The 230,686-nt window shown below is 63.8% G+C and carries 220 protein-coding genes, 3 tRNA genes and 1 pseudogene (1 of these 224 cut by a window edge); 98 read left to right on the forward strand and 126 right to left on the reverse strand.

Annotation, left to right across the window (positions count from 1 at the left end; genetic code table 11):
- On the forward strand, positions 1–4,739 hold a 4,739-nt coding region (locus JGU71_RS16280; RefSeq protein WP_199705345.1), incomplete at its 5' end, for a non-ribosomal peptide synthetase.
- Here the strand turns inward: JGU71_RS16280 and JGU71_RS16285 are convergent.
- The 9 genes from JGU71_RS16285 to JGU71_RS16325 form a co-directional block, all read right to left on the reverse strand.
- Positions 4,736–5,965: a GNAT family N-acetyltransferase gene (locus JGU71_RS16285; RefSeq protein ID WP_199705346.1), complete on the reverse strand. Its 1,230-nt coding sequence runs from the start codon at positions 5,963–5,965 to the stop codon at positions 4,736–4,738. The two genes, JGU71_RS16280 and JGU71_RS16285, sit on opposite strands and share 4 nt — an antisense overlap.
- Before the next feature lie 80 nt (positions 5,966–6,045).
- Entirely contained in the window at positions 6,046–7,287 is a 1,242-nt protein-coding gene (locus JGU71_RS16290) for a GNAT family N-acetyltransferase (RefSeq protein ID WP_199705347.1), read from the reverse strand.
- A 76-nt stretch (positions 7,288–7,363) separates the two neighbouring features.
- Positions 7,364–9,256, reverse strand: coding sequence for a carbohydrate-binding domain-containing protein (locus JGU71_RS16295; RefSeq protein WP_199705348.1), 1,893 nt, complete (start codon positions 9,254–9,256; stop codon positions 7,364–7,366).
- Positions 9,257–9,414: 158 nt separating this feature from the next.
- Positions 9,415–10,752, reverse strand: coding sequence for an NAD(P)/FAD-dependent oxidoreductase (locus JGU71_RS16300; protein ID WP_307829683.1), 1,338 nt, complete (start codon positions 10,750–10,752; stop codon positions 9,415–9,417).
- A 131-nt stretch (positions 10,753–10,883) separates the two neighbouring features.
- Positions 10,884–11,828 (reverse strand): Ppx/GppA phosphatase family protein, encoded by a 945-nt coding sequence (locus tag JGU71_RS16305; RefSeq protein ID WP_199705349.1) that lies wholly within the window; start codon positions 11,826–11,828, stop codon positions 10,884–10,886.
- A gap of 64 nt (positions 11,829–11,892) precedes the next feature.
- The gene (locus tag JGU71_RS16310; protein ID WP_199705350.1) at positions 11,893–12,414 is read right to left on the reverse strand and encodes a DUF501 domain-containing protein; all 522 of its coding nucleotides are present in this window, start codon (positions 12,412–12,414) and stop codon (positions 11,893–11,895) included.
- Positions 12,411–13,022 carry an FtsB family cell division protein gene (locus tag JGU71_RS16315; RefSeq protein WP_199705351.1) on the reverse strand — a complete coding sequence of 204 codons (612 nt, stop codon included), beginning with the start codon at positions 13,020–13,022 and terminating at the stop codon, positions 12,411–12,413. The genes JGU71_RS16310 and JGU71_RS16315 overlap by 4 nt, the downstream gene beginning before the upstream one ends.
- Before the next feature lie 38 nt (positions 13,023–13,060).
- Positions 13,061–14,353, reverse strand: coding sequence for a phosphopyruvate hydratase (eno, locus tag JGU71_RS16320; protein WP_199705352.1), 1,293 nt, complete (start codon positions 14,351–14,353; stop codon positions 13,061–13,063).
- 101 nt (positions 14,354–14,454) lie between these two features.
- On the reverse strand, positions 14,455–15,189 hold the full coding sequence (locus JGU71_RS16325) for a lytic transglycosylase domain-containing protein (protein ID WP_372433194.1): 735 nt from the start codon (positions 15,187–15,189) through the stop codon (positions 14,455–14,457).
- 217 nt (positions 15,190–15,406) lie between these two features.
- Here JGU71_RS16325 and JGU71_RS16330 point away from each other — a divergent pair, with 217 nt between their 5' ends.
- From JGU71_RS16330 to JGU71_RS16345, 4 genes are read left to right on the forward strand one after another with little or no spacing between them, the layout of a single operon-like run.
- Positions 15,407–16,657 carry a class I SAM-dependent methyltransferase gene (locus tag JGU71_RS16330; protein ID WP_199705353.1) on the forward strand — a complete coding sequence of 417 codons (1,251 nt, stop codon included), beginning with the start codon at positions 15,407–15,409 and terminating at the stop codon, positions 16,655–16,657.
- Complete coding sequence (locus tag JGU71_RS16335) at positions 16,654–17,457, forward strand: sugar phosphate nucleotidyltransferase (protein WP_199705354.1); 804 nt, start codon at positions 16,654–16,656, stop codon at positions 17,455–17,457. Before JGU71_RS16330 ends, JGU71_RS16335 begins: the two co-directional genes overlap by 4 nt.
- The gene (locus tag JGU71_RS16340) at positions 17,454–18,104 is read left to right on the forward strand and encodes a PIG-L deacetylase family protein (RefSeq protein WP_199705355.1); all 651 of its coding nucleotides are present in this window, start codon (positions 17,454–17,456) and stop codon (positions 18,102–18,104) included. Before JGU71_RS16335 ends, JGU71_RS16340 begins: the two co-directional genes overlap by 4 nt.
- Position 18,105: 1 nt before the next feature.
- Positions 18,106–19,140, forward strand: a complete 1,035-nt coding sequence (locus tag JGU71_RS16345; RefSeq protein ID WP_199705356.1) for an NAD-dependent epimerase/dehydratase family protein — start codon at positions 18,106–18,108, stop codon at positions 19,138–19,140.
- A 1-nt stretch (position 19,141) separates the two neighbouring features.
- Here the strand turns inward: JGU71_RS16345 and rfbC are convergent, their stop codons facing one another.
- Complete coding sequence (gene rfbC, locus JGU71_RS16350; protein ID WP_199705357.1) at positions 19,142–19,693, reverse strand: dTDP-4-dehydrorhamnose 3,5-epimerase; 552 nt, start codon at positions 19,691–19,693, stop codon at positions 19,142–19,144.
- Between the two features lie 14 nt (positions 19,694–19,707).
- Between rfbC and JGU71_RS16355 the strand changes: the two genes are divergently transcribed.
- Positions 19,708–20,811 (forward strand): class I SAM-dependent methyltransferase, encoded by a 1,104-nt coding sequence (locus tag JGU71_RS16355; protein ID WP_199705358.1) that lies wholly within the window; start codon positions 19,708–19,710, stop codon positions 20,809–20,811.
- On the opposite strand, the gene JGU71_RS16360 is transcribed toward JGU71_RS16355, so the two are convergent.
- Positions 20,801–21,292, reverse strand: a complete 492-nt coding sequence (locus tag JGU71_RS16360; RefSeq protein ID WP_199705359.1) for a hypothetical protein — start codon at positions 21,290–21,292, stop codon at positions 20,801–20,803. The two genes, JGU71_RS16355 and JGU71_RS16360, sit on opposite strands and share 11 nt — an antisense overlap.
- A gap of 263 nt (positions 21,293–21,555) precedes the next feature.
- Here JGU71_RS16360 and JGU71_RS16365 point away from each other — a divergent pair.
- Positions 21,556–22,467 (forward strand): annotated as a pseudogene (locus JGU71_RS16365) (glycosyltransferase family 4 protein); the annotation flags it as partial.
- Between the two features lie 52 nt (positions 22,468–22,519).
- On the opposite strand, the gene JGU71_RS16370 reads toward JGU71_RS16365, so the two are convergent.
- The 3 genes from JGU71_RS16370 to JGU71_RS16380 are packed head-to-tail and all read right to left on the reverse strand — an operon-like array spanning position 22,520 to position 26,963.
- Complete coding sequence (locus JGU71_RS16370) at positions 22,520–23,563, reverse strand: glycosyltransferase family 4 protein (protein WP_233529518.1); 1,044 nt, start codon at positions 23,561–23,563, stop codon at positions 22,520–22,522.
- Complete coding sequence (locus JGU71_RS16375) at positions 23,560–25,551, reverse strand: glycosyltransferase (protein WP_199705360.1); 1,992 nt, start codon at positions 25,549–25,551, stop codon at positions 23,560–23,562. Before JGU71_RS16375 ends, JGU71_RS16370 begins: the two co-directional genes overlap by 4 nt.
- Positions 25,548–26,963 (reverse strand): flippase, encoded by a 1,416-nt coding sequence (locus JGU71_RS16380; RefSeq protein ID WP_199705719.1) that lies wholly within the window; start codon positions 26,961–26,963, stop codon positions 25,548–25,550. The genes JGU71_RS16375 and JGU71_RS16380 overlap by 4 nt, the downstream gene beginning before the upstream one ends.
- Before the next feature lie 137 nt (positions 26,964–27,100).
- Here JGU71_RS16380 and JGU71_RS16385 point away from each other — a divergent pair, with 137 nt between their 5' ends.
- Positions 27,101–28,162, forward strand: a complete 1,062-nt coding sequence (locus JGU71_RS16385) for a glycosyltransferase family 4 protein (protein ID WP_199705361.1) — start codon at positions 27,101–27,103, stop codon at positions 28,160–28,162.
- Here the strand turns inward: JGU71_RS16385 and JGU71_RS16390 are convergent.
- Together JGU71_RS16390 and JGU71_RS16395 are read right to left on the reverse strand one after the other, a co-directional pair.
- On the reverse strand, positions 28,122–28,949 hold the full coding sequence (locus tag JGU71_RS16390; RefSeq protein ID WP_199705362.1) for a WecB/TagA/CpsF family glycosyltransferase: 828 nt from the start codon (positions 28,947–28,949) through the stop codon (positions 28,122–28,124). The genes JGU71_RS16385 and JGU71_RS16390 overlap by 41 nt on opposite strands.
- The gene (locus JGU71_RS16395) at positions 28,946–29,581 is read right to left on the reverse strand and encodes a GNAT family N-acetyltransferase (protein WP_199705363.1); all 636 of its coding nucleotides are present in this window, start codon (positions 29,579–29,581) and stop codon (positions 28,946–28,948) included. Before JGU71_RS16395 ends, JGU71_RS16390 begins: the two co-directional genes overlap by 4 nt.
- A 234-nt stretch (positions 29,582–29,815) precedes the next feature.
- Between JGU71_RS16395 and JGU71_RS16400 the strand changes: the two genes are divergently transcribed.
- The 4 genes from JGU71_RS16400 to JGU71_RS16415 all read left to right on the forward strand — a co-directional run bounded on the left by JGU71_RS16400 (position 29,816) and on the right by JGU71_RS16415 (position 35,056).
- Positions 29,816–30,526 (forward strand): hypothetical protein, encoded by a 711-nt coding sequence (locus tag JGU71_RS16400; RefSeq protein ID WP_199705364.1) that lies wholly within the window; start codon positions 29,816–29,818, stop codon positions 30,524–30,526.
- Positions 30,527–30,536: 10 nt separating this feature from the next.
- Positions 30,537–31,901 (forward strand): O-antigen ligase family protein, encoded by a 1,365-nt coding sequence (locus tag JGU71_RS30420; protein ID WP_199705365.1) that lies wholly within the window; start codon positions 30,537–30,539, stop codon positions 31,899–31,901.
- A gap of 55 nt (positions 31,902–31,956) precedes the next feature.
- Positions 31,957–33,570, forward strand: coding sequence for a DUF4832 domain-containing protein (locus tag JGU71_RS16410; protein WP_199705366.1), 1,614 nt, complete (start codon positions 31,957–31,959; stop codon positions 33,568–33,570).
- A gap of 127 nt (positions 33,571–33,697) precedes the next feature.
- A complete protein-coding gene (locus tag JGU71_RS16415; RefSeq protein WP_199705367.1) occupies positions 33,698–35,056 on the forward strand; it encodes a glutamate-1-semialdehyde 2,1-aminomutase in 1,359 nt (452 codons plus the stop codon).
- A 57-nt stretch (positions 35,057–35,113) separates the two neighbouring features.
- Here the strand turns inward: JGU71_RS16415 and lhgD are convergent, their stop codons facing one another.
- From lhgD to JGU71_RS16440, 5 genes are all read right to left on the reverse strand, one after another.
- On the reverse strand, positions 35,114–36,361 hold the full coding sequence (gene lhgD / locus JGU71_RS16420) for an L-2-hydroxyglutarate dehydrogenase (RefSeq protein WP_307829684.1): 1,248 nt from the start codon (positions 36,359–36,361) through the stop codon (positions 35,114–35,116).
- On the reverse strand, positions 36,322–37,224 hold the full coding sequence (locus JGU71_RS16425) for a nucleoside triphosphate pyrophosphohydrolase (protein WP_199705368.1): 903 nt from the start codon (positions 37,222–37,224) through the stop codon (positions 36,322–36,324). Before JGU71_RS16425 ends, lhgD begins: the two co-directional genes overlap by 40 nt.
- Positions 37,221–40,853, reverse strand: a complete 3,633-nt coding sequence (gene mfd / locus JGU71_RS16430) for a transcription-repair coupling factor (protein ID WP_199705369.1) — start codon at positions 40,851–40,853, stop codon at positions 37,221–37,223. Before mfd ends, JGU71_RS16425 begins: the two co-directional genes overlap by 4 nt.
- Before the next feature lie 121 nt (positions 40,854–40,974).
- Complete coding sequence (locus JGU71_RS16435) at positions 40,975–41,622, reverse strand: TetR family transcriptional regulator (protein ID WP_199705370.1); 648 nt, start codon at positions 41,620–41,622, stop codon at positions 40,975–40,977.
- A gap of 156 nt (positions 41,623–41,778) precedes the next feature.
- Positions 41,779–42,408: a TetR/AcrR family transcriptional regulator gene (locus JGU71_RS16440; protein ID WP_199705371.1), complete on the reverse strand. Its 630-nt coding sequence runs from the start codon at positions 42,406–42,408 to the stop codon at positions 41,779–41,781.
- A 291-nt stretch (positions 42,409–42,699) separates the two neighbouring features.
- Here JGU71_RS16440 and JGU71_RS16445 point away from each other — a divergent pair.
- The 4 genes from JGU71_RS16445 to JGU71_RS16460 all read left to right on the forward strand — a co-directional run bounded on the left by JGU71_RS16445 (position 42,700) and on the right by JGU71_RS16460 (position 46,043).
- Positions 42,700–42,770 (forward strand) — tRNA-Gln (locus JGU71_RS16445).
- A gap of 80 nt (positions 42,771–42,850) precedes the next feature.
- Entirely contained in the window at positions 42,851–44,362 is a 1,512-nt protein-coding gene (gene glmU / locus JGU71_RS16450; protein ID WP_199705372.1) for a bifunctional UDP-N-acetylglucosamine diphosphorylase/glucosamine-1-phosphate N-acetyltransferase GlmU, read from the forward strand.
- Positions 44,359–45,339 carry a ribose-phosphate diphosphokinase gene (locus tag JGU71_RS16455; protein WP_199705373.1) on the forward strand — a complete coding sequence of 327 codons (981 nt, stop codon included), beginning with the start codon at positions 44,359–44,361 and terminating at the stop codon, positions 45,337–45,339. The genes glmU and JGU71_RS16455 overlap by 4 nt, the downstream gene beginning before the upstream one ends.
- A gap of 77 nt (positions 45,340–45,416) precedes the next feature.
- The gene (locus JGU71_RS16460; protein ID WP_199705374.1) at positions 45,417–46,043 is read left to right on the forward strand and encodes a DUF2461 domain-containing protein; all 627 of its coding nucleotides are present in this window, start codon (positions 45,417–45,419) and stop codon (positions 46,041–46,043) included.
- A 5-nt stretch (positions 46,044–46,048) separates the two neighbouring features.
- Here JGU71_RS16460 and JGU71_RS16465 read toward each other — a convergent pair whose 3' ends face one another.
- The gene (locus JGU71_RS16465) at positions 46,049–46,648 is read right to left on the reverse strand and encodes a TetR/AcrR family transcriptional regulator (RefSeq protein ID WP_199705375.1); all 600 of its coding nucleotides are present in this window, start codon (positions 46,646–46,648) and stop codon (positions 46,049–46,051) included.
- A 75-nt stretch (positions 46,649–46,723) separates the two neighbouring features.
- Here JGU71_RS16465 and JGU71_RS16470 point away from each other — a divergent pair, with 75 nt between their 5' ends.
- On the forward strand, positions 46,724–47,641 hold the full coding sequence (locus JGU71_RS16470; protein ID WP_199705376.1) for an oxidoreductase: 918 nt from the start codon (positions 46,724–46,726) through the stop codon (positions 47,639–47,641).
- Positions 47,642–47,647: 6 nt separating this feature from the next.
- Here the strand turns inward: JGU71_RS16470 and egtD are convergent, their stop codons facing one another.
- The 4 genes from egtD to egtA are packed head-to-tail and all read right to left on the reverse strand — an operon-like array spanning position 47,648 to position 52,045.
- Positions 47,648–48,619, reverse strand: a complete 972-nt coding sequence (gene egtD, locus JGU71_RS16475; RefSeq protein WP_199705377.1) for an L-histidine N(alpha)-methyltransferase — start codon at positions 48,617–48,619, stop codon at positions 47,648–47,650.
- 40 nt (positions 48,620–48,659) lie between these two features.
- A complete protein-coding gene (egtC, locus tag JGU71_RS16480; protein WP_199705378.1) occupies positions 48,660–49,433 on the reverse strand; it encodes an ergothioneine biosynthesis protein EgtC in 774 nt (257 codons plus the stop codon).
- 9 nt (positions 49,434–49,442) lie between these two features.
- Complete coding sequence (egtB, locus tag JGU71_RS16485) at positions 49,443–50,768, reverse strand: ergothioneine biosynthesis protein EgtB (protein WP_199705379.1); 1,326 nt, start codon at positions 50,766–50,768, stop codon at positions 49,443–49,445.
- Complete coding sequence (gene egtA, locus JGU71_RS16490; RefSeq protein WP_199705380.1) at positions 50,765–52,045, reverse strand: ergothioneine biosynthesis glutamate--cysteine ligase EgtA; 1,281 nt, start codon at positions 52,043–52,045, stop codon at positions 50,765–50,767. The genes egtB and egtA overlap by 4 nt, the downstream gene beginning before the upstream one ends.
- 163 nt (positions 52,046–52,208) lie before the next feature.
- Here egtA and JGU71_RS16495 point away from each other — a divergent pair, with 163 nt between their 5' ends.
- From JGU71_RS16495 to JGU71_RS16510, 4 genes are all read left to right on the forward strand, one after another.
- A complete protein-coding gene (locus JGU71_RS16495; RefSeq protein WP_199705381.1) occupies positions 52,209–53,384 on the forward strand; it encodes an aminotransferase class V-fold PLP-dependent enzyme in 1,176 nt (391 codons plus the stop codon).
- A gap of 257 nt (positions 53,385–53,641) precedes the next feature.
- The gene (locus JGU71_RS16500; protein ID WP_199705382.1) at positions 53,642–54,283 is read left to right on the forward strand and encodes a 50S ribosomal protein L25/general stress protein Ctc; all 642 of its coding nucleotides are present in this window, start codon (positions 53,642–53,644) and stop codon (positions 54,281–54,283) included.
- A gap of 12 nt (positions 54,284–54,295) precedes the next feature.
- A complete protein-coding gene (pth, locus tag JGU71_RS16505) occupies positions 54,296–54,877 on the forward strand; it encodes an aminoacyl-tRNA hydrolase (protein ID WP_199705383.1) in 582 nt (193 codons plus the stop codon).
- Between the two features lie 131 nt (positions 54,878–55,008).
- Positions 55,009–56,649 (forward strand): peptide chain release factor 3, encoded by a 1,641-nt coding sequence (locus tag JGU71_RS16510; RefSeq protein WP_372433200.1) that lies wholly within the window; start codon positions 55,009–55,011, stop codon positions 56,647–56,649.
- 71 nt (positions 56,650–56,720) lie between these two features.
- Here JGU71_RS16510 and JGU71_RS16515 read toward each other — a convergent pair whose 3' ends face one another.
- Genes JGU71_RS16515 through JGU71_RS16535 form a run of 5 tightly spaced genes read right to left on the reverse strand, consistent with a single transcriptional unit; the run spans position 56,721 to position 60,419 of the window.
- Positions 56,721–57,338: a pyridoxine/pyridoxamine 5'-phosphate oxidase gene (locus JGU71_RS16515; protein ID WP_199705384.1), complete on the reverse strand. Its 618-nt coding sequence runs from the start codon at positions 57,336–57,338 to the stop codon at positions 56,721–56,723.
- 41 nt (positions 57,339–57,379) lie between these two features.
- Positions 57,380–57,796 (reverse strand): VOC family protein, encoded by a 417-nt coding sequence (locus JGU71_RS16520; RefSeq protein WP_199705385.1) that lies wholly within the window; start codon positions 57,794–57,796, stop codon positions 57,380–57,382.
- Positions 57,796–58,269 carry a nuclear transport factor 2 family protein gene (locus JGU71_RS16525; RefSeq protein ID WP_199705386.1) on the reverse strand — a complete coding sequence of 158 codons (474 nt, stop codon included), beginning with the start codon at positions 58,267–58,269 and terminating at the stop codon, positions 57,796–57,798. Before JGU71_RS16525 ends, JGU71_RS16520 begins: the two co-directional genes overlap by 1 nt.
- Before the next feature lie 51 nt (positions 58,270–58,320).
- Entirely contained in the window at positions 58,321–59,139 is an 819-nt protein-coding gene (locus JGU71_RS16530) for an Abi-alpha family protein (RefSeq protein WP_199705387.1), read from the reverse strand.
- A gap of 5 nt (positions 59,140–59,144) precedes the next feature.
- Positions 59,145–60,419, reverse strand: coding sequence for a DUF445 domain-containing protein (locus tag JGU71_RS16535; RefSeq protein WP_199705388.1), 1,275 nt, complete (start codon positions 60,417–60,419; stop codon positions 59,145–59,147).
- Positions 60,420–60,753: 334 nt separating this feature from the next.
- Here JGU71_RS16535 and JGU71_RS16540 point away from each other — a divergent pair, with 334 nt between their 5' ends.
- The 9 genes from JGU71_RS16540 (at position 60,754) to JGU71_RS16580 (ending at position 69,277) form a co-directional block, all read left to right on the forward strand.
- Positions 60,754–61,551, forward strand: a complete 798-nt coding sequence (locus JGU71_RS16540) for a universal stress protein (RefSeq protein ID WP_199705389.1) — start codon at positions 60,754–60,756, stop codon at positions 61,549–61,551.
- A gap of 280 nt (positions 61,552–61,831) precedes the next feature.
- Positions 61,832–62,065: a hypothetical protein gene (locus JGU71_RS16545; RefSeq protein ID WP_199705390.1), complete on the forward strand. Its 234-nt coding sequence runs from the start codon at positions 61,832–61,834 to the stop codon at positions 62,063–62,065.
- Positions 62,066–62,301: 236 nt separating this feature from the next.
- Positions 62,302–62,544 carry a hypothetical protein gene (locus tag JGU71_RS16550; RefSeq protein WP_199705391.1) on the forward strand — a complete coding sequence of 81 codons (243 nt, stop codon included), beginning with the start codon at positions 62,302–62,304 and terminating at the stop codon, positions 62,542–62,544.
- A 98-nt stretch (positions 62,545–62,642) separates the two neighbouring features.
- Entirely contained in the window at positions 62,643–63,251 is a 609-nt protein-coding gene (gene lepB, locus JGU71_RS16555) for a signal peptidase I (protein ID WP_199705392.1), read from the forward strand.
- 100 nt (positions 63,252–63,351) lie between these two features.
- A complete protein-coding gene (locus tag JGU71_RS16560; RefSeq protein WP_307829685.1) occupies positions 63,352–64,638 on the forward strand; it encodes a DUF445 domain-containing protein in 1,287 nt (428 codons plus the stop codon).
- 272 nt (positions 64,639–64,910) lie between these two features.
- On the forward strand, positions 64,911–65,708 hold the full coding sequence (locus JGU71_RS16565) for a universal stress protein (protein WP_199705393.1): 798 nt from the start codon (positions 64,911–64,913) through the stop codon (positions 65,706–65,708).
- 456 nt (positions 65,709–66,164) lie between these two features.
- Positions 66,165–67,289, forward strand: a complete 1,125-nt coding sequence (locus JGU71_RS16570; RefSeq protein WP_307829686.1) for a DUF445 domain-containing protein — start codon at positions 66,165–66,167, stop codon at positions 67,287–67,289.
- A gap of 2 nt (positions 67,290–67,291) precedes the next feature.
- Complete coding sequence (locus tag JGU71_RS16575; RefSeq protein ID WP_199705395.1) at positions 67,292–68,209, forward strand: Abi-alpha family protein; 918 nt, start codon at positions 67,292–67,294, stop codon at positions 68,207–68,209.
- Positions 68,210–68,329: 120 nt separating this feature from the next.
- Positions 68,330–69,277: a UbiA family prenyltransferase gene (locus tag JGU71_RS16580; RefSeq protein WP_199705396.1), complete on the forward strand. Its 948-nt coding sequence runs from the start codon at positions 68,330–68,332 to the stop codon at positions 69,275–69,277.
- An 8-nt stretch (positions 69,278–69,285) separates the two neighbouring features.
- Here the strand turns inward: JGU71_RS16580 and JGU71_RS16585 are convergent, their stop codons facing one another.
- Positions 69,286–70,854 (reverse strand): FMN-binding glutamate synthase family protein, encoded by a 1,569-nt coding sequence (locus tag JGU71_RS16585; RefSeq protein ID WP_199705397.1) that lies wholly within the window; start codon positions 70,852–70,854, stop codon positions 69,286–69,288.
- Positions 70,855–71,050: 196 nt separating this feature from the next.
- On the opposite strand from JGU71_RS16585, the gene JGU71_RS16590 reads away from it, so the two are divergent.
- Positions 71,051–71,386 carry a hypothetical protein gene (locus JGU71_RS16590; protein ID WP_199705398.1) on the forward strand — a complete coding sequence of 112 codons (336 nt, stop codon included), beginning with the start codon at positions 71,051–71,053 and terminating at the stop codon, positions 71,384–71,386.
- 100 nt (positions 71,387–71,486) lie between these two features.
- Here JGU71_RS16590 and JGU71_RS16595 read toward each other — a convergent pair whose 3' ends face one another.
- From JGU71_RS16595 to JGU71_RS16610, 4 genes are all read right to left on the reverse strand, one after another.
- Positions 71,487–73,256 carry an ABC-F family ATP-binding cassette domain-containing protein gene (locus JGU71_RS16595; protein WP_199705399.1) on the reverse strand — a complete coding sequence of 590 codons (1,770 nt, stop codon included), beginning with the start codon at positions 73,254–73,256 and terminating at the stop codon, positions 71,487–71,489.
- The gene (locus JGU71_RS16600) at positions 73,256–74,191 is read right to left on the reverse strand and encodes a 4-(cytidine 5'-diphospho)-2-C-methyl-D-erythritol kinase (protein WP_199705400.1); all 936 of its coding nucleotides are present in this window, start codon (positions 74,189–74,191) and stop codon (positions 73,256–73,258) included. The genes JGU71_RS16595 and JGU71_RS16600 overlap by 1 nt, the downstream gene beginning before the upstream one ends.
- A gap of 83 nt (positions 74,192–74,274) precedes the next feature.
- Positions 74,275–75,018, reverse strand: a complete 744-nt coding sequence (locus JGU71_RS16605) for an ABC transporter permease (protein ID WP_199705401.1) — start codon at positions 75,016–75,018, stop codon at positions 74,275–74,277.
- Positions 75,019–75,052: 34 nt separating this feature from the next.
- Complete coding sequence (locus JGU71_RS16610) at positions 75,053–76,012, reverse strand: ATP-binding cassette domain-containing protein (protein ID WP_199705402.1); 960 nt, start codon at positions 76,010–76,012, stop codon at positions 75,053–75,055.
- 89 nt (positions 76,013–76,101) lie between these two features.
- Here JGU71_RS16610 and JGU71_RS16615 point away from each other — a divergent pair, with 89 nt between their 5' ends.
- From JGU71_RS16615 to JGU71_RS16630, 4 genes are all read left to right on the forward strand, one after another.
- Complete coding sequence (locus tag JGU71_RS16615) at positions 76,102–77,070, forward strand: helix-turn-helix transcriptional regulator (protein WP_199705403.1); 969 nt, start codon at positions 76,102–76,104, stop codon at positions 77,068–77,070.
- Positions 77,071–77,166: 96 nt separating this feature from the next.
- Entirely contained in the window at positions 77,167–77,376 is a 210-nt protein-coding gene (locus tag JGU71_RS16620) for a heavy-metal-associated domain-containing protein (RefSeq protein WP_199705404.1), read from the forward strand.
- Positions 77,376–78,230, forward strand: coding sequence for a DUF8832 domain-containing protein (locus JGU71_RS16625; RefSeq protein ID WP_199705405.1), 855 nt, complete (start codon positions 77,376–77,378; stop codon positions 78,228–78,230). Before JGU71_RS16620 ends, JGU71_RS16625 begins: the two co-directional genes overlap by 1 nt.
- The gene (locus JGU71_RS16630) at positions 78,227–80,446 is read left to right on the forward strand and encodes a heavy metal translocating P-type ATPase (protein ID WP_307829687.1); all 2,220 of its coding nucleotides are present in this window, start codon (positions 78,227–78,229) and stop codon (positions 80,444–80,446) included. Before JGU71_RS16625 ends, JGU71_RS16630 begins: the two co-directional genes overlap by 4 nt.
- A gap of 7 nt (positions 80,447–80,453) precedes the next feature.
- Here JGU71_RS16630 and rsmA read toward each other — a convergent pair whose 3' ends face one another.
- The 3 genes from rsmA to JGU71_RS16645 form a co-directional block, all read right to left on the reverse strand.
- Entirely contained in the window at positions 80,454–81,323 is an 870-nt protein-coding gene (gene rsmA, locus JGU71_RS16635) for a 16S rRNA (adenine(1518)-N(6)/adenine(1519)-N(6))-dimethyltransferase RsmA (RefSeq protein ID WP_199705406.1), read from the reverse strand.
- Between the two features lie 26 nt (positions 81,324–81,349).
- Entirely contained in the window at positions 81,350–82,477 is a 1,128-nt protein-coding gene (locus JGU71_RS16640; RefSeq protein WP_199705407.1) for a resuscitation-promoting factor, read from the reverse strand.
- 149 nt (positions 82,478–82,626) lie between these two features.
- Positions 82,627–83,463, reverse strand: a complete 837-nt coding sequence (locus JGU71_RS16645; RefSeq protein WP_199705408.1) for a TatD family hydrolase — start codon at positions 83,461–83,463, stop codon at positions 82,627–82,629.
- A gap of 22 nt (positions 83,464–83,485) precedes the next feature.
- On the opposite strand from JGU71_RS16645, the gene metG reads away from it, so the two are divergent.
- Both metG and JGU71_RS16655 read left to right on the forward strand, forming a co-directional pair.
- A complete protein-coding gene (gene metG / locus JGU71_RS16650) occupies positions 83,486–85,042 on the forward strand; it encodes a methionine--tRNA ligase (protein ID WP_199705409.1) in 1,557 nt (518 codons plus the stop codon).
- Between the two features lie 104 nt (positions 85,043–85,146).
- Positions 85,147–86,280, forward strand: a complete 1,134-nt coding sequence (locus tag JGU71_RS16655; protein WP_199705410.1) for a DUF2786 domain-containing protein — start codon at positions 85,147–85,149, stop codon at positions 86,278–86,280.
- A gap of 9 nt (positions 86,281–86,289) precedes the next feature.
- Here JGU71_RS16655 and rsmI read toward each other — a convergent pair whose 3' ends face one another.
- Positions 86,290–87,177 (reverse strand): 16S rRNA (cytidine(1402)-2'-O)-methyltransferase, encoded by an 888-nt coding sequence (gene rsmI, locus JGU71_RS16660; protein ID WP_199705411.1) that lies wholly within the window; start codon positions 87,175–87,177, stop codon positions 86,290–86,292.
- 50 nt (positions 87,178–87,227) lie between these two features.
- Between rsmI and JGU71_RS16665 the strand changes: the two genes are divergently transcribed.
- Positions 87,228–88,778: a dolichyl-phosphate-mannose--protein mannosyltransferase gene (locus JGU71_RS16665; protein ID WP_307829688.1), complete on the forward strand. Its 1,551-nt coding sequence runs from the start codon at positions 87,228–87,230 to the stop codon at positions 88,776–88,778.
- 12 nt (positions 88,779–88,790) lie between these two features.
- On the opposite strand, the gene JGU71_RS16670 is transcribed toward JGU71_RS16665, so the two are convergent.
- On the reverse strand, positions 88,791–89,201 hold the full coding sequence (locus JGU71_RS16670; protein ID WP_199705412.1) for a GntR family transcriptional regulator: 411 nt from the start codon (positions 89,199–89,201) through the stop codon (positions 88,791–88,793).
- 67 nt (positions 89,202–89,268) lie between these two features.
- Positions 89,269–89,913: a TetR/AcrR family transcriptional regulator gene (locus tag JGU71_RS16675; protein WP_199705413.1), complete on the reverse strand. Its 645-nt coding sequence runs from the start codon at positions 89,911–89,913 to the stop codon at positions 89,269–89,271.
- Positions 89,914–89,995: 82 nt separating this feature from the next.
- On the opposite strand from JGU71_RS16675, the gene JGU71_RS16680 reads away from it, so the two are divergent.
- Both JGU71_RS16680 and JGU71_RS16685 read left to right on the forward strand, forming a co-directional pair.
- Entirely contained in the window at positions 89,996–92,356 is a 2,361-nt protein-coding gene (locus JGU71_RS16680) for an FAD-dependent monooxygenase (protein ID WP_199705414.1), read from the forward strand.
- A 10-nt stretch (positions 92,357–92,366) separates the two neighbouring features.
- Complete coding sequence (locus JGU71_RS16685; protein ID WP_199705415.1) at positions 92,367–93,326, forward strand: carbon-nitrogen hydrolase family protein; 960 nt, start codon at positions 92,367–92,369, stop codon at positions 93,324–93,326.
- Here JGU71_RS16685 and JGU71_RS16690 read toward each other — a convergent pair.
- A complete protein-coding gene (locus JGU71_RS16690) occupies positions 93,323–93,994 on the reverse strand; it encodes an NAD(P)H-binding protein (RefSeq protein WP_199705416.1) in 672 nt (223 codons plus the stop codon). The genes JGU71_RS16685 and JGU71_RS16690 overlap by 4 nt on opposite strands.
- Before the next feature lie 32 nt (positions 93,995–94,026).
- Here JGU71_RS16690 and arsC point away from each other — a divergent pair, with 32 nt between their 5' ends.
- A complete protein-coding gene (arsC, locus tag JGU71_RS16695; RefSeq protein ID WP_199705417.1) occupies positions 94,027–94,374 on the forward strand; it encodes an arsenate reductase (glutaredoxin) in 348 nt (115 codons plus the stop codon).
- Here the strand turns inward: arsC and arcA are convergent, their stop codons facing one another.
- Positions 94,375–95,589, reverse strand: a complete 1,215-nt coding sequence (gene arcA, locus JGU71_RS16700; protein WP_199705418.1) for an arginine deiminase — start codon at positions 95,587–95,589, stop codon at positions 94,375–94,377.
- A gap of 84 nt (positions 95,590–95,673) precedes the next feature.
- Here arcA and soxR point away from each other — a divergent pair, with 84 nt between their 5' ends.
- A complete protein-coding gene (gene soxR / locus JGU71_RS16705) occupies positions 95,674–96,138 on the forward strand; it encodes a redox-sensitive transcriptional activator SoxR (RefSeq protein WP_199705419.1) in 465 nt (154 codons plus the stop codon).
- A gap of 16 nt (positions 96,139–96,154) precedes the next feature.
- Here soxR and JGU71_RS16710 read toward each other — a convergent pair whose 3' ends face one another.
- The 12 genes from JGU71_RS16710 to JGU71_RS16765 all read right to left on the reverse strand — a co-directional run bounded on the left by JGU71_RS16710 (position 96,155) and on the right by JGU71_RS16765 (position 109,551).
- Complete coding sequence (locus JGU71_RS16710) at positions 96,155–97,015, reverse strand: SDR family oxidoreductase (protein ID WP_199705420.1); 861 nt, start codon at positions 97,013–97,015, stop codon at positions 96,155–96,157.
- A gap of 59 nt (positions 97,016–97,074) precedes the next feature.
- Entirely contained in the window at positions 97,075–98,211 is a 1,137-nt protein-coding gene (locus JGU71_RS16715) for a glycosyltransferase (RefSeq protein ID WP_199705421.1), read from the reverse strand.
- 64 nt (positions 98,212–98,275) lie between these two features.
- On the reverse strand, positions 98,276–99,580 hold the full coding sequence (locus JGU71_RS16720) for an MFS transporter (protein WP_199705725.1): 1,305 nt from the start codon (positions 99,578–99,580) through the stop codon (positions 98,276–98,278).
- 66 nt (positions 99,581–99,646) lie between these two features.
- Positions 99,647–101,482: a putative bifunctional diguanylate cyclase/phosphodiesterase gene (locus JGU71_RS16725; RefSeq protein ID WP_307829689.1), complete on the reverse strand. Its 1,836-nt coding sequence runs from the start codon at positions 101,480–101,482 to the stop codon at positions 99,647–99,649.
- A 1,723-nt stretch (positions 101,483–103,205) separates the two neighbouring features.
- Positions 103,206–103,937, reverse strand: coding sequence for a DUF6875 domain-containing protein (locus JGU71_RS16730; protein ID WP_199705422.1), 732 nt, complete (start codon positions 103,935–103,937; stop codon positions 103,206–103,208).
- Positions 103,938–104,236: 299 nt separating this feature from the next.
- Positions 104,237–104,671, reverse strand: a complete 435-nt coding sequence (locus JGU71_RS16735) for a GyrI-like domain-containing protein (RefSeq protein ID WP_199705423.1) — start codon at positions 104,669–104,671, stop codon at positions 104,237–104,239.
- Complete coding sequence (locus JGU71_RS16740) at positions 104,668–105,135, reverse strand: GyrI-like domain-containing protein (protein WP_199705424.1); 468 nt, start codon at positions 105,133–105,135, stop codon at positions 104,668–104,670. The genes JGU71_RS16735 and JGU71_RS16740 overlap by 4 nt, the downstream gene beginning before the upstream one ends.
- Positions 105,136–105,391: 256 nt before the next feature.
- Positions 105,392–105,467 (reverse strand) — tRNA-Ala (locus JGU71_RS16745).
- An 87-nt stretch (positions 105,468–105,554) separates the two neighbouring features.
- A complete protein-coding gene (gene sepX / locus JGU71_RS16750) occupies positions 105,555–106,451 on the reverse strand; it encodes a divisome protein SepX/GlpR (protein ID WP_199705425.1) in 897 nt (298 codons plus the stop codon).
- A 150-nt stretch (positions 106,452–106,601) separates the two neighbouring features.
- Positions 106,602–107,243: a GNAT family N-acetyltransferase gene (locus tag JGU71_RS16755; protein ID WP_199705426.1), complete on the reverse strand. Its 642-nt coding sequence runs from the start codon at positions 107,241–107,243 to the stop codon at positions 106,602–106,604.
- 27 nt (positions 107,244–107,270) lie between these two features.
- Positions 107,271–108,530, reverse strand: coding sequence for a molybdotransferase-like divisome protein Glp (gene glp / locus JGU71_RS16760; protein ID WP_199705427.1), 1,260 nt, complete (start codon positions 108,528–108,530; stop codon positions 107,271–107,273).
- A gap of 79 nt (positions 108,531–108,609) precedes the next feature.
- Positions 108,610–109,551, reverse strand: coding sequence for a UTP--glucose-1-phosphate uridylyltransferase (locus JGU71_RS16765; protein ID WP_199705428.1), 942 nt, complete (start codon positions 109,549–109,551; stop codon positions 108,610–108,612).
- Between the two features lie 62 nt (positions 109,552–109,613).
- Here JGU71_RS16765 and JGU71_RS16770 point away from each other — a divergent pair, with 62 nt between their 5' ends.
- The 5 genes from JGU71_RS16770 (at position 109,614) to JGU71_RS16790 (ending at position 112,920) form a co-directional block, all read left to right on the forward strand.
- Entirely contained in the window at positions 109,614–110,246 is a 633-nt protein-coding gene (locus JGU71_RS16770) for a 5-formyltetrahydrofolate cyclo-ligase (protein WP_307829690.1), read from the forward strand.
- Between the two features lie 98 nt (positions 110,247–110,344).
- Positions 110,345–110,674 (forward strand): FmdB family zinc ribbon protein, encoded by a 330-nt coding sequence (locus JGU71_RS16775; RefSeq protein ID WP_199705430.1) that lies wholly within the window; start codon positions 110,345–110,347, stop codon positions 110,672–110,674.
- A gap of 87 nt (positions 110,675–110,761) precedes the next feature.
- Positions 110,762–111,436 (forward strand): SAF domain-containing protein, encoded by a 675-nt coding sequence (locus JGU71_RS16780; protein WP_199705431.1) that lies wholly within the window; start codon positions 110,762–110,764, stop codon positions 111,434–111,436.
- 120 nt (positions 111,437–111,556) lie between these two features.
- Positions 111,557–111,985, forward strand: coding sequence for a large conductance mechanosensitive channel protein MscL (gene mscL / locus JGU71_RS16785; RefSeq protein ID WP_199705432.1), 429 nt, complete (start codon positions 111,557–111,559; stop codon positions 111,983–111,985).
- Positions 111,986–112,197: 212 nt separating this feature from the next.
- Complete coding sequence (locus JGU71_RS16790; protein WP_199705433.1) at positions 112,198–112,920, forward strand: hypothetical protein; 723 nt, start codon at positions 112,198–112,200, stop codon at positions 112,918–112,920.
- A gap of 195 nt (positions 112,921–113,115) precedes the next feature.
- Here JGU71_RS16790 and JGU71_RS16795 read toward each other — a convergent pair whose 3' ends face one another.
- From JGU71_RS16795 to mrf, 9 genes are all read right to left on the reverse strand, one after another.
- On the reverse strand, positions 113,116–113,760 hold the full coding sequence (locus JGU71_RS16795; protein ID WP_199705434.1) for an MspA family porin: 645 nt from the start codon (positions 113,758–113,760) through the stop codon (positions 113,116–113,118).
- 689 nt (positions 113,761–114,449) lie between these two features.
- Complete coding sequence (locus tag JGU71_RS16805; RefSeq protein ID WP_199705435.1) at positions 114,450–114,947, reverse strand: MogA/MoaB family molybdenum cofactor biosynthesis protein; 498 nt, start codon at positions 114,945–114,947, stop codon at positions 114,450–114,452.
- An 80-nt stretch (positions 114,948–115,027) separates the two neighbouring features.
- Entirely contained in the window at positions 115,028–116,461 is a 1,434-nt protein-coding gene (locus JGU71_RS16810; RefSeq protein ID WP_199705436.1) for a S1C family serine protease, read from the reverse strand.
- Positions 116,462–116,663: 202 nt separating this feature from the next.
- Positions 116,664–118,061: a HAMP domain-containing sensor histidine kinase gene (locus tag JGU71_RS16815; RefSeq protein ID WP_199705728.1), complete on the reverse strand. Its 1,398-nt coding sequence runs from the start codon at positions 118,059–118,061 to the stop codon at positions 116,664–116,666.
- Positions 118,062–118,185: 124 nt separating this feature from the next.
- Positions 118,186–118,872: a response regulator transcription factor gene (locus JGU71_RS16820; protein ID WP_199705437.1), complete on the reverse strand. Its 687-nt coding sequence runs from the start codon at positions 118,870–118,872 to the stop codon at positions 118,186–118,188.
- 80 nt (positions 118,873–118,952) lie between these two features.
- Complete coding sequence (locus JGU71_RS16825; RefSeq protein WP_199705438.1) at positions 118,953–119,561, reverse strand: trimeric intracellular cation channel family protein; 609 nt, start codon at positions 119,559–119,561, stop codon at positions 118,953–118,955.
- Positions 119,562–119,582: 21 nt separating this feature from the next.
- Entirely contained in the window at positions 119,583–119,759 is a 177-nt protein-coding gene (gene rpmF, locus JGU71_RS16830) for a 50S ribosomal protein L32 (RefSeq protein ID WP_199705439.1), read from the reverse strand.
- On the reverse strand, positions 119,746–120,009 hold the full coding sequence (locus tag JGU71_RS16835; protein ID WP_199705440.1) for a type B 50S ribosomal protein L31: 264 nt from the start codon (positions 120,007–120,009) through the stop codon (positions 119,746–119,748). Before JGU71_RS16835 ends, rpmF begins: the two co-directional genes overlap by 14 nt.
- Positions 120,006–121,259, reverse strand: coding sequence for a ribosome hibernation factor-recruiting GTPase MRF (gene mrf, locus JGU71_RS16840; protein WP_199705441.1), 1,254 nt, complete (start codon positions 121,257–121,259; stop codon positions 120,006–120,008). Before mrf ends, JGU71_RS16835 begins: the two co-directional genes overlap by 4 nt.
- A gap of 130 nt (positions 121,260–121,389) precedes the next feature.
- On the opposite strand from mrf, the gene rpmB reads away from it, so the two are divergent.
- Genes rpmB through rpsR form a run of 4 tightly spaced genes read left to right on the forward strand, consistent with a single transcriptional unit; the run spans position 121,390 to position 122,368 of the window.
- A complete protein-coding gene (rpmB, locus tag JGU71_RS16845; protein WP_199705442.1) occupies positions 121,390–121,626 on the forward strand; it encodes a 50S ribosomal protein L28 in 237 nt (78 codons plus the stop codon).
- Complete coding sequence (gene rpmG / locus JGU71_RS16850) at positions 121,626–121,790, forward strand: 50S ribosomal protein L33 (protein ID WP_199705443.1); 165 nt, start codon at positions 121,626–121,628, stop codon at positions 121,788–121,790. The genes rpmB and rpmG overlap by 1 nt, the downstream gene beginning before the upstream one ends.
- Before the next feature lies 1 nt (position 121,791).
- On the forward strand, positions 121,792–122,097 hold the full coding sequence (gene rpsN, locus JGU71_RS16855) for a 30S ribosomal protein S14 (protein ID WP_199705444.1): 306 nt from the start codon (positions 121,792–121,794) through the stop codon (positions 122,095–122,097).
- Between the two features lie 10 nt (positions 122,098–122,107).
- Complete coding sequence (gene rpsR / locus JGU71_RS16860) at positions 122,108–122,368, forward strand: 30S ribosomal protein S18 (protein WP_199705445.1); 261 nt, start codon at positions 122,108–122,110, stop codon at positions 122,366–122,368.
- A gap of 70 nt (positions 122,369–122,438) precedes the next feature.
- Here rpsR and JGU71_RS16865 read toward each other — a convergent pair whose 3' ends face one another.
- The 3 genes from JGU71_RS16865 to JGU71_RS16875 form a co-directional block, all read right to left on the reverse strand.
- Positions 122,439–122,996 (reverse strand): LysM peptidoglycan-binding domain-containing protein, encoded by a 558-nt coding sequence (locus tag JGU71_RS16865; RefSeq protein ID WP_199705446.1) that lies wholly within the window; start codon positions 122,994–122,996, stop codon positions 122,439–122,441.
- A 256-nt stretch (positions 122,997–123,252) separates the two neighbouring features.
- The gene (locus tag JGU71_RS16870; protein ID WP_199705447.1) at positions 123,253–125,187 is read right to left on the reverse strand and encodes a vWA domain-containing protein; all 1,935 of its coding nucleotides are present in this window, start codon (positions 125,185–125,187) and stop codon (positions 123,253–123,255) included.
- Positions 125,187–126,572 carry an ATP-binding protein gene (locus JGU71_RS16875; RefSeq protein ID WP_199705448.1) on the reverse strand — a complete coding sequence of 462 codons (1,386 nt, stop codon included), beginning with the start codon at positions 126,570–126,572 and terminating at the stop codon, positions 125,187–125,189. Before JGU71_RS16875 ends, JGU71_RS16870 begins: the two co-directional genes overlap by 1 nt.
- 68 nt (positions 126,573–126,640) lie before the next feature.
- Here JGU71_RS16875 and JGU71_RS16880 point away from each other — a divergent pair, with 68 nt between their 5' ends.
- Together JGU71_RS16880 and JGU71_RS16885 are read left to right on the forward strand one after the other, a co-directional pair.
- Positions 126,641–127,216, forward strand: coding sequence for a DUF4126 domain-containing protein (locus tag JGU71_RS16880; RefSeq protein ID WP_199705449.1), 576 nt, complete (start codon positions 126,641–126,643; stop codon positions 127,214–127,216).
- A 137-nt stretch (positions 127,217–127,353) separates the two neighbouring features.
- Positions 127,354–128,223, forward strand: a complete 870-nt coding sequence (locus JGU71_RS16885) for an endonuclease domain-containing protein (protein ID WP_199705450.1) — start codon at positions 127,354–127,356, stop codon at positions 128,221–128,223.
- A gap of 73 nt (positions 128,224–128,296) precedes the next feature.
- Here the strand turns inward: JGU71_RS16885 and purH are convergent, their stop codons facing one another.
- From purH to sucC, 6 genes are all read right to left on the reverse strand, one after another.
- The gene (gene purH / locus JGU71_RS16890) at positions 128,297–129,850 is read right to left on the reverse strand and encodes a bifunctional phosphoribosylaminoimidazolecarboxamide formyltransferase/IMP cyclohydrolase (protein ID WP_199705451.1); all 1,554 of its coding nucleotides are present in this window, start codon (positions 129,848–129,850) and stop codon (positions 128,297–128,299) included.
- Positions 129,843–130,490, reverse strand: a complete 648-nt coding sequence (gene purN, locus JGU71_RS29910; protein ID WP_233529622.1) for a phosphoribosylglycinamide formyltransferase — start codon at positions 130,488–130,490, stop codon at positions 129,843–129,845. Before purN ends, purH begins: the two co-directional genes overlap by 8 nt.
- Positions 130,491–130,549: 59 nt before the next feature.
- The gene (locus tag JGU71_RS29915) at positions 130,550–132,013 is read right to left on the reverse strand and encodes a cell division protein PerM (RefSeq protein WP_233529523.1); all 1,464 of its coding nucleotides are present in this window, start codon (positions 132,011–132,013) and stop codon (positions 130,550–130,552) included.
- A 110-nt stretch (positions 132,014–132,123) separates the two neighbouring features.
- Positions 132,124–133,005 (reverse strand): DUF5336 domain-containing protein, encoded by an 882-nt coding sequence (locus tag JGU71_RS16900; RefSeq protein WP_199705452.1) that lies wholly within the window; start codon positions 133,003–133,005, stop codon positions 132,124–132,126.
- Positions 133,006–133,146: 141 nt separating this feature from the next.
- Positions 133,147–134,061 carry a succinate--CoA ligase subunit alpha gene (gene sucD / locus JGU71_RS16905; RefSeq protein ID WP_199705453.1) on the reverse strand — a complete coding sequence of 305 codons (915 nt, stop codon included), beginning with the start codon at positions 134,059–134,061 and terminating at the stop codon, positions 133,147–133,149.
- Between the two features lie 13 nt (positions 134,062–134,074).
- Positions 134,075–135,241 carry an ADP-forming succinate--CoA ligase subunit beta gene (gene sucC / locus JGU71_RS16910; RefSeq protein WP_199705454.1) on the reverse strand — a complete coding sequence of 389 codons (1,167 nt, stop codon included), beginning with the start codon at positions 135,239–135,241 and terminating at the stop codon, positions 134,075–134,077.
- 496 nt (positions 135,242–135,737) lie between these two features.
- Here sucC and JGU71_RS16915 point away from each other — a divergent pair, with 496 nt between their 5' ends.
- On the forward strand, positions 135,738–136,877 hold the full coding sequence (locus JGU71_RS16915; protein ID WP_307829691.1) for a M23 family metallopeptidase: 1,140 nt from the start codon (positions 135,738–135,740) through the stop codon (positions 136,875–136,877).
- A 97-nt stretch (positions 136,878–136,974) separates the two neighbouring features.
- On the opposite strand, the gene pcrA is transcribed toward JGU71_RS16915, so the two are convergent.
- Positions 136,975–139,461, reverse strand: coding sequence for a DNA helicase PcrA (gene pcrA, locus JGU71_RS16920; RefSeq protein ID WP_199705455.1), 2,487 nt, complete (start codon positions 139,459–139,461; stop codon positions 136,975–136,977).
- Positions 139,462–139,912: 451 nt separating this feature from the next.
- Between pcrA and JGU71_RS16925 the strand changes: the two genes are divergently transcribed.
- Positions 139,913–140,206, forward strand: a complete 294-nt coding sequence (locus JGU71_RS16925; protein ID WP_199705456.1) for a chorismate mutase — start codon at positions 139,913–139,915, stop codon at positions 140,204–140,206.
- 40 nt (positions 140,207–140,246) lie between these two features.
- Here the strand turns inward: JGU71_RS16925 and JGU71_RS16930 are convergent, their stop codons facing one another.
- Positions 140,247–141,701: an NAD-dependent succinate-semialdehyde dehydrogenase gene (locus tag JGU71_RS16930; RefSeq protein ID WP_199705457.1), complete on the reverse strand. Its 1,455-nt coding sequence runs from the start codon at positions 141,699–141,701 to the stop codon at positions 140,247–140,249.
- Positions 141,702–141,792: 91 nt separating this feature from the next.
- Between JGU71_RS16930 and pgi the strand changes: the two genes are divergently transcribed.
- Together pgi and JGU71_RS16940 are read left to right on the forward strand one after the other, a co-directional pair.
- The gene (gene pgi / locus JGU71_RS16935; protein ID WP_199705458.1) at positions 141,793–143,436 is read left to right on the forward strand and encodes a glucose-6-phosphate isomerase; all 1,644 of its coding nucleotides are present in this window, start codon (positions 141,793–141,795) and stop codon (positions 143,434–143,436) included.
- Positions 143,437–143,497: 61 nt separating this feature from the next.
- Positions 143,498–144,751: a hypothetical protein gene (locus tag JGU71_RS16940; RefSeq protein WP_307829692.1), complete on the forward strand. Its 1,254-nt coding sequence runs from the start codon at positions 143,498–143,500 to the stop codon at positions 144,749–144,751.
- On the opposite strand, the gene JGU71_RS16945 is transcribed toward JGU71_RS16940, so the two are convergent.
- Entirely contained in the window at positions 144,732–145,403 is a 672-nt protein-coding gene (locus tag JGU71_RS16945; RefSeq protein WP_199705459.1) for a pyridoxamine 5'-phosphate oxidase family protein, read from the reverse strand. The genes JGU71_RS16940 and JGU71_RS16945 overlap by 20 nt on opposite strands.
- Before the next feature lie 70 nt (positions 145,404–145,473).
- Between JGU71_RS16945 and pdxR the strand changes: the two genes are divergently transcribed.
- The 5 genes from pdxR to JGU71_RS16970 are packed head-to-tail and all read left to right on the forward strand — an operon-like array spanning position 145,474 to position 151,639.
- Positions 145,474–146,868 (forward strand): MocR-like pyridoxine biosynthesis transcription factor PdxR, encoded by a 1,395-nt coding sequence (gene pdxR, locus JGU71_RS16950; protein ID WP_199705460.1) that lies wholly within the window; start codon positions 145,474–145,476, stop codon positions 146,866–146,868.
- Between the two features lie 9 nt (positions 146,869–146,877).
- Positions 146,878–147,123, forward strand: coding sequence for a DUF2630 family protein (locus JGU71_RS16955; protein ID WP_199705461.1), 246 nt, complete (start codon positions 146,878–146,880; stop codon positions 147,121–147,123).
- A 31-nt stretch (positions 147,124–147,154) separates the two neighbouring features.
- Positions 147,155–148,594, forward strand: coding sequence for a dihydrolipoyl dehydrogenase family protein (locus JGU71_RS16960; protein WP_199705462.1), 1,440 nt, complete (start codon positions 147,155–147,157; stop codon positions 148,592–148,594).
- 22 nt (positions 148,595–148,616) lie between these two features.
- On the forward strand, positions 148,617–150,158 hold the full coding sequence (locus JGU71_RS16965; protein WP_199705463.1) for a carboxylesterase/lipase family protein: 1,542 nt from the start codon (positions 148,617–148,619) through the stop codon (positions 150,156–150,158).
- Positions 150,155–151,639, forward strand: a complete 1,485-nt coding sequence (locus JGU71_RS16970; RefSeq protein ID WP_233529525.1) for a carboxylesterase/lipase family protein — start codon at positions 150,155–150,157, stop codon at positions 151,637–151,639. The genes JGU71_RS16965 and JGU71_RS16970 overlap by 4 nt, the downstream gene beginning before the upstream one ends.
- Positions 151,640–151,656: 17 nt before the next feature.
- On the opposite strand, the gene JGU71_RS16975 is transcribed toward JGU71_RS16970, so the two are convergent.
- From JGU71_RS16975 to cobF, 3 genes are all read right to left on the reverse strand, one after another.
- Positions 151,657–152,289: an LppP/LprE family lipoprotein gene (locus JGU71_RS16975; protein ID WP_199705465.1), complete on the reverse strand. Its 633-nt coding sequence runs from the start codon at positions 152,287–152,289 to the stop codon at positions 151,657–151,659.
- Between the two features lie 83 nt (positions 152,290–152,372).
- The gene (locus JGU71_RS16980) at positions 152,373–153,242 is read right to left on the reverse strand and encodes an Fpg/Nei family DNA glycosylase (protein ID WP_199705466.1); all 870 of its coding nucleotides are present in this window, start codon (positions 153,240–153,242) and stop codon (positions 152,373–152,375) included.
- Between the two features lie 25 nt (positions 153,243–153,267).
- Entirely contained in the window at positions 153,268–154,011 is a 744-nt protein-coding gene (gene cobF / locus JGU71_RS16985) for a precorrin-6A synthase (deacetylating) (protein ID WP_199705467.1), read from the reverse strand.
- Positions 154,012–154,053: 42 nt separating this feature from the next.
- Here cobF and JGU71_RS16990 point away from each other — a divergent pair, with 42 nt between their 5' ends.
- The 6 genes from JGU71_RS16990 (at position 154,054) to JGU71_RS17015 (ending at position 157,690) form a co-directional block, all read left to right on the forward strand.
- Positions 154,054–154,848: a thymidylate synthase gene (locus JGU71_RS16990; RefSeq protein ID WP_372433201.1), complete on the forward strand. Its 795-nt coding sequence runs from the start codon at positions 154,054–154,056 to the stop codon at positions 154,846–154,848.
- Positions 154,849–154,852: 4 nt separating this feature from the next.
- Positions 154,853–155,353, forward strand: coding sequence for a dihydrofolate reductase (locus JGU71_RS16995; RefSeq protein WP_199705469.1), 501 nt, complete (start codon positions 154,853–154,855; stop codon positions 155,351–155,353).
- Between the two features lie 76 nt (positions 155,354–155,429).
- Positions 155,430–155,843, forward strand: coding sequence for a hypothetical protein (locus JGU71_RS17000; RefSeq protein ID WP_199705470.1), 414 nt, complete (start codon positions 155,430–155,432; stop codon positions 155,841–155,843).
- Positions 155,844–155,920: 77 nt separating this feature from the next.
- The gene (locus tag JGU71_RS17005) at positions 155,921–156,247 is read left to right on the forward strand and encodes a cupin domain-containing protein (RefSeq protein WP_199705471.1); all 327 of its coding nucleotides are present in this window, start codon (positions 155,921–155,923) and stop codon (positions 156,245–156,247) included.
- Between the two features lie 141 nt (positions 156,248–156,388).
- A complete protein-coding gene (locus JGU71_RS17010) occupies positions 156,389–156,979 on the forward strand; it encodes an ArsR/SmtB family transcription factor (RefSeq protein WP_199705472.1) in 591 nt (196 codons plus the stop codon).
- 3 nt (positions 156,980–156,982) lie between these two features.
- Positions 156,983–157,690 (forward strand): SRPBCC family protein, encoded by a 708-nt coding sequence (locus JGU71_RS17015; RefSeq protein ID WP_199705473.1) that lies wholly within the window; start codon positions 156,983–156,985, stop codon positions 157,688–157,690.
- Here JGU71_RS17015 and JGU71_RS17020 read toward each other — a convergent pair.
- Positions 157,687–158,733, reverse strand: a complete 1,047-nt coding sequence (locus JGU71_RS17020) for an LLM class F420-dependent oxidoreductase (RefSeq protein WP_199705474.1) — start codon at positions 158,731–158,733, stop codon at positions 157,687–157,689. The two genes, JGU71_RS17015 and JGU71_RS17020, sit on opposite strands and share 4 nt — an antisense overlap.
- Before the next feature lie 163 nt (positions 158,734–158,896).
- On the opposite strand from JGU71_RS17020, the gene JGU71_RS17025 reads away from it, so the two are divergent.
- Genes JGU71_RS17025 through JGU71_RS17035 form a run of 3 tightly spaced genes read left to right on the forward strand, consistent with a single transcriptional unit; the run spans position 158,897 to position 161,255 of the window.
- Positions 158,897–159,916, forward strand: a complete 1,020-nt coding sequence (locus JGU71_RS17025; protein WP_199705475.1) for a Dyp-type peroxidase — start codon at positions 158,897–158,899, stop codon at positions 159,914–159,916.
- Positions 159,913–160,716, forward strand: coding sequence for a family 1 encapsulin nanocompartment shell protein (locus JGU71_RS17030; protein WP_199705476.1), 804 nt, complete (start codon positions 159,913–159,915; stop codon positions 160,714–160,716). The genes JGU71_RS17025 and JGU71_RS17030 overlap by 4 nt, the downstream gene beginning before the upstream one ends.
- Before the next feature lie 2 nt (positions 160,717–160,718).
- Positions 160,719–161,255 carry a hypothetical protein gene (locus JGU71_RS17035; protein ID WP_199705477.1) on the forward strand — a complete coding sequence of 179 codons (537 nt, stop codon included), beginning with the start codon at positions 160,719–160,721 and terminating at the stop codon, positions 161,253–161,255.
- A 70-nt stretch (positions 161,256–161,325) separates the two neighbouring features.
- Here the strand turns inward: JGU71_RS17035 and JGU71_RS17040 are convergent, their stop codons facing one another.
- The 5 genes from JGU71_RS17040 to JGU71_RS17060 form a co-directional block, all read right to left on the reverse strand.
- The gene (locus JGU71_RS17040; RefSeq protein ID WP_199705478.1) at positions 161,326–162,084 is read right to left on the reverse strand and encodes an SDR family oxidoreductase; all 759 of its coding nucleotides are present in this window, start codon (positions 162,082–162,084) and stop codon (positions 161,326–161,328) included.
- Positions 162,081–163,307, reverse strand: coding sequence for an acyl-CoA dehydrogenase family protein (locus JGU71_RS17045; RefSeq protein WP_199705479.1), 1,227 nt, complete (start codon positions 163,305–163,307; stop codon positions 162,081–162,083). Before JGU71_RS17045 ends, JGU71_RS17040 begins: the two co-directional genes overlap by 4 nt.
- Before the next feature lie 83 nt (positions 163,308–163,390).
- Positions 163,391–164,128 carry a M23 family metallopeptidase gene (locus JGU71_RS17050; protein WP_199705480.1) on the reverse strand — a complete coding sequence of 246 codons (738 nt, stop codon included), beginning with the start codon at positions 164,126–164,128 and terminating at the stop codon, positions 163,391–163,393.
- 278 nt (positions 164,129–164,406) lie between these two features.
- Positions 164,407–164,835, reverse strand: a complete 429-nt coding sequence (locus JGU71_RS17055; RefSeq protein ID WP_199705481.1) for a nitroreductase family deazaflavin-dependent oxidoreductase — start codon at positions 164,833–164,835, stop codon at positions 164,407–164,409.
- Between the two features lie 21 nt (positions 164,836–164,856).
- Entirely contained in the window at positions 164,857–166,122 is a 1,266-nt protein-coding gene (locus JGU71_RS17060) for an NADH:flavin oxidoreductase/NADH oxidase family protein (protein WP_199705482.1), read from the reverse strand.
- A 120-nt stretch (positions 166,123–166,242) separates the two neighbouring features.
- Here JGU71_RS17060 and JGU71_RS17065 point away from each other — a divergent pair, with 120 nt between their 5' ends.
- The 6 genes from JGU71_RS17065 (at position 166,243) to JGU71_RS17090 (ending at position 170,567) form a co-directional block, all read left to right on the forward strand.
- The gene (locus tag JGU71_RS17065) at positions 166,243–167,034 is read left to right on the forward strand and encodes a crotonase/enoyl-CoA hydratase family protein (RefSeq protein ID WP_199705483.1); all 792 of its coding nucleotides are present in this window, start codon (positions 166,243–166,245) and stop codon (positions 167,032–167,034) included.
- A gap of 132 nt (positions 167,035–167,166) precedes the next feature.
- Positions 167,167–167,242 (forward strand) — tRNA-Arg (locus JGU71_RS17070).
- Between the two features lie 66 nt (positions 167,243–167,308).
- The gene (locus JGU71_RS17075; protein WP_199705484.1) at positions 167,309–169,081 is read left to right on the forward strand and encodes a putative bifunctional diguanylate cyclase/phosphodiesterase; all 1,773 of its coding nucleotides are present in this window, start codon (positions 167,309–167,311) and stop codon (positions 169,079–169,081) included.
- A gap of 87 nt (positions 169,082–169,168) precedes the next feature.
- Positions 169,169–169,519, forward strand: a complete 351-nt coding sequence (locus JGU71_RS17080) for an ArsR/SmtB family transcription factor (protein ID WP_199705485.1) — start codon at positions 169,169–169,171, stop codon at positions 169,517–169,519.
- Positions 169,519–170,010: an SRPBCC family protein gene (locus tag JGU71_RS17085; RefSeq protein WP_199705486.1), complete on the forward strand. Its 492-nt coding sequence runs from the start codon at positions 169,519–169,521 to the stop codon at positions 170,008–170,010. The genes JGU71_RS17080 and JGU71_RS17085 overlap by 1 nt, the downstream gene beginning before the upstream one ends.
- Complete coding sequence (locus JGU71_RS17090; RefSeq protein WP_199705487.1) at positions 170,007–170,567, forward strand: TIGR03086 family metal-binding protein; 561 nt, start codon at positions 170,007–170,009, stop codon at positions 170,565–170,567. Before JGU71_RS17085 ends, JGU71_RS17090 begins: the two co-directional genes overlap by 4 nt.
- Here JGU71_RS17090 and JGU71_RS17095 read toward each other — a convergent pair.
- Positions 170,564–171,079, reverse strand: a complete 516-nt coding sequence (locus JGU71_RS17095; RefSeq protein ID WP_199705488.1) for a TetR/AcrR family transcriptional regulator — start codon at positions 171,077–171,079, stop codon at positions 170,564–170,566. The genes JGU71_RS17090 and JGU71_RS17095 overlap by 4 nt on opposite strands.
- Before the next feature lie 92 nt (positions 171,080–171,171).
- Here JGU71_RS17095 and JGU71_RS17100 point away from each other — a divergent pair, with 92 nt between their 5' ends.
- Positions 171,172–172,701, forward strand: coding sequence for an MFS transporter (locus JGU71_RS17100; protein WP_199705732.1), 1,530 nt, complete (start codon positions 171,172–171,174; stop codon positions 172,699–172,701).
- 38 nt (positions 172,702–172,739) lie between these two features.
- On the opposite strand, the gene JGU71_RS17105 is transcribed toward JGU71_RS17100, so the two are convergent.
- On the reverse strand, positions 172,740–173,345 hold the full coding sequence (locus tag JGU71_RS17105; RefSeq protein WP_199705489.1) for a TIGR03086 family metal-binding protein: 606 nt from the start codon (positions 173,343–173,345) through the stop codon (positions 172,740–172,742).
- Between the two features lie 52 nt (positions 173,346–173,397).
- Between JGU71_RS17105 and JGU71_RS17110 the strand changes: the two genes are divergently transcribed.
- Complete coding sequence (locus JGU71_RS17110; RefSeq protein WP_199705490.1) at positions 173,398–173,844, forward strand: MarR family winged helix-turn-helix transcriptional regulator; 447 nt, start codon at positions 173,398–173,400, stop codon at positions 173,842–173,844.
- Positions 173,845–173,946: 102 nt separating this feature from the next.
- The gene (locus JGU71_RS17115; RefSeq protein ID WP_199705491.1) at positions 173,947–174,753 is read left to right on the forward strand and encodes a metallophosphoesterase; all 807 of its coding nucleotides are present in this window, start codon (positions 173,947–173,949) and stop codon (positions 174,751–174,753) included.
- On the opposite strand, the gene JGU71_RS17120 is transcribed toward JGU71_RS17115, so the two are convergent.
- The gene (locus tag JGU71_RS17120; RefSeq protein WP_199705492.1) at positions 174,732–175,796 is read right to left on the reverse strand and encodes an AraC family transcriptional regulator; all 1,065 of its coding nucleotides are present in this window, start codon (positions 175,794–175,796) and stop codon (positions 174,732–174,734) included. The two genes, JGU71_RS17115 and JGU71_RS17120, sit on opposite strands and share 22 nt — an antisense overlap.
- 101 nt (positions 175,797–175,897) lie before the next feature.
- Positions 175,898–176,812 (reverse strand): cation diffusion facilitator family transporter, encoded by a 915-nt coding sequence (locus JGU71_RS17125; protein WP_372433196.1) that lies wholly within the window; start codon positions 176,810–176,812, stop codon positions 175,898–175,900.
- 153 nt (positions 176,813–176,965) lie between these two features.
- Here JGU71_RS17125 and JGU71_RS17130 point away from each other — a divergent pair, with 153 nt between their 5' ends.
- Positions 176,966–178,924 carry an ABC transporter ATP-binding protein gene (locus JGU71_RS17130; protein ID WP_233529637.1) on the forward strand — a complete coding sequence of 653 codons (1,959 nt, stop codon included), beginning with the start codon at positions 176,966–176,968 and terminating at the stop codon, positions 178,922–178,924.
- The gene (locus tag JGU71_RS17135; RefSeq protein ID WP_199705494.1) at positions 178,921–179,664 is read left to right on the forward strand and encodes an energy-coupling factor transporter transmembrane component T family protein; all 744 of its coding nucleotides are present in this window, start codon (positions 178,921–178,923) and stop codon (positions 179,662–179,664) included. The genes JGU71_RS17130 and JGU71_RS17135 overlap by 4 nt, the downstream gene beginning before the upstream one ends.
- 10 nt (positions 179,665–179,674) lie before the next feature.
- Here JGU71_RS17135 and JGU71_RS17140 read toward each other — a convergent pair whose 3' ends face one another.
- Positions 179,675–180,364, reverse strand: coding sequence for a DM13 domain-containing protein (locus JGU71_RS17140; RefSeq protein ID WP_199705495.1), 690 nt, complete (start codon positions 180,362–180,364; stop codon positions 179,675–179,677).
- Between the two features lie 67 nt (positions 180,365–180,431).
- Entirely contained in the window at positions 180,432–180,884 is a 453-nt protein-coding gene (locus JGU71_RS17145; RefSeq protein WP_199705496.1) for a YciI family protein, read from the reverse strand.
- A 14-nt stretch (positions 180,885–180,898) separates the two neighbouring features.
- Between JGU71_RS17145 and JGU71_RS17150 the strand changes: the two genes are divergently transcribed.
- On the forward strand, positions 180,899–182,149 hold the full coding sequence (locus JGU71_RS17150; RefSeq protein ID WP_199705497.1) for an MFS transporter: 1,251 nt from the start codon (positions 180,899–180,901) through the stop codon (positions 182,147–182,149).
- On the opposite strand, the gene JGU71_RS17155 is transcribed toward JGU71_RS17150, so the two are convergent.
- From JGU71_RS17155 to JGU71_RS17190, 8 genes are all read right to left on the reverse strand, one after another.
- Positions 182,142–182,588 carry a hypothetical protein gene (locus JGU71_RS17155; protein ID WP_199705498.1) on the reverse strand — a complete coding sequence of 149 codons (447 nt, stop codon included), beginning with the start codon at positions 182,586–182,588 and terminating at the stop codon, positions 182,142–182,144. The two genes, JGU71_RS17150 and JGU71_RS17155, sit on opposite strands and share 8 nt — an antisense overlap.
- A 524-nt stretch (positions 182,589–183,112) precedes the next feature.
- A complete protein-coding gene (locus JGU71_RS17160; protein WP_199705499.1) occupies positions 183,113–184,150 on the reverse strand; it encodes an SCO7460 family lipoprotein in 1,038 nt (345 codons plus the stop codon).
- A gap of 181 nt (positions 184,151–184,331) precedes the next feature.
- A complete protein-coding gene (locus JGU71_RS17165) occupies positions 184,332–185,651 on the reverse strand; it encodes an HNH endonuclease signature motif containing protein (protein WP_199705500.1) in 1,320 nt (439 codons plus the stop codon).
- 326 nt (positions 185,652–185,977) lie between these two features.
- Positions 185,978–186,805, reverse strand: coding sequence for a 3-oxoacyl-ACP reductase (locus JGU71_RS17170; RefSeq protein ID WP_199705501.1), 828 nt, complete (start codon positions 186,803–186,805; stop codon positions 185,978–185,980).
- Entirely contained in the window at positions 186,753–188,108 is a 1,356-nt protein-coding gene (locus tag JGU71_RS17175; protein WP_199705502.1) for an aldehyde dehydrogenase family protein, read from the reverse strand. Before JGU71_RS17175 ends, JGU71_RS17170 begins: the two co-directional genes overlap by 53 nt.
- The gene (locus tag JGU71_RS17180; protein ID WP_199705503.1) at positions 188,105–188,836 is read right to left on the reverse strand and encodes a gamma-glutamyl-gamma-aminobutyrate hydrolase family protein; all 732 of its coding nucleotides are present in this window, start codon (positions 188,834–188,836) and stop codon (positions 188,105–188,107) included. Before JGU71_RS17180 ends, JGU71_RS17175 begins: the two co-directional genes overlap by 4 nt.
- On the reverse strand, positions 188,817–190,175 hold the full coding sequence (locus JGU71_RS17185; RefSeq protein ID WP_233529529.1) for a glutamine synthetase family protein: 1,359 nt from the start codon (positions 190,173–190,175) through the stop codon (positions 188,817–188,819). The genes JGU71_RS17180 and JGU71_RS17185 overlap by 20 nt, the downstream gene beginning before the upstream one ends.
- 41 nt (positions 190,176–190,216) lie before the next feature.
- Complete coding sequence (locus JGU71_RS17190) at positions 190,217–192,487, reverse strand: ATP-dependent DNA ligase (RefSeq protein WP_199705504.1); 2,271 nt, start codon at positions 192,485–192,487, stop codon at positions 190,217–190,219.
- 51 nt (positions 192,488–192,538) lie between these two features.
- Here JGU71_RS17190 and JGU71_RS17195 point away from each other — a divergent pair, with 51 nt between their 5' ends.
- The gene (locus tag JGU71_RS17195) at positions 192,539–193,447 is read left to right on the forward strand and encodes an ABC transporter substrate-binding protein (RefSeq protein ID WP_199705735.1); all 909 of its coding nucleotides are present in this window, start codon (positions 192,539–192,541) and stop codon (positions 193,445–193,447) included.
- 3 nt (positions 193,448–193,450) lie between these two features.
- Here the strand turns inward: JGU71_RS17195 and JGU71_RS17200 are convergent, their stop codons facing one another.
- The 8 genes from JGU71_RS17200 to JGU71_RS17235 form a co-directional block, all read right to left on the reverse strand.
- Positions 193,451–195,097, reverse strand: coding sequence for a substrate-binding and VWA domain-containing protein (locus JGU71_RS17200; RefSeq protein ID WP_199705505.1), 1,647 nt, complete (start codon positions 195,095–195,097; stop codon positions 193,451–193,453).
- 111 nt (positions 195,098–195,208) lie between these two features.
- Positions 195,209–195,586: an MmcQ/YjbR family DNA-binding protein gene (locus JGU71_RS17205; protein ID WP_199705506.1), complete on the reverse strand. Its 378-nt coding sequence runs from the start codon at positions 195,584–195,586 to the stop codon at positions 195,209–195,211.
- A 2-nt stretch (positions 195,587–195,588) separates the two neighbouring features.
- On the reverse strand, positions 195,589–196,824 hold the full coding sequence (locus tag JGU71_RS17210) for a lipase family protein (RefSeq protein WP_233529531.1): 1,236 nt from the start codon (positions 196,822–196,824) through the stop codon (positions 195,589–195,591).
- Positions 196,811–197,206, reverse strand: a complete 396-nt coding sequence (locus tag JGU71_RS17215) for a thiol-disulfide oxidoreductase DCC family protein (RefSeq protein WP_199705508.1) — start codon at positions 197,204–197,206, stop codon at positions 196,811–196,813. The genes JGU71_RS17210 and JGU71_RS17215 overlap by 14 nt, the downstream gene beginning before the upstream one ends.
- Positions 197,207–197,232: 26 nt before the next feature.
- Positions 197,233–197,424 (reverse strand): antitoxin, encoded by a 192-nt coding sequence (locus JGU71_RS17220; protein WP_199705509.1) that lies wholly within the window; start codon positions 197,422–197,424, stop codon positions 197,233–197,235.
- 101 nt (positions 197,425–197,525) lie between these two features.
- Positions 197,526–197,705 carry an antitoxin gene (locus JGU71_RS17225; RefSeq protein WP_199705510.1) on the reverse strand — a complete coding sequence of 60 codons (180 nt, stop codon included), beginning with the start codon at positions 197,703–197,705 and terminating at the stop codon, positions 197,526–197,528.
- Positions 197,706–197,828: 123 nt separating this feature from the next.
- On the reverse strand, positions 197,829–198,944 hold the full coding sequence (locus tag JGU71_RS17230) for an MBL fold metallo-hydrolase (RefSeq protein ID WP_307829694.1): 1,116 nt from the start codon (positions 198,942–198,944) through the stop codon (positions 197,829–197,831).
- Positions 198,945–198,985: 41 nt separating this feature from the next.
- The gene (locus JGU71_RS17235; RefSeq protein WP_199705511.1) at positions 198,986–199,714 is read right to left on the reverse strand and encodes an enoyl-CoA hydratase; all 729 of its coding nucleotides are present in this window, start codon (positions 199,712–199,714) and stop codon (positions 198,986–198,988) included.
- Between the two features lie 119 nt (positions 199,715–199,833).
- Here JGU71_RS17235 and JGU71_RS17240 point away from each other — a divergent pair, with 119 nt between their 5' ends.
- Positions 199,834–200,940 (forward strand): FAD-dependent oxidoreductase, encoded by a 1,107-nt coding sequence (locus JGU71_RS17240; protein ID WP_199705512.1) that lies wholly within the window; start codon positions 199,834–199,836, stop codon positions 200,938–200,940.
- Between the two features lie 25 nt (positions 200,941–200,965).
- Here JGU71_RS17240 and JGU71_RS17245 read toward each other — a convergent pair whose 3' ends face one another.
- Positions 200,966–201,811: an aldo/keto reductase gene (locus tag JGU71_RS17245; protein WP_199705513.1), complete on the reverse strand. Its 846-nt coding sequence runs from the start codon at positions 201,809–201,811 to the stop codon at positions 200,966–200,968.
- A 65-nt stretch (positions 201,812–201,876) separates the two neighbouring features.
- On the opposite strand from JGU71_RS17245, the gene JGU71_RS17250 reads away from it, so the two are divergent.
- The 4 genes from JGU71_RS17250 to JGU71_RS17265 are packed head-to-tail and all read left to right on the forward strand — an operon-like array spanning position 201,877 to position 205,114.
- Complete coding sequence (locus tag JGU71_RS17250) at positions 201,877–203,514, forward strand: ABC-F family ATP-binding cassette domain-containing protein (RefSeq protein WP_199705514.1); 1,638 nt, start codon at positions 201,877–201,879, stop codon at positions 203,512–203,514.
- 48 nt (positions 203,515–203,562) lie between these two features.
- Positions 203,563–203,856 (forward strand): helix-turn-helix transcriptional regulator, encoded by a 294-nt coding sequence (locus tag JGU71_RS17255; RefSeq protein ID WP_199705515.1) that lies wholly within the window; start codon positions 203,563–203,565, stop codon positions 203,854–203,856.
- The gene (locus JGU71_RS17260) at positions 203,853–204,398 is read left to right on the forward strand and encodes a hypothetical protein (RefSeq protein WP_199705516.1); all 546 of its coding nucleotides are present in this window, start codon (positions 203,853–203,855) and stop codon (positions 204,396–204,398) included. Before JGU71_RS17255 ends, JGU71_RS17260 begins: the two co-directional genes overlap by 4 nt.
- Before the next feature lie 14 nt (positions 204,399–204,412).
- Positions 204,413–205,114 (forward strand): GOLPH3/VPS74 family protein, encoded by a 702-nt coding sequence (locus JGU71_RS17265; RefSeq protein WP_199705517.1) that lies wholly within the window; start codon positions 204,413–204,415, stop codon positions 205,112–205,114.
- 19 nt (positions 205,115–205,133) lie between these two features.
- Here the strand turns inward: JGU71_RS17265 and JGU71_RS17270 are convergent, their stop codons facing one another.
- Positions 205,134–206,630: an acetyl-coenzyme A carboxylase carboxyl transferase subunits beta/alpha gene (locus JGU71_RS17270; RefSeq protein ID WP_199705518.1), complete on the reverse strand. Its 1,497-nt coding sequence runs from the start codon at positions 206,628–206,630 to the stop codon at positions 205,134–205,136.
- Between the two features lie 84 nt (positions 206,631–206,714).
- Between JGU71_RS17270 and JGU71_RS17275 the strand changes: the two genes are divergently transcribed.
- From JGU71_RS17275 to JGU71_RS17285, 3 genes are read left to right on the forward strand one after another with little or no spacing between them, the layout of a single operon-like run.
- The gene (locus JGU71_RS17275; RefSeq protein WP_233529533.1) at positions 206,715–207,119 is read left to right on the forward strand and encodes a hemophore-related protein; all 405 of its coding nucleotides are present in this window, start codon (positions 206,715–206,717) and stop codon (positions 207,117–207,119) included.
- 50 nt (positions 207,120–207,169) lie between these two features.
- On the forward strand, positions 207,170–207,877 hold the full coding sequence (locus JGU71_RS17280) for a response regulator transcription factor (RefSeq protein WP_307829695.1): 708 nt from the start codon (positions 207,170–207,172) through the stop codon (positions 207,875–207,877).
- A complete protein-coding gene (locus JGU71_RS17285; protein WP_199705520.1) occupies positions 207,874–209,208 on the forward strand; it encodes a sensor histidine kinase in 1,335 nt (444 codons plus the stop codon). The genes JGU71_RS17280 and JGU71_RS17285 overlap by 4 nt, the downstream gene beginning before the upstream one ends.
- On the opposite strand, the gene JGU71_RS17290 is transcribed toward JGU71_RS17285, so the two are convergent.
- Positions 209,180–210,406, reverse strand: a complete 1,227-nt coding sequence (locus JGU71_RS17290) for a hypothetical protein (protein WP_199705521.1) — start codon at positions 210,404–210,406, stop codon at positions 209,180–209,182. The two genes, JGU71_RS17285 and JGU71_RS17290, sit on opposite strands and share 29 nt — an antisense overlap.
- Complete coding sequence (locus tag JGU71_RS17295; RefSeq protein ID WP_199705522.1) at positions 210,403–210,624, reverse strand: hypothetical protein; 222 nt, start codon at positions 210,622–210,624, stop codon at positions 210,403–210,405. Before JGU71_RS17295 ends, JGU71_RS17290 begins: the two co-directional genes overlap by 4 nt.
- Positions 210,625–210,804: 180 nt before the next feature.
- On the opposite strand from JGU71_RS17295, the gene JGU71_RS17300 reads away from it, so the two are divergent.
- The gene (locus JGU71_RS17300) at positions 210,805–212,091 is read left to right on the forward strand and encodes a YhgE/Pip domain-containing protein (protein WP_199705523.1); all 1,287 of its coding nucleotides are present in this window, start codon (positions 210,805–210,807) and stop codon (positions 212,089–212,091) included.
- On the opposite strand, the gene JGU71_RS17305 is transcribed toward JGU71_RS17300, so the two are convergent.
- The 5 genes from JGU71_RS17305 to pdxH form a co-directional block, all read right to left on the reverse strand.
- Positions 212,034–212,393, reverse strand: a complete 360-nt coding sequence (locus JGU71_RS17305; protein WP_199705524.1) for an FKBP-type peptidyl-prolyl cis-trans isomerase — start codon at positions 212,391–212,393, stop codon at positions 212,034–212,036. The two genes, JGU71_RS17300 and JGU71_RS17305, sit on opposite strands and share 58 nt — an antisense overlap.
- Positions 212,390–213,688: a citrate synthase gene (locus JGU71_RS17310; protein ID WP_199705525.1), complete on the reverse strand. Its 1,299-nt coding sequence runs from the start codon at positions 213,686–213,688 to the stop codon at positions 212,390–212,392. Before JGU71_RS17310 ends, JGU71_RS17305 begins: the two co-directional genes overlap by 4 nt.
- A gap of 213 nt (positions 213,689–213,901) precedes the next feature.
- On the reverse strand, positions 213,902–214,882 hold the full coding sequence (locus JGU71_RS17315) for an aldose 1-epimerase family protein (RefSeq protein WP_199705526.1): 981 nt from the start codon (positions 214,880–214,882) through the stop codon (positions 213,902–213,904).
- Positions 214,883–214,938: 56 nt separating this feature from the next.
- Positions 214,939–216,228, reverse strand: coding sequence for an MFS transporter (locus tag JGU71_RS17320; RefSeq protein ID WP_199705527.1), 1,290 nt, complete (start codon positions 216,226–216,228; stop codon positions 214,939–214,941).
- A complete protein-coding gene (pdxH, locus tag JGU71_RS17325) occupies positions 216,225–216,851 on the reverse strand; it encodes a pyridoxamine 5'-phosphate oxidase (RefSeq protein ID WP_199705738.1) in 627 nt (208 codons plus the stop codon). The genes JGU71_RS17320 and pdxH overlap by 4 nt, the downstream gene beginning before the upstream one ends.
- Positions 216,852–217,062: 211 nt before the next feature.
- Here pdxH and JGU71_RS17330 point away from each other — a divergent pair, with 211 nt between their 5' ends.
- From JGU71_RS17330 to JGU71_RS17345, 4 genes are all read left to right on the forward strand, one after another.
- On the forward strand, positions 217,063–218,190 hold the full coding sequence (locus JGU71_RS17330) for a citrate synthase 2 (RefSeq protein ID WP_199705528.1): 1,128 nt from the start codon (positions 217,063–217,065) through the stop codon (positions 218,188–218,190).
- Positions 218,191–218,235: 45 nt separating this feature from the next.
- Entirely contained in the window at positions 218,236–219,360 is a 1,125-nt protein-coding gene (gene serC / locus JGU71_RS17335) for a phosphoserine transaminase (RefSeq protein WP_199705529.1), read from the forward strand.
- A gap of 233 nt (positions 219,361–219,593) precedes the next feature.
- The gene (sepH, locus tag JGU71_RS17340; RefSeq protein ID WP_199705530.1) at positions 219,594–220,412 is read left to right on the forward strand and encodes a septation protein SepH; all 819 of its coding nucleotides are present in this window, start codon (positions 219,594–219,596) and stop codon (positions 220,410–220,412) included.
- Between the two features lie 115 nt (positions 220,413–220,527).
- On the forward strand, positions 220,528–221,292 hold the full coding sequence (locus JGU71_RS17345) for a DUF6928 family protein (protein ID WP_233529541.1): 765 nt from the start codon (positions 220,528–220,530) through the stop codon (positions 221,290–221,292).
- Positions 221,293–221,328: 36 nt separating this feature from the next.
- Here JGU71_RS17345 and JGU71_RS17350 read toward each other — a convergent pair whose 3' ends face one another.
- The 5 genes from JGU71_RS17350 to JGU71_RS17370 form a co-directional block, all read right to left on the reverse strand.
- Complete coding sequence (locus JGU71_RS17350; protein ID WP_199705532.1) at positions 221,329–221,634, reverse strand: DUF2537 domain-containing protein; 306 nt, start codon at positions 221,632–221,634, stop codon at positions 221,329–221,331.
- Positions 221,631–222,437 (reverse strand): TrmH family RNA methyltransferase, encoded by an 807-nt coding sequence (locus JGU71_RS17355; RefSeq protein WP_199705533.1) that lies wholly within the window; start codon positions 222,435–222,437, stop codon positions 221,631–221,633. Before JGU71_RS17355 ends, JGU71_RS17350 begins: the two co-directional genes overlap by 4 nt.
- Before the next feature lie 64 nt (positions 222,438–222,501).
- Positions 222,502–223,824 carry a cytochrome P450 gene (locus JGU71_RS17360; protein ID WP_199705534.1) on the reverse strand — a complete coding sequence of 441 codons (1,323 nt, stop codon included), beginning with the start codon at positions 223,822–223,824 and terminating at the stop codon, positions 222,502–222,504.
- Between the two features lie 33 nt (positions 223,825–223,857).
- Positions 223,858–225,132, reverse strand: coding sequence for an MFS transporter (locus tag JGU71_RS17365; RefSeq protein WP_199705739.1), 1,275 nt, complete (start codon positions 225,130–225,132; stop codon positions 223,858–223,860).
- A 46-nt stretch (positions 225,133–225,178) separates the two neighbouring features.
- Positions 225,179–225,616 carry an Rv0880 family HTH-type transcriptional regulator gene (locus JGU71_RS17370; protein ID WP_199705535.1) on the reverse strand — a complete coding sequence of 146 codons (438 nt, stop codon included), beginning with the start codon at positions 225,614–225,616 and terminating at the stop codon, positions 225,179–225,181.
- Positions 225,617–225,693: 77 nt separating this feature from the next.
- Here JGU71_RS17370 and JGU71_RS17375 point away from each other — a divergent pair, with 77 nt between their 5' ends.
- The gene (locus tag JGU71_RS17375) at positions 225,694–225,942 is read left to right on the forward strand and encodes a DUF2530 domain-containing protein (RefSeq protein WP_199705536.1); all 249 of its coding nucleotides are present in this window, start codon (positions 225,694–225,696) and stop codon (positions 225,940–225,942) included.
- A 16-nt stretch (positions 225,943–225,958) separates the two neighbouring features.
- Here the strand turns inward: JGU71_RS17375 and JGU71_RS17380 are convergent, their stop codons facing one another.
- The 4 genes from JGU71_RS17380 to JGU71_RS17395 all read right to left on the reverse strand — a co-directional run.
- The gene (locus tag JGU71_RS17380) at positions 225,959–226,594 is read right to left on the reverse strand and encodes a TetR/AcrR family transcriptional regulator (RefSeq protein ID WP_199705537.1); all 636 of its coding nucleotides are present in this window, start codon (positions 226,592–226,594) and stop codon (positions 225,959–225,961) included.
- 104 nt (positions 226,595–226,698) lie between these two features.
- Complete coding sequence (locus JGU71_RS17385) at positions 226,699–227,238, reverse strand: phosphatase PAP2 family protein (protein ID WP_199705538.1); 540 nt, start codon at positions 227,236–227,238, stop codon at positions 226,699–226,701.
- A gap of 1 nt (position 227,239) precedes the next feature.
- Entirely contained in the window at positions 227,240–229,969 is a 2,730-nt protein-coding gene (locus JGU71_RS17390) for a sacsin N-terminal ATP-binding-like domain-containing protein (RefSeq protein ID WP_199705539.1), read from the reverse strand.
- Positions 229,970–230,020: 51 nt separating this feature from the next.
- Positions 230,021–230,686 carry the 3' portion of a DUF3027 domain-containing protein gene (locus tag JGU71_RS17395; protein ID WP_199705540.1) on the reverse strand. It continues 150 nt past the right edge of the window, so only the last 666 of its 816 coding nucleotides appear in the window; its start codon lies off the right edge, out of view; it ends in the stop codon at positions 230,021–230,023.

A 230,686-nucleotide genomic window follows, 5' to 3' on the forward strand; every position in this document is an offset into this window, starting at 1 on the left:
AACGCGTCCCCATCGGCGTCCCCGGCGAGCTCTACCTCGCCGGGGTCCAACTCGCCCGCGGCTACCTCAACCGCCCCGACCTCACCGCCGAACGCTTCGTCGCCGACCCCGCCGACATCGGCGCCCGCATGTACCGCACCGGCGACCTCGTCCGCATCACCGAAACCCCCACCGGAACCGCCCAACTCGAGTTTTTGGGCCGCACCGACTTCCAAGTCAAACTCCGCGGCCTGCGCATCGAACTCGGCGAAATCGAAACCGTTCTCGCTGCCCACCCCAGCGTCGCCCGCGCCGTCGTTGCCGTCATCGGAGACGGCGGCCCCGGCGATCAACTCGCCGCCTACGTCGTCGCCGACAACGGCCAGCCCATCGACACCGCCACCCTCACCGCACACGCCGAAACAGCACTGCCGCAATACATGGTCCCCACCCACATCGTCGAACTCGACCACCTACCCCTAGGCGCCAGCGGCAAACTCGACCGCAAAGCACTCCCCCGCATCGACACCCACCACACCACCCCCACCTACCGCGCACCCGCCACCCCCACCGAACAAGCCATCGCCGACATCTTCACCGAACTCCTCGACGCCGAACACGTCGGCGCCGACGACAACTTCTTCGAACTCGGCGGCAACTCCCTCATCGGCATGCGCGTCATCGCCCGCACCAACAACGCACTCGACACGAGGTTCGGCGTGCGCGATCTCTTCGAGTACCCATCGGCGTCGGCACTCGCCGCCCGGGCCGCCGAACAGAGCGGTGGGGCGCAACATCCTCCTCTGGTTCCGCAGGAGCGACCCGAGCGAATTCCGTTGTCGCTTGCGCAGCAACGGATGTGGTTTCTCAACCGTTTCGATCCCGCCTCGGGTGTCAACAACATTCCTGCCGTCATCCGACTCACAGGCAACCTCGATGTCGCGGCTCTTCGCGCCGCGATTGCCGACGTGGTCGAACGGCACGAGTCGCTGCGGACCGTCTACCCCGACCACGACGGCACCGGCTACCAGGTCATCGTGCCTGCGGTACAGGCAGTTCCAGAGCTGACCGTGACGCGGGTCGACGAGGACGAATTGCTCGACGTCGTCACACCTTTGGTCGTCGGCGGCTTCGACACCACCGCCGCGATCCCGTTCCGCGTGGCGTTGCTGCGCCTCGGTGCGGACGAATATGTCTTGGTCGTCGTCGTCCATCACATTGCGGCAGACGGCTTCTCGATCGCCCCACTAACGCGTGATGTGATGCTCGCCTACTCGGCGCGTGCTGCCGGCATCGGACCGGTGTGGACGCCGCTTGCCGTCCAGTACGCGGACTTCGCGATCTGGCAACGCACCGTCCTCGGCGACGAGGACGATCCCGACTCCATCGCCAGCAAGCAACTCACCTACTGGCGCACGCAGCTCGCCGGCCTGCCCGATCAGCTCGACCTTCCGGCCGACCGGCCGCGTCCACAGGTCGCCTCGCAACGCGGTGCCCGGTTGCCGTTCACGATCGACGAGGACGTTCGTGCCGGTTTGGAAGCCATTGCCCGCGCCCGCAACTCGACACTGTTTATGGTCGTGCATGCCGCGCTCGCGACGTTGCTGGCACGTCTCAGCGGTACGACCGACATCGTGATCGGCACCCCGATCGCCGGCCGCGGCGAGCGTGACCTCGACGACGTGATCGGAATGTTCGTCAACACCTTGGTGCTGCGCACCGAGGTCGAACCGAGCTTGCCGTTCGCCGGGTTGGTCGACCGCACGCGCACAAACGATTTGAGTGCCTTCGCGCACGCTGATGTGCCGTTCGAGCGTCTCGTCGACGTGCTCAATCCTGCGCGCTCGACCGCTCGCCACCCCCTCTTCCAAGTGATGCTGACGTTCCAGAACTTTGCCAGCACCTCCCTCGAGCTGCCGGGTCTGAGCATCTCTGCCGTCGACTTCGATGTGCACACAGCGAAATTCGATCTCGGCTTCCTACTCACCGACTACCGCGACGAAGCAGGCGCGCACGCGGGAATGGTCGGATCGATCACCTACGCAACGGATCTCTTCGACGAAACTACGGTCCAGTCGTTTGCGGACCGCTTCGTGTCGCTGCTGACAACGATCAGCGCAGATCCGCAGCAACCGGTCGGCGACATCGACATCCTGCGCCCCGACGAGCGGTTGACGCTGCGGGACAACGGCACCGGCACGGATCTCGACGTAGACCCGGCGGCGACCCTGGTAGCGCTCTTCGACGCCCAGGTTGCCCGCACCCCTGATGCTGTTGCACTGGTATCGGATTCGGAAACGCTCACCTACGCCGAGTTCGACGACCGCGTCAATCGGCTGGCGCGCTGGCTGATTGCCGCGGGTGTCGGACCGGAGTCGACGGTCGGGGTGGCGATCCGGCGCAGCATCGACCTCGTGATCGCCATGTACGCGGTAACGAAGGCCGGCGGCGCCTACGTCCCGATCGATCCCGATCAACCCGCGGAGCGCATCGGTTATGTCGCGTCGATCGCAGACCCGGTCTGCGTACTGACGTCGGGCAACGGCGTCGAGTTCGATGGTTGGTCAGGCCAGATCATCGATACCATGACGCTGGATGTGTCGGGTCTCGGTGCGGCTACGATCACCGACGCCGACCGCATCGCGCCACTGCGGCCGCAGAACACCGCCTACGTACTGTTCACCTCCGGTTCGACCGGTAGGCCCAAAGGTGTTGCGGTTGCTCATGAATCCGTCGCTGCAGGGTTTGCGTGGCGGCAAGATCGGGTACCGCTCGGGTCCGACGATGCGGTGCTGCAGAAGACGCCGTTCACCTTCGATGCATCCGTCCGCGAATTTTGGTGGCCGTTGCTCGTCGGCAGCCGACTCGTCGTTCCGACGCCCGAAGGGCACCGGGATCCGCAGTACCTGGCCTCGATGATCAGCCGACATCGGATCACCTTCATGCATTTCGTGCCGTCGATGCTGGAACTGTTCGTCCCAGCCGTTTCCCGCGACGACGTCGCATCCCTGCGCTGGGTGATCTGCGGCGGCGAGCCCCTCACACCACGATTGGTGTCGGCGCTGAAGTCGGTCAGCGACGCTGAGTTCCGCAACGAGTACGGACCGACCGAAGGCACGGTCAGCATCACACGGAGTCGTCCACTGTCCACCTCGACCGGCCCGACCATACCGATCGGTGGACCCGTCCCCAATTCGCATGTATACGTGCTGGATTCACGCCTGCAGCCGGTTCCGGTCGGTGTGCCCGGCGAGTTGTATCTGGCCGGAAGCCAATTGGCGCGCGGCTACCAGGCGAGGCCCGACCTTACCGCCGCAAGATTCGTACCCGATCCAACCGGCTCAGCCGGCGAACGGATGTATCGCACAGGTGATCTCGTCCGGTGGCGTTCGGATGGCCAGATCGACTTCCTCGGCCGCACCGACTTCCAGGTGAAGTTGCGTGGCCTGCGCATCGAACTCGGCGAGATCGAAGAATTGCTGACCGAGCAGGCCACGATCTCGCAGACCGTTGCCGTCGTCCGCGCCGACGCCCAGGTCGGCGATCAGTTGGTTGCCTACCTCGTCGGTGCCGCTGGCTACGCCGTCGACGTCGAGACCGTTCGCGCAGAACTCGGTCGGCGAGTCCCCTCCTATATGGTGCCGACCGCGTTTGTGGTGCTCGACGCGTTGCCGTTGAATCCCAGCGGCAAGCTCGATCGAAAAGCGTTGCCGGATCCGGTCTTCGAGGCGAAAACCTACCGTGAGCCGACCAGTCCGATCGAGCACACCGTCGCGACGATCTTCGCCGACGTACTCGGCGTCGAGCGAGTCGGCCTCGACGACGACTTCTTCGAACTCGGCGGCAACTCCCTTGTCGCAGTCCGTGCTACGCAGCGATTGAAAGACGCGCTCGGAACCCGGGTCGCACTGCAGTGGTTGTTCACCGATCGCACCGTTGCCGAGTTGGCCTCGCGTTTGGTGAAACCCGCATCGGCTGCAGACGACGACTCTGGCCTCGGAGTACTTATTCCGTTGCGCCCGACCGGAACTGCCGAACCGCTGTTCTGCATCCATCCGCTGTTCGGGCTGGCGTGGGCGTATCTCGGACTCGCGCAGTACATCGATCGCGATCGACCGGTCTACGGTTTGCAGTCGCCCGCGATACTGGAGCCGGTCTTCGAGTACCGGTCGTTCGACGAGCTCGCGGCGCGATACGTTCGCGAGATCCAGACCAAACAACCGGAGGGGCCGTATCACCTCCTCGGTTGGTCACTCGGCGGCGTCATCGCCCACGCCGTTGCTGTGCAGCTACAGCAGGCGGGCCACGAGGTCGAACTGCTCGGATTGATGGACGCGACACCCGAATCCGATTTCGAGGTGTTCGCGCGGGAACTCACCGACCACCTCCGGGCCCTCGGGATCACGCTGCCCGACGATGGCAACCTGTCCGAGATATCGCTCGAACGTGCGCGGGAGATCCTGGCCACCTACCAGGACGTTCCGGACATGATCACACCTGAACACGTCCAGCGCATCTTCGCCGGTGCCGTCGCGATGGTGCGGCTGGAAGAACAGCACGAGTTCGGGGTCTTCGCCGGCGATCTCGCGTTCTTCAGTGCAGCACTGGACAACCCGGAGCCAGAGGACGCCGCACTGAAATGGCAACCCTATGTGTCCGGCCGGGTCGTCAACTACGAGATACCGACGGCGCACGGCACGATGCTCGACCCTGCCTCACTTGATGTGCTCGGCCCGTACCTGAACGAAAACCTGACCTAGGTGGTTCGAGTGTTCGAGTAGCGAGTCTTTGTGATCGCCCACAGCTCATGGTCTTTGCGGATACCGCCGACCGCGCGGTATTGCGTCAAAGTGCCCTCGTGCACCATGCCGAGGTGCTCGACGAGACGCCGCATCCGCTCGTCGCCGACGACGACCAACGCCCAAATGCGTTCGCAGCCAACCTCGAAGGCATAGTCGACCATCAGCTCGGCGCCGGCTTTCTCGATATTCGTCGCCGCCGAGTCGGTGGCAAGGCCGAACTCTGCGCTGAGTCCACTGATCAGTCGCAGCCAGGTCTGTCCGACCAGGTTCCCGTCCACTTCGATTGCCAGCGCTAGTTCGGGGTCGGAGTCCGGTGCAATCGCGCTCAGCACTCCTGAGTCCGACTTGCGAACGTTGCGCAGCGAGACATTGCCTGCCGCAGTCGCTTTCGGACCACGTGCAACCTTCGGACTGCGCTGTATCTTCTGCAATACCGAGTGGGCCAGCAGTTCGTAATTGAACTTGGCGGTGTAGCGTGCCACAGCGAAAGCCGAAGGGCCGCCAGACGAATCGACCTCTACGGCCTCGGTGGGAGCAGCAGGTTTGACGCGGTCGATCGCTCGTTTCGCGAATCCGCCTTCCGGCTTGTCCGCACGGAGCAGGGTCCAAAAGTTGTACGGCTTGCGCTCGCCCCCTGCATCGAAGAACTCGTCCATGGTCGCTTCGTGCTTCATTCCGAGTGCTTCCGACGCACGCGTGGCAGGCAGATTCGCCGTACCCGTTGCAGCCGTGATCACGTCCATTCCGAGCACGTCGAACCCGAAATCGGCCAGCATCGCCGTTGCCAGTTTCGCGACCCCACCACGTGCGACATGAGAGTCGAGCCAAACACTCAGCTCGCCGACAGGGGTCCCGATCTCGGACCAGGTGATCGCGCACTCGCCTGCAAAGATGCCGTCGACCTCGATCGCAAACGGGACGGACCGTCCAGCCTTCTGCCCTTTTCGCAGCGCGAGGCAACGCCTGACCCACTCTTCGGGACTGTGCCGAACTTCCCATTCCAACGGCGAACTCGGGGCATACGGCTCGTTGAACTCGCGGTCGCGCAACCGGATCCGCCGCCATTGCGCAGCGTCCGAGACGCGCAGCAGACGCAGCACGACCGACCGACCGTTGATCACCTGAGGACCTAGTTGGGACGCCTCGGCGATGAGCTTGATCAGCTCCGACTTGCTGGGCGCCATCAGGAGATCGATCCGATGAAGTTTGGGCACTCGTAGGTTCGCACCGGTCGATAATACGTCCGGCGGTGGGCTACCGTTCGTTACAACTGAACGGTCGACCGATTCGAGTAGCGAGTTCTCGTAATGGCCCATAGCTCATGGTCTTTGCGGACGCCATCAACCTCGCGGTACTGCGTCAACGTACCTTCGTGCACCATTCCAAGGTGCTCGACAAGCTGTCGCAATCGCACGTCGCCGACGACGGCCGGCACCCAAATGCGTTCGCAACCAACCTCGAAGGCGTACTCCACCATCAAGTCGGCAGCCGCTTTCTCGACGTCAGGTGCGGCCGATGCGGTGAACAGTCCGAGCTCGGCACTCAATCCATTGATCAGTCGCAGCCACGTCTGACCAACAAGCTTGCCGTCCAACTCGATCGACAAGGGAAGCTCGGGAACAACGTCCACCGGCGCTATCGCGCGCAACGCGCGGGCGTCGGATCTGCGAACATTGCGCAGCTCGACGTTGCCCGCTGCAACCGACTTCGGCCCACGCGCGACCTTTGGACTGTGCTGTAGCCGGCGAAGTATCGCGGACACTGTCGATTCGTAAGTGAACTTGGCGGTGTAGAGCGCAACAGCCAAGGCCGAAGGACCGCCGGCCGAGTCAACCTCGGCGACTTCTGCGGGAGCAGCAGGTCGGACGCTGTCGATTGCTAGCTTGGCAAACCCACCCTGCTGCTTGTCCGCGCGCAGCAGCGTCCAAAAGTTGTATTGCTTACGCTCGCCTCCTGCATCGAAGTATTCCTCCATCGTGGCCTCATGGCGCATGCCAAGTGTCTTGCAGCCGTGCGACGCCGGATAATTCGAGGTGCCAGTCGCCGCTGTGACAACCGCGAGTTGCAACCGATCAAACGCGAAATCGACGATCATCGCCGCCGCTAGTTTACCGACACCGCCCCGTGCCGCTCGAGCGTCGAGCCAGATACTCAACTCCGCGATAGGCGTGCCGATTTCGGTCCAGGTAATCGCGCATTCGCCGGCAAACCTGCCATCCACTTCGACAACGAACGGGACGGTGCGCCCGGCCTTCTGCGCCTTACGTAGCGCCAAACATCGGCGCACCCACTGTTCAGGAACATGCTGCGCTTCCCAACCCAGAGGCGAACTCGGCGCATACGGCTCGTTGAAGTCGCGGTCACGAAGCCTGAGTCGCTGCCAGTCCTGTGCATCCGAGAAGCGCGCCTGACGCAGGACGACGGACCGACCGTTGACTATTCGCGGACCTAATGGCGATGTTTCGCCGATCCGCTTGATCAGCTCCGAAGAACTGGGCAGCGCCACTAGGCAACCGAACCGGGGACGTGACGATCAGGCGCTGGCATCGGTCGATACTACTTTCCATATGGCGAGCTGTCAGCTATTTCGGTTGGGCGCAACCTATATCCGCCGGTCCGTCCAACTGCAGGTCCGTCGAGGCCACGGTCGGCTGGAGAAACCTCAGGTGCCCGATCAGAGCCTCCGGCAAGTCACCGATCGGCTGACTGTAGGTGGACCCATCGGTCATGCTCTGCGCATACAGCGCGAACGCGGACGCTGTATCAGCGTTGAACGCTCCGTAGGTCTGCAAGGCAACGGCAACCATTCGCTGAAACGGCGTCAGATTGAATTGGTTCAGATCGAGGTTCGGGTCGAGTTGAGCGCGTATGCCCTGCGGTATGCCGTTCGCCGTAGTGCCGTCGGATCGCGTCCCTGGATAGAGGTACGACGGCGCACCGATCGGAACCGCGAAGCGCAGCGCATGATCGATCACGCCTGCGCTCACATCCTGCGGGGTGATCAGGCCGCCGAGATAGGACAACTCACCACCCGCGTGCGCCGGTCCACTCACGTGGCCGCCCGATCCTGTGTCTACGCGGTACGTCGCCTGGGCGACGGCTGTCTTCTTCGACGCGTTGAACGTCTGAAACTCGTATTCACACCCGGTCGCCTGGTCGATGATCGCCAGGTGGGAGTCGGAATCCGGACTCGGGCGGTACGACGACAGATACGGAACCTGAATGTTCTTGTTCTTGTTGGTCACGCGAATCGTGACCTTCGGCGTTCCCGGCGGCGCCCGGTAGATCGGCACGGTCCACGCGTCGTCGTTGACACTGATCTGTGAGATGGACGGGTGATTCATCAAGGCGGTGGCCCAACCCGCCGATCGCGAATCGACGACCGCACCTGCGGGCACCGGCGTGTTCCAGAACGAATCGACCGCAAAGAAGTTACCGTTCGTCGAAGCCACACCGTGGCTCGCGCGCGTTACCGAAAACTCCTCCAGTGCAACGCCGCTCGTGTCGAAATAGCGCACTTGAACCGTATGCAGGCCGGCCGGAACGGATTTCAGAACCTGATCATCTCCCCAGTAGGACGATGTCCATTTGTCGAGGACCGACTGCCCATCGAGCCAAACCCGCACTCCTGCATCACCTGTCGACGCGTTGAAGGCGTAGTTGGCCGTCTGAGGGAAATTCAGCTGCCCGGTGTAGTGGACCGAGAAGTTGTCTGCATTCACACCAGCGGTAGGCGAACTGGAAAACCTGCCACCCACGGAAAACTCACAACGGTCGACAACCGGCGTTCCGGTTGCGTTCGTGTTGTTGTAGTAGCGAGCTCGATACTGACCGACCGGACACGGGCTCGTCGGCGGGGGCGTGGTGCTTGTTGTCGTCGGTGGCGGTGTCGTCGTGGTGATGGTCGTTGTCGGCGGTGGTGTTGTGGTGGTCGGCGGTGTCGTCGTCGCGGGCGGTGTCGTCGTGGTGGGCGGCGGCGTTGTCGTAGGCGGTGTTGTTGTCGCTACGGCCGTCGACACGACAGTCACCTTGTCCAACAACAGGTTTCTGTCGCAAGAGGTGCTGAATTTGAACTCGTTCGTGTACTCGACCGATATCGTATGCGAGCCTGCCGAAATGGCCGACGATGCAACATAGTCCGTCCACGCGGTCGACATGACCGTCATCGTCGCGATAACCGTGCCGTCGACTTTGACTTTCATACTCGGAGCGCCAAGGCAGAGCTGCGCCTTCGCGCGCACCACGACTTTGGACGAGGCGGCCAAAGTGAATGTCTTCGACGCAGTCGCGTTGCCCAGCAACGTAAGTGCCGATCCCGCTGAAGCTCCGGTTTGGGCACCGACAACTCCCCCAGCGGTCGGCGTCCAGGTCATCGTTTCAGCCTCGACCGCTGAATCAGCCGACGCGATACCGGGCGCAACGACGAGCAACGTGCACACCAGAACCGCCACAACCGCCACGGGGAAAAGCTTCATCTCGGCTCCGCCCAAGATTGGCGGCCATATAGGTAAGCCGCATCTGGTCGGAACGTAGCAGCACTAACTACATATCAGCTGTAACCGAGCCGTGACATTGCAGAACAAACCTAGAGTCTGATTCCCGAAACACCATTCTTGACGGGGTATTTCGGACTTCAGCTCGCTTTGCGCGCCGACTCGAGCGCGCGTACCGATTCCGCAACCGCCTTCGGGTGGTCGATCTGATCGAGCGCGACGATTTCGCGGCGGAAGAACAATGCCAGCGTCCAGTCGGCGACGATGCGAACCTTGCGAGACAGTGTCGGCATCTTGAGGACGTGGTAGCCGCGATGCATGAACCATGCAGGCAACCCCTTTACCTTGATGCCGTAGACATCGGCGACACCACGGTAGAGGCCAAGCGACGCAACTGATCCCGCGTACTTGTGCTCGTAGTCGCGCATTTTCTTGCCACGGACGAGGGCAACGGTGTTGTCTGCCATCACCTTTGCCTGGCGCACGGCGTGCTGAGCAGACGGGCTGCACGTCGCCGTCGGATCCTCGTCGATCTTGGACAGGTCCGGAACGGCCGAGATATCACCAGCACCAAATGCTTCCGATACACCGACAACCTGAAGCGTCGAGGTGCAACGAAGACGGCTGCGCTGATCGACGGGCAGATCGGTGTGCGCGAGCATCGGGTTTGCCTTCACGCCTGCCGTCCACACGATCGTGTCGGCACCGAACTTGCTGCCGTCGGACAGTTCGACATTGCCGTCGACGAGCGAATCGGCACGAGTGTTCAGGTAGACCTTGATGCCACGCTCGGTGAGACGCTCGATCGTGTAGATGCCCATCTTCGGGCTAACCTCGGGCATGATCCGCCCGGTTGCCTCGACGAGTATCCAGTTCATGTCGTCCGCGGTGATGTTCGGGTAGTACCGAACCGCATACCGCGCCATGTCCTGCAGTTCGGCAAGCGCTTCGATTCCGGCGTAGCCGCCACCGATGACAACGAACGTCAGCAGCCGCTTGCGTAGTTCGACATCCTCCGTCGCAGAGGCATCGTCGAGTCGCGACAGCACGTGATCACGCAGGTAAGCAGCCTCGGTGACCGTCTTGAACATGATGCCCTGCTCCAACAGCCCGGGAACGGGGAGTGTGCGAGCAACGGAACCGGCCGTCATCAGCAGAATGTCGTAGGAGAGGGTCTCGACGTTGCCGCTCGGGTCCGTGATCCACGCGGTACGCGACGCGTGCTCGATCTTCGACACCTTGCCTGTGATCACGGTGCATTTGCGCAGCACGGTGCGTAGCGGGACCACGATGTGGCGTGGGTCGATCGAGCCGGCCGATACCTCCGGCAGAAACGGCAGATAGGTCATGTGCGGCAACGGATCGACGATGGTGATGCGTGCTTCACCTGCACGCAGCTTCTTTTGCAAGCGGATGGCGGCAGACATGCCGACCGTTCCACCACCGACGATCAAGATGTGCTTGGGCTGCTGGGTCACAACGGGTCCTCACACTCGAGTAAACATTCCTGTGTACTCGATGCTAGGACGTCCTACATAGCCCTGACGCGAATGGTGACTGAGTTAACAACCTCTCAACAGCCGCTATCCGCTCGAAACGAACACGTCTCTCAAACGTCGATCGAGAGCGCGATCCCGTCGAGAATGTCGTGCTCGCTGACGATCAGCTGGTCGACGCCGGCGCGTCGGGACAATTCGTCGGCTAGAACAGTCAGAATCACTGCTCCGCCACCGATTACGTCGACGCGACCGGGATGCATCGGACCGAGGGCCGCCCGCTCGACACGCGTCATTCCGACGAGTCGATCGGCAACTGCGTGCACGTCCTCCAACGACAGCCGTGACAGATGCACCCGCTCCGCGTCGTAGCTCGGAAGGTCCTGTGCGACTGCGGCAATCGTCGTCATCGTCCCTGCGACACCGACCCACGTCCGCGCTCGTTCGATCGGCACGTGAGCAAAGGCGTCCGCAAACCGTTCGGCCGCGAACTCCCGCGCCTCGGCAACCTGCTCCGCCGTCGGCGGGTCGCCTGGCAGACACCGTTCGGTGATACGCACACAGCCGATATCTGCGGAATAGGCTGCAGCCACACCGGTTTCGTCACCGAGAACGAGTTCGGTCGATCCCCCGCCGAGATCGACGACGACGAAAGGTCCATCTGCAGCATTCAATTCACCGACCGCACCCGAAAACGACAGTCTCGCTTCCTCGTCGCCGCTGATAACTTCAGCTTCGGCCCCGGGAATCACCGCACCGAGTTCCGTGCGCGTCATCGCAAAGAAGTCTTCACGATTGGACGCGTCACGGGTTGCCGACGTCGCGACCATCCGTACGGCCTCGACACCGTTGTCCCGCATCAGGTTTGCGTAATCATGAAGCGCGACGCGCGTGCGTTCGATCGCCTCGGGCACAAACGAGCCGGTGGCGTCGACCCCCTGCCCGAGTCGGACGATGCGCATCTCGCGCACCACATCGGTCAGGACGCCGGCCGTATTGCGGTCGGCGATGAGCAACCTGATCGAGTTGGTCCCGCAATCGACGGCGGCGACTCTCATTGACGGCGTCCTCTCGAAGTTGACATTACCGACGGCTTACAGCCACAGACCGGTGGCTGAGACGTCAGGATTGCGCTGTGGTCGGTTCGGGCCAGTCCGCGGGAATTGCAGTGCCCCTGAGCTTTCCGTGTGCTGCGAGCGCGACCGACTCGTCGCCGAGGGGATTGACACCCGGCCCTTTCGCGAGCGAATGCGCCATGAGCACGTGCAAGCACTTCACGCGATCAGGCATCCCGCCGCCCGTGAAGTCGGTGTCGAGCGAGGTGATCGCGTTTCGCTCGGCGAGATAACTCTCGTGCGCACGCCGATACCCCTCAGCGAGAACAGGATCGGTGTCGAGACGTTCGGTCATATCGCGCATCACGCCAGCCGATTCCTGCCTGCTCGCTTCGGCGGTCAGACGCGGATCGGTCAAGTAGTACAACGTCGGAAACGGGGTGCCGTCAGGAAGTTTCGGTGCTGTTTTCACAACGCCAGGCTTGCCGTCAGGTGTGCGGTAGGCGATGGCGAGCACGCCTCGTGGAGCCCTCCCGAGTTGGGCTGCAACGGCTTCGAGGTCTTCGGGTGTTGGGATTTCGTCGCTCACCCGGTCGGCCCACCCGGCTGGTTCGGCTCAGCAGCATTCTGCGGCTGCGACACCTGACCGAAGAGGTCGGTGTACCAGGGTCCACCTTCGGGAACAGGCTTCGCGCGCCGCGCCTGCTCCGCCTCGAACGCGCCAGGCAGTTGCACTTGGAACGGCGTCTCCCCTGGCTTGACGAGTCGCAGCCGGTTCCTGGCTTCGGCGGTGATGTACGCGGGGTCGTCCTGCTGCGCCTTCTTGGCACGCAGTGCGTTGACGTCGGCTTGCAGCTGATTGTGATCAGCAGCAACCTGAGCCGCTTCGGCGCGCTGGGTGAAATACGTCCGCAGTGGCACCGCGAGTGTGAGCGCAAGCGCACATACGACAACAGCAAGGATGACCGCGCGGGCCGTGGACAATCCCAGAATCGTCCGTTCCGGCGTCGGCTCGGATTTTTTGCCCTTGACCACGCGAGGCGGACGATCGCGGTCGGATACTTCCGGAGTCGGCTTTCCCTCCGGTGCGCGCCTGGTCCGGTCCGTACGCCGCGAACTTTCCGAGCGTCCGGACCTGCGAGAGTCACGGCCACCGGGACTGCTGCCCGACCTGCGGCTACGCCGATTGTCAGCCATCAGTCCCCGCCACCGTCGACCCCTGCCCGTTCATGAACTCAGCTAGCACCCTCGAAGTTGAACCGCGGGAACGCGACATCGCCTGCATAGCGTGCGGCGTCGCCAAGCGCCTCTTCGATACGAAGCAACTGGTTATACTTCGCGACACGCTCGCTGCGCGCCGGCGCACCCGTCTTGATCTGACCACTGCCGACTGCGACCGCGAGGTCGGCAATGGTGGTGTCCTCGGTCTCGCCGCTGCGATGGCTCATCATCGTCTTGTAGCCGTTGCGATGTGCGAGCTCGACTGCGTCGAGGGTCTCGGTAAGCGTTCCGATCTGATTCACCTTGACCAGCAACGCATTTGCCGCACCCTTGATGATGCCGTCTTCGAGGCGCTCCGGGTTTGTGACGAACAGGTCGTCACCGACGAGCTGCACGCGGTCACCGATGGCGTCCGTCAATGCGACCCAGCCGTCCCAGTCGTCCTCGTCGAGCGGATCTTCGATCGAGACGAGCGGGTAGGAATCGAGCAGCTCTGCGTAGAACTCGCCCATCTGCGCGGCCGTGCGGTCGGCGCCCTCGAACTTGTAGCCGGTGGCGTCGGTGTAGAACTCGGTGGCAGCGACATCAAGCGCGAGCGCGATATCGGAGCCGAGCTTGAGCCCGGTCCGCTCGATCGCGACGCTGATCAGATCGAGCGCCTCACGCGTACCGGCGATGCTGGGAGCGAAGCCGCCCTCGTCACCGAGTCCGGTGGACAGGCCCTTCTCCTTGAGCACGGACTTGAGGGAGTGGTACACCTCGGCGCCCCAGCGCAGCGACTCCTTGAAAGTCGGCGCGCCGATCGGGGCGACCATGAACTCCTGCACGTCCACGCCGGAGTCGGCGTGCGCGCCACCGTTGACGATGTTCATCATCGGAACGGGAAGGATGTGCGCGTTGGGTCCGCCGAGGTAGCGGAAGAGTTCGAGTCCGGACGACTCGGCGGCTGCACGTGCCACGGCGAGCGAAGCGCCGAGCAGCGCGTTCGCGCCGAGGCGGGACTTGTCCGGGGTGCCGTCGAGGTCCAGCAGAGTCTGGTCGACGGTCCGCTGCTCGATCGAATCCAATCCGATCAGTGCGGGGGCGATCTCGTCGAGAACGGCGTTGACAGCTTTCTCCACGCCCTTGCCGCCGTAGCGCTTTCCGCCGTCGCGAAGTTCGACGGCTTCGTGCTCACCGGTCGATGCGCCGGACGGAACCGCGGCGCGCGTCAGCGTGCCGTCGTCGAGTGCGACCTCGACTTCGACCGTCGGGTTACCGCGGGAATCGAGGATCTCGCGAGCGCCGACCTGCTCAATGATGGCCACGGGTGGTTCTCCTTCTCCTACGGACACAATGCGAGTGTGAGCTTAGCCCCAACACTCCGGCGGTGCCTTTAGGCGCTCCGCCCTCTGCGAGCGCACGGCGCCTACAAGCTGTACAGAGCCGCCCGGTCACGGACATCGCGCATGTAGGCACCGGACTGGTTGTAGGCGAGCAACGCTGCCTGCCAGCCCTCTGCCGTCTTCAGATCGCCGCCGCGAGCGCAGAGATAACGCGCCGCCGACAGAGCCGCGTCGTCGATGTTGTCGGGATCGACGCGGCCGTCACCGTTGGCATCCACACCCCAGTGCTTCCACGTTTCGGGGATGAACTGCAGCGGGCCCATCGCCCGATCGTGGACCGAATCCCCATCCTGGACACCGCCGTCGGTGTCCCTGATCTCCGCAACGTTGGGTCCGCCGTCGAGAGGCACGCCACGAATCGGCGGCGAGACCTGACCATCGGGCGCCACCGTCGAGCCCTGGTAGGTGCCGTGTTTGCTCTCCACGCTCGCGATACCCGCGATGGTCGTCCAGCCGATACCGCAATCGGGCTGGGTCTCACTCATGACCGCGGCAGCATAGGCGTAGGCCTCCAGTGCGGTGACCGAGATGGCCAGCGTTTCGGAGCGCTGCGTTGCCCACTGGTTGAGCTGGCTTGCTGTGCGGCCGGGTGCGTTGATGTCGATCGCAGGTAGCGGAGCGCCGACTCCCGGTGGCACGCCGTCAGGGACATCGACACGCGGTTGCCGCAGATCGCCAACGAATCCGACAGCGACGATCGCAGCCGCGATCAACACGAAACCCGCGACAACCGCGGCACCCAAGGCCTTCAACTTCACCTCCACATCATCCACAAGGTTTATGAGGACGGGCTGAGAGAGCCGCCGTTCGAACCAGGGCCAACTCCTGGCAACCTGCCACCATCGCAGATTCGGACCTGTTCGTTTCTCGTTGTTTTGTCTGTTTCGACGTGCATAATTAACGCCGGGTGGACATCCTCGAACACTCGCCGGAGGGATTGATTCCTCTCGCGGTCGAACTAATCAAGGGATTTGCGTGCATTGTCGACTTTGTAATTCGGACCGACTACTCAGCGTTCTCGATCTCGGCGCCACTCCGCCGTGTGAGAAGTTCCTGGAATCCGCAGAACTCGATCTCCCCGAACCCACGTACCCGTTGCACCTGCGACTGTGCGAAGACTGCCTGCTACTACAGATCCCGCCGCTGATCACTCCTGAAGAGACCTTCACCGAATACGCGTACTTCTCGTCTTTCTCCGACAGTTGGGTCCAGCACGCGAAGACCTTCGTCGACAGCGCCATCGAGCGACTGGGATTGGACGAGTCGTCGTTCGTCGTCGAGGTCGCGAGCAACGACGGCTATCTGCTGCAGCACGTCGTCGCTGCCGGTGTTCCCTGCTTGGGAATCGAGCCGTCGGTCAACGTCGGCGCAGCGGCCCGTGAACGTGGTGTGCCGACCGAAACCGCCTTCCTCGACGAGGAACTCGCCGCTGCCGTCACTGCGAAACACGGCAAAGCGAATCTTGTCGCTGCGAACAACGTCTACGCACATATTCCTGATCTGCTCGGCTTCACTCGCTCTCTGCGAGCACTTCTCGCGGACGACGGTTGGTTGAGCATCGAGGTTCACCACGCCCAGAACCTCGTGGAACTCGGTCAGTTCGATACGATCTATCACGAGCATTTCCAGTACTACACAGTGCTTTCCGCTACTCGTGCACTCGCGACAGCCGGGCTGACAGTCGTCGACGTCGAACTGATTCCGACGCACGGCGGCTCGATTCGAGTGTGGGCGCGTCCCGAGGCCGTGGCCGGCGAACCATCGCAGCGGTACCGCGACATCCTGGCGGCGGAGGAAGCGGCGGGCCTGCACGACGTCGACGGCTACCGCGAACTGACGCCGCGTACGCAGAAAGTTCGACAAGATCTGCTGCGTTATCTGCTCGATCGGCGCGCGGAAGGCAAACGCGTCGTCGGTTACGGCGCGCCGGGCAAAGGCAACACGCTGCTCAATTACTGCGGAATTCGGACCGACTTGCTCGAATACACCGTCGACCGCAATCCCTACAAGCACGGTCGGTTCACCCCTGGCACTCGAATTCCGATTCTGCCGATCGAGCAGATCGAGAAAGACAGACCCGATGTGGTTGTCGTGCTGCCGTGGAATCTCGAAAAAGAACTGACCGAACAGCTAAGACATATCTCCGAATGGGGCGGACGGCTCGTCTACCCCCTCCCCCACGTGCACGAAGCCGACCTGAGCAACACCGAGAGGGACGCACGATGAAGGTAGTTCTGTTCTGCGGTGGCTACGGCATGCGGATGCGCAACGATTCCAGCGATGTCATCCCCAAACCGATGCAGATGGTCGGACCGCGCCCACTGATCTGGCACGTCATGCGGTATTACGCGCACTTCGGCCACAAGGACTTCATTCTCTGCCTCGGTTACGGCGCAGAGCACATCAAGAACTACTTCTTGGAGTACGAGGAAGCCGCATCGAACGACTTCGTTCTTCGGGACGGCAAAGTCGAATTACTGCACACCGATATCAGTGATTGGTCCATAACGTTCGCCGACACCGGTGTCGAGTCCGCAATCGGCGAGCGACTTCGCCGGGTCCGCAAGCACCTCGACGGTGACGAGTACTTCCTGGCGAATTACGCCGACGTGCTGACCGACGCGCCGATGGACGAGATCATCGACAAGTTTCATGCCTCCGGTGCTGCGGCCTCGATGTTGATCGTTCCGCCGCAGTCGTCGTTCCACTGCGTCGACGTGACCGAGTCCGGCGTCGTCACCGAAATCGCGCCCGTCAGTCGCATGCCGATCTGGGAGAACGGCGGATTCTTCGTTCTCAGCAACGAGATCTTCGACCTACTGCCTCCTGGCGGTGACCTCGTCGAGGACGTGTGCGGGACGCTGGCCCAGCAGGGTCGCTTGTTCGGCTACAAGCACCTCGGATTCTGGAAGCCGACCGACACCTTCAAAGAGCGTGCCGAACTCGACGCCAACTACCAGCACGGCATCCGTCCGTGGATGGTGTGGGAAGCCGAAGACAAGGAAGACGTCGTAGCTCCCGCATGATCGAACTGGCAACGAGCGGGATTGCCGAGCTTGCTGTACTCGGGGCGCACTGCGACGACATCGCGATCGGTATGGGCGGAACGCTGCTTACGATCGCGCAGGCACGCCCGGAGCTGCGGGTGCATGCCCTCGTCCTGTCCGGCGGCGGGACACCTCGCGAAGCCGAGGAACGCTCGGCGCTTGCGGCGTTCTGTCCGAACACCGACCTGACCGTGACGATCCTGGACATTCCCGACGGTCGCGCACCCGCGCATTGGAATCGGATCAAAGACGAACTCGCTGCCTTTCGCCGTACCTGCAACCCCGACATCGTGTTCGGTCCGCAGCGCGACGACGCTCACCAGGACCATCGGCTGCTTGCCAAGGTCCTGCCGACGGAATTTCGAGATCACCTGATCCTCGGCTACGAGATCCTCAAATGGGAAACGGATACTCCGCGCCCGACGATGTTCCATCCGATCGAGACACGGTCGGCGCAGGAGAAAGTGCGCCTGCTGCACGAGCACTACCCCTCGCAAGTGGTTCACGACTGGTTCGACGATGCGTCGTTCCTCGGCCTGTCGAGGCTGCGGGGCGTGCAATGCCGAAGCGAACATGCCGAGGCGTTCGTAATAGAAAAAGCGACGATTTCATTTGGAGGGCAATGACATGCGGGTTCTCGTAACCGGTCATCAGGGATATCTCGGCACTGTGATGGTGCCGATTCTGCAGGCGGCGGGGCACGATGTCGTCGGCCTCGATTCCGGGCTGTTCGCAGAGTGCATCCTCGGACCGGCACCGGTGGACCCGCCAGGTCTCGCAGTGGATCTGCGCGACGTCACGGTCGATCAGCTGCGCGGCTTCGACGCCGTGATTCACCTTGCGGCGCTGTCGAACGATCCGCTTGGCGCCCTCGCCCCCGAAATCACCTACGACGTCAACCATCACGCGTCGGTCCGGCTCGCAAAGCTTGCGAAGGACGCCGGGGTCGCCCGCTTCCTCTACGCCTCCACCTGTTCCGTATACGGTTCCGCCGGTGAGGAACTCGTCACCGAGAGCGCGCCGCTACGGCCGCTGACGCCATACGCCGAAAGCAAAGTTCGTGTCGAGGACGACGTCGCCGCGATCGCCGATTCGGGCTTCACACCGGTATTTCTGCGCAACGCAACAGCTTTCGGCTTCTCGCCGCGCCTACGCGCGGACATCGTCCTGAACAACCTTGTCGGCCATGCGGTGTTGACCGGTGATGTCCGCGTGCTGTCGGACGGCACACCGTGGCGACCACTCGTACACGCCCAGGACATCGCAGCTGCGTTCGCCACCTGCCTCACCGCTCCCGTCGACAAGATCAACTGCGTCGCATTCAACGTCGGAACAGAGAAGAACAACCTCACCGTCGCACAGATCGCCGAGGCGGTCGTCGACGCTGTCCCCAACTCGAAACTCCTCATAACCGGGGAAAGCGGTGCCGATCCTCGCTCCTACCGCGTTGATTTCTCCGCCATGCGCAACGCACTCGGCTTCGAAGCGCAGTGGACAATTCCCGAAGGTGCGGTCGAGTTGTACAAGGAATACACGTCGGCCGGACTGTCGAGCGACGACTTCTTCAAGCGGTTCACTCGTTTGCCGCACCTCGAAAAGCTCAAGGCGGCAGGAATTCTCGATGACACGATGCGTCGGATCAACACCTCGTCAGGTGAGTGAGTCACACCTTTTCGAGCAGTTCGGCCCAGCTCCCCGCGGCTGCGTCGCGCGGCGACACGACCGTCACTGCCTGCGGCCAGGCGATCTCGAGGTCGGGATCCGCATAGGCGACTCCGAGGTCTTCGGCAGGATCGTGTGGACGGTCGATGCGATAGCAGACGTCGGCGGTCGGGGTGAGCGCCTGGAAGCCGTGCAGAAACCCAGGCGGTACGTACAGATGCCTGAACTCGGTATCGTCCAGCAGAAAAGCTTGCTGCACACCGAATGTCGGCGAATCGCGCCGAATATCGACGAGCACGTCGTGAACGGCACCCTGCGCGCAGCGGACGAGTTTGGCTTCGCCACGGCCCGAGCGGCCGTGCATTCCACGAACCACGCCCTGCACGGATCGGGATTGCGAATCCTGCAGGAACGACGCCGCGGCACCGGTGCGCCCGACCGCGGCGTCGAAGATGTCGGCGTCGAACGTCCTGGTAAAGAATCCGCGGGCATCCTGAAACGGCTCTGGCACGAACACGAGAACATCGGCCAGTTCGGAAGTCTCGACTCGCATGGAACAATCCTGCCATGAGCGCCTGTAGGGGATGCGGAAGCTTCGAACTCCGCCGCGTACTCGACCTCGGATCCGTGCCCGCTGCAGACCACTTTCCCTTGGCTTCGGGGGCGGTGGACGCTGCGGAGTCGAGCCATCCTCTTGCGATGGATTTCTGCGTCATCTGTCGACTTGCCCAACTCGCCGACGACGACACGGTCACCGACGAGCCGCGCGGTGTCGAACCGCAGGCGCTGAAAGACCAGGCGGCCGATGCTGTGGAACGTGTTGCCACATCGGGATTCCTTCGAGGCAACGCCGTGACCGAGTTCGGGAGTCCGCACGGCGGTACCTGGTTGCCGTTGCTCACCGCACGGGGATTCTTTCCTGCACAACCGAACTCCCCTGCCGACGTGGTGCTCGACTGCTTCGGCATCATGCACGAGCCCGACCAGCGCGCAGCATTTCGCCGACGTGCGGAGGCAATGCAACCGGACGGCGTCCTGTTGTTGCAATATCACTCCCTAGCGACGATCGTGTCCGACGGACAGTGGAATGCCCTGCGGCACGGACACTTCGGCTACTACTCGCTGACAGCTCTCGTCCGACTGCTCGACGACGCCGGTCTCCGTGCAGTCACGGCATGGGAATTCGACCTGTACGGGGGGACGGTGCTGATCGCTGCCGTTCGTGACACCGCTCGCGCCGCCGACAGTTCGATCAGGTCGGTGCTCGAACGTGAGCAGGCTGCAGGCATAGATGACGCGGATGGAGTTCGCAGTCTGCAAACAGCGGCTGACACACATTCGAACTCGTTGCGCGACTGGCTGGTCGACCGAGCAGCGGCAGGTGAGCGGGTCTACGCCTACGGCGCCGCATCGCGGGCCGTCGCGCTGTTCAGCCTCGCGAGGCTCGATCACACCCTGCTGACAGCTGTCGCGGACGCGTCACCCTCCAAGCAAGGCCGGCGGATGCCGGGGACCGACATCCCGATCATCTCGCCGGACGAGCTCGTCGCAGCGGACCCAGACGCCGTGCTACTGACCCTGCCCGACCTCATCGGCGAAGTGAGTCGGCGATTTCCAGAGCTCGACGGAAGATGGCTTATCGACGATCCTGCCGGACCGATCAGGGGGTGACGTCGGAGGAGTCGACGAAATACGTCCACATCTCGCGGTGTGCACCTGCCGCGCCGACATCGTCCCAAAGATAGGGCGGTGCCCAACCTTCCGATTCGAAACCTGCAGCGGCCAACCCGTTCGCCGCCACGTCGTCGTCGTCACGGATCGCACAGGAAATCCTGCGCAGCGTGCGAACGCGCTTCGTCAGGATCGGGACAATCTGCTGCGCAACTAATTTCACGGCTACCACACTGTGGTCGGAGGCATAAGAGAGCAGATCGACGTCCGCTGTGGCAGTGCCCTGGTCCAGGCGGGATACAACAAGTCCACCCAACACGTCGTCGAACAACAGCACGAAGGCCATCGGGTAGCGCCCCGGGCGATCGCGATACAAACGCGCGACCGCACGAATTTCCGGGTCCGGAGAATCGCACAGCGTCGCGACTCGGTCCCTGGTCAGCTCGCCGATCGTCAGGATGCGACCGCTGATCGAAGTCACACTTTCTCCTGGCACGGGCCACCTGTTGCCTCGCGCGCGGAGGACGCGCAGGTTTCTCCGTGCCATGCGAAGCGACCAGCGTAGGACGACAGGACCGATCACGCCAAAGGACCGCAATTGCGCTGCGGCGGCAAGAGGCATCCCGCAACAATACTGTCCGCCTAGACTTGCCACTCGTGACCGATCGTATTCGCGTTCTACTCGTTGGCCCCGCTCCTGCCTCTGCGCAGAGCCGAGGTGGCATGGCAACCGTGATGCGTCTGATGCTCGACGACCCCGACCCTCGATTCGACATTCGTGTGGTTCCCACATTCGTCGATGCGTCCACACCGACGCGACTGCGCGTCGGAATGTTGGGCATGATCCAAGCAACGTTCCTTGTCCTGTTTCGCCGCGTCGACATCGTGCATCTGCATCTCTCTCACGGTGGCAGCGTCGCACGAAAATCGCTGCCGTTACTTGCCGCCCGATTGTCGGGTGTACCTGCGATCGTCCACGGACACAGCTTCGACTTCGCAGGCTGGATGGAACGGATTCCCAAGCCTGCCGCGCGTCTCGTCCGCGCTGCGTTGCCTGCCGACCGCTGGCTGGTGCTCGGCAATGGCCTCGCCGAGGAGTATCTAGAAAGCTTGGACCTGCCGCCCGGCATGGTCCGGGTTCTGTACAACCCGGTAAAACTTGCCGACGTCCGTCCTACCGCCGCACCGGAATCCGGCGTTATCGAGATCGTGTCGTTCGGCAGGCTGGGCCACCGAAAGGGCAGCTACGACCTCGTGCGTGCAATCGAACTTCTCTCCCCGGCAATCCGAGCCGGGATGCATGTAGCGCTGGCGGGCGACGGCGAGATCGACGAGGTCCGAGCGGCGATACAGTCAGCCGACCTGGGTTCTACGGTATCCGTGCTCGGCTGGGTCGACAGTGTCGAGCGCGACCGACTACTTAGCGAAGCAAGTGTTTTCGTACTCCCGAGTTACGAAGAAGGCCTGCCTATGGCGATTCTGGAGGCCATGGCGAATGGCGTCGTTCCCGTCACAACGCCTGTCGGCGGCATACCGGAGGCCGTCACCGACCGAGTCGACGGACTTCTGGTCGCACCGGGAAAACCTGACGAATTGGCGGCGGCCCTCGCCGAGATCACGACAGACGAGGACCTGCGGCACACGCTGTCCGAAGGTGCACGCAGGCGTGCCGCAGACTTCGACATCGAAGTCTGGTACAACGCTCTGGCTAGCGAATGGATCGAGCTCGTGACACGACGGCGCGATCGAGTGCGCCCGTCAATGCGGCTGCGGATACGTCGGCTGCAAAATTCTGCCGATAATGCGCCTGCGCCGCCGCACCGCGACGACTCGCGACGTACGGATCGGCCAGCTGGTCGAACGCCCGCGTGAGACCAGCGACGTCGTCGACACCGATCGGGGTCTCGCCAGGCGGCTGAAACTCCGGCAACGCACCCTCCGTCGACACGATCGGAGTGACCCCGACCTGCATAGCCAATACCTGCACGCCGCTCTGTGTTGCGCGCCTGTAGTGCACGACAGACGCCTTGGCCCTGCTGAGCACCGGAAGTACGTCCGCGTACGAATACGCACCTTTGATCCATCGCACTTTCGGCGGAAGGTCGACGTCGGTGTCTCCCCCGCCGATGAGAACGAGATCGTCACCGCGGTACGCAGGTCCTTCGACGTGCGCCCGCCAGGCCGCCATCGTGACCTCGATGTTCTTGTAGCTGTTCAACCGCCCGATCAGCACGACATCACGGCGGCCTTCGGCATCGACGAACGCGGGAACAAGCGCTTCGTCGAGGTCGCTCGTCAGCGGGACGACGTCCGCGCCGCCGATCGCCCCGGCTACATAGTTGCTGAATGCGACGGTGGCCGCCGCCCGCTCGCCCCATCGATCGAACAGGCGCCGCTCCCACCCAGGGCGCTGTTCCCCGGCGTCGTGAGGCCGATCGTCGTGGATCAGTTGCACCCGCGGCGCAAGTCGTCCGAAGGCCAACCAGCGAGGATCGCGAACTAGTTCTGTGACAACCACATCCGGTGCGAACCGCCGAACCTCGGCGAGCGCACGGCCGAACGGCCGCCACGTGTTCGGGGTCTTCGGACGAGGGTCGAGCACCCGCTCGTACGGTCGGGCAGCGTCGGACTCCGGATGTTGATTCGATGTCACCAACATGACCTCGATGCCCGCACCCGCCAGCGCCTCGCAATACACGCGGGCCAAAGGGCGCATCCACGGCGACAACCACAGCACTCGACGGACAGTCATGCGAATACCCCGGCGATTGCCGCCTCGTACGCATCCGCCATCGCCTCGATCGTGTAACGCTCGCGCATCCGGTCGAAACCACGATCGCCGAGCGCCGGCCACGTCTGCGGCTGCTCCAGCAGACCACGCAAGGCTCGGCGCCAGCCATCGACAGTGATGTCCTCGACCAGTGCACCCGCGCGACCCTGATCGAGCATATCCGGCACCGCGCATACCGACGACGCGATCACCGGTATGCGACGCGCCATCGCCTCGAGAATGACGAGCGGGAAGGCTTCGGATCGGCTTGGTACACAAAGCAAGTCGCAGTCCGCGAGAGCGGCCTCCGGTCCCGGCGACCAACCGCGCCAATGCACCCGATCACGAAGATCGCTCGGGGTCAACGCTTCCAGCCGCTCCCGATCGGGACCGTCACCGAAAATCGAGAGATCCCAAGGCAACTCGCGGAGACCGTCGAGCGCCTCGACAAGCAGGTGTGGGTTCTTGTGTTCGACGATTCGCGACAACATGACAAGTTTCGGCACATCGCCGACAGGCGGCCGTGACGCGACCTGCTCGAGAGCAGTTACGGATTCGACGCCGTTGGGCGCAACGAAGTGACGCCTGCCGACACACTGATATTCGTTGGCCTCTTCCCAATGCCGCGGCGAGAGAGCAACAAATCCGTCAGCACGCCGCATCGCGGCAGCAAGTCCGCGCGAGTAGGTGGGGCCGTCGACTTCGGGCGGAATGTGCGATCCGACCAGCCATCGACGCTGCTTGCCACCTCGACGCCACAGTGTTGCGAAACCAGTCTCGGTGTTCGTATCTCCGGTGACGAGTACCGACTTGCCGTCACCGATATCGATCGCCGGCACCCACCACGGCTGCCGGACGACCCGAATGGACGACGGGACCTCGGCAACGAGCGGTCCGAAGCGCTGCATGCAGGCGATCACCACCTCGTAGCCGCGTCGATCCAGCTCGGCGCCCAACAGCACGTGCTGGCGCTCGGCACCCCCGTAGACAAGACGATTGGTCGTGATGATCACGGAGGGCTTGGCGGACCCCTTCCGTCGGCGCGCTGCCCGCTCCTTTCGCGCAGACCGTTGCACACGATCGAGCAACGACGTCCCAGCGAGATAGACATCAGCCTTGTGGACGTTGCCGTTCAACTCGAGATTCAGCGCGATGTTTGCGCGCAGCAAATCACGTGATCGCATGCCAGCGATCGGATCTCCAGCAACCGTGCCGTGCCCGGTGTGTTCGACACCGCGCTCGTCGATGAGCTTCAGTTGCCAGCCCGCCGAACGTGCCCTATGTTGCCAATCCGTCTCTTCACCGTAGAGAAAGAACTCTTCGTCGAACGGTCCGACCGCAGTCCAGGCGGCACGCGAGATCGCGAGACAGGCGCCGGTCAGGTAACCCTCGACAGCCGCTGGCGGCGCGGGATACAGATCGGACAATCCTGTGCGCCTGAGCTTTTCGGCGTACCCAGCTTTCGATACCAGCGCTCGAACGAGGCCACGGTCGCGATGGGCGACATCCCACGGACGGGCCGAGTCGGTGGCGTCCTGCGCATCGATCACCAGCGGCGCCGCGGCAGCAACCCCGTGACTCGCAATCGCCGCACGCGTGCCGTCCAGCGGCCCCAGTAGGACGGCATCCGGATTGAGCAGCAGCAGATCACAATCGGAGGCCTGCGCGGCCAACGCGTTGACAGCGGCTGCGAATCCGATATTCGCCGATCCCAGTGACCAGGCGATATCTGGATGGCGTGCAATCACTTCGGCCATGCCCGGATAGTCCAGGCCCGAGTTGTCCCACACCAACGTTCGCACATCCGTGAGATGAGTCTCGACTGCGCGCAGACATGTCTCGAGCAGGTCGGGGTTCTTGTACGCGACGATAAGAACGGCCAGCTGCCGCGCACCGACTTGTGTCGGCTGCGGTGGTAGCGCCGGCCCGGTATGGCCATGGAGATACGCGCGTTCGAGTTCCCGCGTCATGGTTGAATCCTCCCGGGATTGGTGTCGTCGGCTGCAACTGCGCCGGGTGCGTCCCCGCCACCGGAGAGCATCGACTTGATCGACTTGAACGTTGCCGGTCCAATGACAAGATTGACCGCGAGGTAGGTCGCGGCCGCGAGGGCACCCGTCGCAAGGACCGGCAGTCCTCCCGCAACGAGAACGACACCTGCGCTGGCTGCGACAGGCACACTCAGACGTAGTAGATAGAGCCACGGCGTCGCGTAGGGCGAACGGCGCGACAGCCGCCACGTGACGACGATCAGCCCGGTGGCTTCGGTTACGAGCAAAACAGCGCCTGCGCCCTTCGCACCGAAATGCGGAGCGAGCGCAATGTTCAGCGCGATGTTGACAATGAGGTTCGCAACATTGAGCCGCAGCAGGAAGACTTGGTCGTGCGCCGCGAACAACGCTTGGCTGATCGCCCCTGTCAGGAATGTCAGACCGACCGCGACGAAAAGCAGTGCCAGTGTCGGTCCGCCGTCCTCGACGAATTCGCTCGACCCCATCAGCTCGACCAGCGAATGCGACAGCATCGCACCAACCACGGCAACCGGCAGTCCGACGAGAAGCATCGTCTCGACACTCCGAACGACGAACGTGGCGAACAAGTCTTTGGAAGCGGCGTAGAGCCGCGTCATCGTCGACAGAGTCGATGAAAGGAAGAACGTCGATACAACCGAAGCCGTGAACGCGAGGGTGTAGGCAAGTCCGTACACACCGACTTGATCCGCTGTGCTGAACAGGCTGAGAATGACACCGTCTGCACGCCAGTACAACACGGCAATGATGAGAACTCCGGTCTGCGGCAGACTTTCCCGCAGCAGGTCCCAGCTCTCCGACAGCGCAAAGACCGGACGACAATCGATGATCCGCGATGCCGCGATTCCTTGCACGATCAGTTGCACTGCCGGCGGGATGATCTGAACAACCGCGAACCACACGAGGTCGGCGTGCATCGCGACGAGGACGACGGTCCCACCGAGGGACAGAAGTCTGCTCAACAGATCCGATACAGCGACGGCCGTAAACCTGACCTCCGCGAGGAAAACCGGTTCGAAACACGACGCGAGAGTCGTCAGCGCCAGACTGCCGCACACGATCAGCACCATCGCGACAACCTCACGATCGCTGCGATAGGTCGCGAATCCGGTTACTGCCGCAAGAAATGCGAGAGGTACGCAATACATAACCGACAGACCCGAATTGACGCGCACCAACCTGCCGAGATCGCCTGCGCCGGAAGTGACTCGGCGCACGATCACCGCTCCGACACCGAGCTCGGTGAGGCTGGTCCACAGTCCGACGAACATGATCGCCGTGGTCAGGTGCCCGTAGGACACCGGACCAAGATGTCGGGTCGTGATCGCGACTGTGACGACTGACGCAACCATGCCCAATGCGCGAAAGATCAACTGTTGACCGAAGGCGTGTGCAATCCTTCGATTCGACACGGACCGCTGTCCCCGTGCCGCGCGCACAGTTTGGCTACTATCGTCCGCAACGGTGGCCGATTTCGGATTGGGGGGAAATGAAGGCGTTTGTCCCTCTACCGCACGGCCTTTCGGATCAAGCCTGGCGGGACCGTCATGGTCGGGGCGAAGTTCCCGATCGGTCACCCTACGGTCTCCACCAGCTCGCCGAATTCGGTATCGACATCGAATTCGGTAGTGCTGACCTCGCAAAAGTTTCGGCTCGCCTGGCCGCGTCGGTCCGCTATAGGACAGGTGGCCTGGAGATCATCGAAGCGGTTGCCGAACGTAGGTACAGACTTCTCACCGAGACCGATGTGGTCCTCAGCTACGACGAAAGAACGGGCATACCAGCGAGCCTGCTCGGCGGTCGCTCGAGCGCTCCCACCGTCACCGGTATCGGCTGGCTGACCGATCGCGCAAGCACTCAGCGCGCACAAGCGATGTTCGCAGCGCGGGCTTTGCCCCGCGCCGCCGCTGTGTGGTCGCAGAACGCGCCGATACTGCCGTTCGTCGCTCGCGAGTGGGGTGTGCCCCAATCCAGGCTCGCTTTCGTGCCGTTGGGTATCGACACCGATTTCTACAGCGTCCAGCCGCCGCCAGAGGAACGTAACGTTGTCGTCTCCGCTGGTGAGGACCGCTATCGCGACCACGCCCTTTTGATCGCTGCCGTCGCTCAGGTACGGCAAACCCATGGCGACACCACGCTCGAACTCGCAACCGGACTGCCCGTCGAGTTCCCCTCCGATTTCGGAATACTTCATACGGGCCGCCTCGACGGTCGCATGCGCGACCTCTACCGTCGATCGAGCCTCGTTGCGGTCGCGCTTCATCCGACCGTCACGGGATCCGGGCTGACGGTTGTACTCGAAGCCATGGCAAGCGGTCGGCCGATCGTCGTCACCGACAATCCTGGAGTGTCGGACTACGTCGAAGACGGCGAGACCGGCGTGCTTGTCCGTCCGGGAGACGTCGATGCCTTCGCGAAGGCGATCAAGAATTTGCTTGCCGACGACGACCGCCGAATCGCGATGGGTCATGCCGCGAGCCGTCGAGCGCGTGAACGTTTCACGTCGGGGATCATGGCCGAGGAGCTTGCTCGGCTGTTGAAGTCGGTGTAGTCGGCGGTTCGCTGTCGACCATGACCGCGCGCTTGAGGTGCGCCAGCGCGAAGGGACCCTGGACGAGGTATCGCCGAGCGAGTCGCCTCGGCTCTTGCCAGAGCCGGAAGAGCCATTCGAATCCATTGTTCCGCAACATCTTCGGCGCTCGATCAACTGCGCCAGCAAGGAAATCCGCAGACGCACCGAACGGCAGCAACACCTTCGCGCCTGTCCCAGCCCCGAATTCCTCGATCCACAACTCCTGCCGTGGCTTTCCGAGTCCGACAACCAGCACTTCGACGCCCGTTTGTCGAATCTCGCGAGCCAGCGCCGCCGACTGCTCCGCATCTTCGATCACTGCCCGCTGGGGAGCCCAGAATCCAGCCACCTGCAGCGCCGGGTATCTCTCGGCGAACTCGATAGTCAGATTATCGTGGACGTCGGGAAGGCCACCCAGAAATCCGATTGTGATCTTTTCGCGCTCACACATCGACACGATCTCGGGCAGCAGATCGGCGCCGGTAACGCGCGGCCATGGTTGCTTCGACAGGCTTCCGCCGCGCCAGGCGATCGGCGCGCCATCAGCGACCATCACCCAGTCGAACGGTGCGTCGGTCGCGCCGATCACGTTGCCTCTACGTTCGAAATGGTGCAGGTGATCCAAATTGACGGAGACAACCGAAAGTGCCCGGTTGTCGCCCGAGGCGACTCTGTCGCGGATCATCTCGAGCAAGTCGTGCTCGGTGTATCGGTCGACCGGGGTACCACCGATGAGTATGCGCGGCACTGCGGGATCTCTTGTCATCGCTTCACGACGTTTCGCATCCTCGTTCGGTTTCGTTCGTTGTTGTCGAACACCCACAGTGCGTGATCGGTAGGTTCACCGTTGTACACACGAAGCGCCCGCCGCTGCGCTAGTTCGACGAATCCCATACTCTCAGCCAGACGCGCCGGAGCGCGATTCGAGACGGCTATCGGCCCGATCACACGGGGAATTCGATATGGCGCATCGAACGCTCGTAACACTGTCTCGGCGATCGCCCACTTGGCTACCTCGGCCGTCGCGCGTCGACTTACCCAAATCGACAATTCACCACTCCCGGAGTTCGGATCGATTCCCGCAACAGCCACCTCCCCAACGATCGTCGCAACCTCGGAGATTGTTTCGATCACAACGAAAAAGATTGCCTCACCGCGCTTGGCGGCACTGCGCATACGCATCCACGACTCGACCCAGATCACTGGCGCGTGCGCCTCTTCCCAGGACAGATCAGTACGTCCGAAGGCTGGAAGGAGGCGATCGCGTTCGGCCGACCTCGCTGCGCGCCACAGTCCGGCGTCATCGATTCGCGGAACCCGCAGACTGTAGCTGATTCCATCGAGCGAAACCGGGCCGATGGGCGTGTCCCAGCCATGCGCCGATCGGGCGACCTTCACGAGGCGAAAAAACACGTGACGGCATCGGGCGCAACGGTATCGGCACCGACGGAAGCGCTGTGTCGACTCGATGGTCGGCGCCGCATAGGCTGCATGAACGGAAGACTACCTGCGTTCGGCAACCGATCAGCGTACTGCGGCTACTATCCGAGTGCGCAGTACGAACTACAGAACGATTCATGACTATCACGACATTCATTGACATTCCCGACGCAGCCGACAAGGGAGAAACTGTTGACCGTCGCCGAGTTCCTTTCGAAGCTCGTCCGGCGTCCCCTTGCGGGCGCCGTCCTGATACTCCTTGCCATTGCAGCGGCCGCCTACGGTTGGACGTCGACCACGGCGAAATACGAGTCCACCGCCGCTGTGGTCGTAATCCCGCCAGGCAGTGGAGACGCGGATGCCGGCCTCAACCCATTCATCAATCTGAACAACAACATGGCACAGCTCGCGGTGATCCTCGGCTCGGCGGCGCAGTCGAGTGCGGCACGGCAGTCCGTCGAAGACGCCGGCGCAACGGCGGACTACACGGTAGACACGGTCGCAGGCGACTCGAGTTCGTTCTCCCAGCTTTCACCGCAACTTGTCATCGTCACCCACGGGCCCGATCCCGAGTCTTCCCGCCGCGGCGCAGTTGCACTGATCGATTTCACCCGGGCCCGGCTCGAAAAGATCCAGCTCGACGCCGCTGTTCCCCCGCGCAACAACGCACTGCTGATCACGACGACCGATCCGTTGCAAGGTGAGGTGGTCGCGACAAGTCCGATTCGATCTGCCGGCGCATACTTCGGCGCGGCGCTGATCGCCGGGATCTTGTTCCTGCTCATTCTGGAGGTCACCCTCGAGTGGCTTCGTGACCGCCGCTCGCGAGCCGGCGATGCGTCTGCCGACGAGACCCGCCCTGCGACCAGCACTCGGACCGCAGCCGACAGTCGAGCCGAATAACAATCCTGACGTGCGCAAATTCGGAGCGATCCAGGTAAGGGACCGCCACCTTCCCGATGCGGGAGCTCTCATCCTCGCACTCGCTGGATTTCTGCTGCTCGGCATGCGGCAGGCATTCACGGTGCCGCTGACGTTCGGGCAGAGCATGGCCCAGGCGATCCTCGCAGTCTGTGGCGCCTTCTGGGTACTGACGCGGATCGCAGGAGCACGCTCGCCCTCACATCTCCGCCTGCTGACCGGTGCCATGGCGCTCTATCTGCTCGCCTCGCTCGTTTCCTACGGCGCGGCGATGGCCCGCGGCCTGCCACCGAAAGCAGTCGTCCTCGCGGACCGTTACGTCTTCGCGGACTTGACCCTCGCCAGCGTCGTTTTCTTCATCATCACTGTCGTGCACAGTCGACGAGCCCTCGAGTTGGTCTTGAAAGGGCTTGTGCTCGGCGGCACGATCAGCGGCACGTTCGCACTTGTACAGTTCGGCATCGGGATCGACCTCGCCCCTCAATTTAGGCTCCCCGGCCTGAAGGCAGAAGCGTTCACTCTCGTCACGAATCTGATGCGAGAAGGCCTCAGTCGTCCACAGGGCAGCGCGGGACATCCCTTGGAACTGAGCGCTGTCCTGACGGTACTCGTGCCCCTCGCGCTCGGCGTCACGTTCAGTGCGCGGGCCCGCGGTGCACGTTATATGCCGTGGGCTGCGTGCACGCTGATTCTCACGGCGGGTGCGCTGGTGACGATTTCGCGTTCGGCCGTGATCGGTCTCGGTGCCGCGGTGTTGGTGATGTGCTGGCGGTGGCCGGTGAAACGTATGGCCGCATTGCTCGTCGGAACCGGCACCGTGCTCGGACTCGCTGCGCTGGCACAAACGAAGGTCGTCTCAGCGCTCGTGTCGAGCTTCGCCAACTCGTCGTCGGATTCCTCGATCGCGTCGCGAGCCGTCGGAGCGAGATACGTTTCGGACACCTACCGCGAACATCTGTGGTTCGGCCAAGGCGTCGGGTCGTATCCGGCTCTCGACCAACCTGTCCTCGACAGCCAATATCTTTCGCGCCTGATGGAAACCGGCCTGATCGGATTGGTGTCCTACCTCGTCTTCTTGTTCGTTCCGCTGATCCTCGCCATTCGAGGCGCGCAGGTAGCATCGCGTTCGACTGCTGAACTGTCGAGTGCTATTGCGGGATCGTTGATCGCGACGATTGTCATCGGGCTGATTCTCGATACGGCCGGTTTCGCGCAGATCTGGTACCTGACGTGGCTGCTGATCGCACTGGCCGGCGCAGCGTGGCGGCTATCGAAACTGGAGACGCAGTTGTTGCCGATCGGCAACCAACCGGTGGCTGCGTTGCCTTCTCACGAACGGACCGCACCGCCTGCATGAGCTATCCGTTTACGGAGGGAGGTTCGACGTGTTCGCTCGATGGACGGCGGCCGCTATGACCGCCGTAACCACCGCCACGGTCATCTCCTCGTGTGCGACCTCGTCGGACCTGGTCGACGACCCCGCACCCCGAGGTGTCATCGAGTTCTCGGCACCGGACCTCGTGAACCCACTTCGCGGCCAGTACGAAAACCTCGTGACAGACTTGTTTCCGCAGTCCAATCCTGCTCAAAGTCAGTTTCCGACATGGCCAGGAACCAGCGATACGAGCGCTCGCATAGATTGGCGGCTGCTGCAACCAGAAGACCCTCGCAATATTTCAGCAAATGCCGATGACGAGGATATTTACGACTTCTCCAAGCTCGACGCGATCATCGAGAACGCCGGCAAGACGGGTAGACGCGTCGGATTCCGCATCACCTCGTTCAATTCGTGCTGCCAGGACAGCTACCCGGACAACACGGACATATCCGTACCCGATTGGCTACGAACTATCGAGGGCGCGACCCAGGACTACGACCACAACGGCGTCACCTACGTGATTCCGAACTGGAACGACGAAAGTTACCTGTCGTACTTCGCCGACTTGCTCGGTGCGCTCGGCCGGCGATACAACAAGGACGAGCGGGTAGCGGTCTTCGAGATGTCGGGATACGGGGACTTCAGTGAGAACCACGTTGCTTTCATGCGCGACGAACTCGGCATTCCAGCACCCGAACCCGAACAAAGCGAAGCCGAACTCGGCTACTTCAGCCAATACCGTGACCAATACATCACCAGCGAATCGATCGAGTACCTGGTCGAAGCAAACCTGCGAGCCTTTCCCGACACTCAGATCGTCGCGTCGCTCGGCAATCCACAGATCACCAAGGAGCTGATGCGCGACAGCCCGGCTCTCGCCGACGTCGTGAAACCGGTAGGAAACCGCAGCGACGGCCTCGGTGCCTACCGGCCGATACCGACATGGGCGGAGAACGAGTTCTCCCGCTATGTCCAAACCGGCGATCCAATCGTCGACATTGTGCGAAACCGATTTCGGATCGCTCCGACCATCACCGAATGGCCACCACAATTTCTCAAAGGTGGAACCGAGCGAGAGTATTACGAGACTGGTCTGCGGGACGTCGTCAACGACCACGTCTCGATGACGGCGAGCACTGGCTTTCCCGCTCAGCGCTCAGCCGACCGGATGCCTGACGACCTCTACGACCTCTGGTCGCGCGCGAACAAGTACGCAGGCTATCGCTACGCGGTGTCGAGCTCAGCGATACCGACGCGAGCCGCGCCCCGTGCAGATGTCCCGATGACGTTCGACTGGACCAACTTTGGAACAGCCCCAACCTACGAGGCATGGAAACCGCAATACGACATCCTTGACGCATCCGGCACGGTCGTCCGCACCATCGATTCTCGGATCGACCTGCGTGAGCTCTACGCGGAGCAGAGCTACGACGATCTCGCCGCGTCGCCTGCCAGTCGTACCGAAACGGATCTGGTCATGATCGACGGCGGTTTGGCGCCAGGCGAATACTCGGTCCGCGTTCGTGTGTTGTGGGGCGAAATGAAAACGGACGCAACATATTCGGTGGCGTTTCGGCCTATGGAACTGGCGCAGTACACACGCGATCCTGATGGCGGCTACCTGCTCGGCGAATTCACGGTCGCTTGAGGGATGTCGGCGCGACCCCGCGTTTACTCATCGGCTAACCGACACGATTAGGCAACGAGCCTCTAGCATCACAGTCGGCAGAGCTTCGCGCGACGCGGAGCGACGGCACCGACGACGAGGAGTGGGCATGAGTTCGACACCCGGTGACGATCCGTCACGGCTGCTGCGCCGCTTCGATCGCTCGAACGAACTACAGGACCGCTTGCACGACCTCGTTCCAGGCGGTGCGCACACCTATGCACGCGGAGCCGACCAATACCCGGAGTTCATGGCCCCGATTCTGGCGCGCGGCAGCGGCGCCCGCGTGTGGGATGTCGACGGGAACGAGTACGTGGAGTACGGCATGGGGCTGCGCGCGGTCACCCTCGGGCATGGCTTCGGGCCGGTTGTCGACGCTGTGGCGAAAGTCATCCGCGACGGGGTGAATTTCAGCCGCCCGACCGAGCTCGAGCTTCTTGCCGCTGAAGACTTCCTGCGTCTGGTCCCGGGCGCTGACATGGTGAAGTTTGCGAAGAACGGGTCGGATGCGACGACGGCGGCTATTCGTTTGGCACGGGCCGCGACCGGCCGCGACGCGGTTGCGATGTGCGATCAGCCGTTTTTTTCGGTTGACGACTGGTTTATAGGAACGACCGATATGGACAGCGGAATACCGAAAGAGAGCTCCGCAACGTCGGTCCGGTTCACGTACAACGACCTCGATTCGCTTGCCCGCGTCCTTGCCGCGAGTGACGTCGCCTGCGTCATCATGGAGGCCGCGACCTCGACTGCGGAGCCACAGCCGGGCTTCCTGCAAGGCGTGCGAGACCTTTGCGACCGCTACGGGACCCTACTGATTTTCGACGAGATGATCACCGGCTTCCGGTGGTCGGAACACGGCGCTCAGAACCTATACGGCGTTCGGCCCGATCTCTCGTGCTGGGGCAAAGCGATGGGGAACGGGTTCCCGTTGTCTGCGCTCGCAGGTAAGCGGGAATACATGGAGCTCGGCGGTCTCCGGACCGACAAGGACCGCGTCTTTTTGCTTTCCACGACGCATGGTCCGGAATCCGGATCACTTGCGGCATTCCGTGCCGTAGTCGACGCCTACACAACGGACGACCCGATCGGGCGCATGGAACGAGCAGGTCACATGCTCTCGACCGGGTTCAACGATGCAGCTCGCGAGCTCGGTGTCGACAAGCATCTGGAGGTGATCGGTCGGCCGTCCTGTGCGGTCTTCGTCACCCGCGACCCGGATGGTTCACCTTCGCAAGCTTTTCGGACGCTGTTTTTGCAGGAACTGCTGGACCGAGGTGTGCTCGGGCAGTCGTTCGTCGTATCGGCCGCGCACACTGACGCTGACATCGAGCACACGATCGAAGCGAGTCGGCAGGCGATGGTCGCATACCGCCAGGCGCTCGAAAAGGGCAGCGTAGCTGGCCTTTTGAGAGGTCGACCGGTCGCGCCCGCACTGCGCCGCCTGGCTGCGCCCCGGCAGATCTGACGCAACGGCGCTACGCGCCTCGTGAGTCTTTCCGGAGGGCGGGCGCGCCGAAAAGACTCACGAGCGGCGCGGCTGCCCGAGCTTGTCCGCGATCATCTCGGCGATGGGCAGGGCCGAAGTCGCCGCCGGCGAGGGTGCGTTGAGCACATGGACCGAGCGCGGGGTCCGCTCGATCATGAAGTCGTGGACCAAGGTCCCGTCGCGCAGGACCGCCTGTGCCCTGATTCCGGCTTCGCGCGGCAGCAGGTCGCCGCGCGTCAGTTCGGGACAGTATTTGCGGCAGCGTGCGAGGTAGCCGCGCTTGGAGAGAGAGTCACGCATCTCCCCCATTCCGGTCCGCATGTTGGCGCGGGCGACGGAGTAGAAGCCGCGGAATCTCAGGTACTCCCAGACGTCGCGGCCGTCGAAGCCGAACTTTCTGTACTTCTCGCGAGCAAGCCCGAGGACGGCATTGGGACCGACCGTCAGTTTCCCGTCGGCGGTCGGACTCAGATGCACACCGAGGAACGGCAGATCCGGGTCCGGGATCGGGTAGATGAGATGGTGCACCAGCTTCGATCGGTGCTCCGGAAGTTCGTAGTATTCGCCGCGGAACGGGATGATCTGAAAGTCGACCGCGATGCCTGCGAGGCGAGCCATCCGGTCGGCCTGCAAACCGGCACAGACGACGAGTTGCGTTGCACTCCAAGATTCTTCGAGGCTGTCGATCGCGACTCCGTCGGTCGACTCGGTGATGCCGACGACCTCGACTCCCAGCTTGATCTCGCCACCGGCGGCGCGAACCGAATCAGCTAGGACGTCGGTGATTCGCCGATAGTCGACGATGCCGGTCGTCGGGACGAACAGTGCGCCGGTCCCTGTGACTGCAGGCTCGCGACGGATCAGTTCGGCGCGGTCGATGACTTCGACATCGAGACCGTTGACCTTCGAACGCTCGTACAGCGCAACCATTCTCGCGTGCTCGACCGGATTCGTCGCGACGAGCAACTTGCCACGAACATCGAACAGGATGTTGTGTTCGGCGGCAAATGCTTTCGTCGCTTCCGCACCGCGACGGCTCAACTCGGCCTTCAAACTGCCTGGCTCGTAGTAGATGCCGGAATGGATGACACCACTGTTGTGGCCGGTCTGGTGGAAGCCGAGACTGCCCGCCTTCTCCAGCAGTAGCAGGCTCGCATCGGGGTGCCTGCGCAATATCTCACGCGCAGTTGCGACTCCGACGATGCCGCCGCCGATCACGCAGTAGTCGTACATCGCAGCCTCGCCTAACGGTTCTGTTCTGATGTCGGCCAGAATCTGTGCCACTGCTTGGCGAACAACGCACGCCGCTCGCCCCGTTCGGCCTCTGCAGCATCTTCGGCCGCTCGGATGTCGGCAACGAAGGCGAGAACAGCCTTCCGAAGTTCCTCTTCCGCGCTGCCGTACAGACCGATCTCGACGCGCTTGAGCGTCTCGGGAACGAGGTCGTCGGGCAGACCGGCCTTGGCGCTGCGGGAGCGCACCTTCTCCGCTAGCGCCAGCGCGGGCAGTGCCATCGCGATGCCGTCGACGCACGAGCGACGCGCCTTCTCGCTGGCTTTCTGGTTCTCCCAAGCTTTTTCCTGTGCGGCGACGTCGATCGGGCCGACCATCGTGTCGCCGAGGTGCGGACTGCGATGGGAAAGCTTCGCCACCAGCGTCGCGGCAACGTCGTCGACGACGAAATCGCCTGCGGCCTGAGCGATCCGAGAATGGAACAACACTTGCAGTAGTAGGTCGCCGAGTTCTTCCTTGATCTCGGCCGCATCCGATCGACCGATGGCGTCGAGCAGTTCGTAGGTTTCCTCCAGCAGGTACGGTCGCAGCGAATCGTGGCTCTGCGTCACCTCCCAGCCGCCGAATCCCCACAGCCGATCCATGACGTCGACTGCTTCCAGCAAAGCGTCGCCGGGCAAGGACGGTGCAGCAATCACGTTCTCGCCGTTGCTGATCCGGGCGAGCACTGCCTCGCTGCGCGGGTCCGTGCTGATGAGCACGGCATCGACTGCGTCGGGCGCAAGTGTGCCGGGGATGCGCCAGCGCACCGAGACGGGAACCTCGACCGTGTACTGCACAGGCCCGCCGAGAAACTCGACAGCCTCCAACGGAACCAGCGTCGGTCGCAGCGGGTCGAGCAGAATCACCGTCACACGAGTACTCCGAGTGGAGCTGAAAGATTCACCACACCAGCAGGTTTACCATCCATGGCGAGAAGTAGGTCGGCAATGAACTGCAAAAGTGCCACATCGCGCACGCGCGCCGACCCGACGGAGTCCTCGACCCGAGGCAGGGGCAACGTCACCACATTTGTCGCCGCCCGATAGGTCGCGCTCGGATAGAGGCGCTTGAGTCGGGTCTGCTTGGAATCCGGCAGGATCATCGGCGTCAACTTCAACGACGTTCCAGCGACGGCGACTTCGGTGATGCCGTACTCCCGGCAGAGCAACCGCAGCCGCGCAACCGCGACGAGGCGATCGACCTCGACGGGAAGCGCGCCGTAGCGGTCTATCAACTCAGCAACGACGCCTGCGGTTTCCGAATCGTCGTTCGCAGCAGCAAGTTTGCGGTATGCCTCCAGCCGAAGCCTGTCGCTCGCAACGTAGTCGGGCGGGATGTGCGCGTCGACGGGCAGATCGATGCGCACCTCTTTGACAGCCTCGTCGGTGGTGATCGGCCGACCGTCTGCCGCAGCTCGATACGCCTCGACGGCCTCGCCGACCAACCTGATGTAGAGGTCGAAGCCGACGCCCGCAACATGTCCCGACTGCTCCGCGCCGAGAACGTTACCGGCACCACGGATTTCGAGGTCCTTCATCGCGACGGCCATGCCGGCACCGAGATCGGAGTTCTGCGAGATGGTCGCGAGGCGGTCGTATGCCGTTTCGGTCAACGGCTTTTCGGGTGGATACAGGAAGTACGCATAGCCACGTTCACGGCTGCGGCCTACGCGACCGCGCAACTGGTGCAGCTGCGACAGTCCGAGCGCGTCGGCACGCTCGACGAGCAATGTGTTCGCATTGGAGATGTCGAGTCCGGTCTCGATGATCGTCGTGCACACCAGCACGTCGTACTCGCGCTCCCAGAAGCCCTGCACCGTTCGTTCGAGGGTGTCCTCGTTCATCTGGCCGTGCGCGACGACGATCCGGGCCTCGGGCACCATGTCGCGAATTCGCTTGGCCGCCTTGTCGATCGTGCTCACCCTGTTGTGCACGTAGAACACCTGGCCGTCGCGAAGGAGTTCACGCCGGATCGCGGCCGCTACCTGCTTGTCGTGATAGGCACCGACGTAGGTGAGCACCGGATGCCGCTCCTCCGGCGGAGTCAGGATCGTCGACATCTCACGAATACCTGCGAGGCTCATTTCGAGCGTTCGCGGGATCGGTGTCGCGGACATCGTCAGTACGTCGACCGCGGTCCGCATCGCCTTGATGTGTTCCTTGTGTTCGACACCGAAGCGCTGCTCCTCGTCGACGATGACAAGTCCCAGATCCTTCCACCGCACACCGGTCTGCAGCAGGCGGTGGGTGCCGACGACGATATCGACCGTTCCGTCTGCAAGGCCCGCCAACACCTCTCGTGATTCCTTGGGGTGGGTGAACCGCGACAAACCTTCGACCTTGACGGGGAAGGCGGCCATCCGTTCGGTGAAGGTCTGCAAATGCTGTTGTGCCAGTAGCGTTGTCGGCACCAGGATGGCGACCTGCTTACCGTCCTGCACGGCCTTGAACGCTGCCCGGACAGCGATTTCCGTCTTGCCGTAGCCCACGTCGCCGCAGACGACGCGGTCCATCGGAATCGACTTCTCCATGTCGGCCTTGACCTCGGCGATCGCCGTCATCTGGTCGACGGTTTCGGTGAACGCGAACGCGTCCTCCATCTCTTTCTGCCACGGGGTGTCGGGGCCGAAGGCATGGCCCGGCGCTGCCTGACGGGCCGCGTACAACTGCACGAGCTCACCGGCAATCTCACGAACAGCTTTGCGCGCCTTACGTTTTGTGTTCGACCAATCCGATCCACCCAGTTTGGACAGTGACGGCATCTCACCACCGACGTAACGCGAGAGCTGATCGAGGGAATCCATCGGCACGAACAGTCGGTCGCCCGGATGCCCGCGTTTGCTCGGCGCGTACTCGATGACCAGATATTCGCGCCGCGCTCCGCCGATGGTCCGTTCGATCATCTCGACGAACCGACCGATACCGTGCTGATCGTGCACGACCATGTCGCCTGCGTTGAGCGCGAGCGGATCGACCTGATTTCGCCGTTTGGCCGCCAACCGCTTGCCGTCGCCCGCGGCGGAAATACGGTTGCCTGTGAGGTCCGACTCGGCGACGACGACGATGCCTGCGGCGGGCAGCAACAGGCCCGCACCGAGGGAGGCACACAGCACACCGACCACACCCGGCTCGGGTTCGGCACCGCCTGCCAGCGTCCCCGCGGGGACCTCGGCCTCGGCGAGACGCTCGAGTATGCGCTGCGCGGTGCCGTGACCTGCAACGACGACAACGGCGCGCCCGCCTGTTGCGACATGCCCGCGCAGCATCGCGAACAGGGTCGCGAGTTCGTCTTCGGATCCGCGTGCCGTCGGGGCGTGCTGGACGGCGAGCTCGAGCTGATCGCCACTACCCGAGGCGAGCGGACTGATCGTCCACCACGGGTGCCCGCCCGCTTCTGCAGCCTCGCGCACCTCGCGCAGCGGACGATAGCCGGACGCCGCGAGATCGAGCCCTTGCCCGCGCAGATTCGACGTGTCGATCGGCGCGGCACCACCGATCGACGCCGCGGTCCACGACGCCTCGAGGAACTCGATGCCGGTTCGAACGAGATCTGCTGCGCGCGTGCGAATCTTCTCCGGATCGCACAGCATGACGTGCGCACCGTCCGGGAGTACCTCGGTGAGCAACTGCAATCGACCGGGTATCAGAACAGGAAGCAACGCCTCCATACCTTCGACCGGGATGCCCGCCGCAAGCTTCTCGAGCATCTCGACCAGCGCGGCGTCTGCCGGATTGTCCGTCGCCAACTGCGCGGCACGATCACGGACCTCTTCGGTCAGCAGCAGCTCACGGCACGGCGGAGCGATCACGGCATCGACGGTCTCGTCGACAAGTGAGCGCTGATCCGCAACGGCGAATGCTCGCAACTCGGTGACCTCGTCACCCCAGAACTCGATCCGAACAGGGTGGTCGGCGGTGGGGGAAAAGATGTCGAGAATGCCGCCGCGAACAGCGAATTCGCCACGTTTGCCGACCATGTCGACGCGTGTGTAGCCGAATTCGACAAGCCTCGTGATCAGGTCGTCGAAGCTGTACTCGGTTCCGACCCGAAGGGTGATCGGCACGATGTGGCCGAGGCCGGGGGCCATCGGCTGCATCATCGAACGGATCGTGCTGACGACGACTCGAAGGGGCGGTCCGTAGTCGGAGTCGTCAGGGGCGGCAAGACGTCGCAGCAATTCGAGCCGTTTGCCGACCGTGTCCGCACCTGGCGACAGCCGTTCGTGCGGCAGCGTTTCCCACGACGGGAACTGTGCGACCGCGCCGCCGAGAATTTCCCGCAACTCGGAGGTGAGGTCGTCTGCTTCGCGGCCCGTCGCCGTGACGAGAAGCACGTGCGTCTGCTTGGCGATCACAGCGGTGAGGAACGGCCTGACGGCATTGGGGCCGACGAAATCGAGCGACCGACTTCCGATTCGATCAGCGATACCGGCGAGCGCGTCGTCGGCGCATACTGCGGCAGCCAAACCCGCCATGGGCGGTGAAATGGAAGACAACAGCATGCTCCTGAACGCAGGGGTAATCAGATCGGCCGTCGAACCGAGGACCGATCCACGATTCTATGAGGTTGCACCGACACCCGCCGTTGCGGTGTCACCTCTCGTGCCGTGTCGGAGCCGAGCGCTACGGCTCGTACCGTCGCAATCGTCGCGCGGCGAACTCACGGAAGTAGGACAGTTTTTCCTTCGGCACCAGCGAGGGCAGCAGGAAGTACCAGAGCCGCTCCATCCGCGCCGCCATCTGATCGACGGAGTCGGTCCCGACCGCGACGACGTGAACGCCGGCCGTCAGTTCCTGCCACAGCATCCCGACGACCTCGGGATCGAGATCGGACTCCAGGTCACCCTGCTCGATCGCCCGCTCGGCGAGAATCCGATGCGTCTTCTCCCAGAACGCGGCGATGCTGTCGCCCTGGGTGCCGCGGTAGTCGCCGATCTGATGATTCAGCTTCAACATCGCCGCAACCATCGGATCGTTCTGCGTCAGGTCCGCAATAACGTAGGAGATCCCGATGCAGGCCTCCAACGCGGGAACGCGACTGTCGAAAAAGCCCTTGCAGGCTTCGTTGAGCCGTTCGCTGCCCTGATCGACGACCGCGCGCGCAAGTTCTTCCTTCGAGCCGAAATGGAAGTAGAGAGCGCCCTTGGTCACATTCGACTGCGCAATGATTTCGCTGAGGCTCGCGTTTGCGTAACCTAGACGCAGAAACACATCAGCGGCACCGGCCAGCACGGAGTCGCGAGTGATCTCCGCGCGTGCTTGCCTAGCCATTCTTGCCTCGCCATCCCCGGATCAACCCGACATTACGACCCCAACAGCACACAAAGGTTAGGTGAACCGTACCACCGGGGCGGATTTCACCCAGCGCTTCAGTCATCGGGTCGAGACCTCCTTTTACCGAAAGGTTGCCTGGCGCGTTTCCTATTTCTACTTGCTCGGGTCATCGCCGCCCAAACCGGGATCGGGCTCAGAACGTAACTGCGGGTTCGACTCCAGATTGGTGAGGCCGTTCCAGCAGACGTTCACCAGATGCGCCGCGACGACTTCTTTTGCCGGAATTCGTTCGTCGAGCCACCAGGTCGCCGTCGTCGAAACCATGCCGACCAACGCCTGCGCGTACAGCGGCGCCAAAGCAGGATCGAGACCGCGCCGGGAGAAGTCACCCGCGAGGATGTGGCTGACATGGCCGATCGCCTCGTTGAGCAGACTCGAATACGTCCCGTCGCTCGACGTCGCGCGTTGATCGCGGACGAGGATGCGGAACCCGTCGGTGCGCTCCTCCACATAGGAGAGCAACGCCAACGTGACTCGCTCGATCCGCACGCGCGAGCGATTCTGGGTGAGGGAGGACATGATCATCTCGAGCAGAATCGACATCTCGCGGTCGACGACGACGGCGTAGAGGCCTTCTTTGCCGCCGAAATGTTCGTAGACGACCGGCTTCGACACATTGGCCCGCTGCGCGATCTCCTCGATCGAGGTGGCGTCGTAACCGCGTTCGGCGAAGAGCGACCTGGCAATTTCGACGAGCTGCTCGCGCCGCTGCGTACCGGTCATGCGCGTCCGGGGCGCCCGCTCCGCCGGCTGTACGCCGCCGGTCAACGCAGAACCTCGCCGTCGCCGACCATGTTCTTCCGCCTTTCGAGCGCTGTGTCGAAAAATTGTTGCCCTGGATACGAGCTCTGGCTCAGCGTATCGACACACCTGTTCGAATCGCGCAAGCAGTTCGACGTACGCGTGGTCGGCATGCGAGGATCGTGGTCGCGGTGGCGGGGTTGTGCAACGTCTTCCTCGGTCAGAACCATAGGTTTTGTCGGGTACGGTCGAGCCTTGTCCGCTGGTCAGCAATCCGCCGTGGTGTAATGGCAGCACCTCTGATTTTGGTTCAGATAGTTCAGGTTCGAGTCCTGGCGGCGGAGCACGCTTGCAAGCAATGACGCTTCGCAGCGGCCTACGAACACTGCGCCGCACGAAACCTGTTTGGCACCAGAGGAGCTTTATGCACCAGCAGACCGCCGTCGTCGTCCTCGCCGCTGGCGCAGGCACGCGGATGCGGTCGAAGACTCCCAAAGTGCTGCATCCTCTTGCAGGTCGCAGCATGTTGGCTCATTCGATCCATGCCGCGCAGGACATAAAACCCGACTATCTCATAACTGTTGTCGGCCACGATCGCGAGCAAGTTGTCGCTGCGGTCGGAGCGCTCGCCGACGACATCGGTCGAGAGATCGACATCGCTGTTCAGGAACACCAACTCGGCACCGGTCATGCGGTGCAGTGCGCTCTCGGCGCGCTACCTGCCGACTTCACCGGCGACATTCTCGTCACCGCAGCCGACGTGCCCCTGCTCGACGGCCACACCCTCGGCGCACTCCTCGACGAACACCGCAGCTACTCCGACCGCGCTGCCGTCACCGTGCTGACCTTCGTTCCCGACGACGCAAACGGCTACGGCCGGATCGTCAGGTCGGCCGACGGCGGCGTCACCGAGATCGTCGAACACGCCGACGCCACACCCGAGCAGTCGGCGATCACGGAGGTCAACTCCGGTGTCTACGCGTTCGACGCCGCCGCGCTTCGTGCTGCTATCAGCCAGTTGAGCACCGAAAACGCGCAACACGAGCTCTATTTGACCGACGTTCTCAAGATCGCGCGTGACGAAGGCAAGCCCGTCTACGGTGCGGTGCTTGCCGATCCGGCCAAAGTGACCGGCGTCAACGACCGCGTCCAGCTGTCGGAAGCGACGAGCGCTCTCAATCGCTACATCCTCGAACGGCACATGCGTGCGGGCGTCACGATCATCGATCCAGCGAGCACGTGGGTCGACGCGGGTGTCGTCATCGGCCGCGACGTGATCATTCGCCCCGGCGTCCAGCTGCTCGGACGCACGAACATCGGCGAGGACGCCGTGATCGGTCCCGACAGCACATTGACGGACGTATCGGTCGGTGAAGCCGCAACCGTCGTGCGTAGTCACGCGGAAAAGTCGACCATCGCGTCACGCGCAACGATCGGACCGTTCAGTTACCTGCGCCCCGGCACGGTCGTCGGAGTCTCGGGCAAGCTCGGCGCCTTCGTCGAAACGAAGAACGCCGAAATCGGAGCGCATTCCAAGGTGCCGCATCTGACCTACGTCGGCGATGCCACGATCGGCGAGCACAGCAACATCGGCGCATCGAGCGTCTTCGTCAACTACGACGGTGTGAACAAGCACCACACGACGGTCGGCTCGCACGTTCGCACCGGAAGTGACAACACCTTCGTTGCACCTGTTTCGATCGGCGACGGTGCCTACACCGGCGCTGGCACAGTGGTCCGGCGCAGCATTCCGCCGGGGGCGCTTGCGGTGTCCGGCACGGCGCAGCGCAATATTGAGGGCTGGGTGCAGCGCAAACGACCCGGTACGCCAGCGGCAAGGGCGGCGGTGCAAGCACTGGCCGATCGTGACAAGGCACGCAACGACAGCAGCAGTTCGGATCAGCACACAGAGCCAAAGGACGGCGACAAGCAGTGAGCGCGTTTTCAGTAGACAACCAAAAGAGCCTGATGCTTTTCTCGGGCCGCGCGCATACGGAGCTCGCCGAGCAAGTCGCGAAAGAACTCGACGTCACCGTCACTCCGCAGACTGCACGTGACTTCGCGAACGGCGAGATCTTCGTCCGCTTCGAACAGTCGGTCCGCGGCTCGGACGCCTTCGTGTTGCAGAGCCACCCCTGGCCGCTGAACACGTGGTTGATGGAACAGCTGATCATGATCGACGCGCTCAAGCGTGGATCCGCCAAGCGCATCACCGCGGTGCTCCCCTTCTACCCGTACGCGCGTCAGGACAAGAAGCACCGCGGCCGCGAACCGATCTCGGCGCGGCTCGTCGCAGACCTGCTCAAGACCGCAGGCGCCAACCGCATCATCACGGTCGACCTGCACACCGATCAGATCCAGGGCTTCTTCGACGGTCCCGTCGACCACATGCACGCGCACAACCAGCTCGCGGAGTACATCCGCAACGGCTACAACCTCGACAACATCACGGTCGTCTCCCCCGACTCGGGTCGTGTGCGGGTGGCCGAGAAGTGGGCCGACTCCCTCGGCGGCGCACCGCTGGCGTTCATCCACAAGACACGTGATCCGCTGGTGCCGAACCAGGTCAAGTCGAACCGTGTCGTCGGTGGCGTCGAAGGCCGCACCTGCATCCTGATCGACGACATGATCGACACCGGTGGCACGATCGCCGGCGCGGTCCGGGTGCTGAAGGAAGCAGGTGCAGGCGACGTCGTCATCGCAGCGACCCATGGCGTCCTGTCGAGTCCCGCGGCCGAGCGTCTCGCCTCCTGCGGTGCAAAGGAAGTGATCGTCACCAACACGCTGCCGATCACCGAGGACAAGAAGTTCCCGCAGTTGACGGTGCTGTCCATCGCGCCACTGCTGGCCCGCACCATTCGTGAGGTATTCGAGAACGGCTCTGTCACAAGCTTGTTCAACGGCAACGCGTAAGAGGCGGCTACGCCGCTCGTGAGTCCTTTCGGTGGTCCCGACCTCCGAAAGGACTCACGACGAGCTACGCTGCCTAGGTGTTCACGGGCATACCCATCGAAGCGCTCGACTTCTACGAGGACCTGGCTGCGGACAACAGCAAGACCTTCTGGACGGCGCACAAGGAGATCTACGACACCGCGATTCGCGCCCCCATCACGGCGCTCGTAACGGAACTCGAAGCAGAGTTCGGTACCGCCAAGATCTTCCGACCGCATCGCGACGTTCGATTCGCAAAAGACAAATCTCCGTACAAGACCGCGCAGGGCGCTGTCGTTCACGTCAACGCGGGCAGCGGCTATTACGTCCAGATCGATGCGGCCGGACTCTACGTCGGCGGCGGCTTCTATTCCGGCGAGACCGCGCAGATCGCGAGATTCCGTGCAGCGGTGGATGATTCGTCGCGCGGAGCCGAACTGGTAGAGATTCTAGCCGCCCCCGAAGCGAAGAAGTTCCGCATCGGCGGCGACAAATTGAAGACGGCACCACGGGGGTTCGCATCCGAACACCCGCGAATCGACATACTGCGCCACAAGTCGCTGACGGCAGGCAGAGAGTTCGGCGCGCCCGCATGGCTGTCGACGCCGCGCACCGTGAAAGAGGTCCGCGCATCGTGGAATGCGATCCGGCCACTCGTCGACTGGCTCGGCGACGTCTTCGCTTGAGGAGTTCAGGACCGCGGGCGCAGTCCGTCCAGCATCTGGGTCACGACGTCGGACAGCATCTCCTCGGCAAGTTCCGCCGGGGCAAAGCCGGAGCTGACGAAGGTCGCGAGTCCCTGCATGCTCGCGAACGCTGCGAGGCCGATCCGCTGGATGTCCCCAGCGACGACGTCGCCGTCGGCCTGACCGCGGGCGATCAACGCGACCGGTGTCAGAAAAGCCGCTTCGGCCGCCGCGGGCAGTTCGGTGCCGGCGTTCGGGCTGTGCTTGCGGGCGAACATCAGCTCGAGCAGGGCAGAGTTCTCGATCGCGAACCGTAGGTATCCGCGCGCGATACCTTCGAGTTGTTCGGCAAAGGTGCCTCCGAGGACCGCGGTCGAGAACAACGTGTCCAACCGCTGAAACCCACTGAGTGCCAGCGCATCCAGCAGCGCTTGCTTGTCGCGAAAGTGACGGCTTGGCGCACCGTGGCTCACGCCGATATCGCGCGCGAGTTGACGCAGCGACAGGCCGTCGACACCGGACTCGCGCAACGTCTCCTCGGCGCGAACGAGGAGTTCACCGCGCAAGTCCCCGTGGTGATAGGAGCGGGGGCGAGTGAAAGTCATAGCCACTGCAGAATACCGAACATTCCGCAAAATGTTGGCATTGACTACTTTGTTGTCAGTGCCTACATTGGTGGCATGACAAATTCCAAGTGGACCTCGGCTCAACTCCCATCCTTCGACGGCCGGACCGTCGTCATCACCGGCGCCAACAGCGGTATCGGCCTCGTGACCGCTCGCGAACTCGCTCGGGTCGGCGCGCGCGTCGTCCTTGCGGTCCGCGACCCGAAGCGCGGCGCCGAGGCAGCCGCCTCCATCACAGCGGGCTCGACCAAGGGCAGCGTCGAAGTTCGCCAACTCGACCTCGCCGACCTGTCCTCGATTCGGCGTTTCGCCGACGAGTGGACCGGCGACATCGACGTCCTCGTCAACAACGCAGGCGTGATGATTCCGCCGCACGGCGAAACCAAGGACGGCTTCGAAACCCAGTTCGGCACAAACCATCTCGGCCACTTCGCACTGACGAACCAGCTGCTCCCCCATATCACCGACCGCATCGTCACGGTCGCCTCGCAGGCGCACCGACGCGGCACGATCAACCTCGACGACCTCAACTGGAAGACGCGCAGCTACAACCGCATGGGCGCCTACGGTCAGTCGAAGCTCGCGAACCTGCTGTTCTCCCTCGAACTACAACGTCGACTCGACGACGCAGGCTCACCGCTGCGCGCGCTCAATTCGCATCCGGGCTGGTCCGCGACGAACCTGCAGTCCCACGCCGCCAACCCGATCGCAGACTTCGGGATGAAGATCGGGAACATGGTGCTTGCGCAGGACGCCGACGCAGGCGCATGGCCGAGCCTCTTCGCCGCGAGCCAGGACATCCCCGGCGGCAGCTACGTCGGACCGAAGGGTCTCTACGAGATGCGCGGCAACCCGAAACTGGTCGGCCGCACCAAGGAAGCGGGCGACAAGGAACTGGCCAAGCGCCTGTGGACCGCATCCGAGGACCTCACCGGCGTGAGTTTCCCAGCGGCGCAGCTCACGAGGCGCTGACCTCGCCTACCGCCTCCCTGCGCAGATCAGAGCGAAGCGCTCGTCGGCATCGGTCCAGGTTTGTTCGACGTCGAAGCCGGCGGCGGCAAGCTCGCGACCGATTCCGTCGAGGGTGAACTTCGCGGAGATTTCCGTTCGCAATTGTTCGCCTGTGCCGAATGCGACCGTCAGTCCGAGATCTCCGACGTGGACCGTCATGTCGGCCGTCGCTTCGAGACGCATCTCGATCCACTCGTTGTCCGCATCCCAATAGGCGACGTGGGAGAAACGATCGGGCTCGAAGTTCGCCGACAGTCGATTGTTGAGGACATGCAAGACATTTCGGTTGAACTCCGCGGTCACACCCGCGGCGTCGTCGTAGGCCGGAACGAGTATCGCCGGGTCGATCACCAAACCGACGCCAACGAGCAACTGCTCGCCCGTTTCGAGAACCGCGGCGATGCTTGCCAGAAACTCCGCCCGCTCGGCGGGCACCAAATTACCGAGCGTGCCGCCGAGAAACGCGATCATCCGGCGCCCGCCGGTCGGCAGGTTATGCAGGGTGTCGGTGAAGTCGCTGACCACGCCGTGCACCTGTAGTTCTGGATAGTCGCGACTGAGCGCCTCGATGGCGCTACCCAATGCGGCCGGTGAAACATCCTGCGGCACATACTGTTCGAGGGTGCCGTGCGCGGTCATCGCATCCAGGAGCAGTCTGGTCTTGTCCGACGATCCCGAACCGAGTTCGACGAGGATCTGCGGTGCACTCACCGCGGCGATCTCGGCTGCGCTGGCTCGCAGCAGCTCACGCTCGGTGCGAGTCGGGTAGTACTCGGGCAGTTCGGTGATCTGTTCGAACAGTTCGCTACCCCGTGCATCGTAGAACCACTTGGGCGGCAACCACTTCGGTGACGCCGTCAGACCGACACGCGCATCGGTTCGCAGCGCCTCTGTCATCTGCTCCTCGGAGAGGTGGATCTCCAGGGTCGGTGCTGTCATCGAGCAACTCCTCGGTATCGGTCGTCTGCACAAGACGAGGTCATAGGGATTCGATCGCAACGTGCCCAGGACGGACCGTGACGACCGAGCGGTCGTCGATCGGCTGCCATCGGGGATCGTCGTCGTACGGTTCGGAACTCACAACTGCACTCGTGTCGTCGACGAGGACCGACAGTGAGTGGTAACAGGTTGTCGCCCATAGCTGTTCGCCGTCACCGAGCAGCAGATTCACCCGCGCCTCACTTCGCTCGGCGACGACGCGGCGGACCACTTCGGTCAAGGCCTCCGACGGGTCGGCGCCGCGCTCGAGCAACGCCCGGACCAACAACCACAGCGCGGCCGAATCGGTGGAGGCTTCGAGTTCGAACGGGTCGACGCCACCGACCTCCTTCGACACGGCTGCGCATACCGCTCGCCAGTCGGGCACTACACCGTTGTGGCTGAAGGCCAAGCGACCCGAGGTGAAGGGCGCACACGCAGTACGTTCGACCGGCATGCCGACCGTTGCCGACCGCACCGCGCCGAGCACGGCAGTCGCCTCGATCTGCGACAGCACGTCGTCGACGGCAGGATCGGTCCAGATCGGCGCGGCGTTGCGGTAGCGAGTCGGCTCAACATCCTGGGCATCGAGGGCATCCGTGTCGCCCGGAGCCTGCGCAGGCCACCACGCGACGCCGAACCCATCCGCATTGATCGTCCCGCCACCACGCATCTCGCGTGGGGCCCACGACTGCACGCGGAGCGAGTGCGGACCGCGGGTGATCGGTTCGCTCACCGGCACAGCCGGACCGAGATAGCCGAGATGACGGCACATGTCCGCTCGCTACCGCCCGCCGCGGGTCGTATCGAGAACATCACGCGCACAACGGAACCCGGCAAAGATCTGCCTGCGGATCGGGTGGTCCCAGTTGCGGAACGTCCCGCGGCAGGCGACCGAATCGGTTCCGAACGAGCCGCCGCGCAACACCCGATAATCGCCGCCGAAGAAGACCTGCGAGTACTCGGCATAGGGAAACATTTCGAAGCCCGGGTACGGCTCGAAGCTCGACGACGTCCACTCCCACACGTCACCGATGAGCTGGTGCACACCAGCCGGTGACGCACCCGCCGGGTACGCACCGACATCGGCAGGTTCGAGATGACGCTGACCGAGGTTGGCAGAAGAGTCGGTCGGATCGGCATCACCCCACGGGAATCGACGTGACCTTTCGGTGTCCGGATCGAACCGGGCAGCCTTCTCCCATTCGGCTTCGGTCGGCAGTCGTTTGCCTGCCCACGTCGCGTACGCCTCCGCTTCGAAGTAGCAGACGTGCATGACGGGTTGGTCGGGACGAAGGGGGGTCATCGTGCCGAACCTGCGACGCCACCACCGCCCGCCTGCATCTCGTTCCCAGAATTCGGGCGCGACCAACTGCGCCTCCATTCGATGCGCCCAACCGCGGTCGGACCACAGTTCGGGCCGGTCGTAGCCATCGTCGGCGATGAAGGCCAGGTATTGCTCGTTGGTCACCGGTGCGACATCGATGGCGAATGCAGGAACGTGGCGTCGATGGGCAGGCCGCTCGTTGTCGAGCGCCCACGGTTCCGTCGAAGTGCCCATCGTGAACTCCCCTGCGGCGATGACAACCTCGCCGCCGACTACGCGTCGACTCGGGGCGGGCGGTGCGGCGGCGGCCAAAACCGCGTGGCCACTGCGTAATTGGTGCGTCGCCAACATCGTCTCGGCATGCTGTTGCTCGTGCTGGGCGATCATTGCGAACGCGAAGCCGTCGTGTTCGAGCCGATTTCCGCGCAGTGGTGACGTGTCGAGAATGTCCCAGACCTTGTCGCGAACCTGCCCGACGTAGGTCCGAGCTTCGACGGGACCGAGCAGCGGCAGCTGCGGCCGATTCGAGCGGGCGTGTTTGAAGGCGTCGTACAGCTCGTCGATGTCGCTCCGGACCGGCTCCCGACCCCCGACGTCACGCACCAACCACAGTTCCTCCTGGTTCCCGATGTGCGCGAGATCCCAGATCAACGGACTCATCAGCCGAGAATGCTGAGCAACCAGTTCGTCTTCGTCCAGACAATCCGTCAGCGCAGCCGATCGAGCCCTGCTCCTCGTCAGCGCGGCCGCAAGTTCGGTCCGCAGTGCTTCTGTCTCACTCATCGACCTGCGTCCTCTCCTCGTTCGTCCGCTCCCGGTGCAACCCCGTTGCGACAGCGCTTTGCCGCAGCACGCAACGCCGTGCGCGCATCGGGCCACTCCGTGTGCTCGGCGGCCAACTCGAACAGGGATACCGCCGTCGCACGAAGCTCTGCGTCTGCCAGCCCGAACTCTGCAGCGTCCCACCATCTGTGCGCGGTACCCGCTGCCAGCGCCGTCGCCGATGCGACCGATTCCGGTGTGGACAGCAGCGCATCGAGCACCTGGATCGGAACCGCCCACAGGTGCCCGGGCTGGGCATCGATGTAGCGAACCTCCAGATGACCGGACGCCCGCACGGGTGGAAACAGCGTGGTCAGGTGATAGGAGAGATCGCACCGGGTCGGACGCCTGTCGATGAGGTCGTCGAGCGATCCTGCAATCCAGTCTGCGAACGTCGCGTCGGGCGGTGCCGCCCAGTTCGCGCCCTGCTCGCCGACCACGCAGAGCAACGGAACGTCGAGCGCCCACTGCGCGTATCGGGCGATCGGATCGGTCGAATCACCGAGCGGCGGCGAGGTTCGGGATCGATCCAACTGCAGCCACGTCCGCATGCGCTGCGACGCCCACCGGCCTGCCGGCGCGCCTGCCAAGGTCGGGGAACATGCAAAGGCAGCGAGCAACGCCGGGCCGATGGCATCGAGTGCGTTCCACCGTGCAGCGACGTCGGCAGCATCGCGGCCTGCATCGACGCTGACCTGAGTGGCTGCGGTGTTGCACATCATCAGGGTTCCGAACGGGCCGATGCTCGCGAACCGATCCTCCATCGCGGTGTAGCGGGAGGCTCGCAGCAACCGCTCGGGCGGCCGATCTGCGTCCGTCGGACGCGCGAGGGCTGCAATGGACTCGGTGGCGAGGAGTGTGCGCAAATATTCTTCGTCTTCTTGCAACGACCGGCACAGTTGCTCGGCGGAAGAAAACGGTGCGCTCGAGATTTCGATCTGGCCGCCGGGTTCGATCGTGATGTAGCTGCCACGAGGAAGTGGGTCGGCGGGCGAGGAGGGATCGAGCGATTTCGGTGTGTGCGGTCCCAGTGCCGCCGCGATCGTGGCAAGGCTGGGTCGGGTGGAGAGTGTCGGCGAATTCGGACAGTCACCGTTACTAGAGGCTTGCCGGACGGTGAGCCATTCGAGTTCGGCACCGATGAGTGCGGGTGGACCGAGTTTGAAGCACACACCCCCGACGAACGCTTCGGCAGCAGCCCGCGTCGTGAGCAGAGAGTTGTCCAGTGCCATCGCCATGATGACCTCCGATCCTTGGCGGGTGGGTCCGGTACAGGCGATCGTAGAGACTGCCACCGACAGTAAATGGATATCAGCGTGACGGCGAGCATGACGTTCATGAACTCGTCATAACATCCGTGCACAGCGAACGCTGTATCCAGCTGTAGGTACTGTCGCGATCATGTTCGATCTCGAGCGCGTACGCGAGGACACGCCCGGCTGCCGGGAGACCGTGTTTCTCGACAGCGCTGGTTCGTCGTTACCCCCGCAGGTCGTCGTCGAAACCATGGTCGACCACCTACGACGCGAGACGCAGATCGGCGGCTACCGCGCGGGCAGCGAGCGACTCGACGACCTGGCCGAGGTCAAACGCTCGATCGCAACGTTGCTGAATGCGGCCGAGCCTGCGACGTCGATCGCGTTGAGCGACAGCGCATCACGGTCCTGGACCGACTTCTTCTACGCCGTCCCGCTCCACGCGGGCGACCGCGTCCTGATCAGCGAAGTCGAGTACGCGAGCAACGCGATCGCGGTACTGCAACGGGCGCGGGCAACCGGTGCGATCGTCGATGTAATTCCAAGCGATTCCACCGGGCAGATCGACCTCACCGCGCTGGAAAGCTTGCTCGACGATCGAGTGCGGTTGGTGTCGCTCGTTCACGCGCCGACCAACGGCGGCCTGGTGAACCCGGTCGCCGAAGTCGTCGAACTTGCCCACCGAGTCGGCGCGCTCGTGCTCCTCGACGCCTGCCAATCGGTGGGACAGTTGCCCGTCGACGTAGCGGCGCTGGGTGTCGACGCCCTGTCCGCTACGGGCCGCAAATGGCTGCGCGCACCTCGTGGAACCGGGTTCCTCTACGTCCGTGCCGAGCTGGCCGCAGCACTGCAGCCTGCGACCCTCGACCTCGGTAGCGCCGCGTGGACGGCGGCGGACGACTACACGGTCGCCGCAGGTGCCGCGCGGTTCGAATTCTGGGAACACGACGTCGCCGCCCGACTCGGCTTCGGAGCCGCATTGCGGTACCTGCTCGACCTCGGCCCCGACACGGTCTACGCCCAGGTCGCCGAGCGCGCGGACTACTTGCGCACAAGCCTCGCCGAGCTACCGAACGTCACGCCCCTCGACCTCGGCAGCCACCGAAGCGGGATCGTGTCGTTCACCGTGGCAGGCGTCGAGCCCGAAAACGTCAGGGACCGACTCGCCGCCGACAACATGATCGTGACGGTCAGCCACCGCAGCTCGACACTGCTCGACATGACAGCGCGAGGCATCTCAGCGCTCGTCAGAGCGTCGCCGCACTACTTCGTTTCCCATGACGATCTCGACAGTTTCGTCGCCGCTGTCGCGTGCCTGTGACAGCGGCGAGAGCTCGAACCGAAGCAACCGAATTCGTGTCGTCGCAGGTAGAACACACCGGTTAACAACGCCAACGAGCGATGCGGTAAAGTTCTCGCGTTGTCTCGGCGAGGGTGACTGCGAAGTGTCAGCTTGCTTCGCTCACCGTGATCGACGCGGACACGGCTCCCCGGCCGTCCTGTCCTCGTCTGTCCACTCTGCCGAGACGAGTAGACCATTGCCGGATCGTAAATCGAAGTTCTAGGAGCCGTTTCATCATGTCCTCAGACGTCAATCGTCTCGAAGCCATCGTCCGCACCGAGTTCGGTAAGGGCGCTGCGCGTCGTACCCGTCGTGCCGGCCAGGTTCCCGCCGTTCTCTACGGCCACCAGACCGATCCGCAGCACCTCGCGTTGGATTCCCGTTCGTTCGCAAAGGTTCTGCGCGACAACGGCACCAACGCCGTGCTCCACCTCGACATCGCGGGCAAGGAGCAGATCGCGCTCACCAAGTCGGTCGTCGTTCACCCGATCCGTCGCTACATCGAGCACGCCGACCTCCTCGTGATCAAGAAGGGCGAGAAGGTCACCGTCGACATCCCCGTCGTCGTCACAGGCGACGCCGCACCCGGTGCCGTTGTCGCACAGGACGCGAACACCATCTCCATCGAGGCCGACGTCATGTCGATCCCTGAGCAGATCGAGGTCTCGGTCGAAGGCTTCGAGATCGGCACCCAGGTCCTCGCAGGCGAGCTTGTGCTGCCGAAGGGTTCGACGCTGCAGGCCGACCCCGAGACGCTGATCGTCAACGTTGTCGCACCGCAGGCCGAGGAAGAAGAAGAGACCGAAGAGGCTGAAGGCGAAGGCGCCGAGGGCGAAGGCGACGCTGCCGACGCCTCGAGCGACTCCGAAGAAGGCTAGAACCCACTGCCCATGTCCGATCCGACAACGGGCTCAGCGCTCGTTGTCGGGCTGGGCAATCCGGGTGCGCAGTACGAGAACACCCGCCACAACGCCGGATTTATGGTCGCCGACGTTCTGGCAGCTCGCTCGGCGAGCACATTTGGCGTGCACAAGAAGTCCGGCACAGATGTTGTCGAAGCGCGGCTCGGCGATCGCAAAGTTGTGATCGCCAAGCCGCGCTCGTACATGAACGTGTCCGGCCCGCCGGTGGCTGCGCTCGCCCGATTCTTCTCCATCGATCCGGGCAGCATCGTCGTCGTCCACGACGAACTCGACCTGGACTTCGGAACCGTTCGGCTCAAGCTCGGCGGCGGCGAAGGTGGCCACAACGGGCTCCGCTCGATCTCGAGCTCGCTCGCAACGAAGGACTACTTGCGCGTGCGCTTCGGTGTGGGTCGTCCACCGGGCCGGATGGATCCCGCCAGCTATGTGCTGAAGCCGTTCTCCACTGCGGAGCGCAAAGATCTGGGTGTCGTCTGTGAAGAAGCTGCCGACGCCGTCGAGCTGCTGCTGCAGGTCGGCCTGGAAGCCGCGCAGAACCGACTGCACTGAGTCGGACTACCCTCGACACCTGACTGCTTCACCTACGAAGAGGACCTCCCGTGACTACCCCGCCCGATTCGGCCGACGTGTTCGCTGACGACGCCGCCGACGGTGCACCGGTGGAGCGGAGCGAGGGGGATATTGCGCCGGTGGAGCGGAGCGAGGGCAAAGCTTCGCAGGTCCTTGCGGAGGAAGTGTCGCGTCGTCGTACGTTCGCGGTCATCTCGCATCCCGACGCTGGTAAGTCGACGCTCACCGAAGCCCTTGCGCTGCATGCAAAAGTCATCTCCGAAGCCGGCGCGATCCACGGTAAAGCGGGCCGTAGGTCCACGGTGTCCGACTGGATGGAGATGGAGAAGGCTCGCGGTATCTCGGTGAGTTCGACTGCGCTGCAGTTCAATTACCGTTCCGCGGGCAGTTCGGTCGACAACGTGATCAACCTCGTCGACACCCCTGGTCACTCCGACTTCTCCGAGGACACCTACCGCGTCCTCACCGCCGTCGACGCCGCGGTCATGCTCATCGACGCCGCGAAGGGTCTGGAACCGCAGACCTTGAAGCTCTTCCAGGTCTGCAAGCATCGCGGCATTCCGGTGATCACCGTGATCAACAAGTGGGACCGTCCGGGTCGGGCGCCGCTGGAACTGCTCGACGAGATCAACGAACGTATCGGCCTCGTCCCGACTCCCCTGTTTCTTCCTGTCGGCATTGCCGGCGATTTCCGTGGGCTGCTGCGTCGAGGCGAGGACGGCGTCGCCACCGAGTACATCCGCTTCACGCGTACCGCAGGCGGAGCGACTATCGCGCCCGAGGAAATCTTGACTGCCGAGGCCGCCGCGATCCGCGAGGGCGAAGAGTGGGAGACGGCTGCCGAGGAGAGCGAGCTGCTCTCCGCGACCGGCCAGGACCACGACGAAGAATTGTTCCTCGCTGGACAGACGTCACCGGTCATCTACGCCTCGGCGATGTTGAACTTCGGCGTCCGTCAGATCCTGGACACTTTGATCGAGCTGGCGCCGCCACCACGCGGGCGCGCGGCAATCGACGGTCGGGAACGTGAGGTCACCGATCCGTTCAGCGCTGTTGTATTCAAGGTGCAGGCCGGCATGGATGCCGCCCATCGCGACCGCCTCGCGTTTATGCGCATCGTGTCGGGAGTGTTCGAGCGCGGCATGGTCGTCACCCATGCCCAGACAGGCAAACCGTTCACGACCAAGTACGCGCAGACGGTGTTCGGCCGCGAGCGATCGACGGTCGAGAGTGCGTATCCGGGCGACGTCGTCGGACTGGTCAATGCCACTGCACTGGCACCGGGCCACACGCTGTATGCGGACAAGAAGGTCGAGTATCCGCCTATCCCGTCGTTCGCTCCCGAGCATTTCTCTGTGTTGCGTGCCGAGAGCGCGAGCAAGTACAAGCAGTTCAGGCGGGCGGTCGACCAGCTCGATTCCGAAGGCGTTGTTCAGGTGCTACGCAACGAGATTCGTGGCGACGCCGCGCCGGTGCTTGCTGCGGTCGGGCCGATGCAGTTCGAGGTCGTCTCCGCTCGTATGAAGGCGGAGTTCAACGTCGAGGCACGGATGGAACCGCTCGGCTACGGGATCGCTCGGCGCACCGACGCGGAATCGGCGGACGAGTTGGGTCGCCAGCGCGGGGTCGAAGTCTTCACCCGGTCCGACGGTGTGCTCCTCGCACTCGTCAGCGACAAGTGGCGACTGCAGTACATCCAGAAGGAAATGCCGGAACTCACCCTCGAACCGCTGGTCGCTGCGGCCGACTAGGCCGCGGCGCCGGTCGTGCGTCTTTTCGGCGCGCCCGCCCACCAAAAGGACTCACGAGGCGCGGAGCGCCCTTACGGCCACAGTGTCTCCCGGAGCCAGCCATCGGACGTGCGCCGATAGCGCCAGCGCTGATGACGTCGGCCCGGTTCGGCTTGCCAGAACTCGACCGTGTCGGCTTCGAGGCACCAGGCTCGCCAATGTTCGGGTACCTGATCCGGATGGTCGTCGAGCTCGGTCGCCGCCTCGTCGACACGCGCTGCATAGTCACCCTCGTTGCTGAGCACCTCGCTCTGCCTGCTTGCCGTAGCCACAGCCTTCGCGGTTCGCGACCGCTCGTGAAAATCACGCGCAACGGCAGCGGCCGAGCCTTCGCTCACCCGGCCTGCGATGCGTACTTGGCGACCGACCGAACTCCAGTAGAACGTCAGCGCCGCAGCAGGATTGGCGGCAAGCTGCCGCCCTTTGGGCGAGAACGACGGACCGGAGAACCACCAACCGTCCGCTGTGACGTCCCGCAACAACAACACCCGTGCGTCCGGCGCACCGGAACCATCGACGGTGGCCAACACCGCTACATGCGGCTCGGCGACACCCGCATCGATCGCGTGCCCGAGCCAGTCGAGAAAGACCGCGTCGGGGACTGCGTCGGGATCGGGTTCACTACGTCCGTCCTCGACGAGCTGCGCCATCGGAACCGTCCGCAACCAGGCGCGAACGTCGCGGGACGCACTCAATCGGACCCGGCTTTCGGCGGACCGCTCAACATCCAGCGATGGCCGAACGGATCGATCAGCGTCGCGTTTCGTCGACCGTGGCCTTCGGAGATCCACCGCTCGACGGTTCCGCCCGCATCGTGCGCGCGCTGGAGCACCACGTCGGTATCGGCGACCGGAAGCATCAGGCTCACCGACGTCGACCCGGACTCCGGCGCAGTGAGGCCCATCTCTGGAAACTCCTCGGCCAGGTAGACCACACCGCTCGGCAACTGCAGTTCGGCATGCCCGATCCGGCCGTCGTCCATCACGATCGGATCACCGATCACAGTGGCGCCGAACGCACTTCGGTACCAGTCGATCGCCGCCTGCGCACCACGAACCGTCAGATAGGGCAGGGCACCCGGTCGAGGAAAGTCCGCAGGCGACGTCATCACGCCGACCGTGGCTGGTGCATCGCCCAGCGATTGGACGTCAGCTGGAAGCTCGGCACATCCTTGAGCGAGACCACAACCTCGTAGGTGCGCTCGTAGCCGGTGTGGGCGATTCGCCACTCGCCGTCGTCACACAGGACGTACCGGTCGGAGTAGAAGGCGGCGCCGCGCAGCACCATGTTGTGTTCGGGGATCAGGACGGTGTCCGCGAGATACCAGATGCCGGTGGCTGTTTCGCCATCGATATCGATCTCGGGATGATCGCAGTGGTGCTCGGTAATCACGTGCGGGCCCAACGTATTGCGCATGAAATCGACGAGAGCGTCCCGCGACTCGAATTGCAGGTCGACCCCGTAGGTAGCGGTCGCGTCAGGGGTGAGGGTGTCGGCGAATTCGTCCCAAGATTTAGTATCGAGGCAACGAAGATAGCGATACTTCAGTCGACTGATGGCCGCAACGGCCTCGAGGTCCATGCTGCATACCATCTCACCCGCGACCGGATATCGATAGCCGAATTACAAAGTTCAGCTGTGCTTTTCGACCGGGAAGCAGGTTTCGCAGAAATCCTCGCCGAATGCGGACAGCCGCATGCTCTTGCGAGCGATCTTGGGAACGCGACCGGCCTTCTTCATCGCGTCCGCAACATTGGGCTGCACTTCGACGACCATGTACAAACTCAGTTCGGTCGGCTCGTCGGAAACCCAGACCAAACCGAGTCGAACGAGGTTCACGAGATAGGACTTCGCGCGTTCGGGACGACGGCAACCCGCCTTCTCCGGAACCATGCTGAGATTGGACGCGATGGTTTCCGAGCCGATTCCGAGCGGACGATTGGTGCGCACGTCGACGCACGGCTGCGGACCGTTCATCGCGAGATACCGAAGAATGCGTGCTTCGTCGGGAGCCAATTCTTCGAGAATTCGGTCGAAAGCCGGGTGCAGGTCGTCGGAGCTGTACACGTCGGCCGATTGCGCAAGAAGCGCTTCGCCACGCATCCGCAATTGATCCGAGGTGGCACGCGCCGTTATCGCCTGCATCGGCTGAGTCGGCGACGAACCGAGTCCGGACGGGACGTAGGAAACGATTTCGCGAACCGAGGCGTCGGTGACGCCGAGCGTGTTGCGTGCCAGCGACCGAATCGCCGAGCCTGCCCGCTCCGCGATCTCCTGGTTGGATTCGCCGTCCATCGCGGCCTGCACGATCTGCCGACCGACGTCCACCGCGGATCCCGTAGCGCGAAGCGCCGATCCCGCGAGCAGGCTCGCAAGCCTGAAGCCACCGCGTATGAGGCGTGCCTCGTTGCTGATCTGACGCTGCCCGTTCAGTGCTATCTCGTTGCTCATCATTCTCACATCGGAAATATCGCTAGATGAAGGAACCCGGCGAAGGCTCCAAGTACACCACCATGAACAAACAGCAACCACTCGTCTTGCTTGACTGCTGCACGAAGCAGCTCACCGAAGTCTCTGTTGCTGAGCTTACTCATCTGAGTTTGCACGAATGTGCTGATCTTCTTCGCCTGTTGGTCGGCAAACTCCGGGTCGTTCAAGATCTGCGGCATAAATTCCAGCGCTGCAGGCATCACCGCGGCCTTCATCCGCTCGTACTCTTTGCTGCCGACCGCTGTCTTGACCGCGAATCGGGCACGACCGACAGCTTCGTCGACCGTGTCGCGCATCGTGTTCTCCAGCAACAACAGAGAGCGATCCGAGCGCGGACCGGTCAGCAGTTCCTGGCTGATGTTGTCGAGCGTGATCACGTGTTTGGAGAACGTCTCACCGAATCCGACCGCGATCTCGTCTCGCCGCTTGAGCAGAAGCCCTTGCTTCCATGGCACCCATTTGTTGCGTTCGAGTGGTTCGAAGATCATCGTCAGACCGATGTAGTTGACGACCCACCCGATGATGATTCCGCCGATCGGCAACACCCACCAGTGCGGCAGCAGTTGCAACACGCCGACGAGGACGAAGCCGCACGGCAGTCCGAAGTAGAAGCCGAAGTTCTGCATGAAACGCAGTTCTTTTGCGCCCATCGTTCTGAAGATGTCGTTGAGCAGTTTGGGGTTCTCGGTGAGAATTCGAATCGCCATGTACTTCGCGTCGATCAATTCTTCGAGATGTTCGCCGATCTGATCCGCAATCTTTGTCGCATTCGCGGGAAGATCGTCTTCGACTTTCTTGTAGACGACTTCTTTCGCAAAATTCGGCAGGTTGTACCAGAGCCGAGGATTTTCTTTGATCATGATGCTGTCGACGACGGCGCGGATCTGCGGCAGAAACGTCTGCGCGAAATGTTGGGCGATGCTGTCGGGATCGAGCTCGCGGTAGAAGTCGGAGATATTGCCGACCTTCACAAGGCTCTTGTCGACGGCGATGCTCGCCATCTTCTCCGCACGTGAGGGCACCATCCCTTGCCATCCGAAGCGGTGACCGTCCTTGAATACGGGAAGGACCTGCACTCGTCGCGGCCAATAGGGGAACAAGAACTTGAGGCCGGGAAGGTGAAACCCTTTGAACTCGATCGGCACGAACAACATCAGGACGCCTGTCCAGTTCGTGATGTACCCGATGACTCCCGTGAACAACGGGATGGTGATGAGCTCCATCAACAGGTGATGGTCCACGAACTACGCACCTCCGAACTATCATTCTCGAGCCGGTCGCCCTGATTCCATTCACCGTTCACCGGGCGTGGTAGAAACAACTGCGGCCGCGGTAGACGCACGCGAACATTACCGTGCCCATCCCCCGATTCCCCATTTCGCGGATGTGTGGTAGGCCATTGCCACCGGGCGCTCTGCATCGACATTCGACACCGGCTCGCCGTGCCCTGGTGGTAGCGTCGAGTCGCGCCGTACCGGTGTCGATCAGGGGCTTTCCGAACTGCAGTAACAATCGATCAGAACGAGACCGGCAGTATTGCGGCCTGCGGTGGCGACAGTGAAAAGGACGAGCGGAATGGACGCGTATCCAGGCATTTTGGTCGGGGCAGACGGAAGTTCGGATTCCGAGGTCGCGATAGAACTGGGTGCGGCTCTCGCCGTCGGGCTCGCTGTCGGCGTCACGGTCGTGACGGTGTGGGACGGCTACACGAACGTTCCGGAACCGCAGAGTTTCGAGTGGGCACGCGAGGCTTCCGAGACCGCGCAGGCAAAGCTGCGCTCGCTCGGCGTGACGGATGTCTCTGTACTGCAACCCACGGGAACCCCGGCGGACCAGCTGGTTGCGGTGAGTGCGGACCATCCCGATTCACTTCTGATCGTGGGTGGCGCAAGCCTCGGCAACGCGAAGGACCGCGTGCTCGGCAGCGTCGCCAACCGCCTGTCGCACCACAGCGAGTCCGACGTCTTGTTCGCCCACCACACGTTGCCTGCACGCTGGCAGTCGATCGCCCTCACCACGGATGGATCGACGACGTCACGTCAGTCGGTCAGGCGCGGAATGCAACTGGCGCACGCGATGGGGGCAACCCCGCACCTCGTCACGGTCGCGAAAGATCAGGAAGAGGGCGAACGACTGATGTCGGCGAGTATCGGTGAACTCGAGTTCGACGAGCCCGATACCGAACTCGTTCGTGACGTGCTGATCGGATTGCTGCCTGCCAAGGCACTCGTCGAGGCAGGCCCGGACTACGACTTGATGGTCATCGGCAACCGCGGCATGAGTGGGGCATCGAGGCTGCTCGGTTCGGTCGCAAACAAGGTCACACACGGCCTGGAGACGAACCTACTGCTCGTGAACACCTCGTCGGACTGACGTTCGGTCAGCGGTACCGCTGTCGGCCGATGCTGTGACGCTCGCCGCACGGTAGACGTTTCGCGCGGTTACATAAACTGCATCCGCGCCGATAACCCCAGCTAGAGCGCGTTTTGTGCCGCGCCGTGTTGCGCAGGTCACGCCACGGGGGGTCGATGAGAGGGCGGTCTCATTCCCCTTCCATCCGGATTGCGCGGACCCGAGACTTGGTTGCACAAGGCAATGAGCGATACGGGACAACCCCAGGTCGTTCATCCGCAATCCTGACAAAGGAGACACCATGTCCTCGGTTCCAGTTCTCATCGTCGGCTACTTTTTCGGCGCCATGAGCCTCGCGTGGACCTATGCATGGCTGGTCGTCCCCGTCCTGGTGATCGCATGGTTGCTGCTGTTCGTCCCGAACGAAACCTGGTCGAGCATGCGTACCTCGATCGCCGGACTGTTCGGCGGATCGAACGCAGAGCCGGCAACGGCCCGCGTATCCCTCGACAAGCGGGTCGCATACAGCCGCTAACCCGACGAGTTCTATTTACACCCCCGGTCCGAGACCGGGGGTGTATTTGCGTCCAGAGGTCGTTTCAGAAAATGGCGATTGTGCGCGCGCTCACAATGCAGGGGTGCATTGTGAATGCACTCGCTTTTACTTTCTAAAAGAGCTGTCTGCGCTGGACAATGGCGTTGTACAGAACAAGAGCGCCCGAGCAACGATGCCGCGTTCCAATGGAAGAAATTCGCCCCTTGGAGGCAAAGATGTCCGGAATTCCGATCGTAATTATCGCGTTCTTCTTCGCCGTCGTGGATTTCGCCTGGCGCAACGTGTGGCTCGTGGTGCCCGCGATGATCGCGGTCTGGCTGTTGCTGTTCGTGCCGAGCCGCACGTGGGCGAGCATGCGGGCGAGCATCGCGGCCCCGTTCCGGCGCAGGGCGAGCGCACCTCCGGTCTCGACCCCGCTGTCCGAGCAGCCTCGACGCGAGCTCGTACACAGCAAGTAGCGAAGCAAGAAGGGCAACCGGGACACCTCCGCTGCTAGCTTTGGGGTTCATTCGTCGCAGCCGACATCCAGTTGCGCCGATCGGAATCCGGAGGTCGAGTGCCTGCCCACACTGGGTTACGACGGCTGTTGATCGCCATCGGAGCTGTCGTCGCGGCTGCCCTGGCTCTGGTCGCCGGATCCATCCTCGTCTCGGTTCCGGTCAGCGGCGTCAGCATGACGCCGACCCTGTCCGACGGCGACCGCATCGTCGTCGATCCGTGGTCCGATCCTGAAATCGACCGTTTCGACATCGTCGTCGCAAAGTTCTCGACCAACGGCGCGCAGGTGGTCAAGCGGGTGATCGGCCTACCCGGCGATCGCGTCAAGATCGAGAAGGTAGGAATCCGCACCGGGATCGTCTCCGTCCAACCCGGCGGTATGGGCCCATGGCAGATCGTCGACAACCCGGCGTGGAACGCACGCTGGGGACCCACTGCGAGCAACTGCTGCACAGCGGCTGGGAAGATGACGAATGTCGTTACACCACAACTTGTTCCGGACGGAATGCTCTTCCTGATCGGAGACAATTTCGCCGCCTCCGACGACTCGCGCGGGCATGGCTGGGCACCGGTCGAGCTGGTACGCAACACTGCGGCCTGGCGGGTGTATCCGATCGGCGCCATCGGACGTATACCTGCCGGGGTCACGCTACGCCCGGCTACCTGAGCAAGGCCGTAGTCGACGGGCCGCCGAGGTACGGGTGCTAGTTTGACCGCAGCCGATCTCACGGACGCTCTCGCTCCGTCGTACGTAGCAGGAGGCGCAGGTGCTGCACCAATACAACACACTGTTGATGGAGCTGATCACAGTGCCGTTGTTCACCGGCATCATCGGCTACATCACCAACTGGACAGGCGTGTTGATGCTGTTCAAGCCGCTGACCTTCTACGGCTTCAAAGTGCCGGGACTCAAGACGCTGTTCCCGCTGCTACCCAAGAAGATCCAGGTCCTGCCGCTGATTCGATCCGACGGCAAGATCGGCTGGCAGGGCATTGTGCCGTCGCGGGCGGACAAGATGGCCAGCCTCGCGGTCGACAAAGGTCTTTCCAAACTGGGCGGGGTGTCGGACTTCTATCGAACGATGGATCCGGACCAGATCGCCGCCCATTTCACGACAGTTGCCGAAGCCGAAATCCGTGGCGTCGTCGAGAAGATCATCGAGCGCGAAAATCCGACGCTGTGGCGTAACCTACCGAGTCCGATCAAAGAGGCGATCCACGCCAGGATCAAGCAACAGCTACCCGAGATCGTCGAAGCGCTGAAGGTCGAAATCGGCGAGAACATCGACGAACTCATCGACGTCAAGCTGATGGTCATCAAGCATTTCAGCCAGAACCCACAGCTGCTCAACGACCTCTTTATGATCATGGGCCGCAAGGAACTGACGTTCATGCAGAACTTCGGCTTCTATTTCGGCGTCCCCATGGGCTTCGTGCTTGTCTTCTTCCTCGAATACGTACACCGCGAGTGGTACGTCCTGCCGGTCGGCGGCATCATCATCGGCTGGGTCGTCAACTACATCGGCATCAGCATGATTTTCGAGCCCGTTTTCCCGAAGTGGTTCTGCCCGTGGCGCCAAGGTCTGCTGCTCAAGCGGCAGCCGGAGATCACCGTGCTGTACGCAGAGATGGTCGCCGAGAAGGTCATGACGCTGGAGAACATCGGCGACGAGCTGCTGCACGGACCGAGTGGTGACCGCACGATGGCACTGCTCGAACACACTTTGAAACCGGCGGCGGACAAAGCCGTCGGGCCCGCGCGCTTGATGGTCAAAGTGGCGATGGGCAGCAAAGAGTACGACCGCCTCAAGGACTCGATGAGCACCGAGGTCACGGCCTTCGCTCCGATGATCTACGAGGACGCGGAGTTCGGTCGCGAGCAGTCGTCGAAGATCAAGGAATTCATCGCCAAGCAGATGGCCCTGATGGGACCCGACGACTTCGTCCAACTCCTGCGGTCTGCGATCAAACAGGACGAGTGGCTGTTGTTCGTCCACGGCGGCGTTCTCGGAGCATTCGCCGGATTCCTCCACCTGGCCATCTTCGGCGTGTAAATTCGGCGCCCGATTCTTGGGCGTCCAATTTTTTGCTGTCCAAATCGTTCGCGACTCGATTCACAAATTCTTTTCACGTCGCGACGGTGGGGTTCTACGGTTGGCGGTCGGAAGAATTGGGCGAATGCGCCCCCCGCGCCAGTGGCCCGATGGTAGCGTCATCCCCCGTCGAGCTGGGGAGAATTACCAGCTCACAACGTCGATGACCACACGAAATACATCGAGTCGGGCCAGACTGCTGTGCCGTTCCCCGGCGTCGGAAGGATCAACAAATGGAGTCATATCCGCGGGTGATCGTCGGAACGGACGGCTCTCCAGACGCCACCGCAGCCGTACGAATCGGGGCTTTCATCGCCAAACAACTGGCGGTGCCGCTCGAAGTGATCACCTCGTACGAAGACGACAGCAACGGACCCGACGACAAAGGCCACGACTGGGCCGTTCGTATCACCGACGACGCCGCGGCGCTCGCCCGCGAAATCGGCGCAACCGACGTAACCACCCGGCCTGCCAAGGGCGACGCCGACGACATTCTCATCGCCGCCTCGACAACCAACCCCGACGCGCTGATCGCGGTCGGGTCGGCCGGCCTCGCCAAGGCGACCAGCCGCTTGGTCGGAAGTACGTCGAACAAGCTCGCCCACCACAGCCTCGCCGACGTGCTCTACGCGCGCGAACCAGCGCCGAAGGTGTGGAATTTCGTTGCGCTTGCAACGGACGGTTCGGACACGGCAGTGAAGGCCGTCCGAAGGGGCCTCGCCCTCGCAGTCGGCATCGACGCAACTCCGCGCCTGGTCACGGCTGCAAAGAACGTCGCGGACGGCGAGCGCACACTGGCCGAAACGGCCGAACAGGTCCAGGGCGACGCCCCCGGTGTCGAAATCGAACGCGAGGTTTTCGAAGATCCGCAGGCAGGCAGCGCGCTGATCGCCAAAGCCTGGAAGTACGAGCTCGTCGTCATGGGCAACCGTGGGATGAGCGGCGCCTCTCGCCTGCTCGGTTCCGTCGCCAACAAGGTGACGCACGGTATCGAAACGAATCTGCTGCTGGTGAACACCACCCGCGTGTGAAGAGATCCGCCGCCCGATCGGCGGCGGAAAACCGTTCGGCCGTCGCCATAGACGAGCCGAGATCGACAGGTGCGACCTGCCTGCGCAACTACCGGGCAATCCGGCCTGTCCTGCCCCGCTCGACCAATGTTTATGAGTCATTTCCAGGACGGCGCAGACCGCCGCAGTCCAAGATAAGTCCTACTGGCAATCGACCCAGCTGCACGTGTTCACAAGGGAGCGTTCGTCTTGTCCGAGATACCTAGCAACTTGTTCAATATCCCCTGGGATGCGTTGACAGACAGCAAGTTTGTGCTCGAGATCGTCAGCATCCCAATCTTCAGCGCTATCGCGGGGCTACTGACGAACTGGACCGGAGTCTTGATGCTCTTTGCGCCGGTGAAATTTACCGGCTTCTATGTCCCCGGCCTCAAAACTTTATTCAATTTCTTTCCACGAAAAGTGCAAATTCTCCCGGTGTTCGCACCGGGAGGCATCCTCGGATTTCAAGGCTTCATACCTGCTAGAGCCGAAAAAATGGCCGCGATCTGTTGCGACAAAGCCATCCTGAAGATCGGCAATGTGAAGGACTTCTTCCAAGAACTCGATCCCGAGGCAATCGCCGAACACATCGCGGTGCTTGCAAAAGTGCAGCTGCGCGACATGGTCGACGAAGTAATGGCCACCCAGCATCCGGCGCTGTGGAAGGACTTCACACCGCAGATGCGCGAAGTGCTCTACCAGCGGGTCGACACGGAACTGCCCTCGATCACCAAGCACGCGTTCGAGTCGATCGGCGACAACGTCGACCAACTGATCGACGTCAAGTTGCTCGTCGTCGGCTACCTCCGTAAGAACCCGGGCGTCCTCAAGGACATCATCGAAGGCCTCGGTGGCCCCGAACTTCGGTTTATGGTTCGCATCGGGCTGATGGGTTTCCCACTCGGCCTTCTGCTGGCGATCTGGCTGCACTTCTACCACTACATCCCACTGATCGGGGCACTGCCGGGTTGGTTGATGGTGCTCATCGGCGCCGCAGTCATCGGTGTTCTCGTCAACATTCTGTGCATCAAGATGGTGTTCGAACCGGGCGACCCCCAGCCCCGCTACAAGTACATCTGGAAGCAGGCCAAGTTCGCCAAGCGACAGCACGAAGCCGCGGGCGACTTCGGCCACGCGATCGCCTACCAGGTGCTCACACTCCCCAACATCGCACACGAACTGCTCGAAGGCCCACGCGGCGACAAGACGCAGAAGCTGTTGCAGGCGGTCATCGGCCAGGAGATCACCCGAGTCCTCGGACCGATGAAGACCATGGTTCGAGCCGCCGTAGGCGGTAGCGAGCTGGATTCGATCCTGGAAGGTTCGCAGCGCGCAGCACTCGACTTCGCGCCGAGCGTGCTCGAAGACGTCGAGTTCGGCAAACTCCAGGCCGAGAAGCTCGACAAATTCGCGTCGCAGAAACTACGTGAACTCACCCCGGGTGAGTTCATGGAAATGTTGTACGCCGCAATCGAACAGGACGCGTGGCTGCTGTACGTGCACGGCGGTCTACTCGGTGTTGTTGTCGGTGCCGTCCACATCCTTATTTTTGGAGCCTGATCATGACTCACGCTGCCCCAGAAAACGACAAAGAAATAACCGAGACCGAAGCAGCCGCCACCTCGAGCAGTGGCGGCGCCGGGCTTCTCGGCGACCTGGCAAAAACCGGTGTCTCCACCAACCCGAGCGATGCATCCGGCCTGGCCAAGTTGGCAGGCAAGTCGCTGCTACGCGCGATGGGTGCACTGACCAAGGGCTCGATCGACACAGCCAACGAGATCGCGCACGAGATCAGCGCTGGCGAGCCGATCACCGAGATCGTCGATCATCGTGTCGAGCAGGTGCGTTCGGCGGCGTGGAATGCCCTCGGTATGGACGACCGTGTCAGCTCGTCCGGCAAGCGCGGTGCGACGTTCAAGGATCTGAAACTGCAGGGTGACGCCCTCATCGACATGTCGTGGAACGTCGCCAACCAACCGCGGGAGGAACATCCGGCGTTCAAACAGATCCTCGACGCGCTGGTACCGGACGAAGCACGCATCCTGCGCTTCCTCGCTGTAGCCGGTCCACAGCCTGCGATCGACGTTCGAACCAAGACGCCGTTCAACGTCGGTTCCGAACGCTTGGCCGGCGGTATCAGCTACATCGCTGACATGGCAGGCTGTGCCTGGCCGGATCGTGATCAGCACTACCTCGCCAACTTGAATCGTCTTGGCCTGGTTCGCTTTTCCGAAGAGCCGGTCGAGGACTACCGCCGTTACTCGTTGCTGTCGGCGCATCCGACCGCTGACGAAGCTCACGACAAAGCCAAGAAGACGATCGACATCTACCGCAGCATCTACCTGTCACTGTTCGGCAAGCAGTTCTGCGAAGCGTGCTTCACGATGGACGGCTACGACGCGGGCGGCTGGGTCGACAGTGCCTACGAAGACAACATCGTCGGCAAGGGCAGGCGCACTTACCAGGGTAAACACCACTAGCCACACCGCCGACAGGCACGCCCTCGACAACGTCCGATCGTTCGCACGTCGCGGACGGTCGGACGTTGTCGTTGTCGTCGTTGCAGAGCTTGGAGTCCGACAGTTTCGAGGTGGTGAGCAGTGGTTATCGACGAACGGCCCACCAATACCTTCGTTCGACGTGTGAACGAGATGGTCGCGCTCTCGCGGCCGAGCGTCTGGATCACGTCGCTGCTGCCCTTCTGCCTCGGCTACGTGCTCGCGACCCGACAGTTCCTGCCGCACAGCTGTACGCCGTTCACAGCGGATTGCGTGGGTGACATCCGCCCACTCGTCACGGGCGTCGTCGTGATCGGCCCGCTGTTCTGGCTTGCAACACTTGCCATCAACGACGCCTTCGATCTCCAAGGCGACCTCAACAATCCGCGTAAGGCGGGTTCCCCGCTGACATCCGGGCGGCTGTCCCCCCGGACCGCCACCTGGGTCGCCTACGCCGCCGCGACGGTTACCCTGCTTGTTGCCGCAACGGTCGATCTGTCCACTGCCGCACTGATGTTCACGCTGCTGACGCTCGGCTGGGCATACAGTGTCCCGCCGCTCCGTCTGAAGTCGCGGCCGGGTTGGGATGTCGCTGTCAACGCGGTGTCGATGGGTGCACTCGCCATGTTGGCCGGCTGGAGCGTGGTTCGACCCATCGGCGAGTTTCCCTGGATCATGGTGGTCGAGGGACTGCTGGTCGGCTGCGCCATCTACCTACCGACGACGCTTGCCGACTACGACGCCGACGTCGAAGTCGGCTACACCACCGTCGGAGTTCGCCTCGGCCATCGCCGGACCCACTACATCGGTCTTGCGATGTTTGCGGCGGCGTGCGCGATCGCGATATTTCTCAGCGCGATCGACCACGTCTTCCCGCGGCAGATGCTGCCAGTGCAGGTGCTCGCTGCACCGATCCTGCTCGGCACCTATCACGCCGTTCTTGGCAGAGCCCGCACTCAACCCGAGGTAGTGCGGGGTCTGGTTCTCCTCATGTCGATGTTCACGGCCCTCAATATCGTGTTCGCCGTGATGTACGTTGGCTGGATCTAGGGCTGGATCTAGCGCGCCGTCGCGGAGACCGGCGCCGACTCACCGTGAGATGCTCCTGTCATCAACCGGGTGATCTCTGCACTGTCGACCACAGACGGCTGCCCCCACCCGGTTTCGTAGCCGTAGACGGATCGCAACGGTGTACGGGACTCACAGCCGTTGAGGATGTCGAGATCGTCTGCGCTGATCAAACCGGGATGGGCGACGCCACACGCTTCGGACACCTTCAACAGGTCGCGGCGCAGGGTCTTGACATAGTTCGCCGCGCGGACCGACTTCAGTGTCGGATCCAATCCTCTTGCAAGCCATTGGTTTTGAGTTGTGATACCGGTCGGGCAGGCGTCGGTATGGCATTTCTGCGCTTGGATGCAGCCGATGGAAAGCATGATCTCGCGACCGACGTTCACCATGTCCGCGCCGAGCGCAAAAGCAACGACGGCGTTGTCGGGCAACCCCAACTTCCCCGAGCCGATGAACGTCACGTTGTCGGTGATACCCGCCGCCGCGAATCGACGGTAGACCTCGGTGAACCCGACGCGGAACGGGAATGCGACCGACTCGCTGAAGATCAACGGAGCCGCTCCCGTCCCGCCCTCGCCGCCGTCGACGGTGATGAAGTCGACGCCGCGCTGATTCGTCGACATCTGGGCAACAAGCTCGTCCCAGAAATCCATGTTGCCGACCGCGGACTTGATCCCGACCGGCAAACCTGTTTCGGCAGCGATGAATTCGACCCAGTCGAGCATGCTGTCGACGTCGTGGAACTCGGCGTGCCGCGACGGACTTGCACAGTCGACACCCTCCGGGATGCCGCGGATTGCCGCGATTTCCGGACTGACCTTCGCACCCGGCAACATGCCGCCCAGACCTGGTTTGGCACCCTGGCTGAGTTTGATCTCGATTGCCTTGACCGGTCCCGACGCCGCGACGTCCTTCAACTTCTCGATGTCGAAGCGGCCCTTCTCGTCTCGGCACCCGAAGTAGGCGGTGCCGATCTGCAGCGTGAGGTCGCCGCCGTTCTTGTGGTGCGGCGACAATCCACCCTCACCGGTGTTGTGCATACATCCCGCCGCAGCGGCACCGCGGTTGATCGCCTCGATGGCGTTGGCCGACATCGAGCCGAAACTCATGGCGGAGATGTTGACTATCGAACGTGGCCGAAACGCCTTGGTCCGATTGCGCGGACCGCCGAGCACCTTGGCTGCCGGAATCGCGTCCTCCTCGCCTGCGTGCTGACCCGTCGCAGGCGAGATGGTGGAGAATGTGCGGTGCTTGATGATGGGGTACCCCTGCGTGTACTCCATGTTGTTGTCGGTGCCGAACCCGTAGTAATTGTTCTGCAGCTTCGACGACGCGTAGATCCAGCGACGCTGATTCCGGCTGAACGGCCGTTCCTCGTCGTTGCTGGTCACGATGTACTGGCGGATCTCCGGCCCGATCTCCTCCAGGAGATAGCGCATGTGACCCAGAACCGGGTAGTTGCGAAGCAGCGCATGCGGCTTCTGGATGAGGTCGTACGCGGCCAAGGCAGCGACACCGACAGCGGGCACGGCGGGCAAGACGTAACTCCACTTCATTGGCAAAAGTTAGAACACGCAGCCGGACTTGCGCGGGAAATTGCCAACCTTCGCCACAACAACAGCGGAACATCCTGTGCAACCCACCAATACAGCGAAAGTTTGGCCGATAGCGCCCATTCTCGTCACTGCACCGAACCCCCGCGCCTAGGCTCGACCGAGTCCGATTCGCTTTACCACCTAGGGGAACCACCGCATGAACGTCGAGCTACTCAGTGCGTTGAGCGATCTACAGACCTACGCGAAGCCGTTGCTGGAACGGTTCAAGCCCGCACTCGAGGGCGCGAAGGAGACCGAACTCGACCCGAGCGGCTGCAGCGGCTGTCCTCTGTGCACGCTTGCTCGTGAGCGTGGCGCCGACGACGAGATGGTCAAGAAGGTAGCGACGGCAGGCCTCGCCTTGCTGCAGATGCTCGGTCAACTGCCCGACGATGGACAGCCCGCCGACAGGGCAGCGAAGGCCGACGCTTCCGGCTCCGATTCGACCGCCGACGAGGCACGCGCGCCGAGCGGTAGCGAAGCTGCGAACTGACCTACACGCCTGACGCTCCACTAGCGCCTTTGCCGAGCGGTTTCCCGCCCGCCGAGGTCACGAGTGGAGCGTCAGCTGCATTCCCCAACGTACAAGGGCGTCAGTCGTGATCAGCAGCTAACTCGAGCCAGCGCTCCTCAGCGGCGGACTTGTCTGCGACGACCTGGTTCAACTCCGCACCGAGCTTTGCCGCCTTGTCCGGATCGTGTGCAGCGTCGGCAAGCGCGAGATGTAGCGCTCGTTCCCGATCGTCCAACTTCGCAACCTGGCGTTCCAGTTTGCTCAGTTCTTTGCGCGCGTTGCGGTAGGTCGCAGCATCGGTCGGAGCGGCACCCGTCGGCGCGACCGAGCTGCCTGCCGCTCCCGCCGCCATTGTCGCGCGGCGGCGTAGATACTCTTCGATGCCGCCGGGCAGGTTGGTGAGCTTGCCGTCACCGAACAACGCCCAGGTTGTATCGCAGACCCGTTCGATCAGGTACCGGTCGTGGCTGATCACCACCATCGTTCCCGGCCAACTGTCGAGCATGTCTTCCAACTGCTGCAGCGTGTCGATGTCGAGGTCGTTGGTCGGCTCGTCGAGGAGCAACACGTTCGGCTCGGCCATCAGAATGCGCGTGAGTTGTAGTCGGCGACGTTCGCCGCCGGACAGGTCACCGACGGGTGTGCGTTGCCGCGCGGGAGCGAAGCCCAGCCGCTCAGCCAGCTGGCCCGCCGATATCTCCTTGTCGCCCAACATCGTTCGCATCGCGACGTCCTGAACTGCTTCCAGCACCCGCATCCCGACGGGCAGGTCGTCGAGTTCCTGCCGCAGCCAGCCGATCTTGACCGTTTGGCCTTCGATTCGCTTGCCTGCCGACAGCTGTGCATCGCCGGCCAACGCGCGCAGCAGAGTCGTCTTACCCGACCCGTTGACGCCGACCAGACCGATCCGCTCCCCCGGCGCAAGTCGCCAGGTGAGGTCGGAGAGCAGTTCGCGGTGGTCGGGTGACTCGAGGCGCGCGTCCTCGAGTTCGATGACAACCCGTCCGAGCCGACGCCGCGCGAACGACGCCAACGCAACGCTGTTGCGCGGCGGTGGCACGTCGGCGATGAGCGACTCCGCGGCTTCGATCCGATAGCGGGGCTTCGAGGTTCGGGCCGGCGGGCCACGTCGGAGCCAGGCCAGTTCTTTGCGGGCAAGGTTGCGACGCCGCGCTTCGGACGCGTCGGCCTGGCGATCGCGCTCGGCTCTCGCGAAGATCCAGTCCGCGTACCCACCCTCGTAACTCTCGACCTTGCCGCCGACAACTTCCCACGTGTTCGTGGCGACGGTGTCGAGGAACCAGCGATCGTGGGTAACGACGACAAGCGCGCTGCGACGCTGCAGCAGGTGCGCGGCGAGCCACTGGACGCCTTCGACGTCGAGATGGTTGGTCGGTTCGTCGAGGACGAGCAGGTCGAGGTCCTGGACGAGCGCGGCGGCCAATGCGACGCGGCGACGTTCGCCACCCGACAGGTTGTCGACCGTGCTGTCCAGACCGAGGTCGGCAATTCCGATGCCCGACAGAATGTTTCGAATGCGGGCGTCACCGGCCCACTCGTGCTCCTCACCGCCGAGCGGTGCGGTGACGATGTCGGCGATGGTCGATCCTGGCGGCAGCACACCACGCTGCGTGACCACTGCCATACGCAAGCCGCCGATCGCGCTGACGCGACCCGAGTCGGGAGGTTCGAGGCCGGTCAAGACTTCGAGGAGCGTCGTCTTGCCGCCGCCGTTGAGCCCGACGACGCCGATGCGCTCGCCCTCGTGGACACCCATCGACACCGATTCCAACAGCGGCGTGATTCCGAACGATTTACTGACTTGCTCGAGGTTGATCAGGTTCGGCATCAGGGCTTCCCACTTGCATCGGCGTCGACGACGCGGGCACCGGGCGCAGGCCCGGTCGCTACCCGCAAACTTCGACAGACTCCGGCACCGGCCAGCTCCGCGCTGACTTCGATTGCGGCATCGGATGTTTCACATAAAAAGGCACAGGTCGGTCCCGAGCCGGACACGATACCGGCGAGGGCGCCCGCCGTTATTCCAGCTCGGAGCGTTCGGCGTAGTTCGGGTTTGAGTGACAGGGCAGCGGCTTGCAGGTCGTTGCCGAGCAGTCCGGCAAGCTGGCGTGCATCGCCGGCTGCAAGCGATTGCATCAGCTTTTCGGCGTCCCCGATTCGCGGTGGCTGGCCGGCGCCACGCAGACGATCCAGTTCACGAAAGACGTCGGGGGTGCTCAAACCACCCTTCGCGAAAGCAATGACCCAGTGGAACGTGTTGCGCGACAACACAGGAAGCAGCTTCTCGCCACGTCCCGTTCCGATGGCGGTCGCGCCGTGCAGCGCGAACGGGACGTCGCTGCCGAGCTCGAGCGCAAGCGCTGCAAGTTCGGTGCGGCTCAGCTCGAGATGCCACAGCGCGTTGAGTCCGAGGAGCGTCGCCGCCGCATCGGCGCTCCCGCCTGCCATGCCACCGGCAACGGGGATGGACTTGTCTATCGCGATCTCGACCGCAGGTTCGCGACCGGCAAGGTGGGCGAGACGCGTCGCGGCCTTCCACACCAGGTTTCCTCGATCGGTCGGAACGTCACGAGCACCTTCGCCGCGGACCCTGATCGTCAATTCCTTGGCTGGAAAGATCTCGACCTGGTCGGTGAGCGAGAGCGCCTGGAACACCGTCGTGAGCTCGTGGTAGCCGTCGGGACGGAGGTCACCCACTGCCAGATGCAGGTTGACCTTTGCGGGAGCGCGAACCGTTACAGGGCGCGGGACGACGGAAAGCACACGTGCAAGCCTATAGGCGCGAGCGCTCGTGAGTCCTTTCGGTGGTCAGGACCACCGAAAGGACTCACGAGCGGCGCAGCCGCCTACTTGACGGATTTGCTTCCGACGACGAGTCCGACGACGGCGACCCCGACCGCCGCTGCGATCCCCGTCGACAGCTGACCGAATGCGAAATCGCCCGCGAACAACGCTCGCTCGGTGTCGACAACGTGCTTGAGCGGATTGATCGTCACCAGCGCCTCCATCCAGCCGGGAGCATTGTCGAGCGGCAGCATCGTGCCCGAGAGGATCAGCATCGGGAAGAGCAGCGTCTGCTGGACTGTCCAGAACACCCAGTCCTGGTCACGTACCGCGAGAGCAAGTGCGTAGGACAGCGCACCGAGACCGACACCGAAGATGCCGAGTATCGCGATGCCGACAACGGCTCCCGCGGGGTTCAGATTCATGCCGAGCGGCAGTGCGACGAGCAGGATCACCACGGCCTGCGCCGCGAGCGGAATCATTTCCTTGCACGCACGACCGATCAGCAGCGACGATCGGCGCAACGGCGTCACCAGCATCCGCTCGTGGGAACCGTCGTGCAGTTCCTGCAGCAGGTTGGAACCCGTCATCGACGTGCCGAAGATCGCGATCATCGCGAGTACGCCGGGAACGAACCAGTTCCAGACGTCGGGTCCCATGCCGGGGACGCCGTCCAGGAGCGGTCCGAACAGCGCGAGCAGGATCAGCGGCTGGGTGAGGCTGAAGACCACTGTGAACGGGTCTCGTAGTGCGGGTCGAAGCTCGCGGGTCATGACGATCATGGAGTCGGATGCGATTGTGCTCATGTCTGTGTCCTTTTCGAAGTGAGGCAGGCGGTGGTCAGGCGGGCTGGGTTTCGCGAAGGCTGCGTCCGGTGAGACCGAGGAAGACGTCGTCGAGGGTCGGCCTGGAAAGATCGACCGCCTCGACCCGGATGCCGACCGCCTCGGTTGCGCGCAATAGTTCGGGAATTGCTTTGTCGCCGTTTCGGGTTCGAATCTGGAGCCGGTCACCGCCGACCGTGACGTCGCGCACAGCGTCGAGGCGGTGGATCTCCTCGGCGGCCCGCGCGGCGGCGGTGGGATCTGTCACCGTCAGGACGACGAGGTCACTCGCCAGGTCGTCCTTGAGCGCGGCTGCGGTGTCGTCCGCGATGACGATGCCCTTGTCGATCACGATCACGCGCTCCGCCATCGAGTCGGCTTCGTCGAGGTAGTGCGTCGTCAGCACGATCGTGGTTCCCGTTTGCTTGCGCAGTCGCAGAATGTGCTCCCACAGGTTCGCGCGACTCTGCGGGTCCATACCTGTGGTCGGCTCGTCGAGGAACAGCAGCGGCGGGCGATGGACCAACCCGAGCGCGATGTCGAGGCGGCGACGTTGGCCGCCCGACAGCGTGCTGACCGTCCGACCCGCGAACTCGGTCAACTCGAGCGCCTCGGTCAATTCCTCCGCTCGCGCGCGTGAATCTGCCTTCGTCAGTCCGTAGCAGAGGCCCTGGGTGAACAACTCGTCACGGACCCGCTGGTTGTTGCCGGCCCCGCTCCCCTGGCCGACGTAGCCGATGTGACGACGAACTGCATCTCGGTCGTCGATGATGCTGTGCCCCGCGACGCGTGCCGTGCCAGCGCTGGGAGCAAGCAGTGTGGTGAGCATTCGCAGCGTGGTCGATTTGCCTGCACCGTTGGGTCCGAGCAGTGCGACGAGTTCGCCCTCGCGGATATCCAGATCGATGCCGCGTACCGCTTCGACAGTGTTCTTCTTACGGGTGAAAGTCTTGGTCAAACCCCTGGTCTCGATCATGTCGTTCCCCTTCGTTCGGTCGGTTCGAAAGAGAAGTTACGACCGATTTAGGACAGCTTCGGTCCTCGTTTGGTGGCACCATATTTCTTATGTGGGAAACATCGGCACGGCTGCTTCGCCTGCTCTCCCTGTTGCAAACCAGGCGCGAGTGGTCAGGGGCGGAGCTCGCGGACAAACTCGATGTGACGTCGCGAACGGTCCGCCGCGACGTCGACAGGTTGCGCGATCTCGGCTATCCGGTGAACGCATCGGTCGGGGTCGGCGGCGGATATCAGCTCGGCGCGGGCGCAGAGATGCCGCCGCTGCTCCTCGACGACGAGGAAGCAGTGGCGGTCGCGTTCGGTTTGCAGTCGGGTGCGACGGGACCGATCGTCGGCATAGGCGAACCCTCGCTGAGAGCGCTGACCAAACTGCGACAGGTGATGCCGTCGAGATTGCGTCATCGACTCGACGCACTGCAGGTCGACGTCGTCGCGCGGCCACAGGCGAAATCGGCCGTCGAAGCAAGCGTGCTCGCCACGATCGCCTCGGTGTGCCACAACCGCGAGCGGCTGCGTTTCGACTACCGGACCCACGACGGTACGGAGAGTCGGCGGGAGATCGAGCCGTATCGCCTGGTCCGAGCCGGTTTGCGGTGGTATCTCGTCGGCTGGGACCTGAGCAGGTCGGATTGGCGGTCGTTCCGCGTCGACCGGATGACCCCCAAGATTCCGACGGGTCCGCGCTTCACCGCTCGTGCGCTTCCCGCGGGTGGCGCAGCGGAGTTCGTCGCACGGGGCATCAACCGTGCCTTTCAGCAGACGCAGGCGCGGATACTGCTGCATGCTCCGATCGAGCAGATCGCACCTATGGTCCACTCGGACTGGGGCACGGTCGAGGCAGGCGACGACGACACGTGTGTGATCGTGCTCGTGTCGGACAGCCAGACGTCGCTCGCCCGGTGGCTCGCTGAGTTCGACGTCGACTTCACCGTCCTCGACCCGCCGGAATTGCGAGCGGAATGCCAGGCGATCGCGCAGCGGCACGCCAGATTGAGCGCGCGGTACGCGAAGGCGTGAGCTCCTTGCCGTAACTACCCCTAGGGGGTATGGTTCGAATCGAAAGCCGGATACCCCCACACCGTATCCGTACGACCACGATCGCGAGGAGTCGCAATGCCGACAGCCACCTACACCGTCACCGGAATGACCTGCGCCCACTGCGTCGCGTCGGTTCGGGAAGAGGTGTCGGCCATCCCCGGCGTCACCGACGTCGACGTGAAACTCGCCACCGGCAGGCTCACCCTCTCCAGTGCCACAACCGTTTCCGACGACGACGTTGTCGCCGCGGTCGACGAGGCCGGCTACCAGGCGGTGCGTTCCTGATGCGGACTCCGGTGAAACTCGGTCTCTACGGAGCCGGCCTCGTCGCAGTTCTCGGTGTCGCTTTCGGCGTCGGATCACTGGTCGGCGAGCCGACCGAGACGGCTCCCGCCCATACGGACGCACACGGCGGTGGGCACGACGCGGCCGTTCCGAACGGAACCGTCGACACACTCGACGGCTACACACTCGGCCGGATATCGGCACCCACAGACGCGGGCGTGGCAGGTCGGTTGAGTTTCCGCATCCTCGACGCCTCGAACGGCGACGTCACTGCATTCGACACACTCCACGAAAAGCAACTGCACCTGATCATCGTCAAATCCGACACCAGCCAATACCGGCACCTACATCCGACGTTGACGCCAGACGGCACCTGGACCGTCGACTGGACCTGGCCGACCGGCGGCGCCTACCGAGTGTTCGCGGACTTCGCACCGACCGGCGGAAGCGGGCAGGTGACCTTGGGTCGGACTCTGGAGATCTCGGGACCTGATGCTGAAACGCCGCTTCCTGCGGCGAGTACTACCGCAGTGGTCGACGACTACACGGTGACCCTCGATGGCCAACTCAGCACCGACGGCGGACCCTTGACCTTTACAGTGACCCGCGCCGGCGAACCCGTTCGCGACCTGGAGGCCTATCTCGGCGCGAACGGCCATCTTGTCGCACTGCGCGCCACCGATCTCGCCTACCTGCACGTCCATCCCGACGAGCAGACCGACGCCGGACCCGACATCGCATTCCACGCACAGGCCATCAGCACCGACAACCACCGCCTGTTTCTCGAGTTCAAGCACGCGGGCGTCGTTCGCACGGCCGCATTCACATTGCACGCACACGGGGAGCATTCGTGACCGCCAAAGCGCCCGATGCGACGGCACTCAACGTCGTCGAACTCGACATCACCGGCATGACCTGTGCCTCGTGCGCTGCGCGCATCGAGAAGCGCTTGAACAAGCTCGACGGTGTCGACGCGACAGTCAACTATGCGACCGAACGTGCCAAAGTCAGCTATCCAGAGGCGATTTCGGCAGACAGGCTGATCGAGGAGGTCGCCCGCGCGGGCTACTCGGCCGAACTACCGACCCCCGATAGAGCGACCGAGACCGACGACGGACTTTCCAGGCTGGCGATCAGCGTTGCACTGACGCTACCGGTCATAGCCTTGGCAATGGTTCCGGCACTGCAGTTTTCGGGATGGCAATGGCTTTCCCTCGTACTCGCGACGCCCGTCGTGGCGTGGGGCGGGCTGCCCTTTCACCGTGCTGCGTGGACGAATCTTCGGCACGGCGCAGCGACGATGGACACCCTGATCTCCATCGGTTCCCTTGCCGCGTACACGTGGTCGCTGTATGCGTTGTTCTTCGGCAGCGCAGGCGAACTCGGCATGACCCATCCGTTCAGCTTCACCATCGACCGCGCCGACGCGGCGGCGAACATCTACTTCGAAGTTGCCGCCGGTGTCGTCGTATTCATCCTGGCCGGACGGTATTTCGAGTCGCGATCCAAACGCAACGCGGGTTCGGCACTGCGAGCGCTACTGCAACTCGGCGCCAAAGAAGTGACCGTCCTGCGCGACGGTGCCGAAGTTCGAATCCCTGCAGGCGAACTCGCCGTCGGCGAGCTGTTCCGGGTGCGGCCAGGTGAGAAGATCGCGACCGACGGCGTGGTCGTCGACGGTGGGTCCGCAATCGACATGAGTATGGTCACCGGCGAATCGGTCCCCGTCGAAGTTACGGTCGGCGACAGCGTCGTCGGAGCCTGTGTGAACACGAGCGGGGTGCTTACGGTCCGTGCGACGAAGATCGGCGGCGACACCCAGCTTGCTCAGATGGCGAAACTGGTCGAGGACGCGCAGACGGGGAAGGCTCCGGTCCAACGACTCGCAGATCGTATCGCCGGTGTCTTCGTGCCCGTCGTCATCGCAATTGCTGTTGCCAACCTTGGCTTCTGGCTCGGTGCGGGCAACCCTGTCCAGGCCGCGTTCGGCGCTGCAGTCGCCGTCCTGATCATCGCCTGCCCCTGTGCGCTCGGCCTGGCGACGCCGGTAGCGCTGTTGGTCGGCACCGGCCGTGGGGCCCAACTTGGCATTCTCATCAAAGGTCCCGAGATCCTCGAATCCAGTCGGCGAATCGACACCGTCGTGCTCGACAAGACCGGCACGGTGACGACGGGGCGGATGAGGCTCGTCGATCTCGTCACTGCCGAAGGCGAATCGGCCGATCGGCTACTTCGCACGGCGGGCGCACTCGAGGATGCGTCCGAGCATCCCGTCGCTCGTGCCGTCGCCGCGGGTGCACGAGACCGCATCGGCACCCTCGCAGGCGTCACCGACTTTGCCAACCACGGCGGTCGTGGTGTCACGGGCATCGTCGACGGTGTCGAGATCGTCGCGGGCAGAACGAGTTTCCTGGCCGAGAGGTCGCTGCGGTTGTCGGACGAGCTCGACACCGCCGCCACTGCAGCCGAGAGTTCGGGGTACACAGTCGTTGGCGTCGGCTGGGACGGCGCGGTGCGTGGTCTATTGCTTGTCGCCGACACGGTCAAGGAAACGAGCGCAGCGGCAATCGCAGACCTCGTGCGACTCGGCCTGAAACCGATCTTGCTCACGGGCGACAATCCGACGATTGCGCGCACGGTCGCCGATCAGGTCGGTATCGGCGACGTCATCGCAGGCGTGCTGCCCGACGGCAAGGTCGACGCGATCAAACAGTTGCAGGCGGGCGGTGCGGTCGTCGCGATGGTCGGCGACGGTGTGAACGACGCTGCGGCCCTCGTGCAAGCCGATCTCGGCATGGCGATGGGAACGGGCACCGACGTCGCGATCGAGGCGAGCGACATCACTCTCGTCCGTGCCGACCTGCGGTCGGTTGCGCAGGCAATCAGCCTGTCCCGCAGGACACTTCGCACCATCAAGACGAACCTGTTCTGGGCGTTCGGTTACAACGTCGCCGCCATTCCCTTGGCTGCGGCGGGGCTGCTCAACCCGATGCTCGCCGGTGCGGCGATGGCGTTGTCGAGCGTGTTCGTCGTCCTGAACAGCGGGTTGGCGGCGCGGGTCGCGCGGTAGCGACCAGCTAGGTGGTCGCAGCGAGCCTGACAAAGGCAGCGGTGTCGAGAGTCTCGCCGCGTGCGGATGGGTCGATGTCGGCGGCGAGGAGGCGGCGCTCCGATTCCGTCGTCGACCCGGCCCAGCCTGCGAGCGCGGCTCGCAAGGTCTTGCGGCGCTGCGCGAAAGCCGCATCGACGACGGCGAACACACGCTTGCGGTGCGCCTCGTCGGTCGGCCACGGCGGATCCGAGTAACGCTCGACCCGGACGAGACCCGATTCGACCTGCGGTACGGGCCAAAATACCTGCCGCCCAACCGCCCCGGCGCGTTTGACGGTCCCGAAGAAGCCCGCTTTCACACTCGGCACACCGTAGGTGCGACTGCCGGGCGGCGCGGCGAGACGGTCGGCGACCTCTGCCTGCACCATCACCAACGACGTTCGGATACTTGGCAATTCGGCAAGCAGATGCAGTAGCACCGGCACAGCGACGTTGTACGGCAGGTTGGCGACGAGTGCGGTCGGAGCAGCGTTCAGGTCCTCGGATCGAACCCGAAGGGCGTCGGCCTCGACGACGGTGAGACGGTCGGCGAGCGCGGGAGCACGATCGGCGACGGTTGTTGGAAGACGTTGCGCGAGTACCGGATCGATCTCTACGGCGATGACCGCTGCCACGACATCGAGAAGGGCCAGGGTGAGCGATCCCAACCCTGGCCCTACCTCGAGCGCAATGTCTTCGGGGCCGACGCCTGCGGCAACAACGATGCGCCGCACCGTATTGGCGTCGTGCACGAAGTTCTGCCCCAATTGCTTGGTCGGCTTGACTCCCAGTTCGGCAGCGAGCGCACGAACCTCGGCTGGACCGAGCAGAGCGGCTTCGTTACGGGAATCTGTCACTCCCGCAATCTAGCCTGTGGAGGAAGCTACCGAAGGCCGAGCCGCGACGTGCAGGACGGCCACGCGCCCCAGCCCTGACTGCGCTGGGTGACCGACGCAATGGCGATCTGTTCTTCGCGAGTTGCGAGGTCGGCGCGGGGCGCGTACTTCAGACCCCCCTGACGTTCCCAGGTGTTCTGATCGAACTGCACGCCACCGTAGTAGCCGTTGCCGGTGTTGATGGCCCAGTTTCCGGTCGCCTCGCACTGGGCGAGCGCGTCCCAGATTGCGCCGTTCTCGACGGGAGGAACTTCGGTGCCCGGCTTGGCGCCGACCCGAACGGTCTTCGGCTGGGCAGGCGTCGTGATGTTCGCCGACACCTGCTGGCGGCCGACCTCTTTGCCGTTCACGACGTTGACCGCAAAGGTGACGTCCTGCACACCCGGCACGCCCGGCGTTTCGTCGATACGACGCGACATGTTCATGGTCGGGTCTTCGATGATGTTCTCCGGCGGTGCGACCGGCATCGTCTCGACCTTGCTGACCGTTCGGTTACGCGTGACCGCGATCTGCAGACCTTCGGTCAACGGCGTGGTTGCCGGCGGCTCCACCGTGTCTGCCTGCTCCAGCGGGACACCCTTGGCTGCGAGGAACTCGCCGACCGTCGGCGCTGCGAGACGGACGTCTACTGCCTCGACGCCACCGTCAGCGAGCTTCACGACGCGCGGATTGAGGATGTCCAGGTTGGCACCCTCCAGCGGCAGCCGCTGCGAGCGTGATGCCGAGGTGTGCACATCGCTCGCGATGGACAGCTGCGCGAGAGCTTCGTCCACCGTCAATGCGGTCGTCCAGACCTGACGGGGCTGACCGTCGACCGTCAGGCTGACCTCACGGGCCCGACGCAGGACCACGGTGTCGCCATCGTTGATGGGCGTGTCGAGTGCAGGCGCGACGACGTCGCGTTCCTTGACGGAGTAACCCGCGGCATCGATTGCGCCCTCGACGTCGTTCGTCATCGTGGTCAACGAGATCGACTCGCCGTCCACGTCGACCGTGATCGTTTTCTGCTTCGCGATCGCAAGTCCGCCACCGACGATGAGCGTCGCGAGAACGGCTGCGACGACGGCATACAGCAGCGGCGATCGGGCGTTGTTGATCCGACTGATTGCTGACATGGTCACAGTACGGTAACGAACGGAAAAGGGTATCGCAACCTCAGCGCGTTGACCTGCGGTTTACCCGGTCACGATCCCGCATAGGCCGTGTGATTCGATAACGGGTTTCGCCGATCGGGCATCGTCGACGCGCGCGGCGGTAGCAAGACTCAATTCCAGGGCAGTCGATAGACCCGCTCAGCGGTCGCTGTAGCGGCCAGCGCGAGCTCTTCGGGGTCTTGTCCACGCAGCGCCGCGAGGGCCCTGACGGTGTAGGGCAAGCAGTAGGGCTCGTTCGGTGCGCCACGGTAGGGATGCGGTGTCAGATACGGCGCGTCCGTTTCGACGAGCAGCTGATCGTCGGGCACGAGCTTGGCCGCCTCGTGCAATTCGCGCGCGTTCTTGAAGCTGACGGTCCCCGAGAAACTCAAGATGTAGCCGGCCTCGACGCATGCGGTCGCCATGTTCGCGTCCGAGGAGAAGCAGTGGAAAATCACTGTCTGCGGAGCGCCCTCGTCGAGCAGCACCGCAAGGAGATCGTGATCGGCCTCACGATTGTGGATCATCAGCGGTTTGCGCAGCCGCTTCGCGAGGTCGATGTGCCAGCGAAAACCCTCGACCTGCTCGGCGATATCCGCGCAGCCTTCGAGCTTGCCCGGCCAGTAGTAGTCGAGACCGGTCTCTCCGACCGCAACGGTCCGGGGGTCGCGGGCGAGCCGCTCGATTTCGGCCTTCGTCACGTCGTCGAGCACGTTGGCCCTGGTCGGGTGGATCGCGACAGCGGCAAACACACGCTTGTCCCACTGCGCGGCGTCGACAGCGAAACGAGCTGCGGCGAGGTCGTCGGCGACGGTCACGACCCGACCGACACCGACGGATTCGGCACGGTCGACCGCGGCACGAACACCGTCCGCATCGACCGCGCCGCACGCGTCGAGGTGGGTATGGGCGTCGACCAATGGCGCCAACGGCTCTGGCAGGTCAGGTGCGGGACGGTCCGACTTCACGCCGATTACGATAGGCGCCACCATGAGCGCATCTGACCGACCTGCCTTCTACATCACAACAGCGATCGCGTATCCGAACGGTGCACCGCACATCGGACACGCCTACGAGTACATCTCCGCCGATGCACTCGCCCGCTTCAAACGGCTCGATGGCTTCGACGTCCGCTTCGTCACCGGCACCGACGAGCACGGCCAGAAGGTTCAGCAGTCGGCACGCGCTGAAGGCATCTCCGAAGCCGAGTTCGCAGGCCGCAACTCCGACGTGTTCGAGAACTTGGACAAGGCGCTCGGCATTTCCTACGACCGCTTCATCCGAACCACCGACGCCGACCATCAGCTCGCAAGCACGGCGATCTGGGAGCGGATGCTCGCGAACGGCGACATCTACCTCGATACCTACGACGGTTGGTACTCGGTGCGCGACGAAGCGTTCTACGCCGAAGCCGAGACGACGGTCCAGGGCGACGGCACCCGCGTATCGACGGAAACGCAGACGCCGGTCGAGTGGACGGAAGAGGCCAACTTCACCTTCCGCCTTTCGGCCTATCAGGACAAGTTGCTCGCGCTCTACGCCGAGCACCCCGAATTCCTCGAACCCGCAACGCGCAGAAACGAAATCGTCAGTTTCGTCAAAGGCGGACTGCGCGACCTGTCGATCTCGAGGACGACCTTCGACTGGGGTGTGCCGGTGCCCGGCCACCCCGATCACGTCATGTACGTCTGGGTGGACGCGCTCACCAACTACCTCACCGCTGCGGGCTTCCCCGACACCGAATCCGAAGCGTTCAAGCAGTTCTGGCCCGCGGACCTACACATCATCGGCAAGGACATCACCAGATTCCACGCCGTGTACTGGCCTGCGTTCCTGATGTCGGCCGGGATCGAACTGCCGAAACGTGTTTTCGTACACGGGTTTCTGTACATCAAGGGCGAAAAGATCTCGAAGTCGGTCGGCAACGGGGTCGACCCGATCGCACTCATCGAGGAGTACGGCCTCGATCAGCTGCGCTTCTTCCTGCTGCGCGAATTCTCCTACGGCCAGGACGGCAACTACAACCACGACGCGATCGTGGGCCGAATCAACACCGACCTCGCCAACGAACTCGGCAACCTCGCGCAGCGCTCGCTGACCATGGTCGCCAAGAACCTCGGCGGTGTCGTCCCGACGCCAGGTGAGTTCAGTGCCGAAGATCGCACGATGCTCGACCTCGCCGCCGGTCTGCTCGATCGGGTCCGCAAGGAATTCGACAGCCAGGCAATCCATCTCGCGGTCGACGCGATCTGGTCGCTGCTCGGTGAGACGAACCGCTACTTCTCGGCCCAGGCGCCGTGGGTGCTGCGCAAGACCGATCCGGCCCGTATGGAGACGGTGCTGTACGTGACGCTGGAGATAGTCCGCACCGTCGGCTTCCTCGTTCAGCCACTGATGCCGGAATCTGCGAACAAGATCCTCGATCTCGTCGGCCAGGATCCAGATCACCGACAGTTCGCAGATCTGGCGACACCGCTCGTGGCGGGCACTCCCCTGCCTGCGCCTGCGCCGGTCTTCCCGCGCTACGTAGAACCCGAAACCCCGTAGGCGGCTTCGCCGCTCGTGAGTCTTTTTGGAGGTCGGGCCCTCCGAAAAGACTCACGAGCCGCGTAGCGGCCTAGCTTGTCGGTGACATGCGGCACACTCCCCGCATGACTAATAGAACATCAGTTCGAGGGCTGCACTCCGTCGCTTCACCAGCCGACGGCACCTCCGTGCTCGACGCTCTTGCGGGCGCATACGAACGGGGTTGGCAGCCCGCCGACATCATGCACGCGACCCGGCGATCACTCGGCGCGGGCGAGGTCCGGCTCGCGGTCTGGGCCATTCGGTACGAGGCCGCCATGTCGAAAGCCGAGGATCGTGCGCCCGAGCAGTGGTTGCGGCAACTGCGCGCTATCGCCGAGATCGAAGCACGACCCGGGCCCGACGGCTCCAGCTCGCTGCAACGAACGGCGGTCACCCAGCTGTGGCGCTATCTGCCGCGGCTGGCCCCGGAATGCGCGCGGCCATCGACGTGGCCGGAGCGCAGAACCGAATCGACCGCGCCGCGGGTCGGCGTCGATCCGAAGGTGCTCGCCCGCATCCGCGCGTTGCTCGCAAAGGCAGAATCGACCGAATTCGCCGAGGAGGCGGAGACTTTCACTGCCAAAGCGCAGGAGTTCATGACGAAGTACGCGATCACCGCCGCTCTACTGCAGGCGAATGCCGACACGTCTGCGGCCGCGGACGTCCATACCCGACGTGTCCACCTGGAGTCGCCGTACGTGAAGGAGAAGGCGCTGCTGCTGTCCGAGATCGCGTCGACGAACAGGGTCAGGACCGTCTGGTTCGACAAGCTGGCGATCGCGACCTGCGTCGGGACGGCGATCGACCTCGAGCAGACCGAATTGCTGTTCACATCACTGCTCGTTCAGGTAACCCGAGCGATGGCCGACGCGGCACGACGAGCGGTCGACAGCGGCGACTCGGGGTCGGTGGCATCGTTTCGGCGGGCGTTCCTGTACGGCTTCGCCGTGCGAATCGGTCAGCGTTTGCGAATGACCGGCACCTCGGCAACGGCACAGGCCGCTGCCGAAGCAGATGTTGCGGTCAGCGCGGTACTTCCCGTCCTCGCTCGCCAAAGTGCCGCGGTGGACGCAGAATTCGAGCGGTTGTTCCCGGCGACCAAGCCGACGCGGACAGCTCCCGTCGACTCCGCCGGGTGGTATGCGGGCCAGGCCGCAGCCGAACGCGCATCCCTACGCGGCAACGACCACGTCGAAGGACGACGACAGGCAGGCTGAACCAGCGCCTCAGCGACCGCGGCGCGCCTCGAGCACAGCTTCGTAGAGTTCCCGCTTCGATACCCCCGCGGTCGCTGCTTGCGCGCACGCATCTTTGAGACCGACACCCAGGGTGACAAGTTCCTCGACGCGATCGACAAGATCCTCGGGGTCCTTGGGAGTCAACTGCGCGCCGGCAAGGACGACGGTGATCTCGCCACGCACGCCATCCTGTGCCCACACGACCAACTCCGAAAGGGTGCCTCTGATTACTTCCTCGTAGGTCTTGGTGAGCTCACGGCACACGGCGGCCCGTCGGTCCGCGCCGAGCACCGCGACCGCGTCGGCCAAACAATCGGCCAACCGGTGCGGCGCCTCGAAGAAGACGCACGCCCGCTCCTCGTCGGCGAGCGTCGAGAACCAGGCCCGGCGCTGACCCTGCTTACGTGGCGCGAAGCCGTCGAAGCAGAACCGTTCGACGGGCAGTCCCGACACCGCCAGAGCAGTTGTGACCGCGGACGGGCCCGGCAGACAGGTGACGGGCAAGCCCGCCTCGACACAGGCGGCGACAAGTCGGTACCCCGGATCGCTGACCGACGGCATCCCGGCATCCGTCACGAGCAGGACCGTCCGCCCGGCCCGGACATCGTCGAGTAGCGAAGGAATCTTCGCGACCTCCACGTGGTCGTAGAAGCTGACCATCCTGCCGGTAATGACGATGTCCAACGAACGGGCCAGCTGTTTGGTCCGGCGGGTGTCCTCGGCGGCAACGACATCCGCCGTCGCAAGAGCCTCACGCAACCGTTCGGACGCGTCGCGAACCTCTCCCATCGGCGTACCTGCAAGGACAAGTCGGCCAGTCGCCGCCTCGACCTGCGCGTTCCCGCCCGTGCCCTGCTCCGCTCGATCGGTTCCCATTCCGGACAGCATACGATCGGGTACGTGACCAAGCTGACGGACGAGCGCCGGTGACCGCCACCGCCGTCACCGATGCGGTCGACGATCGTCCGAAAGCAAGCCCCGGACCCGTGTTGCCCGCCTCCGAGTTCGGGCCGACCGACACGGTGCGCGGCTGGATGGTCACCGCCTTCATCACCGTCGTTGCTGCAATCACCAGGTTCACGATCCTGAACTACCCGACCGACGCGGGCACACCGGTTTTCGACGAAAAGCACTACGCGCCGCAGGGCTGGCAGGTGCTGACAGGCGGCTGGATCGAAGACAACCCCGCGTACGGATTGGTCGTTCATCCGCCCGTCGGTAAACAGTTGATCGCGGTCGGCGAGGCCCTGTTCGGTTACAACGGCTGGGGCTGGCGATTCTCCGCCGCGGTCGCGGGCACAGTGCTCGTACTGCTCGTCGTTCGCATCGTTCGCCGTATGTCACGTTCGACGATGATCGGCGCGATCGCCGGCATCCTGATGATCGCCGAGAGCGTCACCTTCGTATCGGCACGCCTCGGCATGCTCGACATCTTCCTCGCGGTCTTCGTCGTCGCCGCACTAGGTTGTCTCGTCGTCGATCGAGATCAAGTGCGGCAGCGTCTCGCCGTCGCAGCGGCGCAGGGCCGTATCGGTGTCACCGCGGCGGGACCTCGACTCGGCGTGCGCTGGTGGCGGTTCGGTGCGGGGGTTCTGCTCGGTCTTGCCTGTGGGACCAAATGGTCGGGCGTGTATTTCGTCGCGTTCTTCGGCATCGCGTGCGTTGCGCTCGATATCGCTGCCCGACGTGCGTACGGAGTCCGAAAGCCGTGGCGAGGCACAGCCATTCGCGATCTCGGCCCCGCGTTGTATGCACTCGTCGTGATCCCGATCGCGGTCTATCTTTCGACGTACTGGGCGTGGTTCGCCAGCGAGACAGGCATCGACCGTCATGCCGTCGGAACGAAGATCGGCGCCGACAGTGCCTTTTCGTTCGTTCCGGATGCGGTGCGATCGCTCTGGTACTACAGCGGCAACGTCCTGCAGTTCCACGAGGAACTCACCAATTCGGCGGGCAACCGACACCCATGGGAATCCAAGCCATGGACATGGCCGATGGGTCTGCGGCCGATGCTGTACTACTACGCCGACGGCGACAACGTGACCGGCTGCGGTCAGACCAGTTGCGTCAAAGCCGTGATGCTCGTCGGTACGCCTGCCATGTGGTGGCTCGCATTCCCTGTCCTCGCCTGGGGCCTGTGGCGCTGGCTGGTCGGCAGGGATTGGCGCTACGCGCTTGTCCTGACCGCATACGGCGCGGCATTGCTGCCGTGGTTCCTCACCCTCGATCGCCAGATGTACTACTTCTACGCTGCCGCGCTCGCGCCGTTCCTCGTGATGGGGTTGGCGTTGACGCTGGGTGACATTCTCGGCAAGGCCGGAAACGGCGACGAACGCCGAGCGACCGGTCTGCTCGCGGTGTCTCTGTACATCGGCGTCGTCATCGCGAACTTCGTCTGGCTGTGGCCGATTCTCACCGCGCTGCCGATTTCGACGACGATGTGGGAACAGCAACTCTGGCTGCCGAGCTGGCGCTAGCGTCAACCCTGCTTAACCTCGAACGAGCGCCGTCTCGACCAACGCGACGGCGTCACGATCGGCGAGGCCGAGCCGCCGGATCTCGGCGACGTACGCCGTCGCTGCCCGACCAGCGAGGTCTCGCGTCGGGTCACCACTCGAGCTGATGAACGAACCTTGCCGTCCACGGGTCTCGATCACCGCATCCTGTTCGAGCTCGCGGTAGGCCCGAGCGACGGTGTTCGCAGCCAGTTTCAGCTGCTCGGCGAGCTTGCGGACCGTCGGAATCTTGGTTCCCGCAACGAGATTGCCTGCCCGAACCTGATCGATGATCGCCAGTCGCAACTGTTCGTACGGCGCCACTGCCGACGAGTTGTGATCGATCGCAATATCGAACGGGGACGCAACGTTTCCAGGCCGCGAGACATTCGGATCAGTAGGCACGCACCACACCCTCCCAGACTTGCGGCCTGACCCCAGACCGCCGTCCCATCTCAGCACGTCTGCACGATCAGTCGTCTGCAAACCACGAACGTGCGGACTCGGTCGCCGATTCGCGGCTGTCCCCGAGTCCGACGACGAGGTTCAGCAGCATGGGTTGGAGCACGTTGCGAACACCTGATTCGGGCGGTTTGAAATAACCCGCCAGTTCGAGGACCACGTAGCCGTGCAGCGCACTCCAGATCTGAGCCGCGATCGCCACCGGTCCGAGTGCGTCGAGTCGTCCGGCTTCGACGGCCCGGCGGGCGGCTTCGACGATGTAGTCGTAGGTGTAGCGCCCGGTCTGCAAGGTGTCGTCGGGACTTCCGCGGTAGCCGCCCAACGACGCGGACCCGAACATCACGACGTACAGGTCCGGGTTGGCGCGTGCGTTCGACAGGTAGGCAGAGAAGACCCCACCGAGGTCGGCGACGGGGTCGTCGGTCTGTGGGACCTGGTCGAATTCGACGGCGAGCCGCGCGAATCCTTCGTCGACGACGGCCTTGATCAGGTCCGGCATGGACCCGAACTGGGAGTAGAGGGTCATCGTCGAGGTGCCTGCCGCTGCTGCAACTTTTCGGGTCGACAGGCCACTCGGGCCTTCGGAAGCGAGCAGGTGGGCGGCACTTTCGAGCAGGCGCACGTGCATGGGCGATTCGGTTCGGCGGGTGGCCATCGCAATGTTTCTAGCACGATAAGTGCTATATCACTGTTATATCGATGCAATAATGGTGGCAACTTCCTACGAAGGGGCTCCCATGCCAGAGATCGTCGAGCGTGCCGATGTTGTGATCGTCGGTTCACGCTGCGCGGGTACCGCAATGGCCGCACCACTCGCACGGGCCGGCCGCAGCGTCGTCGTGCTGGACAGGGCAGCATTCCCGTCCGACACCCTCTCGACACATGTGCTGTTCCCGATGGGAGTCAGCGAGGTCGCGAAAATCGGTGCCCTCGACCGGATTCTCGCTCTCCAACCGTCTCGCATGACGCATCTGCAGATCGACTTGCTCGGAGCGGGACGCACCGAGAAATTCCGCGAGGTCGACGGAATCGACTACGGCATCAGCGTTCCGCGGGTCGACCAGGACGCAGCGCTGCTGGCCACAACCCGCGACGCCGGAGCAGACGTGCGGGAACAATGCGCCGTCACCCGGATCGTCCGCGACAACGGCCGCGCCATCGGCATCGAGTACACCGATCCCGCCGGAACCACGCGTCAGATCCGCGCCAACCTCGTCGTCGGAGCCGACGGCCGGCATTCGACCGTCGCTCACCAGGTCGGGGTCTGGGAGCCCTACCGCCGTTCCCGCAACGGCCGGGGCATGGTCTTCCGGTACCTGGACGATCCTGCGGCCGACACCACCTGGGCGTCGACGCTGTGGGAAGGCCGAACCGAGGACACCATCGCGTTCGCATTTCCGTGCACACCGAAGGGTCGGCTGCTCGTCCTCTTCATGGGCCCGCGAGCGGAGGTTGCCGAAGCCCGCGCCGACGGCGAAGCCTATTTCGCACGCAAGGTGTCGGAGTTCCCGATCCTCGCCGAACGGATCGCCGGCGCCCGGAATCAATCGAAAATCCGTGCAACTGGCCAGACCCACGCGTACTTTCGCCGCTCGTCCGGTCCGGGCTGGGCGCTGATCGGCGATGCCGGTCACTTCAAGGACCCCGTGCTCGGCCAGGGCATGCGCGACGCAATGTGGATGGGCCGACGACTGGCAGAACATGTCGTCGACGTACTCGACGACCCGAAGGCGCTCGACGACGCGACCCGCGCATGGGAACGCGCCCGAGACCTCGAATGTTTGCCGACCTATCACTACGGCAATCTCGAGACCCGCATCCCTGCTGTGCCGCCGGAGATCCTTGCCGCTGTGGTGAACGGCGTCGGCGGTACCGAGTTGTCCGACATCCACCAGCGTCTCGTGAAGCCGCAGGGCGTCTACACCGTCCCGCGCCTGGTACGGGCGATCTTCTCCGCCGTCCGCCAGCGCGGACCTAGCCCACGAATGCTGCTCGAGTTCGGCGAACTTGCCGCGACCGAACTTGCTATCCGTGCCGAGTTACGCGCCGCGCAGTCCTATCCCGGCCGCATGCCCGGCCTCGGAGCGGTGGTCGGTGAGCACAGCGACGACGAGCCGTGGAGTCGCCCGCCGCGCGAGACCGAACGACGAGCACACCGAAACGGCCCGGTCGACGCCATCGTCACGCGGACCTCGGCCGCCGGACCCGACGTCGACATACTCGACCTTGCCCGCGTCGACGGCCAAAAATGGCCCGCATGGGAGCCCGGCGCGCACATCGATCTGCATCTTCCATCGGGCAGGGTCCGCCAGTACTCGCTGTGCAGTTCGGCTGAGGACGAGCTGATTCTTCGGATCGCCGTGCTGCTCGAACCGGAGGGCAAAGGCGGATCGGTGGAGATCCACGACCTAGCCGATGGATCTCCCGTGCGGGTCGGTGGCCCACGCAACAATTTCGCGATGCAGGACGCGGCGGAATACCTGTTCGTCGCGGGCGGGATCGGCATCACTCCGCTGCTGCCGATGATTGCGAGTGCGTCCGCCGCAGGCAGGTCGTGGCGGCTGCTCTACCGTGGCCGTGGCGTCGACCGGATGCCGTTCGGCGCCGAACTGGCCGAACGACACGGCGACCGCGTGACCTTGAGCAACGCCGAACGCGACCCCCGACCCGACATCGAGGGCATGATCGCTGAACTCCCGAGCGGCGCAGCCGTGTACTGCTGTGGGCCGAACGGACTGATGGATGCCGTCGTGGATCTGGCCTCGCACCGCGACGACATTTCCGCGCACATCGAGCGCTTCGTACCGACCGTCAAGAAATGCGGTGCCGACACTCCCTTCTCGGTCGCACTCGCAGCGTCGAAGACGACGGTGACCGTGCCGGTCGGGACGTCGATGCTCGACGCACTGCGCACGGTCGTCGCCGACCTGCCTGCCTCGTGCGAGAACGGACTCTGCGGCAGTTGTGAAGTTGCCGTGCTGCGCGGTCGACCGGACCATCGCGACGACATCATCGCGCCAAGCGAACGGTCGAGAACCGACATCACGTACCCGTGTGTGTCCCGCTCGTTGGATCCAGAACTGACAATCGATGCGTAAGGAACGACGGATGCCTCGCACCATCACGGTCGCCGCAGTCCAGCCTGCACTGCAGGTGGCCGATGTGGACAACAACCTCGCGCGACTCGACGAGCTGATCAGGGACGCCCATCGAACGCACAATCCGGACGTCATCATCGTGCCGGAAGCCGCGTCGTCGCCGAACGTCCACCATCCGGCTATGCGCACCGTTGCCCGCCCCGAACGCGGTGCGCCCTACGAACTGCTGACCGGTCTCGCCCGCGAACTCGGGATCGTCGTCGGCGGTGGCTATCTCGCCGAACGAGACGGCGATGCTTACGGTCACTACGTGCTTGCCGAACCCGACGGCACCGTGAACTCGCACGACAAAGACATCCCGACGATGTGGGAACAGAACTTCTACGTCGGCGGCAACGACGACGGTGTCGTCGACAGTCCAACGCTCGGTTCGGTCGGGTTGGCGTGTGGCTGGGAGTGGGCCAGATACGGGACGGCAGCGCGACTGCGCGGGAGGGTCGACGTGGTACTCGGCGGCATGTGTTGGCCGACGACACCGCAGAATTGGGTCGGTCCGTTCGGCTGGTGGGGCAACCGCGAACACCTGCAACAGATCGAACTGGCCCGACCACTGCCCGGTCAGGTCGCTCGACTCGTCGGGGCACCCGTCGTACATGCCAGCCACGTCGGACCGGTCACCATGTACCTGCCGGGCCTACCGAAGGTGCCGTACCGAACCACCATGCTCGGCGAGACGCAGATCGCCGAACGTGACGGCACGATCCTCGCTCGACTGTCCGAACGCGACGGCGAGGGGCACATCGCCGCGACGATCGAGTTGGCACCGCCGGAGCCGATCGACGAGATCCAGGATCGTTACTGGATTCCCGATATGACCGCGTCCGTGCGCGCCACCTGGGATGTCGCGAACCTGCACGGCAAGGTGAACTACCGCATGCGCAAGCTCGTCGGGACGCACATCAGCCGTTAGGCAGCAAGCTGCCTGATGCTGTCCGCGATCGACGTCGACCCTCCGGTCAACATCAGCGTCATGCCGATGGTGGCGGGTGCGTCGAGCAGTTCGGCAACTACCGCAGCGACATCGGCACGAGTCACCTCGCCCTTGTCGAGTGGTGGTCGCGAGAGCGTCACGAGGCCGGTGGGTGCATCGTCGGTCAGCAGACCCGGACGCAGGATCGTCGTGTCCAACTGTTCCCGCGGCCTGACGTCGTCCTCGGCAGCCGTCTTCGCGGTGATGTAGGCCGTCCAGGTCTCGTCGGCGCCTTCGGGAACGGGTTCACCGGCACCGAAGCTGCTGATCTGCACATACCGCCGGACCCCGGCAAGTTCGGCCGCATCGGCGAGCAACACGGCGGCACCGCGGTCCACCGAATCCTTGCGGGCCGCACCACTTCCCGGACCCGCCCCGGCGGCGAAGACAACAGCGGTTGCATCCGCGAGGGCCTCGGCAAGCTGTGCCGCTGTCGCCGATTCCAGATCGAGCACCACCGGCGTCGCACCCCATGCGGCAACTTCGTCCGCGTGCTCCTGCTTGCGAATCAGCGCGACGGCGTGATCGCCGCGCGCAGCAAGTATTTCGATGAGGTGATGGGCGATCTTTCCATGACCACCTGCAATAACGACGCGCTGGACCGGCACTCGAACCTCTTCCACAATGCACAATGTCAACCATGGCGACGACTGCGATCATCTATCACAATCCCCGATGCTCTACCTCTCGCACCGTACTGCGAATTCTGGAACAGGCGGGCGTCGAGACGGAAGTTGTGAAGTATCTCGACACGCCGCCCACCCGCGACGGCCTTCGCAAACTGCTCGACGACGCTGGACTGCGGCCCTCGCAAGCGATCAGGAAGCGCGAGGCCATCTATTCCGAACTCGGGCTCGCCGACGCCGACGACACGGCACTCATCGACGCGATGGTCACCCATCCGATTCTCATCGAACGTCCGATTGTGGTGACGGCCAAGGGAACTCGGCTGGCACGGCCGGCCGAGACCGTGCGCGAGATTCTGTAGTCAGACCAGGTCCCTCGCAATGGGGCACGACATACACCGCGGACCACCGCGGCCCGAGCCGAGTTCGGAGCCGGAGATTCGCAGCACCTCGATACCCGATGCCTCCAGCCTTCTGTTGGTTTCGACGTTGCGTTCGTAAGCGACGACAACGCCGGGTTCTATTGCGAGCGTGTTGTTTCCGTCGTCCCACTGCTCGCGTTCGGCGGTCACACGATCGAGGCCGGTATCGATCACGCGCAGCTTCCCGATGCCCATCGCAGCCGCCGCGGCCTCGAGAAAGGGGGTCGGGCCGGTGATCTGAACGTCGGGATCTGCGCGCTCGATCACGAACGCCGACAACGACTCTCGGATAGCGGGATACATCACGACGGCGTCGACGTCGACCATCGTGCACACGGTGTCCAGATGCATCGTCGCCCGGGTCTGTTCGATCGGCACGACCAGTACCGTATGCGCGAGATCATCGTCGAAAAGACTGCGCGCCAACGCTTCTGCACCCGCCGGCGTGGTCCGCTCCCCTACCCCGACCGCGACGACCCCAGGCGCGAGCAACAGTACGTCCCCACCTTCGACCGGTGCGGTGTGCGATTCGTAGGCACGCCGGACGCCGAGAAACCTGGGATGGAACGCGTAGATCAGATCGGTCAACGATGCCTCCCGAACCCGTGCGCGCAACGCGAGTGCCGTGATGGCGACCCTGGCACCGATCCAGAACGACGAATCACGTGTGAACAGCAGATTCGGTAGCGGGTCGATCACGAAGTCGACGCCGTTGTGCATCCGCCGGACCAGCGACTGCGCACTCGGTCCGATCGGCAGTTCGTCGAAGGTCATACCCGCGGTGAGCACGGTCGCAAGGTCTGCGGGCGCGATGCCACGCAGGTACACGGCAAGCTCCGTCGCGAGCGGTCGGCCAAGCCGACGAACGTCGACGGCTGCCGAGATGCCTTGCATCCGTGCAGCTCCACTACCTGCAAGCGTTTCGGTGAGGATGTCGGACAGCAGCAAGACCTCGACCCCGCGCTCGCGAAGCACAGCTGCGAAAGCGTCGTGTTCGGCTTGTGCCCGCTCCACCCAAGGCAACCCGTCGAAGAGCAGTTGGTCGTTGTTTCGCGGGGTCAGCCGCTGGAGTTCGGCACCTGGTCGATGCAACAACACCGCCCGCAATCGGCCGACCTCGGAGTCGGCTCCGAGCGCGAGATCATCCGCGTTCATGTCCACACGTTATGTGTACAACGACCGCTCGTCATATTCGAGACTGCCAAGTCGACACCGGCCGACCTCGAGTAATGTCGAGGAATGGACATGCCCGACTGGAAAGCGAAGGAGCTGACACCCGGCCAGCTGTCCGACCGTAGCGGCGTCGCGGTGTCTGCTCTGCACTTCTACGAACGCGAAGGTCTGATCTCGAGCAGACGCACCAGCGGCAATCAGCGTCGATACCATCGCGAGACGCTGCGCCGCGTCGCTTTCATTCGGATCTCGCAGCGAGTTGGTATCCCGCTCAGCGAGATTCGGGACGCGCTCGAGAACCTACCCGAGGGCCGGACCCCCAATAGGCGCGATTGGGCCAAGCTCTCGACCGCGTGGCGCGCGAATCTCGATCACCGCATCACTCAACTGTCGCGGCTTCGCGACAACCTGGACGGCTGCATCGGCTGCGGGTGTCTGTCGCTCGGCAGTTGCTCGTTGGTGAATGCGCACGACCGCCTCGGTGAGAGCGGTCCGGGCGCACGAGTACTCGACGTCGATCTGAACAGCTGATCCCGCGCGACCGAACTCAGGCCGGCGGCAGGAACGTGCTGAATCGATCGTTGGCCGCCTGCATCGCCTTCTCGTACGGGTAGGCGAACTTTCGTGCCCACCAGTAGCCGAAGCGGATGTCGAACGAGGTGTAGACCATAAACCGGTTCTTTTTGATGCCTTCGATGATCGCGTCGGCAGCGCGTTCGGGTGTGATGGCCCGCTTCTCGAAGGCGTGAATGTAGCGCTGAATCCTCGGATCGGATCGGTCGACTCCCGCGATCTCCACCGATTCGACGAGCGGAGTCTTGACGCCGCCGGGCACAACGAGATGGACGGCGATCTTGTGCCTCTTCAGGTCGTAGCGCAGCACCTCCGAGACACCCCGCAAGCCGAACTTGCTGGCGCTGTATGCCGCGTGCCACGGCAACGCGAGCAGACCCGCTGCGGAGGAGACGTTGACGAGATGGCCACCTCGACCCGCCGCGATCATCGGTGGCACGAAGTTTTCGATGACGTGAATGGGGCCCATCAGGTTCACGTCGATCAATGATTTCCAGTGCCGATGTTCGAGATTCTCGACCGTCCCCCAAGCCGAGATTCCCGCGACGTTCATCACGATGTCCATGCTGCCGAACTGGTCGTCGACCTCGGCGGCGAAGGCCGAAACGGCATCGAAATCGGAGATGTCGAGTGCCTTCGTGAAACGGACCGTCCCGCCCTTGCCCGTCACCAGCTCGACAGTCTCCTTCAACCCGTCCTCGTTGATGTCGGTGAGGAAGAGCTCGGCACCTTCGGCGGCTGCAGCCAAGGCGGTCGCGCGCCCGATTCCGCTGGCAGCGCCGGTGACAAGCGTCTTCTTCTGCTGCAAGGTCTTCGCGCTCGAAGTGCTGACCATGTCCGTCCTTTTCCCACGCATCGCTACGCTCGATCCGGCCCGCCTTCGGCCTCGTTTGCTCAAACGCAGGGTACCTGCGCAGGGGGAAAGGGTTCTACCGACAGCGCTGCAAGCATCCCCGCCACCGACGCGGGCCAGCCGAACTGCTCGGCGCGAGAGCGTGCCGCCCGGCGTCTGCCGACGAGCGGCATCGTGAGGACGTCGTTCACGGCCTCGGCGAACGCCAACCCGTTGTCGTCGGCGACCGCGCCGCATTCGGCGGTGACGATGTCGGCAAGCGCCGATGATCGCGACGCGACAACGGGGGTCCCCGCTGCGAGCGCTTCCAGCGCTGCGAGTCCGAACGTCTCGTGCGGGCCGGGTGCCAGCGAGACGTCGGCCGTCGCGAGCAACGTCGCAAGGCGCTCACGATTGCCGATGAAACCCGTGAACCGAACCGGCAACCCGCGAGCACGCCGTTGCAGCGACTCGCGACGTGGACCGTCACCGACGATCACCAACCGCACCGGCAGGCCCTGCTGTTCGAGTGCCGCTACGGCATCGATGCTGCGGTCCACCCGCTTCTCCACCGACAGCCGACCGCAGTGCACCAGAAGCGGACGGGAATTCTCGGCCAGATGCGACCGCAACGCGAGGTCGTGTCGGCCCGGCGTGAACAGGTCGAGATCCACTCCGAGCGGTACCTGCCGAACGTTGGTCGCACCGATCCGCACGAACTCTTCGCGCGCGAAGTCCGTTGTGCAGACGACAACGTCGTAGTCGGCGGCCGTTCGCCGGTTGGCTACGTCGGCGAATCTGCGCGCTGCTGCGCGCGGCAGCACCTGACCGAGCAGCCGGTCGAGTCGCTCGTGGGACACCATGATGCTTGCGACATCGCGGCGAGCTGCCCACCGACCGAAACCGCGCAGGGTGAGTCGGTCGGACACTTCGATCGCATCGGGGCGCAATCCGTCGAGTACGTCTGCGACACGACGTGGGTCGGCAGCTCGGTAGCCGCCGGTGCCAGGTATGGCGACGGCGGGCAACGTTATTCGTGTGACGCCGCTGGACAGCGTCTCTTCGGACCGCTCGGGGCCGGGCACGATGAGTTCTACCTCGTGTCCGTGCGCTACGTACCCGGCGCCGAGATGATGGAGTGCGGTCTTCAGACCGCCCGAACGCGGACCGTAGAAGTTGGCAAGCTGAATGATCCGCACTCGCAGATCTTCCAGGCGCCGCAACCCGATCCGTCGAACACAGTGTGAACGGCGGCGGAAGACCTCACGACGAGACGTCGACGGCCTTCTCGTCCACGGCGGGCCCCTTGCGGACGCCGAGGGACACAACGGCGGCGATCGCACACAGCCCTGCCGCGGCAAACCACGCGATCGTGTACTGCCCGGTCGCGTCGCGGACGAAGCCTGCCGCAACCGAGGCGAACGCGGCTCCGATCTGATGCGCTGCGAACACCCAGCCGAACACGATCGTGCCGGAGTCACCGAATGCTTCGCGGCACAGCGCTGCGGTCGGAGGCACGGTCGCAACCCAGTCCAGACCGTAGATGACGACGAAAAGAACGATGCTCGGGTGAACCGCGTCCGAAAGCAGCATCGGCAGCAGCATCAGACCGATACCCCGAAAGCCGTAGTAGATGGCGAGCAGAATCCTGGGGTTGACCTTGTCGGTCAACGCACCCGAGGCGATGGTGCCGACGATGTCGAAGATTCCGACAACCGCGAGCAGACCCGCCGCTGTCGTCTCGGCCATGCCGTGATCGTGCGCCGACGGGATGAAGTGCGTGCCGATGAGCCCGTTCGTCGACGCACCACAGATCGCGAAACCGACCGTCAGCGCCCAGAAGGTCCGCGTGCGCGCGGCCACGACAAGCGCCTCGACCGCCCGGCGAGCCGCACCCTTCCCGGCGGCAGGGCGATGGAGCGGGACATCGGATTCGACCCCGTACGGGCGAACGCCGCGATCGATCGGATAGTCGCGGAGGAAAGCGATGACCAACGGGACGACCAGCAGCGCGCCGAACGCGATGATCAGCGACGCGGTTCGCCAACCGGATTTTTCTGCGACCCAGGCGATCACGGGAAGGAAGACCAACTGGCCGGTGGCACTGCCTGCCGTCAGCACACCCATGACGAGGCCGCGACGTTTCACGAACCAGCGATTGGCGACGGTTGCAGCGAACGCCAACGCCATCGATCCGGTACCGAGACCGACCAGCACGCCCCACGGCAGCACAAGCTGCCAACTCGCTGTCATGAATACGGTGAGACCGCTGCCCGCCGCGATCAGGACGAGCGCACAGGTGATCACCTGACGGATACCGAACCGGTCCATCAGCGCAGCGGCGAAAGGTGCTGTCAGCCCGAACAGCAGCAGGTTCACTCCGACCGCGGAAGACATGAGGCCGCGCGACCAACCGAACTCGTCGCCGAGAGGCACCATCAGAACGCCAGGAGCCGCACGGAAGCCTGCCGCGCCGATCAGCGCCACGAACGCAACCGCGGCGACGATCCAGGCCGGATGTAGCCGGGGCCGTTTCACGGTCGAATCGACGGCGCCGACCGTGTCCATATCGAGGGTCGGATCACTCACGCAGCGATGCTAGCGCCGACCCTCGACACCGATCGTCGGTCGCCTCTAATCGTCGGATACCGATACGTCGGCGGAGAAATCGAGCGGGATCGCGCCGGCGGCCAGGAGAACCTCGACGCGCTCGGGCGGGATCGGCCTCGACAGCAGATAGCCCTGCGCTCGATGACAATCCAGTTCGAGCAGGGTCCGTGCCGCGATCGAGGTTTCGACGCCCTCGGCGACCAGATCGAGATCGAACGCCTTCGCAAGGCCGACGATCGACTTCACGATCGCCATGTCGTCGGAGTCGGTCCCGAGTCTGGTGACGAAACTGCGATCGATCTTCAGCGCGTCCACCGTGAGTTCCTTCAGGTGGGACAGCGAGCTGTACCCGGTGCCGAAATCGTCGATGGCGACCTGCACACCGATTTTCGCGAGACCCTCCAACGTGATTCGGGTCCGCGCCAGGTCTTGCACGACGACGTGCTCGGTGATCTCGAAGCACACCGACGGTCCGTCGATGGCGAAGTGGGCGAGCACCTCCTCGACGGAGGCGACGAAGTCGAGGCTGACCAGCTGCACCGGCGACACGTTGATCCTCATCACGAGGTCGGTCGCAAGACCGCGCTCCCGCCAATCGGCGAATTGGCTACATGCCTTGCGGATGACCCAGCGGCCGAGTTCGCCCGCGAGGTTCGTTGCCTCGGCGACCTCGATGAACGTCCCGGGGAAAAGCAGCCCTCGGGTTGGATGCTGCCAGCGAACCAGTGCCTCGACTGCGAGAATCTTGCCGGACCGCAGGTCGAGTTCGGGCTGGTAGTGCAGGAGCAACGAGTCGTTCTCGACGGCGTGGCGAAGATGTAGCTCGACATCGTCGCGGAGGGCGTACAGGGTGCGCATTTCTTCGGTGAACACCGAGATCCCGTTGCCGCCTGCTGTCTTGGCAGCAAGAACAGCTTGATCTGCTTGGCGAAGCACGTCCGACACGGACGTCTCACCCGGCATTCCCACCGCGACGCCGATACTGACGCTTCGACTCACCTTCTCGCCGCCGAGCTCGACTCTCTCACTGACGAGCTGCTGGATCCGCGCGGCCTCTGCTTCGGCGACGTCGGTTGTCATAGGCAGCGCAGGAACGATGACGAACTCGTCGCCGCCGAGGCGCGCGATCATGTCCCGAGGGTCCATCTGGTCGCGCAGCCGCTGAGCGAGTGCGGAGATGAACTGATCGCCCGCAGAATGGCCGAGGAAGTCGTTGAGCGCCTTGAGCCGATCGAGGTCGATGAACAGCGTGGCCACAGGTCCCGGCTCACCGCGCTGCAGACGGCGTTCCATGTACTCCAGCAGGGCTCGACGATTGGACAGCCCGGTGAGGTCGTCGTGTGTTGCGGTGTGGCGCAGATTGTCTTCGGCTTCGATTCGGGCCTTCAACTGCGCGAACAGCGCTGCGACCGCCTGCGTCGCATTGACCTCGCTCGGCGAGAACTCGTTCGAACCGAGGTGGGTGAGCGCGATGAACCCGGCAGCCAGCGAACCTGCGACGAGTGGCGCGAAGAGGTAGGAACTGCAACCGCCACCGGACGTATTGTTCAGCACGACGGTGGGTTCGAGGGAATGTTCGGCTGCGGCAAGATCACCGTCGGTGTCCGCGAAGTAGATGACGTCGTTCGGGTTCGGATCCGTGCCGAACTCGGTCCGCGGCGACTCGGCGATCAAAATCGACGCGCGGATCCTGTGATCGTTGTAGCGCAGGTAGGCGTGCTCTACACCGAAATGCAGGCGCAACTCGTCGAGAGCGGCCTCGGTCTTTTCGACCATGGTCGACGCGTCGACGCTCATCAGCTGCAACGCCACAGACGTCACGAGTCGGTCGAGACCCTTCTGCAGGGCCCGGTCTGGCATCGCTACGTCCGATCGCAGGCGGAGGATGCTCCGGTACGAGGAAGGGCAACCACTTCCCGTTCGGTCATGTGTCGTCCAATCCTTCGCCCGTTCGCTTCACACCTTGCGCTGCCGAAACCGTCGATCGCTACAGCGTGCAAAATCCGAATCGTTACTCTCCCATACTCTGCTCCAGTGCGATTATTGCTGAGTCGGACGCATTTGTGTGGATCATGTCGAACAGGGTCGACATTCGAATTGAAGCCGATCCGGCATTGAGATGATACGACGGACCGGTCTGCTGTCGACGGCGCCGCACGCCGACCCGATGGATCCGAATACTGTACGGCCGCAATATGATAGCCACCCAGCCGCGTGCGGCATGCCTGCGGTCTCGGCCAACCTCGAGCAATCTCCGGCGCTAGCCTGCCAGTCGGGTCGAGGGGGCAGCTAATCGATTTCGACCCGATCGGGAAATAGCTTGCCGGGTTCGTCGAATGTGAATAGCAGGATTTCTGTTTTGCGGCGGTCGTAAACAACGACTGCCTCCTTTCCGTATGGATAGGCGCGACAGGATCCGCAGAACTACGAGCGGTGGCGCCGACACCCCTGCGACCCGCAGGTATCGCCGCATCGCCGGGCGCTGCGGCGCGCATCGAACTACACCTCCACATCGCACAGGGGTGCCCCACAACTACCAATCGGTAACCAACGGGTTGCTATTGCCTGCCTTTGCCCGCTCGGGTGTGCACCCACCGCGGAGTTCAGCGCGACACGCTGACAGCGCACTCGAAGCGACACGCCGCAGCAGTCGCAGCCGCTCGACGTTGCCCCATGCGGTCGAGCATGATCGGCGGGGCTGCCCGCGCCGGCGTGTCGAGACACACATCGGCGCACCCGCACCTCAGCAGTGGTCCGCAGCCAGCGTCATCCTCCCAGACGGCCGACAACCCACGAACTGACATGTTTCGGAGCCCTTTATTTGTCCGCAGTCGGTTTCCCTCGCCAGCCGACCCGGTGCACTCGATATTTCCTGGAATCGTTACGCGCAGGGCGCGCAGAGACACCCGAGCAAGCATAAAGTTTGTTTACAGCGCAAACACATACCGTTCGTTTCACTTGAATCCGGGAAGCAAAGTTCGAGCCATGTAGCGCCTGCACCCACACCTCGACGTGCTGCCACGCGGTAGCCCGAGAATTGACGTCGGCTATGCTCGATCCCCCGACTGATCGGATTTGCATCGAACGTGACGTCAGGTCCGAAGTCGCGGTCGATCAAATGCCGCGGACCTATCGTCGCTATCCTGCGACACGTCCTAATGCGACGGCGCAACCGATTGCCCGTAGGGACCCGCGGTGCAATGCCTTTTGTGTTCATCGCGATCGTCTCGGCGTAGTCGATCGAGCGCTCGCACGCTTCGAGATCGAAATCCGAGGACACCTTCTCCGCAACCATCGTCCAGCGCCCGATGGTCGTTACAGATATGAAATAAAACCCCTACGCCGACTCGACAGCGTCGACACGGGTTCCCCACCGCCCCAAAAGCACCCAGCTCAGACGCGTTCCCGATCCCGACTCGACCCTGCGACGTATCGACGTCAGCTCGGGCGAGGAGTAATGCGTCCCCTGCAACCGTTCGCGCGCGTGCGGGCAGCACTCGGCTGGAAAACCGGCCCGAATACACAACTGCACTTGGCGAAATCATTCCGCTAAAATCCTGACGAATAGTAGGATAATTACCGATCAGGCCGGAACGCCGCCTGCAACGATTCGCTGGACCATATCATTTCGAACGCGCGCGGGAATTCCCGGAGCAAAGCGAGAAAGATAGGCCGATGCCCATTCTTCACTACCGGTGAGGAACGGATAGTCACTCGCCGTCATCGTACGAATGGCAATCATGGGGTACGGCGCGTCCAGGGGACGGAAATGCGGATTCCACAATCCACCTTCGCCGCAGCCGGGGTAGAACTGCCCGACCATAAGTCCGTACTTGATGAACATGTTCTTGAATTCGAGCTGAATTTCGTCGACGATCGAATAATCTTCGAGATCGGGGAAGACGAGAATAACCGTTTTCAACATTTCGTCTTTTTCCTCGACGGGCTCACTCGACTGGAACTGCCGAATCACCTCCGTCAGGGCACCGCTGATGGCGTCGCGCTCGAGCTCGGCACCCTTCAGGAACGAGACCCAGAACAGATCCTTCTTGATCGAGGGCGACGTGAACGGGCACACCGCGCCCTTACGACCAAGATCAGGATGAGATTTGCTCAGATACTCCAGTGCCCAGCGCCGCAGGACATTGGTCTCAACCTCCAATCCTGCGGCTGGTCGACTGGTGAACAGACTGGCTAGAGCGAGGGACGTATCGTTCGGCGCGACGAGTGTGGACGTCGAGTACATAATGGTGATCCTTTCGGTCGAGATGGCAAGATATTCATCGGCCGGACGTTCGAAAAGTTGATAAATCACGTACCGACCGATTGCCATCGTTTTGTTCGATTGTCTGTGCGAACCGAGCCATTGTGTTCGCTGCGCACTCGGTTCGCATTTGCGGCGCTCCCCCGACGGGACTCACCAGCAATACCCAGTTTGAAATTTAGCCACCCGACATTGCGATTGTGATTATCCGTCACATACGGAGGGAAAGACCAGTGGTGACAAATTCGACGGTGTCGACCGTCACGGGGCCGTTTGGTTAGCCACGCGGTTGCGGTTGAAAACTTCACTGCTGCAACAGGAAACAGAGCCCGCCGGACGGTCGACCAAAGTCACACCGCGATGGAGATGTACAACTCGATCCGGTTATCCGAGTCGCATATCTCGATTTCCTCTAAAAACGCACGGACGATCTCGCCGGATTCAGCGGCGACGTCAACTTGCGCCCAGACATCCTCGATCGGGTCCGAGTACTCACCACTGGGACGGAATATTGCGTAGATACCTTTCGGCACCTTGGTAAAAACGTCGCCTAACGGAATGGACTCGACGTTTTCGTACGGAAAACAGACCAAAACATTGTTTTGGTGGGCAGAATCAGGGATATAGATCGTGTAGACCGGCTGCGCATGCTCGTCCCGCTCACGCAGCCTGCCCTTCAGGAAGTCGACGAGGTCACTGCCGCTGACCTTGAAACCGGGGACGACCCGAGGGACGACGAGACCACCGAAGATCTGCGCCTCCCGCACTGCGATGTCGTGTGTCACGGCGTCTTCCCCTGCGCGCGCCCCACGTGCTCGACGGCCAGGTAGAGATCGATCTTGTACGCGTGGGGATAGCACTCGAAGTCGCCTAGAAAAGTCCGCCTGATCTCGTGGTGCTCCTCGGCATAGTCGATCTGGGTCCACAGATCCTGCATCACGTCGGGAAAGGTACCGACCGCCGAGAACCGCGCGTAGACGCCCGCTGGGACACGCGCAAGGAGGTGTCCCCGAGCTACCGAGGCGAACGACGAGCATTGATAGCCGACGATCTGCGTGTTGTACGTCTCGAGGTCGGCGTCGAAGTCTGTGTAGATCGACGCAAGCGGTCCGCCGATCTCCTGATTGAGCACCGACGACCAGGCTTCTTCGAGTGCGACGTCACGTAGCTTCCCCAACGCCCGCTTCGGACTTCGCACAGGCAGACCGGCAACCCAGGTTTCGTCTCGCTCGACGATCTGAAACTGCATGCAGGCCCTCTTCGAATGCGTCGCGGAAACCGGTCGCGGACCAGTGTGACGAAGGTTACCAATGTTACCGACGCAGAGGGTCGTCAGCTCTCGGTTGCCGACGGTCACACTTCGACATCGGTACCGTTACAAGGGAGTCCACGAACGCGGCCGTGAGCCACTGAGGTAGACCAAGATGAGAGACAAGACCGAGAAAGAACTGCGCACGAGGCGCAAAGCGCACTCTGTTGCGAAGCTGGGCGCCACGCGCCCGGTGTGGTGGAGCTGCGGGGAATCGAACCCCGGACCTCTTCGATGCGAACGAAGCGCGCTACCAACTGCGCTACAGCCCCGTGCGGCCCGACTTCGACCGCGCTCGGCAACTTTAGCAGGGGATCGTCCGTGTTCCGAATTCAGGTCGATTCCCCGCGGCTACCGCGCTACTCCCCTGCGGCCCTACGCATCCCGGCCGCTGGTCGGCCTTGCGTCGTCCGATCGATCGCAGCTTCGTCGAAGTGGTCGAGATGGTCGAAAACCGGGTCCTCGTCGTCGATTTCGACGACAACGGCGCCGGGTCGCCGAAGGCGTGCTGGGACGAGTCGCAGTTCTTCGTCCTCGCGTGACTCGACTCCGAGGCGCGCCCTGCCGAGCCGTGCCATCCGGCGGCGCCGAATGTCCTCTTCCAGCCTGACCTGCTTGCGTAGGTAGGTGAGGTACCCGCCGAGGATTACGACGGCAAGACCGCACGCCCACCACATCGTCGTCGAAATAACCACTGCCAGACCGGCTGTCATGATCGCGGTGAGTATCAGGCCAAGCACGGCGCGCTGGCGGAACGAATATCGTGCCGCGCGGGCGATGGCGTCGGCCTCGGGGTCGAAACCTCCGCGACCCCGCCGATTCGGGACGAACTCCCGAGACTCGGCGGCTTCGTCGAATTCGTCACCGTCGTCGGAGCCACCGGAGCCACCGGAGCCACTGCGGCCGGGCGCAGCTGCTGTGCCGGTGCGACGCCGAGCCCCTGCAACGACGTGATCATCCTGCTCGGTCACATCGGTGTCGGTAGCTTCTTCTTCAGCGTGAGTGTCCATCAGATCCTCCGCGTCGATGCCTCGTCGATCAGATTTGCCCGGGTTCGCCGGGCGCCAGTTCGGATCGCTGTCATGACCCGAAGCGGGTCCGCGTCCCCTACGTTTCGAGCCGCCACGAAATAGCACTCGTGTTGCCAGTGCTGCATCTGTCGTCTGCCGGATGCGTGGATGCCGGTCTGCGAGCATCGGAAACAGAACGAACAGCCACAACACGACGAGTCCGATCCACAGAAACGAGTTCGGCATCGAGTTGAGCACCTCCGTTCGGTCTACCTGCGCGGACCTCGAGTCAGCGACGATGCAAGGCTAATCGCGCCGCGGACGCGGACTCGGCAGGCTCGCCGTGCGATCTCAACAACTGTCACTTGCGTAACACGGACCTATCGACCAGCTCAGCTACCAGCTAGCCTTTCCCGTCCTGATCAGGCGATCGGCGATGGTGCCGGCGACCTCTTCGACGGTCATCCCGACGAGTAGATGATCTCGCCACGCGCCGTCGACATCGAGGTAGCGCTTGAGCACACCCTCCTCACGGAAGCCGACGTTCCGCAGAACTGCTTGGCTCGCAAGGTTTTCCGGCCGTACCGTCGCCTCGACCCGATGCAGTCCGACCGCACCGAAGCAGTGGTCGAGGCCGAGCGCAAGCGCAGCCGTCGCTACGCCCTGACCTCCGACGTCCTTCGCGACCCAGTAGCCGATCCACGCAGACCGAAGTGCACCGCGCACGATGTTGCCGATCGTCAGCTGACCGCTGAATTCGCCGTCGACTTCGATGACCAGCGGAATCATGTGCCCCTTGCGTGCCTCGGTCTTGAGACTCGACCACAGACCCGGCCAGTTGGAGGAGTGATGCCGCGCTTCCCAGACGCCGGATCCCGTCGGTTCCCACGGCTGCAGATGGTCACGATCCTTGATCCGGATTCGACTCCACGCCGCGCCGTCACGCAGTTTGATCGGACGCAGCGTGACGACGCCACCCGCAACCCGCAGCGGACCGAGCTCTGTCGGCCACCCGGGATGATTCGACCAATTGAGCAAGTTCGTTCCCAATCTCGGAGCTGCTGCTCAGCCGCGCTGCGCGAGAAAAGCAACGTCGACCTCGTCGCCGGTACGGACCTCGGTGACGTCCGGATCGATCAACACCAGACAATTCGCTTCGGCAAGCGTAGCGAGCAAGTGCGAGGACGCGCCCGGAGCACCACCGAGTGCCTGCACCAAGTATTCGCCGGTCGACTCGTCACGCATCAACTGTGCGCGCAGAAATCCTTTGCGGTTCTTGATCGACGTGATCGGTGCAATCGTTCTCGCCGTGACGACGCGTCGCATCGGTTGGCGTCGCCCCAGCGCAATTCGGATCAGGGGCCGAACCATCACTTCGAATACGACGAGCGCGCTCACCGGATTGGCAGGAAGCAGGAAGGTGGGGACCTCGTCGCGACCGAGTCGCCCGAATCCCTGCACGGAACCGGGGTGCATCGCCACCCGTTCGACTTCGACTTCGCCCAGCTCGGACAATGCGTCCCTGACCTGGTCCGACACGCCACCGCCGACAGCACCGGCGATGACGACCAACTCCGACCGGATCAGCTGACCTTCGACGATCTCGCGCAGCCGCTTCGGGTCCGTACCGACGATTCCGACGCGGTTCACGTCGGCGCCTGCGTCGCGCGCCGCCGCCGCGAGTGCATAGGAGTTGACGTCGTAGACCTGACCGGGACCCGGCGTGCGATCGATGTCGACCAACTCGCCGCCGACGGAAATAACGGAAAGCCTCGGTCGGGGATGGACGAGTACTTTGTCCCTGCCGACCGCCGCCAAAAGCCCTACCTGAGCAGCACCGATGATGGTGCCGGACCGCACGGCGACGTCCCCGGGCTGCACATCGTCACCGATTCTGCGCACGAAATCTCCGGACCGTACCGGCCGCAGCACTTTGATCCGGGCGCGGCCGCGGTCCGTACTGTCCAAAGGCAATACGGCATCGGCCAAGGTCGGCAACGGTGCACCGGTATCGACGCGGACGGCTTGGCGCGGCTGCAGCCGCGTCGGCTGGCGTGATCCTGCAATCACTTCACCGACCACGGGCAACGTGAGCTCGGCAGGTTCGCCTTCGTCGCCGCGGATATCGGTTCCCGCCGTCATCACGTCGACACTGCGGACGGCGTAGCCGTCGATCGCCGCCTGATCGAACCCGGGCAGCGGACGCTCGGTGACCACCTCCTCGGCACACAACAATCCTTGTGCCTCCGAGATCGCGACTCGGACCGGACGCGGTGCCACAGCGGCAGCGGTCACCCGAGTCTGCTGGTCTTCGACCGAGCGCATAGCTCCCTTCCTCACAAAATGTCGTCGCCTCGATGATGGGGACGAGCGGCGGAGGCCGCTCGGGTAAGTGTGTTGCGACCTATTCGTACGTGGTGAGCTGCGGAGCCCAGCTGTCACCGAGCCGTTCGGTCAGCCATTCCCGCAGCGATGGGCCGTATTCGTCACTGTCCAAGGCAAAGTCAACCGCAGCACGGAGGTAGCCTCCGGGATTTCCGAGGTCGTGTCTCGACCCTCGATGGACTACGACGTGCACGGGATGGCCTTCGGAGATGAGGAGCGCGATCGCATCCGTCAGTTGCAGCTCCCCGCCCGAGCCAGGTTCGATGCGTCGGATCGCGTCGAAGATCGCCCGATCGAGCAGATAACGTCCGGCTGCGGCAAAAGTCGAAGGCGCGTCTTCGACGGCCGGCTTCTCGACCATGGAGAGCACCTTGAGCACGTTCGGGTTGACCGCGTCGGGGACCTCTTCGACCTCGAAGACGCCATACGCCGACACCTGATCCTTCGGAACGTCGATCGCACAGAGCACCGAACCGCCACGCTTGCGCCTGACGCGCGACATCACGTCGAGTACGCCACGCGGCAGCACGAGGTCGTCCGGCAGTAGTACTGCAATGGCCGTTTCGTCGTCGTCGAGTACTCGTTCGGCCTGCAGCACCGCATGCCCCAAGCCGAGCGGCTCCTCCTGCACGACGGAATCCACCTCGAGCAGACCCGGGGCCTTACGAACCTTCTCGAGCAATTTGAACTTGCCTTTTGCCTCGAGTTTGCTTTCGAGCACGAGGTCTTCGACGAAATGCGCCACCACGCCGTCTTTGCCTGGCGAGGTCACGATCACCAGACGCTCGGCTCCCGAGTCGGCTGCTTCACCCGCGACCAACTCGATACCAGGTGTGTCGACTACGGGCAGGAGTTCTTTCGGCACCGTCTTGGTCGCTGGGAGGAAGCGAGTCCCCATGCCTGCTGCGGGTACCACTGCTGTCCGAAAGCATGGCGAAAGGTTTGCTCCGGCCTCTGTCATACCAACACCCTATCTACTCGACCTCGCGCGGTACTGCCAGCAAGGAGCCTATGGTGATCCGGGTGAACTCGTCGGGAGATCAGGGTGCCGGTCCCGACGATGGGGCCGGAGTTGCTCCGTCGTCCAAGGCGCAATGGCGCAAGAAGGTGATGCGGACCAGGGCTGATACCGACCCGGCCACACGAAGTGACGAAGCGAACGAGATCGCCCGCCATGTCGGCGAACTCGCAGAAGCAGGCGCGACTGTGTGCGCCTATGTCCCGTTCGGTTCCGAGCCCGGCTCGATCGGCTTTCTCGACGCGCTGCGCGAGGGTGGCGCCCGTGTGCTCCTGCCGGTCACACTCGAACCGGGGCCCCTGCACTGGGGCGAGTACTCCGGCGGCGGTTCGCTGATACCGGCACGCTACGGAATGCGCGAGCCGCGAGGAAACCCACTCCCGCCGGCTGCGATCGCGACCGCCGACATCGTCATCGTTCCTGCTCTTGCTGTCGATCGGCGCGGCGTACGGCTGGGCCGTGGGGCCGGGTTCTACGACCGCACACTCGGTCTCGCCAGGGCGAATGCACGATTGGTTGCCATCGTGCGCGACGACGAGTTGGTCGAGCGACTGCCCGAAGAGCCGCACGACAAACGTATGCACGCTGTGATTGCGCCGGGATCGGGGCTGGTCCAGCTCGCGTGGGACCTCGGGTGAACGCACCGGGTGAGGAATATCTCGACGAATAGCATCGTTGGCACTGTCGCAGGTAGAGTGCTAATACTTGCGGTGAGCAAACCCTTGCGGAGGAACCAGTGCCAACGTATTCGTATGCGTGTACAGAGTGCGACAACCGATTCGACATCGTTCAGTCGTTTTCGGACGACACCTTGACGGTGTGCCCGGAGTGCTCGGGCAAGCTGCGCAAGTTGTTCAACTCTGTCGGCATCGTGTTCAAGGGCAGTGGCTTCTACCGTACGGACAGCCGCAGTGGTGGTTCGACATCGGTCGAGCCGGCAGGCGAGAAGAAGTCCGACGCAGCCCCCGCGAAGACCGATTCCGCGAAGTCCGCGACACCGAAATCGGATTCTTCCAAGTCCGACAAATCCAAGTCGTCGACCCCCGCACAGGCCGTGGCCAGCTGATTCACCACTTATCCACAACCGAATACTTATCCACAGAGCGGCCCGGAGACGGGCCGCTTCGTGTTTGCGTGCCCATATCCTCCGCGTATGGAACGACGCGCTCGTGAACGCTCACTCGCACCGGCACTGACTGCTCGCCTCGGTGACCTGACTCGTCCGAACTGGCTCCGAACCACCCTTGCCCGACGTATCGCGGCTGCAATGCTTGTCGTCCTGGCTGTCGGTCTCTACCTGCGGGGCGATCCGAGCACCGAGCGTATTCCGGTGGTCGTGGCGACGTCCGATCTCACGCCAGGCGCCGTCCTCACCACCGACAACGTCCGAACGGTCGACGTCGAATCCAGGGCGATCCCCGACGGTGCGGTTCGACACACGGCCGACATCGTCGGCCGCACCCTTGCGGGCGCCGTTCGCAACGGTGCGATGCTCACCGACCTCTCCGTACTCGGACCACGACTCGCCGCCGCATCGTCGGGTAGTCCGGATTCTCGTGTAGTACCCGTCCGCCTCGCCGACCCAGCGGTAACCGAATTGTTGCGGGAGGGCGACCGGGTGGACGTCGTCACGGCGAGCGAGGACGGGCCGTCGGCCGTTCGGGCTGCACGCATGCTTGCTTCCAACGCCGCTGTCGTCCTGGTGTCGTCCGCGGGCACCGGCCATGGAAGGGGCGATCGAGTTGTCCTACTGGCACTTTCGACGGCCGAGGCCGGCGCGGTCGCAGCGGCGTCGCTGTCTAGTGCACTCACCGTCGTGCTGCACTGACCTTCGTTTCGTTGCCGTCTCGAGGTTCGTAAGGAGCACACGTACAGCAAGTGTCGATTAATATTCCCGTGAGTTACACGTGCGCTGCCGAACGTCAGTCAACAGATCGGGGAAACGACAATGCTCAAGGGATTCAAAGAGTTCATTCTCAAAGGAAACGTGATCGACCTGGCAGTCGCCGTGGTCATGGGTACGGCATTCACGGCCATCGTCACAGCCTTCACGAACAGCATCATCAATCCGCTGATCGCCCGCCTCGGTGGCGGTGGCACCATCGGCCTCGGCTTTCAGCTCGGTACCGAAGGTAACGAGAAGACGTTCGTCAACCTCGGCACCGTCATCACCGCAGGCATCAACTTCCTCATCGTTGCAGCGGTGCTCTACTTCATCCTCGTCCTTCCGGTCACGAAGCTGAAGGATCGCAAGAAGGCCGAAGGTGACGACGCCGAGGGTCTCACCGACTCCGAGGTACTCGTCCAGATTCGCGACATCCTCGCCGGTGGCGCGAACACACCGGCAGGTTCGCCGGAGGGCAAGCACGGCCTCTGATTCGCCGGGTACCTACAGGGGCCTACCGCCGACTCGGCGGTAGGCCCTTTTTGCTCGATTAGCAGAATTTTGTCGGAATTACTGCGCTGCCACGCGAACGAGTGCGGTTCGTTTTGAAGTACGCGGGTAAATAAGGGAGAATTGCGCCTACGCGAACGGCACTGTGCGCAGACTTCTCCGTGCCGTCTCCAAAAGGAAAGAACGGCTGCCATATGAATAAATCTTCGGCAAAGAAGACCGGCCGAATCGGCGTATTGCTTGCGGTGGCGGTGGGCACAGCAATGTCGACCGCTCAGCCTGCTACAGCCGGTCCGGGCGAACCGTCGGTGATGGTGCAGACGGTTGGACGCGAGATCATCGTCTCGGTGAGCCGCGGATTCGCAGCGGGCGGAGTTCCCGATCCGAACTGCACCCCAACCGTTCGCGAGGCCAGCTTCGGTGGCGCACCACAATTCGATTGGTCACCGCCGACCGTGTCGGAAGCAGTCGCCAGCGGCGCGACACCCAACGCGACCAACAGGAGCACTGTCACGGTTCCGCGTGACGGCACCTACGCAGTCGGTGCCGTGTGCCGCGACCCGTGGGGCCAGTTCTTCGCGCCTGCCATCGCTGTTCAGGTCGGTAACCCGGCGCCGGTCGGACCTGGCATCGAAACGACGCTGTGGTCGCAGCCGATCCCGATACCCACCCAGATCACCCGCGCGATTTCCATCACCGTGCACAACTCGGGATCCGGTGGACCGTGTGGGGCAGCGGTCAAGCAGGTAGCCGGCCTAGGTAACTTCGAGTTCCAGTCGAGCACGCCGGAGCAGTTCGCGGATCCTGGCACTTCGCGCACGATGTCGGCGATCCAGCCGGGTCCGGGAACCTACGCGGTCGTCGGCATGTGCGGTTCGACCCCGTCCTACCCGCCGGTGTTTCTCTTCGTTCCCTGATTTCACCGGATCCAAATAGCCGCAGAGCCCCCATCCACGGATGGGGGCTCTGCGGTTTTATTGTCTTTACTGCCGTGTTTACACCGGATTCCGTAGGGAATCCCACTCGTTATTTGCCTACCTAAACAAAAGCACCTGTGCCCGACCGGTTTACCGGTCGGGCACAGGTGTTACTTATGTGGTGGAGCTAGCCGATCAGTTACGGAAGATCGGGCCGTATGCAACGACCGTGTCGCCGGCTGCACTGACAACCTTGACGTACGGGCGGATGCTCGTGACGCCGAGGACGCCGGTGACGGTGCCCTGGAAGTTGGAGAGTGCGATGTCGCCTTCGGCACCGGAGATGCTGCCTTCAGCGGCCGGGACGTCGACGATGCCGGGGCCGAAGCCGACCTCCATGTCGAAGCCCGGAAGCGGAATGATGTCACCGATTGTCAAGACGGCACTTTCTCCGACCTCGAGGTCGAGGCCGGGGTTCCAACCGAAGTTGATGCTGCCGTCGAACGTTGCCGGGTAGCCGACCTGGTAGCCGATGGTGATGGTGCCTTCGAAGTCTGCGGCGTCGGGGCCTTCGACCTTGAACGCTGCGCGACCGTTGTGGAACCACTCACGTGTGAGCGGGTTGCCGTCGAGCGGGGGCACGAACTGAATGAACGTGTCCGCTGTGATTGCTTCGATGCGGTTGCCCTTGAAGTCGACAACGCTGTTGGAGCCGTCGACGGCGGCGGACGCAGCGCCGCTGTTACCGAGCGCCAAAGCGGCGGCGGCAACAGTTGCGAGCGCCATGCCCCGAACGAAACCCAATCCGCGGCGACGCCGCGGCGTACGAATATCCGTCATTTACCCTCATCCGTTCATTTGATGCCGCACCGAGTGCGGCCCCAACCACGACTCTCGAGGTTGGCGAGTGGTCCCTTGGGGCCCAGCGAAAGTATTACGGCGAAGTATTACGGAAAAGTTACATCCCGCAAACTCGTCGCAAACGCTGGTACGGCGAGATCGAGCCTGATCCCACTGTGACCGATGCGCAAGAACACACATCAGCCCTCCAAATAGCTAAGTACTGACTCGAGAGGGACACTAACGGTCGGATAACGGCGAGGCAACGCGGCGGCATCTGGGCCGTATGTGATCTACATCACATTGTCGTTGGAACATACATTCCCGGCCGGGGGTAAACGGCTCGGAGTGATCTTGATCAACACTCTTACCTGGCAGTTCATCTGCTGTACACATTACGACGCTAAAAGCAACAAAAGCCGAAAAACCGTCCGCTGAAATCGCTCGGTCAGCCGTGATGCGGGGGAATCTGACTGCGTAGCCAATCGTCGCCGTCGCCCGAACGCGGTTCGTCGCCGTCGTTTCGCTCGTCGCGCGTCACGTCCGGCAGTACATCTCCGAAGACCTTCGCTAACAAAGCGCGATCGACCGGAGGACGCGTGGCATCCTCCGGTCGATCGGCGTCGCTATTTTCGGAAATTGTTTTCTCCGTTTTTGCTACTGCGGATAACTGCTATCCGGCGTTATAACTACTCGGCCAAGCCGGACAATTCCCCGATTACATGGGTCGCCAGTGGCGTCAACGTAGCCATACCGTCGCGAATTGCCGCACGTGAACCGGCAAGATTTACGACCAGAGTGCTTCCGGACACACCGACGAGTCCACGCGACAACCCGGCGTCGAGTGCTCCTGCCGCCAAGCCGGAGGACCGAATCGCCTCGCTGATGCCGAGCAATTCGCGGTCGAGGACGTCCGCGGTCGCGTCGGGCGTCACGTCGCGCGGGGATACCCCCGTGCCACCGACGGAAATCACCAGGTCGACACCCCCGATGACGGCGGTGTTGAGCGCGTTCCGGATTTCCACCTCGTCGGCAGCGACGACGACCGTCGCGTCGACGAGGAAACCCGCTTCGTCGAGCAACTCGGTGACCAGCGGTCCGGTGCTGTTGGACGAGCCGCCGTGAGCGGTCCGGTCGTCGACTATGACTACGAGTGCGCGGCCTGCGACCGGGGCATCGATTTCCATGATGCCTACCGTAGTAGCACCGCTGTTTCGGGTATCGAACTGCCCGGAGATCGTCATTCGGGTTGGTTGAGAGATCCGCATCATCGGCCGCCTTCTGCTGGTGCCTCGTCGAGTGTGACCTCGACGGACTTTTCGTTTCCACCGCGATCGTCGGTGTAGGTGATCTGAACTTTGTCTCCGGGAGAGTGCGAACGGATGGCCGCGATCAGTGCGTCACCGGCGTCGATGCGGCGATCGTCGACCTTGGTGATCACCGCACCCTTCGGGATTCCGGCCTTTTCTGCAGCGCCGCCCTTGGTGACCTCCATGACGCGAGCACCGTTGGCGTCGTCGGCCGATGGCACCTGCAATCCGATCAGCGCGTGCGTCGCCTTGCCTGTCTTGATCAGTTCGTCGGCAATCCGGCGCGCGTTGTCGACCGGTATGGCGAAGCCGAGGCCGATGGATCCGCTCTGCGTTTCCTGACCCTGTCCCCCACCGAGCGTCGCGATGGCGGTGTTGATGCCGATCAGCTTGCCGTTCATGTCGACGAGAGCCCCGCCCGAATTACCGGGGTTGATCGCCGCATCGGTCTGAACGGCGTCGATCACCGTGTTCTGGTTGCCGGATTCACCGCTGGTCGAGACCGGACGATTGAGCGACGACACGATGCCCGTCGTGACTGTTCCTGCCAGCCCGAGCGGTGACCCGATGGCCACGACCTGCTGGCCGACCTGCAGCGCGTTGGAGTCACCGAGTTCGATCGGTCGCAGGTCCGTCTTACCGTCGACCTTGACGACCGCGATGTCCGCGACGGGGTCCGCGCCTACGAGCTTGGCGGCAGCTTGCGAGCCGTCGGCGAACGCGACGGTCAGTTTGCCGTCCGGGCCTGCGCCTGTCGCGACATGATTGTTGGTGAGGATGAGGCCGTCGTTGGACAGGACGACGCCCGACCCTTCGCCTTCTTGTCGGTCGCCCGCGATCTTGATCATGACCACGCTTGGCAAAACCTTGTCCGCAACAGCCTGGACGGAACCGGCAGGGACGTTGATCGCCGGACTCGTTCCCGATTTGGGTACGTCGAGGGCGTTCGTCGCGGCAGAGGCCGAGGACGGTGCGGAGTCGGAATCGGTCGCGAGCACACCGACCGCTCCGCCGACGCCGCCGCTGACCAGTGCCAGCGCCAAGGCGCCTGCAAACAATCCGGCCCGGCCGGACCTGCGCTTGCCTTGTGCGGGGATCTGCTGAGGTCCGGTGTGCTGGGGTCCGACGTGTTGCTGGCCGGTCTGAAACTGCGCCCGATACTGCGAGTCGTGCTCCTGGTACGCAGCGGGGATCTGCTCGGTGGGCCGGTGGTTCTGCTGGTAGCCCGTACGCGGCTGCTCGTAGCCACCGGTGTTCGCATGCTGCTGGTAGCCGCCGTAACCGGCCACAGGCGTGTTCGGCTGTGCGTAGCCGCCCTGCTGCTCGAAGCGCTGGCGATCCGCTGCGGCGTCACCGCCGGAGAATCCGTCACCCGTCCGATCGTCGGTCATCGATCCTGCTTTCGTTGTTCCGTGTTCTCGATCGACCACTGATCGACCCATTTCGTTACCGGGAGCCATACCCGGTGTTGTCTGTTGCCAAGCCTGTCGGGTGCTGCTGAGAAGGAACTGAGACCGACCTATCAGTTTGCCGAGACTCTGATTCCGAGGCTTGTCCGAGACGCCGTTTTCCCAGCCCCGACCCCCCACAGCCTCAGGTGTCTTCGTCGGCGATCAGGTCGTCGGGATCGATTTCGCCAGGCAGCACGATGCGGATCAGTGCGCCACCACGCTCGGAGGTGTCGATTGCAATAGTGCCGCCGTGCTTGACGACGACCTGCCGCACTATCGCGAGTCCGAGACCGGACCCCGGCATCGATCGTGACGCCATCGTTCGATAGAACCGCTCGAAGACGAGTTCGCGTTCGGCCGGCGGTATGCCGGGTCCAGCGTCGTCGACGGTGAACTCGAGCAGACCGTCGCCGATTCGCCGCATGACCGCACGAACCTGCTCGCCGGGTGGACTCCATTTGGCCGCGTTGTCGAGGACGTTGAGCACGGCCCGCTGCAGCCCGGCCTCGTGGCCGTAGACGAACCACGGCGAAAGCTCGGCGGTGAACTCGATCTCGTTGCGGCGCCTGCGAGCGCGTTCGAGCGCCCGCTCGATCACGTCGCCCATGTCGACCCGCTCGTAGACCGTCTCCGGTGCGTCCTCGCGAGCGAGGTCGACCAAATCGCCTACGAGCGTGGACAATTCCTCGATCTGGGCCATGACGTCGAGACGTAGCTCGGCCATGTCGTCGGCCGGAATGCTCGGTGCTCCAGGCTTGGACGATGCGATCAGCAGTTCCATGTTGGTCCGCAGCGAGGTCAGCGGTGTGCGCAGTTCGTGGCCCGCGTCGGCGACGAGTCGACTCTGGCGATCGCGCGACTCGGCGAGCGCACGCAGCATGGTGTTGAAACTCTCTGTCAGCCTTGCCAATTCGTCGTTGCCGGTGACCGGGATCGGGGTCAGATCGTCGGTCCGCGCAACTCTTTCCGCGGCCGCGGTGAGACGTCCGATCGGTCGCAGACCGGTTCTACCGACAGCGGTACCCGCGACGGCAGCAAGAACGACTCCGCAGCCGCCGACGACGAACAGGACCCACGCGAGCCTGTCGAGCACGGCACCCGTCGGCTCCAACCGCTGCGCGATCACCAGGGTGCTACCGGTGTTGGTCCGGGCGGTCATCACTCGTTGCCCGTCGACGGTGTGCAGCGAAAACTCCTGTTCGCCCTTGGCCACTGCCATCTCGTCGGCACCGATCGGTGCGTTCGATCCCGGCGGCATGTAGACGTTGAGGTCGGGAAAGATCAGGGCGACGCTGATGTCTTTCGAGTAGTACGTCGCGACGGCGACGTACCGGACGTCCAGTGCGTCGAGGTTGTTGTCGATGAGCGTCGCGGCGCGGGTTCGTAGTTGCGAGTCGACGTCGGCGTAGAGGGCCCGTGCGACGACCGCGTAGGCGGCGATCGCCATGACGGCGACGGCGATCGCCACCACCGACGCGGCAAGCAACGTCACGCGCCAGCGCAGCGACACCGACCGCGTGAGCGGCATCGGCGGACGCATTTCGGTCGATCCAGCCCGACCGGGCGCGCCGGAACCGTCGGGCAGACCGAGTAGGTGCTGCGGTTCGGCTCCGGACCGACGGTCGGAGATCGAGTGTGGGGTGAATCTCACTGTTCGATCGACCTCACGGTGGGGTCTCCCGAAGGACGTAGCCGACGCCGCGGACGGTGTGAATGAGCCGCGGTTCGCCGTCCGCTTCGGTCTTGCGGCGCAGGTATCCGACGTAGACCTCCAACGCGTTCCCCGAGGTCGGGAAGTCGTAGCCCCACACCTCCTCGAGGATGCGGCTGCGGGTGAGGACTCGACGTGGATTGGCGAGCAACATCTCCAGCAGCGAGAACTCGGTGCGGGTCAGGCTGATCGATCGAGTGCCTCTGGTGACCTCACGTGTGACCGGATCGAGCCCGAGGTCCGCGAATTGCATTGCCTCCGAATCGATACCGGCGTCCGGTGCCGCGCGGCGCAGCAGTGCGCGTAGCCGCGCGAGCAACTCTTCGAGTGCGAACGGTTTCGGGAGGTAATCGTCGGCACCCGCGTCGAGTCCGGCGACCCGTTCGGATACCGAATCACGGGCCGTCAGCACCAGAATCGGCAGATCGTCGCCCGTGCTGCGGAGTCGTCGGCACACTTCCAGCCCGTCGAGCTTCGGCATCATCACGTCCAGGACCAGCGCATCAGGGCGAGAAGCGTTCGTTTTGTCGAGTGCATCGACGCCGTCGACCGCGAGGTCGACGGTATAGCCGTTGAACGTCAGCGAGCGGCGCAGTGACTCGCGCACCGCCCGATCGTCGTCGACAACCAATATGCGCATGTCAACAGTGTGTACTGCGCTACTGAGATATGGCTGAGAACGTGCCGGTCGAGCGGAGCGAGGGGGGAATGTCACGCTCACTAGTCCTTCACCCTCGCGCGCGGTAGTTGCCAGCGCTGCCATAGTGCGAGGCAGCGTAGCCCGGTCGCCGCGGCCGTCCCTGCGATCAACGAGATACCTTGCGGCAGGTCGATGCTCTCGCAGACAACCACCAGCAACGCGCCGAGTAGCGCGGGCAGAGCGTAGAGGTCGCGTTGTAGGAGGAGCGGCACCTCGTTGACGAGCATGTCGCGGATGACCCCGCCGCCGATCGCGGCTGTTGCACCGATCAACACTCCGCCGAGGGCGCCCGACCCGTGCTGCAGTGCGACTGTCGCCCCACCCGCCGCGAACAGTCCCATCCCGAGTGCGTCGAAAAGGACTACGGCACTCCAGATTCGGTCGAGGACGGGGTGGGCGAAGAAGACGACCAACGACGTCGCGACCGACGCGGTGATGTTCGGCCATTTCGACAGCGAGTCGGGTGGATGCACCCCGAGCAGGAGGTCGCGGAGAATGCCGCCGCCGATGCCCGTGGTGGCGCCGACGACGCAGATCCCGAAGACGTCGAGTTGCTTGCGGACGCCGACGAGCGCACCCGATGCCGCAAAGGCGACGATGCCGACGATGTTGAGGATCTGCAGCAGCACCGGGTCAGCGTATGCCGAGCGTCAGGTGAGCCGGTCCAGGTCGACCAACCCGAGTTCGACGGCCTTCACCAGCCGGCGTGGCACCTTGTGCGCGATACCCCCGACGCGGACCTCGACGAGTGCGGGGTTGTTCGCCTTCCACTGCGATCGGCGGCTGCGGGTGTTCGACCGCGACATCTTCCGCTTAGGAACTGCCATGGGGACGCCTCCGTCCGTACTTGCGCTCGAACTTCTCGACCCGTCCCGCGGTGTCCATGATCCGCTGCGCACCGGTCCAGAACGGGTGCGACTCCGCGGTGACGTCGACGATCACGAGTGGGTAGGTGTTGCCGTCGGTCCAGTCGACGGTCCGCTCGCTCGTGATGGTCGAACGGGTAAGGAACCGGGTCCCCGTGCCCGCGTCCTGGAAGACCACCGGATGGTAGTCGGGGTGGATGCCCTGTTTCATGCCTGTTCCTCTCGATTGCTTTCCGAATACGGCGATTCGCTTGTCTCGCATGGATCTTCGTGCCATTGGCCGAACGGATCGGCCCAGTCCTGCCAGGTTTTCTCGTCGGCGAGTTCGTCGTCGGTGACCAGCGCCCACTGCAACGCCCTGGAGATGTCGGAGGGGTCGGCGGAGTGCACGAGCGCGATCATCGAGGTGTCGCGGTCGCCGAATCGTTCGTCCCAGCGCATCGCGGCCATGGCAACCCGCGCCGGGTCGGCTGCTGCCTGTTCGGCGGGTGACATGGCGGCGAGCCAGGTTCCGGCACTGGCGACGCGAAGACCGCCGCCCGCTGATTCGAGCCAGAGCGCTTCGTCGGGTTGCGTCGCGACCCAGACCCGACCGCGGGCACTGACGACACCGTCGAGCAGCACGTCGACCGCCTCGTGCAACCTGCCGGGGTGAAAGGGGCGGGTCGCGCTGAATTCGACGATCGTGACGCCGCAGTCGGTGTCGAGCGACGGTTGGCCACGTAGCAACGGACCGTGTGCGTCGAAGACGGCACCGCGTCGCGCGTCTGCCGGCACGTGTCCGAGCAGGGCGGCAGCGTCGGGTGTCGCCCCGGCAGGAACCCAGGTGATCGGCGCGCCGGGGGCGAGTCGCCGCAGGATCGCAAGCAACTTCGCCTGATGCCACGCGTCTGCCGGACTGCCGCTGATGACGAGCGCGTCGGCGTAGTCGACCTGTCCGACGACCAGCTGCGCGACAGTCCTGTCGTCGTCGATGCTTGCCAGCACACCACGGTCGGCGAGGGTGTCGTCACCTGTCGCGTCGACAAGCCAATCGGCGGCGTCGACGCACGTCAGGACGGCCTCGATCTTGACGTCGCGAGCGGCGGGACCGTCCAATTGCCCTACGACGCCGGTGATTTCGACATTCTCGATTGCCCAGCAGAGCGCTTCGGGCTCGAGTGTGCGGTCGAGTTCGAGCACGATGCGGTCGATCGAGTCGCGGGCGCCGAGCCTGCGCAGCAGCGGAAGCAGATCCTCGCGCAGTGTGCACGACACGCAACCGTGTGCGAGCTCGAGGATCGATTCACGGCGGGCGTCGTACGTGGTGACCGTTCGACGGACGACCCCCTCGGTGACCTCGGCCAGATCATGGCGAACGACGACGGTCCTGGCGTCGAGCAGGGATCGAGCTGTCGCCGCGGTGGCGCCTGCCCAACCCGCCACCAGGATTACCGGCGTTCTGCGATCGGTCGCGCTCACGGTCAAGCCACCTCCAGGGTTAATCGACAACGATTGTCATTACGACAGGAGGGAATGTACCGTGAATCCACCACGTTGTCGAAAACGATTGTCATAACCGCAATCGCACAGTTCACGAGAGGCAAGACCGATGTCGGCGCACTGCCAAGTCACCGGACGGGTGCCAGGGTTCGGGAAATCCGTATCGCACTCGCACAAACGGACCAGCCGCCGCTGGAACCCGAACATTCAACGCAAGACCTACTTCGTGCCGAGTGAAGGTCGTCGAGTCACCCTCACCGTCTCGACGAAGGGCATCAAGACGATAGACCGCGACGGTATCGACGCGGTCCTAGCTCGCATTCGCAGCCGAGGGGAGAAAATCTGATGGCCCGCAACGAGATTCGACCGATCATCAAGCTGAAGTCCACAGCGGGGACGGGTTACACCTACGTCACGAGGAAGAACCGGCGCAACGACCCCGACCGTATGGTTCTCCGCAAGTTCGACCCGATCGTGCGCAAACACGTCGACTTCAGGGAAGAGCGCTGACATGGCCAAGAAATCGAAGATCGCTCGCAACGAGCAACGAAAATTGGTCGTCGCCCGCTTCGCCGAGCGCCGGACCGAACTCAAGGACATCATCCGCAGGCCGAGCAGCAGCGACGACGAGCGTAGGGCCGCACAATCCGCTCTGCAGCGGCTCCCGAGGGACGCAAATCCAGTACGATTGCGCAATCGAGACGCGGCGGATGGACGTCCACGCGGCTACCTTCGGAAGTTCGGCCTATCTCGAATTCGCGTTCGCGAAATGGCCCACCGAGGGGAACTTCCCGGCGTCCACAAATCGAGTTGGTGAGGAGCAGATCATGGCAGTGAAACGAGCACCCTCCAAGAAGACTCGCGCAGACGAGGGCCGCAAGCCGAAGAAGAATCCACTGATCTCCGCCGGTGTCGAGACTGTCGACTACAAGGACATCAACCTGCTGCGCACCTTCATCTCCGACCGCGGCAAGATTCGCAGCCGCCGCGTCACCGGGCTCACCCCGCAGCAACAGCGGCAAGTTGCGGTAGCTGTGAAGAATGCTCGGGAGATGGCGTTGCTGCCGTTCACCAGCAGCAGTCGCTGACACCTGTCACCGAAACGACAACGGCCGCACAACCCCAGCTGGGTTGCGCGGCCGTTGTGCTGTCAGCGAATCACGGGATGGTGAGGACCTGTCCCGGGTTGATCAGATCCGGGTTGTCGACACCACTTGCGTTCGCGATTTCCTGGTAACGGTTGCCGTCACCGTAGAACTTCTCGGAGATTGCCCACAGGGTGTCGCCGGGCTCGACCGTGTAGGTGCGAGGGGCCGGCGGCGGCGGAGGAGGCGCGGGGGCCTCGGCCGGTGCGGGCTCGGGCTCGGCCGGTGCTTCGGCTGCCTCGACGTTGGTACCCGACGCCCAGAGGACATTGCCCTCGGCACCGTAGAGCACGACGTTGCGGTCGGCCTGCAGCGTCAGCTTGGCGCCACTGTTTCCGCTGGTCTCCGATGCCCACTTGGGCTCGTTGGCGTCGTTGTACAGCACGAAGTTGCCATCGTCCTGCAACGTCGCACGGACGGCGCCAGACCCGTTGGTCTCACTGGCCCACACTGCGTTGCCGTCTTCGGACAGCACGAGATTGCCGTCGTCCTGCAGCGTCAGCGCGTACGCACCGTTGTTGATCGACTGGCCACGGTCGAGGCCGCTACCCGCCTGCAAAGTGTCCGCCACGTGGTTCCCCTTTCGGAGGATTTGTCTCTTATGGATACTTTGGTGCAACTGCGCCGAACCTGCTGCGTAGCTTGCACCGACGCCGAACACTACTGCGCCGGGGCGCGGCGCGCCCGGGTTAAGTTCACCAATTCAAAGAATGTTCACTCCCGCCGCTGAACCCGATATCAGCCGACCTGCGAACTTGCAGTTACAGACACCTGACCGCCGATGTACAAATAGCGGCTCGATTGCTGGCGTGTTCCCCACCGTGTCGCTATTTCCGTCGCAGCCTCATGTAATCGCTGACGACTGCCGCCCCGAGACCATCGAGATCCGGGGCCACCACACGACCACCCGCACGCCGCGCCATCCGATCGACGAACCGTGCCAGGCCCGGGTCGTCTCCGAGGCGGAAGAAGGTCACCTGCGCACCGAGCCGCGCCAGCAGATCGAGTTCCTTGATCGTCAGACCGAGGGTCCGCATGCTCGGCGGGTAGTCGAAATGCGCGTAGCCGTCAGGTTCGAGGTGCGCTGTCGGCTCGCCATCGGTGACGATCAAGACGACAGGCTGCGCATTCGGATTACGACGCAGATGCCGACCAGCAAGCATCAGCGCGTGATGCAGGTTGGTGCCCTGCTCGTATGCACCGTCGAGACCTGCCAATTCCGAGGCGGTCAAGGTCCTCGCATTGCGACCGAACCCGATCAGCTGCAGGTCGTCACCGCGGAAACGTGTGCTCACCAGATGATTGAGCGCGAGTGCGGTCCGCTTCATCGGCACCCACCTGCCCTCCATAACCATCGAGAACGACGTGTCGACGAGCAACGCGACAACGGCTTGCGCACGCTGTTCGGTCTCGGCGACCTCGACATCGGACACCTGCAAACGGACGGGTATCGCGCCCGGCTGCCGCAGCACGGCATTGGTGATCGTCCTCGTCACGTCCCACGGTTCGGTATCGCCGAAGGCCCACTCCCTGCTCGCGCCCGTCGGTTCCCCCATCGCGCCGGCCTTGCGCGTGTCGCGTTCGCCGCGTCGACCCGACAAGCTGCCTGCGACATCGCGCAATGCCGATTCGCCGAGCCGTCGCATTGCTTTCGGCGAGAGCCGCCACTGACCGTCGGCACCTTTGTCGAGAAAGCCTTGCTGCTGCAACGCTTTCTCCAACTCCGCGAGGGTTTTCACATCCGCGGCTGCTTCGTCGCCGAGGTGCCGAGCCAACGCATCGAGATCGATGTCGTCGAGTTGAGCACCCGCATGTTGTTGCGCGAGTTGATCGCCGAGCTCTTCGAGTTCGGCGATCTCCTGCAGCGCTGCCGTTCCCTCGCCGAGTCCCATGCCCTGCTCACCACGGAAGCGCTCCGAGCCTTCCCAATCCTCCCCCGGCCGCGCCGACTGCAGATGCTGATCGAGGCGACCCAACTGATCCAGCAGCGACGGACTGCCGAAGGCCTGCTGCGACAACGCATCCAGCTCGGCACGTTGGTCAGGGGTCAGCGAGTTTCTGAGCCGCTGCGCCGCGGCAGCGCGTGCCGCGAGCGAATCGAGTAGCTCCTCGACGTTGGTCGGATTGTCGGGGAAGAACTCACCGTGGCGGTCCATGAACTCGTCGAACTGCTCTTGGGTGTCTGTGCCCTGCGCATGTGCGTCGAGCAGATTGTTGAGGTCGTCGAGCATGTCGGCGATCCGCTGCCGGTCCTCGTCCGACGCGTTCTCCAACGCCTGCTTCATGCCGGCGAAGCGTTGGTCGAGCAACTCGCGGCCGAGCAGATCGCGAATCTTGTCGTACTCCGCACGTGCTTCCGAGCTGCGCCAGTCGTAGTCCGAAAGTTCCTGCACCGCTTTGGCAGTCGATCCCGGCAGCTCCGCGAGCTGCATTTCGGCGAACCGCGCGTCGTCGTCGAGCGCGCGGGCAAGCGCCTTGCGTTCCTCCAACACGGCACGGTCGAGCAGCTTGCGAACCTCTTCGAGAGTTCCGTCGAGATTGCTGCGCTGCAACATCTCTCGTCGTCTCTTCGCGGCCTTCATCGCAAGGTCGTCCAGACCGCGCATGTTGCCGGTACCGCGACGAAGCAACTCGCGCAACGCATGTCGAGGCGAACTGCCGCTCATGACATCGTTACCGATCGCCTCGAGCGCATCGCGCAGGTCCACCGGCGGTGCGAGTGGATCGCTACCGTCGTACGGCGTGTACCGCGAATCCCGCATCAGCCGTACACCAGCTGCCCGTCGTCGCTCGCGATCTTGCTGATGCGACGAGCCAGATACAGGCCCTCCAGCGCGAACTCGGCCGCCGCCGCGCGTTCACCGTCGGATTCGGCGTGCAGCCTCTTCGCGACCACATCGAGAATGTCGAGGTCGGGTAGTTCGGCCAGGAGCGCTTTGGCCGTGACCCGCTCGCCGGTCACAACCGGATCGCCGAGTTCGACCGCACTCACCAGCGTGGCAAGGTCGATCCCACCGAGACGTTCGCGCGCGGTGTCTGCCGTCGCGCGACGCAGCAGATGCTCGAGAACCTCGATCTCCCGACCTTCCTCGCCGGATTCGAACTCGATCTTGCCGCGCAGTACCTCGATGACTGTGCCGAGATCGACCGGACGCGCAACCGGGTCGGCCTCGCTGAGCACGACACTGCGATGCACCGCCGACGCTGCGACCGTTTCAGCGGCAGCAACGGCGAAACGAGCCGACACACCCGACCGCTGATCGATCGCCGTCGATTCGCGCAGCAGTCGAGTGAACCGCGCCAGCACCTCGAGCAGATATTCCGGGACGGTCGCTTCGAGGTGTGCTTCCTGATGAACGACTGCGATCTCGTCGCTCAGCAGCCGTGGATAGTGGGTACGGATCTCGGCGCCGAAACGGTCCTTGAGTGGAGTGATGATACGGCCGCGATTCGTGTAATCCTCGGGGTTCGCGCTCGCGACCAACAGGACGTCCAAAGGTAGCCGCAAGGTGTAACCGCGGACCTGAATATCCCGCTCCTCCATCACGTTCAGAAGCGACACCTGAATCCGCTCGGCGAGGTCGGGCAGCTCGTTGATGGCGACGATGCCTCGGTGCGCACGCGGAACGAGTCCGAAGTGGATCGTCTCCGGATCGCCCAGGCTGCGACCTTCGGCGACCTTCACCGGATCGACGTCACCGACGAGGTCGGCAACGCTGGTATCCGGCGTCGCCAACTTCTCCGCATACCGTTCGCTGCGATGCCGCCATTCGATCGGCAGGTCGTCGCCGAGTTCTGCCGACCGTCGAATCGAGGCGGGCGTGATCGGATCGTAGGGATGTTCGCCGAGTTCACTGCCCGCGATGACCGGGGTCCACTCGTCGAGCAGCAGGTTCAGGGTTCGCAGAAGTCGCGTCTTACCCTGGCCCCGCTCGCCGAGCAGGACGACGTCATGGCCTGCGATCAGCGCTCGCTCCAAACGGGGCAGCACGGTGTCCTCGAACCCGACGATTCCCGGCCACGGATCCCTACCGTCGCGCAGTGCAGCGATGAGGTTCGTTCGAATCTCTTGCTTGACGGACAGTTGCGCATGCCCAGAGGCACGCAGCTCGCCGAGTGTCGCGGGCTTGGTGTTGGCGTGAGTCACCTCCTCACGTTACGAGTGTTCTTCCAAGGCGGCCACTGGAGCACCGACCCGCGTCATAGGATCGGACCATGGAGACCTGGGTCCTACCAGCGTTGCTCGGCCTCGGACTGGCTGCAGCCAGCGGTTTTCGCACCTTCCTACCCCTACTTATGCTGAGCGGTGCAGCGCATTTCGAACTGCTCGGCATCGATCTCAATTCGTCGTTCGACTGGGTCGGCTCGACTGGAGCCTTGGTTGCGCTGGCGATCGCGACGGTTGTCGAACTGCTCGCCGACCTGATCCCGGTCGTCGACAACGTCCTGTCCGTCGTCGGTAACGTCACCCGACCGATAGCCGCCGTCATTGCAGCGGGGGCGGTGTTCGCCTCGCTCGATCCGTCGACGGCGGCGATCGCGGGCCTGATCATCGGCGCTCCGACCGCACTCGCGATCAGCGGTGCGCAGACCAGCCTGCGTGGCGCGAGCACCGTCGGTACGGCGGGGGTCGCGAATCCCGTCATCTCGGTACTGGAAGACATCGTCTCGTTCGTGCTGTCGTTGATCGCGATGCTGCTGCCGATCCTGGTGCCGGTGCTTCTCGGCCTGCTCATCTGGGGAGTCTGGCGGCTGACCACACGGTTTCGCCGTAAACCGTCCCCCGCCTAGCGCCGAGTGTGCACTTACGTCTCGTCCGAGTCGATCCAGCGACGAAAAGTGCACACTCGCGGACGGCCTGTGGATGAATATGCGAACCTGTGGATAAACGATTTTGACTTCGCGCAGGTCGGCAGCAGTCTCGTCGCATGGGGGATTTCGATCGGCCGTTTCTCGGTAGCGTCGCCGTCGCTGCTGGTGCGGTCACTACAAGGCAACTTCGCGTCGACTGCACGCGCCTGTTCCGCGACGTCTACGTCTGTAAAGGCGTCACCGTCGATGCACTCGTCAGGGCGCACGCGGCAGCGATCTGGGCAGGTGACGATGGCATCCTGGCTGGACTCTCTGCGGCAGCGATCCATGGCGCGCTCTGGATCGATCCAAACGCACCCGCCGAAGTGTTCCGAACGGGTAGTCGACGCCCGCCACCTCGCACGATCGTGCACGGCGACGCCCTCGAACCGGACGAATTCGGTTTGTACGCAGGCAGATTGGCGTCCAAGCCGGCACGGACAGCCTACGACCTCGGTCGGCGACTACCTCTCGACAGCGCGATAGCGACCATCGACGCTCTGTGCCGAGCGACAGGACTCCAGCCCGACGAAATCACAGCGGTCGCCGAGCGTCACCCTGGCACCCGTGGGATCGTCTCGTTGCGTGCGGCAATAGAACTCGTCGACGCAGGAGCGGAATCACCGCAGGAAACGCGAACGCGACTACTACTCGTCCGTGCCGGACTACCTAGGCCGACGACACAAATTCCGATCGTGGACGAGTGCGGTCGAGTCGTTGCCCGCGCCGACCTCGGCTGGGAGCGGTGGCGAGTGCTCGTCGAGTACGACGGCATTCAGCACTGGACCGACGAAGAGCAGCGAGCGTGGGATCACGAGCGATCCGAACTACTGGAACGGCTGGGCTGGAAAGTGATTCATGTCAGCTCGAAACGGCTTCGGCTGCGTCCACACGAAATAGTGGACCTCGCCCGCGGGAAGCTACGCGAAGCTGGAGCACCCGCCTGAAACCCCGTCGAGTGTGCACTTATGTGTCGCCCAAGACGCTCGGGACGACGATAAGTGCACACTCGACGGCAAATCAGTGGGCGAAATGCCTCGCCCCGGTCAGATACATGGTCACGCCCGCCTCGCGTGCGGCCTCGATGACGAGATCGTCGCGGACCGACCCACCTGGCTGCACTATGGCCCGAACACCTGCTGCGGCAAGCACTTCCAGACCGTCGGGGAATGGGAAGAACGCATCCGACGCCCCGACCGAACCTTTCGTTCGATCGCCCGCACGCTGCACGGCGAGGTGCGCGGCGTCGACCCTGTTGACCTGTCCCATTCCGACGCCGACCGACGCGCCGTCGTTCGCTAGCAGGATCGCGTTCGACTTCACGGCCCGGCAGGCACGCCAAGCGAATTCGAGGTCAGCGAGGGTTGCTTCGTCCGCGCCCGGACCGACTGCAAGAGTCCAGTTCGCGGGATCGTCACCCTCCGCGTCGATGATGTCGCGTTGCTGCAGCAGCGCGCCACCCGAGATCGGGCGAAGTTCGGCACCACCGTGGACGGGTGGATGGGCGAGCAGAACTCGAATGTTCTTCTTGCGTTGCAACACTTCCACCGCGCCGTCAGCGTAGGCCGGAGCGATGATGACCTCGGTGAAGATCTCGGCGACCTGCTCGGCCATCTCGACGGTGACCTCGCGGTTCGCGGCGATCACCCCGCCGAACGCACTGACCGGATCGCACGCGTGTGCCTTGCGATGGGCCTCGGCAATGTCGGCGGCGATCGCGATGCCACATGGGTTGGCGTGCTTGATGATTGCCACAGCAGGCGACGAATGATCGAACGCCGCACGCCACGCGGCGTCGGCATCGGTGTAGTTGTTGTACGACATTTCCTTGCCGTGCAACTGCTGGGCCTGCGCGAGACCGTCGGCACCGGGGCCCGACTTGTACAGCGCCGCAGCCTGATGCGGGTTCTCGCCGTAGCGCAGCACGGCCGAGCGATCCCACGTACCACCGAGCCACGACGGAAAGCCCTCGGGGTCGGTGACGAGGACGTTGGACATCCAGCTAGCGACAGCGACATCGTAGGTAGCCGTGTGTTGAAAGGCCTGCGCTGCCAAGGCCGTTCGCTCGGCGAGGGTGAACCCACCAGCCGAGACAGCAGTGAGCACATCGTCGTAACGCGCCGGATCGACGACCACCGCGACGGACGGATGATTTTTCGCAGCGGCACGGACCATCGACGGACCGCCGATGTCGATCTGCTCGACGCACTCGTCGGGCGAGGCTCCCGAGGCAACGGTTTCGGTGAACGGATACAGGTTCACGACAACGAGCTGGAAGGCTTCGACCCCGAGTTCGGTCAGCTGATCGAGGTGTTCCTCCTTGCGGGTGTCAGCGAGGATGCCCGCGTGGACCCGGGGATGCAGCGTCTTGACGCGCCCATCCAGAGTCTCGGGGAATCCGGTCAGGTCTTCGACCTTCGTCACCGGAATTCCGGCGCCCGCGATGGTCGCGGCCGTCGACCCGGTCGAGACAAGTTCGACACCTGCGGCGTGCAAACCGGTTGCGAGCTCTACCAGCCCGGACTTGTCGTACACGCTGACCAGTGCACGGCTGACAGCCTTGCGTTCACTCACTTGGAATCTCGGCCTTTCGTCCATCGGAGATGACACCTCTTACGGCAACGGCGGCGACAACCTCCGCCAGTAGTCGACGTTCGACCACCTTGATTCGCTCGTGCAGGCTCGCTTCGTCGTCGTCGGGAAGGACCGCAACGCCTTCCTGAGCCAGGATCGGTCCCGTGTCGACACCGGAATCCACCAGATGCACTGTGGCACCGGTGAGTTTCACACCGTAGGCCAGCGCATCGGGCACCCCGTGCGCGCCAGGAAACGACGGCAGCAGCGCGGGGTGGGTATTGATGATCCGACCGCCGAACGTCGACAGGAACGTCGGTCCGAGGATTTTCATGAAGCCAGCGGTGACGACGAGGTCAGGATCGTGTCGGTCGACGGCCTTCGTCAGCGCGACATCCCATTCGGCGCGGCCCGCGTGCTCGCGAAGTGCGACCTTGAAACGAGGCACGCCTGCGGCGTCGGCGTGCTCCGTTGCTGCGCAGGTTCTGTCGACACCGACCGCAACGATGTTCGCGGGATAGTTCGAACTACTTGCGGCCTCGAGCAGAGACCGCAAAAGCGTTCCGGTTCCGGATGCCAGCACGACGACTCGCGCGGGCGCCGTCGGCGGCAGCCGGATTGGTTCACCCGAGGTGGTCAGCGCTCTACTCCTGGCTGCATCGGTAACGGTCAGGGTCGGTATTCCGACCGGTAGAGAGCCTAGTCGGCGGTACCGGGGGCAGTCTCGGGCAGGTCCACAACTTCGGCGTCCACAACGTCGGCATCGCCCACCTCGGCGACCTCGGCGTCGGCGGCATCGACTTCGACATCCACTGCTTCGACCACTTCGGCTTCCACGATGTCGCTGTCGTTGTGCGCTGCAGCTTCGCCGGACTCGACGGCCAACTGAGGGTCGTCCTCGACGATTTCGGCGTCGATGGCGACGGGCTCGGCGACGACACGAACCTCGTCCTCGCCTCGGCTCTTCCGCGCGGCTGCGGCGGTTCCGTTTCGGCCGAATATGAATGCCGACGCCGATCCGAGCAACGCCAACCAGCCCGCGACGGCCGCGCCCGCGGCAAATGCCTGAGCGCCGACGTGTCCGAACGTTCCGAGTTCGCCGCCGGCAGCGAAGGCGAGGAGACCGAAAACGACTCCCACACCGAGACCACCCGCCAGCGCAGCTTGCGCTGCTGCAGTCCGATCCGTATTCGCCGCGGCGCACTCGCGTCCGAGTTGCACTGCGACGTACACCGGAACGACGAGCAACGCAGGCCACCACGGCTGTGCCGTTCCAGTCGGCACCGCGGCAAGGACGGGTAGCCCGGGGACGGGTCCACCGACCACACCGAAAAGTCCGATCGACGCGACGCCGATGTTGGCAGTGGCCCCGACGACGACCGCACCGACTCCGACGACGACGTTCGGCAGATACGCCATTGACAGCAAACCCATGCCGAGCCCGCCGACGAAACCATCCGATGTGTGCAGCAACTCGAGCATCGTCGACAACGATGCGAGCAGAGAAACAACGGTGACGACGGCCGCACATACGAGTAGACGACGAATCGCGTGCAGACCGGCGGTCGTGCCTGCGATCACCCAACTCGGCACCTGCGCGGACACGACGAGGTAGCGCCACCGTGCGGTCGCAACGCCGAGCGCGGCCGCACCCAGATGCAGCGACACCACCCAGGCGAACGCGGCGAGCGTGTTCGGCGACTGGAGTGAGATGACTGCCGACGCATCCTTGATGATCGCCAAGCAGACGACGGTCACGACGAACGGGCCACCGACCGCCGCACCGACGATCCAGCCGATTTCACGTCGCGAGGTCAGCGGTTCGATTGCGGCGCTGCATCCGCGGACGACCATCCACAGCAGACCGAAAGTCGGCAGCAGGGGCAGCACTCCGATGGCCGTGCTGCCGATCGTCGGACCGACCTGGTGGACGCCGAGCCACGTGGCAGCGATCGCACCTGCTGTGCCGGTGAGGTCGCTGTTGGCCGTCACGAGAGTGACGAGAATGATCGCGGAGATCAGCGTCAGAACGACGACCGTCGGGCGGAAGGCTACAAGCAGCAGTCGTTTCGCGAGGTCGGGCGTCAGGGCTGGTTGTGCAGGCGCCCGACTGCCGGATCGCGTGTCGTTCGTGCGCGTTGTCGAATCAAGCAGAGCACTCATCCCTCCGAGCGTGACACTTCCGTCGGCGCGCAGTGCTCAGGCGCGCCGACGGAAGTCGGAAGTCACACTCTCGTTTCAGCTGCTCGTCGGGCAACTGCTCGTCGGGTCGACTACTCGTTGGGATTACGAAACGCCTGCGTGGCGTCGTTGCCGCCGTCGGGCGCGCGATGCTGCGGTGCCGCGGAACCGAAGTTCAGCTGCGAACCGTACTGCTGACCCGGCTGACCCTGCTGAGCCGAAGGCGGCTGGTACTGCTGCGTCGGAGCTGCCTGACCCTGGGGTGCCGACGGCGCACTCTGCTGCCCGCCCTGCGGTCCGGGCTGCTGTCCACCCTGTGGGCCACCCTGCTGGCCGTAACCCGCCGGTGCGCCGTAGGACGACTGCTGCGCCTGTCCGTAGCCCTGGCCCTGGCCGTAACCCTGCTGCTGCGGCTGGCCGTAGCCACCCTGACCGTAGGTCTGGCCCGGCTGGCCGTAACCCTGCTGGCCGTAACCGCCGAAAGCGGGAGCGGGCCGAGGCGCCGGTGCCTTGATGATGCCGGCTCCGAAGAGGAACGCGGCTACCGCAGCTCCTGCCTGAATCAGGCTGAGCAGCAAGACGATCCAGCCACCGAAGGCGACCTTGACACCGTCGGACACCGTGAATACCTGGAAGAGAAGCGTGAGAAATGCGGTAACCGAAACGGCGGCTGCCGGGGCGATCCACTCCTGCTTCGGCAGCAGCGAAAGTCCAGCGAACAGACCGCCGAGCAGCAGCAGCGCGACGATCAGCGAGCCGCCGGACTGGGACTCGAAGAACTTGATGCTCTCTCCGCCGTCGAAGTCCGCGGCCAGGTACGGCGCGAAGCCTGCGAGAAAGTTCAGTACGCCGAGTCCTGCGACGACTGCCGTCAGAATCCACGGCAATCCCTTGGCTGCTGTGGTTGCGGAGGTTGCGTTCGGGTTCGGCTGGGCCGGCTGACCGTACCCGGAACCCCCCTGCGGGTTAGACATGGTCTTGCTCCTTGTTCAAGTCGCGAGTAGTCACACGGAACGCTACTGCACAAACTCCCCGAACGACCGACGGTCGCCTCGTTGCGCTTGTTTCAGCAACGAGGCGACCGTATCGGATCGCGTATCGGATCGGTTGGCTGCCTAGGCGGTCACAGCTGCCTGTTGCAGGATCTCCCGTGCCAGACCAGCGGTTTCGGACGGCGTCTTGCCGACTTTCACTCCCGCTGCTTCCAATGCATCCTTCTTGCCCTGCGCGGTGCCCGACGAGCCCGACACGATGGCGCCAGCGTGGCCCATCGTCTTGCCTTCGGGTGCGGTGAATCCCGCGACGTAGCCGACGACGGGCTTGGTCACGTTGGCCTTGATGTACTCGGCCGCGCGCTCTTCGGCGTCGCCGCCGATTTCGCCGATCATGACGATGAGCTTGGTGTCGGGGTCCTTCTCGAAGGCCTCGATCGCGTCGATGTGGGTCGTACCGATGACCGGATCGCCGCCGATGCCGATGGCGGTGGAGAAACCGAAGTCACGGAGTTCGAACATCATCTGGTAGGTCAGCGTGCCCGACTTGGAGACCAGGCCGATCGGTCCGGTGCCCGTGATGTTGGCGGGGGTGATGCCGACGAGGGCTTCGCCGGGCGTGATGATGCCGGGGCAGTTCGGTCCGATGATCCGGGTCTTCTTGCCCTTTTCGACGTTGTAGGCCCACGCGTACGCGGAGTCCTGCACCGGAATGCCTTCGGTGATGACCACGAGCAGGCCGATCTCGGCGTCGATGGCTTCGACGATCGCATCCTTCGCGAACTTCGGCGGGACGAACGCGATTGACACGTCGGCGCCGGTCTTCTCGATCGCTTCGGCAACGGTCCCGAACACCGGGATCTCGAGTGCCGCACCGGATGCGTCGGTGTGACTGACGGTGGTGCCCGCCTTGCGAGCGTTGACACCGCCGACGATCTGGGTGCCTGCCTTGAGCATCAGCGCGGTGTGCTTGGTGCCTTCGCCGCCGGTGATGCCCTGGACGATGACCTTGGAATCTTTGTTGAGGTAAATAGACACAGCCTGTTTTCCTTTACTTGGCCGAAGCCAGTTCGGCGGCCTTGTCGGCGCCCTCGTCCATGGTCGCCGCCAGCGTCACCAGCGGGTGCGCAGCGTCTGCGAGAATCTTGCGGCCTTCCTCGACCTTGTTGCCGTCGAGGCGAACCACCAGTGGCTTGTTGGCCTCGTCGCCGAGCGTCTGCAACGCGCCGACGATGCCGTTCGCGACCGCGTCACATGCGGTGATACCGCCGAAGACGTTCACGAACACACTCTTGACCTGTTCGTCGTTGAGAATGACGTCGAGTCCGGCTGCCATGACCTCCGCAGACGCACCGCCACCGATATCGAGGAAGTTCGCAGGCTTGACTCCGCCATGCTTCTCCCCCGCATAGGCGACGACGTCCAACGTCGACATGACCAGACCCGCACCGTTGCCGATGATGCCGACCGCACCGTCGAGCTTGACGTAGTTGAGGTCGTTCTCCTTGGCCTTCAGTTCGAGCGGATCGGTTGCGTCCTTGTCCTCGAACTCGGCGTGGCCCGGCTGCCGGAAGTCGGCGTTCGCGTCGAGGGTCACCTTGCCGTCGAGGGCGAGAATCTGATCGTCGGGCGTACGGACGAGTGGGTTGACCTCGACGAGGAGTGCGTCTTCGGAGACGAAGACCTCCCACAGTTTCTGGATCGTGACCGCAGCGGCGTCGAGCACCTCGGCGGGCAGGTGGCCCTGCTCGGCGATGCTGCGAGCGAAGGCGAGGTCGACACCCTTGACGGCGTCGACGGCGACCTTGGCAAGTCGGTCCGGCTTTGTTGCGGCAACTTCCTCGATCTCCATGCCGCCTTCGACCGAGCACATCGCAAGGTAGGTGCGGTTGGTGCGATCGAGCAGGAACGAGATGTAGTACTCCTCGGCGATGTCCTTCGCCTCGGCGACGAGCAACTTCTTGACTACGTGGCCTTTGATGTCGAGGCCGAGGATGTTCTGCGCGTGGGTAAGCGCTTCGTCTGCGTTTGCTGCGTACTTGACTCCACCGGCCTTGCCGCGGCCGCCGACCTTGACCTGGGCTTTGACCATCACCGGCTTGCCGATTTCTTCGGCGATCCGCTTGGCCTCGTCGGCGTTGTCGGTAACTCGGCCTTTCGACGAAGGAACTCCGTGTTTTTCGAAGAGCTCTTTCGCCTGGTATTCGAAGAGATCCATCTGCTCACCGTCTCGTCTGCGTTGACACCCACTCGCGGGTAGGAGCGGGTCAGGTTCGGACTTTAGCCACTTCGTTGCATCGTCAATCGACCGCATACATGCTATGTGGTTCATCTCACTCGGCGACCGACATTGCGAAGGAATTCACCAGCGTCTCGATCGCCGTTCGACGACGTCTTCGCTGGTCACGCCCACGATATCGCTACTGACGAGTAACCATGACGGGTTCGGTCGCAATTGGCTGCGCAGCGGCGGTTGGAACACGTTCCGTGACACGCCCGAGATGTCTCGATATGACATCGACCCCTTTGGAGGCTCTGCACATATTCCCAGGTCAGTTTGTGATGCATCTCACATATCTGGATTCGTGGCCCCGTTAACTTGCGCTGCTTGCAATCGTTTCGTTACCGTCCTCGAGGTCTAAGTCACAACCTGGTCACGGAGGGAACGGCGCATCTTGTCGCAACATCGCAGTCCGTTCACACCCAGCCGTTTCGTGACCGATCAGGCGGATCCTTCGGGAGCGTTCGACAATCGCCTCGACAACACCAGCTTCGAGTTCGGAACGAACTTCGACGACGCCGATGGCCCCTATGGCCGTCGCCCGGGTGTGCTCGGTCCCTCATCGACCGAGCAGTCATTCGGATATCAGCCCAATCGTCAGGATCGTTACATTTCAAATCCGGAGCTCGACCGCGAAACCGACCGAGTCACCGAGTACTCATCATCGACCTACAGCTTCCGCAGCTGGGACGACGAAGCCGCTAGCTCCTCCGACTACCGCGCCGAGTTCGGTCCGGTAAGCCATCGGCGTCCGAGCGCAGAGTCGGCAGGTAGCTCCGAACAAGGCCCCAAGCGTCGTCGCGGCGCACACCGCCTCCCCGCTCCCCCTGCCGCCCTGAAAGGTCGCGCGGCGGTCGTAGCCGTCGCAGCGGGCGCAGTCGTCTCAGCGGGCCAGGCAGCGGTCAGCAGCAGCACCGACACGTCGCCTTCGATCGCCGACGTCGCGCTCTCCTCCGACGCACAGTCGGGCATCGCCGCCACAGCAATGCCACAGGCGGCGCAGTTCGTCGATACGGCAGGTGTCGCGGTCACTCCCGAGAACGAGTCCAAGACAGCGCCGCAGCTGCTCAACATCGCAGCGCCGCTCGATCCGACACAGTTCGCCGGCCTCATCGAAAAGGGCCAGAAGTTCGCCCAGGATCGCGCCGCACGCGAAGCCAAGGCTCTGCGTCCGCTGTTCGCACTCCCCGCGGTCGGATCGTTCACCTCCGGCTTCGGTGCTCGCTGGGGCACGCTGCATGCCGGTGTCGACATCGCCAACGCAATCGGCACGCCGATCCTCGCCGTCGCCGACGGCACCGTGATCGACGCGGGTCCGGCTAGCGGCTTCGGCATGTGGGTCCGCCTCAAGCACGCCGACGGCACCGTCACCATCTACGGCCACATCGACTCGGCGACCGTCACGGTCGGGCAGCAGGTCATGGCAGGCGACGAGATCGCCAAGATGGGCAACCGCGGCTTCTCGACCGGTCCACACTGCCACTTCGAGGTGTGGCTCAACGGCACCGACAAGGTCGACCCGCTTCCGTGGCTCGCCTCGCGCGGTATCAGCCTCGGCGTCGAACGCGACTGATTCGCACCACCTTTCATCGCCAATAGCGGTGTGAGAGCACCCCTGCCGTCGCTGGGCGACGTGAAGGTGCCCCCGACACCACCGCGCGGCTGACGCCCTACAGCTTCATCATCGGCGCGCCGAAGCCTGGGACCACACGGACCTTGCCTGCGGAGCCGAAGTCGATCGTCACAGTCGGGTACTGACCGAGGGTGTCTTCGGAGATGACGGTCCCGAGGCCGTACTTGTCGTGATTGACACGGTCACCGAGCTTGTAGACCTCGACGGCCTTACCTCTGACGGATCCGGGCGCAGGCCTGGGCGACCCGTAGCTCTCGGCTCGTCTGCTCGGCCCACCGAAGCCGGACCCGCCGGTCCGTGTCCAATCGCGCGACTGCCCGCGACCGATGGCGTTGCCGACGGACTTGCCCGGATCGAGCCTGCGCCAGTTGATGAGTTCGTTCGGGATCTCCTGCAGAAACCGCGACTCCGCGTTGCTGATGGGCTGACCCCATGCCGACCTGACGATGGCTCTGGTGAGATAGAGACGCTTTCGGGCCCTCGTGATACCCACATAGGCCAATCGGCGCTCCTCGGACAACTCAGCGGCATCTCCGAGTGCTCGCATGTGCGGGAACTGGCCGTCTTCCCAGCCGGTGACGAACACGATCGGAAATTCGAGCCCCTTCGCCGTGTGCAGCGTCATCATCGTGACGACGCCGGACCCCGAATCGGGCAGCTGGTCGGTGTCGGCGACGAGGGACACCCGCTCGAGGAACGCCGCGAGCGACCCCGGATCGACCTCACCGTCGGCGACCGCGGCTTCGCGTGTGCCCTCGGCGTCGGCGAGCGCCGCGGCATTGCGTGCCTCGGAACTGAATTCCGCTGCGACGCTGACCAATTCGTTGAGGTTGTCGAGTCGGGCACCGTCCTGCGGATCGCTGCTCGCAGCAAGTTCGGCACGATAGCCGGTGCGTTCCAATATCGCTTCGACCATCTCGCCGACGTCGAAGTAGCCACCTTCGGTGTTTCCGACCTCGCGGATGCCGTCCATCATCTCGAGAAACGCCTGGATGCAGCGCTGCGAACGGGTGTTGAGCAGCGGGACCACACCTCGTCCCGCGTCGCGAAGTGCCTCCGCGAAACTGATGTTCTTCTGCTCTGCGTGCACGGCGACGCAAGCCTCCGCGCGGTCGCCGATGCCGCGGCGAGGCGTGTTCAGAATCCTGCGCAGGCTGACCGTGTCCTCGGGGTTGTCCAGGACCCGCAGGTACGCGACAGCATCACGAACCTCCTTGCGTTCGTAGAAGCGCACACCGCCGACCACCTTGTAGGGCAGCCCACGACGGATGAACATCTCTTCGAGCGCACGCGACGAGTTGTTCGTGCGATAGAAGACCGCCACGTCGCTGAACTTGGCCTCGCCTGCATCGGAGAGCCGGTCGATCTCGGAGGCGACGAACGTCGCTTCGTCGTGCTCGTTGTCTGCGACGTACCCGGTGATCAACTCGCCGTCACCGGAATCGGTCCACAGTCGCTTCTCACGGCGACCCGCGTTGCGCGAGATCAGGGCATTGGCCGCGGAAAGGATGTGCTGGGTCGAGCGGTAGTTCTGCTCGAGCAGGATCGTCCGAGCATCCGGATAGTCGCGCTCGAATTCTTCGATATTTCGTATCGTCGCGCCGCGAAACGCATAGATGGACTGGTCGGCGTCGCCGACGACGCAGAGTTCGCTCGGGGCGATGGCTGCAGCGGGGTCGTCGGGATTGTCTACGGTCTCGGAGCTGCCGCCGACCAGTTCCTTCACGAGGACGTACTGCGCGTGGTTGGTGTCCTGGTACTCGTCGACGAGCACGTGCCTGAACCGTCTGCGGTAGTACTCAGCGACCTGCGGGTAGTTCTGCAGCACCGCGACGGTCTCGCCGATGAGATCGTCGAAATCCATCGCGTTCGCACTGCGCAGCCGCTTCTGATACTCGACGAACACCCTCGCGACCAGACGCTCCAACTCGGTGCCCGCCTTGTCGGCGTCGTCGGTCGCTCGCTCGGGATCGATCAGTTCGTTCTTGAGGTTGGAGATGCTCGTCGCGAGCAAACGCGCGGAGAACTTCTTCGCATCGATCTCGAAATCTCGGCTGATCATGGTGAGCAGACGACGCGAATCGTCGGCGTCGTAGATCGAGAAGTTCGAGTTGAGCCCCGGCAGCAGCGACGCCTGCATCCGCAGGATCCGCACGCAGCTCGCATGGAACGTGGACACCCACATGTTGCGAGCACGGGGCCCGACGATGCCGATCACCCGCTCGCGCATCTCGCCTGCGGCCTTGTTGGTGAACGTGATCGCGAGAATCTGGCCCGGCGTCGCTCCACGCGCAGCAAGGAGGTACGCGATCCGGCGGGTAAGTACCGCCGTCTTGCCCGAGCCTGCGCCCGCGACGATCAGCAGCGGCGACCCGGTGTGGACGACAGCTTCACGTTGTTGTGGATTGAGACCGTCGAGCAGCCGCTCGGCCGTCTCTGCCGCGGTCTCCTTCGCCGACGGGACCGATCCTCCCTTGGGCGCAGTTGCTGCATCGGTCGCTGAATCCTTGGTCACAATGCTCATTTCCGGGTACAGCTCATTTTCTGGGTGCTGCTCATTACCGAGTTCATTTCCCGAACACGCTACCGGCGCGCACCGACATCGCAGCCATCGCCGCATTCGACGCCGGAGCCGGATGGAGCAACGGTAACGGCCCGATTACAGTATGATTAAGGCCCCCTGGTCAGCGGCATCGCCCGATGCGACCTGGGCCGACGTCCAACTCACAGCTAGGTCACAGGACTTTCTGTTTTGACAGACTCAGGACCCGTGGCAGACTAATTTCATGATCAGAGTCGGTGCACCCCAGTTTCCAGAGATTTCCGACCGGTAGTCGCTACTGGAGACTGCAAGCCTGACCAGTCCACGTACCTGGGCTTTTAGACAAATTCCAGGTCTGTTTCGTGGAAGAAGCACTGGATCGGTAACAACTCGACGTTGATAGGCGATCCACGTTCTGACACGAGGAGAAGATATGAGCAGCCCGACAAAGACAACTGGCTCCGGTTCTTCCATGCCGCAGAGCGAGGCAGAGATCGAAAAGCTCCGCAAGGAGATCGATCAGCTCGACGCCGAGATCTTGGCGGCGATCAAGCGACGCACTGAGGTTTCCCGCATCATCGGCCGCACGCGAATGGCTTCGGGCGGCACCCGCCTGGTCCACAGCCGCGAGATGAAAGTCCTCGAACGCTTCAGCGAGCTCGGCCAAGAGGGCCACACGCTTGCCATGCTGTTGCTGCGCCTCGGCCGCGGCCGCCTCGGTCACTGAACCCCCGCGTCCGCGGCACCTGCCGCTGAACCATGCTCGATCAGGGTGTCAGAGCTACATACTTCGTCTCCAGATACTCGTCGATACCTTCGAAACCGCCTTCTCGACCGAACCCGGACGCTTTGACGCCGCCGAACGGTGCAGCCGCATCCGAGATCACTCCCCTGTTCACACCGACCATCCCCGTCTCCAGAGCCTCGGCCACGCGTAGCGCGCGGTCGAGGTTTTCTGTGTAGATGTAGGCGACCAAGCCGTACTCGGTGTCGTTGGCCGCGGCGACAGCTTCCTCCTCCGTGTCGAAGCCGACGATCGGCGCGACCGGCCCGAACACCTCTTCCCGCAGGATCCGTGCGTTGGCAGGAACATCGGCGAGCACGGTCGCGGGATAGAAGAATCCGGCACCGCCCGGTGCCTTGCCGCCCAGTTCGAGGCTCGCGCCGACCGCAACGGCATCGTCGACCAGCTCGGTCACGGTTGCGAGTTGGTCCGCGTTGATCAGCGGTCCGAGTGTGGTCGCCGGATCGGTTCCGGGGCCGAGTTGCATCGTGCCCATTTTCTCGACCAGCTTGCTGGTGAACTCCGCACGCACCGAGTTGTGTACGTGGAACCGATTGGCCGCCGTGCACGCTTCGCCGCCGTTGCGGAGCTTGGCCAACATCGCGCCTTCGACGGCAGCATCGACGTCCGCGTCGTCGAAGACGACGAACGGTGCGTTGCCACCAAGTTCCATCGAGGTCCGAAGCAGTCCTTTCGCCGACTTCTCGACCAACTTCTGCCCGACCGCTGTCGACCCGGTGAACGTCAGTTTGCGCAGGCGCGGATCTTCGATGAGCGGTCCGGTCACAGCGCCGGACTGTTTGGTCGTCACGACAGAAAGCACACCCTCGGGCAGCCCGGCGTCGGCGCACAGCTGAGCGAGCAGCAACATCGTCAGCGGGGTTTCGGCGGCAGGCTTGACGATCATCGTGCACCCTGCGGCAAGCGCAGGCCCGATCTTCCTCGTGCCCATGGCGAGTGGGAAGTTCCACGGCGTGATGGCCAGGCACGGCCCCACGGGCTGTTTGGTCACGAGGATCCGGCCGTTGCCCGCGGGCGCGTGCTGGTAGCGACCATGGATGCGGACCGCTTCCTCACTGAACCAGCGGAAGAACTCGGCGCCGTAGCGGACCTCGTTGCGACTTTCGGCAATCGCCTTGCCCATTTCGAGGGTCATCAGCAGAGCCATGTCCTCGGCTCGCTTCGTGATCTCCTCGAACACAGCGCGCAGGATCTCCCCACGCTCGCGAGCGGGAGTCGCTGCCCACGTCGGCTGCACGGCGACTGCGGCGTCGAGTGCCCGCATACCGTCGGCCGGCGAGGCGTCGGCTACGTGTGCGACAGGGTCACCGGTCGCGGGGTTGTAGACCGGAAACGTTTTGCCACCCTCGGCATCGGTGGGCTTTCCAGCGATCCAAAGTTGGGTGGGAATCGAATCGATGAGTTCGCGTTCGTCCATGTTCCCAGCATGCCCGGTCGCGGACCGGAAATGGGCCGCAAGATCAAGATTCCTGCGAGACAACGCATCCGCGACGCTAGGCTCTTCGACCATGAGCAGCGATATCACCGCGAGTTCGGCATGGCAGAAGCTCGGCGACCACCTCGGCACGATTTCGTCCACACATCTTCGTGAATTGTTCGCCGACGACGAGGCGCGTGGCGCCGATCTGACTGTCACCGTCGGCGACCTGTACATCGACTACAGCAAGCACCGCGTGAATCGTGAAACCTTGCGTCTGTTGACCGATCTGGCTCGTGCAGCCGACGTCGAAGCGCGCCGCGACGCCATGTTCGCAGGCGAGCACATCAACGTGTCGGAGGATCGAGCGGTGCTGCATACGGCACTGCGGCTACCGGCAGACGCGACGCTCGAGGTCGACGGCCAGAACGTCGTCGCCGACGTGCACGAGGTGCTGGATCGGATGGGCACCTTCACCGACGCCGTCCGCTCCGGCGAGTGGCGTGGTGCAACCGGTGAGCGCATCTCGACCGTCGTCAACATCGGTATCGGCGGTTCCGATCTCGGGCCCGCCATGGTCTACCAGGCGTTGCGGCACTACGCGGACGCAGGCATCTCGGCGCGCTTCGTGTCGAACGTGGACCCCGCGGATCTGGTGTCGAAACTAGCGGGCCTCGACCCTGCGACGACGCTCTTCATCATCGCGTCGAAGACGTTCTCGACGCTGGAGACGTTGACGAACGCAACCCGCGCCCGCAGTTGGCTGACCGACGCCCTCGGTGACGACGCCGTTGCCAAGCACTTCGTCGCCGTGTCGACGAACGCCGACAAGGTCTCGGCATTCGGTATCGACACCGCCAACATGTTCGGCTTCTGGGACTGGGTCGGCGGCAGGTACTCGGTGGGTTCGGCGATCGGGCTCTCGGTGATGACCGTGATCGGCAAGGAACGTTTTGCGGAGTTCCTCGCCGGGATGCGTGCGGTCGACGAGCACTTCCTCACCGAGCCGCTCGAATCGAATGCGCCGGTGCTGCTCGGGCTGATCGGACTCTGGTATTCCAACTTCCTCGGCGCCGAATCCCGTGCCGTGCTTCCCTATTCGAACGATCTCGCCCGGTTCGCAGCGTATCTGCAGCAGCTGACGATGGAATCGAACGGCAAATCGGTCACCGCAGCAGGCACCCCCGTCACGACGTCGACCGGTGAGATCTTCTGGGGCGAGCCAGGCACCAACGGCCAGCACGCGTTCTATCAGCTGCTTCATCAGGGCACACGGCTGATCCCGGCCGACTTCATCGGCTTCGCCGAGCCGACGGACGATCTCCCGACAATGGACGGGTCGGGAAGTATGCATGACATTCTGATGAGCAACCTCTTCGCGCAGACGAAGGTCCTCGCGTTCGGCAAGACGGCCGAGGAAATCGCGGCCGACGGCACTCCCGCCGACGTCGTCCCCCACAAGGTGATGCCGGGCAACAGGCCGTCGACGACGATTCTGGCGCAACGACTGACGCCGTCGGTGGTCGGTCAGCTGATTGCGCTCTACGAGCACCAGGTCTTCGTCGAGGGCACCATCTGGGGAGTCGACTCGTTCGATCAGTGGGGCGTCGAGCTCGGCAAGAAGCAGGCACTTGAACTGGAGCCGGCACTCACGGGGGTCGAGGCGCCGGAGTCGCTCGGCGACTCGTCGACCGATCAACTTGTCGCGTGGTATCGCCGCGGTCGCGGGCGATGAGGGCGCTTCGCGCCTCGTGAGTCCTTTCGGCGCGCCGGACCTCCGAAAAGACTCACGAGGGGTGGGCCGCCTTTCGGTAATCGACGAGATGTTTCTGCGGTCCCATCGCGGCCTCGGCACGCCCATCGCTATGCAGGGATTGTGGCGCAGCAGCGAAGCGCTCGAGGTCGAGTTGCTCACCTCGATCCATTCCGCGCTTGCTAGAGGGCCGTTGGGGCGCAGGGTCGTTCGACCGCGGACCCCCGGTGCGCGGCCGTGGTGGCGACGCGATATCGGCGCATACCCGCTGTCGATCGAAGCCGCGCCGATCCCTGCCGCCAACCTGCTCGAGTGGGCGGATGCTGCCGGTGCGAACCTCGACCCCACCGACGGACCGGGTTGGCGGTTCTCGGCGGCACGCCTCGACGACGGCGGAACCGTGCTGTCGCTGGTCTGTTCCCACGTCCTCGCCGATGCGCGCGGGCTTGTGCTTGCCGTCGACCGAGCGTTGGCGGGTGAGTCCGATTACGTTGTCCCGCAGCCAGGTTCGGACTGGTCGGATGCCCGGGCCCAGTGGGCGATCGTCGCAAAGGGCACCGCTCGCGCACTCGGCAAACTAGCCACACAGCGCGAGGTGCGTGCCGAACTCGCCCGACCGCCTCGGCTGTCACGATCGGAGTCGGTCGCAACGATCCGAACCGCGATCGTCACCGTCGACACACATGAGTGGGACGAGGCCGCAACCTCTTTCGGCGGTTCGGCCAACAGCCTCTTCATCGCGGTGGTCACCGACATCCTCCGGTCCGCCGGGTACACCGAACCGAGCATCGGTGTGGCACTCCCGATCGATGTCCGCGGCGACGCCGGCATCGACAACGCCATGTCGATGACGGATATCGATGTCGTGGCGAGCGATTCACCTGCCACGATCCTGGCCAAGTGCCGGACCGCCTACCTCGCGCCAATGACAAGTCCGGCCGGTTTTCCGGAGGAACTACTCGGCGTGCTCCCCGACCGCCTTGCCCATCGCCTCGCCGAGGGTGCAGGCGAACGCGATGTGCTGTGCTCGAACATCGGTGTTATCGCCGACCGCATCGCCGATCTCGGTGGGCACCGCAGCACCGGTATCGCGACTCGCGCGCTGCACCCGGGCCTTACGGTCGCGCAACTGAATCGGTTGCGCACCAGGCTGTCCGGGTACCTCTGCAGGTCGGGCGAGGAGTACACACTCGCTCTCGTCGCCCTCGACCCACAGTTGTTCGGCTCGAACTCGGCACTGCTCGAACTCGCGCTCGAACGTATCGCGCGCTACGGCGTCACCGCCCGAGCGTGGTGACCGGTCGGTGCCGAACATGTTCCGGCACATCGACGCCGGGCTCGAGGTCGGTAGACGTCACCGGGTCGCCCCAACTCTGCTGCAGCGGAAGCACTCCCGCCCACACGCCACCGGCTTCGATATCGGATAGGTCGTCGCCGGGTCCACCGCTGCGCATCTTGACCGATGCTTCGGTCAGATCGATCGCATGCACACTCGTCGCAGCCAACTCACGCTTGTTCGGCTGTCGCACCACATCCCACGCGCCGGGCGCGAGGTGTTCGACGATCGACTGCAGTGCAGCTGCCTTCTCGTCGCCGCTCACCTGGCGGCAGCGGCCGAACACAACGGCGGAGCGGTAGTTCATCGAGAAATGCATGGCGCTGCGCGCATAGACGATGCCGTCGAGCAGGGTCACGGTGATCGACACGTCGGCCGCGAGCGCTTCGCGCAAACTCCGCGCGCCTGTCGAGCCGTGCAGGTAGAGCGTGTCTCCTGACCGAGCAAAGCTGGTGGGAAGCACGACGGGCGAGCCGTCGACGACGATGCCCAGATGGCAGATCAAGGCCGCATCCAAGATCTCGTACAGGTCCGCGCGGTCGGTCCTGGCGCGGTCCTTGAGTCGCTTGACCGTGCTGCGAGGAGTTGGCGAAAGAGTATCGGTGTTGGACATAACACCATCTTGCGAGCAATAGTGGCATCACAACAGTGCCAATTGGACGCAATATCGAAAGGCCACTTTCGTGAACGACGACCTCCCGATCACCCTCGATCGCGCCGCAGGCACTCCACTGGCGACCCAAGTTGCCGACGCTTTCCGCGCTGCGGCTACCGACGGTCGGTTGCGTGCAGGCGACAAGTTGCCGTCCTCGCGCAGACTTGCCGACACGCTGGGTGTCAGCCGGACCGTCACGTCTGCGGCGTACGACCAACTGCACGCCGAAGGCTGGATCACGGGCAAGCACGGTGCGGGAACCTTCATCACCACCGCACCGAAACCCAGCCCGGCACATGATGTTTCCTACGAATTACCCGTCGGCGACGAGGGTTTGATCGACCTTGCGCCCGGTGCGCCCTGCGTCGCGACGATCGACAAGGCTGCGTGGCGGCGAGCGTGGCGCGCTGCCGCCGACCATCCCTCCATGATTCGTCCGCAGCGGGCGGGCCTCCCCGACTACCGCGCAGCCGTAGTCGAACACCTGTTGCGGCACCGAGGCCTGGCGGCCGGTGTCGATTCGGGAACAGTACTGACGACGGCGGGAACAAGCTCCGCCACAGGTGAACTCGCCGAATCGATCCTGAAACCCGGTGATGCGGTCGCCATGGAGGAACCGGGTTACCGCAGGTCCGTCGGCGCACTGCGCGCGGCTGGAATGACCGTGGTTCCGGTACCTGTCGATGCGGAGGGATTATGCGTCGACGCGATACCGAGGGGCGTGAAAGCGGTGTATTGCACACCGGCACATCAGTTTCCGATGGGAGGACGACTGCCTGCGGCACGTCGGGTTCAGCTTGTCGACCGGGCGCGTCGTGACGGCATCATCGTCATAGAAGACGACTATGACGGCGAATTGCGTTACGACGCAGCACCACTGCCTCTACTCGCGTCGATAGGTCCGGATGTGGTCGTCCACCTCGGCACGACGAGCAAGATCCTCACCTCTGCACTCGGTGTCGGCTGGATGGTCGCACCCGCCGCTGTCGCACATGCTGTGCTCGAACACCGCGACAGAACCGGAACGAGACCGAGCCCGGCCGGGCAATTGGTTGTCCGCGAACTCGCGACCTCGGGAGACCTGGCACGCCACCTACGCCGCACCCGCCGGGAGGTATCCGAGCGGCGAGAATTTCTCGTCGAGCAGTGCGCGACCGCGGGACTATCGGTCGTCGGCGACGATGCCGGCGCACACGTGGTTGTGCTGTTGCCCTCGGCGGAAGCCGAACGTGCGGTCATCGCCGCAGGACGTGCGGCAGGTATCCACCTCGACGGGCTGAAGCGACACCACTTCGGTCCACAGTCGACGTTCGGGATCGCACTCGGCTACACCGCATGCAGCAGAGCCGAATTGCACGATTCGATTCCCACGGTCGCGGCGCTACTTGCGCCTTTCGTGCATCGAGGGCCGTCACGTACGTAGGGTGAACGAATGAGCGAACAGGACATCCTCGCGCGTATCAAAGACCTCGTCGCCGCCGAACACGATCTGCGATCGCAGACAGCAGCGGGCAAGCTCGATCCCGAGACCGAGCACAAACAGCTTGCCCAACTGGAAACGCTCCTCGATCAGTGCTGGGACCTGTTGCGGCAGCGCCGTGCTCGCATCGATGCAGGGCAATCTCCCGATGACGCAACAGTGCAGTCCGTCGTACAGGTAGAGGGCTATCTGCAATAGCTGAGCGGGTGTTCGGCGCTACGGTGAGCAGATGGCATCCGATACCTACGACGTCGTCGTAATCGGCGGCGGACCCGCGGGCGAGAACGCCGCGGCATACGCAATCGCAGGCAGCAATCGCACAGCCGTGATCGTCGAGCACGAACTGGTCGGCGGTGAGTGCTCCTACTGGGCATGTATGCCGAGCAAGGCGCTACTCCGGCCGATTCACGTCCTCTCCGGCGCTCGCGCGATCGCAGGCGTCGGCGAGCTCCTCGCCGCCGGTGGCGTAAACCTCGAGGCCGTGCTGGCACGACGGGACTCGTTCACACACAAACGTGACGACTCCTCGCAGGTGCAGTGGGCAGAGAACACCGGCATCGACGTCGTACGAGGCCACGGCAGACTGACGGGAGAGAAGACGGTCGAGGTCAGCGGCGTAGCCGGAACCACAACCCTGACCGCCCGCCACGCGGTGGTGCTTGCGACCGGAACCACGGCGAACGTGCCGAACACGCCAGGACTCCGCGAAGCACTCCCCTGGACCTCCCGCGACGCGACCAACATGACCGAAGTCCCGAAACGCGTCGCCATCATCGGCGGCGGCGTGGTCGCCTGCGAAGCCGCCACCTGGCTGCTGGCCTTCGGCGCGGACGAGGTGACGATGATCGTCCGAGGTTCGGCGCTGCTCGCCACCTCGGAAGCATTCGCGAGCGAGCGGGTCGCCGACGGGCTCACCGGGGGCCGCGGCCGAATCATCTTTCACGCCGACCTGAAGAGTGTCGACCGGCCGGACGCACAGGACACCGGGATCGGGACCATCCACGGCGGACCCGCAACACTTGACCTCGGCGACGAACAGATCGTCGTCGACGAGATCATCGTCGCGGCCGGACGCACACCGGCAAGCGCCGACATGGGACTGGCAAGTGTCGGCCTCGACGACGGACGCTACGTCGAGACGGACGATCACCTCACCGCCACAGGCGACTGGCTCTACGCAGTCGGCGACATCAACGGTCGGGCACCACTCACACACATGGGCAAGTACCAGGCGCGGGTGTGCGGCGACGTGATCGCGGCCAGGGCCGAGGGGCGGGCGATCGACGGTCCGCGTTACGCAGCGACCGCCGATCACGGCCTGGTCCCGCAGGTTGTTTTCACCGAACCCGAGGTGGCGTCGGTCGGTCGAACCGAGCGCGAAGCGAAGAAGGACGGTTTCGACGTCGAGACGGTCGAGGTCGACATCGCCGTCGCAGGGTCATCACTGGCACGCGACGACTTCGCCGGTCACGCCAAGCTGGTCATCGACAGGTCGGCCGACACGCTGCTCGGTGCAACCTTCGTCGGACCTGACGTCGGCGAGCAGATTCACGCGGCCACCATCGCGGTCGTCGGCAAGGTGCCGTTGGAAACGCTCTGGCATGCGGTTCCGTCGTATCCGACGGTGTCGGAGTTCTGGTTGCGGTTACTGGAGAAGCGCCGCGGGTAGAGCCGTGGTTATGATCCGAAGCATGACATCGTTGTCTGAGGTAACCACATGCGAAGGCGTTGTTCGGGGCACCCGCGAGGGCAAATTCCTCAGGTGGCGCTCTATCCCCTATGCCGCGCCGCCCACAGGCGACCTCAGGTTCCGCGCACCGGCTCCGGTGACCCCGTGGACGGGAGTCCGTGACGCCACCGAGTTCGGGTTCGCGGCGATACAGAATCGCAAGGGTTCGCAAATCGGTGCTCGTGTGTACCAACCTCAGAGCGAAGATTGCCTGACGATCAATGTGACGGCGCCGGCCAAGCCCAGCGATCAGCCGCGTGCGGTCATGGTGTTCATTCACGGCGGCGGCTACCTGTTCGGGACCTCGGCAGTCGAGCTCTACTCGGGGAAGAGTTTGGTTTCGCGTGGCGACGTCATCGTCGTCTCCTTCAATTACCGCCTCGGTCTGCTCGGCTACGTCGACTTCAGTCAGTTCTCCACACCCGAGCGTCCCTTCGATTCCAATCTCGGTCTGCGCGACCAGGTTGCCGCACTCGAGTGGGTGCAGCGCAACATCGCGGCCTTCGGTGGCGATCCCGGCAACGTCACCATCTTCGGCGAATCGGCAGGTGCTGCAGCGGTGACGACGCTGTTCGCCACACCCGCAGCACACGGCCTCTTTCATCGCGGCATCGCCGAAAGCTCACCGGCGGACTGGGCAACGACGAAGGAGACCGCAGACGATTTCGCGCTGCGCTGTGTCGAGGCGATGGGCGCGACGGCGGACACAGCTGCGACCGTGTTGGGCACAGCCGACCCCGGTGACATGCGCCGTGCTGCAGGCAAAATCGTGTATCGCCTGATGCAGGACCAGCCCGGCCGGTTCGCCATGATTCCGGTGGTCGACGGTGAATTCCTGCCCAAACATCCACTCGAGGCGTACGCCGACGGCAGCGCGAATCGTGTTCCGTTGATCATCGGAACCAACCGCGACGAGGGCACGTTGTTCCCGAAGTTCGCCGATCACCTTCCGACCAACCCACAGCGCATCACGCGGATGCTGGGCCGCGCGAATATTCCGTCACCACAAGCGATTACCGCTGCGTACCCGGGCTATCCCGCCAAGAACGCGGCGGTGAAACTCGGTGGCGACTACATCTTCTGGCGACCGACGATCGAGGTCTGCGGTGCCCACAGCGCGCACGCGCCGACCTACAACTACCGCTACGACTTCGCGCCGCGTGTCCTCACCCGAATGGGGCTCGGCGCGACGCACGCCTCGGAGTTGTTCGCGGTCTTCGGCTTCGGTGATACCAGGGCAGGCCTCGCACTCACCGCGCTCGGCGGTCGAAAAGGGCTGCGTGAGGTAACCCAAGAGCTGCAAGGACATTGGCTGAGCTTCGCCAAGACGGGTGCGCCGCGCGAGTCGTGGCCCGCGTACGACACGGAAACCCGCAAGACGCTGGTCTTCGACGCGACAACCCGCGTGGTCTCGGACCTCAACAAGCAACGTCGTCTGGCATGGTCCGGTTTCCGCACGGCGCCGGGTGCTGGTGTCGACATCACCGAACAGGTTGCGGGTTGACCGACCCCGCCATCGAAGTCACGACCGATGCGGGTGCCGTACGCGGCACCCGCATCGGCGACCTCCTCGCGTGGCGCGGAATCCCTTACGCCGCAGCACCTGTCGGCACGCTCCGATTTCGAGCGCCACAGCCGGTGGACCCGTGGACCGATGTCAGGTCGGCCGAAACCTTCGGACCGGTGGCACCGCAGTCGAGAATCCGTGCCGGTGCCAGCGAGGATTGCCTGACCCTGAACGTTGTTGCACCTGCGGCACCGAGCGCCGCACCTCGGCCGGTACTGGTGTTCATCCACGGCGGCGCTTATGTCACAGGCGGATCGTCCGAACCGATCTATCAAGGCAACCATCTCGTCGAGCGAGGCGACATCGTCTACGTCTCGCTCAACTACCGCCTCGGCGCCCTCGGCTACCTCGACTTCAGCGGGTTCTCCACTGCGCAAAGGCCGTTCGACTCCAACCTTGGATTGCGAGATCAGGTCGCCGCGCTGGAATGGGTGCAGCGCAACATCGCCGCGTTCGGTGGCGATCCGTCGAACGTGACGCTGTTCGGGCAGTCGTCGGGTGCCAACGCGGTGACGACACTGATGTGCACACCCGCAGCGGAAGGTACCTTCGCCCGTGCGATTGCCGAAAGTCCGCCCGCTGCTTCGGTATACGGCAAGCGGCGAGCTCGTGCCTGGGCAGCTGAGTTTCTCGAGATCCTCGGCGCTCGGGCAGGCGATGCTGTCCACGCACTGACCAATGCCTCGCCGAGCGACCTCGTCGCCGCCACTGCGACACTCACCGCGAGATGCACCGACGAACAGCCAGGTACTCGCGCGACGGCACCCGTCGTCGACGGCGAGTTTCTTCCCGCTCATCCACTCGACGTTTTCGCGGCAGGAAAGGCACATCGAGTACCCCTGATCGTCGGTACCAATTCCCATGAGGGTCGGTACTTTCCGCTTTTCCTCGACATCATCCCCACGACGCGCGCACGGATCGACAAGATGTTCGACCAGACGCCCGACGACGTCAAGGAACGAGCAATTGCTGCCTACCCCGGTTACCCCGGACGACGTGCCGCCACCGACCTCGGCGGCGATGTCGTCTTCTGGGAACCGTCGATTCTTGTGGCCCAAGGACATTCGGCCGCAGCACCGACCTACAGCTATCGGTACGACTTCGAACCCCGACTGTTGCGGACCGTTGGACTCCGAGCTACCCACGGGACCGAGCTGTTCGCGGTGTTCGGTGTCGGCTCCGAAGGTCTTGCCCGGCAGTCCACGCTGCTCGGTGGTCGACGGGGTCTCCGTGCGGTAACCGATGTCGTGCAATCACATTGGCTGCACTTCGTCACTCACGGTGAACCGGAGGCAACGTGGCCGCGCTACACCACCGACACCCGTGAGACCTTGATCATCGACGAGGACACCCGCGTCGAAGCCGACCCACTCGGCGACCGTCGTCGGGCGTGGATCGGCTACGAGCACCGTCGATAGGTGTCGGATCCAGAAAATTACCGCCCCTTCGTGACCTCGTCGGGTAGCGGCGTGCTCATCACGACTTCTGTTCCGTCCCATACGTAATCGATGGCGACCGGTCCGCCTTGCGGGCAGCAGAACGGCTCGTCGCCTGCCAACCATTTGTACTCGACCGTTGCCGAGTCCGACGTGCTGGTCGCGACGTGAGTGAACGCGTACGGTTCCGATGTCGCGGTGCCGAGGTAGCTGCCCTCGTGGAAGAACAGCACATGGATCGGCGCGCCGGCGGAGTTTCCGCCCGCTGCCGACAACCAGAGCAGCTCAGGACAGGACCCGACGGCCGAATCGCTGGAATGTTCTGCCACCCATGGGCCTCCGGACAGCGTCGCGAGGGCGGCGACAACGCCGGGCGCCTGCGGATCGAGGCAGAGTCCGCTGCCGCTGATGTCGTCGGTCTTCGGTGCAACGGTTGTCGCCTCGCTCGTTGCCGTCGCCGCGCCGGTCTGTGGTTCTTCGGCGGCGGTCGTCCCGGCGGTCGCCGACGTGCTCACTGTCGCGGTGGTGCCTGGTACAGCAGTCGGTTCCTGATCGGTGCTCTGGCATCCCGTCGCGCATGCCAGAACTATTGCTGCTGGCACGCACACCCGTGCCATCGTCGAAATCCTCATCGCTGATCCTCCCCTGCGGCACCCGTGTCGGCGCTCTAGGAGAAATAGACCGACAGCGTGTGCCCGTTAACGAGCGAAGGGTCTCATTTCAGCAACCGCGACATCCGCCGATCCGCAAGCACCTTCCCGCCCGTCTGGCACGTCGCGCAGTATTGGAACGAGCGCTCGGCGAACGACACCTCGCGAACGATGTCTCCGCAGACCGGACACGGTAGACCGGTGCGCGCGTGCACACGCATCCCGGATCGCTTCTCCCCCTTGAGCCGAGCCGCGTCCTGACCGACCGAGCGTTCGACGGCGTCGGTCAAGACCGCACGCATCGTCTCGTAGATCACCGAAATCTTCGCCTCGGCCATCGTTCCCGTCGTCGCGAACGGCGAAATCTTTGCGGTGTGGAGTATTTCGTCGGAATACGCGTTGCCGACGCCGGCAATCACGGTTTGGTCGGTGAGCGCCGACTTGATCCGTTGCGACGTGCCTTTCAGCCGTTGCGCGAACTCGTCTTCGGTGACCTCGAGCGCGTCCGGTCCGAGTCTCGCGATGCCGGGAACGTCGTGCGGATCGCGGACCAGCCATACCGCGAGGCGCTTCTTCGTGCCCGCCTCGGTCAGGTCGATGGCCGGCGTCGCCCCTTCGGGCGTGAACAGGTGTACACGCAGCGCAAGCGGGCTTCGTCCACCGGGCTTCGGCGGTGCGGGACTCGGGTTGTCGACCCAGCGGAGCCACCCTGCGCGCGAGAGGTGCGTTATCAACCAGACACCGTCGCAGCTGATACCGAGATGTTTGCCCCAACGTCCGGCGTCGGTGATGTCCTTGCCCTGTAACGCCGTGATGGGCGGATCGAACGTCTTCAGCACGGACAGCGCCGCGACGTCGATGCGGCCGACGACCGATCCGACTGCGTTCGCCTGCAGGAACTGCGTCAGGGCCTGGACCTCTGGTAGCTCGGGCATTCCTCCAGCGTAAGCCGAGTGTCCGTCACATTTGCTGTCTCAGGAGGTAGGTATCCATGATCCAGCCCTTCCGGTCGCGCAATGTCGCACGAGTGCGGACGATGTCGTCTTCTACCTCACGCAGGTTTCCGTCGATCAACACCTCGTCCGCCATGCCGAGATACGCGCCCCACCAGATGTGGATGTCGTCACCGGCTACCGCTGTGAAACTGCAATCGGCGTCGAGCATCACGACGGCGTTGCCGGTCGGCTCGTCCCGAAGCTTTCGTCCCGTCGTGATGTGCACGGGTTCGCCGATCGCGTTGAGCACGATGCGATGCCGTGCCGCGAGCGCCTGCACGCTGGTGATTCCCGGGACGACGGTGTAGGCGAACGACAGGTTCCCGCGGGCAAGCACCCGCTCGACTATCCGCAGGGTGCTGTCGTAGAGGGACGGGTCTCCCCACACCAGGATGGCGCCGATCTCGTCGTCGGGGACGGCCGCGAAATGCTTCTCCAGGACTTCGGCGCGCCGATCGTGCCAATCGTCGACGACCCCCTTGTAGTCGTCCGGGGTCCGGTCACGCGGCGGGTCGGCAACCTCGACGATTCGGTACTCACCGTCGACGTGGGAGTCCAGGATCCCGGTCCGGACGTCGACGAGTTCCTGTTTCTCCGCTCCCTTGCCGATCACGAAGAACACGTCGACGAGGTTCATTGCCTTGATGGCCTGCACGGTCACCTGGTCGGGATCACCCGCACCGATACCGATCACGGAGAGCTTGCGCATGCTGGCGACCCTAGAGCACGCGATAGGCTGGCCGACGTGGCGATCGATACTCAATACGAGGACCTGCTCTCTCATGTCATGACGTCGGGAGCGGTGAAGGCCGACCGCACCGGCACGGGCACACGCAGCATCTTCGGACATCAGCTGCGTTACGACCTCGCCGCCGGTTTCCCGCTGATCACGACCAAGAAGGTCCACCTCAAGTCGATCGTGTACGAACTGCTGTGGTTCCTGCGCGGCGAATCCAACGTCAAGTGGTTGCGCGAGAACGGCGTCACGATCTGGGACGAATGGGCCGACGACGACGGCGAACTCGGGCCGGTTTACGGGGTGCAGTGGCGCTCGTGGCCGACGCCGAGTGGCGAGCACATCGACCAGATCACGCAGGTGCTCGAAACCCTTGCCAGCAATCCGGATTCGCGTCGCATCATCGTCTCGGCATGGAACGTCGCGGAGATCCCCGAGATGGCGCTTGCGCCGTGCCATGCGTTCTTCCAGTTCTACGTCGCAGACGGCAAACTGAGCTGCCAGCTGTATCAGCGCAGCGCCGACCTGTTTCTCGGCGTCCCGTTCAACATTGCGAGCTACGCGCTGCTCACCTACATGGTCGCGCAGCAGACCGGTCTCGAGCCCGGCGACTTCATCTGGACCGGCGGCGACTGCCACATCTACGACAACCACGTCGAGCAGGTGACGACCCAGCTGTCGCGCGAGCCCTTCGAGTTTCCGAAATTGGAACTGCGCAAAGCTGATTCGTTGTTCGACTACTCGTTCACCGACGTCGCAATCGTGGGCTACGAACACCACCCCGCGATAAAGGCACCCGTTGCCGTCTGAGCCGGTGCCGTCCGAGACCGAGATCGGGCTGATCTGGGCGCAGACGACAGCGGGTGTGATCGGCCGCGAGGGCGGTATTCCGTGGCGAATCCCTGAGGACACTGCCCATTTCGTGACTGCCACGATGGGGTCCACCGTCGTGATGGGGCGTAAGACCTGGGATTCGTTACCTCCGCGGTTTCGGCCACTGGCGGGTCGCCGCAACATTGTGGTGACGCGGCAACCGGATTGGACCGCAGACGGCGCCATCAGGGCCTCGTCGCTGCAGGACGCGATGCTGACGAGCGTGGGCGACCAGGTCTGGATCGTGGGCGGTGGCGAATTGTATTCCGCCGCAATGCCACTGGCGGATCGACTCCTCGTAACCGAAATCGATGCCGACATCGACGGCGACGCGTTCGCGCCCGTGATCGACGATCGCTGGGCGGCTGCCGACACACCGTGGCTGACGTCCGAGCCGTCCGGCCTGCGCTACCGCTTCCTCGAGTACTTACCTGTGAGGTAATTGTCGCGATTACGCCCTCGGGCGAAGCTTCCTGTGTCGAACCAATACACAGCAATCGCGACCAGGAGGCACCCCAATGATCGCCCAACTCGAAGCCAAGACGAACCAGTCGTTCCTACATCTCGCCCTGAAAGTGGACGCCGTCGTCTCCGGCGCGAACGGCGTCGCCTACCTCGTCGCGGCACCCCTGCTCGACGATCTGTTCGGTACCTCGTCAGGTTTCCTGCGGGCTGTCGGCGCGTTCTTTCTCGTCTACGCGATCGGCGTGTGGTGCCTCGGCGCGCAGCACCGCCCGAACAGCGCACTTGTTGCCGCTGTGATCGGCGGCAATGCGCTATGGGCAACGGCGAGTGTGGTTTTCGCCGTAGCGGAGGCAGCCGGACTCACCGCCGTCGGTATCGTCTGGACCTTCGCGCAGGCTGTGGTGGTCGGCGGATTCGCGGTCGCGCAGGCAGTCGGTCTGCGGAGCCGACGCTCAACCGTTGCCTGATAACAGGTCAGCATCGGCGCGAGTGCGTCATACTCCAAGGGCTCAACCTTTCCGCTCAGCCCAAGGAGAGGCAATACATGGATAAGAAGTCACTGACCGCCGTTGCCCGGCAGCAATTGAAGCTGGCCAACACGGCGTCCAGCGGCCGCAGTTCGCAAACGATTTACGGTGGTCATTCACGAAGCCTCAGACAGACCGTCGTCGGACTTCGTGCTGGTCAGAGCCTCGCAGAGCACGACAACAGCGGTGAGTCCACGCTGTTGATCCTGAGTGGGAAGCTGCAGTTGATCAGCGGTGAGAACAGCTGGAAGGGATCCACAGGAGACCTCCTTGTTGTTCCCAATGCCCGCCACAGTGTCGAAGCGATCGAGGATGTCGCGTTTTTGCTCACGGTCGCGATGTAGCAAGTCGAGTAGGTAGCACCGCGAGTAGGTAGCAGGTCGAGTAAGTCAGCCCCTTCGCCGTCACCGGCGGAGGGGCATTGCTTTGCGCTGCACACCTCGGTCCATATTGACAAATTTATTTGTCTATTGGATGCTTCAGAGGTGGACGCTTCGAAGAACATGGAACTTGTCGGGGATCCCGAGCAGCTCCGACAGGCGCTCACCCCGATCCGTCGCGATCTCCTGCTGCGGTTGCGGACCCCCGCCTCAGCCGTCGAGCTGGCACACGATCTCGACCTGCCACGGCAGAAGATCGGCTACCACCTTCGCCAACTCGAAGATGCAGGGCTGATCGAACTCGTCGAGACGCGGCGGCGGCGCGGCTTCACCGAGCGGGTACTCAAGGCGACGGCAACCGCGTATGTCATCGACCCCGATATCCTCACGCCCGCCACAACTCCCGCGCCACCGGCCGACAATGCGCGGCACGCCGCGGACCACCTCGTTGCCGTTGCCTCGAATGCGGTCCGCGACGTCGTACGGATGCAGACGAACGCCGACAAGACGGGTACGCGGCTGCTCACCTACACGCTCGAATCCGAGATCAGGTTTGCCGATCCTGACGATGTCCACCGCTTCACCGAAGCGCTTGCCGCTGCCACAGCGGCTGTGATCGAGCAGTTCGACTCCCCCACCGGCAGGCAGTTCCGCATCGTTGCTGCCGGCTATCCGACCCCTCGAACAAAGGACTGACCAATGACCGAGCCAGTGATCATCGAAACCACCATCGCAGCACCCGCGGCCACAGTCTGGCCTGCACTACGTGACCCGGATCTGATCCGCCGCTGGCACGGCTGGCACTACGACGGACTCGATGCCGAGATCGACACCATCTTCCTGACGGGCGGCACCGAATCCGAGGACTACACGCTGAGCCTCGGCGAAGACGTATTCACCCTGCGCGAGGACGACGGCGTCACGACAGTTCGAATCACACGCGCGCCCAAGGGAAACAACCCGGAATGGGACGAATGGTACGACGACATCACCGAAGGGTGGACGACGTTTCTCGAGCAACTGCGTTTCGGCATCGAGGTGCATGCCCTCGCCGTGCGTCGCACGATCATGGTCGAGGGGCGGCTCGACATCGATCCGCGTGCAGCGTTCGGACTACCGATCGACGCCGAGGTCGGCCGGACCTATCGATCGACGACTGCACCGTCCGGCACGATCGACGGAATCGTTCGGCTCGTCACGCCACACCAGATCGCGGTGACCGTCGATCGACTCGGTCCAGGGTTACTGATCCTCGGCGAGCTCCCGGTTCATCCGAAACGACCGTTCGGCGGCTGGCTGATGGTGCTTACCTCCTACGGGCTCACGGAGGCCGCACACGACGAACTTTCCCAGCGGTGGCAGTCGTGGTGGGACAGCCACCGCGTCGCAGTGGTGACGAACGCCTAGAGGTCGTCGCAGATCTCGCGCAGCTGTTCTATCAGCTTCACTCTGGCGGCGGTGTCGGTGGCGAGCGGTGCAACGTTGAGCGTCGTTGCACCGGCCTCCTTGAACGCGACGACCCGTTCCTTCACGAAGCCGGCTGGACCGATGAGTGAGATCGCGCGTACCAACTCGTCGGGAACGACGGCGGCGGCCTCCTGCTTCTTGCCTTCGAGATAGAGCTCCTGGATCCGGTCGGCCTCGGGTCCGTAGCCGTAGCGGGTCGCCAACTCGTGGTAGAAGTTCTTTCCCTTCGCGCCCATTCCGCCGATGTAGAGGGCGAGGTGCGGTTTGACCCACTGCAACATCGGTTCGGTGTCGTCGCCGATGGCCAGCGCCGGACCCGCGAAAATCTCGAGTTCGCCGAGACTCGGATCGCGTTTTGCCCGGCCCTTGGCAAGCGCTTCACCCCAGGCGAGGTGCGCCTTCTCAGGATGGAAGAAGATCGGCTGCCAGCCCTGAGCGATCTCGGCGGCGAGCTCGACGTTCTTCGGCCCCAGCGCTGCGAGCAGGATCGGAATATCCTCGCGCACAGGATGATTGATCAGCTTGAGCGCCTTGCCGAGGCCCGTCCCCTGATCCTTGGGCAGCGGGATCTGGTAGTACTTGCCGCTGTATTCGAGTTGCTCACGGCGCCAGACCTTGCGGCAGATCTCGACGACCTCGCGCGTGCGCCCGATCGGCGCGTCGTATGGGACACCGTGGAAACCCTCGATGACCTGCGGACCAGATGCCCCGAGACCGAGCACGAACCTGCCCTCGGACACGAAGTCGAGGCCTGCGGCTGTCATGGCAGTGAGCGTCGGCGTGCGCGTATAGAGCTGCAGGATGCCCGACGCCAGCTCGACCCGAGACGTTTTCGCGGCCAGGTAGCCGATGCCGCTCACAGCGTCGTAGGAGTACGCCTCCGGCACGAAGACGATGTCGATGCCGGCGCGTTCGAGATCCTCGACCTCGGCGGCTACTTCGCGGAAGCCTCCCGCATAGTTGAGTGTCAGCCCGATCCGCACGTCCGTCCTACCCTTCCGTTACGCGATGTGGCGCCGTTGCCACATCGCCAATAACCAACATAGCCCTCGCACAGGTGCGCCGTTTACGGGGTCTGTCGCACTACTACTCGACCCGAAGTCGATCTTCGCGAACGGGCTGGACGACCGCGTACTACGGTGAGGTATGGCCGAAGCCCAGCCGATTCTCACCCCGCTGACGACCGCGGCGATCTTCCTCGTCATCACCGTGAACGAGGGTGGCGAGGAGACCACACGCGATCTCCTGCAGGATGTCTCGGGCTTGCAGCGCTCCATCGGCTTCCGGGTACCCGCCTCGGGTTTGAATTGCGTCACCGCGATCGGCTCCAGAGCCTGGGACCGCCTGTTCGATGGCGGGAAACCTGCTGAGCTGCACGACTTTCGAGCACTATCCGGCCCGCGGCATTCGGCACCGGCCACGCCAGGCGATGTCCTGTTCCACATCCGCGCGAACGCACTCGACGTGTGCTTCGAACTTGCGGCGAAGCTCGTCGACCGTCTCGACGGCGCGGCGACCGTTGTGGACGACACCAACGGCTTCCGCTACTTCGAGCAACGCGACCTGCTCGGATTCGTCGACGGCACCGAAAACCCCACAGGACCGGCCGCGGGTGCGGCCGCATTGGTTCGCGACGAAGACCCGGACTTCGCGGGCGGCAGCTACGTGATCGTGCAGAAGTATCTGCATGCGATGGCCGACTGGCGGTCGCTGCCGGTCCCCGATCAGGAGCGGGTCATCGGCCGAACCAAGCTCGAAGACTTCGAGCTCGACGACGCCGAGCAACCCGCAAATTCTCATGTCTCGATGACGTCGATCGTCGATCCAGACGGCACCGAACGCCAGATCGTCCGAGCCAACATGCCTTTCGGCAGCGTCAAGGACGGCGAATACGGTACCTACTTCATCGGCTACTCTGCGACACCGACGGTAACCGAACGAATGTTGGAGCGAATGTTCCTGGGAGCCGGTGCAGCGCAGCATGATCGGATCCTCGACTTCTCGACAGCGGTCACCGGGACACTGTTCTTCGCGCCGAGCGCGGACTTCCTCGACGATCTCCCACCCGCACCGACACCAAGTGCAACAACGGCTTCGGAAAGCAAGCCGAGCAGTCCAGACAGTTCGCTGAAGATCGGCAGCCTGAGAAGGAGCACGACGTCATGAACAACCTCTACCGGGATCTTGCGCCCATCACCGAGGTCGCCTGGGCGGCGATCGAGGAGGAAGCAACGCGAACCTTCAAGCGCCACATCGCAGGTCGGCGTGTTGTCGACGTGTCGGGTCCACATGGGACCGACTTCTCGGCTGTCGGACTCGGCCGGACTGTGCCGATCGAGTCGCCGGCGGCGGGCGTGCAGGCCCATCAGCGCACCGTTGCCGCGGTCGTCGAGTTGCGCGTCCCGTTCACGCTGTCGCGCAACGAGATCGACAACGTCGAGCGCGGCGCGCAGGACGCCGACCTCGATCCGGTCAAGGAGGCCGCGAAGCAGATCGCGTTCGCCGAGGACCGCGCGATCTTCGAAGGTTATGCGGCGGCAGGGATTGCGGGCATCAGGGCAAGTTCGTCCAACGATGCCGTGCCGTTGCCCAAGGACGCGAAACTGGTGCCCGAGGCGATCACGCAGACGCTCAGCAGCCTTCGTCTTGCCGGCGTCGACGGACCCTACTCCGTCCTGCTGAGCGCGGACCTGTACGCCGAGGTCAGCGAGACGTCCGACCACGGCTATCCGATCCGCGAACACATCCAGCGCCTCATCGAGGGCGACATCATCTGGGCGCCTGCGATCGACGGCGCGTTCGTCTTGACGACCCGAGGTGGCGACTTCGATCTGCAACTCGGCCAAGACCTTTCGATCGGCTACACCTCCCACGATGCGGACAGCGTGCAGTTGTACTTCCAGGAATCGCTGACATTTCTCGTCTACACCGCAGAAGCTGCGGTCACCATGGAACCGACCGTATGAATGTGCGCGCGGGAGTAGTACCCCTCGCGCGAACGGCGTTGTATGCGGCGACCGCCGTGGTCGTCGGGATCGTTGTGCTCGTCTTCGTCGTCGCGGTGTTCGGTGCCAATCGGATCGTCACCGGCCTGATCGCCGGCTTCGTGATCGGCGCGGCGTTGTACCTGACGTTGACCACGTTGCACAGGATCACCCTCACCGACGAGGCGATCACAGTTCGCGAACTCCTGCATAAGCAGGTGCTGTCATGGGACGACGTCGTCGGCTGTCGATTCGAGGTGGAAACCCATCCGGAACCCCACCACCGTCGAGACGAAAGCTGGCTTCTTGCATTGTATTTCGGGTCCGTCGGCGCCGGCGGTGGCGGTTTGGCACTTGCGGTGCTCGAGCCGGTCACCCATCCGTACACCAATGCCCGCGAGATGCATCAGCGCGAGATGATCGAATCCATCTTCGCGATGGCAAGGCGCAAGGGCTTGGACATCAGAGTCTCGCCCTCCATCGCCGCTGCGGTGCAACAGCATTGGAAAATCACGATCTAGGGCGCTCCGCGCCTCGTGAGTCCTTTCGGAGGGCCCGACCTCCAAAAGGACTCACGAGCGGCGTAGCCGCCTACCCCAATCTTCGGAGCACGGCGAGCGGCGCGATACCGACCACCTTCGCGAAAGCGGTCCACGGCCACCACGGCACGTAGGCGTTGGCCGGCTCCTTCTCGATGGCGTCGACCATCGCCTTGTGACCCTTCTCGGCGCTTGCCATCAGCGGTGTCTTGCCTGCCTGCGCCGTCATCTCGGATTCGATGTAGCCGGGGAGCAGAGTCGTCACCGCGATCGGCTTGTTCAGGACGTCGAGCCGTATTCCTTCGGCCAAGTGCGCGGCAGCGGCCTTCGACGCGGCATAGGTCGTGACGTTGCCTCGCATGCCGCGCACAGCGCTGACGGAGGAGACGACAACCAGATGACCCGCGTTGCGTTCGCGGAAGATCTGCATTGCCGCTTCGCACTGAGCAAGCAGCGCAATGAAGTTGGTCTCCGCGGTCTGCTTGTTCGCATCGAAACGTCCGGTGCCGACGGGTTGGCCCTTGCCGAGGCCTGCGTTCGCGATGACACGATCCAGTCCCCCGATCTCCTGGTCCGCTTCGGTGAACACACTGAACACGGCATCGTGGTCGTTGACGTCCAAAGTCCGGACGAGCACCGAGATCTCGGGATGGCTGGCAGTGAGTTCCGCGGCCAATGCATCGAGCCGGTCGGTGCGGCGCGCGCACAAGACCAGGTTTCGTCCCTTGGCGGCGAAGAGACGTGCCATTCCCTCCCCGAGGCCCGAACTTGCACCCGTGATCAGGATGTTCTGGCGGACCGGCTTGCTCACGTGTGTGCTCCATTCGCAGTAGTTGTAGCGGCGGTCTTGTAGCGCGCCAGCTCGATCCGTGCGACGACGCCGAGATGAACCTCGTCAGGTCCGTCGGCAAGTCTGAGCGACCGGGCGGCCGTATATGCGCCGGCGAGTGGGAAATCGTCGGTGAGCCCGGCGCCGCCATGCAGTTGGATCGCCATGTCGACGATCTCGAGGGCCATCGCAGGCACAGCGGCCTTGATCTGGGACACCTGCGAGATCGCGCCGGCGATCCCGTGTGTGTCCAGCAACCAGGCGGCGTGCAGCACGAGCAGACGAGACTGCTCGATCGCGATGCGCGCCTTGGCAATTCGCTCGCGGTTGCCGCCTAGGTTCGCAATCGGTTTACCGAAGGCACTCCGCGACATCGCGCGTGTGCAGGCCAACTCGAGCGCCTTTTCGGCCAACCCGATCAGGCGCATGCAGTGATGAATCCGCCCCGGACCCAACCTGCCCTGCGCGATCTCGAAGCCACGTCCGACGCCTGCGATGACGTTCTCGGCGGGAACCCGAACGTCGGTGAAGCTGACGTCACCATGACCGTAGGGCTCGTCGTGAAAGCCGAAGACGGGCAGCATGCGCTCGATCTTCACACCGGGTGCGTCGACGGGAACGATGACCATGCTGTGGCGTTGATGCCGGTGGGCGTCTGGGTCGGTCAACCCCATGAAGATGATGAACTTGCAGTTCGGATGCCCGATGCCGGTCGAGAACCACTTGCGACCGTTGACGACGACCTCGTCGCCGTCGAGGACGACCGTCGACTCCATGTTGGTGGCATCCGACGATGCGACGTCGGGTTCGGTCATGCCGAACGCCGAGCGAATTTCACCCGCGAGCAGCGGCGTCAGCCACTCCCGCTGCTGCTGCTCGCTGCCGAAGTGCACGAGCACCTCGGCGTTACCGGTGTCGGGCGCGTTGCAGTTGAAGATCTCGGGTGCGATGAACGAGCGACCCATCAATTCGGCGAGCGGTGCATAGTCGGTGTTCGACAGCACGCTCGGCAGAAACAGATTCCAGAGCCCAGCCGACTTAGCCTTGGCCTTCAGCTCTTCGATGATGGGGAGCACCTGCCACGGGTTGTCGAGCGCCCGCAGTTGGCGGTGGTAGTCGACCTCGATCGGGTCGATCTCGTCGGCGATGAATGCGGAGATTCGACGGTGATAGTCCGCAGCCACCGGTGAGAGAGCGAAATCCATCCAGCGAGCCTAGCCCGGCGAGAATTTCGGTTGACCGAGACCGGGCGAACGACCGCCCGGTCTCGAGTCGCGAATCGAGTTGATCAGGCGTTTGCAGCGCCGAGGCCGAGCTTGACGCCGTGAGTGGTGAGCCAGTTGGCCGGGTTGAGCTTGACACCGCTCGGATCCCAGATTTCCAGGTGCAGGTGCGGCCCGGTCGAGTAACCGCGGTTGCCGACGGTCGCGATGGTTTCGCCCGCGGTGACCCGCTTGCCGACGAACGTCGTGATGTCGTTGACGTGGCCGTACACGGCTGTCGTGCCGTCGTCCTGCTTGACGCGGACCCAGAGGCCGAAGCCCGACGCAGGACCCGCCTCGATGACGACACCGTTGGATACCGACGCGATGGGAGTGCCGATGGCGTCGGCGAAGTCGAGACCGGAGTGCATCGCACCCCAGCGAGCGCCGTAGCCGGACGTGATCGCACCGTTGACGGGACGAACGACCGGTGCGCGCGGCGCGAACTGCGCAGCGAAATCCTGGCCGAGCTTGTTGAGCTGCTCGATGCCGTTGGTGATCTCGGGCGGCAAAGCAGGCAACTCCGGACCGGCAACGGGAGCGGCGTCAGGAGCAGCGGCCTCCGGTGCGGCGGTGAGGCTTTCCGTGAACTTGTTCAGCTGGTCGAGGCCGTTGCTGATCTCGATCGGCAGACCTGGGATGACAGGAGCAGCACCATTGGGAGCCGCCTGCGCGGTCGCCGGGTTACTCACCTGATATCCCGTCGCAATCAACGCGCCGGCAGCAACGGCAACAGTCGCGGCAACTCCGGTTCGATCATTCATTCGAGTCGGCGCGCGATGGCGGCCCTTCGATGAAGACTTGCTGGTCACGACATTGCCAGTCAGTAGCGCTGTCGAGTCGGACTTCGTGCTGTTGCGATGCTGCGACAAAGGGTTGTCCTCAGTTTTCGGCCGGCCGTAAGTAACGAATCGATATAGGTGTGCGTAGAAGGATACAACTCCGTGACCATTCCGCAACCCGGACCCCAAATCCGCGCCGCGGTCGTGAGTCTTTTCGGAGGGTCTGCCCGCCGAAAAGACTCACAAGGCGCGGAGCGCCCTCAGTCCGTAAAGGTGATCCGCACGGAGATCGGATTCGTCTGCAGCGCCCGAAACGTGTAGCCGGCAAGTGCGCTCGCGATGCGATTGTCGGCGAAGGTGCGTGCGCGAGCGTCGACGTCGTCGTCGGGTACGAACTCCGCATTTCCGCTACGCCATTCGTCGCCTTGGCGAAGTCGAACGCGGGGGTCGGCGGTGATGTTGCTGCCCCAGCCCGAGCGGCGACCGTGCTGCGAGATCACCCAGGCGCCGGTCGCGTCGACGGAAACCGACACCGGCACCCGCCGGACCTGGCCCGTCTTGCGCCCGGTTGTCTCCAACTCCGCCATGATCGTCGAGCGGACCCCGACCTTGTCGAGAGCCGCGACGAGTGGATTGGCCACGTAGCGGCCGACCCCTCGTTCGAATCGGAATTTCAGAGGTGTTGCCATGTCGTCCTCCAGGTCGGTTGGTCAGCCACGTTTGCGGGTGAATGCGCCGACGCCGTTGCGGTTGAGCATCGAGGTCGCCGTTCGCCACCACTGCCGATCGAGATCGGGTTCGAGCCCATCGGCAAGCCTGTGCAGTTGGTCGGTGTGCCACTGCAGATCGAGTGCGCCGTCGAGCGCCTTGAGATCCGACACCAGACCGAGCGGACCCCGGAGACCGAATTCGACGGCCGGCGCCACCAGTGTCTCGCTGCGCGATTCCAGAATCACGGCCGCAGCGTCAGGCGTTGTGCAGGTCGGTCGGCCGAGGCCGACGAGGTCGCAGTCGCCGCCAGCGACGGCAGCACTCATCGCGGTCCGCGAACGGAATCCGCCGGTGACGGCAAGTGGGACGTTGCCTGCAACCTCTCGCACCGTCTTGGCGTAGTCGAGGAAATACGCCTCGCGTTCGAGCGTGCTCGCCGATGCGGACTTTCCCATCATTGCCGGGGATTCATAACTGCCGCCGCTGATTTCGATCAGGTCGAGGCCCTCGTGCGACAGGGCGGCGACGACATCGCGCGACTCGTCTTCGGAGAATCCGCCACGTTGAAAGTCTGCGGAGTTCAACTTGATTCCGACGGCGAACCCGGGGCTCACACATTTGCGTATGGCACGAACGATCTCGAGCAGGAATCGCATCCGCCTGGTCGGGTCGCCACCCCATTCGTCGGTGCGCTGATTGGCGAGCGGCGAAAGAAACTGCGCCACAAGGTAACCGTGAGCACCGTGGATCTGCACACCCGAGAAGCCTGCAGTCTCGGCAACGACCGCCGTCGTCGCGAATCGCTCGATGATGTCTTCGATCTCGGCACCGGTGAGTGCTCGCGGCGTCATTGCACCTGGCACCTTCGCCGCTATTGCACTCGGACCGACCGGACGCTTCCGCGCCGCAAGCGGATTCGCTTGTCTACCTGGATGATTGATCTGCATCCACAGTGGTGCACCGCCGTCCTGCGCAGCCTTCGCCCAGCTGCTAAGCCCCTCCAGATCACGTTCGTCTTCGACGACGACATTGCCAGGTTCACCGAGTTGAGTTCGGTCGACCATCACGTTGCCGGTGACGATCAGGCCGTAGCCGCCGTCGCCCCAGCGCCGAAAGAGGGTTTCGAGACGATCCGACGGCCCATTCCCTCGTCCACCGAGCGCTTCGCTCAGAGCCGACTTCATCATGCGATTCCGAAGAATCTGACCGCACGGAAGTTCGAGCGCATCGTTGAGTGTGGCTACTGTCGCCTCTTGTGCTGCCATGACTCCCTCGTCGACACTCGTCTATGCGTGACGGCTCGTCACGCTTGCTTGCGACGGTAGTAGAACGATCGGTATACGGCAAGTGTCAGCCCCGGAAGTTCACTCGAAGAGGAGACGACGTTGACGGAGCATCAGCCCGCGGTGACGCTGCAGTGCATCGGCCACACGGCACTCATCACGCTCAACCGCCCGGATGCGATGAACGCCGTCGACGCCGCGCTGTCGATCGCGCTCGGTAACGCGGTCGCCGAACTCGCCGCAGACCCGGAGCTTCGAGTCGGCGTCGTCACCGGTGCGGGTCGGGCATTTTGCGCGGGAGCCGATCTCAAAGCACTCGCATCGGGGCAGAACATCATGGACAGCGACCACCCGGAGCGGGGCTTCGCAGGCTTCGTCAAGCATTTCATCGACAAGCCGATCATCGCCGCTGTCAACGGTTTTGCTCTAGGCGGCGGCACCGAGATCATGTTGGCCTCCGACCTCGCCGTCGTCAGTGCCGACGCAAAACTCGGTCTGCCCGAGGTGAAGCGCGGACTCGCTGCGGCGGCGGGTGGACTGTTGCGGCTGCAGCGCCAGATTCCGCTGAAGCTCGCATTGGAAGTCGCGTTGACGGGCGACCCGATCGACGCCGAGACCGCGCTGCGATGGGGACTTGTCAACCGCGTCGTCCCTGCCGATCAGGTACTCGACACCGCGCTTGCGCTCGCCGAGAAGATCGCAGCCAACGCTCCCCTATCCGTGCAGGCGTCCAAGCGAATCATCTACCGAAGCGCGGAGTTCGGCTCGGAATGGAAAGACGACATCTGGTCCATGAGCATGCAGGAACTTGGCCCGGTGCTGATGAGCAAGGACGCAAGGGAAGGTCCGCGGGCCTTTGCCGAGAAGCGCGAACCCAAGTGGCGGGGCATCTAAATCGAACGCGACGAACGGGCCGACAGTGCGCACTTTCGGCGAAAATATGACCACTGGTGACCCGTTCGATCCGATCGAATGTGCAGACGGCCGACCGTTCCAGATACACTCGCGCCCGTGTGAAGCACACGCGCCTTCGTAGCTCAGGGGATAGAGCAACCCTCTCCTAAAGGGTAGGTCGCAGGTTCGAATCCTGCCGAGGGCACCACGCCCCCGCACCAGGCGAGTGCGAATTCGTAGTACGGCCTGCTCAGCGCAACTACGCTCAGTGGTCGTGCGGACAACCGAGGATGGCAGCAACTTCCGCCTGCTGCAGGGTGCGCCCCCGGCTCTGGCGTCGCGCACGGTTATGGCCCGCACCGCGGCTGCATTTTTTGCATCGACCGGCGTCGCTGGCATTGTTCTTTTTGCTGTGATTCCGGCAGAGGCGGTCGTCAGCAAAAGCATTCTGTTCATCGGTGCCATCGTTTCGATCGCGACCGCGTGTTCGGTCCTTGCCTTGGGGCGATATCTCAACGCGACCGCCCACGCCGGTCTGATCGTCTTCGCGACCATCGTTCTGACGTACATGCTCACTCTGTCTCAGAGTCCCGCTCTCACTGTGGCGATGGCGTGTCTGTACCCGTGCATGGCATGCCATTCAGCATTTGTGTTCTCGTGGCGCAGAGCCTTTCTCATAACGGCGTTCACCGTGCCGCTGTGTGTGTTCGGCGTCAGCAGTAACTCCGAGTTGGCTTGGTGGGCAGCACTTCTGCCGGTGACGACAGCTCTGATCGTCGGCACCGCCGTCGCTGTTCTGAGTCGTGTCGCATCCGAAGCCGATACTGACGTGCTTACGGGGCTGCTCAACCGGCGTGGTTTCGACCGCGCGCTGGCGGCCGCGCTCGCGGTGCCGGTCGGCTCGCGCTCCGGCCTCGCGATGGTCCTGTTCGACCTCGACGACTTCAAGTCGACGAACGACAGGCTCGGTCACAGGGCAGGCGACACGATGCTCGAAAACGTCGCCGCACGGTGGATCGACCAACTCAGCCCCGACGCGATACTCGCCCGCTACGGCGGAGACGAATTCGGGCTGCTCCTTCCGAATACCACCGAGGCGCAGGCCATCGAGATTGCCGACCGGATGAGGGCGTCCATTACGACCAACTGCTCGGCTGGAGTCACGTCGTGGCGGCACGGGGACACCGCGTCCCTGTTCGTCGGTCGTGCCGACATCGGGTTGTACCGCGCGAAGGCGACAGGGCGGAATCAGACGACGCTGGAATCCGCGCAACGTCCCGCGGTCGTCAGCGAACTTCGGGATGCTCTCGACTCGGGAACCGTCGACGTTCACTACCAACCGATCGTCGATGTTGCCGACGCCGGTCGCATCGTCGGATACGAGGCGCTTGTCAGATGGACGTCGATCGAACAACCGGATCTGACGCCGTCGGGCCTCATCACGATCGCCGAAAGCAGTGACCTGATAGACGAATTGGGCCGAGCCGTGCTCTACCGAGCTTGCACCGACGCACATTCCATGCAGCGCACACTCGGCACTCCGCTGACCGTGAACGTCAACGTGTCGTGCCTCGAACTTGTTCGTCAGACGTACGCGACGAGAGCGCTGGCCACTGTCGCTGCCGCAGGCTGGCCGTTCGATCAACTTGTTCTCGAGATCACCGAAAGCGAGTTGGCCGCCGACTCGGAACAGGCCATCGCACAACTCGCGCAATTGCGACGAGCTGGCGTCCGGATCGCGATCGACGACTTCGGCAGTGGCTACTCGTCGTTGAACCGGCTGGCGTCGTTGCCGTGGGACATCTTGAAGATCGACCGCCCCATCATCGGCGACGCAGCATCGGCGCGGCCGATGTTGACTGCGATCACCGCACTGAGCGCGGCTTTCGGACTCGACGTGATCGTCGAGGGTATCGAGACGCAGGACCAGGCGGTTCTCGCAAAGGAACTCGGCATCGGCAGCGCTCAGGGTTTCCTGTACGGCCGAGCGATGTCGCTGGCCGAGATCACGTCGGCGATACCTGCAGTCAATGCTGCGCCCGACTAGCTCCCAGGCTTCCGCAACCACATGGTTGACAACGGGATACCGACCAGCTTAACCTCATATTCAACCAAACGGTTGAGGAGCGCTCGAATGACGGACCAGCTGTCGAAAGTCTTTGCAGCGTTGGCAGATCCGACTCGACGCGACATCGTCGCGCGACTCACTGTCGGCGATGCGACGGTCGGCCAGCTCGCCGAGCCGTACGACGTCAGCATGCAGGCCGTATCGAAACATCTGAAAGTGCTCGAAGACGCAGGCCTGGTGAGTAGAAGCCGCGACGCTCAACGCAGACCGTGCCATCTCGAAGCGGAGGTGTTCGACCTGATGACGAAATGGATCGAGCGTTACCGGCGGGAGGCGGAAGACCGCTTCCGTCGACTCGACGACGTGCTCGCACGAATGGAACAGCCCACCGAGATCGACACCGAGAAAGGCGCATGATGTCAACGACTGATACGAAGCACGAAACCGAGATCACTGCAGGCACAACGCTGCCGACGATCGTGGTCGTCCGCGAATTCGATGCGCCCGTCGACCGGGTACACCGCGCCTGGACCGATCCAGTCCTTTTTGCGCAATGGCTCGGACCGAAGTCGCTCGAAACACGAATCGAGCAGTGGGACTGCAGAACCGGTGGCAGCTGGCGATACTCGTCGATCCGTGACGGCGAGGCGATCGCAAGCTTCTTCGGCTCGTTCCACGAGATCCGGTCCGACCGCATCGTGCAGACGTTCACCTACGTCGGATTCCCGGATGGTGTTGCGCTGGAGACGATTCGGTTCGACGCGCTGGCCGACGACCGGACTCGCATCACGTCGACCATGCTCGTCGACAGCTTCGAAGGTCGTGACGGCCTCTTGTCGAGCGGCATGGATGTCGGAGTCACAGAGGGTTACGTCAAACTCGACGCATTGCTGGGGCGCACAGCATGAATCCGGCCGAGGAGCACCGCGCGATCGCTGCGACGTTCACCGACCGTGTCGAGGGCGTCACGAACTGGGACGCGCCCGCGCCGCCGGAAGGCTGGCGTGCACGCGACGTGGTTCGCCATCTCGTGGAATGGTTTCCCGCTTTCCTACGGGGCGGTGCGGGCATCGAATTGGCAAGCGGCCCTTCGGTCGACGACGACCCTGTCGAGGCATGGCGGGTGCATTCCGCTGCGGTGCAGGGCGTGCTCGACGACCCGGCTACAGCAGCAAAGTCGTTGCGGAATCCCAATACCGGCGACCTCCCGGTCCCACAGGCGATCAGCATGTTCTACACGGCGGACGTCTTCATGCACACCTGGGATCTCGCGCGAGCGACCGGACAGGACGAGACACTGGACCCGCAGCGCTGCGCAACTATGCTCGCCGGAATGGAACCGATGGACGAAATGCTGCGCACGAGCGGACATTACGGCCCGCGGGTGCAGGTTCCCGACGACGCCGACGCTCAGGTCAAGTTGCTCGCGTTCATCGGTCGCGACCCCCTTGGCACCGAACGTTAATCCGACTTCGGCAACAACCGCTCGACAACTTTCGCGTACAAGGTCGGGTCCGGCGCTGCTAGCCCCAGCATCGAGGCGAGAAACACCCCGTCTCCGACGAGCCGAATGATTTCAGCTTGCACAGGGTCCCCGATTTCCGCCCGTAGGGCGTCGTCGTAGGCGGCCATCGCTTCGATCACAGCCTTCTTTACGGTGCCTTCTGTCCCGTCGACGCTGCGTAGCACCGCAATGAGTGAACCGTAGAGCGCCGTCTCCGCCGGGTCGTCTGCGGAGCGTAGGTACCACTCCGCCATCGACGTTCCCGCTTCGGCGAACTGCTGGTCGGAGCGCTCGCTCTGTCGGCGAACCATCCCAGCGAGCAATGCTTCCTTGCTGCGAAAGTGATAAAGCAGCCCGCCTTTGGATACACCGGCCTTTGCTGCGACCGCTTCGAGCGTGACCTGAGTGAGTCCGCCCTCGATCAGCAGCGCCTCTAGTGCGTCGAGGATTCGGTCGGGCGTGCTGGGTGCCATGTAAATCACTTTACCGGCTGGACGGTTCAGTGCTAGCCTATGACTACTGTACCGGCTGGACGGTATAGCTCAATTTGTACTCGAACAGGAGAATTTCCGTGACGATCACCAAGGCCGTCGAATCCGGTACGCCGGTTCGCGCGACGCGCCGCGAATGGATCGCCCTTATAGCGCTGTCGCTCGCTGTCCTACTGATTTCCGTCGACGCGACGGTCCTCGACCTCGCGTTGCCCGCGATCAGCGCCGACCTCACCCCGAGCAGCACGCAGTTGCTCTGGATCATCGACGTCTACTCGTTCGTCCTCGCAGGCCTGCTCATCACGATGGGCACCCTGGGCGACCGGATCGGGCGACGCAAGCTGCTTTTGATCGGTGCCGCTGGGTTCGGTGTCGCATCGGCGATTGCCGCGTGGTCGGTCGATCCCGAAATGCTGATCGCGGCCCGCGTGCTGCAGGGCATCTCCGGCGCGACCTTGATGCCGGCCACACTCGGCCTCATTCGCTCGATGTTCCGCGACGCTCGCCAGCGCACCGCCGCCATCGGCGTGTGGAGCGCGATGGCAGGCGGCGGTGCCGCAGGCGGACCGCTGATCGGTGGTTGGCTGCTCGAGCACTACTGGTGGGGCGCGGTCTTCCTCATCAACGTCCCAGTCATGCTCGCGTTGATCGCCGTCGGTCCGTACCTGATTCCAGAATTCAAGGACCCGAACCCCGGCCGCTTCGACCTGATCAGCGCAGTGCAGTCGATGGTCGCGATCGTGCCGATCGTGTACGCGGTCAAGGAAACCGCGGTCCACGGCCCGACTGCCGAGACTGCGATCATCGGCCTCGTCGGCGCGTTGGTCGGCTGGCTGTTCATCCGCAGGCAGCGGATCCTGAAGGACCCGCTGCTCGATCTCGAACTGTTCGCCAACAGGCACTTCTCGACCGCGGTTCTGACGAACCTCATGTCGGTGTTCGCGCTTGCCGGCGTGCTGTTCTTCGGTTCGCAATACCTGCAGTTGGTGCTCGGCAAGTCACCGCTCGAAGCCGGTTTGCTGATGTTGCCGGGCACCTCGGCGAGCATCGTGACGTCGCTCCTTGCGGCCTGGCTCGTGCGTCGCTGGCAGCCACGGCTCGTGTTGTCCGCGGGTCTTGCGGTCTCGGCCATCGGTGCGGCTGCGATGGTGTTTTTGCAGGCAGACGCCGGAGTCGTGCTGTTTATGCTCGCGTTCGTTCTGGTCGGCTTCGGTGTCGGCATCGGACTGACTTTGACGTCCGACATCGTGGTCAGCTCGGTCCCAGCCGACCGTGCAGGCGCGGCGTCGGCCGTCTCCGAGTCGGCTTACGAGCTTGGCATCGCGCTCGGTGTAGCCATCCTCGGGTCGGTTGTGATGAGCATCTTCCGTGGTGACGTGGACGTGTCCGACCTCGCGGACGCCGACAAGGCGGTTGCGCAGGACACGCTCGGCAGCGCTGTCGACGTTGCGCACACGCTGCCTGCGGAGACCGGGCAAGCACTGCTCGAATCCGCGCAGGCCGGGTTCGTGAGCGGCATGCACGTGGCAGCGATCCTCGTTGCCGTGCTGCTCATCGCCAACGGTGCTCTTGTCATGCGGATGCTGCGACCGCATCGCAGTTAGAGCTGGTCACTGACGGGTCGGGCCGATCTGCCGACCCGTCAGTGCTGCCAACTCGGCGACCGACCGAGCCCGAGCAGGATCCGGTCCAGCGTCGACGCACTCGCACCAACCAACCCCGGCGCGAACGGCGCACCGGGCGCCAGTCTCATGTCGTCGTCGGGCACGGTTTCCGCAATCTGCAGGGTCGCCGCGGCCAGTTCGTCGTCGACGGTGATCGTGTTTCCGATCGAGCGCGCGACGTCCCAGGCGTGCACGACCGAGTCGACGAGATGAAACCGCAGCAAGGCCGCGCCGGGAAAGGTCTGCTCGGCGCTGAACTCGAGCAGCACACACTCTCTCGTCAGCGCGCCTTCGCCGGCGAAGGCGTCGATCACACGCTCGGACGCGGCCAGGTACGCACCCACTGGATCGTCGAAGTCGCGCAGTTGCCAGATCGCAGGGTCGGCGCCGTTGCCCTCGACGGCCGCGGCGAAACCGAGATTCTGAACCGTCATGTGCTGCAACAGTTCCCGTAGGTTCCACGCCGCGCAGGGCGTTGCGTATTCCAAGTGGTCGGCACGTACCGGCGATACCGCGTCGACGCTCAGGTCGACTGCCCGGGCGTGCAGAGAAAGCTGGGCTTCCGAATCCGATTTAGTAGGCATACGCATATCGTACGCGCATGCCTACTATTTGGGCGAGGGTAATCTTCGAGTTATGGTGGCCGACCGACCGGACCTCGCCGCGATGCTCGCGCCGCTCGTACGGGCACTCATCGCGATCGAGCAACCCATCCTCGACACCAACGACCTCACGATGTGGGGTTACACGGTTCTGCTGCGCCTGGACGACTCACCGACCCGCACTCAGGCGGCTCTCGCGCAGTCGATCGGCGCCGACAAAACCCGAATCATCCGCGTCCTCGACGACCTCACCGAGCGTGGCTACATCCTGAGAAAGCCTGATCCGTCCGATCGCCGTGCGCATCTGATCTCGCTGACACCCGCCGGTCGCGAGGTCCGAGACCGCGCGCAAGTCGAGATTCAACGGCGCGAAGAGGTCGTCCTTGCAGCACTTCCGGCCGGCGAACGGCGCAGCTTTCTCCGAGCACTACAGCAGCTTTCCCGCTCGGTCGAGGCCGACGGACCGAGCGGTCGCGAGTGACCCGGGACCCCCGCACGGCCGCGCGGGCGGCACGTCACAGCATTCGTGACCTCGACATTCGATAGCCTGTCACTGACACCCGCCACCGAGGAAGCGAGTCGGATGCTCGTCCTAGCGCACGTCAGCGATCTTCATTTCGACGGCGGTCGACGCAATGTCAAAAGAGCCGGCCGAGTCATGAAGTATCTCAACGGTTTACCGGGACGCGTCGACGCCGTACTCGTCACAGGCGATATCGCCGACCGTGGCAGGCCTGACGAGTACCAGCAGGCTCGCGCGATACTCGACACCGACATACCGGTGCTCTGCCTGCCCGGCAATCACGACGACCGCTCGGAATACCGCACTCACTTCCTGAACGAGGAAGGTTCGGGCCCGATCAATCGGGCGCACATGATCGGCGACGCGATCGTGGCGATGTGCGATTCCTCCGTGCCGGGCCGCCCCGGCGGACTACTCGCCGACGAAACCATCACCTGGCTACGAGCCGTCCTCGACGACGCACCGCCGGCCGCGCCCATCCTGATCGCCGCACATCACCCCCCGCAGAAACTCTTCACCCCGATCGTGGATCGCATCCTGCTCGACGACACCGACCCGCTCGAAGAAATCATCCGAAGCGATTCCCGAATCGTCGGGATGTTCTGCGGTCACGCACACACGTCAGCCGTGACGACGTTCGCCGGCGTACCGCTCGTCGTTGCACCGAGCGTGTCGTCCGTGCTAGGTCCTGAGTGGGAGGGCGACGGCCGTTCGCACGATCCGGTCGTCGACTACGACGCTCCCCCGGCCATCGCGTTCCACGTCATCGACGACGACCACCGACTGACCACCCATTTCCGTTCCATCGCCAAAACGAACAGTGCCCACGGGTTCAGGCGGTCGGCTCAGCCGACGCTGCCGACGTAGGCGCGTCGACGTTTCCGCTGGTACGCGGCGGGCGTCGTACCCTTCCATCGTTTGAAGGCGTAGATGAACGTGGACGCTTCCGAATAACCGAGCCGGATCGCGACGTCGGAGACCGACAGCGGCGTTGTGGACAACATCTGCTCCGCGAGCGCTTCACGCACCTCGTCGAGCAGTGCCCGGTAACTCGTGCCGGCGTCGGTCAGCCGTCGCCGCAAGGTGCGCGTACTGGTATTGAGACTGCGGGCAACCTCGTCGATCCCCGCACTGGCACCACCCACCTGTACCAACCGTTCCCGAACCTCGTGCGCTATGCCGGTACGCGCACGGCGTCGCGTCACCATCGCGCCACACTGCGCCTGACACATGGCGAGTGTTTGTGAGTTGGCTTGCGGCAGTTCGAGATCGAATATCGCAGGGTCGAAGGTGAACGAGTTGACCGCACGGTCGAAAGTAGCGGCGATGCCGAACACCGCCGAGTAGTCGTCCCCGCTCGGCGGCGCCGGGTAGGAGAAGGTCACGGTGCGCAGCGGCATGCTCGCGCCGAGTAGATCCGACAGCACCGTGAACATCGCAGCGGTGTCGCGTTCGACGAGAAATCTCCGGACATCGTCGGGAACCCGGTCGATCAGGAGGCGTCCCACGATCTCGTCGCGGCCGAGTTCCACGACCGGTATGCAGAAGGTGAAACTCAGTTCGAGATAGCGCAACGCCATCGCAACCGCGTCCCGCAGCGTCGGACTGCTCACACACGCGAACCCGAAGATGCCGAACGTCGTGACGCGATAGCGGCGGCCGACATCGATGCCGAGACCCGGGGTGTCGCCGAGCGCCCGCACCAGATTTCGAACCACCGCCAGCTCGACCCGGGCGTCGATCTGAGCGTCGGGGTCGTCGAGCAGGTCGGCGGTCAGGGTGGTGTCGCGCAGCAGTTCGTCCTGGTCGACGCCATGGTCGCGGCCGTATCGAACCAACAGCGCGACACTCGCGACGCTCCTCGGAAAATCCCAGTCCAGCACACCGGGGATCGGAACGACTTCTGCCATACACACCAGTATGGCCGAAAATCTCGATAGGCGGCTTCGCGGCTTGTGAGTCTTTTTGGTGGTTCCGCCCTCCGAAAAGACTCACGAGCGGCGTAGCCGCCTCACCAGCTCAATTCGTTGCACCGCTTCGCGGAATCCATGCCTTCGATCTGCAGCGTCGCGTGCTCGATGTGGTAATCGTTCGCGAGCACCTCCTGCGCGCTGCGCAGAACCTCGTCGGCATTCGCGCCGGCAGCGGTCGTGAGGTGCGCCGAGGCGACCTCCATACCCGACGTCAGCGTCCAGACATGCAGATCGTGGACGTCTTCGACGCCGGGCAACGCTTGCAGTGTCGAGGAGACCAACTCGACGTCGAGTCCCTCAGGGCTGTGCTGAAACAGGATTCGCAGCGACCGACGAGCCAGAATGTACGTCCGCGGCAGGACCCACAATCCGATCGCGACGCCGATGATCATGTCCGCGTAGAGCCAGCCGACGGTCAACGTGATGACTGCGGACAGCAGCACACCGACCGAACCGATGAGGTCGGCGAGCACCTCGAGGTACGCCCCACGGATGTTGAGGCTCTCCTTCGCGCCGGAACGCAGGAGCAGGAACGACGCGATATTGGCGCCGAGACCCGCGATGCCGGCAATCAACACGGGGAACCCGGCCACCTCGGGTGGCTCGCCGATTCGCGAGATCGCCTCGTAGAGAACGTATCCCGCGACGGCGAACAACAGGACGGCGTTCGCGAGTGCTGCCAGCACTTCCGCTCGGTAGTAGCCGTAGGTCCGCGTGTAGGTCGGCGCGCTGCGTTTGGCCAGCATGATCGCCCCGAGCGCCATCGACAGTCCGACGACATCGGTGAGCATGTGCGTCGCATCGGACAGGGTCGCCAGCGACGACGTCGCGAACGCGATCGCGAACTCGAGCACCATAAATGTTGCGCCGATTCCGAGTGCCATCGCCAGGCGACGGACGTACTTCCCTGATGCACTTTCGCCGATCGGCGCGTGTGTATGTTCGTGTCCCACGGGAGACAACATATGCGTACATGCGCATGAATGCAAGACTCACACAATTTGCTCAGAACTCCCTGGCACACTGGATGCGTGAAAACCACGGCCCGCCGCGAGCTGCCAACGCGCGGACCCTTGCGCCCGATCGAACTCGCCACCGGCGCTGTGATGAGCGGTCTCACGATCGCGCTGTCCGTGCTGGCGAACATCATCCCGTTCCTCGGCGCGGTCCAGGTCCTCGCGGCCATCCCGATGGCCATCATCGCTCAACGCCATCGCCTCCGCGCTCTCCTGATAGCGACCGCTGCAGCGATGCTCGTCGCCTTCGTCGCAGGCGGTGTTCTCGCTGCATTCAGCGTGGGATCGTGCGCGCTGCTCGGCGGCATCGTCGGAAGCGTCAAACGGCGCGGCCGCGGCTTGATGTACGTTCTCGTCTACTCCACCGTTGCAGGCGCGGCAACAGCCGCCTTCGCGGTCGGCATGCTGCTTGCCTTCTCCGTCACGCGGCAACTGTTCTTCGACACGATTCGCAACACCGTCGACGGCCTCACCAACCTCGCGTCTCGGCAAGCCTTCCTTGTCCCCATCGCCGAGGGCTTCGCCGACATGGCGAAGTCGATCCTGCAGTACTGGTACTTGTGGATCGGCGGTTCCGCGATCGTCGGAACGGTCATCGGGGCAGTGTTCGCCTGGTACGTGCTCGGCGCCGTGCTGGACCGACTCACCTGGTTGCCCGCCGAAGATCATCTCGACGCCCCCGACGACGGTCGTCCCGTCGCACCGCTCCCGGTCGGACTCGTCGACGTCAGCTATCGCTATCCGGCCGGCGACGCCGACGCGCTGTCCGGCATCGACTTCACCGTCGACGTAGGCGAGTTCGTTGCGGTCGTCGGACACAACGGGTCCGGTAAGTCGACGCTCACCCGCATCCTCGCAGGCCGACCGCCGACCTCGGGAACGGTCAGCCGACCCGGCTCTGCTGGGCTCGGCAAGTTCGGCGGCACCGCAGTGGTCCTGCAGCGTCCGGAAAGCCAGATCCTCGGGGTCCTCGTTGCCGACGACGTCGTGTGGGGCCTGCCCGACGGTGCCGAAGTCGACGTCGAAGGTCTGCTCGCCGAGGTAGGACTCGCGGGCTTCGGATCCCGCGAAACGAACTCGCTTTCCGGCGGACAACAGCAACGGCTAGCTGTCGCCGCAGCACTCGCCCGCCGACCCAGCCTGCTCATCGCCGACGAGGCAACCGCGATGGTCGATCCCGCAGGTCGACTCGAACTCGTCGCCCTGCTTTCCTCCCTACCCAAGCGACATCCGATGGCCGTCGTGCTCGTGACCCACCAGGAGTCCGAAGCCGACGCAGCCGACCGCGTCGTACACCTGTCCGGCGGACGTGCGGTCGACCGACTGCCCGTCTGGCACCAACCCGTCACAGACGACCTACCGAACGAGCCATCCAACGAGCCACTGCTGCAGCTCAGCGGCGTTCGCCACACCTACCTAGCCGGAACACCATGGGCGACAGAGGCTTTGCACGGCATCGACCTCACAGTCAACAGAGGCGACGGCGTCTTGATCGTCGGCGGCAACGGCTCGGGCAAGTCGACGCTGGCGTGGACGATGGCGGGTCTGGTCGAACCGACGATGGGGACCTGCGAACTCGACGGCAGGGCGATGACGAAACAGGTCGGCAAGGTCGGACTCGCCTTCCAACATTCCCGCCTGCAATTGCAACGCCGCACGGTCGGAACCGAAATCGCGTCGTGGGGCGGTCCGGAAATCGGGTCCGGTCAGGTCGGCAGAGCACTGGACGACGTCGGCCTCGACCGCACGCTCGCAAGCCGCGCGATCGATGAACTGAGCGGCGGGCAAGCGCGTCGGGTCGTCCTCGCAGGCATCATCGCGAGCCGTCCTCGTTTGGTCGTCCTCGACGAACCCCTCGCCGGACTCGACCCCGACGGCCGACGCGGCATCGTCGAACTGCTCGGCGAACTGCGGCGGCGGAAGGGCCTCACCCTCGTCGTGATCTCACACGATGTCGAGGGTTTCGGCAGCGTCTGCAACCGCGTTATCAAGCTCGATTCGGGACGAATAGTGACCGACGCGCCGAGCCCGGCAGGTGATCGCCGATGAGCAGCACAGTCCTTCTTCGTCGCGTTCCAGGAACGTCGCCAGTCCACGAACTGTGGGCGGGAACCAAACTTCTTGCCGTCCTGGCGATCAGCCTGCTGCTGATGGTGCTGCCGACGTGGCCTGTCCTCGGCCTGATCACAGCATTCCTGATCGGTTCCGGTGTGGCAGCAAAGGTGCCGCTGCGCGCATTGCCCCGACTCCCCTGGTGGGTCTGGGGACTGATGGTGCTCGGCGGCCTGATCAACGCACCGATCGGCATGGACGCGGTCGTTCGCTATCTGCAGGTCACTGTGTTCAGTCTCCTGCTGCTTTCATCGTCGATGATGATCGCCTGGACCACCGCGCTCAACGAAATCGCCCCTGCCATAGCAACTCTCGGCGCGCCGCTGCGCAAGTTGCGCGTCCCCGTAGACGAATGCGCAGTTGCGATCGCACTCTGCCTACGCAGCCTGCCCCTGCTCATCGAAGAGATGCGGATCCTGCGTGCCGCGCGAAAGCTTCGCCCCAAGGGCGGTCGACCTGCGCACAGTCGCGACGACAACGCGCTGATCGACGTCGTGACGGCAGCCATGGCTGTCGCGATGCGGCGTGCCGGTGAACTCGGCGAGGCCATCACCGCTCGCGGCGGGACCGGTCAGCTGACCGCATACACGTCACGTCCGGGGCTACGGGACGTGATCGCGTTGGCGATCGTCGTCGTCGTCTGCGGGGCGGGCGTCGCGATGGGTATTGCCCTCTAGGCCACCGCTTTCAACCAACAACGATCGTTGCGTTCGCGACCGGAACCGCGAAGGCGCGGCACCAGATCAGGAGTGTGTGTTCCGGTCCGATGTCGACGCCGTCGGGTAGCTCGTAGTTCTGGTCTCCGCGCGTTCCTTTGAGCGCGCCGAGTTCGATCCCACCGTCCGGTCGCTGCCGATCGGAGCCCGCCGAGAAGTAGACGCGATAGTCGGGTCCGGGTTCGACGTCGAAGTTTTCGAGCCGGACGATTCGCTCGCCGGTGCCGAGGTCGATCAGCTTCGCGACACCTTCGGCGGTGTGATCGATGCCGACGAACTCTGCGGTTGCGACAAGCCTCGGGCCAGCCGGCGGGACGTCGCCGGCCGCGCTCGGCGGCGAACTCCCTTCCGACCGACTCACGCTCGCAAGGGGATCCGCTTCGTCGACCGTCGTCGAACGGAACGTCGGCACCACAACGAGGGCGACGAGCGCCAGCACACCGATGCCAGACACGACGTACGCGGGCCAACGGCGTTTGGTGATCTTGTAGACGAGCCAGCCGACCAACACGAGGATGGCGATCGCAGCGGCAGCGAGTGCCCAGGTCCGTGGATGGGTCGAGGTGTTGCGCACCAGATTCGGGCGCACAGCGGCCGTGATCGCGAGGCCGGTCACCGCGACGATTGCGGCTCCGACGATCAGCGCAACTCGGGTTTTCATGGGCTCAGCCTAACGCCGGACAATCCGGGAGAAGCAGACAAATCGGTGCCCGTAAGACTTCGGTCATTTACATCTCGAGGCCCTCGTTGCCCATCACGGGCCGCACCTCTACGCCGCTGATCCTGGCATCGGGTATTTGCGCCGCGATCTCCAACGCCCGGTCGACGCTCTCGCATTCGACGAGGTAGTAACCGGCCAAATACTCTTTCGCCTCCGCGTACGGACCGTCCGTCGTCGACACGATCCCGTCCCGCACGCGGACCGCCTTCGTCGCGGACGGCGCGGCAAGCGGGTGCGCGCTGATCAACTCCCCGGACTCGATCAGGTCGGCGTTGACGGCGAGGTGTTCGCGCCAACCCCACTCGTCCTCGGGTCTGGGCGGGTCGGTCCAACTGGTCGGGTTGCTGTAGATCAGCACGAGATATTTCATCGGTCCACCTTTCGGGTCGATTCCTTCGTAGATGACGTCGAGACCGAGATCTCCGCCTCGACGTACCCGCATCACCTCCGGTGCGATCACGAGGAGCAACCGTCATGCAAGCAACATCTCCCGCCCTTGCCGAGACACTGCGACGCCGATTGCTGCCGCTGCACGTCGCGGCGATGCTTCAAGGAATCATGCTCTGGCTACCCGTCGAAAAGCTGTTCATGATGGAAATCGGCTTCGATGCGGCGAGTGTCGGGGTGATGGCTGCGGCGTACGCGGCCGTGGTTCCGATCGTCGAGTTTCCGTCCGGAATCCTTGCCGATCGCTGGAGCAGGCGTGGCGTGCTTGTGATCTCCAGCCTTGCTCTGACCGGGACCGCACTAGTCGGTGGCCTCTCCACGGGCGTCCCCCTCTACGTTGTCAGCGCACTGATCCTCGGCATCTACTTCGCGATGTATTCGGGGACGATGGACGCGATCGTGTACGACACGGTGCTCGAAGAGACCGGCGACAGCGACGCCTACGAGCGCTGCCTCGGCAGAATCCGGATGGTCAACAGTGCTGCGCTGGTTGGTAGTTCGCTAGCCGGAGGGCTGCTCGCCGGTTTGTTGTCGACACGAGTCACCTACTTTGCAACGGTTCCGATCGCGGCTCTCTCGATCGTGGCGTTGCTGGGTTTCCGTGAGCCGCAGCTTCATCGCGCAGGCGAGCCGGCAGCACTGCGCGCACACGTCGCGCTGACCATTACGACCATCACCCGTCGACGCCGACTGCTCCCGATCATCGTGCTTGCGATGCTCACTGCGCTTGTCACACAGCTGGTCTTCGAGTTCGGACCGTTGTGGTTGGGCGCTCTCGACGCATCGCCCGTGCTGTACGGACCGTTGTGGGCGGGGCTGATCGCCTCGCTAGGACTTGGCGGCCTGCTTGCTGGGCGACTGCAATTCGACCGGCCAGCACATCTGGTCCCTCTGGTCGCCGTCATGATCGTTGCCGCAATCGTTCCGGCGACGGTGCACAACATCGCGGCCGTGACGTGCGCCCAGATCGCGCTCGCCATCGTCGTAGTTGCCGCCGGAATCCACGCGAGCAAACTGTTGCACGACGAGGTTCCCTCGACCATCAGAACAGGCGTCGCATCCGGTGTGAGCACCCTGACCTGGGTGGTGTTTCTGCCACTCGCACTAGTTTTCGGCTTCGTCAGCCGTGACGCAGGCGTATTCGGCGCGGGGTGGATCATCGTTGGAATCGCCTGCGGCACAGGGGTCTTGCTCCTTGTGCAGATTTATCCCTCGGCCATCGACAAGGGCGACATGAAAACAGACGCCCAGTCACCTCAGCACGCTGAACTTAGCTAACCGATTGTTGCCAAATATGGAGCAGGTAGTGAGCTACGACCGGGACACCCAGCGGGCTTGGCGGTTGAACGCGGTTGTTCCAATGCGCCCGGACCTGCACGATTGCGGGGCCGGGCTGTGTCACGGGTCCGGCCAATTCACCTTGGCATTCTTCGAGCTCGCTGCTTCGAACTCGCTGCAATCCCAGCTGCGTCCGGAAATAAGCTTCTTCGACGCCGTCCCACTGCTCGGTACTTTCAAGCGGCAGTGCGTCATCGAAGGTCTCGACCTCGATTCGAACGAGTCCGAAGGTGATCTGCGTTCGGATTCGCAGAATCCCCTCTCCGGGATCAAGATACGTCCCTTCCGTGTAGGTGAGTGTGTCCGTTTGATCATCGAGTGCGTCGTCGGAGAGGTAGAAGCATTCGTCGGTATCGACGACATCGGAATATCTAGTCATGACGAAAGTCTCCTCAGTTCAGTTTGTGGACGTCGTTCTCGTCGAATTCGGTTGCCGGGGTACCCCAGTAGCCTGGGCAGGTGACGGTCTTGCGAGCAGGGTGGTCGGTGTTATTCGTGATTGCCCTCGTCGCCATGACGTTTACCGCGTGGGAACCGGTATCGACTGTGTCTTTGGAGTGTTCCAAGATCGGGGAGTTTCGTCTGGACCTTGCGCCCGATGATGCGAACTGCAATTCCTCAATCGTCTATGTGTTCGGAGTGTGGCCTCTTCTCGGCTTCGGAGCCCTCCTCGGCGCACCGGCACTATTTGCTGCGACGTGGATGCGACGATGGAGTTCCTGGACGGCGGTCGCCGCCTTGTTCTGCGTGTCTGTTGTAGCACTCGCGAACTGGTCAGGATGGTGGGGCAGTCTTCTCCTTCTGGCCATCCCGATGACGTTTGTTGCTGCTGCCCTCGCAACCGCGCACCAAGTCCGCGGACAGTCCACACGTTCGCTCACAGAGCGTTAGCAGGCACCCAACTCACTCCGTCGGCAACCGCAGCACACCGGTCCCGTCTCGTAGATCCCGGTACAACGTGAACTCGCCCGTCGGGTTGCCGTCGAGATCGGTCACAACACCGACGGCGTGGTCGCCGATGCACTGCTTGCCCTGCGGCGGCGGGTCGCAGACGACTACGTACCCGTGAATGCGGTCGACGGTTCCCGGCTCCAACTCGGTGACACCCAACATCCCGGCCTGGGAGATACCGAGATCGAGGTTGTTTGCGTTCAACCATTTCTCGACGTTCGGAATGACCCGACTTTCGTATTCCTGGCCTTGGTCGAACGGCATGACAATCCGCATCGATGCGACGGGTTCGCCAACGGTGACGGGCAGGCTTGCGCTCAGATATGCGTCGTGGGTCAGTGCCGCGGTCCGGTCGCCGAAGCTCAGCCGAATCAACGACGGCAGATCCGAATCCGCGTCGGGCAACTTGGCTGCAGTATCGAGATCGACGATGTTCACGCCGAGCCGAGTCCGGTCCGGCGCCAACACAATTCCTCGAGCGGCGGCGGTATCGCGCCATTGCTCGGCGCAGCTGGTGAGTTCGGCCAGGACGGTCGCCACGTTCTCGTTGGTCACCGACGCTGCCACCCACGGTATCGAAGCTTGCTCGTTCAAGCCGACAACCGGATGCCCGCACTCATCGAAGCTGTCGAGCAAAGCTCGCGTCTCCGACGCTAGTTCCCGAGCCCGCGTCACCTTCTCCGTAAGCGCTGCGGCACAGGATGTTCCGTCACAACGTCCCGAACCATCCGCCTCGTCCGAGTCGATCCGTAAGCGGACCACCGCGTCGGCATCGCCGACGATCGCGAACGTAATCTCGGAACCACCCTGCGCCGGCCAGAGGTTGCGCGCATCGATCAGTTCGAGTTGACCAGGAAACTGCTGCTCCGCAATGTCTTTCGCAAGCCGCTCGTCGTCAGCCGTGCCGAAGACGCTGCAACTCGTCAGCATCGTTGCGGCCATGGCGGTCGCACCGATGAGCAACACGGGAACGATAGGTCTGCGCCTCATTCCTCGACGATAGGACGAGCGCACAAGCAACCGCACGAGTGAATCTACTCGAGTCCGGAATGGCGAAAGCAAGGTCCTCACGATCGATCTGGTCCTGCTGGGCGCCGATTGTGGCTACGGGCGGGGTTGCTGCCCAACCTCCATCTAGGCGCCGACGATCCGGACTGTGGAGGCCGGAAACCTAGGCCGCCGATGCCAGGGTGTCGGTGTTGCGGCGGCGTTTCTCCAGGTCCCAGTTGCGGAGCAGGACGTCGGTGGCGAAGCTGGCATCGAGCGGTTCGCCGGACCAGTCAGCAGTGACGGCATCGGGATCGACGTAGTGGTAGCGGCGACTGAGGTCGTCGGCATCGCCGGACAGCAGTGGCGCGTAGTCGATTCTGCGTCCGTCGAGGTCAGCGAAGGTGAAGTGCTGATCGCCGTCGGCAGTAATGGTGAACAGCCCGTCGTGCAATGCGCGATGATGCTCACCGCACAGCAGGGTCAGATTGTCGAGATCGGTCGGACCGCCCCGCGAATAGTAGACAACGTGATGCGCATGCAGAAACCTCGTGCGGCCACAGCCCGGAACTGTGCAGCACCGATCCCGGATCAGCAACTGCCGCAGCAAGGTTCGACTCGGTCGACGTCGAGACTTGTCCCAGGCGATGGTCGGTCCGAGACGCCCGTGACGGATCAGCCGCACCGACGCGGTGCACAACACTGTTTCCAGAGTCTGCGAGTCGAGACCGGGTCCGTCGTCGAGATGAGCATGCGGAGCGTCCAGTGGTGTCCCGTCGGGACCCAGGTGGACCAACACATCGGCGGACGGAGACACGACCGGAGACTCGGCGGTGCACAGGGTCTCGGCCATCGCCGTCATCGCCGGCACCGGATTCGAGGGTGCCGGTGCGGTCAGGTCCGGCTCGTTGTCGTCGGTGCGGGTCCGTTCACACTCGGCGCGGGTGAGGGCGGCGACGAATCGGGCCCCATCGTCGGGACGGAATCGGGCCATCAGAACCAGGTAGCCGTCGTCGTCGTAGAACCACCGCCCACGAGCGCGGTCGGTGTCGGTGTTGTTGTTGGTGTCATCCGGGGTGCGGGCTTGTTTGACGAGGCCGCGGACGAGTCGATCCAGATGTGCCGCAGGTGACTGCAGAGCGATACGCAGCAACGATTCTTCGGTGTGCGGTGTCGCGACTCGGGTGAGAGCACGAACTTTGGAATAGGACACCCGGCCCTCGGCGAACGCCTGCGCGATCCGCGGTAACGCGGTGACGGCGTGTGCGACGCGGACCTGTTCACGGGCGGTGTGCAGGCTGATACCGGCTTTCCAGGACAGCCAGTGGGCTGCGGAATGTAGTTGCCAGCCGGCCCAGCCGCGGCGGGCGTCGAATTCGGCGAGCAGGGTCAGGAATCGTGCGGTGGCGGCGGCGATTTGTCCGGCGAGGGTGCAGATTTCGGTTTCGATCTCTTCGATCGGCCGTTGTGTCGGGTGGTCTGTCGGTAGTTCTGTGGTGTTCATCGAATCTCCCCGTTTCGATAGAACTGATGTTCGACAAACCTACCGCGGGCCACCGACAAGAACGGATCGCCGAAACGTCCCCGCGGGGACGTCGAAGGGGCGACCACGCGTCCCCGCGGGGACGTCCGAAGCGGCGCGACCGGGCGACAGGCGAACCCCAACGATCAGCCGCAGGCCGAGTCGAGCACCACGTTCGCCGGGACCCAGATGCCCGGTCACCGAGAGACCGGATCATCAGAACGTCCCCGCGGGGACGTCGCAGTGAAGGCGATTGCCGACAACGCCATCGACCTACCGCGCGATCCGAGCGGGTTTATCCCTACCGGTCAGAGCGGCGTCACGTACGCGCCGGAAATACCGCCGTCGACGAGGAACTGCGATGCCGTGATGAACGACGAATCGTCGCTGGCGAGGAAGGCAACGGCTGCGGCGATCTCTTGCGGTTCGGCGAACCTGCCGACCGGAATATGAACGAGGCGACGCGCAGCGCGTTCGGGGTCTTTCGCAAACAGTTCCTGCAGGAGCGGCGTATTCACCGGTCCAGGGCAGAGCGCGTTGACGCGAATGCCTTCGCGCGCGAACTGCACGCCGAGTTCTCTGCTCATCGCCAGCACCCCACCTTTGGAGGCCGTGTAGGAAATCTGCGACGTCGCCGCACCCATGACCGCGACGAAAGACGCCGTGTTGATGATCGAGCCCTTGCCCTGGCGCTGCATGTGCGGGATCGCGTACTTGCAGCACAGGTATACAGACGTCAGGTTCACCTCCTGCACCCTGCGCCAGGCATCGAGGCCGGTGGTGAGAATCGAATCGTCGTCCGGCGGTGAGATACCCGCATTGTTGAACGCAACGTCGACGGACCCCAGCTTCTCGGCGGTCGTGTCGAACAATGCGCGCACGGCGTCTTCGTCGGTGACGTCGACGTGGACGAACTCGCCGCCGACCTCCTCGGCAACGGCGGCGCCGGTAGCGGTATCGAGATCGGCAACAACAACTTTCGCACCTTCGGCTGCAAACCTGCGCACGGTCGCGAGGCCGATTCCACTCCCACCACCGGTTACGACAGCGACCCGGTCCAGCAAGCGTTGCACGATGATTCTCCTAATCGGTCGCGATGAACACGTTTTTGACTTCGGTGAAGGCGAGGGCAGCATCGGGACCGAGTTCGCGTCCGAGCCCGGACTGTTTGAACCCGCCGAACGGTGTCCAATATCGCACGGACGAATGCGAATTCACCGACAGGTTGCCTGCTTCGACTGCCCGCGACACCCGCAACGCGCGGCCGACATCGTTGGTCCAGATCGAACCCGACAGACCGTACTCGGTGTCGTTCGCCAACGAGATCGCATCCGCCTCGTCCTCGAACGGGAGCACGGTGACGACCGGACCGAACACCTCGTCGGTGACAATTCGATCCGTCGGACCGGACGGCAGGACGACGGTCGGCGGGAACCAGAAACCCGGACCGTCCGGTGCGCTGCCACGGAAGGCGACGTTCGTCCCGTCATCGAGATACCCGGCAACGCGATCGTGGTGCTCGGCCGATATCAACGGACCCATTTCGGTTGCCTCGGCTGCAGGATCACCGACCACGACGCCGGCAACCGCAGGTTCGAGCAGTTCCATAAAGCGGTCGAAGACGCTGCGCTGCACTAGTATCCGAGAGCGCGCGCAACAGTCCTGACCGGCGTTGTCGAACACTCCGTACGGCGCGGTCGCTGCCGCCTTCTCTAGATCGGAATCGGCGAACACGATGTTGGCGTTTTTGCCGCCGAGTTCGAGTGTCACCCGCTTCACCTGATCGGCACAGCCCGCCATGATCTGCTTGCCGACCTCGGTCGAACCGGTGAACACGACCTTGCGAACTGCGGGATGGGTGACAAAACGCTGCCCGACCACCGAACCCTTACCTGGCAACACCGTGAAGACCCCCGGCGGAATGCCTGCCTCGGCTGCCAACTCCCCCAGCCTGATTGCGGTCAACGGCGTCAGCTCGGCAGGCTTGAGCACAACGGTGTTGCCTGCGGCAAGGGCAGGCGCGAAACCCCAGCCCGCGATCGGCATGGGAAAGTTCCACGGCACGATGATGCCGACGACACCGAGCGGTTCGTTGAACGTCATGTTCACCCCACCGGGCACCGGAATCTGTTTGCCGAGCAGCCTTTCCGGTGTTGCGGCGTAGTAGTGCAGCACGTCGCGCACGTTCCGCGCTTCCCAGCGGGCGTTGCCGATGGTATGTCCGGAGTTCGAGACCTCCAGTTGTGCAAGGTTTTCCACATCGGCATCGACGGCATCCGCGAACCGACGGAGTAGGCGGGCACGATCGCCGGGTGCGACGGCTCGCCACGACGCCAATGCGACGTGCGCGCGTTCGATGGCGGCATCGGTGTCTTCCAGGCTGGTCGCCGCGACCTGCGCTACCACCGCTTCGGTCGCAGGATTGATCACTGCCGTCATCGGTTCTCCCCCATCCGTTTCCGCGCTTCCTGCACGAGAGCCGTGAACAACCGGTCGTCGGTGGCGTCCTCTTCCGGATGCCATTGCACTCCAAGAAGATAGGCCGGACCGCTGGACTCCATCGCCTCGATCACCCCGTTGTCCGACCACGCTGTCGCCGTAACGCCTCGGCCAAGTTCGCCGACCGCCTGATGATGATGGCAATGCACGGTCAGCTGCTCGCCGACGATGTCACGGACCCGACTACCGGCGACCGTGCGAACGGCCTGACTACCGAACACCCCCGGCGTCGGCAGATGGTCGTTGTAGCCGAGGTCGTCGGGCAGATGCTGGCGCAAGGTACCGCCAAGCGCGACGTTCACCAGTTGCATCCCACGGCACACAGCGAAGACGGGCAACCCCACCTCCTGAGCGGCGGTGAACAATCCCAACTCGAAGGCGTCGCGTTCCGGTCTCGTGTTCCGCGTGCGTTCGTGCGGGGTTTGCCGATAGTGCTTCGGGTCCACGTCCGCGCCACCGGAGAGCACCAAACCGTCGATCCGGCCGACGATATCGCGTTGCCCCGACCCGATCGGTGGAATGAGAACAGGGACGCCGCCCGCTCGATCGACAGCGTCGAAGTACACCCGCGGCAGGATCGCACAAGCGTTGTCCCACACACCGTATCGTGCACTTTCGACGTAGGTCGTCACGCCGATCACGGGACGATCAGAGACGTTCGAACCCACGCACCCGCTCCCAATCCGTCACCGCTGCCTCGAATGCCAGGAGTTCGACGTTCGCGGCATTGAGGTAATGGTCCACCACTTCGTCACCGAATGCAGACCGTGCGACTGCGCTCTCCGCGAACAGGTCCTTCGCGGCGCGAAGGGTGTTGGGGACCCTCGGCTTGTCGGACTCGTAGGCGTTGCCCTCGAACGCGGGCTCTAGTTCCAGTTCCTGCTCTATGCCGTGCAGTCCGGCAGCTATCAACGCCGCAACGGCGAGATACGGATTCACATCGCCACCGGGAACGCGGATCTCCGGTCGCAACGACTCGCCGTGCCCGACCACACGCACCGCACAGGTTCGGTTGTCGATGCCCCACGCAACCGCTGTCGGAGCAAAACTGCCTGGCGCGAACCGCTTGTAGGAGTTGATGTTCGGTGCAAGCAGCAGCGTCAACTCACGCAGGCACGCCAGCTGGCCGGCAACGAAATGTTCCATCAGAGTGGAGAATCCGTTCGGACGATCGCCCGCGAGTACTCCTTTACCGTCTTCGCCGCGCAGACTGATATGGACATGGCACGAATTACCCTCTCGTTCATCGTATTTCGCCATGAACGTCAGGCTCTTGCCTTCCTGCGCCGCGATCTCCTTCGAACCCGTCTTGTAGATGCTGTGATTGTCACAGGTGGTCAGAGCCTCGTCGTAGCGGAAGGCGATCTCGTGCTGACCCGGATTGCATTCACCCTTTGCCGATTCCACGTACAACCCTGCGCCGGCCATTTCCTTGCGAATTCGGCGTAGTAGCGGCTCGACACGCGAGGTGCCGAGCAGTGAGTAGTCGACGTTGTATTGATTCGACGGTGTCAACGAGCGGTACCCGGTAGAGAAGCCTTGCTCGTAGGTGTCCTCGAAGACGATGAACTCCAACTCCGTTCCGGCGTAGGCCTGCAGTCCGCGCTCGGCGAGCCGGTCCATCTGAGCCCGAAGAATCTGCCGCGGTGACGGTGCGACGGGACCACCTTCGACACGCTCGAGGTCGCACAGCACCAGCGCGGTCCCCGGAAGCCACGGGACGAGCCGCAAGGTCGCCATGTCGGGACGGAGCACAAAATCTCCGTAACCGCTGCTCCACGACGACATCGCATAGCCCTCGACCGTCGTCATGTCGACGTCGACGGCGAGGAGGTAGTTGCACGCCTCCGTCGCGTTGTTGACCACTTCGTCGAGAAAGAACTCGGCAGCGCACCGTTTTCCCTGCAGCCGACCCTGCATGTCGGTCATCGCGACCAGCACCGTGTCGATCGTGCCGGCGGCGACCCGCTCGCGCAGTCGGGACAGGCTGAGCATTCCAGCACGCATACGAGCGCCTCTCGTGAAGAAACGATGCAATGCTCTCCACGCTAGTCTTCGAACCGCACCTCGTCGGGACTTTTATCCGTCCGCAAACCCCGCCACGACGGGTGTCGGAGCCTGCGACTGCCGGTCCACTCACCGAAGCGCACCTCGCCGACCAACTTCGGCGTCACCCACACCGCGTCCTTGCGATCCGCGGTCGGTAAGTCCTCGTCGAACGGGCTGGTTTTGCGTTCCAGAGGTCCGAGCTTGGCTGCCAGTTCCTGCAGCGTTCGATCGGTGAAGCCGGTTCCGATGCGGCCGACGTACCGCAGTCCGTCGTCGGACGGGATACCGGCCAGCAAGGCTCCGATCTGCCCCGACCGACCGCCCTGTCCACGCCGCCAGCCGCCGATCACCACTTCCTGAGTCCGCCAGTTCTTCGACTTGATCCACGTCCCAGCGCGTTTGCCCGACAGGTAGACCGAGTCCTTGCGCTTGGCGACGACACCTTCCCAGCCCTGTTCCGCGCTGTGCGCCAACGCTTCTGCGCCCGTGCCCTCCAGCAGCGGAGGCACGACGATCGACGGCGACTTCGCGGCAAGCGCCTCCAGCACACGTCGCCGATCGACGTACTTCTTGCGCAGCAGCGACGTTCCGTCGAGATACAGCAGATCGAAGGCGAGGAACTCGGCATCGGCGCCGCCGAGTTGCAACAGACCGAAGTTCGGGATGCCCTTCTTGTCGAAGACGACAACTTCACCGTCGAGGACGACGTCGTGGTCGATGAGATCCTCGGCCAAAGAGGCAAGCGCCGGATACCTTTCGGTGACAACGTTTCCCGCGCGAGAAAGCAGCTTGATCTCACCGCCGGTGATTTCGACGATCAGCCGGTACCCGTCCCATTTCGCCTCGAAGCTCCACTCGTCTGCGCTCAGATCAGCGACGTTGCCCGCCGTGGCGAGCATCGGAGCCATCCCACGTGGCATCTCCACCGTCGGTCTTCCGTACTTGGCCGCCGGGTCGGGGGTGTCCTTCATCCGATGCATCAGCCACTGATTGCCCTTGGTCTGAATCAACGCGAACCGGCCGTCGACGCGGTCGCCGTGCAGACGCACGATCACCTCGTTGTCACGCCACTTCTCGGTCTCGTAGGTGCCGGTGTCCCAGATCGTCATCTCACCGCCGCCGTACTCGCCCTTGGGTATCGAGCCGTGAAAGGTCAAATACTCGAGCGGGTGGTCTTCGGTGTGTACGGCGAGACGATTCTCCGACGTCGTTGCCGGAACGCCTTTCGGCACAGCCCACGACACGAGGACACCGTTGCGTTCGAGGCGCACGTCGTAGTGCAGGCGTCGCGCGTGGTGTTCCTGAATGACGAAGGCGGTGTCGGTACCGACCTTCGGACGCTGCGCGGGAATAGGTTCCGGAGTCTTGGTCGGATCACGCATGCTTCGATACTTCTCGAGCGAATCGGAGCCGGGATCGAGGTCGGTCAGTAGATCGCCGTCACGTTCGAAGCGGCGAAGGACCTCGTCGAAACGCAAGTGCGTCAACGTGTCCCCGTCTTCGATCTCGTCCCACGTCCGCGGTGCGGCGACCATCGGGGTGTCCCTGCCCCGCATCGAATACGGCGCAATCGTGGTCTTCGCGGGATTGTTCTGACTCCAGTCGAGAAACACCTTCCCGCTGCGCGCGGTCTTGGCCATCGTCGCGGTGACGAGGTCTCCCATCAGTTTCTCGAGGTTGCTCGCGACTTGCTTGGCAACGGTCGACGCTCCCCCAGGACTCAGCTTTCGGTCGAGCGGCACATATACGTGAATCCCCTTGCTGCCGCTCGTGACAGGGAAGGCGCTCAGCCCGATCTGCGAAACCATGTCCCGTACGGCGACGGCAACACGCGCACATTCGGGGAGCCCGACGCCGTCGCCCGGATCGAGATCGAACACCAATCGCGTCGCGGGTCCCATCTCGTCGCCGTCGAAACGCCATTGCGGCACATGGATTTCCAGCGACGCCTGCTGACCGAGCCACGCCAATCCGACGATGGAATCGATGATCGGATACTCGATTATCCGATCTTTGTGCCGAATACCTTTACGTTCCAACCACTTCGGCGCGTGCTTGGCCAGATTCTTCTCGAAGAAGGCCGGGTGATCGACACCGTTGGGCCACCGTTTACGAGTGACCGGCCTGCCCTCCATGTGCGGAAGCATTGCTGCGCCGATTGCGACGTAGTAGTCGATCACCTCGCCCTTGGTTGTGCCCGTTGCCGGATACAACACTTTGTCCAGGTTGGACACCTCGAGCGATTGACCGTCGATGGTCCGAGTTGGCATAGCTCAAACCTTGCCGCACCCGGTGCCCACGGGCAAGATTGCTCCGTGCACATCCACACGGCCGGTGTTGTCCGGCTTTCAGCGATCGCGGCCGCCGCCGTGCTCCTACTCGCCGCCTGCTCCGGCAGCGAGTCCGAATCGGCACAACCGACAACCAGTTCTGCTGGTCAAGCCTTCACCAAGCTGCCCTCGACGGGTGCGGCCGACACCTGCGGTCCGGACAGCGGCACGACGATGGCAGACGGTGTGTTGACGATCGCGACCGACAACCCTGCCTATCCACCGTGGTTCGTCGACAACAACCCGGCGAACGGGAACGGTTTCGAGGGCGCGGTCGCCAAAACGGTCGCCGAGAAACTGGGGTACACCGGTAACCGGGTCAAGTACGTGTCCGTGCCGTTCGACCAAGCGCTGCAACCCGGACCGAAGCCTTTCGACTTCGACATCAACCAGTTCACGATCCTCGACGAACGTCGCAACTCGGTCGATTTCTCCTCGCCGTACTACGCGGTCGCGCAGTCTGTCGTTGCACTGAACGACAATCCGGCCGCGCAAGCCGATTCCCTCGCCGATCTGAGCGGATTTCGGCTGGGTGCACAACGCGGTTCGACGAGCCTCGATGCCATAGTCGAGACACTCCACCCGAACATTCCAGCCGTTGCCTTCAACACGAACGACGATGCGAAAGCCGCGTTGGAAGCAGGCGACATCGACGCTCTCGTCGTCGACATTCCGACGGGCTTCCAGATCGCCGGTGCCCAGATCCCCGGTGCCGTCCTCGTCGGCCAGTTCCCGAGGCCCAACGAGGTAACGGAGTTCTTCGGCCTCGTCCTGGCGAAAGGTTCGCCGCTGACGCCCTGCGTCACCGCAGCGGTCGATGCCCTGTATGCCGACGGCGTCCTCGAAAGGCTCGCGGATCAGTGGCTCGCGGACATGGCGGGGGCCACGATTCTGGAATAGCGGCTACCGTCCCGTTCGAGCTTTCAACACATCGACGACGACGTTCGGAATCTCGGCCGGGTTGCGGGTCGTGCGGCTCAAACCACCTGTCGCCGCGGCGATCTGCTCCAGCACGGGGGCGTCGGCATCGGCCGTGATTCCGATCGTCACGATGATCACCGGGCGGGCCGGATCCCGTTCCTTCTGCAGCGTGTCGAGCAACTGCGGGAGTGTGATGCTGCCCTGATCGTCGTTGGCACCGTCTGTCGCGATCACGACGCTGTTGATGTACTTCGGGTCGTAATTTTCTTTCGCTTTCCGGTAGGCCGCGAGCGTGGTGTCGTACAGTCCGGTGCCGCCGCCGACGATGCTGACGAGACCTCTGGTCTGATCGAGCAGGATCTGCCGTTGGGTCTTTCCGTCGATCTGCTCTCCGAGAGGGCGTTCCGGCACCAGATCGCGCCAATCCTGGTTGGGTCCGCCCTTGTTGGTCGAGAATGCCCACAGTCCGATCTGCGCGTTGTCACGGAACTGTGCCAGTCCGGCTTCCATCGCCTGGATCATCAGGTTCATGCGCGTCCCCGTACCGGCCGACTCGTTCATCGAACCCGAAACATCCAGTACTGCAAGAAATTTGGATGGCAAAGCCAGAACGGCATACTGGCGCAACAGATTCGTCGCCGCATCCTGATCAGTGGGCGTCAACGGCGCGACGGCACCGGGGTCCAGACCGCGCCCGCCGTCGAGAGGCGCCAAGTCGACTCCACGAAAACCGTTCTTGGACAACACTGCCCGACCGTCCCCGCCCGCCAAGAGGTCGGCGAGCGCGACACCGGCCTTCTTGGCAGCCTCGTGCTCATCGCCTGCGGGTTCGGTCACCGCGATCGGATAGTTGAGCACAAAACTGCCGGTCAACGGGACGGTAGCCGCCAGCTTCGCGTCTTGATGTGCAGCGTTGTAGGCGACGAGCTGCTGCTCGGTCGCGATGGCAGTTCCGCCGTCGCGTACGACCTCGGAAAGTCTCTCGTCGACATCCTTCTGCTCGGTACTCGTCGCTTGCGCCTGCGCAATCGGCACAAGTGCCGACGTCAACACGTTCTGGTCCGCTTTACCCTGCTCGACTTCGGTCAACGCGGCCATCACCGGGGCACTGGCGACACTGTCGGTCAGGGGATCGCCGATCCGCAACCCAGGCCGCAACACGTCGACCCAGGTCGCGAAAAACGGCGCTTCACCGGCCTTGGTCGCCACGATCGTCGGGGACATTGCGATCGACGGACGTGCGACGTCCAGCAACGAGCCGGTCGCTTTGCTTGCTTTGAGAATCCAGCCGGAAGAGTCGGGTATCCACAACGCCGGGGCGGCACCCGGCGTCGCCAACGACGCGGCCACCTGAGCCGACGACTTCGATTCGACGGTGAGTGCGGTGCAGCCGAGGTCTTCGTCTGTCGCGTCGTCCGCCACTTCGGTGATGACGGGCGCAATCGTCGGATCGGCCGCGACGGTGAACTGTTGCACTTGCGAGCAGCCGCCGTCGAAAACCCTTGTGCAGGCGAAAACTCCGAGTGCGACGACGACGATCGCCACCAACGCGAGCGCCGCCCATCTGCCGTACTTCGGCTTGCTGTGCTGCCGACGTACCGCGGTAGGCACACTATGGCGACCCGGCATAGCTGACCTCTTCATCGTGATCGCGCGCCGAAACAAACCGCACGCTGGGTTCGAGCTCGAGGAATACTACCGTGACCTCGACGGCGTGAACTGCCGGTTCAGAACCTGCGATCACGACTCGAGACGAGCGACCAAACTCTTCGGTGCGACGGCCCTGTAGGCGTCCTCGATGATGTCGGCGATGTCGTCCCAGTCCTGCTCGACGTCGAGATACACACCGACCCAACCACGACCACCGACGTAGGGCGGCACGAAGAAGCGATTCGGATCGCGTTCGACCCAATCCTGTTGCGCGCCGACAGGTGCTGCTGCCCAGAAGCCGACACGGTCGTCGTGATGGTGGTCCGACAGCGAGACGAACTGCGGCGAACGGCGGACGAACCAGGCTGGTTCGCCGTGACTCACCCGTTCGGTCGCCTCGGGCAACGCCAGACACAACGCCCGCAACCGTTCCAGCGGCACACTTGCGGCAGCACTAGGACGGTCCATCGTCATCCTCCGCAGGTGTTCGGAGCCGGCATCCCGTCGAATCTGTCGGCGATCCACTCGACCGCCGGCGGCACCGCCCTCGAATCGGCGTGCGCTTGGTCGGGTTGTGCGTCCAGCGCTACGACGTCGCCGAGCTCGCACGCACGGACAACCGCCTCGCGCGTCCACTGCGGCAGGATGACTGTGTCCTTCTCGCCGATGACGACAAGCATCGGACCCGCTGCGCGCACTTTCGGCAATGCCAGCTCGGTGAGCCAGCCACGCATCCGATCGACGTCGGCCGGCGTGCTCGGACGGGAATCCTCGGGCGAAAGTTTCTGCGCAACGCTGAGTTTGCGAACCACTGCCGGTCCAGTACAGGCCAGCAGAGTGTCCTTGTTCGCCGCGAGTTCGCCGTGCAGATAGGCGTCGGCATTCAACTCGGGATGCAGCACCGTCAGTCCGGCGATCAACGTCGGCAAGAACATCTGCTGCGGAACGGTGACTTCCACGTTCCCATCAGCGTTGACGAAACCGGAGATGTCGGCCGCGGGTGACAGATTTGCCGAACCTACGAACTCCAGGCCGTCGCCGTAGTCGTTCGCGCGTTCCGCTGCGGCCCACGACGCCTGACCACCCTGCGAAACCCCGAGTGCAGCCCACCGCGTCGACGCATCCGGCACGAGGATTCGGGCGGCGCGGACAGCGTCGATGAGGTCGTACGCCGCGGAATTCGGTTCGAGATACGGATGTGGACCGTCTGTTCCGAGACCCTGCAGGTCGCTGACGGTGACGACGTAACCGCGCTCCAAAAGCGGCTTGACCAGCCGGATACTGCCGAGCAGATCGTCATGGCGTGAGGGCGCGCACTCGTCGCCGACGCCTGTCGTCCCGTGTCCGACCGTCACAACAGGCCAACCACCAGGCGGCGGGGTGCCTTCCGGCACGAAGACGGTCCCCGATACTTCGGTACCGCCACCATCGACGCCTGAGGTGGAGCGGTAGCGGATCGTCGTGACGCTCGCAGCGCCCAGCGTCGGTGCGCCCGGCTGCTGCGCGGTCAGGGCACCGCGTTCGGCGCCGACCGGCGGCGGTGTCTGCGGTGTTGTCGACGGTGCCGTGGGCGCGGCGGTCGCACCCGACGCAGACCGGTCTGGGTCCGGCTGATCGGAGGTTGCGCACGCGCCGACAAAAAGTGTCGCGGCGAGCAACGTCGCAGCGGCTACTCGCCGGGCCGGAGTGAACTCAGCTCGGTTCAACTGCGCAGCTTCCGCCCTTGCCAGGCAGGCGGTATCGGTTGGCAGCGACCCACCTGTAAGCGGTGTCCTGCAGCCAGCGGATTCCGGGAATTTTGTACACATACAACGGAATTCGGGTTCCAAGCACGCCGGACAACGCTGCGTTGATCGCGCCCGCTCCGCTGTAGAGTTCGCCACGTGCGTCGTGCGCCCACGCGCGGTCGTAGGCCTGCTCCTCGGTCACGCCGAAATGTTCGGGAGCGCCGGGATCCTGCAGTGCGAGGGTCCGTACTCGGTCGCGTCGATCGATGCGGTGCAGCACACCGAGGCACTTCATGCAGAAGCCGCAATCCCGGTCGTAGAGAAACTCCGCGGCGTAGGTTCGCGCGGCTACTTCCGGCATTGCGGCTCCTTTGCGGTTGTGCCTGATCAGGCCTGCGGCGGAACTACCTTCTTGGCAGCCGCTTTGCCCTTCTCGATCTTGTCCGAGTACTTGCCCTTGGTCTTCTTGTCGATCAAGCCGCCGGCTTTGTCGACAGCGCCCGTGATCTTGTCCGAATTCTTGGCAGCGGCGTCCTTGCCCTTGTCGACGACGCCCTTGAGTTTGTCCGCGAATCCCATGATGCCCCTTTGATCCGGTAGTGAATTGCTTCGGTAAACAGACAACGCATCAGCGCTGCACAGAGTTCCCTACAGCCTGGTCACAACGCCTGTCGGCCAGGTCACAGTGCCTTTTTGGCTGCGTCCTGCGCCTTGTCGACCTTGTCCGCGTACTTGCCGCCGGTCTTGGAGTCGATTGCGTCGCCTGCCTTGTCGATTGCACCGTCGACCTTGTCGGGGTTCTTGGCAGCGAAGTCCTTTGCCTTGTCGGCGAGACCCTTGATCGAATCGAATGCGCCCATTTTGCTCTCCCTTTTCGCATCGGTTGCGGACGCCGTGTGCTGGCGTCTCGCAGCAAAGCCTAGTAAACCGAGTTGAATCGAGGGCGATAAAAAATCAGTGTGAGGCGGCTCACCCGACACAGGTCAATCGAGGCCTTCCCACCATTGCTGCTGCGAGCTGGGCCGCAGTACGTCCACCCGCTGGCCGGGCATCGGTACAGCCGCGGCCGTATCGGTCTCCGCGACGGCGGCGAGCAACCGTGTGACCGGTTCCGACCACGCATGGAATGCCAGATTGAACGTCGCCCAGTGGATCGGGATGAGGACGCCGTGCTTCGCGTCGCCCTGATTCAGGTCGGCGTGCGCCTGCACCGCTTCCTCGGGGTTCATGTGGATGTCGCGCCACATGTCGTTGTAGGCGCCGATCGGAAGGATCGTCAGGTCGAACGGTCCGTGTGATTCGCCGATCTCGGCGTAGCACTTGCCGTACCCGCTGTCGCCGCCGAAAAACGCTCTCCGCGTTGGGCCTTGGATCGTCCACGATGCCCACAGCGTCGTGTTGCGTACAAGTCCGCGGCCCGAGAAGTGGCGGGCTTCGGTGCAGGTGATCGTCAGATCACCGACCGAAGTGCTTTGGTTCCAGTCGAGCTCGACGATCCGCTCCTCCGGAACCTGCCACTGTCGCAGGTGCGCACCGATTCCCAGCGGGACGATGAAGGGCGCGTTCTGGTGACGGAGCAAGCCCTTGACCGTCGGTAGGTCCAGGTGGTCGTAGTGGTCGTGCGAGATGACGATGGCGTCGACGCGCGGAATCGATTCGAGCGCAACCGGAACCGGGTGCAGGCGTGCGGGACCGACCTTGGACGACGGCGAAACCCGCTGTCCCCACACAGGATCCGCAAGAATCCGATACCCGTCGATTTCGACGAGCGCCGATGCGTGGCCATACCAGGTCAAGGCGAGTTCGGCGGCTTCTGCCGGAGCAAGCGGCGTCGCGAGCGGTACCGGCTTGCTCGGCTTGCCGACCTTTCCGCGCGCCAGCATCCCCTTGACGAGTGGCGTCGGATCGCTGGTCGACAACGCCACACTCGGCTCGGTGTTGTGGAACGTCCCGTTCCGGAAGTTCGCAGCGCCCGTCGCGTACGGACGGATCGCAGACACCGACGCACCCATCGCGGTCGGGATCTCCGCAGCCGTGCGCGCAATACAACCGAGACCGACAAGCCCTAGGACCGAGGTGGTCACACCCTTCACGTTCACGCCACCACCTTACGCATCGGCCGCCGTCTCGAGCGGCGCAACTAACGCCCGATGAACTTCGGTTGACGCTTCTCCTTGTGCGCCAACCTGCCTTCCTTCGCGTCGTCGCTCAGCCACGCTTTGTACAGCGCTGCACGCTGGTCGGGTGACTCCGCGTCCTGCGTACCGTCGTCGTTGAAGACCAGCTTGAGATGCTGCATCGTCAGGGGCGCCAGCTGCGCGATCTTGTGTGCCCACGCCTGCGCGTCGGCCACGGTCCCGAGCTTGTTCGCAAGCCCGTAGCGGTAGGCATCGTCGGCCGTCAGCGATTCGAGTCCAAGCATCATCGTACGTGCGGGACCCGACCCGACCAACGACGCGAGACGATGAACTGTCCAGCGGTCCACCGTGATTCCTAGTTTGGCAGCAGGTACGCCGAAGAAGGCGTCGGGTCCGACCACCCTCAGGTCCGACGCGATGGCCAATTGTGTACCTGCACCGAGCGCTGCGCCGTTGATGGCCGCGATCACCGGAACAGGCACGGCATCGATGGTGTGCAGCATGCCGAGGAGTGTCTCCGTGAACGAGTCCGAATAGACCTCGGAAAGATCGGCGCCCGCGCAGAAGACGGAGCCGCGACCGGTGAGGACGATCGCCCGTGCGTCGTCGTCCGCGGCCTTGTCGATCGCATCACGCAGGCGCTCACATAATTCAGCGTTGAGCGCATTTCGACGCTCCTCACGCTGCAGCTCGATCGTGACTACGTCTGCGTCTCTGGTGATACCGATCATCGGCGATGTCCCCTCACTGCCGCTGTCGACCGACGGGGGCCCCTGCCAGTCTGTCCGGGGAAATCTATCAACTCGAAATACCGAAGGCACCTCCGAGAACACGTCGGTGGAGTTGTCTAATGGACGTCGTGACGTCTGCGCAGCGTGAGGTCCGTACGTCCGAGGTCGACGTGCTTGTTATCGGCGCTGGTCAGGCCGGCTTGTCGGCTGCTTACTACCTGCACAGGGCAGGGCTGGAAGCCGGCAGCGACTTCCTCGTGCTCGACCGCTCCCCCGCACCGGGGGGCGCATGGCAGTTCCGCTGGCCGTCACTGACGCTGACGACCGTCAACGGCGTAAGCGATCTACCGGGTATGTCGTTCGCCGAAACGCTGCCCGCAAACTCTGCCGAGGTCAAAGCGTCGGATGCAGTGCCGCGCTACTACCGGGCCTACGAGGAGCGCTTCGCGCTGAACGTTCGGCGACCGGTCACGGTGACGGTGGTGTGCGACCGCGACGGCGACGGCCGCCTGCGCGCCGAGGCGGGCAACCGCACGATCGCAGCGCGAGGCTTGATCAACGCCACCGGCACGTGGGAGCACCCCTTCGTGCCGCACTATCCCGGCGCCGAGCTGTTCACCGGACGCCAACTGCACACGAAGGACTACACCAGCGCCGCCGACTTCGAGGGCAAGCACGTCGTTGTCGTCGGTGGCGGCATTTCGGCGGTACAACTCCTCGACGAGATCTCGCTGGTCACGTCGACGACCTGGGTGACTCGATCCGAGCCGCGATTCCGCGACGAGCCCTTCACACCCGAGTTGGGCAGACGTGCCGTCGCCATAGTCGAGGATCGGGTTCGGCGCGGACTTCCGCCCGGGTCGGTTGTCTCGGTCACCGGCCTGCCATGGACGCCGGCCCTACGAGCAGCACAGAAACGTGGTGTCCTGCAACGGCTTCCAATATTCTCGACGATCGAGCCGAACGGTGTCCGCTGGGCCGACGGCAGGTTCGTCGCGGCCGACGTCATCCTGTGGTGCACCGGTTTCCGCAGCGCACTCGATCACTTGGCGCCGCTACGCCTTCGTGGACCGGGCGGCGGAATCACGATGACGGGACGCCTGGCAACGCAGACCGCGGCCGACCCACGCATTCATCTGATCGGCTACGGACCCTCGGCCAGCACCATCGGTGCCAACCGAGCGGGCCGTGCCGCCGTCAAGGAACTGCTCGCCACCCTCGGCTAGTCGACGCTTGGGCAAACAATGCAGATTACGAACCGAACGTGTCGGGGTCGGGACCGGTGCGCATACCCGAATCCAGACCGCTGATCGTATGCACCTGCTCGGGTGTGAGCTCGAAGCCGAACACGTCGAAATTCGCCTCGATCCGGGACGGCGTCACCGACTTCGGGATCACGATGTTGCCGAGTTGCAGATGCCACCGAATGATCACCTGCGCAGGTGTGGTGCCGAGCTGCTCGGCGATGGCGCCGATGGTCGGGTCGTCGAGCACCTGACCCGATCCGAGCGGACTCCATGCCTCGGTCGCGATGCCCTTGGCTGCATGGAACGCTCGCAGCTCGGTCTGAATCAGCTTGGGGTGCAGCTCGATCTGGTTCACAGCGGGCACCTCGCCAACTGCGTCGATCAGCTTCTCGAGTGTCGGTTCGGTGAAGTTCGAGACTCCGATCGAGCCGACACGGCCGTCGGCCTTCAGTTTCTGGAAGGCCTTGAAGGTGTCGATGTAGAGGCCCTTACCCGTCGCCTGCCAGTGGATGAGATAGAGATCCAGGTAGTCCAGCCCGAGCTTCTCCATACTCAGGTCGAACGCACGCAACGTGGAGTCGTACCCCTGGTCGTCGTTCCACAACTTCGTCGTGACGAAGACCTCGTCGCGCGCAATGCCCGAATCGGCGATCGCGCGGCCCGTGCCGACCTCGTTGCCGTAGATGGCGGCGGTGTCGATGCTGCGGTAGCCGGCCTTCAACGCAGAGGTGACCGCGGCGTAGCACTCGTCCTCCGGAACCTGCCACACGCCGTAGCCGAGGGCCGGAATGGTGTTGCCGTCGTTGAGGATGATTACCGGGACAGAACTCTTTTCGCTGGTGAAGGTCATCCCTCCACCGTGCCACGTCGGGACGACAAGTACGAGGACCGCAGGTGACGCCCTACTCTTGTCCGGTGTCCGCTACCCTCCGCGCCAATGGTTTGTCCGCCGCACACGGTGAACGAACGCTCTTCTCCGACCTCGATCTGATCGTCGCGCCAGGCGACGTCATCGGCCTCGTCGGGTCCAACGGCGCGGGCAAATCGACGCTGCTGAAGTTGCTTGCAGGGCTCCCCGAAGGCGCCGACGTAGCCGGAACGACGTCGCTCGCGCCGCCGGAGGCGACCGTCGGTTACCTCGCGCAGGAACCCGAGCGTCGGCCGCAGGAGACCGTCATCGACTTCCTGATGCGCCGGACCGGAGTCACCGAGGCCGAAGATGCGATGAACGCGGCAGCGGACGCGCTCGCGACCGACCCGAACATCGACGCCTACACACCTGCGCTCGAGCGGTGGCTCGCACTGGGTGGCGCAGACATCAACGAACGCGCCGAGAAGGTCGTTTCCGATCTCGGCCTCACCGCGGCTCTCGATGCCTTGATGACCGAATTGTCCGGCGGCCAGGCCGCACGTGCCGGGTTGGCGGCAATCCTGTTGGCCCGCTACGACATTCTGTTGTTGGACGAGCCGACCAACGACCTCGATCTCGCGGGTCTGGAACGGCTGGAGAATTTCGTAACCGCTGCGAGGACCCCGTTGGTCGTCGTCAGTCACGACCGAGAGTTCTTGGCGCGCACGGTCAATCGCATCGTCGAACTCGATCTCGCGCAGCAGCGGGTCGACCTCTACGACGGCAGCTACGACTCCTACCTCGCCGAGCGAGAGATCGCGCGTCAGCACGCGAGGGAGGCCTTCGACGACTATGCCGATACCCGGTCCAGCCTCGAGGACCGCGCTCAGATGCAACGCAATTGGATGGAACACGGGGTCCGGAACGCACGTAGGAAGTCGAAGGACAACGACAAGATCGGCCGCAACTTCCGCGCCGAGGCAACGGAGAAGCAGGCCGCCAAAGCTCGGCAGACCGAAAAGCGCATCGAACGGCTCGAGGTCGTCGAGGAACCGCGCAAGGAGTGGGACCTTCGAATGGCGATCGCCGCGGCCCCACGCAGCGCGACGGTCGTCGCTGCCGTCAACGGTGCAACGGTTCGTTTCGATGGCTTCACCCTCGGACCCGTCACAACTCAAATCTCCTGGGGTGACCGGATACTCGTCACGGGACCGAACGGTTCCGGCAAGTCGACCCTGCTTCGGTTGCTGCTCGGCCGCGTCAAGCCGGATACCGGCACGGCGATGCTCGGGTCCGGCGTCGCCGTCGGCGAGGTCGATCAGGCTCGTCGACTGTTCGAGGCCTCGGGAGCCCTTGTCGACGAGTTCGCCGCCGCGGTACCCGACATGCCGATCGCCGACGTCAGGACGCTGCTGGCCAAGTTCGGTTTGCGCGGCCATCACGTGCTGCGATCCGCGGCGTCGCTCTCACCTGGCGAACGAACTCGGGCGGCGCTCGCACTGCTGCAGGGCAGGGGTGTGAACCTCCTCGTCCTCGACGAGCCGACGAACCATCTCGACCTACCGGCAATCGAGCAACTCGAGTCCGCGATGGACACTTTCGCGGGCACGTTGCTGCTGGTCACCCACGATCGCCGCATGCTCGATACGGTCCGCAGCACCCGACGCTGGCAGCTCGACAGCGGCCTACTCAGCGAAAGCTAACTGTCCTCGCACTTGACAGATCGTTGGGTTTTCCCAACACTTAGTTGCATGAGTCCGGTGAGACGTGGGGAAACTATCCCCATCCACAATCGTATCGGCGTACTGCGCGCAGAGCGTCGAATGAGCCGCGCTGCACTCGCGGAAGCCATCGACGTGAACCCGCAGACGGTCGGCGCGCTGGAACGCGGCGACCACTATCCGAGCCTCGACCTGGCGTTGCGGATCTGCGACGTCTTCGGTCTGCCCGTCGAGGCCGTTTTCTCCCGTCGTGAATTCGCGCCACTGTCCACCGAGCTGTACCGCCGCACCACCCCGTCCGAATCAGGAGGCGAGCACCGATGACCGATTCCCAGAGCAATCTGATCGACCGCTACCAGCAGTACCGAACCCGGCGGTTCCTTGCCAACGAAAGTCAGACGTCGTCATGGCTACCCGGCTGGCGCACCCAGAAGCGCAGACGCATCCTCGTCGGCGCATTGCTGGCGATCTTCGTCGCAATGCTCGCGGTAGGCGTGACCTGCCACTTCGGAGTCGAGTGGGCACCGTTGCTGTGGCTGCCCGTCTGCCTGGTATTCATGCCGGTCTGGGTTGCGTTGCGGGTCGCCTCCGGACGGCAGGACGACGCCCCCGAGGCGGTACTCGACGAATTCGAAATCGACCAACGCAACGGCGCTCGTTCGATCGGCTTCGCAGTCATGCAATCGCTCGGCTTGATTGCGGCCTTCTACCTCATCTTCGGAGCTGTCATCACCAACGGCGACAACGGCGACATGGTCTACGCAGGTGGAATCTTCACTCTGATGGCAGTACTCATCGGCGGTTGCACGCCGGCCATGATCTTGGCCTGGACTCGACCCGACCCCGATGTCGACGACCTCTCCTGAAAGGAGTTACGGCCATGAGGACCCCCGATTCGCTACTTATCGCCGAAGATCTGCTGGTCTTGTTGCTCGACGACGCGAGCGGCAAACCGCATGCCGATTCCACGGCGCTACCCCGCGCGCTGGCCGGTGCCGTACTCCTCGAGCTTGCGATGGCTGACCGAATCCGCGTCACCGAACAGGGCGAGGATGTACGCAAGGGCCACGTCGTCACTGTCGGAACCGCCAAGCGTCCCGCTGATCCAGTTCTCGCACGCGCCTTCGAACTGCTGAAGAATTCTCGACCGATGAAACCCCAGCGCGCAATCGAGAAGCTGGGCAAGGGTTTACGCGAACAGGTGACCGAACGAATCATCGCCCGCGGGTGGGTTCGAGCTCAGCACGACAAAGTGCTCGGACTCTTCCCGCGGACCAAGCTCCCAGCACGCGACGGCAGCCACAAGGCAGCGATGCGAGCGGAACTCGAGTCGGCTTTGCTCGGCAAGTCTGACCCGACCCAACGGTCCGCGGCACTGATCTCGCTGCTGTCGGCCACCGATGTGGTCCACAAGGTCTTCCCGGACGAGGACAAGCGCGCGGTGAAGAAGCGCGCCAAAGAGATTGCCGAAGGCGAGTGGGCAGGAGCCGCCGTACGCAAGGCGATCAGCGACATCAATACCGCCATCATGACGGCGGTCATCGTCTCGACATCAGCGGGCGCTGCATCCTCGGGTAGTTAGCTGCAACCCACCTCGCCGCTCAGTTTCCCGGCAACCCCAGCTTGCGGTAGCGGGCCATACGCCGCGTCAGCCGGTCGTTCACTTCTATTGCCGCAAGGTCACGCAGTTCGACGGCGATGGCTGCGACCATCCGGACTGCGAACTCGGCGGGTTCGTCTGCGGCATCGTCGAATTCACCGACGATGCAGTCGACGATGCCTGCCGCCAACAGATCCGCGGACCGAATACCCTGAGCCGCAGCCATGTCGGGTGCGTGCTCGGTGTCGCGGTGCACGATCGCACTCGCCCCCTCTGGTGGCAGCGGCGCAAGCCAACCGTTCTGCGCGGCGATGACGCGGTCGGCAGGTAGCAGAGCCAATGCACCACCGCCACTGCCCTGCCCGAGCAGCACCGAGATCGTCGGGGCGTCGAGTGTCACGAGATCGGCTATACATCTGGCGATTTCAGGGGCGAGGCCACGTTCCTCGGCTTCCTTCGACAGCGACGCACCGAGCGTATCGATCACGAGCACAAGGGGTATCTGCAATTCTTCGGCGAGACGCATTGCACGCCGGGCCTCGCGTAGGGCCGCCGGACCCATTGCCCGATCGACCGACTGACCGTCTCTGTCGTGTCCGAAGAGCACACACGGCCTGCCGCGGAATCGGGCAAGCGAATGCAACACCGTCCGATCTGCTTCACCCTGCCCGGTACCGCTGAGCGGCACTCGTTCGGTCGCATGGCGAAGCAGCTGCCGAATCCCCGGCCGATCCGGGCGGCGCGACGACAGCACCGACTGCCACGCATCGACGTCGGCGGCTGCCGCTGTCACCACCGGGACGGCAGAGACGCTGTCGCGCACCGTCCCCGTCATCACACAAAGCGCCCGGTGCATGAGGTTGCGTAACAACCCAACTGGGACAACACCGTCGATGACGCCGTTGCGATAGAGGTTCTCGGCCGTCTGCACGCCGGTCGGAAAGTCTTCGCCGTAGAGCGCTTGGTAGACCCGCGGCCCGAGGAATCCGATCATCGCGCCCGGCTCGGCAACGGTGACCTGCCCGAGCGATCCCCAGGACGCGAACACTCCGCCCATCGTCGGATTACGCAGATAGACCAGATACGGCAGCTGCGCCTTCCTGTGAACGGCAACCGCCGCAGCGATTTTCACCATCTGGACGAATGCGAGTGTGCCTTCCTGCATCCGTGTACCGCCCGACGTCGGCGACGCAACCAGAGGCAGCCGTTCCGCGGTCGCACGTTCGATCGCCGAGACGATCCGCTCGGCGGCGGCAACACCGATCGAGCCTGCCAGGAACCGGAACTCGCACGCGATCACCGCAACCCGACGCCCCCGGACCGAACCCTCGCCTGTCAGCACCGATTCGTCGACGCCGGATCGCTCGGTAGCCGAGGCGAGGTCGGCGGTGTAGCGCTCGGACGGCGTCACATCGATCGGCGTGCGATCCCAGCTGACGAAGCTCCCTGGATCGAGTACATGGGAAATCAGTTCGCCTGCCGAGATCGTTGCACTCACAGCCGTCAGACTAAGCCGCGCTCCTCAGAGAATCCTCAGAAACAGCTCAGTGACCTGCCATGTTGCGGTTCTAGGGTCGCAATTATGAAGCCACGAAACCCCCGCCGGATCCGTATGCTGCCAGCTGTCCTAGCCACCTCCGCCGCACTGGCGACGGGTGCGCTCCTGGCTCCAGGTACCGCCGTCGCCGACCCGACTGCAGCGGCAGGACCTTTGCTGCAGACCACCTGCTCGTTCGATCAGATCGACGCCGCCCTGCACGACCGTGCACCGCAGGTCGCGAACAATCTCGACGCGAATCCTGACCGCAAGGACATGCTCAGGCAGTTCTTCGCCCTGCCCGTCGACCAGCGCCAGGCGGCGCTTGACGCCTACCTGGCCGCCAATCCAGACCTGCAGGCCAAGCGCGACCAGCTCCGATCAGGACCCTATGCAGACCAGATCGCGGCAAAGGTTGCCAAGATCGCCGACACCTGCCACAGCTACTGATAGCGCTCGACGGCAACCTCGACAGCCACCTCGACGTGCACAATGAGCTTGTGAGCGGTCACAGTGCGGCCAGCGTTCTCGTTGTCGACGACGACGAGGACGTCCTGGCCTCCGTCGAGCGTGGCCTTCGGCTGTCCGGCTTCACGGTGCTCACTGCCCGCGATGGCGCCGCGGCGTTGCGCAGCGTCGCTGCCAATTCGCCGGACGCGATCGTCCTCGACATGAACATGCCGATACTCGACGGCGCAGGTGTGGTGACGGCGCTGCGAGCGATCGGAAACGACGTTCCCATCTGCGTACTGAGCGCTCGCAATTCGGTGGACGACAGAATCGCAGGCCTCGAATCCGGAGCCGACGACTATCTGGTCAAACCGTTCGTCCTTGCCGAGCTCGTCGCCAGAATCCGCGCCTTGCTTCGCCGCCGAGCCGACACGACCACTACGAACTCGACCGAGGGCGGCATCACCGTCGGACCGGTCGAGATCGATCTACCCGGCCATCGGGCCCGGTTGGCAGGCAACGACATCGAACTCACCAAGCGCGAATTCGAACTGCTTTCCACCCTCGCGCGCAACACCGGCGTGGTGCTGAGTCGCGAGCGTCTGCTGGAATTGGTGTGGGGCTACGACTTCGCTGCCGACACGAACGTCGTCGACGTTTTCATCGGATATCTGCGACGCAAGTTCGAGGTGGACGGTCATCCGCGGGTGCTGCACACGATCCGTGGCGTCGGCTTCGTGCTGCGAGAACCACGGTGACACGGACGTATTCGCTGCGCGCACGGGTCGCAGCTGCCACCGCTCTCGGCGCGACGATCATCGTCGTCGCGCTCGGCTTCATCGTGTCTCAGGCCATCGAGCGCAACAATCTGCAGCAGATCGATCAGCGGCTCGAAACGGTGTCGAAGCTAGTGCTGTTGAACGCCGATATCGCGGTTCGAGTGTTGTCGGTTTTGGGTCCGTCGAACGATCTTGCGTTGACTTTCCGCAACGCTGACGACTCCGTCGGTGGAACAACCAGCGTCGAGCTACCCGCTCTCGCCGACGGTTCGCGGACCGTCGACGTCGACGGCACGCCCTATCGAGTCTTCACCACCACCGTGGAAAGGCCTGCCGAACAGAAGGTTTCACTCGGTCTACCCGCGGAGGAAGCAGCTCGCGCGACCGCCGACCAGCGACGCTACGTCGTCGCTGCAGGCGCACTTGCGATCGCAGCATCGGGTGGGCTCGGCTGGATTTTCGGCGGCAGAGCCGTTCGACCGATCGTCGAATTGACGCGGCGGATCAGCGCTGGACAACCTCAGCCGGCCACACGGACCGGCGGGGTGCGCGAGGCCGACGAACTCGGGGATGCACTCACAGCAATGCTGCAGCGAGTCGACGATGCGCAGGCCGACACGACGGCAGCTTTGACGACCGCGCGGGACTTCGCGGCCGCATCGGCGCACGAGTTACGCACACCGCTGACCGCAATGCGTACCGATATCGAGGTATTGCGCACACTCGATCTCGACGACGCGCAGCGGACCGAAATCCTCGACGACCTCGCGCGAACGCAAGGCCGCGTGGAAGCGACGCTCGCCGCGCTGGAGCGTTTGGCGTCGGGCGAATTGGCCTCGGACAGCGACTATTCCGATACCGATGTCGTCGAGATCTGCGACATTGCTGCTCAGGACGCAATGCGCCACTTCCCGGACCTCACCGTCCGCGTCGACGCCGAGCAGGCGCTGATCATGCGCGGACTTTCCGCCGGGCTACGCCTCGCCGTGGACAATGCGCTCAGCAACGCGGCACGACACGGCCGCGCGCACAATGTCGTGATCACTGCGGCGCGGCGAACCGACGATGCCATCGTTGTCACGGTCGACGACGACGGCATCGGCGTACCGGAATCGGAGCGCACCGCGGTGTTCGAACGCTTCTACCGAGGCGCATCGGCTGCCAAATCCGGTTCCGGTCTTGGTCTGGCGTTGGTCGCCCAGCAAGCCCAACTACACGGTGGCCGAGCCTATTTCGACGTGAGCCCGCTCGGGGGCGCTCGGCTTGTGCTCGAACTGTCGGCTAGCCGGCCGCCGACATCGCCGCGGTAGCGGGCCGCAGCTGCTCTTCCAGCCCGAGCTCGCGGGCACGAACGAGCACGGTCTCCTGCACCTGCTCAGGCAACGACGAACCCCATGACGCCGCCACCCGCTCCTGCAGGTCGGCGGTCTGATTCGCAAGAATACGCAGCAGTAGCGGCCAGAGGTCCGCATCGGTTGCGCTGGCGGCGATTCGGGTCGGCAACTCCCCGTCGCCCGCCACAACCAGTTCCAGCACGCGCCGCTGCACATCGGTGTCTGCCGCGTCGGCGATGTTCAGCAGTCCGTGCCAGACGTTCGGGTCGTCGTGATCCGCGGCTGCGGTGACCGCCGCCTCGAGCAGATCGTGTTCGTGCGCAACAGGATTACCCCCGAAGGTGCGCAACGCGGACTCGCTGAGGTGCCCGACGAACTGCATCAGTTCCGATATCGCGTCGTTGGCAACGAAGTTGCGCACCAAAGCCCCGACGGCATCGGGGTCTTCCTGTTCGAAGAGCGTGTCGCCGATGATCTCGATCAGATCCGCGTCGATTCTGGCGAAGACGGACAGAGCCGCGATCTGCAGGTCGTCCGACCCACCGACGACAGTCGTGATGAGCCGCGCTATGCGGCCCGGAGACGCATCGATGATGACGCGCAGGATATCGCTGACGACTTTGCCCGAGTGGACGTATGCGCCCGTGCGAATCAGGCCTTCGTCGTCGTCGACTCCCGCCTCGATGGCTCTGATCAGCTCGGGCGTTGCCGCGTCCACAAACAGTCCGCCGGTGATGTAGTCCTTGCGTCTCATCAGTTCGTTGGCGATGTCGACCACGGGTCCGTGCGGCGCGACGTGCGCGATCTTGGCAACGGCCCGCGGATCGAGAAACGACGCGGCGCTGGCGCCGTAGGCGATGTCGACCATCGTCATCGCGGCCGCGGCCTTCTTCGGATGTGCCACTGCCACAGCACCTGCCGAACGACCGGCCATTTCCGGCGATGTCACCTTCTGCACGATCGGCATGGCGATCTGCAGCGGCACGATCGGGACGAGCATCGCGATACGGCTGAACATCTCTGCGTTCTCGTCGAACATGATGCCTGCCATACGATCACGCAACGCGAACAGCTGATCGGCGCCGAGATGTTCCAGGTGCTGCACTCGCTCGACGGGTACATGCAGCAGCTTCGCCAGCATCGTGAGCTGAGCGCGCGTGACCAGGTCGCTCATTTCTTGCCAACGATGATCTTGCGGGCTGTGCCGCGAAACATCCAGGGCAGCGCGTCGATGGTTTCGTCGATCGCTGCCATCAACTGCTTCTGCTCGGTCTTACGAGCAGCCTGGAAGAGTTCGAGTATGTCGGCGGCATCGGCGTCCGACAGCTCGTCGAGGACGGGGAGCCCGTCTCCTAACTCGCGCTTCAGGTCAGCCTTCGCGGTATCGGTCACGCCAGCTCCTTTGCCGGTAACTCCAGGTCGGAGTCTATTCCACTACACGCACCACCCGCTTGTGACATAAAGATGACATATCTCTCTCATTGCTCCGCGACAGCGGTTGACCACCACACTCACAGAGTCACCTCAATCTCGAGCCAGAATGCCCGCATAACTTCGCCATAGCGTGATCTCGTGCGCAACAGGTTGATAGCAATTACAACGGTCACGGCAATCGCCTCGGGTGGCCTCGGCTGGTACTTCTACAGCGAGGATCACGCCACCGAGTCGGTCATCGCGTTGGTGAACGAGGACTCCGGCCCGACCGGTGAGCGCGTCATCGACGCACTGCTGGGTTCGACGACAGCACCCACCGGCTACAGTTGGGCCGACGGCCGCACTGACGACAACGGCGCTGCGGCCGTAACTGTCTACCTGCCAACAGATCTCAGCGACGCGATGGCATCGTTCGACACCGCTGCGCCACAACGAGCCGTGGTGACGGTCGACGCAGACGACGCCGAGTTGGGTGCACGTGCCAGCGCTGCGGTGATCGACCAGATCCGTCGACAGGGAATCGACACTGCTCTGCAATCGATTTCGACCGCCCGCTCCACCCTGAGTCAACTGAAGCTCGGTACGCAGTTTCTGAATGCCGGTGTCGGTGCGGCCAATTCGGGCGTCGGCCAGTTCAGCACCGGAGTCACCGGATTGATCGGCTATCTGAATGCGGCGCGCGACGGCTCGGGACAGCTCTCCGCAGCGATCGACGAGCTTGCAGGTGTCGTCGGTGGCGCGACTGCACAGGCCGACGAGCTGGCGGCGACACTCAGCTCCACGGGTGTCACGATCGGCGAGACTACAACTCGCGCAAACGAACTCGCGACCGGAGTCGACACAACCCTCACCATCCTGCGGACCCTGCCTCCCAGCCCCGAGCTGAACAGCGCGATCGAAACGTTGACGGGTGTGCGCAACACCGCGCAACAGGTGGGCGACCAACTTGGGACCGTATCGACCTCGCTCGGCGATTCGGTCGATCCGAGCACGGACCTCGGGGCGCTACTGAAGGTCGTTGTTGGCCAATTGACAAGCGCAACAACGCAACTGTCCGACGGAGCCAATCAGCTCACGGCCGGACTCGACCAACTCGCCACCGAAGGTGGAGCACAGTTGACCGATGCATCGACGCAGCTGACCGACGGCATCGGGCAGCTGTCCCAACTGTCCGGCTCACTCGCCACTCAGGTGGACAAGGGCATCGCTGGACTGCCGACCTCGTCGGCCACCACGCAGCTTGCGGCGACGGTCAACGATCCAGTCACGGTGCAGCACAACGCGACCACGGGAGCATGGCAAGCACCGAGTCCGATGGCGTTGGTGGCCACATTCTTCGCGCTGACCACCCTCGCACTCGGAGCCGCCTACTTCGCGTCGATCAGATCGATGATGAAGACAAGGGTCTTGCCAGACAAGCGATGACCGCCACCCGCGGGACCGTAGGCAAGCTCCGGCGGGATGGTGAGCTGGCGTCGGCCACCGACCTTCATGCCCGGAATGCCGTCCTGCCAGCCCTTGATGAGTCCACGCAGCGGGAACTGGATGGATTCGCCACGGTTCCAAGAAGAGTCGAATTCGTCGCCACTGTCGAACTCGACGCCGACGTAGTGCACCTCGACCGTTCCGCCGGGGACTGCCTCGGTGCCGGTGCCGACGACGAGGTCCTTGACGACCAGTTCGGTAGGGGCTGGGCCTTCTTGAAACTCGACCTCTGGCTTGCTCATCGGGTGGTCAACTCCTTGTAGTCCCGTTCGGTGTATCCGGTGTAGATCTGGCGCGGACGCCCGATCTTGAGGGTTGTGTCTTCGTGCATTTCACGCCAGTGCGCAATCCAGCCCGGCAGGCGACCCATGGCGAACAACACGGTGAACATACGCGTCGGAAAGCCCATCGCGCGGTAGATCAGGCCCGTGTAGAAGTCGACGTTGGGGTACAGCTTGCGCTCGATGAAGTAGTCGTCCGTCAGCGCGGCCTCTTCGAGTGCCATCGCGATGTCGAGGAGCTGATCGTCACCGCCGAGCTTCCCGAGAATGGTGTGAGCTGTCTCCTTGACGATCGCGGCCCGCGGATCGTAATTGCGGTAGACGCGATGGCCGAAGCCCATCAGCTTCACGCCTTTTTCTTTGTTCTTGACCTTCTTGACGAAGTCGCCGGCTGTGCCGCCCTCTTCTTTGATCTTGTCGAGCATCTCGAGCACAGCCTGGTTCGCGCCGCCGTGCAGCGGACCCCACAGTGCGTTGATGCCGCCCGAGACCGAGGTGAACAGGTTGGCATCGGAGGATCCGACGAGCCGGACCGTCGACGTCGAGCAGTTCTGCTCGTGATCGGCGTGCAGGATGAGCAGCATGTCGAGCGCCTTGGCGATCTCGGGATCGACCTCGTACGGCTCGGCAGGGAAGCCGAAGGTCATCCGCAGGAAGTTCTCGACGAGGTTCAGCGAGTTGTCCGGGTAGAGGAACGGCTGCCCGACCGACTTCTTGTAGGCGTAGGCGGCGATCGTCGGCAGCTTCGCGAGCAGCCGAATCGTCGAAAGTTCCACCTGCTCGGGGTCGTCGGGGTCGAGCGAATCCTGGTAGTACGCCGAGAGCGCGTTGATGGCGCTGGAGAGCACAGGCATCGGATGCGCGTTGCGGGGAAAGCCGTCGAAGAATCGTTTGAGATCTTCGTGCAGCAGCGTATGCCTGCGGATCTTGTCCGTGAACTTGTCCAGCTCGGTCGCCGACGGCAGCTCGCCGTAGATCAGCAGGTAGCTGACTTCGAGGAACGTCGACTTCTGTGCGAGCTGCTCGATCGGGTAACCCCGATACCGCAGGATGCCTGCTTCGCCGTCGATGTAGGTGATGGCCGATTTGGTCGAGGCTGTATTCACGAAGCCCGGATCCAAGGTGGTGTATCCGGTGGTGGCCAGCAGCTTTCCGAGATCGATGCCGTCGTTGCCCTCGGTCGCTTTGGCAATGGACATCTGGTACTCGCCACCGGGGTAGCTGAGCGTTGGGGTGTTGTCGTTCTCAGCGGGCACGAATATCCCTCTCAGGCTTGAGCAGTCGCGTAGCGAGTTGCAATCGCGCGGACGTAGTCGATCAGACGCTAGTCGCAATACCGCTCGCGCGCCCACGGAGGGTCGTGTCTGCATCGAGAACTGACCGCGGGTTTGCACCCACGCTGAGCAGACTAGTTGGCCTCATACCCCGGCACACGCGATTGACGCGCTCGACGGAAGACGCGGCCAACGTCACAGCGCCGTGATGCCCCACTGGCCGCTCCACGTCTCGCCCGGTTCGAGAACGATCTCGTCGATACCCGTGTTGAACGCATTCGGCGGGCAGGTCATCGGCTCGATCGCGAGCGCTCTACCGCGATCGGGGTAGGCCTGTCCGCGTGCGGGATCTGCCGTGAACACCTGGACCCAGCGGAACGTTCGGTCGGTCCACAGTGCCGTCGCGGTACCGTCCGGTGCTCGCAGAATCTGCCGGGCCCGACCATCGGTATCGACGTCGATCGAACTGAACGGGGTATCCATCCACACCCCTTTCAGCGAGCGTGGGGTGCTGAAGTCGTATTCGGTGCCGCGCACAGGCACACACGGTCCCTCCGGCAGCATCCGCTCGGGGTCGAGCGGTTGGCGGACTCCGACGGCGAGTTCGAGTGTGCACTCGTCGAGCGGCGCGTCACCCGCGCGAACGAACGTGTGCATGCCGAGCCCGAACGGAGCTGGCACCGGACCTGTGTTCGTCGCCGTATGTGTGACCGACAGACCCTCTTCGTCGAGTTCGTGCGTCACGCTCAACCGCATCGGGTACGGCCACCCTTTCTGCAGGCGGACGTCGATGGACTGTTTGACGCGGTGCCGCTCGTGTTCTTCCAACTGCCATTCCCGACGACGGACGAGACCGTGCATCGCATTGTTGCGCGCTGGTTCGGTGAGCTCCAACTGGTGCTCGATGCCGTCGAAATAGAAGAAGCCGTCGCGGATGCGGTTCGGCCACGGCGCGAGCACAAGCCCTGCCGAGAGCGGCGGTTTCGTTCCGGCAGGCCATGATTCGGTGAGTTGCACCGCCTTGCCGTCGACTGCGCGCTCCAGCAACCGTAATCCGGCTCCTGTCGATACGACCTCGGCGCGATAGTCGTCGAATCGGATCTGGAACGCGCGGCTACCCGCCGCCGGGGTGCCGACCGGCTCGTCCTGCCGTTGCTGCGTTTCACGCTCAGCCATGGGGTCAGTCTGCTCCGCGCAGGGGCCAGTTGTCAGGTCAACGGATTGCGGTGTTCTCAGTTTGCTTCTTTGTGCGAGCGCTCGACCGGCTTGCCGACGCGATAGCGAACGAACGCCGGGAAGGCGAGTGCCGCAACAACTACACCGATCACCACGAGAATTCCGCCGCCTGCCGCAGCCGCTGCGGTGCCGACACCGGCAGCGGCGACACCGTGAGCAAGATCGCCGATTCGCGGACCGCCTGCGACGACGACGGTGAAGACTCCCTGCAGCCTGCCGCGCATCTCGTCCGTTGCGACGGTCTGCAGCATCGTCGAGCGGAATGCTGCCGAAATCATGTCGGCACCGCCGCCGAGAACCATGAAGGCCAACGCAATCCACAACGCAACCGGACCCGACCCCGACCCGATCGCGATCCCGAAGCCGAGCATCGACAATCCCCACACGACGATGCACCAGATGACCGCGAGCCCCTGGCGACGGACGCGCGGCAGCCAACCGGAGAACACCCCGCCGATCACCGCACCGAACGACATGGACGCGAACAGCAAACCGAGGACGAGACCACCCTCGATGGGGTCGCCGAACGTCTCGTGGGCGATCTGAGGGAACAGCGCACGGGTCATTCCGAAGGCCATCGCGATGATGTCGACGACGAAGGATGCAAGCAGAATCCGTTGTGTAGTAAGGTATTTGAACCCGTCGAGCACCTGTGTCAACCCCGCGCGACGCGCCTCACCCGTCGGCGGCAGTTTCGGCAGTCGCCACACTGCCCATACCGTCGCCAGCAGTGCTATCGCATCGAGCAGATACAGCGTCGACAGTCCGAAGACCGGTATCAGCACGCCGGCAAGCATCGGTCCGGCAATCGCCCCGAACTGAAAGACGGTCATGTTCAACGAGTTCGCGGCCGGCAGCTGATCGGGCGGCAGCAGGCGGGGAATGATGGCGCCGTTGGTCGGCTGGTTCACCGCGAAGAACGCCTGTTGCAACGCGAGCAGGAGCAGCACCAGCCAGACGCTGTTCACGTCGAGCGCGGCTTGGATCCAGAACAGCATCGACGTGACGGCGAGGCCTGCCCGAGTGATCAGCAGCAGGGACCGCCGATCCATGACGTCAGCGAGCGCGCCACCCCAGATGCCGAAGACGATCAGCGGGGCAAGGGCGAAAAGGCCGGCGAGACCCACGTATCCGGAGCTCCCGGTGATCTGGAAGATCTGCTGCGGCACAGCGACGATCGAGAGCTGACCACCGATCACCGTGACGACGCTGCTCAACCACAACCTGCGAAAGTCGTGATTCTGCAAAGGAGTCGTGTCCGCGAGAACTTTGCGGCGAGCGTTCACGGGCTGAGGCGTTCCACCGCGCTCGGCGAGCCGTCTGCGGCAATTGTCACGCGAATTCTGTTGTGCAGGCGATTCTCTCGGCCTTGCCAGAATTCGACGGAGGTAGGCGCGAGCTCGAAGCCACCCCAGTTCGGCGGGGTGGGAATCTCGTCGGGAAACCTTACGGCGACGGCGGCCAACTGTTGTTCCAACACGGCCCGCGACGCGACCGGTTGTGACTGGTCCGATGCCCAGGCCCCGAGTTGCGAACCGCGCGGCCTACTGCGCCAATAGCCGTCCGTGACCTCGCGTTCGACGCGTTCGACGCGGCCTCGCACCGTGATCTGCCTGCCGATCAGTGGCCAGGAGAACGTCGCGGAAGCATAGGGATTGAGCCCGAGTTGGCGAGCCTTGTCCGACCCGTAGTTAGTGTAGAAGACGACGCCCGCCCTGCTGATTCCTTTGCAGAGCACCGTTCGCGTCGAGGGCCGACCGTCGGCGTCGACCGTTGCGAGCACCATCGCGTTCGGTTCCGCAACGCCTCCAGCGAGCGCGTCGTCGATCCAGCGCAGGATCAGTTTTTCCCAGCCGTCGTCGAGCCAACTCTCGTCGAGGTCGTGCGGTGAGGTGTAGTTCACACGCATCCCTGCGAGGTCACTGCCGGTCGACGGGGGGTTCTCGGACACCACGTTGCGCACGCTACTCCCGGGTAGGGCTGGCGTCGCGGCCGGTCGACGCCCCGCTATGGTGTGAATCGATCGTCGATCTCTGCGCCGTACATCCCGCACGCACCGGTCGACGCGCGACGAGCGTGCACTCGGATCGGGATGCACGGACAAGAGAGAGATCACGATCATGGCATCGACTCCGGTTGTACCCGACGATTTCGTACCTGGACTCGAAGGAGTCCTTGCCTTCACGACCGATATCGCCGAACCCGACAAGGACGGCGGCGCGTTGCGTTATCGCGGCGTCGATATCGAAGAACTGGTCGGCAAGGGCGTGACGTTCGGTGACGTGTGGTCGTTGCTGGTCGACGGCAAATTCGGCCGTGGCCTGCCGCCCGCCGAGCCGTTCCCACTTCCGGTCCACACCGGCGACGTTCGCGTCGACGTCCAGGCCGGTCTCGCCATGCTAGCGCCGATCTGGGGCTACCAGCCGGTGCTCGACATCGACGACGACACGGCACGCGACCAGCTCGCCCGTGCCTCGGTGATGGCCCTGTCCTACGTCGCGCAGTCCGCGCGCGGTATCTACCAGCCTGCGGTGCCGCAGCACGTGATCGACGAATGTCCAACGGTCACAGCCCGATTCATGACGCGGTGGAAGGGCGATCCGGATCCGCGCCACACCGAGGCTATCGATGCCTACTGGGTGTCGGCCGCCGAGCACGGTATGAACGCCTCGACGTTCACAGCACGGGTGATCGCGTCGACGGGCGCCGATGTCGCTGCTGCGATGTCCGGCGCGATCGGCGCCATGTCGGGACCGCTGCACGGTGGCGCACCGGCGCGGGTGCTACCGATGATCGAAGAGGTCGAAAAGTCCGGCGACGCCCGCGCACTGGTGAAGGGCATCCTCGACCGCAAAGAGAAGTTGATGGGCTTCGGCCACCGCGTCTACCGCGCAGAGGATCCACGCGCGCGAGTGCTTCGTGCGACTGCGAAGCGGCTCGGCGCACCCAACTACGAAGTCGCAGCAGCACTCGAACAGGCCGCCCTCACGGAACTGCGTGAACGCCGTCCCGATCGTGCGATCGAGACCAACGTCGAATTCTGGGCAGCAGTCATCCTCGACTTCGCCGAGGTGCCTGCCCACATGATGCCTGCGATGTTCACCTGCGGCCGTACCGCTGGGTGGTGTGCCCACATCCTCGAGCAGAAGCGGCTCGGCAAGCTCGTTCGCCCCGCCGCGCTCTACACCGGTCCTGCTCCACGCACACCGGAGAGTGTCGAAGGCTGGGACCTCGTCGCCAACGGCTAGACACCGCGTCAGGTCTCATGTGGTCCACCGACTAATCTGACCCACATGACATCTGCTCTCCCGACCATTCCCGCCGACCTCAAACCTGCCGACGGCCGCTTCGGCTGTGGACCGTCGAAGGTCCGTCCGGAGCAGTTGCAGTCTCTGGTCGATGTCGGCGCGTCGGTATTCGGCACGAGTCACCGGCAGAAGCCGGTCAAGGACGTCGTCGCGCGCGTTCGTTCGGGTCTTCGTGACCTGTTCGCACTACCCGACGGTTACGAGGTCGTACTCGGCAACGGCGGAACGACGGCGTTCTGGGATGCCGCTGCGTTCGGTCTGATCCGGGAGCGGTCGCTGCACCTGACCAACGGCGAGTTCAGCTCCAAGTTCGCGTCGGTCGCGAAGGCCAACCCGTTCATCGGCGACCCGATCGTCGTGAAGGCCGAGCCGGGCAGCGCACCCGAGCCGGTGTCGGACCCGTCGGTCGACCTCATCGGCTGGGCGCACAACGAGACCTCGACGGGTGTGTCGATCCCCGTTGTACGTCCCGCAGGTTCCGAGAATGCCCTGATCGCCATCGACGCGACCTCGGGCGCCGGTGGTCTGCCGGTGGATCTCAACGACGCGGATGTGTACTACTTCGCCCCGCAGAAGTGCTTCGCCGCCGACGGCGGACTGTGGGTCGCGCTGATGAGCCCTGCGGCGCTCGCCCGCGTCGAGGAGATCAAGACCTCCGGCCGCTGGACCCCCGACTTCCTTTCGCTGCCTATCGCAATCGACAACAGCACGAAGGATCAGACGTACAACACCCCTGCGCTGGCAACACTGCTGCTATTCGCCAACCAGATCGAATGGCTCAACGGCAACGGCGGCTTGGACTGGGCGGTGCAGCGAACCGCGGATTCGTCCTCGCGGCTGTACTCCTGGGCAGAGGCAAGTGCGTTCGCGACGCCGTTCGTCACCGATCCGGCACACCGCTCACAGGTAGTGGGAACTATCGACTTCGACGCATCAGTGGACGCCGCAGCGGTGGCAAAGGTGTTGCGCGCCAACGGCATCGTCGACACCGAGCCCTACCGCAAGTTGGGCCGCAACCAGCTTCGGGTCGGCATGTTCCCTGCCATCGATCCCGACGACGTGAGCGCCCTCACCGCATGCATCGACTGGGTTGTCGGACAAGCCAACTGAATCAAGCGGGGGTCCACACCCAGGTTGTGACCCCCAATTGTCAACGTAGGCTGGAACTTTGCCAGGTAGGACGCCGTCGCGCGGGGCCGGAGAACGCGGAACAAGGCAGCGTAACTCGAACCCGCTGTCAGGTATAGCTACTCCCCCAGCGTGTCCTGCCCTGCGCAAGATCACAGGTGCATTACTGTCGGCGTACGGGCAGATTCGCGAGTCGGCGCGATCAGGAGGTCGAAGTGCGAGAACTCGAAGTGATCGGACTGCAGCCCGACGGCAAGCACCTCGTGTGCGCCGACCGGGAGACCGGTGAAAAATTTCGCATGCCCTTGAACGACAAACTTCGCGCCGCAGCTCGTGGCGACATCGCTCGATTCGGACAGATAGAGATCGAGATGGAAAGCACGCTACGTCCACGCGACATCCAGGCACGGATTCGCGCAGGCGCATCGGTCGAGCAGGTCGCGGCACAGTCCGGAATGGCCGTGCATCGGGTCGAGCGTTACGCCTACCCGGTTCTGCTCGAGCGTTCCCGCGCAGCAGACCTCGCACAGCTCGGGCACCCCGTCCGTGAAAACGGACCCGCGGTGCTCACTCTCGCCGAAGTTGTCGGCTTGGCATTTCGAGCGCGTGGGCACAGCATCGACGAAGCCGAATGGGACGCCTGGAAAGACGACGACGGCCACTGGATCGCCGAACTCCGGTGGCAGGCAGGCCGCACCTCGAATGCCGCGCACTGGCGCTTCCAGCGCGACGCACACGGCGGCACGGTGACAGCACTCGACGACACCGCGGCCGATCTCGTCGATCCAGACTTCGGACGTCCACTGCGTGGACTGTCGCCCGTCACCCGGGTCGCGGAGGCCACCCGCGAGCCCGATCCGCAGCACACACTCGACGACTACTACGAATCGACACCGCGGACTCCCGAACCGCTCGACGAGCCCGACGAACCCAAACAGGCACCGACGCATCCGAACCCGAAGGACAAGCGCGGCAAGCCTGCGATGCCGTCCTGGGAAGACGTCCTGCTCGGCATTCGCAGCTCGGGGCACTGAAGCGGACCGTTCGATGCCTGCCATCGGGGGTACGAAAGATCAACTAGCGGTAGCCAACACCGCGCGTATCGCGCCGACGTCGTAGTCTCTGTTTCGACTGTTCGAACTCACGACGATGCGCGAAGGTGAGGTGCCGGCCGTGGGGGCCAAAGCATCGACTATTTGGTATGTGGACGCCCCTGACCCGGCCACCACGCTGCGCAATCATCGCGAGCCGGATCAACACGCAGCACACGCACTCGCCAGCCACCTGTATCCAGGATCGGTTGTGGTCCCGCTGGCGGTCGGCCCGCTCTCGACCAGCGCGGGCATCGGCGGCAACGGCGTCTACATCGGGTGTTATCCCGGTCTGACAGTCGTCTGCGGTCCGCAGCTCGAGATCGCCCACCCTGCCAAGATCTCGCCGTCGTGGATTCGTCCGCTCGCCTCCGAGTACACCTACCTCGTGTCGATCGACCCGGTTCGGGAGTGGGGTGCGTTCGCGACGTGGGAGCGAGGGGAACTTCGACGTTCGTTCAGCGCAACCAAGACCAACATCCTCGAGGACCACGGTCTCCCGTTGGTCTGGGAGCGGCCGTTCTGGGCGGGCGAACACCCCATGGAGCACACGCCAGGCGTGATACCCGATCCGCAGTCGCTGCCGTTCGATCCGCAGGATTTCGCAGACGCCGCGAACGAACGTGCACTCGGCTTTCGCTACCGCGGCACCCCGCAGCAAGGTGCCCTCGACCCGGCGGGAATCGTCGTGTGCGGGTTCGCGCTCTACGGCGAGGGCGAAGAGATCCCACGGGCGCCTGCGCCACCCGTGTCGGAGCCGGTCGAGGCCGTGCCCGCCGAAGCTGGGTTCTTCAAGAAGTGGCGGCGCAAGCAGCGGCGATAGCGGCGGGTGTCAGGACCACCAGCGCCAGCGGGTGCGTCACACCGCTGAGATGAGTAGGCCGAGCCACCCGACAACGACGCCGACCCCGATACCGAGCGCCACCCATCGGACAACGGGGATGGCACGCCAGCCCCACACCGTAGGAGCGGTACCGCCGACGGCGACGAGGTTGATGACCACCGCGAGCGCAGGGTGCACATTCGCGAGCGCGATGCCGAACCCGTACAGCGCGCACGTTGTCAGGATCGCCGCGAACGCTGTCACGAGCAGACCTGCCTGCCACGGCGTCGGTTCTGCCGTCGGTGCGGCGAATTGGGGCGTGCTCGGTTCGGACGTGCTCACGGTGTCATTCTGACGCGCTCGTAGAACGCCATCGCAGCGGCCGTCGCAACGTTGAGCGAATCGGTGCCTGGCGCCATCGGGATCCGGGCACGAACATCGCTGCTGCGCATGGTGTGTTCGACGAGTCCGGGTCCCTCTGCACCGAGCAGCAGCGCGACCTTCTCCCCCGTCATAGCCGCTGCCAACGAAACAGCACTCGGGTCCGGCGTGAGCGCTATGACCTGGAAGCCGTGGTCCCGCAATATGTTCAGACCTCGTGGCCAATCGGGCACGCGTGCGAACGGCACCCGAAGGACGTGGCCCATCGATACGCGCACCGCTCGCCGGTAGAGCGGATCGGCACAGCTGTCACCGAACAGGACGGCATCGGCGCCGAGGCCGGCGGCGTTGCGAAAGATCGACCCGATGTTCTCGTGGTCGTTGACGCCCTCCAACACCGCGACGGTCCGCGCGCCGGCGAGAACGTCGTGCAGGTCCAACGGTGCGGGTCGGCTCGCGGCGGCGAGGACTCCGCGATTGAGGTGGAAGCCGACGACCTCCGCCATCACGTCAGCGGTGGTCCGATAGAACGGCGCGTCCGTGGCCTCGAGGTCGGTTGCCAGTTCCGCCCGGCGCCGTTCGACTCCCAAGAACGACACCGGTTCGAACCTCGAAGCAAGCATGCGCTGCGCGACCAGCACGCCTTCGGCGATGACGAGCCCCTTGCCGTCGGGCAGGTCGGGTCGGCGATCGGAGGAGTTGAGGTCGCGAAAGTCGTCCAGCCTCGGGTCAGCGGGATCGTCGATGTCGACTACTTTTGCCACCGGACCACTCTAGGGCGCGCCGCGCCTCGTGAGTCTTTTCGGTGGTCCCGCCCACCGAAAAGACTCACGAGCGGCGGAGCCGCCTGAGAACGATTTCGCGACTCGGCAGGACGGCGATGCCCCTCGGGACCGAGCGCGGCTGGCCCCTTCTCCGTTCGGCCGCAGACATTTCCAGCTCGGCACCTTTCACGATCGTTGCCAGCACCACCGCGAGTTCGAAGTTCGCGAAGGCCGCACCCACGCAACGTCGGTGACCACCACCGAACGGCGTGAACTCGAACGGCGTCGGTTTGCGGAGCAGAAACCGATCCGGATCGAACGTGTCGGGTTCAGGAAAAACCTTGGGGTCGAAGTGCAACGCGGGCACGGCGACACCGACCACGTCGCCTTCCGACCGCTGGACTCCACGAATTGTCAACGGCCCGTTCAGACGTCGCAACACGATCGACACCGTCGGATGCATCCGCAACGTTTCCTGACAGATTGCGTTGAGGTACGGCAATTTTGCAACGTCAGCAGGCGAGTGGTCCGCTGCCAACTCCGCGACGAGTCGCTCGCGAACTCCGTCGTCGTGATGGATGTGATACATCGCCCACGCCAAAGACGTTGCAGTAGTTTCGTGTCCGGCTACGAGCAGGGTCCGTAGTTCCTGACGCAGATCCTCATCGCTCAGGGACGTGCCGTCCTCGTAGGTCGCGGACAGCAACAGGCTCAGCACGTCGTCGTACCCGTCCACCCCTGTCCTGCGCCGCTCGGCGATCTGTTCGGACAGCAGCGCGTCGAATTGCGCACGCAGCCTGACGAATCGCGCCCACGGCCCGAGACCCACGACCTCGCGCCGCAGCGCTGGGACGAACATCAGCGGCGCGATGTAGGACTGCATCAGCGCTGTGATCACCCGCTCGTACTCGTCGCGTCGGGCCGGGTCGGAAACCCCGAAGACCGTCCGAATGATGATGTGCAGCGTGATCGACTGCGCCGCTGCCCGAACCGCGATGTCGGCGCCGGGCCGCCAGCTCTCGATCTCCTCTGCCGCGGCGTGAGCCATCACGTCTGCGTACGCGCGCATCCGCTCACCGTGGAACGACGGCATCAGCAGCGTCCGTTCACGGCGATGCCGCTCGCCCGACAACAAGATCAGCGAACCGTCGCCGACAAGCGGCGCAATGGGATTCGGCGTCGGTGGGGAGAACAACGTGGCCGGTGCACCGAAAATCTCGCGTACCCCCGCAGCAGTCGACGCGAACAACACCTCACCGAGACCCGGTAGTCCGACGGCGAACGTCTCGCCCTCGTTCGCGCGACGGCGAAAGTAGCGTTCGGGGTCGTAGCCCATCGCCAGTGCATGCGCTGCACCGAACCGCGGGCTCGTCACAGACCTCGTCATAGGAGTCGTCGTCACCTTCTCTCGTGAACATCGCTAGTCGATACGATTCACGGATCCTTCCAGTTCAGCGCGCCCTGTGCCTGCCGCCTCCCCGCGCGACTTCTCGACCGGGTCGTCACTGTGTTTCAGCAGCAAGTACGCACCACCTGCCAACCCCGCTGCGAGCGAGATCACACCGCCGACGAGCAGCGGCGCCCGTGGGCTCGTCACATCCGCAAGCCAGCCGAGCACCGGACTGCCCAGCGGAGTGCCGCCGAGGAAGCAGAGCATGTAGATGCCCATCACGCGGCCGCGCATATCGGAGGCAACCGACATCTGCAGAATATTCATCGCCGACGTCGTGAAGGTCAGAACAACGGCACCGGTCGGCACAAGGGCAACGGCGACGAGCGCGAACGTTGGCATAGCTCCGACGGCAATCTCCAAAGCGCCGAACGCCGTTGCCGCGACGAGGAAGATCTTGATCCGCACAGGTCGCGTCCGACGCGCGGCAAGGGTCGCACCGGCGAGGGTGCCGACGGCCAGTGCTGTCGACAGAAATCCGTAGGCATCGGCGCCGAGCCCGAAGGTGTTGCGCGCCAACACGGCCAGGCTGATCGGGAAGTTCATACCGAAGGTCGACACCATGAACACGGTCAGGAGTAGAACCCGCAGATCGGTTCTCCCCCAGACGTAGCTGAACCCTTCGCGAATCTGGCCACGCGCTTTGGTTGCATGCTCGACGGAGGTCAGCTTGCTCTGATCCATCAGCACCAGCGCAGCGATCACACAACCGAACGACACCACGTTGATCGCGAAAACCAATCCGGTTCCGACGAGTGTGATGAGGACACCCGATATGGCCGGACCGACGATGCGAGCAAGGTTGAACGTCATCGAATTCAACGCGATCGCGTTCGAAAGAAGTTCTCGGCCAACCAGTTCGATGGTGAACGACTGCCGAACCGGTGCGTCGATCGCCGACGCGCAACCCGCGGCGAAAGCAAGCACGTACACATGCCACAGTTCGACGACGCCACCGAGATCGAGCGCGGCAAGCACCGCAGCAAAGACCGCCATCGATACCTGTGTTGCGATCAAGATCTTGCGTTTGTCGTACCGATCGGCGAGCACGCCACCCCACACAGACAGCACGAGCGTCGGACCGAACTGCAACGCCATCACGATGCCGACGGCGAGTGCGTTGCCACCGGACAGGGTCAGAACAAGCCAGTCCTGCGCGACCCGCTGCATCCAGGTCCCGACGAGTGACACGATCTGACCCGACGCCCACAGCCGGTAGTTCCTGGCTTTGAGCGACCTGAACATCGAAACGTTAGCAACGGACACGTCTTCTATCGTGCCTCGTTCGGCGCTACTCCGACTTTTTGACGATGTCGGTGATGATCGCGACTGCGTCCGCGAGCGTTTTGAGCTGCTCGGGAGCCAGCGTCGACAGCTTCTCCGTCATCCACGCTTCGCGCGCGCTTGCTTCGTCGGCAATCAACGCGCTACCCGAGTCCGACAGCGAGACGATGATCTGCCTACCGTCGGTCGGATGCGGGCGCCGTTCGACGAGTCCGATGTCGGACAACGACGCGATGACCCTCGTCATCGACGGCGGCTGCACGCGTTCCATACCGGCAAGCGCGCCCGGCGTCATCGCGCCTTCGCGACTGAGCGTTGCCAACGCAGAAAGCTGGGTCAGCGATACCTGCGAATCCGCTCGACGACCTCGCAGATGCCGCGTGAGACGCACAACGGCCAGGGAGAGGTCGCTGGCCAGCGTCCGCAGATCGGGAGAGGTTGTCACAGTGGCAAACAATACGGGAACGCCGCAGGCCAGCGGACACGATTGCGCCGCTGGGCAGTCCGGGTACGGTAGTCGACGTGACGGACGCACCGCAGGTACCGCAACTCCCCGCGCGCCTCACCGACCCACGGCCTGTGCTGACAACCGGAACCGTACTGTTCGCGATCGCGACGCTGATCGTGTGGGCGAGCGGCGACCGGTTCGACGAGGCACTGCCGACGTGCATCGCGGGACTCGCGGTCGGCGCTCTCGGTACGACGATCTTCTGGATTCAGCGACGCGCGGCGCGGCGCGGCTCCAAGGGTGCCCAGTCCGGCCTTACCTAAGCTGACCTGCAGCGATCTACGATAGGACCGTGGCCTGCGACGAGATCATGTCCGCGATTCGGTCCAACTGCAGCGTCGCTGTTTCGCTGTCTTCGTCGACGAGCCAGCGCAGGACCAAACCGTCGATCATCGCGAGCATCAGCCGGCTCAGCACCCCGACCGGCACCGACCAGGTCGTTCCGGTCAACGTGGTCGCCTTTTCCAAAAGGTCGACGAGGGTTGCATCGTTGAAGGCGTACTGATTGCGCGCGATCCCGAGCCGTTCCGGCGTCGACTCGCCTTCACGCAGCGCATACGTCGTGATTTCGTAGGTCAGCAACTGCCGGTCGCGGGTCCGTTCGACGTCGAACCACATCGCGCTCAACGCAACTCGAAGAAGGTCACGCAGAGCGTCGACGCCCTGCTCGGTCCATTCGAGCATCTGCTGATCTTCGTCGACCGCGTCGCGCAGATCGGTCGTGAGGCACTTGACGACCTCGGTCATCAACGCGTCTTTGTTCTCGAAGCAGTAGTGCACGACGCCGAGCGACACACCGGCGGCCTGTGCGACGTCACGGGTGGTCACCGCAGCGACGCCCTTGCGTTCGGCGAGGCCGATCGCGGCCTCGATCAAGTGAGCTCTGCGCTGCTCGACGGATAGTCTTGTTGACACGCGTGAAGTTAAGTCGCACATCGCTGAGCAGTCAATTCGCTCTCGTTACCAGCATGTCGCTCCCGGCGTGTCGCCTCTCGATCCCGACAATCGCAACCATTCGGCTATCGCCGGGAAGCGCGCGCAACAATGGCCTCGTACGGACGCACCCTGATCCACAGCAGCGCCCACAGCACACCTAAGATCCAGCCGGCGAGTACATCGGTCAGCCAGTGCGCACCGAGATAAACCCTCGACAGACCATCGAGGAAGGTACCGAGCGCACACAACGAGACGAGTAGGCGGCTCGGCCGACCGCGCAACCGCACGATCACCGCGGCGGCTGTGCACGCGAGGATCGCGGACAACATCGCATGACCCGACGGGAACGAATGTGTCGATTCGACGACGAGCCGGTCCGGAAAAGGCGGTCGATCCCGTCCGATCGCAAGTTTGGCGAGCGACATCACCAGCCAACCGGACAGCATCGAGCCGAAGATCAGCGTCGCTTCGCGCTGATGCGAGCGAGTGAGCAGGTAGACGGTGGCGATCATCGCTACGACGAAGAGGCCCACAAGGCCACCGACCGTCGTGATGGCCTCGAAAGCAGTCGTCAGCCAACCGATCCGGTGCGCGACGATCCAGTCGAGGACGAGCCGATCCATGTCAGAGAACTCCCTGCCGAAGGTGGACGGTTCCGTCGTCGGCTACCCAGATCGGGACGTCGACGGTTGCCTCGACCGAGCCTCGTAGCGTGACGCGCAACTGCTCGTGCACCTCGATCGATCCGGTCGGCAACGGTAATCCGAGTCCGATGCAGGCGAGCACTGCGGTCGGTTCGCGATCCCAGCTACTTGCACGGCCTGTGCCGACGACGACGCCACGCACCGATTCGGAGACGAGTGGAAGGTCGAGCAGCCGAGCAAGTGCCGTCGCCGTCTCGATACTTCCTGCCACGAGCGCATCCGGCGTCACCGCGACGGCAAACCATGGCTTGTCCAACACGAACGCATTCGCAGGATCGACGAGAGCACCGGTACTCACGCGCACACGATCGGACAGCGCTACGGCGTCGATGTCGAGTTTTCCTGCCGCGACGACACTCGCGAGTCTGCGGTAGGTATCGGCGACGACACCGGCGGACGGCGATCGCTCGGGCGCGGCCAGCCTGTCGATCAGGGTCTGAACCAGTTCGAGATCCAGACGATCGGGTCCGGCGAGCACGGCGCGCATCGCGTCCGCGTCGACGTGCTCGAACGGGTCGAGCAAGCCCACAAAAGTCGAGTCGTCTGGGTGCCGGAGCGCGCCAAGGGGCGCGCCGTCGACGCTCGCATGCCGCCGCAGCCACCACGCCACGTAACTGTCGGGGTCAGCGAGCAGCGGCCGCACGACGGCGTCACCGGCGAGCAAGGTCAGTGCCGTCGCCCACTTCGCGTCGTCGACCAGGTCGAGATCCCTGACAGCCGTGAATGTTTCGGGATCCTCCGCCAGGCCGGACCACCACTGCGCCTCGTCGTCCAGATCGTGATCGGGTCCGGTCGGAAGTTCGTCGCGGACGACGGTGAAACCCCAGCCGACGCCAACCGCACGCAACGCAGCGGCCCCGTAGGTCGCGACTAGCTCCGTATCGACTGTTCCGAAAGGCGAGTGCGCCACGAGCACCGAACGCAACGGCGCATCGGGTAGCAGCAGTTCGTCCGCCGACCGCAACTCACCGCCATCGTCGGGTAGCAACAGCAACCCGAGCCAGCTGGGCAGACGTTCGGGGTCGGTGACCCGAGCAGCCAACGTGAGGACAGCGGCTGCGAGCTCGGCCGCCTCGTCGTCGGAGTCGTCGGAGTCGTCGGAGTCTTCGATCCGAGCGCGCAGGTCGCCATCGGAAAGCAGGTCGGTCGCTCCGACGTGCGACGACCCGAGCCGGCCGAGCAACTCGTGCGCTGCCTCCGGATGCACGAGACGCGCCCAATGCACGGGAATCGTTGTCGGTGAGTCGTTTCCGGTCGATTGAAGGTCGTCGGCGGTGACCGTCGTACGGGGTCCGGTGACGAGTCGTCCGTCGGCGAGAGGTACCGGCAACGCACCGAGTTCCTCGACCGCGATCGTGTCGATCACAAACGGCTCCAGGGCCGCATACAGCCTGTGCCACCACGCGGGCGGCCTGTCGATGCCGCTCGACGCTTCGGCAACCCGAGCAAGACCGATGCGATGAACGTCGACGGCGGCGAGCGCGCGGGCATTCGACGTACCCGACAGTTCCGGAAGTACCAGCGCGGGAATCACTTCGGCAAGCAACTCGGCGAGCTCTGCTGTCAGATCGGGAAATACGGATGCTCGCGAGGGCGCTACGACACGATCGCTGCCTTCGCCGACAACAGGAAGCCACGCGTGTGCGCGCAGCTCGCGAAATATCGCCTCACGCAACGCCGTGTCGACCTCACCCCTGGCGAAGGTCGGCACCGGGACGAGTGCGGCTCGTTGCGATATCGGCACTGCCGCAACGAAATCGGCATATCCAACGGCGATGTCGGCCAGACGTGCCTCCGGCAGCACACGACGCCTGTCCGGCTGCATACCGACGTCAGCAATCACGATCGCGGGCAGCGACAACTCTTCGTCGGAACGGGTCGGTGCCCGGAGCACATCGCCCGAGCTGGGGCGGATCACACCGTCGGCGACGGGCGCGAGCCAGCGTGCATGCGGAGTCCGGTACTGCCACCAGCACAGCGCACCGATGGAGATCTCCTCGACGCCACGCGCCAGGTCGCGGGACTTCCGGACGAATTCCGTGTCACCGATCCGAATGCTCTGTAGCGCAGTCAGTTCCAACAACAGGTCGACCGCTTCGGTTGCCATGCCTGCGAGCAACGCGGCCGCATCGACGTCGGCGCGCAGCGTCAACACAACTTCGGTGTCCGCCCCCGCGACGGGTTGCGCCGTCGTCGGCCAGACCAGACGCAACACCGGCGGTCGCACGGCAACGTCGATGCCCTCGTCCGCCAACCGCTCCTCGGTCGCTGCGAGCGAGAACTTGATCGACCCTGTCGTGGAACGTATTTCGATCTCGTCGCTCACCGAGACCGTTGCTGTGAAGCCGACACCGAACCTGCCGACACTGCCGTGCCCCGTGGCATCGCCGGGCTTACCCGACGCGCGCAGTGCGGTCAGCGCCTGCACACCGGCGACATCCAGCGGAGCGCCGGTGTTCGAGACGTGCAATTGCGAGCCGACCGACCACACTGCCAGGCGCCCGGCGACGCCTGCCTTCGCGGCAGCATCCGCAGCGTTCTGGGCAAGTTCGGTCAGGAGGCGATCACGGTATCCGGATCGGACGAAGTCGTTCTCGGTCGCGGCATCCTCGCGCAGCCGGGTCGGCGAACTGCCCCAGGCAAGCAGCAACGATTCGCGTAGCTGTCCGGTACCGAACGGGTCGGTCAGGTCGTCGATGCGTCAGTCCCGCTCGGCCGATACGGGATCCGCGCGTTCGGCGCCACGACCGGAGTCGGACACAACTTCGACGGCGGCGTCGTCGAACGCCTCGTACTGCGGCGACCCCGCGCCGGTCGGCAGTCGTGTGTCCGAATGTGCGCCGCACCCGTAGCCGACGTGCACGACGTGGCCGTCTGCGGCCAACTCGTTGCCGCAGACGCCGAAGGCGGCGTGTAGCGATCCGGCGAGCGGCAGATAGAAGCCGCACAGGCCGCAGGAGGAGGGAGCAGCCTTGGCCATCTCGGACTCGGGACCGTAGTCGCCCTCGTGCCACCGCTGCGCCGCATCTTCGCGCCCTTCGCGACTCATCGTCGACAGGCGACCGAAACCGAGCTCGAGTGCGACATCGTCGACTTCGGGATCACCGTTCGCGACGTAGCCCGGCACGAGGCGCGGATCGTCGGCAGGCGGAGCGAGCAGATCGCCAGGTGCCAGATCGCCTGGCCGAATGCGCTGGTCCCACGGCACCCAGTTCGGCGCGATGAGTGCGTCGGGTCCGGGTAGCAACGCAGATTCACTGACGGTGGGGTGATCGAAATCGGGATCGGTAGCGACGACGACGGCCCACTGCCAACCTCGGTAGCCGGGCAAAGTCGCTTCGAAGCGATGTGTCGCAGCGGATTCGCC

The organism is Antrihabitans stalagmiti (assembly GCF_016482825.1).
Classification (GTDB): domain Bacteria; phylum Actinomycetota; class Actinomycetes; order Mycobacteriales; family Mycobacteriaceae; genus Antrihabitans; species Antrihabitans stalagmiti.

What these genes read in the sequence shown, in the direction of transcription:
- JGU71_RS16410 (WP_199705366.1), top strand. Translation starts at nt 31,957, where the DNA reads ATGACCGCCGTAACCACCGCCACGGTCATCTCCTCGTGTGCGACCTCG.
- JGU71_RS16525 (WP_199705386.1), bottom strand. Translation starts at nt 58,269, where the DNA reads ATGGACCTCGAGGCCGTTGCGGCCATCAGTCGACTGAAGTATCGCTAT.
- JGU71_RS16465 (WP_199705375.1), bottom strand. Translation starts at nt 46,648, where the DNA reads ATGACTTTCACTCGCCCCCGCTCCTATCACCACGGGGACTTGCGCGGT.
- pth (WP_199705383.1), top strand. Translation starts at nt 54,296, where the DNA reads ATGTCCGATCCGACAACGGGCTCAGCGCTCGTTGTCGGGCTGGGCAAT.
- rpsR (WP_199705445.1), top strand. Translation starts at nt 122,108, where the DNA reads ATGGCAGTGAAACGAGCACCCTCCAAGAAGACTCGCGCAGACGAGGGC.
- JGU71_RS16605 (WP_199705401.1), bottom strand. Translation starts at nt 75,018, where the DNA reads ATGAGCACAATCGCATCCGACTCCATGATCGTCATGACCCGCGAGCTT.
- JGU71_RS17360 (WP_199705534.1), bottom strand. Translation starts at nt 223,824, where the DNA reads ATGACGAGGTCTGTGACGAGCCCGCGGTTCGGTGCAGCGCATGCACTG.
- JGU71_RS17005 (WP_199705471.1), top strand. Translation starts at nt 155,921, where the DNA reads ATGGATAAGAAGTCACTGACCGCCGTTGCCCGGCAGCAATTGAAGCTG.
- metG (WP_199705409.1), top strand. Translation starts at nt 83,486, where the DNA reads ATGAGCGCATCTGACCGACCTGCCTTCTACATCACAACAGCGATCGCG.
- JGU71_RS16355 (WP_199705358.1), top strand. Translation starts at nt 19,708, where the DNA reads ATGAGCGCCTGTAGGGGATGCGGAAGCTTCGAACTCCGCCGCGTACTC.
- JGU71_RS16720 (WP_199705725.1), bottom strand. Translation starts at nt 99,580, where the DNA reads ATGGACACGGTCGGCGCCGTCGATTCGACCGTGAAACGGCCCCGGCTA.
- JGU71_RS16515 (WP_199705384.1), bottom strand. Translation starts at nt 57,338, where the DNA reads ATGGCGCAGCTCGTCGAGGACGGACGTAGTGAACCCGATCCCGACGCA.
- JGU71_RS17095 (WP_199705488.1), bottom strand. Translation starts at nt 171,079, where the DNA reads ATGGCACCCAGCACGCCCGACCGAATCCTCGACGCACTAGAGGCGCTG.
- JGU71_RS16820 (WP_199705437.1), bottom strand. Translation starts at nt 118,872, where the DNA reads ATGCGCATATTGGTTGTCGACGACGATCGGGCGGTGCGCGAGTCACTG.
- JGU71_RS17045 (WP_199705479.1), bottom strand. Translation starts at nt 163,307, where the DNA reads ATGGATTTCGCTCTCTCACCGGTGGCTGCGGACTATCACCGTCGAATC.
- JGU71_RS16520 (WP_199705385.1), bottom strand. Translation starts at nt 57,796, where the DNA reads ATGACGTCGCCTGCGGACTTTCCTCGACCGGGTGCCCTGCCCTATCTG.
- JGU71_RS16335 (WP_199705354.1), top strand. Translation starts at nt 16,654, where the DNA reads ATGAAGGTAGTTCTGTTCTGCGGTGGCTACGGCATGCGGATGCGCAAC.
- soxR (WP_199705419.1), top strand. Translation starts at nt 95,674, where the DNA reads ATGGACATGCCCGACTGGAAAGCGAAGGAGCTGACACCCGGCCAGCTG.
- JGU71_RS16315 (WP_199705351.1), bottom strand. Translation starts at nt 13,022, where the DNA reads ATGGCTGACAATCGGCGTAGCCGCAGGTCGGGCAGCAGTCCCGGTGGC.
- JGU71_RS17265 (WP_199705517.1), top strand. Translation starts at nt 204,413, where the DNA reads ATGAGGACCCCCGATTCGCTACTTATCGCCGAAGATCTGCTGGTCTTG.
- JGU71_RS17130 (WP_233529637.1), top strand. Translation starts at nt 176,966, where the DNA reads ATGAGCGGTCTCACGATCGCGCTGTCCGTGCTGGCGAACATCATCCCG.
- JGU71_RS16725 (WP_307829689.1), bottom strand. Translation starts at nt 101,482, where the DNA reads ATGCCAGACCGGGCCCTGCAGAAGGGTCTCGACCGACTCGTGACGTCT.
- JGU71_RS16945 (WP_199705459.1), bottom strand. Translation starts at nt 145,403, where the DNA reads ATGTCCAACACCGATACTCTTTCGCCAACTCCTCGCAGCACGGTCAAG.
- JGU71_RS16340 (WP_199705355.1), top strand. Translation starts at nt 17,454, where the DNA reads ATGATCGAACTGGCAACGAGCGGGATTGCCGAGCTTGCTGTACTCGGG.
- JGU71_RS16585 (WP_199705397.1), bottom strand. Translation starts at nt 70,854, where the DNA reads ATGAAGTGGAGTTACGTCTTGCCCGCCGTGCCCGCTGTCGGTGTCGCT.
- JGU71_RS17055 (WP_199705481.1), bottom strand. Translation starts at nt 164,835, where the DNA reads ATGGCAACACCTCTGAAATTCCGATTCGAACGAGGGGTCGGCCGCTAC.
- JGU71_RS16640 (WP_199705407.1), bottom strand. Translation starts at nt 82,477, where the DNA reads ATGTCAGCAATCAGTCGGATCAACAACGCCCGATCGCCGCTGCTGTAT.
- JGU71_RS17155 (WP_199705498.1), bottom strand. Translation starts at nt 182,588, where the DNA reads ATGACTAGATATTCCGATGTCGTCGATACCGACGAATGCTTCTACCTC.
- JGU71_RS16435 (WP_199705370.1), bottom strand. Translation starts at nt 41,622, where the DNA reads ATGGCTAGGCAAGCACGCGCGGAGATCACTCGCGACTCCGTGCTGGCC.
- cobF (WP_199705467.1), bottom strand. Translation starts at nt 154,011, where the DNA reads ATGCGCAAGCTCTCCGTGATCGGTATCGGTGCGGGTGATCCCGACCAG.
- JGU71_RS16575 (WP_199705395.1), top strand. Translation starts at nt 67,292, where the DNA reads ATGACTCACGCTGCCCCAGAAAACGACAAAGAAATAACCGAGACCGAA.
- JGU71_RS16790 (WP_199705433.1), top strand. Translation starts at nt 112,198, where the DNA reads ATGAATAAATCTTCGGCAAAGAAGACCGGCCGAATCGGCGTATTGCTT.
- JGU71_RS17120 (WP_199705492.1), bottom strand. Translation starts at nt 175,796, where the DNA reads ATGGCAGAAGTCGTTCCGATCCCCGGTGTGCTGGACTGGGATTTTCCG.
- JGU71_RS16765 (WP_199705428.1), bottom strand. Translation starts at nt 109,551, where the DNA reads ATGACAGAGGCCGGAGCAAACCTTTCGCCATGCTTTCGGACAGCAGTG.
- JGU71_RS16780 (WP_199705431.1), top strand. Translation starts at nt 110,762, where the DNA reads ATGGAACGACGCGCTCGTGAACGCTCACTCGCACCGGCACTGACTGCT.
- JGU71_RS16810 (WP_199705436.1), bottom strand. Translation starts at nt 116,461, where the DNA reads ATGACCGACGATCGGACGGGTGACGGATTCTCCGGCGGTGACGCCGCA.
- JGU71_RS17105 (WP_199705489.1), bottom strand. Translation starts at nt 173,345, where the DNA reads ATGCCTACTAAATCGGATTCGGAAGCCCAGCTTTCTCTGCACGCCCGG.
- pdxH (WP_199705738.1), bottom strand. Translation starts at nt 216,851, where the DNA reads ATGCGTGTGAACTACACCTCACCGCACGACCTCGACGAGAGTTGGCTC.
- JGU71_RS17015 (WP_199705473.1), top strand. Translation starts at nt 156,983, where the DNA reads ATGACCGAGCCAGTGATCATCGAAACCACCATCGCAGCACCCGCGGCC.
- egtB (WP_199705379.1), bottom strand. Translation starts at nt 50,768, where the DNA reads ATGAGTGAGACAGAAGCACTGCGGACCGAACTTGCGGCCGCGCTGACG.
- JGU71_RS17080 (WP_199705485.1), top strand. Translation starts at nt 169,169, where the DNA reads ATGACGGACCAGCTGTCGAAAGTCTTTGCAGCGTTGGCAGATCCGACT.
- rpmB (WP_199705442.1), top strand. Translation starts at nt 121,390, where the DNA reads ATGTCGGCGCACTGCCAAGTCACCGGACGGGTGCCAGGGTTCGGGAAA.
- JGU71_RS16955 (WP_199705461.1), top strand. Translation starts at nt 146,878, where the DNA reads ATGAGCGAACAGGACATCCTCGCGCGTATCAAAGACCTCGTCGCCGCC.
- JGU71_RS16925 (WP_199705456.1), top strand. Translation starts at nt 139,913, where the DNA reads ATGAGCAGCCCGACAAAGACAACTGGCTCCGGTTCTTCCATGCCGCAG.
- rpsN (WP_199705444.1), top strand. Translation starts at nt 121,792, where the DNA reads ATGGCCAAGAAATCGAAGATCGCTCGCAACGAGCAACGAAAATTGGTC.
- JGU71_RS16590 (WP_199705398.1), top strand. Translation starts at nt 71,051, where the DNA reads ATGAACGTCGAGCTACTCAGTGCGTTGAGCGATCTACAGACCTACGCG.
- JGU71_RS17205 (WP_199705506.1), bottom strand. Translation starts at nt 195,586, where the DNA reads ATGGACCGTCCTAGTGCTGCCGCAAGTGTGCCGCTGGAACGGTTGCGG.
- JGU71_RS16385 (WP_199705361.1), top strand. Translation starts at nt 27,101, where the DNA reads ATGAAGGCGTTTGTCCCTCTACCGCACGGCCTTTCGGATCAAGCCTGG.
- JGU71_RS17245 (WP_199705513.1), bottom strand. Translation starts at nt 201,811, where the DNA reads ATGACCTTCACCAGCGAAAAGAGTTCTGTCCCGGTAATCATCCTCAAC.
- JGU71_RS16595 (WP_199705399.1), bottom strand. Translation starts at nt 73,256, where the DNA reads ATGCCGAACCTGATCAACCTCGAGCAAGTCAGTAAATCGTTCGGAATC.
- JGU71_RS16835 (WP_199705440.1), bottom strand. Translation starts at nt 120,009, where the DNA reads ATGAAACAGGGCATCCACCCCGACTACCATCCGGTGGTCTTCCAGGAC.
- mscL (WP_199705432.1), top strand. Translation starts at nt 111,557, where the DNA reads ATGCTCAAGGGATTCAAAGAGTTCATTCTCAAAGGAAACGTGATCGAC.
- rfbC (WP_199705357.1), bottom strand. Translation starts at nt 19,693, where the DNA reads ATGCGAGTCGAGACTTCCGAACTGGCCGATGTTCTCGTGTTCGTGCCA.
- JGU71_RS16415 (WP_199705367.1), top strand. Translation starts at nt 33,698, where the DNA reads ATGAGTTCGACACCCGGTGACGATCCGTCACGGCTGCTGCGCCGCTTC.
- JGU71_RS16655 (WP_199705410.1), top strand. Translation starts at nt 85,147, where the DNA reads ATGACTAATAGAACATCAGTTCGAGGGCTGCACTCCGTCGCTTCACCA.
- JGU71_RS17135 (WP_199705494.1), top strand. Translation starts at nt 178,921, where the DNA reads ATGAGCAGCACAGTCCTTCTTCGTCGCGTTCCAGGAACGTCGCCAGTC.
- JGU71_RS16675 (WP_199705413.1), bottom strand. Translation starts at nt 89,913, where the DNA reads ATGGCCACCCGCCGAACCGAATCGCCCATGCACGTGCGCCTGCTCGAA.
- egtC (WP_199705378.1), bottom strand. Translation starts at nt 49,433, where the DNA reads ATGTGCCGTCATCTCGGCTATCTCGGTCCGGCTGTGCCGGTGAGCGAA.
- mfd (WP_199705369.1), bottom strand. Translation starts at nt 40,853, where the DNA reads ATGCTGTTGTCTTCCATTTCACCGCCCATGGCGGGTTTGGCTGCCGCA.
- JGU71_RS16540 (WP_199705389.1), top strand. Translation starts at nt 60,754, where the DNA reads ATGGACGCGTATCCAGGCATTTTGGTCGGGGCAGACGGAAGTTCGGAT.
- JGU71_RS17255 (WP_199705515.1), top strand. Translation starts at nt 203,563, where the DNA reads ATGAGTCCGGTGAGACGTGGGGAAACTATCCCCATCCACAATCGTATC.
- sucC (WP_199705454.1), bottom strand. Translation starts at nt 135,241, where the DNA reads ATGGATCTCTTCGAATACCAGGCGAAAGAGCTCTTCGAAAAACACGGA.
- JGU71_RS16295 (WP_199705348.1), bottom strand. Translation starts at nt 9,256, where the DNA reads ATGAAGCTTTTCCCCGTGGCGGTTGTGGCGGTTCTGGTGTGCACGTTG.
- JGU71_RS16390 (WP_199705362.1), bottom strand. Translation starts at nt 28,949, where the DNA reads ATGACAAGAGATCCCGCAGTGCCGCGCATACTCATCGGTGGTACCCCG.
- JGU71_RS17150 (WP_199705497.1), top strand. Translation starts at nt 180,899, where the DNA reads ATGCAAGCAACATCTCCCGCCCTTGCCGAGACACTGCGACGCCGATTG.
- rsmI (WP_199705411.1), bottom strand. Translation starts at nt 87,177, where the DNA reads ATGGGAACCGATCGAGCGGAGCAGGGCACGGGCGGGAACGCGCAGGTC.
- JGU71_RS17365 (WP_199705739.1), bottom strand. Translation starts at nt 225,132, where the DNA reads ATGTTCAGGTCGCTCAAAGCCAGGAACTACCGGCTGTGGGCGTCGGGT.
- JGU71_RS16960 (WP_199705462.1), top strand. Translation starts at nt 147,155, where the DNA reads ATGGCATCCGATACCTACGACGTCGTCGTAATCGGCGGCGGACCCGCG.
- JGU71_RS16930 (WP_199705457.1), bottom strand. Translation starts at nt 141,701, where the DNA reads ATGGACGAACGCGAACTCATCGATTCGATTCCCACCCAACTTTGGATC.
- JGU71_RS17385 (WP_199705538.1), bottom strand. Translation starts at nt 227,238, where the DNA reads ATGGATCGGCTCGTCCTCGACTGGATCGTCGCGCACCGGATCGGTTGG.
- JGU71_RS17315 (WP_199705526.1), bottom strand. Translation starts at nt 214,882, where the DNA reads ATGGCTGAGCGTGAAACGCAGCAACGGCAGGACGAGCCGGTCGGCACC.
- JGU71_RS16870 (WP_199705447.1), bottom strand. Translation starts at nt 125,187, where the DNA reads ATGCGGGATTCGCGGTACACGCCGTACGACGGTAGCGATCCACTCGCA.
- JGU71_RS17090 (WP_199705487.1), top strand. Translation starts at nt 170,007, where the DNA reads ATGAATCCGGCCGAGGAGCACCGCGCGATCGCTGCGACGTTCACCGAC.
- glp (WP_199705427.1), bottom strand. Translation starts at nt 108,530, where the DNA reads ATGCGCTCGGTCGAAGACCAGCAGACTCGGGTGACCGCTGCCGCTGTG.
- JGU71_RS16285 (WP_199705346.1), bottom strand. Translation starts at nt 5,965, where the DNA reads ATGGCGCCCAGCAAGTCGGAGCTGATCAAGCTCATCGCCGAGGCGTCC.
- JGU71_RS17170 (WP_199705501.1), bottom strand. Translation starts at nt 186,805, where the DNA reads ATGCTGCCCTCGCCTTCACCGAAGTCAAAAACGTGTTCATCGCGACCG.
- JGU71_RS16900 (WP_199705452.1), bottom strand. Translation starts at nt 133,005, where the DNA reads ATGTCTAACCCGCAGGGGGGTTCCGGGTACGGTCAGCCGGCCCAGCCG.
- JGU71_RS16685 (WP_199705415.1), top strand. Translation starts at nt 92,367, where the DNA reads ATGCCTCGCACCATCACGGTCGCCGCAGTCCAGCCTGCACTGCAGGTG.
- JGU71_RS16965 (WP_199705463.1), top strand. Translation starts at nt 148,617, where the DNA reads ATGACATCGTTGTCTGAGGTAACCACATGCGAAGGCGTTGTTCGGGGC.
- JGU71_RS17000 (WP_199705470.1), top strand. Translation starts at nt 155,430, where the DNA reads ATGATCGCCCAACTCGAAGCCAAGACGAACCAGTCGTTCCTACATCTC.
- JGU71_RS17140 (WP_199705495.1), bottom strand. Translation starts at nt 180,364, where the DNA reads ATGAAAACCCGAGTTGCGCTGATCGTCGGAGCCGCAATCGTCGCGGTG.
- JGU71_RS16530 (WP_199705387.1), bottom strand. Translation starts at nt 59,139, where the DNA reads ATGAGCAACGAGATAGCACTGAACGGGCAGCGTCAGATCAGCAACGAG.
- sepX (WP_199705425.1), bottom strand. Translation starts at nt 106,451, where the DNA reads ATGCCGAACTCGTTTCTGTGGATCGGACTCGTCGTGTTGTGGCTGTTC.
- JGU71_RS16470 (WP_199705376.1), top strand. Translation starts at nt 46,724, where the DNA reads ATGACAAATTCCAAGTGGACCTCGGCTCAACTCCCATCCTTCGACGGC.
- JGU71_RS17085 (WP_199705486.1), top strand. Translation starts at nt 169,519, where the DNA reads ATGTCAACGACTGATACGAAGCACGAAACCGAGATCACTGCAGGCACA.
- arcA (WP_199705418.1), bottom strand. Translation starts at nt 95,589, where the DNA reads ATGAACGCGGATGATCTCGCGCTCGGAGCCGACTCCGAGGTCGGCCGA.
- JGU71_RS17165 (WP_199705500.1), bottom strand. Translation starts at nt 185,651, where the DNA reads ATGAACACCACAGAACTACCGACAGACCACCCGACACAACGGCCGATC.
- JGU71_RS17240 (WP_199705512.1), top strand. Translation starts at nt 199,834, where the DNA reads ATGGACGTCGTGACGTCTGCGCAGCGTGAGGTCCGTACGTCCGAGGTC.
- JGU71_RS17160 (WP_199705499.1), bottom strand. Translation starts at nt 184,150, where the DNA reads ATGAGGCGCAGACCTATCGTTCCCGTGTTGCTCATCGGTGCGACCGCC.
- JGU71_RS17330 (WP_199705528.1), top strand. Translation starts at nt 217,063, where the DNA reads ATGGCATCGACTCCGGTTGTACCCGACGATTTCGTACCTGGACTCGAA.
- JGU71_RS17200 (WP_199705505.1), bottom strand. Translation starts at nt 195,097, where the DNA reads ATGCCGGGTCGCCATAGTGTGCCTACCGCGGTACGTCGGCAGCACAGC.
- JGU71_RS16980 (WP_199705466.1), bottom strand. Translation starts at nt 153,242, where the DNA reads ATGCCCGAGCTACCAGAGGTCCAGGCCCTGACGCAGTTCCTGCAGGCG.
- JGU71_RS17275 (WP_233529533.1), top strand. Translation starts at nt 206,715, where the DNA reads ATGAAGCCACGAAACCCCCGCCGGATCCGTATGCTGCCAGCTGTCCTA.
- JGU71_RS17225 (WP_199705510.1), bottom strand. Translation starts at nt 197,705, where the DNA reads ATGGGCGCATTCGATTCGATCAAGGGTCTCGCCGACAAGGCAAAGGAC.
- JGU71_RS16500 (WP_199705382.1), top strand. Translation starts at nt 53,642, where the DNA reads ATGTCCTCAGACGTCAATCGTCTCGAAGCCATCGTCCGCACCGAGTTC.
- JGU71_RS16795 (WP_199705434.1), bottom strand. Translation starts at nt 113,760, where the DNA reads ATGACGGATATTCGTACGCCGCGGCGTCGCCGCGGATTGGGTTTCGTT.
- JGU71_RS17345 (WP_233529541.1), top strand. Translation starts at nt 220,528, where the DNA reads ATGCGCGAAGGTGAGGTGCCGGCCGTGGGGGCCAAAGCATCGACTATT.
- egtA (WP_199705380.1), bottom strand. Translation starts at nt 52,045, where the DNA reads ATGGCGATGGCACTGGACAACTCTCTGCTCACGACGCGGGCTGCTGCC.
- JGU71_RS16545 (WP_199705390.1), top strand. Translation starts at nt 61,832, where the DNA reads ATGTCCTCGGTTCCAGTTCTCATCGTCGGCTACTTTTTCGGCGCCATG.
- JGU71_RS16305 (WP_199705349.1), bottom strand. Translation starts at nt 11,828, where the DNA reads ATGAGAGTCGCCGCCGTCGATTGCGGGACCAACTCGATCAGGTTGCTC.
- JGU71_RS17215 (WP_199705508.1), bottom strand. Translation starts at nt 197,206, where the DNA reads ATGCCGGAAGTAGCCGCGCGAACCTACGCCGCGGAGTTTCTCTACGAC.
- JGU71_RS17305 (WP_199705524.1), bottom strand. Translation starts at nt 212,393, where the DNA reads ATGAGCAAGCCAGAGGTCGAGTTTCAAGAAGGCCCAGCCCCTACCGAA.
- JGU71_RS16615 (WP_199705403.1), top strand. Translation starts at nt 76,102, where the DNA reads ATGTGGGAAACATCGGCACGGCTGCTTCGCCTGCTCTCCCTGTTGCAA.
- serC (WP_199705529.1), top strand. Translation starts at nt 218,236, where the DNA reads ATGACATCTGCTCTCCCGACCATTCCCGCCGACCTCAAACCTGCCGAC.
- JGU71_RS16740 (WP_199705424.1), bottom strand. Translation starts at nt 105,135, where the DNA reads ATGCAGTTTCAGATCGTCGAGCGAGACGAAACCTGGGTTGCCGGTCTG.
- JGU71_RS16625 (WP_199705405.1), top strand. Translation starts at nt 77,376, where the DNA reads ATGCGGACTCCGGTGAAACTCGGTCTCTACGGAGCCGGCCTCGTCGCA.
- JGU71_RS16495 (WP_199705381.1), top strand. Translation starts at nt 52,209, where the DNA reads ATGTTCGATCTCGAGCGCGTACGCGAGGACACGCCCGGCTGCCGGGAG.
- JGU71_RS16975 (WP_199705465.1), bottom strand. Translation starts at nt 152,289, where the DNA reads ATGAGGATTTCGACGATGGCACGGGTGTGCGTGCCAGCAGCAATAGTT.
- JGU71_RS16550 (WP_199705391.1), top strand. Translation starts at nt 62,302, where the DNA reads ATGTCCGGAATTCCGATCGTAATTATCGCGTTCTTCTTCGCCGTCGTG.
- JGU71_RS16710 (WP_199705420.1), bottom strand. Translation starts at nt 97,015, where the DNA reads ATGGTCAGCACTTCGAGCGCGAAGACCTTGCAGCAGAAGAAGACGCTT.
- JGU71_RS17025 (WP_199705475.1), top strand. Translation starts at nt 158,897, where the DNA reads ATGGCCGAAGCCCAGCCGATTCTCACCCCGCTGACGACCGCGGCGATC.
- JGU71_RS16380 (WP_199705719.1), bottom strand. Translation starts at nt 26,963, where the DNA reads ATGGTTGCGTCAGTCGTCACAGTCGCGATCACGACCCGACATCTTGGT.
- JGU71_RS16805 (WP_199705435.1), bottom strand. Translation starts at nt 114,947, where the DNA reads ATGGAAATCGATGCCCCGGTCGCAGGCCGCGCACTCGTAGTCATAGTC.
- JGU71_RS17290 (WP_199705521.1), bottom strand. Translation starts at nt 210,406, where the DNA reads ATGAGCGACCTGGTCACGCGCGCTCAGCTCACGATGCTGGCGAAGCTG.
- JGU71_RS29915 (WP_233529523.1), bottom strand. Translation starts at nt 132,013, where the DNA reads ATGAGTGCTCTGCTTGATTCGACAACGCGCACGAACGACACGCGATCC.
- JGU71_RS16370 (WP_233529518.1), bottom strand. Translation starts at nt 23,563, where the DNA reads ATGACTGTCCGTCGAGTGCTGTGGTTGTCGCCGTGGATGCGCCCTTTG.
- rpmG (WP_199705443.1), top strand. Translation starts at nt 121,626, where the DNA reads ATGGCCCGCAACGAGATTCGACCGATCATCAAGCTGAAGTCCACAGCG.
- pcrA (WP_199705455.1), bottom strand. Translation starts at nt 139,461, where the DNA reads ATGAGCATTGTGACCAAGGATTCAGCGACCGATGCAGCAACTGCGCCC.
- pgi (WP_199705458.1), top strand. Translation starts at nt 141,793, where the DNA reads ATGAGCAGCGATATCACCGCGAGTTCGGCATGGCAGAAGCTCGGCGAC.
- JGU71_RS17185 (WP_233529529.1), bottom strand. Translation starts at nt 190,175, where the DNA reads ATGCGTGCTGGAATGCTCAGCCTGTCCCGACTGCGCGAGCGGGTCGCC.
- JGU71_RS16345 (WP_199705356.1), top strand. Translation starts at nt 18,106, where the DNA reads ATGCGGGTTCTCGTAACCGGTCATCAGGGATATCTCGGCACTGTGATG.
- JGU71_RS17060 (WP_199705482.1), bottom strand. Translation starts at nt 166,122, where the DNA reads ATGGCAGCACAAGAGGCGACAGTAGCCACACTCAACGATGCGCTCGAA.
- JGU71_RS16375 (WP_199705360.1), bottom strand. Translation starts at nt 25,551, where the DNA reads ATGACGCGGGAACTCGAACGCGCGTATCTCCATGGCCATACCGGGCCG.
- JGU71_RS16880 (WP_199705449.1), top strand. Translation starts at nt 126,641, where the DNA reads ATGGAGACCTGGGTCCTACCAGCGTTGCTCGGCCTCGGACTGGCTGCA.
- JGU71_RS17050 (WP_199705480.1), bottom strand. Translation starts at nt 164,128, where the DNA reads ATGAATGATCGAACCGGAGTTGCCGCGACTGTTGCCGTTGCTGCCGGC.
- JGU71_RS16440 (WP_199705371.1), bottom strand. Translation starts at nt 42,408, where the DNA reads ATGACCGGTACGCAGCGGCGCGAGCAGCTCGTCGAAATTGCCAGGTCG.
- JGU71_RS17030 (WP_199705476.1), top strand. Translation starts at nt 159,913, where the DNA reads ATGAACAACCTCTACCGGGATCTTGCGCCCATCACCGAGGTCGCCTGG.
- egtD (WP_199705377.1), bottom strand. Translation starts at nt 48,619, where the DNA reads ATGACAGCACCGACCCTGGAGATCCACCTCTCCGAGGAGCAGATGACA.
- JGU71_RS17110 (WP_199705490.1), top strand. Translation starts at nt 173,398, where the DNA reads ATGGTGGCCGACCGACCGGACCTCGCCGCGATGCTCGCGCCGCTCGTA.
- JGU71_RS17175 (WP_199705502.1), bottom strand. Translation starts at nt 188,108, where the DNA reads ATGACGGCAGTGATCAATCCTGCGACCGAAGCGGTGGTAGCGCAGGTC.
- JGU71_RS16610 (WP_199705402.1), bottom strand. Translation starts at nt 76,012, where the DNA reads ATGATCGAGACCAGGGGTTTGACCAAGACTTTCACCCGTAAGAAGAAC.
- JGU71_RS17190 (WP_199705504.1), bottom strand. Translation starts at nt 192,487, where the DNA reads ATGCCAACTCGGACCATCGACGGTCAATCGCTCGAGGTGTCCAACCTG.
- JGU71_RS17235 (WP_199705511.1), bottom strand. Translation starts at nt 199,714, where the DNA reads ATGATCGGTATCACCAGAGACGCAGACGTAGTCACGATCGAGCTGCAG.
- JGU71_RS17220 (WP_199705509.1), bottom strand. Translation starts at nt 197,424, where the DNA reads ATGGGATTCGCGGACAAACTCAAGGGCGTCGTCGACAAGGGCAAGGAC.
- JGU71_RS16815 (WP_199705728.1), bottom strand. Translation starts at nt 118,061, where the DNA reads ATGCGTCCGCCGATGCCGCTCACGCGGTCGGTGTCGCTGCGCTGGCGC.
- JGU71_RS17115 (WP_199705491.1), top strand. Translation starts at nt 173,947, where the DNA reads ATGCTCGTCCTAGCGCACGTCAGCGATCTTCATTTCGACGGCGGTCGA.
- JGU71_RS16885 (WP_199705450.1), top strand. Translation starts at nt 127,354, where the DNA reads ATGGGGGATTTCGATCGGCCGTTTCTCGGTAGCGTCGCCGTCGCTGCT.
- JGU71_RS16620 (WP_199705404.1), top strand. Translation starts at nt 77,167, where the DNA reads ATGCCGACAGCCACCTACACCGTCACCGGAATGACCTGCGCCCACTGC.
- glmU (WP_199705372.1), top strand. Translation starts at nt 42,851, where the DNA reads ATGCACCAGCAGACCGCCGTCGTCGTCCTCGCCGCTGGCGCAGGCACG.
- JGU71_RS16565 (WP_199705393.1), top strand. Translation starts at nt 64,911, where the DNA reads ATGGAGTCATATCCGCGGGTGATCGTCGGAACGGACGGCTCTCCAGAC.
- arsC (WP_199705417.1), top strand. Translation starts at nt 94,027, where the DNA reads ATGGCGACGACTGCGATCATCTATCACAATCCCCGATGCTCTACCTCT.
- JGU71_RS17260 (WP_199705516.1), top strand. Translation starts at nt 203,853, where the DNA reads ATGACCGATTCCCAGAGCAATCTGATCGACCGCTACCAGCAGTACCGA.
- JGU71_RS16680 (WP_199705414.1), top strand. Translation starts at nt 89,996, where the DNA reads ATGCCAGAGATCGTCGAGCGTGCCGATGTTGTGATCGTCGGTTCACGC.
- rpmF (WP_199705439.1), bottom strand. Translation starts at nt 119,759, where the DNA reads ATGGCAGTTCCTAAGCGGAAGATGTCGCGGTCGAACACCCGCAGCCGC.